Origin of the sequence: Ralstonia sp. PBBBR1, from assembly GCF_002256165.1 — a bacterium.
GTDB lineage: Bacteria > Pseudomonadota > Gammaproteobacteria > Burkholderiales > Burkholderiaceae > Ralstonia > Ralstonia thomasii.
Genome location: NZ_NKIL01000002.1, coordinates 170,851 through 396,811, shown reverse-complemented (window position 1 = coordinate 396,811; position 225,961 = coordinate 170,851). Strand labels below are relative to the sequence as shown.

The 225,961-nt window shown below is 64.4% G+C and carries 219 protein-coding genes and 3 pseudogenes (2 of these 222 running past the window's edge); 130 read left to right on the top strand and 92 right to left on the bottom strand.

Annotated elements, in window-relative coordinates; translation table 11 throughout:
• The 19 genes from CFE42_RS01895 to CFE42_RS01805 form a co-directional block, all read left to right on the top strand.
• Positions 1-429, top strand: partial view of a sulfonate ABC transporter substrate-binding protein gene (locus CFE42_RS01895; protein ID WP_004626548.1) — the 3' end only. 564 nt of this gene lie to the left of the window's left edge; only the last 429 of its 993 coding nucleotides appear in the window; the start codon falls outside the window, past its left edge; it ends in the stop codon at positions 427-429.
• Positions 430-434: 5 nt separating this feature from the next.
• Positions 435-1,466, top strand: coding sequence for an aliphatic sulfonate ABC transporter substrate-binding protein (locus CFE42_RS01890; RefSeq protein WP_004626550.1), 1,032 nt, complete (start codon positions 435-437; stop codon positions 1,464-1,466).
• Between the two features lie 43 nt (positions 1,467-1,509).
• On the top strand, positions 1,510-2,673 hold the full coding sequence (gene ssuD / locus CFE42_RS01885) for an FMNH2-dependent alkanesulfonate monooxygenase (RefSeq protein ID WP_004626552.1): 1,164 nt from the start codon (positions 1,510-1,512) through the stop codon (positions 2,671-2,673).
• An 18-nt stretch (positions 2,674-2,691) separates the two neighbouring features.
• A complete protein-coding gene (ssuC, locus tag CFE42_RS01880) occupies positions 2,692-3,510 on the top strand; it encodes an aliphatic sulfonate ABC transporter permease SsuC (protein ID WP_004626555.1) in 819 nt (272 codons plus the stop codon).
• 19 nt (positions 3,511-3,529) lie between these two features.
• Entirely contained in the window at positions 3,530-4,369 is an 840-nt protein-coding gene (locus CFE42_RS01875; RefSeq protein ID WP_004626557.1) for an ATP-binding cassette domain-containing protein, read from the top strand.
• A 70-nt stretch (positions 4,370-4,439) separates the two neighbouring features.
• Positions 4,440-4,655, top strand: a complete 216-nt coding sequence (locus CFE42_RS01870; RefSeq protein WP_004626558.1) for a molybdopterin-binding protein — start codon at positions 4,440-4,442, stop codon at positions 4,653-4,655.
• Between the two features lie 40 nt (positions 4,656-4,695).
• Positions 4,696-5,580: an EAL domain-containing protein gene (locus CFE42_RS01865; protein WP_004626559.1), complete on the top strand. Its 885-nt coding sequence runs from the start codon at positions 4,696-4,698 to the stop codon at positions 5,578-5,580.
• Positions 5,581-5,590: 10 nt separating this feature from the next.
• The gene (locus CFE42_RS01860) at positions 5,591-6,265 is read left to right on the top strand and encodes an alpha/beta hydrolase (RefSeq protein ID WP_004626560.1); all 675 of its coding nucleotides are present in this window, start codon (positions 5,591-5,593) and stop codon (positions 6,263-6,265) included.
• Between the two features lie 117 nt (positions 6,266-6,382).
• A complete protein-coding gene (gene cysT / locus CFE42_RS01855) occupies positions 6,383-7,297 on the top strand; it encodes a sulfate ABC transporter permease subunit CysT (RefSeq protein ID WP_004626561.1) in 915 nt (304 codons plus the stop codon).
• 1 nt (position 7,298) lies between these two features.
• Positions 7,299-8,279, top strand: coding sequence for a sulfate ABC transporter permease subunit CysW (cysW, locus tag CFE42_RS01850; RefSeq protein ID WP_004626562.1), 981 nt, complete (start codon positions 7,299-7,301; stop codon positions 8,277-8,279).
• Positions 8,276-9,385 carry a sulfate ABC transporter ATP-binding protein gene (locus CFE42_RS01845; RefSeq protein ID WP_004626563.1) on the top strand — a complete coding sequence of 370 codons (1,110 nt, stop codon included), beginning with the start codon at positions 8,276-8,278 and terminating at the stop codon, positions 9,383-9,385. Before cysW ends, CFE42_RS01845 begins: the two co-directional genes overlap by 4 nt.
• 41 nt (positions 9,386-9,426) lie before the next feature.
• Entirely contained in the window at positions 9,427-10,386 is a 960-nt protein-coding gene (locus CFE42_RS01840) for a CysB family HTH-type transcriptional regulator (protein WP_004626564.1), read from the top strand.
• Between the two features lie 128 nt (positions 10,387-10,514).
• On the top strand, positions 10,515-10,826 hold the full coding sequence (locus tag CFE42_RS01835) for a 2TM domain-containing protein (RefSeq protein ID WP_004626565.1): 312 nt from the start codon (positions 10,515-10,517) through the stop codon (positions 10,824-10,826).
• Positions 10,826-12,094 (top strand): sensor histidine kinase, encoded by a 1,269-nt coding sequence (locus CFE42_RS01830; RefSeq protein WP_004626566.1) that lies wholly within the window; start codon positions 10,826-10,828, stop codon positions 12,092-12,094. Before CFE42_RS01835 ends, CFE42_RS01830 begins: the two co-directional genes overlap by 1 nt.
• A 3-nt stretch (positions 12,095-12,097) precedes the next feature.
• Entirely contained in the window at positions 12,098-12,931 is an 834-nt protein-coding gene (locus tag CFE42_RS01825; protein WP_004626567.1) for a LytTR family DNA-binding domain-containing protein, read from the top strand.
• 68 nt (positions 12,932-12,999) lie between these two features.
• The gene (locus CFE42_RS01820) at positions 13,000-14,727 is read left to right on the top strand and encodes a thiamine pyrophosphate-binding protein (protein ID WP_004626568.1); all 1,728 of its coding nucleotides are present in this window, start codon (positions 13,000-13,002) and stop codon (positions 14,725-14,727) included.
• Positions 14,728-14,773: 46 nt separating this feature from the next.
• Complete coding sequence (rraA, locus tag CFE42_RS01815) at positions 14,774-15,271, top strand: ribonuclease E activity regulator RraA (RefSeq protein WP_004626570.1); 498 nt, start codon at positions 14,774-14,776, stop codon at positions 15,269-15,271.
• Positions 15,268-15,687, top strand: coding sequence for a gamma-glutamylcyclotransferase (locus tag CFE42_RS01810; RefSeq protein ID WP_004626571.1), 420 nt, complete (start codon positions 15,268-15,270; stop codon positions 15,685-15,687). The genes rraA and CFE42_RS01810 overlap by 4 nt, the downstream gene beginning before the upstream one ends.
• Before the next feature lie 344 nt (positions 15,688-16,031).
• Positions 16,032-16,295, top strand: coding sequence for a hypothetical protein (locus CFE42_RS01805; protein WP_004626574.1), 264 nt, complete (start codon positions 16,032-16,034; stop codon positions 16,293-16,295).
• 12 nt (positions 16,296-16,307) lie between these two features.
• On the opposite strand, the gene CFE42_RS01800 is transcribed toward CFE42_RS01805, so the two are convergent.
• The gene (locus tag CFE42_RS01800; protein ID WP_152458766.1) at positions 16,308-16,529 is read right to left on the bottom strand and encodes a hypothetical protein; all 222 of its coding nucleotides are present in this window, start codon (positions 16,527-16,529) and stop codon (positions 16,308-16,310) included.
• Between the two features lie 160 nt (positions 16,530-16,689).
• On the opposite strand from CFE42_RS01800, the gene aceA reads away from it, so the two are divergent.
• Positions 16,690-17,994 (top strand): isocitrate lyase, encoded by a 1,305-nt coding sequence (aceA, locus tag CFE42_RS01795; protein ID WP_004626576.1) that lies wholly within the window; start codon positions 16,690-16,692, stop codon positions 17,992-17,994.
• 168 nt (positions 17,995-18,162) lie between these two features.
• On the opposite strand, the gene CFE42_RS01790 is transcribed toward aceA, so the two are convergent.
• The gene (locus tag CFE42_RS01790; RefSeq protein WP_004626578.1) at positions 18,163-18,597 is read right to left on the bottom strand and encodes a universal stress protein; all 435 of its coding nucleotides are present in this window, start codon (positions 18,595-18,597) and stop codon (positions 18,163-18,165) included.
• 84 nt (positions 18,598-18,681) lie between these two features.
• Entirely contained in the window at positions 18,682-19,611 is a 930-nt protein-coding gene (locus CFE42_RS01785) for a LysR family transcriptional regulator (RefSeq protein ID WP_004626580.1), read from the bottom strand.
• 218 nt (positions 19,612-19,829) lie between these two features.
• Between CFE42_RS01785 and CFE42_RS01780 the strand changes: the two genes are divergently transcribed.
• The 4 genes from CFE42_RS01780 (at position 19,830) to CFE42_RS01765 (ending at position 24,456) form a co-directional block, all read left to right on the top strand.
• Complete coding sequence (locus CFE42_RS01780) at positions 19,830-20,528, top strand: haloacid dehalogenase type II (RefSeq protein ID WP_004626582.1); 699 nt, start codon at positions 19,830-19,832, stop codon at positions 20,526-20,528.
• 85 nt (positions 20,529-20,613) lie between these two features.
• A complete protein-coding gene (gene aceB, locus CFE42_RS01775; protein WP_004626584.1) occupies positions 20,614-22,194 on the top strand; it encodes a malate synthase A in 1,581 nt (526 codons plus the stop codon).
• A gap of 243 nt (positions 22,195-22,437) precedes the next feature.
• Positions 22,438-22,908 (top strand): SRPBCC family protein, encoded by a 471-nt coding sequence (locus CFE42_RS01770; protein ID WP_004626586.1) that lies wholly within the window; start codon positions 22,438-22,440, stop codon positions 22,906-22,908.
• A 90-nt stretch (positions 22,909-22,998) separates the two neighbouring features.
• Positions 22,999-24,456 (top strand): DHA2 family efflux MFS transporter permease subunit, encoded by a 1,458-nt coding sequence (locus CFE42_RS01765; protein ID WP_004626588.1) that lies wholly within the window; start codon positions 22,999-23,001, stop codon positions 24,454-24,456.
• Positions 24,457-24,499: 43 nt separating this feature from the next.
• Here the strand turns inward: CFE42_RS01765 and CFE42_RS01760 are convergent, their stop codons facing one another.
• Positions 24,500-24,769, bottom strand: coding sequence for an acyl-CoA-binding protein (locus CFE42_RS01760; RefSeq protein WP_004626591.1), 270 nt, complete (start codon positions 24,767-24,769; stop codon positions 24,500-24,502).
• A gap of 173 nt (positions 24,770-24,942) precedes the next feature.
• On the opposite strand from CFE42_RS01760, the gene tsaB reads away from it, so the two are divergent.
• The 3 genes from tsaB to CFE42_RS01745 are packed head-to-tail and all read left to right on the top strand — an operon-like array spanning position 24,943 to position 26,998.
• The gene (gene tsaB / locus CFE42_RS01755) at positions 24,943-25,683 is read left to right on the top strand and encodes a tRNA (adenosine(37)-N6)-threonylcarbamoyltransferase complex dimerization subunit type 1 TsaB (RefSeq protein WP_004626593.1); all 741 of its coding nucleotides are present in this window, start codon (positions 24,943-24,945) and stop codon (positions 25,681-25,683) included.
• Positions 25,680-26,207, top strand: a complete 528-nt coding sequence (gene rimI / locus CFE42_RS01750) for a ribosomal protein S18-alanine N-acetyltransferase (protein ID WP_004626595.1) — start codon at positions 25,680-25,682, stop codon at positions 26,205-26,207. The genes tsaB and rimI overlap by 4 nt, the downstream gene beginning before the upstream one ends.
• A complete protein-coding gene (locus CFE42_RS01745) occupies positions 26,204-26,998 on the top strand; it encodes a uracil-DNA glycosylase (protein ID WP_004626597.1) in 795 nt (264 codons plus the stop codon). The genes rimI and CFE42_RS01745 overlap by 4 nt, the downstream gene beginning before the upstream one ends.
• A 27-nt stretch (positions 26,999-27,025) precedes the next feature.
• Here CFE42_RS01745 and lplT read toward each other — a convergent pair whose 3' ends face one another.
• On the bottom strand, positions 27,026-28,342 hold the full coding sequence (gene lplT, locus CFE42_RS01740) for a lysophospholipid transporter LplT (RefSeq protein WP_004626599.1): 1,317 nt from the start codon (positions 28,340-28,342) through the stop codon (positions 27,026-27,028).
• A 647-nt stretch (positions 28,343-28,989) separates the two neighbouring features.
• On the opposite strand from lplT, the gene alr reads away from it, so the two are divergent.
• The 4 genes from alr (at position 28,990) to CFE42_RS01720 (ending at position 32,687) form a co-directional block, all read left to right on the top strand.
• Positions 28,990-30,114, top strand: a complete 1,125-nt coding sequence (alr, locus tag CFE42_RS01735; RefSeq protein WP_004626601.1) for an alanine racemase — start codon at positions 28,990-28,992, stop codon at positions 30,112-30,114.
• A 68-nt stretch (positions 30,115-30,182) separates the two neighbouring features.
• Positions 30,183-31,553 (top strand): DNA repair protein RadA, encoded by a 1,371-nt coding sequence (gene radA / locus CFE42_RS01730; protein WP_004626603.1) that lies wholly within the window; start codon positions 30,183-30,185, stop codon positions 31,551-31,553.
• A gap of 110 nt (positions 31,554-31,663) precedes the next feature.
• Positions 31,664-32,143, top strand: coding sequence for a disulfide bond formation protein B (locus CFE42_RS01725; protein ID WP_004626605.1), 480 nt, complete (start codon positions 31,664-31,666; stop codon positions 32,141-32,143).
• A 16-nt stretch (positions 32,144-32,159) separates the two neighbouring features.
• Positions 32,160-32,687, top strand: coding sequence for a DUF523 domain-containing protein (locus tag CFE42_RS01720; RefSeq protein ID WP_004626607.1), 528 nt, complete (start codon positions 32,160-32,162; stop codon positions 32,685-32,687).
• On the opposite strand, the gene CFE42_RS01715 is transcribed toward CFE42_RS01720, so the two are convergent.
• A complete protein-coding gene (locus CFE42_RS01715) occupies positions 32,670-33,776 on the bottom strand; it encodes a CaiB/BaiF CoA-transferase family protein (RefSeq protein ID WP_004626609.1) in 1,107 nt (368 codons plus the stop codon). The two genes, CFE42_RS01720 and CFE42_RS01715, sit on opposite strands and share 18 nt — an antisense overlap.
• Before the next feature lie 31 nt (positions 33,777-33,807).
• The gene (locus tag CFE42_RS01710; RefSeq protein ID WP_004626612.1) at positions 33,808-35,745 is read right to left on the bottom strand and encodes an ATP-binding cassette domain-containing protein; all 1,938 of its coding nucleotides are present in this window, start codon (positions 35,743-35,745) and stop codon (positions 33,808-33,810) included.
• Positions 35,746-35,985: 240 nt separating this feature from the next.
• Between CFE42_RS01710 and CFE42_RS01705 the strand changes: the two genes are divergently transcribed.
• The 9 genes from CFE42_RS01705 to CFE42_RS01665 all read left to right on the top strand — a co-directional run bounded on the left by CFE42_RS01705 (position 35,986) and on the right by CFE42_RS01665 (position 45,943).
• Complete coding sequence (locus tag CFE42_RS01705) at positions 35,986-36,975, top strand: MurR/RpiR family transcriptional regulator (protein WP_004626614.1); 990 nt, start codon at positions 35,986-35,988, stop codon at positions 36,973-36,975.
• 17 nt (positions 36,976-36,992) lie between these two features.
• The gene (locus tag CFE42_RS01700; RefSeq protein WP_004626616.1) at positions 36,993-37,955 is read left to right on the top strand and encodes an isoaspartyl peptidase/L-asparaginase; all 963 of its coding nucleotides are present in this window, start codon (positions 36,993-36,995) and stop codon (positions 37,953-37,955) included.
• 39 nt (positions 37,956-37,994) lie between these two features.
• A complete protein-coding gene (locus CFE42_RS01695; protein ID WP_004626619.1) occupies positions 37,995-39,884 on the top strand; it encodes a dipeptide ABC transporter ATP-binding protein in 1,890 nt (629 codons plus the stop codon).
• A gap of 49 nt (positions 39,885-39,933) precedes the next feature.
• Positions 39,934-41,487, top strand: a complete 1,554-nt coding sequence (gene gsiB, locus CFE42_RS01690; RefSeq protein WP_004626620.1) for a glutathione ABC transporter substrate-binding protein GsiB — start codon at positions 39,934-39,936, stop codon at positions 41,485-41,487.
• Between the two features lie 69 nt (positions 41,488-41,556).
• Positions 41,557-42,480 (top strand): glutathione ABC transporter permease GsiC, encoded by a 924-nt coding sequence (gene gsiC, locus CFE42_RS01685; protein WP_004626622.1) that lies wholly within the window; start codon positions 41,557-41,559, stop codon positions 42,478-42,480.
• 10 nt (positions 42,481-42,490) lie between these two features.
• Complete coding sequence (gsiD, locus tag CFE42_RS01680) at positions 42,491-43,390, top strand: glutathione ABC transporter permease GsiD (RefSeq protein WP_004626623.1); 900 nt, start codon at positions 42,491-42,493, stop codon at positions 43,388-43,390.
• 10 nt (positions 43,391-43,400) lie between these two features.
• Positions 43,401-44,426, top strand: a complete 1,026-nt coding sequence (locus CFE42_RS01675; protein WP_004626625.1) for a P1 family peptidase — start codon at positions 43,401-43,403, stop codon at positions 44,424-44,426.
• 8 nt (positions 44,427-44,434) lie between these two features.
• Positions 44,435-45,250: a M55 family metallopeptidase gene (locus CFE42_RS01670; RefSeq protein ID WP_004626627.1), complete on the top strand. Its 816-nt coding sequence runs from the start codon at positions 44,435-44,437 to the stop codon at positions 45,248-45,250.
• Positions 45,251-45,583: 333 nt separating this feature from the next.
• Entirely contained in the window at positions 45,584-45,943 is a 360-nt protein-coding gene (locus CFE42_RS01665) for a chitin-binding domain-containing protein (protein ID WP_004626628.1), read from the top strand.
• Positions 45,944-45,982: 39 nt separating this feature from the next.
• Here CFE42_RS01665 and CFE42_RS01660 read toward each other — a convergent pair whose 3' ends face one another.
• From CFE42_RS01660 to dapC, 9 genes are all read right to left on the bottom strand, one after another.
• Positions 45,983-46,774, bottom strand: coding sequence for a DUF2182 domain-containing protein (locus CFE42_RS01660; RefSeq protein WP_004626629.1), 792 nt, complete (start codon positions 46,772-46,774; stop codon positions 45,983-45,985).
• The gene (locus CFE42_RS01655) at positions 46,771-47,415 is read right to left on the bottom strand and encodes a DUF1326 domain-containing protein (RefSeq protein ID WP_004626631.1); all 645 of its coding nucleotides are present in this window, start codon (positions 47,413-47,415) and stop codon (positions 46,771-46,773) included. Before CFE42_RS01655 ends, CFE42_RS01660 begins: the two co-directional genes overlap by 4 nt.
• Before the next feature lie 325 nt (positions 47,416-47,740).
• Positions 47,741-48,643: a 50S ribosomal protein L3 N(5)-glutamine methyltransferase gene (gene prmB, locus CFE42_RS01650; RefSeq protein ID WP_004626633.1), complete on the bottom strand. Its 903-nt coding sequence runs from the start codon at positions 48,641-48,643 to the stop codon at positions 47,741-47,743.
• Positions 48,644-48,659: 16 nt separating this feature from the next.
• Complete coding sequence (locus CFE42_RS01645) at positions 48,660-49,178, bottom strand: class IV adenylate cyclase (RefSeq protein ID WP_004626635.1); 519 nt, start codon at positions 49,176-49,178, stop codon at positions 48,660-48,662.
• Between the two features lie 11 nt (positions 49,179-49,189).
• The gene (gene dapE / locus CFE42_RS01640; RefSeq protein ID WP_037043506.1) at positions 49,190-50,341 is read right to left on the bottom strand and encodes a succinyl-diaminopimelate desuccinylase; all 1,152 of its coding nucleotides are present in this window, start codon (positions 50,339-50,341) and stop codon (positions 49,190-49,192) included.
• Positions 50,342-50,381: 40 nt separating this feature from the next.
• Complete coding sequence (locus CFE42_RS01635) at positions 50,382-50,726, bottom strand: arsenate reductase (RefSeq protein WP_004626639.1); 345 nt, start codon at positions 50,724-50,726, stop codon at positions 50,382-50,384.
• 14 nt (positions 50,727-50,740) lie between these two features.
• Positions 50,741-51,154, bottom strand: a complete 414-nt coding sequence (locus CFE42_RS01630) for a hypothetical protein (RefSeq protein WP_004626641.1) — start codon at positions 51,152-51,154, stop codon at positions 50,741-50,743.
• 60 nt (positions 51,155-51,214) lie between these two features.
• Entirely contained in the window at positions 51,215-52,042 is an 828-nt protein-coding gene (gene dapD, locus CFE42_RS01625) for a 2,3,4,5-tetrahydropyridine-2,6-dicarboxylate N-succinyltransferase (protein WP_004626643.1), read from the bottom strand.
• A 46-nt stretch (positions 52,043-52,088) separates the two neighbouring features.
• Entirely contained in the window at positions 52,089-53,288 is a 1,200-nt protein-coding gene (gene dapC / locus CFE42_RS01620) for a succinyldiaminopimelate transaminase (RefSeq protein WP_037043432.1), read from the bottom strand.
• A gap of 141 nt (positions 53,289-53,429) precedes the next feature.
• Between dapC and CFE42_RS01615 the strand changes: the two genes are divergently transcribed.
• From CFE42_RS01615 to CFE42_RS01585, 7 genes are all read left to right on the top strand, one after another.
• Positions 53,430-54,350 carry a DMT family transporter gene (locus tag CFE42_RS01615; protein ID WP_004626647.1) on the top strand — a complete coding sequence of 307 codons (921 nt, stop codon included), beginning with the start codon at positions 53,430-53,432 and terminating at the stop codon, positions 54,348-54,350.
• A gap of 37 nt (positions 54,351-54,387) precedes the next feature.
• Positions 54,388-55,434, top strand: coding sequence for an alpha/beta hydrolase (locus tag CFE42_RS01610; RefSeq protein ID WP_004626649.1), 1,047 nt, complete (start codon positions 54,388-54,390; stop codon positions 55,432-55,434).
• Between the two features lie 250 nt (positions 55,435-55,684).
• Positions 55,685-59,200, top strand: a complete 3,516-nt coding sequence (smc, locus tag CFE42_RS01605; RefSeq protein WP_004626651.1) for a chromosome segregation protein SMC — start codon at positions 55,685-55,687, stop codon at positions 59,198-59,200.
• A complete protein-coding gene (locus CFE42_RS01600; RefSeq protein ID WP_004626653.1) occupies positions 59,201-60,415 on the top strand; it encodes a cell division protein ZipA C-terminal FtsZ-binding domain-containing protein in 1,215 nt (404 codons plus the stop codon).
• Between the two features lie 10 nt (positions 60,416-60,425).
• On the top strand, positions 60,426-62,879 hold the full coding sequence (gene ligA, locus CFE42_RS01595) for an NAD-dependent DNA ligase LigA (protein ID WP_004626655.1): 2,454 nt from the start codon (positions 60,426-60,428) through the stop codon (positions 62,877-62,879).
• Positions 62,876-63,409 carry a peptide deformylase gene (def, locus tag CFE42_RS01590; protein ID WP_004626657.1) on the top strand — a complete coding sequence of 178 codons (534 nt, stop codon included), beginning with the start codon at positions 62,876-62,878 and terminating at the stop codon, positions 63,407-63,409. Before ligA ends, def begins: the two co-directional genes overlap by 4 nt.
• A gap of 68 nt (positions 63,410-63,477) precedes the next feature.
• A complete protein-coding gene (locus tag CFE42_RS01585; protein WP_004626659.1) occupies positions 63,478-64,599 on the top strand; it encodes an alpha/beta fold hydrolase in 1,122 nt (373 codons plus the stop codon).
• A 75-nt stretch (positions 64,600-64,674) separates the two neighbouring features.
• Here the strand turns inward: CFE42_RS01585 and CFE42_RS01580 are convergent, their stop codons facing one another.
• From CFE42_RS01580 to map, 3 genes are all read right to left on the bottom strand, one after another.
• Positions 64,675-66,699, bottom strand: a complete 2,025-nt coding sequence (locus CFE42_RS01580) for a pseudouridine synthase (protein ID WP_004626661.1) — start codon at positions 66,697-66,699, stop codon at positions 64,675-64,677.
• The gene (locus CFE42_RS01575; RefSeq protein ID WP_004626663.1) at positions 66,683-69,271 is read right to left on the bottom strand and encodes a [protein-PII] uridylyltransferase; all 2,589 of its coding nucleotides are present in this window, start codon (positions 69,269-69,271) and stop codon (positions 66,683-66,685) included. The genes CFE42_RS01580 and CFE42_RS01575 overlap by 17 nt, the downstream gene beginning before the upstream one ends.
• A 118-nt stretch (positions 69,272-69,389) precedes the next feature.
• A complete protein-coding gene (gene map, locus CFE42_RS01570) occupies positions 69,390-70,214 on the bottom strand; it encodes a type I methionyl aminopeptidase (protein ID WP_004626665.1) in 825 nt (274 codons plus the stop codon).
• Between the two features lie 304 nt (positions 70,215-70,518).
• Here map and rpsB point away from each other — a divergent pair, with 304 nt between their 5' ends.
• From rpsB to CFE42_RS01475, 19 genes are all read left to right on the top strand, one after another.
• Complete coding sequence (gene rpsB / locus CFE42_RS01565; protein ID WP_004626667.1) at positions 70,519-71,262, top strand: 30S ribosomal protein S2; 744 nt, start codon at positions 70,519-70,521, stop codon at positions 71,260-71,262.
• A gap of 253 nt (positions 71,263-71,515) precedes the next feature.
• Positions 71,516-72,394 carry a translation elongation factor Ts gene (gene tsf / locus CFE42_RS01560; protein WP_004626669.1) on the top strand — a complete coding sequence of 293 codons (879 nt, stop codon included), beginning with the start codon at positions 71,516-71,518 and terminating at the stop codon, positions 72,392-72,394.
• Positions 72,395-72,686: 292 nt separating this feature from the next.
• Positions 72,687-73,397, top strand: a complete 711-nt coding sequence (pyrH, locus tag CFE42_RS01555) for a UMP kinase (protein WP_004626671.1) — start codon at positions 72,687-72,689, stop codon at positions 73,395-73,397.
• A 176-nt stretch (positions 73,398-73,573) separates the two neighbouring features.
• Positions 73,574-74,134, top strand: a complete 561-nt coding sequence (frr, locus tag CFE42_RS01550) for a ribosome recycling factor (protein ID WP_004626673.1) — start codon at positions 73,574-73,576, stop codon at positions 74,132-74,134.
• Positions 74,135-74,186: 52 nt separating this feature from the next.
• The gene (gene uppS / locus CFE42_RS01545) at positions 74,187-74,963 is read left to right on the top strand and encodes a polyprenyl diphosphate synthase (protein ID WP_004626675.1); all 777 of its coding nucleotides are present in this window, start codon (positions 74,187-74,189) and stop codon (positions 74,961-74,963) included.
• Between the two features lie 3 nt (positions 74,964-74,966).
• Complete coding sequence (locus CFE42_RS01540; RefSeq protein ID WP_004626677.1) at positions 74,967-75,785, top strand: phosphatidate cytidylyltransferase; 819 nt, start codon at positions 74,967-74,969, stop codon at positions 75,783-75,785.
• An 11-nt stretch (positions 75,786-75,796) separates the two neighbouring features.
• Positions 75,797-76,987: a 1-deoxy-D-xylulose-5-phosphate reductoisomerase gene (ispC, locus tag CFE42_RS01535; RefSeq protein ID WP_004626680.1), complete on the top strand. Its 1,191-nt coding sequence runs from the start codon at positions 75,797-75,799 to the stop codon at positions 76,985-76,987.
• An 86-nt stretch (positions 76,988-77,073) separates the two neighbouring features.
• Positions 77,074-78,462 carry an RIP metalloprotease RseP gene (gene rseP / locus CFE42_RS01530; RefSeq protein WP_004626682.1) on the top strand — a complete coding sequence of 463 codons (1,389 nt, stop codon included), beginning with the start codon at positions 77,074-77,076 and terminating at the stop codon, positions 78,460-78,462.
• Between the two features lie 115 nt (positions 78,463-78,577).
• Positions 78,578-80,875, top strand: a complete 2,298-nt coding sequence (bamA, locus tag CFE42_RS01525) for an outer membrane protein assembly factor BamA (RefSeq protein WP_037043436.1) — start codon at positions 78,578-78,580, stop codon at positions 80,873-80,875.
• A complete protein-coding gene (locus tag CFE42_RS01520) occupies positions 80,875-81,426 on the top strand; it encodes an OmpH family outer membrane protein (RefSeq protein WP_004626688.1) in 552 nt (183 codons plus the stop codon). The genes bamA and CFE42_RS01520 overlap by 1 nt, the downstream gene beginning before the upstream one ends.
• A gap of 10 nt (positions 81,427-81,436) precedes the next feature.
• On the top strand, positions 81,437-82,510 hold the full coding sequence (gene lpxD, locus CFE42_RS01515; RefSeq protein WP_004626690.1) for a UDP-3-O-(3-hydroxymyristoyl)glucosamine N-acyltransferase: 1,074 nt from the start codon (positions 81,437-81,439) through the stop codon (positions 82,508-82,510).
• Positions 82,507-83,010, top strand: a complete 504-nt coding sequence (fabZ, locus tag CFE42_RS01510) for a 3-hydroxyacyl-ACP dehydratase FabZ (RefSeq protein WP_004626692.1) — start codon at positions 82,507-82,509, stop codon at positions 83,008-83,010. The genes lpxD and fabZ overlap by 4 nt, the downstream gene beginning before the upstream one ends.
• Positions 83,007-83,822 (top strand): acyl-ACP--UDP-N-acetylglucosamine O-acyltransferase, encoded by an 816-nt coding sequence (lpxA, locus tag CFE42_RS01505; RefSeq protein ID WP_004626695.1) that lies wholly within the window; start codon positions 83,007-83,009, stop codon positions 83,820-83,822. The genes fabZ and lpxA overlap by 4 nt, the downstream gene beginning before the upstream one ends.
• A gap of 41 nt (positions 83,823-83,863) precedes the next feature.
• Positions 83,864-84,997, top strand: coding sequence for a lipid-A-disaccharide synthase (gene lpxB, locus CFE42_RS01500; protein ID WP_052035669.1), 1,134 nt, complete (start codon positions 83,864-83,866; stop codon positions 84,995-84,997).
• Between the two features lie 4 nt (positions 84,998-85,001).
• The gene (gene rnhB / locus CFE42_RS01495; RefSeq protein ID WP_004626700.1) at positions 85,002-85,700 is read left to right on the top strand and encodes a ribonuclease HII; all 699 of its coding nucleotides are present in this window, start codon (positions 85,002-85,004) and stop codon (positions 85,698-85,700) included.
• Between the two features lie 22 nt (positions 85,701-85,722).
• Positions 85,723-86,505, top strand: a complete 783-nt coding sequence (locus CFE42_RS01490; RefSeq protein ID WP_004626701.1) for an RNA methyltransferase — start codon at positions 85,723-85,725, stop codon at positions 86,503-86,505.
• 141 nt (positions 86,506-86,646) lie between these two features.
• Positions 86,647-87,522, top strand: coding sequence for a M24 family metallopeptidase (locus CFE42_RS01485; protein ID WP_004626702.1), 876 nt, complete (start codon positions 86,647-86,649; stop codon positions 87,520-87,522).
• A gap of 17 nt (positions 87,523-87,539) precedes the next feature.
• Complete coding sequence (locus CFE42_RS01480) at positions 87,540-89,348, top strand: SDR family oxidoreductase (RefSeq protein WP_004626703.1); 1,809 nt, start codon at positions 87,540-87,542, stop codon at positions 89,346-89,348.
• 32 nt (positions 89,349-89,380) lie between these two features.
• On the top strand, positions 89,381-90,277 hold the full coding sequence (locus CFE42_RS01475) for a metal-dependent hydrolase (protein WP_004626704.1): 897 nt from the start codon (positions 89,381-89,383) through the stop codon (positions 90,275-90,277).
• A gap of 75 nt (positions 90,278-90,352) precedes the next feature.
• Here CFE42_RS01475 and CFE42_RS01470 read toward each other — a convergent pair whose 3' ends face one another.
• Positions 90,353-91,204 (bottom strand): pyruvate, water dikinase regulatory protein, encoded by an 852-nt coding sequence (locus CFE42_RS01470; RefSeq protein WP_037043438.1) that lies wholly within the window; start codon positions 91,202-91,204, stop codon positions 90,353-90,355.
• 230 nt (positions 91,205-91,434) lie between these two features.
• On the opposite strand from CFE42_RS01470, the gene ppsA reads away from it, so the two are divergent.
• The 3 genes from ppsA (at position 91,435) to CFE42_RS01455 (ending at position 95,389) form a co-directional block, all read left to right on the top strand.
• Entirely contained in the window at positions 91,435-93,822 is a 2,388-nt protein-coding gene (gene ppsA, locus CFE42_RS01465; protein ID WP_004626706.1) for a phosphoenolpyruvate synthase, read from the top strand.
• A 165-nt stretch (positions 93,823-93,987) separates the two neighbouring features.
• Entirely contained in the window at positions 93,988-94,413 is a 426-nt protein-coding gene (locus tag CFE42_RS01460) for an NfeD family protein (protein WP_004626707.1), read from the top strand.
• Positions 94,414-94,462: 49 nt separating this feature from the next.
• Positions 94,463-95,389, top strand: coding sequence for an SPFH domain-containing protein (locus tag CFE42_RS01455; protein ID WP_004626708.1), 927 nt, complete (start codon positions 94,463-94,465; stop codon positions 95,387-95,389).
• Positions 95,390-95,407: 18 nt separating this feature from the next.
• On the opposite strand, the gene smpB is transcribed toward CFE42_RS01455, so the two are convergent.
• Positions 95,408-95,854, bottom strand: coding sequence for an SsrA-binding protein SmpB (gene smpB, locus CFE42_RS01450; RefSeq protein WP_004626709.1), 447 nt, complete (start codon positions 95,852-95,854; stop codon positions 95,408-95,410).
• A gap of 125 nt (positions 95,855-95,979) precedes the next feature.
• Between smpB and CFE42_RS01445 the strand changes: the two genes are divergently transcribed.
• Together CFE42_RS01445 and CFE42_RS01440 are read left to right on the top strand one after the other, a co-directional pair.
• Positions 95,980-96,417, top strand: coding sequence for a type II toxin-antitoxin system RatA family toxin (locus CFE42_RS01445; RefSeq protein WP_004626710.1), 438 nt, complete (start codon positions 95,980-95,982; stop codon positions 96,415-96,417).
• Positions 96,404-96,769 carry an RnfH family protein gene (locus CFE42_RS01440; protein ID WP_004626711.1) on the top strand — a complete coding sequence of 122 codons (366 nt, stop codon included), beginning with the start codon at positions 96,404-96,406 and terminating at the stop codon, positions 96,767-96,769. The genes CFE42_RS01445 and CFE42_RS01440 overlap by 14 nt, the downstream gene beginning before the upstream one ends.
• A 7-nt stretch (positions 96,770-96,776) precedes the next feature.
• Here CFE42_RS01440 and CFE42_RS01435 read toward each other — a convergent pair whose 3' ends face one another.
• Positions 96,777-97,316 (bottom strand): hypothetical protein, encoded by a 540-nt coding sequence (locus tag CFE42_RS01435; protein ID WP_004626712.1) that lies wholly within the window; start codon positions 97,314-97,316, stop codon positions 96,777-96,779.
• Positions 97,317-97,470: 154 nt separating this feature from the next.
• A pseudogene (locus tag CFE42_RS01430) lies at positions 97,471-98,414 on the bottom strand (DMT family transporter).
• 154 nt (positions 98,415-98,568) lie between these two features.
• Between CFE42_RS01430 and guaB the strand changes: the two are divergent.
• From guaB to guaA, 3 genes are all read left to right on the top strand, one after another.
• Positions 98,569-100,032, top strand: a complete 1,464-nt coding sequence (gene guaB, locus CFE42_RS01425) for an IMP dehydrogenase (protein ID WP_004626717.1) — start codon at positions 98,569-98,571, stop codon at positions 100,030-100,032.
• A gap of 130 nt (positions 100,033-100,162) precedes the next feature.
• Positions 100,163-100,741, top strand: a complete 579-nt coding sequence (locus CFE42_RS01420) for a hypothetical protein (protein WP_004626719.1) — start codon at positions 100,163-100,165, stop codon at positions 100,739-100,741.
• Positions 100,716-102,335 carry a glutamine-hydrolyzing GMP synthase gene (gene guaA / locus CFE42_RS01415; protein WP_004626721.1) on the top strand — a complete coding sequence of 540 codons (1,620 nt, stop codon included), beginning with the start codon at positions 100,716-100,718 and terminating at the stop codon, positions 102,333-102,335. The genes CFE42_RS01420 and guaA overlap by 26 nt, the downstream gene beginning before the upstream one ends.
• Before the next feature lie 101 nt (positions 102,336-102,436).
• Here guaA and CFE42_RS01410 read toward each other — a convergent pair whose 3' ends face one another.
• Entirely contained in the window at positions 102,437-102,649 is a 213-nt protein-coding gene (locus tag CFE42_RS01410) for a hypothetical protein (RefSeq protein WP_004626724.1), read from the bottom strand.
• A gap of 267 nt (positions 102,650-102,916) precedes the next feature.
• Here CFE42_RS01410 and CFE42_RS01405 point away from each other — a divergent pair, with 267 nt between their 5' ends.
• On the top strand, positions 102,917-103,120 hold the full coding sequence (locus CFE42_RS01405; protein WP_004626726.1) for a cold-shock protein: 204 nt from the start codon (positions 102,917-102,919) through the stop codon (positions 103,118-103,120).
• A 169-nt stretch (positions 103,121-103,289) separates the two neighbouring features.
• Here the strand turns inward: CFE42_RS01405 and CFE42_RS01400 are convergent, their stop codons facing one another.
• On the bottom strand, positions 103,290-103,934 hold the full coding sequence (locus tag CFE42_RS01400; protein ID WP_004626727.1) for a DUF5074 domain-containing protein: 645 nt from the start codon (positions 103,932-103,934) through the stop codon (positions 103,290-103,292).
• Positions 103,935-103,970: 36 nt separating this feature from the next.
• Complete coding sequence (locus CFE42_RS01395) at positions 103,971-105,191, bottom strand: hypothetical protein (RefSeq protein ID WP_004626729.1); 1,221 nt, start codon at positions 105,189-105,191, stop codon at positions 103,971-103,973.
• An 86-nt stretch (positions 105,192-105,277) separates the two neighbouring features.
• Here CFE42_RS01395 and CFE42_RS01390 point away from each other — a divergent pair, with 86 nt between their 5' ends.
• Positions 105,278-106,048, top strand: a complete 771-nt coding sequence (locus tag CFE42_RS01390) for a DUF899 domain-containing protein (protein WP_004626731.1) — start codon at positions 105,278-105,280, stop codon at positions 106,046-106,048.
• The gene (locus tag CFE42_RS01385; RefSeq protein WP_004626733.1) at positions 106,023-106,796 is read left to right on the top strand and encodes a DUF2182 domain-containing protein; all 774 of its coding nucleotides are present in this window, start codon (positions 106,023-106,025) and stop codon (positions 106,794-106,796) included. The genes CFE42_RS01390 and CFE42_RS01385 overlap by 26 nt, the downstream gene beginning before the upstream one ends.
• A gap of 19 nt (positions 106,797-106,815) precedes the next feature.
• Here the strand turns inward: CFE42_RS01385 and CFE42_RS01380 are convergent.
• Positions 106,816-107,169, bottom strand: a pseudogene (locus CFE42_RS01380) (altronate dehydratase); the annotation flags it as partial.
• Positions 107,170-107,191: 22 nt separating this feature from the next.
• Here CFE42_RS01380 and CFE42_RS01375 point away from each other — a divergent pair.
• A complete protein-coding gene (locus CFE42_RS01375; RefSeq protein ID WP_004626737.1) occupies positions 107,192-107,836 on the top strand; it encodes a cation:dicarboxylase symporter family transporter in 645 nt (214 codons plus the stop codon).
• Positions 107,830-108,579: a cation:dicarboxylase symporter family transporter gene (locus tag CFE42_RS01370; protein ID WP_004626739.1), complete on the top strand. Its 750-nt coding sequence runs from the start codon at positions 107,830-107,832 to the stop codon at positions 108,577-108,579. The genes CFE42_RS01375 and CFE42_RS01370 overlap by 7 nt, the downstream gene beginning before the upstream one ends.
• 64 nt (positions 108,580-108,643) lie before the next feature.
• Here CFE42_RS01370 and pcaQ read toward each other — a convergent pair whose 3' ends face one another.
• Positions 108,644-109,588 carry a pca operon transcription factor PcaQ gene (gene pcaQ, locus CFE42_RS01365; protein ID WP_004626740.1) on the bottom strand — a complete coding sequence of 315 codons (945 nt, stop codon included), beginning with the start codon at positions 109,586-109,588 and terminating at the stop codon, positions 108,644-108,646.
• Between the two features lie 93 nt (positions 109,589-109,681).
• On the opposite strand from pcaQ, the gene pcaH reads away from it, so the two are divergent.
• From pcaH to thpR, 3 genes are all read left to right on the top strand, one after another.
• A complete protein-coding gene (pcaH, locus tag CFE42_RS01360; RefSeq protein ID WP_004626742.1) occupies positions 109,682-110,431 on the top strand; it encodes a protocatechuate 3,4-dioxygenase subunit beta in 750 nt (249 codons plus the stop codon).
• Complete coding sequence (gene pcaG / locus CFE42_RS01355; protein ID WP_004626744.1) at positions 110,431-111,126, top strand: protocatechuate 3,4-dioxygenase subunit alpha; 696 nt, start codon at positions 110,431-110,433, stop codon at positions 111,124-111,126. Before pcaH ends, pcaG begins: the two co-directional genes overlap by 1 nt.
• A gap of 61 nt (positions 111,127-111,187) precedes the next feature.
• Positions 111,188-111,856, top strand: coding sequence for an RNA 2',3'-cyclic phosphodiesterase (thpR, locus tag CFE42_RS01350; protein WP_004626746.1), 669 nt, complete (start codon positions 111,188-111,190; stop codon positions 111,854-111,856).
• Positions 111,857-111,867: 11 nt separating this feature from the next.
• Here the strand turns inward: thpR and CFE42_RS01345 are convergent, their stop codons facing one another.
• On the bottom strand, positions 111,868-112,563 hold the full coding sequence (locus CFE42_RS01345) for a DsbA family protein (RefSeq protein ID WP_004626748.1): 696 nt from the start codon (positions 112,561-112,563) through the stop codon (positions 111,868-111,870).
• 25 nt (positions 112,564-112,588) lie between these two features.
• Complete coding sequence (locus tag CFE42_RS01340) at positions 112,589-113,470, bottom strand: MBL fold metallo-hydrolase (protein ID WP_004626749.1); 882 nt, start codon at positions 113,468-113,470, stop codon at positions 112,589-112,591.
• Between the two features lie 109 nt (positions 113,471-113,579).
• On the opposite strand from CFE42_RS01340, the gene CFE42_RS01335 reads away from it, so the two are divergent.
• Positions 113,580-114,482, top strand: a complete 903-nt coding sequence (locus tag CFE42_RS01335; RefSeq protein WP_004626751.1) for a LysR family transcriptional regulator — start codon at positions 113,580-113,582, stop codon at positions 114,480-114,482.
• Here CFE42_RS01335 and CFE42_RS01330 read toward each other — a convergent pair.
• The 4 genes from CFE42_RS01330 to CFE42_RS01315 form a co-directional block, all read right to left on the bottom strand.
• Positions 114,475-115,638 carry an MFS transporter gene (locus tag CFE42_RS01330; protein WP_004626753.1) on the bottom strand — a complete coding sequence of 388 codons (1,164 nt, stop codon included), beginning with the start codon at positions 115,636-115,638 and terminating at the stop codon, positions 114,475-114,477. The two genes, CFE42_RS01335 and CFE42_RS01330, sit on opposite strands and share 8 nt — an antisense overlap.
• Positions 115,639-115,715: 77 nt before the next feature.
• Positions 115,716-116,543: an isocitrate lyase/phosphoenolpyruvate mutase family protein gene (locus CFE42_RS01325; protein ID WP_004626755.1), complete on the bottom strand. Its 828-nt coding sequence runs from the start codon at positions 116,541-116,543 to the stop codon at positions 115,716-115,718.
• 3 nt (positions 116,544-116,546) lie between these two features.
• Complete coding sequence (locus CFE42_RS01320) at positions 116,547-117,245, bottom strand: 2-hydroxychromene-2-carboxylate isomerase (RefSeq protein WP_004626757.1); 699 nt, start codon at positions 117,243-117,245, stop codon at positions 116,547-116,549.
• 65 nt (positions 117,246-117,310) lie between these two features.
• On the bottom strand, positions 117,311-118,255 hold the full coding sequence (locus CFE42_RS01315; RefSeq protein ID WP_004626759.1) for a LysR substrate-binding domain-containing protein: 945 nt from the start codon (positions 118,253-118,255) through the stop codon (positions 117,311-117,313).
• Between the two features lie 148 nt (positions 118,256-118,403).
• Between CFE42_RS01315 and CFE42_RS01310 the strand changes: the two genes are divergently transcribed.
• The 9 genes from CFE42_RS01310 to CFE42_RS01270 all read left to right on the top strand — a co-directional run bounded on the left by CFE42_RS01310 (position 118,404) and on the right by CFE42_RS01270 (position 127,024).
• Positions 118,404-119,621 (top strand): MFS transporter, encoded by a 1,218-nt coding sequence (locus tag CFE42_RS01310; protein ID WP_004626761.1) that lies wholly within the window; start codon positions 118,404-118,406, stop codon positions 119,619-119,621.
• Complete coding sequence (locus CFE42_RS01305) at positions 119,618-119,746, top strand: hypothetical protein (protein WP_259393700.1); 129 nt, start codon at positions 119,618-119,620, stop codon at positions 119,744-119,746. The genes CFE42_RS01310 and CFE42_RS01305 overlap by 4 nt, the downstream gene beginning before the upstream one ends.
• Positions 119,747-119,867: 121 nt before the next feature.
• Positions 119,868-120,506 (top strand): 7-carboxy-7-deazaguanine synthase, encoded by a 639-nt coding sequence (queE, locus tag CFE42_RS01300; RefSeq protein ID WP_004626763.1) that lies wholly within the window; start codon positions 119,868-119,870, stop codon positions 120,504-120,506.
• Between the two features lie 79 nt (positions 120,507-120,585).
• Entirely contained in the window at positions 120,586-121,062 is a 477-nt protein-coding gene (queD, locus tag CFE42_RS01295) for a 6-carboxytetrahydropterin synthase QueD (RefSeq protein WP_004626765.1), read from the top strand.
• A 19-nt stretch (positions 121,063-121,081) separates the two neighbouring features.
• The gene (tadA, locus tag CFE42_RS01290; protein ID WP_004626767.1) at positions 121,082-121,630 is read left to right on the top strand and encodes a tRNA adenosine(34) deaminase TadA; all 549 of its coding nucleotides are present in this window, start codon (positions 121,082-121,084) and stop codon (positions 121,628-121,630) included.
• On the top strand, positions 121,627-122,553 hold the full coding sequence (gene ldcA, locus CFE42_RS01285; protein WP_004626769.1) for a muramoyltetrapeptide carboxypeptidase: 927 nt from the start codon (positions 121,627-121,629) through the stop codon (positions 122,551-122,553). The genes tadA and ldcA overlap by 4 nt, the downstream gene beginning before the upstream one ends.
• 112 nt (positions 122,554-122,665) lie before the next feature.
• Positions 122,666-124,288, top strand: a complete 1,623-nt coding sequence (locus CFE42_RS01280; RefSeq protein ID WP_037043510.1) for an ABC-F family ATPase — start codon at positions 122,666-122,668, stop codon at positions 124,286-124,288.
• Between the two features lie 242 nt (positions 124,289-124,530).
• Positions 124,531-125,154: a hypothetical protein gene (locus CFE42_RS01275; RefSeq protein WP_004626773.1), complete on the top strand. Its 624-nt coding sequence runs from the start codon at positions 124,531-124,533 to the stop codon at positions 125,152-125,154.
• Between the two features lie 322 nt (positions 125,155-125,476).
• Positions 125,477-127,024, top strand: a complete 1,548-nt coding sequence (locus CFE42_RS01270) for an acetyl-CoA hydrolase/transferase family protein (RefSeq protein ID WP_004626775.1) — start codon at positions 125,477-125,479, stop codon at positions 127,022-127,024.
• Positions 127,025-127,043: 19 nt separating this feature from the next.
• Here CFE42_RS01270 and CFE42_RS01265 read toward each other — a convergent pair whose 3' ends face one another.
• Entirely contained in the window at positions 127,044-127,937 is an 894-nt protein-coding gene (locus CFE42_RS01265) for a LysR family transcriptional regulator (protein WP_004626778.1), read from the bottom strand.
• Between the two features lie 194 nt (positions 127,938-128,131).
• Positions 128,132-128,647 carry a hypothetical protein gene (locus CFE42_RS01260; protein ID WP_004626780.1) on the bottom strand — a complete coding sequence of 172 codons (516 nt, stop codon included), beginning with the start codon at positions 128,645-128,647 and terminating at the stop codon, positions 128,132-128,134.
• A 152-nt stretch (positions 128,648-128,799) separates the two neighbouring features.
• Here CFE42_RS01260 and CFE42_RS01255 point away from each other — a divergent pair, with 152 nt between their 5' ends.
• The gene (locus tag CFE42_RS01255) at positions 128,800-130,236 is read left to right on the top strand and encodes an aldehyde dehydrogenase family protein (RefSeq protein ID WP_004626782.1); all 1,437 of its coding nucleotides are present in this window, start codon (positions 128,800-128,802) and stop codon (positions 130,234-130,236) included.
• Between the two features lie 69 nt (positions 130,237-130,305).
• Here CFE42_RS01255 and CFE42_RS01250 read toward each other — a convergent pair whose 3' ends face one another.
• The gene (locus CFE42_RS01250) at positions 130,306-130,539 is read right to left on the bottom strand and encodes a DUF1289 domain-containing protein (protein ID WP_027681492.1); all 234 of its coding nucleotides are present in this window, start codon (positions 130,537-130,539) and stop codon (positions 130,306-130,308) included.
• Positions 130,540-130,607: 68 nt separating this feature from the next.
• Positions 130,608-132,479: a glycoside hydrolase family 15 protein gene (locus tag CFE42_RS01245; protein ID WP_004626786.1), complete on the bottom strand. Its 1,872-nt coding sequence runs from the start codon at positions 132,477-132,479 to the stop codon at positions 130,608-130,610.
• Between the two features lie 37 nt (positions 132,480-132,516).
• On the opposite strand from CFE42_RS01245, the gene CFE42_RS01240 reads away from it, so the two are divergent.
• The 5 genes from CFE42_RS01240 (at position 132,517) to CFE42_RS01220 (ending at position 138,630) form a co-directional block, all read left to right on the top strand.
• Positions 132,517-133,764, top strand: a complete 1,248-nt coding sequence (locus tag CFE42_RS01240; RefSeq protein ID WP_004626788.1) for a DUF2252 family protein — start codon at positions 132,517-132,519, stop codon at positions 133,762-133,764.
• Positions 133,765-133,842: 78 nt separating this feature from the next.
• Positions 133,843-134,973 (top strand): 3-deoxy-7-phosphoheptulonate synthase, encoded by a 1,131-nt coding sequence (locus tag CFE42_RS01235; RefSeq protein WP_004626790.1) that lies wholly within the window; start codon positions 133,843-133,845, stop codon positions 134,971-134,973.
• 387 nt (positions 134,974-135,360) lie between these two features.
• Complete coding sequence (locus CFE42_RS01230; protein WP_238563711.1) at positions 135,361-136,371, top strand: fimbrial protein; 1,011 nt, start codon at positions 135,361-135,363, stop codon at positions 136,369-136,371.
• Positions 136,372-136,526: 155 nt separating this feature from the next.
• Positions 136,527-138,068: a methyl-accepting chemotaxis protein gene (locus CFE42_RS01225; RefSeq protein ID WP_004626793.1), complete on the top strand. Its 1,542-nt coding sequence runs from the start codon at positions 136,527-136,529 to the stop codon at positions 138,066-138,068.
• A gap of 94 nt (positions 138,069-138,162) precedes the next feature.
• Entirely contained in the window at positions 138,163-138,630 is a 468-nt protein-coding gene (locus tag CFE42_RS01220) for a hypothetical protein (protein ID WP_004626795.1), read from the top strand.
• Between the two features lie 18 nt (positions 138,631-138,648).
• On the opposite strand, the gene CFE42_RS01215 is transcribed toward CFE42_RS01220, so the two are convergent.
• The 12 genes from CFE42_RS01215 to CFE42_RS01160 all read right to left on the bottom strand — a co-directional run bounded on the left by CFE42_RS01215 (position 138,649) and on the right by CFE42_RS01160 (position 150,692).
• Positions 138,649-139,371: an MgtC/SapB family protein gene (locus CFE42_RS01215; RefSeq protein WP_004626797.1), complete on the bottom strand. Its 723-nt coding sequence runs from the start codon at positions 139,369-139,371 to the stop codon at positions 138,649-138,651.
• A gap of 99 nt (positions 139,372-139,470) precedes the next feature.
• A complete protein-coding gene (locus CFE42_RS01210) occupies positions 139,471-140,574 on the bottom strand; it encodes an SDR family oxidoreductase (RefSeq protein WP_004626799.1) in 1,104 nt (367 codons plus the stop codon).
• Between the two features lie 277 nt (positions 140,575-140,851).
• Positions 140,852-141,883, bottom strand: coding sequence for an XdhC family protein (locus CFE42_RS01205; protein WP_004626801.1), 1,032 nt, complete (start codon positions 141,881-141,883; stop codon positions 140,852-140,854).
• Between the two features lie 57 nt (positions 141,884-141,940).
• Positions 141,941-142,615, bottom strand: a complete 675-nt coding sequence (locus CFE42_RS01200) for a carbon monoxide dehydrogenase subunit G (RefSeq protein WP_004626803.1) — start codon at positions 142,613-142,615, stop codon at positions 141,941-141,943.
• Positions 142,606-143,838 carry a VWA domain-containing protein gene (locus CFE42_RS01195; protein ID WP_004626805.1) on the bottom strand — a complete coding sequence of 411 codons (1,233 nt, stop codon included), beginning with the start codon at positions 143,836-143,838 and terminating at the stop codon, positions 142,606-142,608. Before CFE42_RS01195 ends, CFE42_RS01200 begins: the two co-directional genes overlap by 10 nt.
• 3 nt (positions 143,839-143,841) lie before the next feature.
• Positions 143,842-144,738 (bottom strand): MoxR family ATPase, encoded by an 897-nt coding sequence (locus tag CFE42_RS01190; protein WP_004626807.1) that lies wholly within the window; start codon positions 144,736-144,738, stop codon positions 143,842-143,844.
• 20 nt (positions 144,739-144,758) lie between these two features.
• Entirely contained in the window at positions 144,759-145,565 is an 807-nt protein-coding gene (locus tag CFE42_RS01185; protein WP_004626809.1) for a xanthine dehydrogenase family protein subunit M, read from the bottom strand.
• A 14-nt stretch (positions 145,566-145,579) separates the two neighbouring features.
• Complete coding sequence (locus tag CFE42_RS01180) at positions 145,580-147,958, bottom strand: xanthine dehydrogenase family protein molybdopterin-binding subunit (protein WP_004626811.1); 2,379 nt, start codon at positions 147,956-147,958, stop codon at positions 145,580-145,582.
• Positions 147,959-147,977: 19 nt separating this feature from the next.
• The gene (locus tag CFE42_RS01175; RefSeq protein ID WP_004626813.1) at positions 147,978-148,505 is read right to left on the bottom strand and encodes a (2Fe-2S)-binding protein; all 528 of its coding nucleotides are present in this window, start codon (positions 148,503-148,505) and stop codon (positions 147,978-147,980) included.
• Positions 148,506-148,874: 369 nt separating this feature from the next.
• Complete coding sequence (locus CFE42_RS01170) at positions 148,875-149,051, bottom strand: hypothetical protein (protein ID WP_004626815.1); 177 nt, start codon at positions 149,049-149,051, stop codon at positions 148,875-148,877.
• A 162-nt stretch (positions 149,052-149,213) separates the two neighbouring features.
• On the bottom strand, positions 149,214-149,693 hold the full coding sequence (locus CFE42_RS01165; RefSeq protein WP_004626818.1) for a CreA family protein: 480 nt from the start codon (positions 149,691-149,693) through the stop codon (positions 149,214-149,216).
• A 33-nt stretch (positions 149,694-149,726) separates the two neighbouring features.
• A complete protein-coding gene (locus CFE42_RS01160; RefSeq protein ID WP_024541686.1) occupies positions 149,727-150,692 on the bottom strand; it encodes a LysR family transcriptional regulator in 966 nt (321 codons plus the stop codon).
• 64 nt (positions 150,693-150,756) lie between these two features.
• On the opposite strand from CFE42_RS01160, the gene CFE42_RS01155 reads away from it, so the two are divergent.
• Positions 150,757-152,310, top strand: a complete 1,554-nt coding sequence (locus tag CFE42_RS01155; protein ID WP_004626822.1) for an MFS transporter — start codon at positions 150,757-150,759, stop codon at positions 152,308-152,310.
• A gap of 273 nt (positions 152,311-152,583) precedes the next feature.
• Here CFE42_RS01155 and CFE42_RS01150 read toward each other — a convergent pair whose 3' ends face one another.
• Positions 152,584-155,619 (bottom strand): transglycosylase domain-containing protein, encoded by a 3,036-nt coding sequence (locus CFE42_RS01150; RefSeq protein ID WP_004626824.1) that lies wholly within the window; start codon positions 155,617-155,619, stop codon positions 152,584-152,586.
• Between the two features lie 103 nt (positions 155,620-155,722).
• Entirely contained in the window at positions 155,723-156,634 is a 912-nt protein-coding gene (locus CFE42_RS01145; protein ID WP_004626826.1) for a LysR family transcriptional regulator, read from the bottom strand.
• A gap of 111 nt (positions 156,635-156,745) precedes the next feature.
• Between CFE42_RS01145 and CFE42_RS01140 the strand changes: the two genes are divergently transcribed.
• The 9 genes from CFE42_RS01140 (at position 156,746) to CFE42_RS01100 (ending at position 165,498) form a co-directional block, all read left to right on the top strand.
• Entirely contained in the window at positions 156,746-157,855 is a 1,110-nt protein-coding gene (locus CFE42_RS01140) for a muconate/chloromuconate family cycloisomerase (protein WP_004626829.1), read from the top strand.
• Between the two features lie 36 nt (positions 157,856-157,891).
• The gene (gene catC, locus CFE42_RS01135) at positions 157,892-158,182 is read left to right on the top strand and encodes a muconolactone Delta-isomerase (RefSeq protein ID WP_004626833.1); all 291 of its coding nucleotides are present in this window, start codon (positions 157,892-157,894) and stop codon (positions 158,180-158,182) included.
• Positions 158,183-158,217: 35 nt separating this feature from the next.
• Entirely contained in the window at positions 158,218-159,153 is a 936-nt protein-coding gene (gene catA / locus CFE42_RS01130) for a catechol 1,2-dioxygenase (protein WP_004626834.1), read from the top strand.
• Positions 159,154-159,181: 28 nt separating this feature from the next.
• A complete protein-coding gene (locus CFE42_RS01125; protein ID WP_004626836.1) occupies positions 159,182-160,540 on the top strand; it encodes a Rieske 2Fe-2S domain-containing protein in 1,359 nt (452 codons plus the stop codon).
• Positions 160,537-161,025, top strand: a complete 489-nt coding sequence (gene benB / locus CFE42_RS01120; protein ID WP_004626838.1) for a benzoate 1,2-dioxygenase small subunit — start codon at positions 160,537-160,539, stop codon at positions 161,023-161,025. Before CFE42_RS01125 ends, benB begins: the two co-directional genes overlap by 4 nt.
• A 35-nt stretch (positions 161,026-161,060) precedes the next feature.
• Positions 161,061-162,089, top strand: a complete 1,029-nt coding sequence (benC, locus tag CFE42_RS01115; RefSeq protein ID WP_004626840.1) for a benzoate 1,2-dioxygenase electron transfer component BenC — start codon at positions 161,061-161,063, stop codon at positions 162,087-162,089.
• Complete coding sequence (locus CFE42_RS01110) at positions 162,086-162,868, top strand: 1,6-dihydroxycyclohexa-2,4-diene-1-carboxylate dehydrogenase (protein WP_004626842.1); 783 nt, start codon at positions 162,086-162,088, stop codon at positions 162,866-162,868. Before benC ends, CFE42_RS01110 begins: the two co-directional genes overlap by 4 nt.
• 100 nt (positions 162,869-162,968) lie before the next feature.
• Positions 162,969-164,288, top strand: a complete 1,320-nt coding sequence (locus tag CFE42_RS01105) for an MFS transporter (RefSeq protein WP_004626844.1) — start codon at positions 162,969-162,971, stop codon at positions 164,286-164,288.
• 13 nt (positions 164,289-164,301) lie between these two features.
• Complete coding sequence (locus CFE42_RS01100; protein ID WP_004626846.1) at positions 164,302-165,498, top strand: benzoate/H(+) symporter BenE family transporter; 1,197 nt, start codon at positions 164,302-164,304, stop codon at positions 165,496-165,498.
• Between the two features lie 67 nt (positions 165,499-165,565).
• On the opposite strand, the gene CFE42_RS01095 is transcribed toward CFE42_RS01100, so the two are convergent.
• The gene (locus CFE42_RS01095; RefSeq protein ID WP_004626847.1) at positions 165,566-165,727 is read right to left on the bottom strand and encodes a hypothetical protein; all 162 of its coding nucleotides are present in this window, start codon (positions 165,725-165,727) and stop codon (positions 165,566-165,568) included.
• A gap of 385 nt (positions 165,728-166,112) precedes the next feature.
• Between CFE42_RS01095 and bioA the strand changes: the two genes are divergently transcribed.
• From bioA to CFE42_RS01070, 5 genes are all read left to right on the top strand, one after another.
• Positions 166,113-167,528 (top strand): adenosylmethionine--8-amino-7-oxononanoate transaminase, encoded by a 1,416-nt coding sequence (bioA, locus tag CFE42_RS01090; protein WP_004626848.1) that lies wholly within the window; start codon positions 166,113-166,115, stop codon positions 167,526-167,528.
• On the top strand, positions 167,515-168,762 hold the full coding sequence (gene bioF / locus CFE42_RS01085) for an 8-amino-7-oxononanoate synthase (RefSeq protein ID WP_004626849.1): 1,248 nt from the start codon (positions 167,515-167,517) through the stop codon (positions 168,760-168,762). The genes bioA and bioF overlap by 14 nt, the downstream gene beginning before the upstream one ends.
• 1 nt (position 168,763) lies before the next feature.
• Positions 168,764-169,471, top strand: a complete 708-nt coding sequence (bioD, locus tag CFE42_RS01080; RefSeq protein ID WP_004626850.1) for a dethiobiotin synthase — start codon at positions 168,764-168,766, stop codon at positions 169,469-169,471.
• A 37-nt stretch (positions 169,472-169,508) separates the two neighbouring features.
• Positions 169,509-170,027: a hypothetical protein gene (locus CFE42_RS01075; RefSeq protein WP_004626851.1), complete on the top strand. Its 519-nt coding sequence runs from the start codon at positions 169,509-169,511 to the stop codon at positions 170,025-170,027.
• Between the two features lie 165 nt (positions 170,028-170,192).
• Entirely contained in the window at positions 170,193-170,717 is a 525-nt protein-coding gene (locus tag CFE42_RS01070; protein ID WP_004626852.1) for a hypothetical protein, read from the top strand.
• A 95-nt stretch (positions 170,718-170,812) separates the two neighbouring features.
• On the opposite strand, the gene CFE42_RS01065 is transcribed toward CFE42_RS01070, so the two are convergent.
• From CFE42_RS01065 to CFE42_RS01050, 4 genes are all read right to left on the bottom strand, one after another.
• Positions 170,813-171,022: a DUF1653 domain-containing protein gene (locus CFE42_RS01065; RefSeq protein ID WP_004626853.1), complete on the bottom strand. Its 210-nt coding sequence runs from the start codon at positions 171,020-171,022 to the stop codon at positions 170,813-170,815.
• A gap of 7 nt (positions 171,023-171,029) precedes the next feature.
• Positions 171,030-171,377, bottom strand: a complete 348-nt coding sequence (locus CFE42_RS01060; RefSeq protein ID WP_004626854.1) for a hypothetical protein — start codon at positions 171,375-171,377, stop codon at positions 171,030-171,032.
• 82 nt (positions 171,378-171,459) lie between these two features.
• Positions 171,460-172,455, bottom strand: a complete 996-nt coding sequence (locus CFE42_RS01055; RefSeq protein ID WP_004626855.1) for a hydroxymethylglutaryl-CoA lyase — start codon at positions 172,453-172,455, stop codon at positions 171,460-171,462.
• 85 nt (positions 172,456-172,540) lie between these two features.
• On the bottom strand, positions 172,541-173,440 hold the full coding sequence (locus CFE42_RS01050; RefSeq protein WP_004626856.1) for a LysR family transcriptional regulator: 900 nt from the start codon (positions 173,438-173,440) through the stop codon (positions 172,541-172,543).
• A gap of 155 nt (positions 173,441-173,595) precedes the next feature.
• On the opposite strand from CFE42_RS01050, the gene CFE42_RS01045 reads away from it, so the two are divergent.
• From CFE42_RS01045 to CFE42_RS01030, 4 genes are read left to right on the top strand one after another with little or no spacing between them, the layout of a single operon-like run.
• Positions 173,596-174,801, top strand: a complete 1,206-nt coding sequence (locus CFE42_RS01045) for a CaiB/BaiF CoA-transferase family protein (protein WP_004626857.1) — start codon at positions 173,596-173,598, stop codon at positions 174,799-174,801.
• 14 nt (positions 174,802-174,815) lie between these two features.
• On the top strand, positions 174,816-176,258 hold the full coding sequence (leuC, locus tag CFE42_RS01040) for a 3-isopropylmalate dehydratase large subunit (protein ID WP_004626858.1): 1,443 nt from the start codon (positions 174,816-174,818) through the stop codon (positions 176,256-176,258).
• Positions 176,245-176,892, top strand: a complete 648-nt coding sequence (leuD, locus tag CFE42_RS01035; RefSeq protein WP_004626859.1) for a 3-isopropylmalate dehydratase small subunit — start codon at positions 176,245-176,247, stop codon at positions 176,890-176,892. The genes leuC and leuD overlap by 14 nt, the downstream gene beginning before the upstream one ends.
• Before the next feature lie 56 nt (positions 176,893-176,948).
• A complete protein-coding gene (locus CFE42_RS01030; RefSeq protein ID WP_004626860.1) occupies positions 176,949-178,286 on the top strand; it encodes an MFS transporter in 1,338 nt (445 codons plus the stop codon).
• Between the two features lie 249 nt (positions 178,287-178,535).
• Here the strand turns inward: CFE42_RS01030 and CFE42_RS01025 are convergent.
• Together CFE42_RS01025 and CFE42_RS01020 are read right to left on the bottom strand one after the other, a co-directional pair.
• Positions 178,536-178,658: pseudogene (locus CFE42_RS01025) on the bottom strand (DEAD/DEAH box helicase); the annotation flags it as partial.
• Between the two features lie 215 nt (positions 178,659-178,873).
• A complete protein-coding gene (locus tag CFE42_RS01020) occupies positions 178,874-180,085 on the bottom strand; it encodes an MFS transporter (protein WP_004626861.1) in 1,212 nt (403 codons plus the stop codon).
• 119 nt (positions 180,086-180,204) lie between these two features.
• Here CFE42_RS01020 and CFE42_RS01015 point away from each other — a divergent pair, with 119 nt between their 5' ends.
• On the top strand, positions 180,205-181,167 hold the full coding sequence (locus CFE42_RS01015; RefSeq protein WP_004626864.1) for an AraC family transcriptional regulator: 963 nt from the start codon (positions 180,205-180,207) through the stop codon (positions 181,165-181,167).
• A 3-nt stretch (positions 181,168-181,170) separates the two neighbouring features.
• Here CFE42_RS01015 and CFE42_RS01010 read toward each other — a convergent pair whose 3' ends face one another.
• Positions 181,171-182,088, bottom strand: coding sequence for a LysR substrate-binding domain-containing protein (locus tag CFE42_RS01010; protein WP_012761975.1), 918 nt, complete (start codon positions 182,086-182,088; stop codon positions 181,171-181,173).
• 217 nt (positions 182,089-182,305) lie between these two features.
• On the opposite strand from CFE42_RS01010, the gene CFE42_RS01005 reads away from it, so the two are divergent.
• The 3 genes from CFE42_RS01005 to CFE42_RS00995 are packed head-to-tail and all read left to right on the top strand — an operon-like array spanning position 182,306 to position 186,364.
• Positions 182,306-183,610, top strand: coding sequence for an MFS transporter (locus tag CFE42_RS01005; protein WP_004626868.1), 1,305 nt, complete (start codon positions 182,306-182,308; stop codon positions 183,608-183,610).
• A gap of 43 nt (positions 183,611-183,653) precedes the next feature.
• Positions 183,654-184,868: a M20 aminoacylase family protein gene (locus tag CFE42_RS01000; RefSeq protein WP_004626869.1), complete on the top strand. Its 1,215-nt coding sequence runs from the start codon at positions 183,654-183,656 to the stop codon at positions 184,866-184,868.
• A 20-nt stretch (positions 184,869-184,888) separates the two neighbouring features.
• Positions 184,889-186,364, top strand: a complete 1,476-nt coding sequence (locus CFE42_RS00995; protein ID WP_004626871.1) for an amidase — start codon at positions 184,889-184,891, stop codon at positions 186,362-186,364.
• Here the strand turns inward: CFE42_RS00995 and CFE42_RS00990 are convergent.
• Positions 186,353-187,072 (bottom strand): LysR substrate-binding domain-containing protein, encoded by a 720-nt coding sequence (locus CFE42_RS00990; protein ID WP_004626873.1) that lies wholly within the window; start codon positions 187,070-187,072, stop codon positions 186,353-186,355. The two genes, CFE42_RS00995 and CFE42_RS00990, sit on opposite strands and share 12 nt — an antisense overlap.
• A gap of 21 nt (positions 187,073-187,093) precedes the next feature.
• On the opposite strand from CFE42_RS00990, the gene CFE42_RS00985 reads away from it, so the two are divergent.
• Positions 187,094-187,348, top strand: coding sequence for an NAD(P)H-dependent oxidoreductase (locus tag CFE42_RS00985; protein ID WP_004626876.1), 255 nt, complete (start codon positions 187,094-187,096; stop codon positions 187,346-187,348).
• Here the strand turns inward: CFE42_RS00985 and CFE42_RS00980 are convergent.
• The 6 genes from CFE42_RS00980 to CFE42_RS00955 are packed head-to-tail and all read right to left on the bottom strand — an operon-like array spanning position 187,345 to position 193,003.
• Positions 187,345-188,193, bottom strand: coding sequence for a phosphodiesterase (locus CFE42_RS00980; protein ID WP_052035671.1), 849 nt, complete (start codon positions 188,191-188,193; stop codon positions 187,345-187,347). The two genes, CFE42_RS00985 and CFE42_RS00980, sit on opposite strands and share 4 nt — an antisense overlap.
• 5 nt (positions 188,194-188,198) lie before the next feature.
• On the bottom strand, positions 188,199-189,260 hold the full coding sequence (locus tag CFE42_RS00975; protein WP_004626879.1) for an ABC transporter ATP-binding protein: 1,062 nt from the start codon (positions 189,258-189,260) through the stop codon (positions 188,199-188,201).
• Positions 189,257-190,054, bottom strand: coding sequence for an ABC transporter permease (locus CFE42_RS00970; protein WP_004626882.1), 798 nt, complete (start codon positions 190,052-190,054; stop codon positions 189,257-189,259). The genes CFE42_RS00975 and CFE42_RS00970 overlap by 4 nt, the downstream gene beginning before the upstream one ends.
• Positions 190,051-190,902: an ABC transporter permease gene (locus CFE42_RS00965; protein ID WP_004626885.1), complete on the bottom strand. Its 852-nt coding sequence runs from the start codon at positions 190,900-190,902 to the stop codon at positions 190,051-190,053. The genes CFE42_RS00970 and CFE42_RS00965 overlap by 4 nt, the downstream gene beginning before the upstream one ends.
• Before the next feature lie 2 nt (positions 190,903-190,904).
• Positions 190,905-191,936 carry an ABC transporter substrate-binding protein gene (locus tag CFE42_RS00960; RefSeq protein ID WP_004626886.1) on the bottom strand — a complete coding sequence of 344 codons (1,032 nt, stop codon included), beginning with the start codon at positions 191,934-191,936 and terminating at the stop codon, positions 190,905-190,907.
• The gene (locus CFE42_RS00955; protein WP_004626889.1) at positions 191,933-193,003 is read right to left on the bottom strand and encodes a LacI family DNA-binding transcriptional regulator; all 1,071 of its coding nucleotides are present in this window, start codon (positions 193,001-193,003) and stop codon (positions 191,933-191,935) included. The genes CFE42_RS00960 and CFE42_RS00955 overlap by 4 nt, the downstream gene beginning before the upstream one ends.
• A gap of 240 nt (positions 193,004-193,243) precedes the next feature.
• Between CFE42_RS00955 and egtB the strand changes: the two genes are divergently transcribed.
• Positions 193,244-194,548, top strand: coding sequence for an ergothioneine biosynthesis protein EgtB (gene egtB / locus CFE42_RS00950; protein WP_004626890.1), 1,305 nt, complete (start codon positions 193,244-193,246; stop codon positions 194,546-194,548).
• Between the two features lie 52 nt (positions 194,549-194,600).
• Here the strand turns inward: egtB and CFE42_RS00945 are convergent, their stop codons facing one another.
• The 6 genes from CFE42_RS00945 to mltG all read right to left on the bottom strand — a co-directional run bounded on the left by CFE42_RS00945 (position 194,601) and on the right by mltG (position 199,461).
• A complete protein-coding gene (locus tag CFE42_RS00945; protein WP_004626892.1) occupies positions 194,601-195,455 on the bottom strand; it encodes an ankyrin repeat domain-containing protein in 855 nt (284 codons plus the stop codon).
• Positions 195,439-196,242, bottom strand: coding sequence for a TatD family hydrolase (locus tag CFE42_RS00940; RefSeq protein ID WP_004626893.1), 804 nt, complete (start codon positions 196,240-196,242; stop codon positions 195,439-195,441). Before CFE42_RS00940 ends, CFE42_RS00945 begins: the two co-directional genes overlap by 17 nt.
• A 52-nt stretch (positions 196,243-196,294) precedes the next feature.
• Entirely contained in the window at positions 196,295-196,714 is a 420-nt protein-coding gene (locus tag CFE42_RS00935; RefSeq protein WP_004626896.1) for a PilZ domain-containing protein, read from the bottom strand.
• 42 nt (positions 196,715-196,756) lie between these two features.
• Entirely contained in the window at positions 196,757-197,767 is a 1,011-nt protein-coding gene (locus CFE42_RS00930) for a DNA polymerase III subunit delta' (protein ID WP_004626897.1), read from the bottom strand.
• 81 nt (positions 197,768-197,848) lie between these two features.
• Positions 197,849-198,466, bottom strand: coding sequence for a dTMP kinase (gene tmk / locus CFE42_RS00925; RefSeq protein WP_004626900.1), 618 nt, complete (start codon positions 198,464-198,466; stop codon positions 197,849-197,851).
• Positions 198,463-199,461: an endolytic transglycosylase MltG gene (mltG, locus tag CFE42_RS00920; protein WP_004626901.1), complete on the bottom strand. Its 999-nt coding sequence runs from the start codon at positions 199,459-199,461 to the stop codon at positions 198,463-198,465. Before mltG ends, tmk begins: the two co-directional genes overlap by 4 nt.
• A gap of 132 nt (positions 199,462-199,593) precedes the next feature.
• Between mltG and CFE42_RS00915 the strand changes: the two genes are divergently transcribed.
• From CFE42_RS00915 to CFE42_RS00905, 3 genes are all read left to right on the top strand, one after another.
• Positions 199,594-200,634, top strand: a complete 1,041-nt coding sequence (locus tag CFE42_RS00915; RefSeq protein WP_004626904.1) for a folate-binding protein YgfZ — start codon at positions 199,594-199,596, stop codon at positions 200,632-200,634.
• Positions 200,635-200,647: 13 nt separating this feature from the next.
• Positions 200,648-200,938, top strand: coding sequence for a DUF4936 family protein (locus CFE42_RS00910; protein ID WP_004626906.1), 291 nt, complete (start codon positions 200,648-200,650; stop codon positions 200,936-200,938).
• A gap of 128 nt (positions 200,939-201,066) precedes the next feature.
• The gene (locus CFE42_RS00905; RefSeq protein WP_004626909.1) at positions 201,067-201,882 is read left to right on the top strand and encodes an NRDE family protein; all 816 of its coding nucleotides are present in this window, start codon (positions 201,067-201,069) and stop codon (positions 201,880-201,882) included.
• Positions 201,883-201,893: 11 nt separating this feature from the next.
• Here CFE42_RS00905 and CFE42_RS00900 read toward each other — a convergent pair whose 3' ends face one another.
• Entirely contained in the window at positions 201,894-202,796 is a 903-nt protein-coding gene (locus CFE42_RS00900) for a sterol desaturase family protein (protein WP_004626910.1), read from the bottom strand.
• 98 nt (positions 202,797-202,894) lie between these two features.
• On the opposite strand from CFE42_RS00900, the gene CFE42_RS00895 reads away from it, so the two are divergent.
• Positions 202,895-203,800, top strand: a complete 906-nt coding sequence (locus CFE42_RS00895; protein WP_004626912.1) for a LysR family transcriptional regulator — start codon at positions 202,895-202,897, stop codon at positions 203,798-203,800.
• On the opposite strand, the gene CFE42_RS00890 is transcribed toward CFE42_RS00895, so the two are convergent.
• Genes CFE42_RS00890 through CFE42_RS00880 form a run of 3 tightly spaced genes read right to left on the bottom strand, consistent with a single transcriptional unit; the run spans position 203,790 to position 205,696 of the window.
• Positions 203,790-204,242: a GNAT family N-acetyltransferase gene (locus CFE42_RS00890; protein ID WP_004626914.1), complete on the bottom strand. Its 453-nt coding sequence runs from the start codon at positions 204,240-204,242 to the stop codon at positions 203,790-203,792. The genes CFE42_RS00895 and CFE42_RS00890 overlap by 11 nt on opposite strands.
• 9 nt (positions 204,243-204,251) lie before the next feature.
• Positions 204,252-204,701, bottom strand: a complete 450-nt coding sequence (locus tag CFE42_RS00885; RefSeq protein WP_004626915.1) for a thioesterase family protein — start codon at positions 204,699-204,701, stop codon at positions 204,252-204,254.
• 14 nt (positions 204,702-204,715) lie between these two features.
• Positions 204,716-205,696 (bottom strand): alpha/beta hydrolase, encoded by a 981-nt coding sequence (locus CFE42_RS00880; RefSeq protein WP_004626918.1) that lies wholly within the window; start codon positions 205,694-205,696, stop codon positions 204,716-204,718.
• Positions 205,697-205,805: 109 nt separating this feature from the next.
• On the opposite strand from CFE42_RS00880, the gene CFE42_RS00875 reads away from it, so the two are divergent.
• Entirely contained in the window at positions 205,806-206,954 is a 1,149-nt protein-coding gene (locus tag CFE42_RS00875; RefSeq protein ID WP_004626919.1) for an iron-containing alcohol dehydrogenase, read from the top strand.
• Positions 206,955-206,963: 9 nt separating this feature from the next.
• Here the strand turns inward: CFE42_RS00875 and CFE42_RS00870 are convergent, their stop codons facing one another.
• The 12 genes from CFE42_RS00870 to CFE42_RS00815 all read right to left on the bottom strand — a co-directional run bounded on the left by CFE42_RS00870 (position 206,964) and on the right by CFE42_RS00815 (position 220,820).
• Positions 206,964-207,890 (bottom strand): alpha/beta hydrolase, encoded by a 927-nt coding sequence (locus tag CFE42_RS00870; RefSeq protein WP_004626922.1) that lies wholly within the window; start codon positions 207,888-207,890, stop codon positions 206,964-206,966.
• Between the two features lie 36 nt (positions 207,891-207,926).
• Positions 207,927-208,829 carry an SDR family oxidoreductase gene (locus CFE42_RS00865; RefSeq protein ID WP_004626923.1) on the bottom strand — a complete coding sequence of 301 codons (903 nt, stop codon included), beginning with the start codon at positions 208,827-208,829 and terminating at the stop codon, positions 207,927-207,929.
• A gap of 56 nt (positions 208,830-208,885) precedes the next feature.
• Positions 208,886-209,842: a glutathione S-transferase family protein gene (locus CFE42_RS00860; RefSeq protein ID WP_004626925.1), complete on the bottom strand. Its 957-nt coding sequence runs from the start codon at positions 209,840-209,842 to the stop codon at positions 208,886-208,888.
• A gap of 27 nt (positions 209,843-209,869) precedes the next feature.
• Complete coding sequence (locus tag CFE42_RS00855) at positions 209,870-210,718, bottom strand: class II aldolase/adducin family protein (protein WP_004626927.1); 849 nt, start codon at positions 210,716-210,718, stop codon at positions 209,870-209,872.
• Positions 210,719-210,815: 97 nt separating this feature from the next.
• On the bottom strand, positions 210,816-211,826 hold the full coding sequence (locus CFE42_RS00850) for an NADP-dependent oxidoreductase (RefSeq protein ID WP_004626930.1): 1,011 nt from the start codon (positions 211,824-211,826) through the stop codon (positions 210,816-210,818).
• A gap of 44 nt (positions 211,827-211,870) precedes the next feature.
• Entirely contained in the window at positions 211,871-213,274 is a 1,404-nt protein-coding gene (locus tag CFE42_RS00845; protein ID WP_004626932.1) for a serine hydrolase, read from the bottom strand.
• 81 nt (positions 213,275-213,355) lie between these two features.
• Positions 213,356-213,790 (bottom strand): PaaI family thioesterase, encoded by a 435-nt coding sequence (locus CFE42_RS00840; RefSeq protein WP_004626933.1) that lies wholly within the window; start codon positions 213,788-213,790, stop codon positions 213,356-213,358.
• A 32-nt stretch (positions 213,791-213,822) separates the two neighbouring features.
• A complete protein-coding gene (locus CFE42_RS00835; RefSeq protein WP_004626936.1) occupies positions 213,823-214,605 on the bottom strand; it encodes an SDR family oxidoreductase in 783 nt (260 codons plus the stop codon).
• 37 nt (positions 214,606-214,642) lie between these two features.
• Positions 214,643-216,511 carry an acyl-CoA dehydrogenase gene (locus CFE42_RS00830; protein WP_004626937.1) on the bottom strand — a complete coding sequence of 623 codons (1,869 nt, stop codon included), beginning with the start codon at positions 216,509-216,511 and terminating at the stop codon, positions 214,643-214,645.
• 309 nt (positions 216,512-216,820) lie between these two features.
• Positions 216,821-217,999, bottom strand: coding sequence for an acetyl-CoA C-acyltransferase (locus CFE42_RS00825; RefSeq protein ID WP_004626940.1), 1,179 nt, complete (start codon positions 217,997-217,999; stop codon positions 216,821-216,823).
• A 58-nt stretch (positions 218,000-218,057) separates the two neighbouring features.
• Positions 218,058-218,699: a bifunctional nicotinamidase/pyrazinamidase gene (gene pncA / locus CFE42_RS00820; RefSeq protein ID WP_004626942.1), complete on the bottom strand. Its 642-nt coding sequence runs from the start codon at positions 218,697-218,699 to the stop codon at positions 218,058-218,060.
• Between the two features lie 39 nt (positions 218,700-218,738).
• Positions 218,739-220,820 (bottom strand): 3-hydroxyacyl-CoA dehydrogenase NAD-binding domain-containing protein, encoded by a 2,082-nt coding sequence (locus tag CFE42_RS00815; protein ID WP_004626943.1) that lies wholly within the window; start codon positions 220,818-220,820, stop codon positions 218,739-218,741.
• Between the two features lie 359 nt (positions 220,821-221,179).
• On the opposite strand from CFE42_RS00815, the gene CFE42_RS00810 reads away from it, so the two are divergent.
• Both CFE42_RS00810 and CFE42_RS00805 read left to right on the top strand, forming a co-directional pair.
• Positions 221,180-222,715 (top strand): amino acid permease, encoded by a 1,536-nt coding sequence (locus tag CFE42_RS00810; RefSeq protein WP_004626945.1) that lies wholly within the window; start codon positions 221,180-221,182, stop codon positions 222,713-222,715.
• Positions 222,716-222,795: 80 nt separating this feature from the next.
• A complete protein-coding gene (locus CFE42_RS00805; RefSeq protein WP_004626948.1) occupies positions 222,796-224,319 on the top strand; it encodes an amino acid permease in 1,524 nt (507 codons plus the stop codon).
• Between the two features lie 69 nt (positions 224,320-224,388).
• On the opposite strand, the gene CFE42_RS00800 is transcribed toward CFE42_RS00805, so the two are convergent.
• The 3 genes in view from CFE42_RS00800 to CFE42_RS00790 are tightly spaced (each overlapping or abutting the next) and all read right to left on the bottom strand, a layout consistent with a single transcriptional unit that may run on beyond the window.
• Positions 224,389-225,108: an ABC transporter ATP-binding protein gene (locus tag CFE42_RS00800; RefSeq protein WP_004626950.1), complete on the bottom strand. Its 720-nt coding sequence runs from the start codon at positions 225,106-225,108 to the stop codon at positions 224,389-224,391.
• Entirely contained in the window at positions 225,108-225,908 is an 801-nt protein-coding gene (locus tag CFE42_RS00795) for an ABC transporter ATP-binding protein (RefSeq protein WP_004626953.1), read from the bottom strand. The genes CFE42_RS00800 and CFE42_RS00795 overlap by 1 nt, the downstream gene beginning before the upstream one ends.
• Positions 225,905-225,961, bottom strand: the 3' end of a protein-coding gene (locus CFE42_RS00790; RefSeq protein WP_004626954.1) for a branched-chain amino acid ABC transporter permease. The gene runs 1,278 nt beyond the window's last position; 57 of the gene's 1,335 nt are visible here — the last part of the coding sequence; its start codon lies beyond the right edge, outside the window — the gene reads right to left on this strand; it ends in the stop codon at positions 225,905-225,907. The genes CFE42_RS00795 and CFE42_RS00790 overlap by 4 nt, the downstream gene beginning before the upstream one ends.

Genomic DNA, 225,961 nt, shown 5'->3' with positions numbered 1-225,961 from the left:
GCCATCGATGCCTGGGTGATCTGGGATCCGCTCTTTGCCGCGGCCGAACAGCAGCTGGGCGCGCGCGTGCTGGCCGATGGCACGGGCGTGGTCAACAACTCGCAGTACTTCCTGGCATCGAAGGGCTATGCAGGCGCGCGGCCCGATGTGCTGAACATCGTGCTCGATGAGCTGAAGAAGACCGACACCTGGGCCGCTGCCAACCCGAAGGATGTGACAAACATTCTTGGCCCGCAGCTCGGCCTGGAGCCGGCCGTGGTGGCGCGTTCGGTGTCGCGCATTGCCTATGGCATCCAGCCCGTCGGGCCCGAGGCCCTGGCTGACCAGCAGCGCATTGCCGATACGTTCCACGCGCTCAAGCTGATCCCGCGTCCCGTCAAGGTGGCCGACTCTGCGTGGCAGCCGACGACGCAGCAAGCCGCGCGCTGATCGCCATGATCGTCAACATCCAACGCCGCCGCTTGCTGAGCGCCACCGTGGCGGGCGCATCGCTGGCCACGCTCGGGCCGGTCGCACACGCCGCCAATGCCGCAACCGCCACCCCCGCGGCTGCCGGTCTGCCCAAGGTGACGCCGCCGGCGCAGCTGCGCATTGGTTTCCAGAAGAGCGCAGTCAACCTCGTCATCGTCAAAGAGAACCGGGCGCTGGAGCAGCGCTTTCCGGGTACCAAGATCAGTTGGCTGGAGTTTCCGGCCGGGCCGCAGCAGCTCGAAGCGTTGTCCGCGGGCAGTCTCGACCTCGCCATCACGGGCGATACGCCGCCGGTGTTCGCCCAGGCTGCCGGCAAGGACCTGCGCTACGTGGGCGTGGAGCCGCCCAAGCCGGATAGCTCGGCCATCCTCGTGCAGCAGGATTCGACGCTCAAGACGCTGGCCGACCTGAAGGGCAAGCGCGTGGCCCTGCAGAAGGGTTCGAGCGCGCATTTCCTGATCGTGCGGGGCCTGCAGAAGGGCGGACTGAGCTTTGCCGACATCCAGCCCGTGTACCTGACGCCGGCCGATGCGCGCGCCGCCTTCGAGCGCGGCAGCGTCGACGCCTGGGGCATCTGGGATCCGTATTACGCCGCAACGGAACTCGCGATCAAACCGCGCGTGCTGGCCACCGGGCGCACGCTATCGTCCAACAACTCGTTCTATTTCGCGCCGACGGTCTTTACGGAAAAACACGGCGACACCATCGCCGCAATCTTTGCGGAGCTCTCGCGCGCCGACCGCCTCGTGCAGGAAAACCGCAAGGAAGCCGCGCAGCGCATTGCAGATTTCTCCGGCCTGTCGCTGGCGACGGTGCATCTGTTCCTGTCGCGCCGGCCGCCTTCGCCCGTGCGGCCGGTCACGCCGGAAGCGGTTGCCGAGCAGCAGCGCGTGGCCGATGCATTTCACGGGTTGGGGCTGATTCCGCGCCCGGTCAAGCCGATCGAACTGGTCTGGCACCCGACCCCGGCGCAACTGGCCATTGCCCGCGCTTGAGTTGTTGCATTGATCTGAGAACAACACAGTCCAAGGAGCTGTCATGCAAGTTTTCTGGTTCATCCCGACGCACGGCGACAGCCGCTATCTCGGCACCGCCGAGGGCGCACGCCAAGTCGATCACACCTATCTGCAGCAGGTGGCCGTGGCCGCCGATACGCTCGGCTACGAGGGCGTGCTGATTCCCACCGGCCGCTCGTGCGAAGACCCGTGGGTCGTGGCCGCGAGCCTGATTCCGGTCACGAAGCGCCTGCGTTTCCTGGTGGCGGTGCGCCCCGGGTTGATGGCGCCGACGCTGGCCGCGCGCATGGCTGCCACGTACGACCGTTTGTCGAATGGCCGCTTGCTGGTGAACCTTGTCACGGGTGGCGATCCTGCAGAGCTGGCCGGCGATGGCCTGTTCCTGGATCACGCACAACGCTACGAGGCCTCGGAAGAGTTCATCCGCATCTGGCGCGAAACGCTCGCCGCAAGCCACGAAGGCGCCGCGCTGGATTACACCGGCAAGCACCTCAGCGTGAAGGGCGCGAAGGTACTGTATCCGCCCGTGCAGCGGCCGCATCCGCCCGTGTATTTCGGTGGGTCGTCGGAAGCGGCGCACGAGCTGGCTGCGGAACAGGTCGACACGTATCTCACCTGGGGCGAACCGCCTGCCGCCGTGGCCGAAAAGATTGCCGACGTGCGTGCGCGCGCTGCCAAGCATGGCCGCACCGTGCGCTTCGGTATCCGCCTGCACGTGATCGTGCGCGAGACGGAAGACGAAGCCTGGGCGGCTGCAGACAAGCTCATCAGCAAGCTCGACGACGACACCGTGGCCCGTGCGCAAGAGGCTTTCCGCAAGATGGATTCGGCCGGCCAGCAACGCATGGCCGCGCTGCATGCCAACGGCGTCAAGCGCACGCGCGCCGATCTGGAGATCAGCCCGAACCTGTGGGCCGGCGTGGGTCTGGTGCGCGGTGGTGCCGGCACGGCGCTGGTGGGCGATCCGCAAACCGTGGCCGCGCGCATGAAGGAATACGCCGATCTGGGGATCGATACGTTCGTGCTGTCCGGCTATCCGCATCTGGAAGAGGCCTATCGCTTTGCCGAACTGGTGTTCCCGCTGCTGCCGCGCTCGGTGCGCGACAAGCTGCCGGGCAACGTGCTGAACGGCCCGTTTGGCGAAGTGATCGCCACCGGTATCGTGCCGCGCGTGGCGGCAAGCTGAGCCGAGGGGAGCAGGGCAATGGCATCCGAGTCGAATTCCAAATCGAAACCGAAGGCAAACACCTTCCTGCGTACCGCCCGGCAACGATTGGCGCCGTGGATCGTGCCGCTTGTGCTGCTGGTGCTGTGGCAGGCCTCTGCCCAATGGGGCTGGCTGTCGAACCGCATCCTGCCGGCGCCGCTGGACGTGGCGAAATCCGCCGTTGCGCTGGCGCGCTCTGGCGAGCTGTGGACCCACGTGGCCGTGAGCACCTGGCGCGCGCTGCTGGGCTTTGTAATCGGCGGCTCGCTGGGTCTGGCGCTGGGGCTGCTGACCGGCACCTTCCGCACAGCCGAGACGCTGCTCGACACCACGCTGCAGATGGTGCGCAACATTCCGGTGCTGGCGCTGATTCCACTGGTGATCCTGTGGTTCGGCATCGATGAGTCGGCCAAGCTTTTCCTGGTATCGCTGGGCGTGTTCTTCCCGATTTATCTGAACACGTATCACGGCATCCGCTCTGTCGACCCTGCCCTGGTGGAGATGGCCCGCAGCTACGGCCTGTCGCGTGCGCAGTTGTATCGGGAGGTGATCCTGCCCGGTGCGCTGCCGCAGATCCTGGTGGGCGTGCGTTTCTCGCTCGGCCTGATGTGGGTGACGCTGATCGTGGCGGAGACGGTGTCTGCGCAGGCCGGCATCGGCTACATGACGATGAATGCGCGCGAGTTCCTGCAGACCGATGTGGTGCTGCTGGGCATCCTGCTGTATGCGCTGCTCGGCAAGCTGGCGGATTGGTTGTCGCGCGGGCTGGAACGTTACTGGCTGCGCTGGCACCCTGGGTATCAAGCGGCGGCCTGAGGCTGAATTGGAGAGACGCATGCAAAGCAATGCCACTGAACACGCCGCGCTGGCCGGCACCGCCCTGCACATCGAACACGTCGTCAAACGCTACGGCGATCGTGAAGTGCTGCATGGCATCGATCTGGACATCACGCCGGGCGAGTTTGTCGTCATCGTTGGCCGCAGCGGCTGCGGCAAGAGTACGCTACTGCGATTGATTGCCGGGCTGGAAGGCATTGACGACGGCCACCTGCGTCGCGACGGTGAAGCAGAAGACGGCCTGCACGACGATGCGCGTGTGATGTTCCAGGACGCCCGTCTGTTGCCGTGGAAGAAGGTGCTCGACAACGTCGCGCTGGGCTTGCCGAAAACGCAGCGTGCGCAAGCCGCTGAAGTGCTTGCGCAAGTCGGACTGGCCGAGCGGGCAGGGGAATGGCCGGCACGCCTGTCAGGCGGACAGCGCCAGCGCGTGGCATTGGCGCGTGCGCTGGTGCATCGACCGCGCTTGCTGCTGCTGGATGAGCCGCTGGGCGCGCTTGATGCGCTCACCCGCATCGACATGCAGAACCTTATCGAAGGCCTGTGGCAGCGCCTGGGCTTTACGGCCGTGCTCGTCACGCACGACGTGGCCGAGGCGGTGGCGCTCGCCGACCGTGTGGTGCTGATCGAAGACGGCCGCATCACACTCGATGAACGCATTGATCTGCCGCGTCCGCGCCATCGTGGTTCGCCCGCGTTTGCGCGGCTGGAGGAATCCATCCTCAACCGTGTGATGCAGCGCAAGATCGATCCGAATGAAGTGACCGATGTGCGTTCGCACACGGCGTGGGCATCACCCTTTGACGTGTCCGCCACATCCGTGCGCTGGGCCGTGTAAGGCGCTGCAAACCTTTCTCCTGAAAACATTCATTGGCACGTAGTGCCGTTGTCATCTAAGAAGGATCATCATGAGCATCCAAGCGATTAACGTACGCAACCAGTTTCGCGGGCAGATCAAGGAGATCATCCGGGGCGACGTGCTCTCGGAGATCGACGTGGAGACGCCGGCCGGCATCGTCACCTCGGTCATCACCACGCGCTCGGTTGATAGCCTCGGCCTGAAGATCGGCAGCGAAGTCGTTGCGCTGGTGAAGGCGACTGAAGTATCGATCGCCAAACTGTAAGGATGGGGAGGAGACGGCGACCCAACAAGGAGCCTCACCCATGAGCCTGATGCACACCACAGCACTCGCACAATTTCTCGGCACGCTGCCGAGCGCCCCGACGCCGGACCGCCAGTTGTGGCGCGACGCCGCCGGCCGCGTGCAGGGCCAGTTCTTCCACTGCGCGCTGACCAGCCTGTTTGAACCGGTCTGGCAACTGGCTGCCGATGGCGCGCTGGCGCCCGCCGGCCACGAAGCGCTGATGCGCACGTGGACGCGCGACGGCGATCTGGGCCTGAACCCGTGGAAGGTGTTTTCGCTGGCGTCGGATGACGGCACGCTGGTCGAACTGGACCGCCTGTGCCGGCTGGTGCATACGCTCAACTATTTTTCCCGCACCGATGCGCGGCGGCTGGTCGTCAATGTGCATGGCCGGTTGCTGGCGGCGGTGGCGGCCGATCATGGCAAGGCGTTTCACCGTGCGGTTACGGCGCTGGGGCTGCATCCCGAGCAGTTCGTCATCCAGGTGCCGTCCACGGCCAATGACGATCTGGGGCTGCTGCTGTTCGTGGTGGACAACTACCGGCGCAACGGTTTTGCCGTGGCGGTGCAGGCATCGGACCCGGCGGAAGCCGGCGCGCTGCTCGTGCATGCCCGGCCCGCCTATCTGAAGCTCGATGCACGGCGCGACTGGCGTACACGGAACGTGGTGTCGCTGGCCGATTCCGCACGGGAGTTGGGCGTGACGCTGGCATTGCGGCGGTGCGAACGCCCGAGCGACCTGGAGCTGGCCCGCGCTGCCGGTATCGCCTATGTGCAGGGCAGCATCCTGCCCGGCGCGGAGCCCGAGCCGGACGCTGTGCCCACGCCACTGGTGGTACCGATGGCGCAGGCGCCGCTGGTGCAACAGCAGCAGTGCGCCGCCGGCCTTTCTCTGACGCAATGAGCACGACCCCATGGCACGCAGCGCACCCGCAACCGCATCGGACGCACCCGCCTGGCAGTGGCCGGCAGACGCCGTCATCCTGACCGTCCCGGGCCTGCATGGCAGCGGCCCCGGTCACTGGCAGACGCGCTGGGAGCAGCGCTTCCCGGCGTGGCGCCGCGTGGTGCAGACCGATTGGTCAACGCCGGACCTGCCACGCTGGTCTGCCCGTGTGGGCGAAGCGGTGCATGCGGCGGTTGCCGAGCGTGCGCCAACCCGCAGCAGGCGCCCTGTGATTCTGGTGGCGCATAGCTTCGGCTGCCTGGCGTCGCTGCACTGGGCGGCTCAGACCAAGGAGGCCGTGGCTGCGGTGCTGCTCGTCGCGCCGGCCGATCCGGACAAATTCGGTGTGCGGGATCTGCTCCCGGCGCGCGCCTTGCCGTTCCCGGCCACGCTGGTCGCCAGTCGCAACGACCCCTGGATGCCGCAAGGCAACGCCATCGACTGGAGCGCGCGCTGGGGCGCCGAATTCATTGACGCAGGCGAGGCGGGCCATATCAACGCCGATTCCAACCTCGGCGAATGGGAAGCCGGCCTGGTCTTGCTCGACCGCCTGATCGGCCGCGCAAGTGCGCAAGACACCACGCGCGATGGCGCCGACTGGCAGGCGCAGTGGGATGTCTTACCGAGCACCCCTTATATCTAAAACGATGATGCACATGCGCAAATATTCGTTTTCGTCATAAGAACAGTCCGCCACAATTGGTTCATCTGCATATCGGCCGCAGTGTTTTGCTCTGCGGCCATTTTTATCGGTGCGCTGATGAGCCTGCCTTCCGCGTTTTTTTCGTCCAAGCGGCGTAAGCCCGCCAACGTGCTGCCCGGCTTCGGGCTGGCGCTGGGCTTTTCGCTTCTGTACCTCGCGCTGATCGTCCTGATCCCGCTGTCGGCAACCGTCCTCAAGACGTTCACCATGACGTGGGATGCGTTCTGGACCACCGTCACCGCGCCGCGCGTGGTGGCGTCGTACAAGCTGACCTTTGGCGCCTCGCTGATCGCTGCGGTGATCAACCTCGTGTTCGGGCTGATCGTGGCGTGGGTGCTGGTGCGCTATCGCTTTCCGGGCAAGCGGTTGATCGATGCGCTGGTGGATCTGCCTTTTGCGCTTCCGACGGCCGTGGCTGGTATCGCGCTCACCGCGTTGTATGCGCCGAATGGCTGGATCGGCTCGCGGCTGGAGCCGCTGGGGCTGAAGGTGGCGTTCACGCCGCTGGGCATCGTGGTGGCGCTCACGTTCATCGGCTTGCCGTTTGTCGTGCGCACGGTGCAGCCGGTGCTGGAAGATCTGGAGACCGAACTGGAAGAGGCGGCTGCCAGCCTGGGTGCCACGCGCTGGCAGACCTTCATTCGCGTGATCCTGCCGACCTTGCTGCCTGCATTGCTGACCGGTTTCGCGCTGGCGTTTGCGCGGGCCACGGGCGAGTACGGCTCGGTCATCTTCATCGCCGGCAACATGCCGATGGTCTCCGAGATCACGCCGCTGATGATCTATTCCAAGCTGGAGCAGTTCGACTACGCGGGCGCCACGGCCATTGCCGTCGTCATGCTCGGCATCTCGTTCACGCTGTTGCTGGTGATCAACCTGCTGCAGGCCTGGACGCGCCGCCGCGGCAATCGCAACGACACCATCGAGCGCGCCCCTGAACCTTCGACCGCCCACGCGGCAGCTGGAGCCTGACATGGCCGGTACTGTTTCCCGTCAACTTGGTCAGGCGCCCGCTGTTGGCCGCCGTGGGGCCACCGCAGAATCCGCTTGGGTGCGCGCCACGCTGATCCTCATATCGTTCGTGTTCCTGGCGCTGTTCCTGTTCGTGCCGCTGGCGAGCGTGTTCTACGAGGCGTTCAAGAAGGGCGTGGACGTCTACCTTGAAGCAGTGATCGAGCCCGATGCGCTGTCCGCGATTTACCTGACACTGACGGTCGCGGCGATTGCGGTGCCGCTGAACGTGGTGTTTGGCGTAGCCGCGGCGTGGGCGATCGCCAAGTTCGAGTTTCGCGGCAAGAACCTGCTGCTCACGCTGATCGACTTGCCGTTCTCGGTATCGCCCGTCATTGCCGGCCTGATCTACGTGCTGCTGTTCGGCGCGCAGGGCTGGTTCGGGCCGTATCTGTCGGACCACGATTTCAAGGTCATCTTTGCCGTGCCCGGCATTGTGCTGGCCACGGTGTTCGTCACGTTTCCGTTCGTGGCGCGCGAGCTGATTCCGCTCATGCAGGCGCAGGGCAGCGAAGAGGAAGAGGCCGCCATCGTGCTCGGCGCCTCGGGCTGGCAGACGTTCTTTCGCGTGACGCTGCCGAACATCAAGTGGGGCCTGCTGTACGGCGTGATTCTCTGCAACGCGCGGGCGATGGGCGAGTTTGGCGCGGTGTCGGTGGTGTCTGGCCACATTCGCGGGCTGACCAACACGATGCCGCTGCACGTGGAAATTCTCTACAACGAATACAACTTTGCGGCCGCGTTTGCCGTGGCCTCGCTGCTGACATTGCTGGCACTCGTGACGCTGGCGCTCAAGACGCTGGTCGAATGGCGCAGCCGCCGCGAGCTGGCAGACGCAGATGCCGGCGTGGGCGAGGGGCCGGGCCAGCGCGTTACGCAACAAACACCGATTTCGAATTCGCACGTCGCCGTGCAATCTCCGCTCGAAGGGAGCGCAGCATGAGCATCCAGGTTCAACACATCACCAAGCGCTTTGGCAACTTCGTTGCCCTCGACGATGTTTCGCTCGACTTCAAGCAGGGCGAGCTGACTGCGCTGCTCGGCCCGTCGGGCTGCGGCAAGACCACGCTGCTGCGCATCATTGCGGGGCTGGAGCATGCGGATTCGGGCAGCATTCATCTGAATGGTGAAGACGCATCGGATCAGCATGTGCGCGAGCGCCAGGTCGGCTTCGTGTTCCAGCATTACGCGCTGTTCAAGCACATGACGGTGTTCGAGAACGTGGCCTTCGGCCTGCGTGTGAAACCGCGCGCGCAGCGGCCGAGCGAAGCGCAGATCCGAGCGAAGGTGAAGGAACTGCTGGAACTCGTGCAGCTGGATTGGCTGGCCGATCGTTACCCGCCGCAACTGTCGGGCGGACAGCGCCAGCGGATTGCCCTGGCGCGTGCGCTGGCGGTGGAACCTCGCGTGCTGCTGCTCGACGAGCCTTTCGGCGCGCTCGATGCGAAAGTCCGCAAGGAACTGCGTCGGTGGCTGCGCCGCCTGCACGACGATCTGCATGTCACGAGCCTGTTCGTCACGCACGACCAGGAGGAAGCGCTGGAAGTGGCCGACAACGTGGTGCTGATGAACCGCGGCCAGGTGGAGCAGGTGGGCAGCCCCGCCGCGGTCTACAACACGCCGGCCACGCCGTTCGTCTATGGCTTCCTCGGCAACGTGAACCTGTTCCACGGCCGCCTGGAAGAAGGCGAGAGCGGCAGCGTGCTGCACGTGGGCGACTCGGCCATCGCCGTGCCGTCGGGCGGTGTGGATTCGTCCCGCGCCGATCAGGCGGTGGCCTTCGTGCGCCCGCACGAGATCGACCTGGAGCGCTATGCGCCGGGCGCCGAGGGCATTCCCGTGACGCTGCGCCGTGCGCTCACGCTGGGCGCCATCGCGCAGCTTGAGCTGGAGCGCGAAGATACCGACGACATCATCGAAGTCTCCCTGCCCATTGAGCGCTTCCGCGCCGAGGGCTTCCGTGAAGGCGAAACGCTGGTGGTGCGCCCGCGCGCGATCCGCGTGTTCGCGCAAGGCAATGCACGGCCCGTCGCGCAAGCCGCCGTGTAACACGACGCTCCGACGACAACCAATACGAGAGGACACGAGCCATGAACTTCCAGCAACTGCGTTCCATCCGTGAGGCGGTGCGCCGCCAGTTCAATCTGACTGAAGTCGCCAACGCGCTGTACACGTCGCAGCCCGGCGTGTCGCGCCAGATTCGCGAGCTGGAGGATGAACTGGGCGTGGAGATTTTCGAGCGCTATGGCAAGCGCCTGACGGGCCTGACCGAGCCGGGCCGCGAGATCGTCCGCATTGTCGAGCGGTTGTTGCTGGAAGCGGAAAACCTGCGCCAGGCCGGCGAGGAATTCTCGGGCCGACAATCCGGCCGCCTGACCGTGGCGACGACGCACACGCAAGCGCGCTATGCGCTGCCCAAGGTGGTGCAGTCGTTCCGCAAGGAGTATCCGCACGTCACGCTGGCGCTGCAGGAAGCGTCGCCTTCGCACATCGTCGAGCTGTTGCTGACGGGGCAAGCCGATATCGGCATCGCCACCGAGGCGGTGGCCAACGAGCCGGGGCTGACGTCGTTCGAGGCGTACCGCTGGCGCCACGTGCTGGTGGTCAGCCCGGACCATCCGCTGACCAAGAACCCGCTTCCCACGCTCGAAGACGTGGCGCAGTATCCGCTCATCACGTACGACGCGGGCTTCACGGGCCGACGCAACATCGACGCGGCATTTGGCAGCGCCGGCCTGCATCCCGAGATCGTGCTGACCGCCATGGACGCCGACGTGATCAAGACCTATGTGGCGCTGGACGTGGGCGTCGGCATCATCGCGTCGATGGCGTATGACGGGCGCAAGGACGACAACCTTGTCTGCATCGGCGCGGACCATCTGTTCGAGCCGAATACCACGCGTGTGGCGGTGCGCCGTGGCGCGTACCTGCGTGGCTATGCGCATGACTTCATCGGGATGTTCGCGCCGCATCTGTCGCGCGAAACGGTTGCCGAGGCGGTGGCTTCCACGGTGGTGACGCAATCCGCGCGGGAGGCGCTGGCGGCGTAATCGTCCCGCGCTCGGAGCCGGCTGCGCGCCGTTCATCCGTCCAATCGCACCATTCGTCGCATACGCATGGCGCCTGCCCAGGCGCCATTCCTATACTGCGGACATCCTCGGCTCCACAAGAGACCGCCATGTCCGCCGTGCCCTACACCCAAACTTCCGCAACCGTCGAGTCTGACGACGCTCTGCTGCGCCGCGCGCGCCACCGCGCGGGCGCGCGCCTGGGGTTCCGCATTCACCTGATGTCATTCATGGCTGTGAGCGCCGGGCTGGCGGCGATTGCGCTGTCGCGCGGCCAGCTCTGGTTTGTCTGGCCACTGTTGGGTTGGGGGTTGGGCCTGGCCGCGCACGGCCTCAGCCTGGCCTGGAGCCGGGGCAACGGCTACCAGCGCATGGTCGACCAGGAACTCGCCCGTTTGCGCGAGCAGGCCGCCCGCCGGTGATGCGGGAAACCCCAAGCTTCAACGCCGGAGAACCGTCCGGTAAGATCGCCAGCATGTTCGCCAATGTGTCGTTCCCTTCGCTTGCAGACTGCATGCGCCTGGCCCGGCGCTGGGTGATCCGCTATACCGTCATCATCGTCATCAATACGGTGATTGCGGCGGTGCTGGCGTTCGGCATCCGGCCGGAAGAGACCTTCTGGAAAGACTTCATCTTCAGCCAGGCAATTGGGCTGTCGATGTTTTCGTTGATCGGCATCCCGCGTCACGTGCTCTGGGGCGACGGCCCGCCCAACAAGAAAATGTTTCCGTGGATCATCGTGGGCGCAGTGCTGATCGGCGTGCCGCTGGGGCAGTGGATCGCGCGGACGATCCTGTGCCTGAACAACCCTAACGCGGAACCCTGGCGAGCCGACAGCCTGCGCATGAGTTTCATCATCGCCATGCTGGCCGCGCTGGGCGCAACGTATTACTACTGGTCGCGCGGCAAGCTGGCCGCATTGCAGCGCCAGGCTGCGCTCGATGCGCTGGAGCGGGAAGAAGCCGAGAAGCAGGTCGTACGTGCGCAACTGATGGCGCTGCAGGCGCAGATCGAGCCGCACTTCCTGTTCAACTCGCTGGCCCACGTCGATGTGCTGATTGCTCGCGACCCGGCCGGCGCGCGGCGTCTGCTGCAGCATTTGATCGGCTTTCTACGCAGCTCGCTCTCGCACGCACGCGCCGAGCAGTGCACGCTGGCGCAGGAATTTGCGCTGCTGCGCGCATATCTCGACATCCAGGCGCTGCGCTTCGGCAATCGCCTGCGTTTCTCCTTGGCGCTGGACGACGCCATCGCCAACATCGTCATCCCGCCGATGCTGATTCAGCCGCTGGTGGAAAACGCCGTGGTGCATGGTATCGAGCCCGCACGAGAGGGCGGCGAGATCGCGCTGTCTGCGCGCCTGGCGGCCGGCAGCGAGGGCGACCGGCTCGTGCTGGAAGTGCGCGACACGGGTGTCGGTTTCGGCAATGACGGCGCCAAGGGATCGGGGCTGGGCCTCACGCACGTGCGTGAACGCCTGTCGCGCTTGTTTGATGGCGATGCACGCCTGACGATCACGGAGACCGTTCCGCACGGCGTGACGATCATCGTCGAACTGCCGCTGGCGCACGAAACGGCGCCTGTACCGTCTCAAGCCGACGCGCCGGAATGGCGCTGCCGCTTTTCGCGCTCCGCGGCCAACGCCACTGCCACCGATGCACTGTCTTCGCGCGCATCCGCCGGAACCTGATCGATGCCTGCTTCCCCACGCTTGCTGATTGCCGACGATGAACCGGCACTGGCTGAGAACCTCGTCGCTGAACTGGCAGCGCTATGGCCCGAGGCCACGTTGCTGCCGGCCGTGCACGATGGGCAATCCGCGCTCGACGTGGTTGACGATGCAGCCCAGGGCCAGGCCCCAGATGTGGTCTTTCTCGACATCCGCATGCCAGGGTTGTCGGGCATTGATGTCGCGCGCGAGCTATCGCAGCGGGATGTGCGTCCGCTGGTGGTGTTCGTCACCGCGTATGACCAGTTCGCGCTCGATGCCTTCGAGCAGGCCGCGGTCGACTACGTGCTCAAGCCCGTGCAGACCGAGCGGCTGGCCGAGACCGTCAAGCGGCTGAAGGACCGGCTCGGCACGCGCCCGAACGGCAACGCCAGCGCCGCTGCCACGGACCCCGCGCAGACGCTGGCGGAACTCGTCGAGCGTCTTGCCGGCCTGCAGGGCGCTGCGCAAACGCGTGCCACGCCGCAGGGCGGCTATCTGCGCTTTATCAAGGCGCTGGTCGGGCAGGAGGTGCGCTTCATCCCCGTGGATGACGTGATCTATCTGGAAGCGACCGACAAGTACGTCAACGTGGTTTCGGCCAGCGGCGAATCCCTCATCCGCACCAGCCTGCGTGACCTGCTGACCCAGCTCGACCCCGAGCACTTCTGGCAGGTGCATCGCGGTACGGTGGTCAACGTGGCGCATGTGTCGAGCGCGGTGCATCTGTCGCTGGGCCGCCTGGGGCTGAAGATCCGCGGGCGCACCGAGACGTTGCCCGTCGCGCGGCAATACGCGCATTTGTTCCGGCAGATGTAGTCGCCGCAGTGGCGGGTTCCGCTATGATCCATCGTGTCGTCAACGGATCGAGAGCGAGAGCACCCGCCATGGAGACACCAGCCGCACGCCCCGCCAGCCTTGTCGTTGAGCCCCGCCACGGCGGCCAGATTCTTGTTGATGCACTGCTGGCCCATGGCGTCGACATGGCCTTCGGCGTGCCCGGCGAGAGCTACCTGTCTGTGCTCGAAGGCTTTTATCAGCGCCGCGACCGCGCACGCTTCATCGTCTGCCGGCAAGAGGGCGGTGCGGCCAACATGGCGGATGCGTACGGCAAGCTCACCGGCCGCCCCGGCATCGTCTTCTGCACGCGCGGGCCGGGCGCCACCAACGCCAGCATTGGCGTACACACTGCGTTTCAGGACTCCACGCCGCTGATCCTGTTCATCGGCCAGGTCGGCCGCGATTTCGTCGACCGGGAAGCGTTTCAGGAAATCGACTACCGCCGCATGTTCGGCCAGATGGCCAAGTGGGTCGCGCAGATCGATAGCGTCGAACGCATCCCCGAATACATCGCACGCGCCTTCCAGACTGCCACCGCCGGCCGCCCCGGCCCGGTTGTGCTGGCGCTGCCCGAAGACATGCTGACCGACGTCGCCACCGTGGCTGATGTGCCGCCCGAGGTGGCAACGAAAGCCCGCGCGATGGCGTGGCCCAGCCCGCATGATCTTGCCCGGCTGAAGACGCTGCTGCAGGACGCCGAGCGCCCGATGCTGCTGCTGGGCGGTTCCGGCTGGACGCCGCAAGCCGCCGCCCGCATGCAGGCCTTTGCCGAGCGCTGGAATCTGCCCGCAGGCTGCGTGTTCCGTCGGCAAGACCTGTTCGACAACCGCCACCCCAATTACGCCGGTGATGTCGGTATCGCCATCAACCCGAAGCTCGCGGCGCGCGTGAAAGACGCCGACGTCGTGCTTGCCATCGGCACACGCCTGGGCGAGATGACGACCTCGGGCTACACGCTCTTCGATGTGCCGCGCCCGAAGCAGACGCTCGTCCACGTGCACGCCGGTGCGGAAGAGTTGGGACGCGTCTACCAGGCTGATCTGATGATCCACGCGTCGATGCCCGCGATTGCCGAAGCGCTGGATGGCGTGTCGCCTGATGCGCCGCCGCGTTGGTCCGCCTGGACAGAAGCCGCCAATGCCGATTACCGCGCCAACATCGTGCCACCGCCGTTTGGCGGCAAGGGCATCGACATGGCCCGCGCCATGCAATGGCTGCGCGAGCGCCTGCCTCGCCACAGCATCTTGACCAACGGCGCAGGCAACTACGCCACGTGGCTGCATCGCTTCTATCAATACGGTGCGCTGGCGGCAGGCTCGCGAACGCAACTCGCCCCCACGAGCGGGGCGATGGGCTATGGCGCCCCCGCTGCGGTGGCCGCCAAGATCGTCAGCCCCGACACGCCCGTCATCTGCATGGCCGGTGACGGTTGCTTCCTGATGAACGGCCAGGAACTGGCCACCGCCATGCAGTACAACGCGCCGGTGATCTTCATCGTGGTCAACAACGGCATGTACGGCACCATCCGCATGCACCAGGAACGCGAGTACCCCGAGCACGTGAGCGGTACCGAGCTGCGCAACCCGGACTTCGCCGCATTGGCCAGAGCCTACGGCGCCGAAGGGCATACGGTGCGCTCGCTTGAAGGCTTCCAGTCTGCGGTGGAGACGGCACTTGCCGCGCCTGTGGCGAGCATCATCGAGGTGCAGACCGATCCGAACATCATCAGCCCACGCGCGACGATCGATTCGTTGCGTGCACAGTCACGCAGTTGATTCCGCTTTCATTTCTTGCTTTCGCCAACGCCCATCCACCATTGCCATGACGATGATTCCCGTAACTGACTTGTGCGACATGCACGAAGACAAGCTGGTGTATGGAAGCCTGCGCGTGCTCACGCCGGTGTTCCGCAGCTTCGGCAAGCGCGCCGCGTTTGCCGGCCCGGCTTCCACGCTCAAGGTGTTTGAAGACAACGGCCTGGTACGCGCCGCGCTGGAAGAACAGGGCGCCGGCCGCGTGCTGGTGATCGACGGGGGTGGCTCGCTGCGCTGTGCGCTGGTGGGCGGCAACCTCGGCAAGCTGGCCGAAGAGAACGGTTGGGAGGGCATTCTGCTCAACGGCTGCGTGCGCGATACGCGCGAGCTGGCCGAATGCAACGTCGGCATCCACGCACTGGCCGTGCACCCGCGCAAGAGCATCAAGAAGAATGCTGGGCAGCGGGAAGTCGGCGTGCAGATGCCGGGCGCGTACATCCAGTCTGGCGAGTGGATCTATGCCGACGAAGACGGCGTGCTCGTTTCGCAGGACATGCTCGAATGACCCGCGCCAATGCCATCCACGTCTTCGTCTACGGCACGCTGCGGGCCGGTGAGGCGAATGATTTGCGCCTTGCCGCGGCCAAGCGCGGTATTCCCGAACCGGAGCTGCTCGGTACCGCCACGTTGCACGGCCGTCTGTACGACTTTGGTGCGTACCCCGGCCTCGTGCTGGACCCGACCGGCACCGCCGTACGTGGCGATGTGTATCGCATCGACGCGGCACTCGTTCCCGTGCTGGACGAGATCGAAGAGGTCTACCCCGGCGGCGATGCGCTGTTCCTGCGGGAGAACCACGCCGTCATGCTGGGCAGCGAACCGGTCGACTGCATTGTCTATCCGGTCAGCCCGCAGCACATTGCGGGGCGCCCCGTCATCACGGGCGGAGATTGGGTGGCGCATCGATTGTCTCGAGGCTGATTCCGATTTTGAGGGGGAGGGGCGCGCGATATAATTCGCGCGCTGTTCATTCGAGCAGCCGGGTTTAGCAGCCCACCAGATGTGCCATCTAGACGGACAATGTCCGGTGCTTGCGCACGCCTATGCTTCATGGCGGGCCGGGCGGTGAGACCTTCGGGTCTGCCGGTTTCTAGATGGCCGGTCTGCTAACGCCGTCGTCAGGCCCGCCACCCTCGTTTAGCAGCGAGCGGCTGGCCTCTTCATCTAGGAGACGTCATGTCTATCGCATCAAGCGGGCATCGCCCCGCGTCTTATCCTTCCCCACCGTCTTGCATCCCCTGGCATCCGTTTTACGGAGGTGCACGTTGAACGCGCTACGGCACTACCAATCGGGCGCCCTCGCAGCCAAGGATTTTCTTTGCCGTACGCACGTTGATGCGCGTGCCGGCCGGCCCTTTGTGGCTATGCGGCTACGCTCGAAAATCGACGGCATCACGCATGCCCTGCCGCGCGAGTTTCGGGCGGGTTTCATCGATGCGATTTATCTGTTCGTAACAGCGGCCCTGCGGGGCAAGGCGCCGGATCTTCTGCAGTGGGATGTGTTGGCGGACTTAGAGCGCCCGTCCTGAGCGCACACGCGATCATCGCCATCCTGAACGCCGCATCTGCGGCGTTTTTTGTGGCACCGCGATGTGATGCAGAGATATCCACGATTTTTCATAATGCGGAAAGGGGTTTTGGTCCGCAAAAATTCGCACCGCGCGGCAGCATCCCTGCCTTTCATGATAGAAAAAATCTTTCCGCATCATGAAATATGGTTCGTAAGTATTTGAAAAATAGAGAATAAAAACTTCTGCCTCCACACATGTTCTCCTTGTTGCGCTGCACCCGCCCTTTCTACACTCTTATATAAGACATATGACTTGAGCCAACCAGCAGCGCCCCAAGAAGGCGCCAGCGGCTCAAGGCGCAGAGTGAGATACCGGTTTTTATTTGATGGATGCGATCAAACAGGAGAGTGCGATGTCACGCGAACTCGAAGTGCAAAAGCTGCAGAAGGAATGGGATACCAACCCGCGTTGGAAGGGCATCAAGCGTGGTTACACCGCTGAAGACGTCGTGCGCCTGCGTGGTTCGCTGCAGATCGAACATACGCTGGCCAAGCGTGGTGCCGAAAAGCTGTGGAACCTGATCAACAACGAACCCTTCGTCAACGCGCTCGGCGCACTGACGGGCAACCAGGCCATGCAACAGGTCAAGGCTGGTCTGAAGGCGATCTATCTGTCGGGCTGGCAGGTTGCGGGCGATGCCAACAGCAACGGCGAGATGTATCCGGACCAGTCGCTGTACTCGGTGGATTCGGTGCCCAAGGTCGTCAAGAAGATCAACAACACGTTCCAGCGCGCTGACCAGATCCAGTGGTCGGAAGGCAAGGACGACATCGACTTCTTCGCCCCGATCGTGGCCGATGCAGAAGCCGGTTTCGGCGGCGTGCTGAATGCGTTCGAACTGATGAAGGCCATGATCGAGGCTGGAGCCGCGGGCGTGCACTTTGAAGACCAGTTGGCCGCCGTGAAGAAGTGCGGCCACATGGGCGGCAAGGTTCTGGTGCCGACCCGTGAAGCCGTGAGCAAGCTCGTCGCCGCGCGTCTGGCTGCCGACGTGATGGGCGTGCCGACCGTGCTGATCGCCCGCACCGACGCAGAGGCGGCGGACCTGTTGACTACCGATGTGGACGAGAACGACAAGCCGTTCTGCACCGGAGAGCGCACCGTGGAAGGCTTCTACCGCACCAAGCCCGGTCTGCAGCAGGCCATCTCGCGCGGTCTGGCCTACGCAGAAGTGGCTGACCTCGTGTGGTGCGAAACCGGCAAGCCGGATCTGGAATACGCCAAGAAGTTTGCGGAAGCCATTCACGCCAAGTTCCCGGGCAAGATGCTGGCCTACAACTGTTCGCCGTCGTTCAACTGGAAGAAGAACCTGGATGACGTGACGATCGCCCGATTCCAGAAGGAGCTTGGCGCAATGGGCTACAAGTTCCAGTTCATCACGCTGGCCGGTTTCCACGCCCTGAACTACTCGATGTTCAACCTGGCCTACGGCTATGCCCGCAACCAGATGAGCGCTTTCGTGGAGCTGCAAGAGGCCGAATTCAAGGCGGCGGAAAAGGGCTTCACCGCGGTGAAGCACCAGCGCGAAGTCGGCACGGGCTACTTCGACGCGGTGACGCAGACCATCGAGCGCGAGGCGTCGACCACGGCGCTCAAGGGCTCGACCGAAGACGAACAATTCTTCGAAGAAACGGCGCAAGCCAAGAAGGTTGCCTGAGGCCGCCGACGCATCCGGCACCCAGGTACCCGGGCCGGCCGTGCTGACCACACGCCGGCCTCTCGAACCGCGCTCCCTCAACGGCGCGGTTTTTTTTCGTCTTGGCCGATAGAGAAAGAGGAGCCGCCCCGGGGCGGGGCGGCTTGCGTAGCGGGAGCGCCGCAGGCTTCAGCGATAGACGATCACCGGAATCTCGGTATGCGTGAGCACCTTCTGCGTTTCGCTGCCAAGCAGCAGCCCGGCCAACCCGCGCCGGCCGTGCGAGGCCATGAAGATGACGTCGCAGCCATGGCGTTCGGCCGCGTCGATGATGCCCATGTACGGGACGGCGAAGCAGCTCATGTCGGTGTCGCAGCGAATACCAGCGCTGACGGCGGCGTCCTCCACGTCCTTGAGGACCACGCGGGCCTGCGCTTCGACCCGCTCCTTGAACGCCTGCGGTGTCTCCACAACGATCTCGGAAAACGGCGTGTACGGGTATTCCTCAAGGCAGGTGTAGGCCGTCAGGCGCGCGCCCAGCGTCTTGGCAAAGTCGAGCGCGCCCGCCACCGCCTTGCGCGACAGCTCGGAACCATCGGTGGGGATGAGGATGTGCTGGAACATGCGGCCTCCTGAGGTGGTATGCGGGAAGATGTTCTTGTCTTGATTGTAGGCCGCATGCGACGTTTCACCCACTCGGGGTGATTGCTAATCCATCCCGATCAAGGCGTCTGCCCGGCGCCAGTAGGCCGGGTTGCCATACGTGTTCTTTAGAAAATCGATAAAAAGACGCACGCGCAGCGGCAGATGCTTGCGCTGCGGAAACACCGCATGGATGCCAATCGGCGGCGCTTCAAAGGCATCGAGCACCGTGACCAGCTTGCCCGTGGCAATGTCGTGTCCGACCTCCCACCATGAGCGCCACGCCAGGCCATAGCCTTGCAGGCACCACTCGCGCAGCACGGCGCCGTCGGTGCATTCCATCGTGCCCGACACCTTGACGGTGACGGCCTTGCCGCCTTGCTGGAAGACCCAGCCGCGCTGCACGTTGGCACTGGCGCCAAAGGCCAGACAGTTGTGCGTCGAAAGCTGCTCCACCTGCGTTGGAACGCCGCGGCGCTCCAGGTACGACGGCGCAGCCACCACCACGCGGCGGTTTTCCCACAGGCGGATCGAAACGAGGCTCGAATCGGGCAGGTCGCCCAGGCGGATCGCGCAATCGAAGCCTTCGTTGACCAGGTCGACGACACGGTCGCCCAGGTCCAGCGTCATCGAGACATCGGGATGCGTCTCGATGAAGTCCGGCACCATCGGCGCGACATGGCGGCGGCCAAAACCGGCCGGGGCGGTCACGCGCAGGTGCCCGCTGGCTTTTACGCCACCGGCCGAGACGCTGGCCTCGGCGTTGTGCAGGTCATTGAGAATACGTTGGCAATCTTCCAGGAACGCCGATCCCTCGAACGTGAGGGTGATGCGCCGCGTGGTGCGCACGAGCAGCTTTACGCCCAGGCGCTCCTCCAGCGCGTCGATGCGGCGCCCGATGATGGCAGGCGCCACGCCCTCCGCGGCGGCGGCGGCGGACAAGCTGCCGCGTGTGGCGACGGCGACAAAGGTTTCGAGCTGCTTGAAATGATCCATGCCTAATGTATACCGTGGCAACCGGGGCCTGCGGGATTGTGACGAATATAAAGGTTATCACTCGTCATTCCATTGGTAAAAGTTAAAGATCAAGTGACCATTGCCGTCTTTGTGCGGTGCGTCAGCTTTTCTACAATGGCCCTCGTTGCGAAGGTCGGCAAGGCGTTCTGCGTAATGGAACGTACGAGCGGGTAGCCTTCGGGTCCGTGGAGCTTCTGATGCGTTCGATTCGCGCGGTGGTGTTCGATGCCTATGGCACGTTGTTCGACGTGTATTCCGTGGCCGCGCGCGCCGAGCAACTGTTTGCCGGCAAGGGCGAAGCACTGTCGGTGCTGTGGCGCGACAAGCAGATCGACTACACGCGCATCCGCTCGCTGGCCGGCCCCTCGGGTGAACACTACAAGCCGTTCTGGGACATCACCGTCGATGCGCTGCGCTATGCGGCGGCACGCCTGGGCGTAGAGCTTTCCGCCCATGACGAAGCCACGCTGATGCGCGAATATGCGTGCCTGTCCGCGTTTCCCGAGAACGTGCCCGCGCTGCGCCGCCTGCGTGAGATGGGCTTGCCGCTGGGCATCCTCTCCAACGGCAACCCGCAGATGCTCGACATTGCCGTGAAGAGTGCCGGCATGTCCGGGCTGTTCGATCACGTGCTGTCGGTCGACGCGGTCAAGCTCTACAAGACCGCGCCGCAGGCCTATGCGCTGGCGCCACAAGCGTTTGGTGTGCCGGCGGAACAGATTCTGTTTGTCTCGTCCAATGGCTGGGATGCCTGCGGCGCGACGTGGTACGGCTTCACAACGTTCTGGATCAACCGCCTGGGGCATCCGCCCGAGGCACTCGACGTGGCGCCTACCGCGGCCGGCCACGATATGCGCGATCTGCTGCAGTTCGTGCAGGCAACACAAGCAACGTAAGGCATTGCATTGAATCGGCCCAGCCATAGGGCCAAAGTAAGACCAAAGCGCGTTCAACCCTCACATCATCCTCTGGAGAACAACCATGGCGCTCACGCTGCCCCAAGGCATGGAGATCAAGGCTGAGATTCTGCCGGCCTATGAAGACATTCTGACCCCCGAAGCGCTGGCGCTGGTCGCCAAGCTGCACCGTGCCTTCCAGCCGCGTCGTAAAGAGCTGCTGGCTGCCCGTGTCGAGCGCGCCAAGCGCCTGGACGCCGGCGAGCGCCCGGATTTCCTGCCGGAAACCAAGGCCGTGCGTGAAGGAGACTGGAAGGTTGCTCCGATCCCGCCGGCACTGCATTGCCGCCGCGTGGAAATCACCGGCCCGGTCGATGCCAAGATGGTCATCAACGCGTTCAACTCGGGCGCGGACAGCTACATGACCGACTTCGAAGATTCGAATTCGCCGAGCTGGCACAACCAGATCCAGGGCCAGGTCAACCTGAAGGCCGCCATCCGCCGCACGCTGACGCTGGAGCAGAACGGCAAGACCTACAAGCTCAACGACAAGATCGCCACGCTGCAGGTGCGTCCGCGCGGCTGGCATCTGGACGAGAAGCATGTGCTGATCGACGGCGAGCGCGTGTCCGGCGGCATCTTCGACTTTGCGCTGTTCCTCTTCCACAACGCAAAGGAGCAGATCGCGCGTGGCGCCGGCCCGTTCTTCTACCTGCCGAAGATGGAAAGCCATCTGGAAGCGCGCCTTTGGAACGACATCTTCGTGATGGCACAGAACGAGATCGGCCTGCCGCAAGGCACGATCAAGGCCACTGTGCTGATCGAAACCATCCTCGCCGCGTTCGAGATGGAAGAAATCCTGTACGAACTGCGTGAGCACAGCGCAGGCCTGAACGCCGGCCGTTGGGACTACATCTTCTCGTGCATCAAGAAGTTCAAGGTCGACAAGAACTTCTGCCTGGCCGATCGCGCCAAGGTGACGATGACCTCGCCGTTCATGCGCGCCTACGCGCTGCTGCTGCTCAAGACCTGCCACAAGCGCGGTGCGCCCGCCATCGGCGGCATGAGCGCGCTGATCCCGATCAAGAACGATCCGGAGAAGAACGCCATCGCCATGGCCGGCATCATCGGCGACAAGAAGCGCGATGCGACCGACGGCTACGATGGCGGCTGGGTGGCGCACCCGGGCCTGGTCGAGCCGGCCATGAAGGAATTCGTGGCAGTGCTGGGCGACAAGCCGAACCAGTTCGAGAAGCAACGCCCGGACGTGGAAGTGAAGGCTGCGGACCTGCTGGACTTCCAGCCGGAAACGCCGATCACCGAAGCTGGCCTGCGCATGAACATCAACGTCGGCATCCACTACCTGGGTGCCTGGCTGGCTGGCAACGGTTGCGTGCCAATCCACAACCTGATGGAAGACGCCGCCACGGCGGAAATCTCCCGCTCGCAGGTGTGGCAGTGGATCCGCTCGCCCAAGGGCAAGCTGGAAGACGGCACCAAGGTCACGGCCGAACTGGTGCGCAAGCTGATCCCGGAAGAATTGGCCAAGGTGAAGGAGACGGGCGCGGTGGGCCACTTTGACCGCGCTGCAGTGATCTTCGAACAGATGTCGACGTCGGAAGACTTTGCGGAATTCCTGACCCTGCCGCTGTACGAAGAAATCTAAAAAAAATCGCTCACAGTCCTACTGCGCGGCCCGATCTTGGCCCTGCGATGCTCGCCGTACTCATGTACGGCTGCGCTTCTCGCGCCAACCTCGGGTCGCTCGCTACGGACCGTGAACGATTTTTAAGCGACGCTTAAAGTGCGCAACGGAAACGCCGGTTGGGGCAACCCGCCGGCGTTTTTTCATTTGGCGCAAGGTCGCCCGCGCCGCGCGATAATGTCACGAAATCTTGCGGAGGCCGCTTTGCGCTTTGAACACCTGGTGGAAGTCAACGATCCACTGAACCCCCTCATCGACACGCTCACCCTGAACCAGATCTGGCAAGGTCTGGTGCTGCGCGTGCGCGAGCAAACCGAATTTGTCGAAAGCCTGGACGCATGCATCATCACCGCTGAAGGCGAAGGCTGGGTCGAGCGCGAACTCGTTTTCGGCAAGGCGCGCATCCAGGATCGCGTGACGCTCGAGCCGCACAAGCGCGTGACCTACACCACCGCAGCCACCGGCGAACACGCCGGCGGGTCGCTGACGATGACAATCGAGAGCAACGAGGCCAACGCCGCGTTCATCCGCTTCGTCTACGACACGACGCTGCCCAATGCCGATGAAACCGGCGACACGCGCTACGCCGAGATCGTCAAATCCGCCTACCGCGAATCCGACATCGACACCGTACGCCGCATCCGGGAGATCGCCGCCACCGGCCGCCTCGGCTGACGTGTCTTGCCCGGCCGGCGCTGGAGGAGGCGCCGGCCGGGTTTGCTCTGCCTGCACCCTGGTCGTCTCACACATCACGACAACGAGACCATGACGACATTCACGCCCACCCTGGAGGCGCTGCGCGCGCGTTACGGCGAGCGCTTCAAATGGCTCGTTCTCTTCACGCTGATGGTGGGTGCGGTGTCGTCCGTCATCTCCGCCACCATCGTGAATGTGGCGATTCCGGACCTGAGCCGGCACTTCGTGCTCGGGCAGGAGCGCGCGCAGTGGGTGTCGGCGAGTTTCATGGTGGCGATGACGTTGTCGATGCTGCTGACACCGTGGCTGCTGCTGCGTTTCGGGCTGCGTCGCACGTTTATCGGCGCGTTGCTGCTGCTGGGCGTCGGCGGGCTGGCGGGTGGCCTGTCGCCCAATTACGAAGTAATGATCGCCATGCGCGTCGTGGAAGGGATTGCGGCCGGCATCATGCAGCCGCTGCCCAACATCCTGATCCTGCGCGTGTTTCCCGAGCGCGAGCAGGGCAAGGCGTTCGGCCTGTTCGGTTTTGGCGTCGTGCTGGCACCCGCCGTGGGCCCGAGCGTGGGCGGTTTCCTGGTGGAATTGTTCGGCTGGCGCTCGATCTTCTTCGTGGTGATGCCGTTCACGCTGATCGGCTGGGCGATGGCGCGGCGCTTCATGGCCATCAACTCGTCGATGGCAGGAGAGCCCAAGCCGCTCGATTGGCGTGGCCTGCTGCTAATCGGCGGTGCGACCGTCACGCTGCTCAACGGACTGGTCGCGCTGCACGGCGATGTGACGCATGGCGTTGTGCTGATGCTCGTGTCGGGCGTGTGCCTGGCGGGCTTCGTGTTCTGGCAGCGGCGGGTGGAGTCGCCGTTGCTGAACCTGCGGCTGTTCAGCTACCGGCAGTTTGCGATGGGGGCAGTCGTGGCTTTCATCTACGGGGCAGGGCTGTACGGTTCGACGTACCTTGTGCCCGTGTATATGCAGGTGGCGCTGGCCTATGCGCCGTCGCGCGCCGGGCTGGTGCTGCTGCCGGCCGGCCTCGTGCTGGCCGTGACGATCATGCTGGCTGGGCGCCTGACCAATCGCATCGAGCCTTTCCGACTGGTGTCGTTCGGGCTGGCGGCCCTGGCGCTGTCGTTTTTCCTGATGGCCACCAACACCCGGGCAACGAGCTATCTGCTGCTGATCGCCATCGCCGTCATCGGGCGGGTTGGGCTCGGTTTCGTGCTGCCATCGCTGAGCCTTGGCGCCATGCGCGGTGTCGATTTCACGTTGATCGCGCAAGGCTCCAGCGCCGTCAATTTCCTGCGCCAATTAGGCGGGGCGATCGGCGTGTCGGCTACGGGCATTTTTCTGCAATGGCGGCTCGCCACGCGCGGTATCGAAACGGTGCACGGTGCGGCAGTCGACCCGGAGGCGCGCATCCTGGCCTTTGACGAGACCTTCGTCTTTCTCGGCACGCTGTGCGCACTGGCCGTGCTGGCTGCATGGCGCATGCGCCGCCGCGAGCTGCCGTCCGCCATTCCTGCAGCGCAATAAAAAACCGGGCACGGGGCCCGGTTCTTCGTTGGCGATTCGACGATCAGGTCGTTGCGCCGCTCTTCAGTTCTTCGACGAGGTCGATGTACTTTTGCTTGGCTTCGTCCTGCGACGTGCCTTTCAAGCCTTCCCACGCCTCAAACTTGTAGCGCCCGACGATGTCGGTAAAGCCCGGCTTGTCGCCGTGCGCGTCGCCTTCGGCGCCTTGCTTGTACAGCGCGTACAGACGCAGCAGCGTCATGTTGGCGGGGCGCTCGGAGAGGCCCTTGACGTCGATTTGGGCTTGGTCGAAACGGGCTTGCAGGTCGCTCATGATGATTCCCGGCTGAAAACAATGGTCAGGCGATGATAGCGCCGGGGTTGGTCGGCCGGGCCGTTTGAATTCGAGGACGGCTTCGGTTTTCGGGTCGATTTTTCGCTCGGTTTCCCCGTCGGCGGCCACGGGTTTGCGCCTTCGGGCGCCACACCAGCCGTTACAATGCCGCCATGCCCTGGATTCTTGCTTTCGACACCTCCACCGAGTTCTGTTCCGTCGCCCTTGGTGACGGCACGCGCACGCTGTTCCGACATGAACACACTGGCCCGCGCTCCAGTAGCCGCGTGCTGCCCGCGGCCTCCGAATTGCTGGCCGAGGCGGGCATCGCCCTGGCCGATTGCGCGGCGATTGCCTTTGGCGCTGGCCCTGGTTCGTTTACTGGCCTGCGCACAGCGTGTGGCGTGGCGCAGGGTTTGGCCTTTGGTGCGGACTTGCCTGTCGTGCCGGTCAACTCGCTCGTCGCCTGCGCGGAACAGACGCGCACAACATTGCCCACCGGCACAGCCGTGACCATCGCACTCGATGCGCGCATGGACGAGTGCTACTGGGCCAGCTTCGTGCCCGCCGATGCGGCGCAGGATGCCTCGGGGTGGCATGCGCTTTCCGCCATCCAGGTGAGCGGGCCGCAGAGCGTTGCCGCGCCGTCGCAGCGGTACTGGCTGGCAGGCAATGCCGCCGCGGTGTTCGGCGATCAGTTAAGCATTGCCGCAGGCGCCGAGGCTGTGTTGCCCGAAGTCGCGCCGCACGCCCGCGAGATCATCGCCGTGGGTCTGCGCCTTCTGGCAGCCGGCCATACGGTCCGACCCGAAGACGCGGCGCCGCTCTATGTGCGTGACAAGGTTGCGCTCACCATTGAAGAGCGGCAGGCGGTGCAGCTGGCCGAGGCCGCTGCAGCAGGTGCCCAGCCATGAGCCTGATCGAGAGCACGTTGGCCCGCGTCATCACGCAAGCGCCGTTGCCTGCGGGCTGGCGGGCGGAGCGCATGACGGCACTCGATGTGGCTGGCGTTGCGGCGCTCGAGCAGGTGGCGTTCACGTTTCCCTGGTCACGCGGCAACTTTGAGGATTCGCTCAAGTCCGGGCACCTCGGCATTGTGTTGCGTGATGGCGGCAACGAGGTCGCGGGCTACCTGATCCTCATGCCGGTGGTCGACGAGATGCACCTGCTCAACGTAACCGTTGCGCCGGCGTGGCAACAGCAAGGGCTTGGCCGTTGGCTGCTGCGCCTGGCCGCGGCGCTCACGTTGTCGCATGGCTTCGGCAGCCTGCTGCTGGAAGTGCGCCCATCCAATACCGGCGCGATTGCGCTGTATCACCGTGTCGGGTTTGCCGAGATCGGCCGGCGCAAGCGCTATTACCCGGCCGAGAACAACGCGCGCGAAGATGCCCTCGTCATGCGCATGGTGTGCGAGGCGAGCGGGGTGGAGGCAGCATGAATCGTCGATCCCGAATGCTCGAAGCGCTGGGCGTTTCGACCGAATGGACCTTGCGCGGGGCTGAGCCGGCCGGGTTGGAGGCCGTCGAGGTCGCCGCCGCCGAGCCGGTTGCCGTAGAGGTGGAAGCCGATTCGTTTGTTGCGGCCGAGTCCGTGCCCGTGCGAGGTGAACCGCCTGTCATGCACGCGTTATCGGACACGGCTGCACCACGCGCCCAGCGCATCGCCGCGTTCGACTGGGCACAGCTCGAAGCTGCCGTTTCCAACTGCACATCGTGCAAGCTCTGCGAGCGTCGCACGAACACCGTTTTCGGCGTTGGCGATCGCGAGGCGGAATGGATGCTGATCGGCGAGGCGCCGGGTGAGCAGGAAGACAAGCAGGGCGAGCCGTTTGTCGGCCAGGCCGGCAAGCTGCTCGACAGCATGCTGCGATCGATCGGCCTGTCGCGCGAGAAGGGCGTGTTCATCGCCAACGTGCTCAAGTGCCGCCCGCCCGGCAATCGGGACCCGGAGCCAGACGAAGCAGCGATGTGCGATCCGTATCTCAAGCGTCAGATTGCGCTGGTCAAGCCGCGCATCATCGTCGTGCTAGGCCGCGTTGCCGCGCAGAACCTGCTGCAGACGCAGACGCCTGTCGGCAAGCTGCGCGGCACGGTGCATGACGTGGAAGGCGTGCCCGTGGTGGTGACCTATCACCCGGCCTACCTGCTGCGTACGCTGACCGACAAGGCGCGTGCCTGGGAAGACCTCTGCCTGGCGCGCAAGATCTACGCGGAGCGTGGCGGCCAGTAGCTGTCCGCCGGCGGGGCGGGCACTGTGTCAGTGGTGCTTGTCTTCGCCGATGAGCGCGGCGGTGTGGAACAGTTTCTCGTTGATGCGATGCCGGCGCATGACCAGCGCCATCGTCAGGCAGACGAAGATGCCGAACGACACGATCACCACGCCCACCGACACATTGAGCTTGATGAGCAGCGCGTAGAGGCACAGCATCAGCAGCACCGAGACGTTTTCATTGAAGTTCTGCACCGCAATCGAGTGGCCGGCGGAGAGCAGCACGTGCCCGCGGTGCTGCAGCAGCGCGTTCATCGGCACCACGAAGAAGCCCGACATCGCACCCACGATCATCAGGAACAGGTAGGCGATCATCATGTACAGCGGCAGCTTCATGTGGCCGATGTGGAATGTGATTTCGGGAATCGTGTGCTTGGTGTAGAACGCCATCAGCATGACGACCGCGCCCATTGCCACGCCCACTGGCAACACGTCGAGCGACCGGCGCAGGGGGATCTTCACGGCGGCAGCCATGGCGCCCGCGGCCACCCCTACGGCGACCACGGCCTGCAGAATGGCACCCTGCGAGAGGTTCAGCTCCAGCGATTGCTCTGCCCACTTCAGCACGATGAATTGCAGCGTGGCGCCCGCTCCCCAGAACAGCGTCGTCACCGCCAGGGAAATCTGGCCCAGCCTGTCGTGCCACAGGGCGTTGAAGCAGTCGGCAAACTCGGAAATGAGACGTACCGGATTCTTTTCCTGCTGCGGATAGCGTGCGCCGGTATCGGGAATGCGCGTGTTGAACAGCGCCGCGATCAGGTAGATCACCATGATCACCAGCATGGCCGCTTCGGCCGGTGTATCGATGCGCTCAAGCCCAGGAATGTCGAACGACAGCAGCCATGCCGAGACATGGTTGGAGATCAAGGCCCCACCTAGCACGGTGCCGAGGATGATCGAGCCGACGGTCAGGCCTTCGATCCATCCATTGGCCGCGACCAGCTTTTCAGGGGGGAGGAGTTCGGTAAGGATGCCGTACTTGGCCGGCGAATATGCCGCCGCACCGAAGCCGACCACACCATAGGCGAGCAACGGATGCAGGCCGGTGAGCATCACGCCACAACCAACCAGCTTGATGGCATTGGTGATGAGCATCACCTTGCCTTTGGGGCGGGAGTCGGCAAATGCGCCCACGAAGGCGGCAAGTAGAACGTAAGAGAGTACGAAGAACAATTTGAGCAGCGGGGTCATCCACTGCGGCGCATGCATCTCTGTGAGAAGGGCGATGGCGGCAATGAGCAGCGCATTGTCAGCGAGCGACGAAAAAAACTGCGCCGCCATGATGGTGTAAAAACCCTTCTTCATACCTTCGAATTCGTCCCCGTAGACCGCGGTGCCATGTTCGTCTTCACGTCTTGCCGGCAGCGTGCCAGCTCCCGGAAGCGCCCTCCGGGGGGTGCCGGCCAAGCGGTGCGTCGGCTGAGTGGCCGCGCAGCGCACAGGTGCGCGGTGGCGGCATTGAAGCCAGCGCCCGCGTGGGCTCCCCTGATTGTGGTTCCCTTGGACGGAGCCCGTTCGGTGCTGCAAGCCGCGCACCGCCGGACAACCGTGGGAATCTTCACTGACAGGCGTTCGGGCCATGCGTTCCGCCCGCAGTTTGTTTTGGTCTCGCCTGTTTGCATGCTCAAACCCGATGTGACGCCATCGCGCAAAGAGAAGTGGCTGGTGCCCAACTTTCCTCATGCTGGCTGCGCATCACGACGGTTTTCCCATGCCTAAATTGAACGGCTTTATATCATGAAACTTGTGCGCTTCCGGTGACGGCGGCGCACTTTCTTTCTGAGCATGCTGATGACAGGCGCGAACCAGTTGGTGTCCTGTGGTCAAATAGAACGCTCACCGCGTGAGGCCGGGCGCACCGGCCTCCGCACAGTCAATTTGCCTGTTGCACTGCAGCACCGACGCCGCGCCACGAGCGCGCCATCGCATTCACGTTTTGCAGGTTTGCCGTCATGCCAAGACCCATCCAGGCCGTCATCCACGGCCCAGCACTTGCCAATAATCTCCAGATTGCCCGCCGTCATGCGCCCAACTCGCGCGTGTGGGCTGTCGTCAAAGCCAACGCGTACGGCCACGGTATCGAACGCGTGTATGAAGGCCTGCGCCAGACCGACGGTTTCGGTCTGCTCGATCTGGACGAGGCCGTCCGCCTGCGCCAACTCGGCTGGCAGGGGCCGGTCCTCCTGCTCGAAGGCTTTTTCAAGCCGGAAGACCTGGCCATCGTCGAGCAGTACCGCCTGACGACCACCGTCCACTGCGAAGAGCAACTGCGCATGCTGGAACTGGCGCGCCTGAAAGGGCCCACCAGCGTGCAGCTCAAGATCAATACGGGCATGAGCCGACTCGGCTTCGCTCCCGCCGCCTACCGCGCCGCATGGGAGCGCGCCCGCGCCATTTCAGGCGTCGGCACGATCGTCCACATGACGCATTTTTCGGATGCCGACGGCCCGCGTGGCATCGAGCATCAACTCACGGCGTTTGAGCGCGCCACGCAAGGTTTGCCGGGCGAAGCGTCGCTGTCCAACTCCGCGGCCACGCTGTGGCATCCGAAGGCGCATCGCGACTGGGTGCGCCCAGGCGTGATCATGTACGGCGCATCGCCGACGGGCGTGGCGGCGGATATTGACGGCACAGGCCTGATGCCCGCCATGTCGCTCAAGAGCGAGCTGATCGCCATCCAGGATCTGCAGCCGGGCGCGACGATCGGTTACGGCTCGCGCTTTACCGTGGAGCACCCGATGCGCATCGGCGTGGTCGCGTGCGGTTATGCCGACGGCTACCCGCGCCATGCGCCGGGCTGGGACGGCAACCATACGCCGGTGCTGGTCGACGGCGTGCGCACGCACATCGTGGGCCGCGTGTCGATGGACATGATCACCGTGGATCTGGCCGGCGTGCCCGAGGCGCGTGTCGGCACGCCCGTCACGCTGTGGGGCGAGGGCTTGCCGATCGACGACGTCGCACAGGCCTCCGGCACGGTTGGCTATGAGCTGATGTGCGCACTGGCGCCGCGCGTGCCGGTATTGGTCGAGCCCGTCGGCACGGCAGAGGCCGGCGACCTGGGCAAGGCTGCCTGAGCGCCGCATCGTCAATACAAAGATCAAGCGGCGGTCGCCCATGCGCGGCGCCGTAAGCAGGGGGTTGTTTGGCCAAGAGCAAGACGGTCTATACGTGCACCGAATGTGGTGGCACGGCACCGAAGTGGGCGGGGCAGTGCCCGAATTGCCAGCAGTGGAACACGCTGGTGGAAACCGTCGCGCAGCCGACGTCCGGCGCCGGCGCGCGCTTCCAGTCGCTCGCCTCCAGCGCGACGGTGCGCAAGCTGTCGGACATCGACGCGGTGGATGTGCCGCGCTTCTCCAGCGGCATAGACGAATTTGACCGCGTACTGGGCGGTGGCCTCGTCAGCGGCGGTGTTGTGCTGATCGGCGGCGATCCCGGGATCGGCAAATCGACGCTGTTGCTGCAGGCGCTGTCCAACCTGTCGGCCGATCGGCGGGTGTTGTACGTGAGCGGCGAGGAGTCCGGCTCACAGATCGCGCTTCGTGCGCGTCGCCTGGGCATCGAAAGCCCGAACCTTGCGCTGCTGGCGGAGATCCAGTTGGAGCGCATCCAGGCGACGATCGAAACGGAAAAGCCGGAAGTCGTCGTCATCGATTCGATCCAGACGCTGTATTCCGAGGCGCTGACCTCGGCGCCAGGCTCCGTGGCCCAGGTGCGGGAATGCGCGGCGCAGTTGACGCGCATTGCCAAGCGGCTGGATGTGACGACCATTCTCGTTGGCCATGTGACCAAGGAAGGCGCGCTGGCAGGCCCCCGTGTGCTCGAACACATTGTCGATACGGTGCTGTATTTCGAGGGCGATACGCATTCCGCCTACCGGCTGGTGCGGGCGTTCAAGAACCGTTTCGGCGCCGTCAACGAGCTGGGCGTGTTTGCGATGACGGAGCGCGGCCTGCGTGGCGTGGCGAATCCGTCGGCGCTCTTCCTGTCGCAGCACGAACAGGTGGTGCCGGGCTCGTGCGTGCTGGTGACGCAGGAGGGCACGCGGCCGCTGCTGGTGGAAATCCAGGCGCTGGTGGATACGGCCAACGTGCCGAACCCGCGCCGCCTGGCGGTGGGCCTGGAGCAGAATCGGCTGGCGATGTTGCTGGCGGTGCTGCACCGCCACGCCGGCATTGCGTGCTTTGACCAGGACGTGTTCCTGAACGCGGTGGGCGGCGTGAAGATTACCGAGCCCGCGGCGGATCTGGCCGTGCTGCTGGCCATCCATTCGTCGATGCGCAACAAGGCGCTCCCACGCGGGCTGGTGGTGTTCGGCGAGATCGGCCTGGCCGGGGAGATCCGCCCGACGCCGCGCGGCCAGGAGCGGTTGAAGGAAGCCGCCAAGCTGGGCTTCTCGATTGCCGTGATCCCGAAATCCAACGCCCCAAAGCAGGCAATCGATGGGCTGGAGGTCATTGCCGTCGAGCGCATTGAACAGGCCATCGATCGGGTGCGGGCGCTCGAGGCTTGATCGTTCAAAATTTCACTACGGTATCGCTCGTGCCATTTGAAAATGCGTGTGCCGTTGCGGTGCGATAATCCGCCAACTTTTCTCCACGACTCCTCTGTACTGACGCCGCCATGCAAGCCAACTCGCGCGCCTTTTTCCTGCTGATTGCCGTGATCTCCTTCGGGGTGGTCGGCTATGCGCTGTACCTGCAGCACGTCGAGGGGCTGCAGCCGTGCCCGCTGTGCATCCTGCAGCGGTTTGCTTTCCTGGGCATTGGTGTGTTCTCGCTGCTGGCGGCCCTGTCGTCGGCCACGCGGCTGCTGTGGCACGGGCTGGCGATGCTGTCCGGGCTGGCCGGCCTGTGCGTCGCGGGGTACCACGTATCGCTGCTGCTGAACCCCAAGGCAACGTGCGGCATCGACCCGATCGAGAACTGGGTCAACGCGCTGCCGACTGCCAAATGGTTGCCGCAGGTGTTCGAAGCCGATGGTCTGTGCGTCGGGCCAATGCCGCCGGTGCTGGGCCTGTCGGTGCCGGTGTGGTCGCTGATCTGGCTGGTGATTCTGTCGCTGACGCTCGTGGTGGGGATGATCCGCCGCGAGCGCCGCTAACCCAGAGCCGCAGATCATGCAACGCGTGCTGGTGAGTGCCTGCCTGCTGGGCCAGCCGGTGCGCTATGACGGCGGCACGGTCGCCACCGAGGGCGGCATCCTGGCGCGCTGGCAGATGGAAGGGCGCATCGTGCCGATGTGCCCGGAGATGGCCGGCGGTTTGCCGGTGCCGCGTCTGCCCGCGGAAATTCACGGCGAGGGGGGTGGCGCGGCGGTACTGCGCGGCGCAGCCCGTGTCGTCGAACACCACGGCCACGATGTCACCCAAGCGTTTCTCGAAGGCGCGCAACGCGCACTGGAAGCGGCGCAGGCGGCCGGCGTGCAAGTCGCCGTGCTTACCGAGCGGAGCCCGTCTTGCGGTTCTGCGTTTCTCTACGACGGGACGTTTTCCAGCCAGTTGCAGGAAGGCGAGGGCGTGACGGCGGCGCTGCTGCGCCAACATGGCATCCGCGTATTCAGCCAGCACCAGCTGGAAGAAGCCGGGCGGCTGCTCGATGCGCTCGACGCGCAGGATCGCGCCGATTCGTCAATCGGCAAACCGTAGCGGCAAGGCAAGCTGCACGGGCTCGCCGTTCTCCTTCACCACGCTGTTGCGCTCGACAAAGAGCGGATGTTGCAGCGCTTCTTCCATGCGCAGCACGGGCGTGACACAGCAATCGGCATCGGCAAAACGCGCGGTCCATTCGGCTTGGGTGGCGGTCAGGAAGCGCGCAGCAAGTTCGTCGCGAATGGCGCGTGCGTCATCGCCGCCGACGCGCTGGCCGAGCGCCCAGTGCCGCTCTTTCCATTCGGGCTTTTCGATGACATCGCACATCGCCTGCCAGAACTTCAATTCGAGCGCACCGACGGCCATGAAGCGATCGTCCGCCGTGCGATATACGCCGTAGCACGGCACGCCGCCATTGAGCAGATCGGTGCCCGCGGGGCTGGCCTTGCCGCGCGTGCCCACGGCAAAGAACGCCATCAGGTTGTGCGCGAACACCGAATCCGTCATCGATACATCGACGTAGCGGCCTCGGCCCGTGGCGCGCGCGTCGACCAGCGCAGCCAGGATGCCGACCACCGCCGTGAGCGCGCCGCCCAGCAGGTCGCCGATCTGCACGTTCGGGACGATGGGCGTGCCATCCGCGCTGGCAAGCTGATCGAGCATGCCCGCATAGCCGACGTAGTTGATGTCGTGGCCGGCGGCTTGCGCGAGCGGGCCGTCCTGGCCGTAGCCGCTGATGGAGCACATGACGAGCGCGGGGTTGGCCGCGCGCAGCGTGTCCCAGCCGACGCCGAGGCGCGCCATGACGCCGGGGCGGAAGCTCTCGATCAGCACGTCGGCGTGGCGTACGAGTTCGATGAGCGCGTCGCGGTCTTCGGCGCGTTTCAGGTCGAGCCGCATTTCGGTCTTGCCGCGATTGAGCGAGCGGAAGAACAGGCTCGGGCGTTCGGCCGCGCGGTCAGCGGAGGTGCGCATCATGTCGCGGGCGTAGTCGCCGGGGCCGGGGTCTTCGATCTTGATGACTTCAGCGCCGAGGTCGGCCAAGTGCCGCGTGGCGGCCGGGCCGGGCAGCAGGCGCGTCAGGTCGAGCACGCGCACGCCGGCCAATGGCTGGTGCGTGGCGCTGTCCGGCGAGGGCGATGTCATCAACAGGTCTCCTTGGCCGGACGCGCCAGCCTCAATTGATTTGTTCGAGTTGTTCGTGCAGCTCGAGCCAGCGTTCTTCCAGCTCGTCGAGTTCGGCGTTCAGTTCGGCCTGGCGGCGCAGGCTTTCCATCATGCGCGCCTTGTTGGCTTCCTCATACGCTACCCCGTCGGCGAGGAAGGCTTCGAGTTCCGCCTTTTCCTTCTGCAACGGTGCCATGCGTTTTTCAATGGCATCGACGTTCTTTTGCAGCGGCTTGCGTAGCGCATTCAGGCGCTGACGTTCGGTGGCTTCTTCGCGCTTCTGATCGCGGCGGTTGGTGGCCGGCGCGCCATCCGCATCGGCCGGAGCAGCCTGTGCGCTGGCGGCTGCGCGCTTGGCCGCGGCTTGCTTGAGCAGCCAGTCGCGGTAGTCGTCCAGATCGCCGTCGAACGGGGCGACAGTGCCCTGGCCGACGAGCAGGAACTGGTCGGTCGTGGCGCGCAGCAGATGCCGGTCGTGCGAGACGAGGATCAGCGTGCCGTCGAACTGGGCGAGCGCCATCGTCAACGCTTCACGCGTGTCGAGATCCAGATGGTTGGTCGGTTCATCAAGCAGCAGCAGGTTGGGGCGCTGCCAGACGATCAGGGCGAGCGCCAGGCGCGCCTTCTCGCCGCCCGAGAACGGCTCGATGGGCGAGGTCGCCATGTCGCCGCGGAAGTTGAAGCTGCCGAGAAAGTCGCGCAGCTCCTGTTCGCGTACGTCGGGCGCCAGCCGCGCCAGATGCAGCAGCGGCGAGGCGTGGTCATCCAATGTTTCCAACTGGTGTTGGGCGAAGTAGCCGATCTGCAGGCCCTTGCCGCGCCGGATCGTGCCGGACAGCGGCGCCAGCGTCTCGGCCAGCGTTTTCACCAGCGTCGACTTGCCCTGGCCGTTGGCACCCAGCAGGCCGATGCGCTGGCCGGTCTGGATCGAGAACGTCAGGTGTTTGAGGATGGTGATCGGCTGGTCTTCGGTGGGCCCCGGATAGCCGCAATCGACGCCTTCAAACGTGAGCATCGGGTTGGGCGCCGCCTCAGGCTCGCGGAATTCGAACGAGAAGCCTGCCGCCGCATGCACGGGCGCGAGGCGCTCCATGCGCTCCAGCGCCTTGACGCGGCTCTGCGCCTGCTTGGCCTTGCTGGCCTTGGCCTTGAAGCGCGTGATGAACGATTCGAGATGCGCGATCTGCTTCTGCTGCCGTGCGTACGACGCTTCCTGTAGCGCCATCTGCTGCAGGCGCTGCGTTTCGAATTGCGTGTAGTTGCCGCCGTAGCGTTTGAGCTTCTGGTGCTCGATATGCAGCGTGACGTTGCAGACGCCGTCGAGGAATTCACGGTCGTGCGAAATCATGACGAGCGTGCCGGCGTAGCGCGACAGCCAGTCTTCCAGCCAGACCACGGCGTCCAGATCCAGGTGGTTGGTCGGCTCGTCGAGCAGCAGCAGGTCGGATGGACACATCAGCGCCTGGGCCAGATTCAGGCGCATGCGCCAGCCGCCCGAAAAACTCGCCACCGGCTGCGAGGTCTGCGCCATCGTGAAACCGAGGCCGAGCAGCAGCGCCTGCGCGCGCGCCGGGGCGGTGTAGCCGTCGGCATCGGCAAAGGCCGTGTGGGCTTCGGCCTGCGCATGGCCGTCGTGCGCGGCTTCTGCTGCGGCGAGCCGGCGTTCGATTTCGCGCAGGCGGGTATCGCCATCGAGCGTGTAGTCGAGCGCGCTGCGGTCGACTGCCGGCGTTTCCTGCGCCACGTGCGCGACCTGCCAGGTGGGCGGGATGGCGACTTCGCCGCCGTCGGCGTGCAACTCGCCGCGCAGCATTGAAAACAGCGTGGATTTGCCGCTGCCGTTCACGCCGACAAGGCCGACTCGTTCACCGGGGTTGAGAGTGGCGGTAGCGTGGTCGAACAGCACCTTGGTGCCGCGCTGGAGGACGAGGTCGTCGAATCGGATCACGAAAAACTGCGCTTGAAGGCAAATCGGAGAAGGGTGCGATTGTAGCGTGCTGCGTCGCACGATCCTGGCGCACCTGGGGCGTTTGGACTGGTGTATTGCACCGCGACGAGGCGGCACTCGCCCGCAACCTGTGCGGCGGCATTCGACCTAGGGAAAACCATAGGTCTTCATGAAAGTTTTTTTCTTTACACGGTCGATTCGTGAAAATACATTTACACAAAATTTTCACGGCCCAGGAACATGGCGAAATCCACCAGCAAGCGTACGGATGTGTCGAAAGGCGCATTTGCCGCCGATGCGACGGTCTCCGAGCGCATTGGGGCGGCTCTTGCCACGCTCACGCCCGCGCACCAGCGCATGGCGGAATACGTGCTGGCGAACCCGTTCCGCGCCGCCACCATGCGCATCGACGAGTTTGCCGCGGCGGTCGACATGTCGATTGCCACGGCCAACCGGTTCGCGCTGGCGCTGGGCTTTGACGGCTATCCGCAGTTCCGTGCCGGGCTGCTGCGCGGTTTCGAAGCGACGCTCGCGCCGGTGGAAAAGCTCCGCCACGAGCTGGCACGCCCGGCCACCAGCGCGGAGATCTTTGCCGCCTCGCTCAACGAAGACATCGCCAACCTCGACGCCACGCGCCGCATGCTCGACGCCGCTGCGTGCGAACGCGCGGTCGATGCCATCCTCGGCGCACAGCGCATCTACGTGATGGGCTTTGGCGCCAGCGGTTATCTGGCGGGGCTGCTGCGCCATGGGCTCGATCTGTACTGCGGCACGGTGATCTCCGTTTCGCAGCCGGGCGGCGCATCGGATGCGGCACGCCAACTGCGCAAGATCGGGCCGAAGGATCTGCTGATCGCCATCGCTTTCCCGCGCTATGCGGCGGACACCATCACGCTGGCCAAGCAGGCCGGTAAGCAAGGCTGCCAACTGCTGGCGCTGACCGACAGCCCCACATCGCCGCTCGCGCCGCTGGCCGACATGGCGCTGTATGCGCGGCCGGAGCGGCAATTCTCCGCCACGTCCGACACGGCCGCCGTGGCGCTGTTCGAAGCGCTGTGCGGCGCGGTGGCGCATCGTTCGGCGCATTCGCTGGAATCGGCCGAACGCCTGACTGAATTCGTGCTGCCGTGGCTGCATACAGCCCCAGCGCCGCGCACCAATGACGCCCCGGGCGCCTCCGGCACACCGACAACCACCCGACGCGGCCGCAAACGCGCCGCTGAAAACTGATTGACATCGAGCCACGCATGACTACGCCCATCCTCGCCATCCACGGCGGCGCCGGCACCATCACCCGCACGGCCATGAGTGCCGACAAGGAAGCCGCTTACCAGCAAGCGCTGAACGACATCCTGGCCGCAGGGCAACGCATCCTTGTGGAAGGCGGTAGCGCCCTGGATGCCGTGACCGAAGCCGTGCGCCTGCTCGAAGAGTGCCCGCTGTTCAACGCCGGCAAGGGCGCGGTGCTTACCAGTGCCGGCACGTATGAACTCGATGCGTCGATCATGGATGGCGCCAGGCTGGCCGCCGGCGCAGTGACCTGTGTCAAGCGCCTGCGCAACCCGATCCTCGCGGCCCGCGCGGTGATGGAGCGCAGCGAACACGTGCTGTTCACCTCCGAAGGCGCCGAGGCTTTCGCGAAAGCGCAGGGCCTGGAGTTTGTCGAGCCGGACTACTACTACACCGAAGCGCGCTACGCCCAATGGCAGCGCGCCCGCCAGCAAGACGGCATGGCGCTGCTCGATCACGATGCCGCGTCGCTCGTGGCCAAGGAAGCTGCACCCATCGACCCGGACAACAAGTTCGGCACCGTGGGCGCCGTGGCATGCGACGCGCAAGGGCGCCTCGCGGCGGCCACCTCCACGGGCGGCGTGACCAACAAGAAGGTCGGCCGCGTGGGCGATACGCCCATCGTTGGCGCGGGTTGCTTTGCAAACAACGTGGCGGCGGTGTCGTGCACCGGCACGGGCGAGATGTTCATCCGCGCCGTGGCTGCCTACGACGTGGCCGCACAGATGGAATACGCCGGCAAGTCACTGGCCGATGCAACCGACGACGTGGTCATGCGCAAGCTCATGGCCATCAATGGCCGCGGTGGGCTGATTGCCGTAGACGCGAAGGGCAACGTCGCGTTGCCGTTCAACACCGAAGGGATGTACCGCGGGTTCGCACGCGGCGCGCAAGCGCCGGTTGTGTCGATCTATCGGTAAGAAGCCGAAGCCGCCAAGCAGGACAGCAGGAGATTTGTCGTGACAGCAACCAAACAGCCGAGTGCCAGCAGCGTCATTGCCATGCCCGAGCAGCGCGTCGTGCAGGTGCAAGACCTGAGCGTGCGCTTTGCCACGTCCGAGCGCGTGGTCGACGCGGTGCGCAACCTGTCGTTCCACGTCGACCGGGGCGAGACGCTGGCCGTGGTGGGCGAATCGGGTTCGGGCAAGTCGGTGACGTCGCTGGCGCTGATGCGGCTGGTGGAACACGGCGGCGGCAAGATCATCGGCGGGCAGATGCATTTACGCCGCCGCAACGGCGAGGTCCTGGACCTGGCCAACGCCAGCCCGGCGGCCATGCGCGGCGTGCGCGGCGCCGATATCGCGATGATCTTCCAGGAGCCGATGACCTCGCTCAACCCGGTGTTCACCGTGGGCGAGCAGATTGCCGAATCCATCCGCCTGCACCAGGGCAAGTCTGCCAGCGAAGCCAAGGCTGAGGCGCTACGCATGCTGGAGCTGGTGCGCATTCCGGAAGCGCGCAATGTGCTGGGGCGCTATCCGCACCAGTTGTCGGGCGGCATGCGCCAGCGCGTGATGATCGCGATGGCGCTGTCCTGCAAACCGTCGCTGCTGATTGCGGATGAGCCGACCACCGCGCTAGACGTCACCATCCAGGCCGAAATCCTGCAACTGATCCGCGCGCTGCAGCAGGAACTGCACATGGCGGTGGTGTTCATCACGCACGACATGGGCGTGGTGGCGGAAGTGGCCGACCGCGTGCTCGTGATGTACAAGGGCGATCGCGTGGAAGAGGGCCCGTCGGCCACGGTCTTCGCACAGCCGGCGCATCCGTATACGCGTGCGCTGCTGTCGGCCGTGCCGCGCCTGGGCTCGATGCAAGGCACCGATGGCCCCGCGCGTTTTCCGCTGTTGCGGGTGGATGGCACGTCCGCTGCGGTCGATACGACACCGCAGCCGGCAGCGTCGCACGATGTGCAACCCATTTTGCGTGTGCGTGATCTCGTCACGCGCTTTGACGTGCCCACAGGCATCTTCGGCCGCGTTACGCGCCGGGTGCATGCGGTGGAGCAGGTCAGTTTCGATCTCTACCCTGGTGAGACGCTGGCGCTGGTCGGCGAATCGGGCTGCGGCAAGTCGACGACGGGACGGTCGCTCTTGCGCCTGGTGGACAGCCAGAGCGGCAGCATCGAATTTGCCGGCCAAAACATCGGCGAGCTGAAGGGGCCCGCGCTCCAGACGCTTCGCCGAAACATCCAGTTCATCTTCCAGGACCCATTCGCCTCGCTGGACCCGCGCGTGCCGGTCGGCTACTCCATCATGGAGCCGCTGCTGGTGCACAAGGTAGCTTCCGGCAAAGAGGCGCAGCAACGCGTGGAATGGCTGCTCGACAAGGTGGGCCTGCAGGCCGCGCATGCATCGCGCTATCCGCACGAGTTCTCCGGCGGGCAGCGCCAGCGCATCTGCATTGCGCGCGCGCTGGCATTGAACCCGAAGGTGGTGATTGCCGATGAGTCGGTGTCCGCGCTCGACGTGTCGATCCAGGCGCAGATCGTCAACCTGATGCTCGACCTGCAGAAGGAGTTTGGCGTTGCGTTCCTGTTCATCTCGCACGACATGGCCGTGGTGGAGCGCATCAGCCATCGCGTGGCGGTGATGTACCTCGGCCAGATCGTCGAGATCGGCCCGCGTCGCGCCATCTTCGAAAACCCGCAGCACCCTTACACGAAGAAGCTGATGTCGGCCGTGCCGATAGCGGACCCGGCGCGCCGTCACCTGAAGCGTGAACTTTCCACGCACGAAATCCCCAGCCCGATCCGTGCCGTTGGCGACCTGCCGGTGGTGCAGCCGTTGGTGCAAGTGGCGCCAGACCACTTTGTTGCCCGCCATTCGATTGGCGGCGCGTATTAATCGCAATACAGAACGCAGTGAGACGTCATCTTTGATGAGGAGGAAGGAAATGTTCAATCGCTTTGCTTTCAGCCCGCGCGCAGCCATGGTTGCCAGCGGCCTGGCCCTTGCGGCATTCACCATGCCGGCCTTTGCCGCCAAGGACGCCGTGATGGCGGTCTACTCGACCTTCACCACGATGGACCCGTACGACGCGAACGACACGCTGTCGTTCAGCGCGGCCAAGTCGTTCTATCAAGGCCTGTTCGGCTTCGACAAGGACATGAAGCTGGTCAACGTGCTGTGCGACAGCTACGAGGTCAGCAAGGACGGCCTCGTCTACACGTTCAAGCTGAAGAAGGGCGTGAAGTTCCACGACGGCACCACGTTTGATGCCAACGCCGTCAAGGCCAACCTGGACCGCGTGACCGACCCGGCCAACAAGCTCAAGCGTTTCGTGCTGTTCAACCGCGTGGCCAAGACCGAAGTTGTTGACCCGACCACCGCCCGCGTGACGCTCAAGGAGCCGTTCTCGCCGTTCATCAACGTGCTGGCCCATCCGTCGGCGGCGATGATCTCGCCCACGGCGCTCAAGAAGTACGGCAAGGACATCGCGTTCCACCCGGTCGGCACCGGGCCGTTCGAATTTGTCGAGTGGAAGCAGACCGACTACCTGAAGGGCAAGAAATTCGACGGCTACTGGAAACACGGCCTGCCGAAGATCGACACCATCACCTGGAAGCCGGTGGTCGACAACAACACGCGCGCCACCATCATGCAGACGGGCGAGGCCGACTTTGCGTTCACGATTCCGTTCGAGCAGGCTGCCGTCCTCAAGAGCAGCCCCAAGGTTGACCTGATTGCCGCGCCGTCGATCATCCAGCGCTATGTCAGCTTCAACACCAACGTGAAGCCGTTCGACAACCCCAAGGTGCGTCAGGCGATCAACTATGCGATCAACAAGGATGCGCTGACCAAGGTGGCGTTCGCGGGTTACGCCGTGCCGGCCGAAGGCGTGGTGCCGCCGGGCGTTGACTACGCGGTCAAGCTGGGCCCGTGGCCGTACAACCCGGCCAAGGCGAAAGAGCTGCTGAAGGAAGCGGGTTACCCGAACGGCTTTGAGACGCAACTGTGGTCGGCCTATAACCACACGACGGCGCAGAAGATCATCCAGTTCGTGCAGCAGCAACTGGCGCAGGTCGGCATCAAGGCCTCGGTGCTGGCGTTGGAAGCGGGCCAGCGCGTCGAGCGCGTCGAAAGCGTGCCGAAGCCCGAAGACGCCGGTGTGCGCATGTACTACGCAGGCTGGTCGTCGTCGACGGGTGAATCGGATTGGGCGCTGCGTCCGCTGCTGGCGTCCGAAGCCATGCCGCCCAAGTCGTTCAACACGGCGTACTACAAGAACGAGCAGGTCGATGCCGACATCGCCGGCGCGCTGCGCACGACCGATCGCGCAGAGAAGTCGAAGCTCTACACCGACGCGCAGAAGCGCATCTGGGAAGACGCGCCGTGGGCCTTCCTGGTGACGGAAAAGATCGTCTACGCGCGCTCGAAGCGTCTGTCGGGCGCCTATGTGGCTCCGGACGGCTCGTTCAGCTTTGAAGACATCGACATCAAGCAATAAGCCTCATTGCCGTACCGGCCCGCGCAGCCTTGCGCGGGCCATTGAAATGCCGCCTGCGGTGGATTTGCCATGCTGAACTACTTCATTAAACGTGCGCTGGGCGTGATCCCGACACTGCTGATCGTGGCAGTGCTGGTGTTCCTGTTCGTGCATCTGTTGCCCGGCGACCCGGCGCGTTTGGCCGCCGGCCCCGAAGCGGACGAGATGACGGTCGATCTCGTCCGCAAGGACCTGGGCCTGGACAAGCCGATGCACGAGCAGTTCGTGCGCTTCTTCGCCAACGCCGCACGTGGTGAATTCGGCAACTCCATCCGCACCAAGCGCCCGGTGAGCGAAGAGATTGGCGAACGCTTCTGGCCGACGCTCAATCTGACGATCACCAGCATGGTGTGGGCGGTGATCTTCGGCATGGTGATCGGCATCACATCCGCCGTGTGGCGCAACAAGTGGCCTGACCGCCTGGGCATGACGCTCGCCGTGTCGGGCATCTCGTTCCCCGCGTTCGCACTGGGCATGCTGCTGATGGAAGTGTTCTCGGTGCAGCTTGGCTGGCTGCCAGCCATCGGTGCGGACACCTGGAAGCACTACATCCTGCCTTCACTCACGCTGGGCGCTGCAGTGGCTGCCGTGATGGCGCGCTTCACGCGTGCGTCGTTCGTGGAAGTGCTGCAGGAAGATTTCGTGCGCACCGCCCGTGCCAAGGGCGTGCGCGAGACTGTGGTGGTCATCAAGCATTGCCTGCGCAACGCGATGATCCCGGTGGTCACGATGATGGGCCTGCAGTTCGGTTTTCTGCTGGGCGGCTCGATCGTCGTGGAGAAGGTGTTCAACTGGCCAGGCCTCGGCCGTCTGCTGGTGGATGCGGTGGAAATGCGTGACTACCCGGTCATCCAGGCCGAGGTGCTGCTGTTCTCGCTGGAGTTCATCCTGATCAACCTCGTGGTGGACATGCTGTACACCGTCATCAACCCCACCATCCGCTACAAGAAGTAAGGAGGCCGCCATGACCCAAGCCGCAAGCCAGGCGGTCGCACCGCAAGCCGCTACCGAACCCGTTCGCACCCCCTGGACGGAGTTCTGGCGCAAGTTCCGCAAGCAGCATCTGGCGATGGGCGCCGGTGTGTTCGTGATCGCGCTGGTATTGATCGCCATCCTCGCGCCGCACATCGTGCCGTTCGATGCGGAAAACTATTTCGACTACGACGCGCTCAACGCGGGGCCGTCGGCGCAGCATTGGTTCGGCGTCGATTCGCTGGGCCGCGACATCTTCAGCCGCATCCTGATGGGCACACGCATCTCGCTGGAAGCGGGCTTCGTGTCGGTCATCATCGGCGCCATCATAGGCACCATGCTCGGCCTGCTGGCCGGCTACTACGAAGGCTGGTGGGACCGCATCGTCATGCGCATCTCCGACGTGCTGTTTGCCTTTCCCGGCATCCTGCTGGCCATCGGCATCGTGGCCATCCTGGGCAACGGCATGATCAACGTGATCTTTGCCGTGGCGGTGTTCAGCATTCCGGCGTTTGCGCGGCTGGTGCGCGGCAATACGCTCATGCTCAAGCACCTGACGTATGTGGAAGCCGCGCGCAGCATCGGCGCATCCGACTGGACGATCATCATGCGGCACATCCTGCCGGGCACGATTTCGTCCATCGTCGTGTACTTTTCGATGCGCATCGGCACCTCCATCATCACCGCTGCCAGCCTCTCGTTCCTGGGCCTTGGCGCCCAGCCGCCCACGCCGGAGTGGGGCGCGATGCTCAACGAGGCGCGCGCCGACATGGTGACGGCGCCGCACGTGGCGATCTTCCCGAGCCTGGCCATCTTCCTGACCGTGCTGGCGTTCAACCTGCTGGGCGACGGCCTGCGCGACGCGCTGGACCCGAAGATCGACCGCCGCTGAGTCTGCTCGCATGTCTCTGAGTCTTCCGCACATCGGCGCACTGCCCGCGGGCGTACGCAACAGCATCGCCGACGTGGCGGGCGTGACCGTCGGCCACGCCACACTGGCAGGCGGTGCCATCCAGACCGGCGTGACCGTGGTACGCCCGCATGCCGGCGACCCGTTCCTCGACAAGGTGCCGGCCGCCAGCGTGGTGCTCAACGGTTTCGGCAAGAGCATCGGCCTGGTGCAGGTGGGCGAGCTGGGTGTGCTCGAAACGCCGATTGCGCTGACCAACACGTTCGCTGTGGGTGCGGTGGCGCAGGCGCAGATCCGCCAGGCGGTGGCGGCTAACCCGCAGATCGGCCGCGCGTGGTCGACCGTCAATCCGCTCGTCTTCGAATGCAATGACGGCTACCTGAACGACCTGCAGGCGTTTGCCGTGCAGGACGTGCACTACGACGCGGCCTGTGCTGCAGCCGCCCAAGCGTTCGAGCAAGGCGCGGTGGGGGCAGGGCGCGGAATGTCGTCGTTCGGCGTGAAGGGCGGCATCGGTTCTGCATCGCGCGTGGTGACACTCGCCGACGGCGCACAACGTACGGTCGGCGCGCTCGTGCTGTCCAACTTTGGCGTGACCAAAAACCTGACGCTTGGCGGGCGTAACGTCGGTGCGGAGCTGGCGAAAGCGCTGGCCGCCAGCACACCGGAGCCTGAGAAGGGCTCAATCATCATGCTGCTCGCCACCGACGCGCCGCTGGACGCGCGCCAGTTGCGCCGCCTTGCCTTGCGCGCGGCCGCGGGCCTGGCACGCACCGGCTCTGTCTTTGGTCATGGCAGCGGCGATATCGCACTGGCGTTCTCCACTGCCTACACCGTGCCGCACGAAGGCGCGCGCGCCATGCCGGCCGTCGCCATGACCCACGAATCGCATCTCGACCCGTTGTTCCAGGCGGCCGCCGACAGCGTCGAACAAGCCATCGTGCACGCGCTGTTCTGCGCAACAGCCGTCACCGGCCGCGACGGCAACGCCCGCCGCGCACTGACCGAATTGCTCTGACCTGACCCATGCGAATCCTGATTTCCGCCGACATCGAAGGCGTGGCCAACGTGTTCCACCCCGAGCAGACGCGCGCCGGTAACGGCGAATACGAGCGCGCCCGCCGCTGGATGACCGCCGAAGCCGACGCCGCCGTCCGCGGTGCCTTCGACGGTGGCGCCACGGACGTGCTCGTTAACGATTCGCACGGCGGTTTCCGCAACCTCATCCCCGATTCCATCGACCGCCGCGCCCGCTTCGTCCTCGGCAAGCCGCGCTACCTCAGCATGATGGCCGGCGTGGACGGCTGCGATGCCGTCTGCATGATCGGTTACCACGCGCGCGCCGGCAGCCGCGGCGTGCTGGCGCACACCATCAACAGCTTCTCGTTTGCGCGCGTCTGGTTCAACGAACAGGAACTGGGCGAGGCCGGCCTCTACGGCGCCCTGGCCGGGGAGCGCGGCGTGCCGGTGGCCGTTGCCAGCGGCGACGACGTGTTCATCAAGGAAACCAAGCCGCTGCTGCCGCACACCATCTTTGTCGAGACCAAGCAGGCCGAAGGGCACAACGTGGGGACATCGCTCTCGCCCGAGCAGTCGTGCGAGGCCATCTACGCAGCCGTGAAAGCCACGGTGCAGCGGGGGCATTTCAGCATGCCGCTGCGCCTCCAGGCGCCCATCGTATGCCGCCTGCAGACGCAAACGCCCGCATTGGCCGACCTGTTCTGCCAATGGCCCGCCCTCGAGCGCGTCGACGGCACGATGCTGCGCTTCGCCGCCGACTCCGTCGAACATGCCGTGCGCATGCTCAACAGCCTCTCCGCCATGTCCGCGATGCTGCGTTAAGCGCCAACTCTTCACGGCACATCAAAGCGCCAGCGCGCGTCCAGACGGTTTGGCCGTTCATGCCCTAGATGGCGCCTTGAATTTCTGTAAGCAGGCGGAAAAAAGACGGGGAACTATCTGAGCGAAGCGAGTTTTCCCCGTCTCCGCCCGGTTACATAAATTCAAGGGGAAGTCGCCATCTCGGGCGCGCCTTTCTTTGCTTACCTTTCTTTGGCAAGACAAACAAAGTAAGTCGGCCCCGGCAGGGGGCGAAACAGGGGATGCACAGTGAGCACATTGCGCACTCCCCAACCCAGCGTAAACTTCGGATACCCAACCCCGAAGGAGCCTCCCATGACCCGCGCACTCACACTCGGCATGCTGCTCTGTGCGCTTGCGCTAACAGCCTGCGAACGCCGCCCCTCGCCATCGAGCCCACCGACGCCGCAGACTTCCAAAGCCGAAAAGGCGGCCGCCGCACTGGCCAAGGCCGCCGCAGAGTTCAAATGCCCCGGGCCATCCGCGCGCTTCATGTTGGACGACGGCACCAACCGTGGTCCCAAGCAACCGATCCGCACCAATTGCACTACCGCCTACGCCACCTGCGACGCACAGTCGCAAGCCGTCTTCGATCATTGTCCGAGCGGCCAGGTATTCGACAAACGTTTCAGTATCTGCGTGGTGAAAGACGCGTGTGACGAGGTGACGTCCTGATGACCTGACGGCTGCCGTGCGCGGGAGCCGGGCGGTGGACTAAACCAGCAGCGTTGCACCTGCCCAGGCAATCAGCACAACGCCCAGCACACGGCCGACCTGTTCGCCGCGGGGCAGTATCTTCTCCACGAAGACGATCACGGACAGGGCGGCAATCCAGACGAGATTCATGATGCCGCCCACAAACAGCAGCGCCATCAGCACCCAGCAGCAGCCCACGCAGTACGCGCCGTGGCGTGTGCCGAGCACGAAGCTGCCGGCAGCGCCAGGGCGCCAATGCGCCGTCAGGAAGCCCACCGGCGAGCGGCACTGCGCCAGGCACGCGTGCTTGAGCGCGGAGAACTGATATGCCCCCGCCGCCGCCAGCACCGTTGCGGAGAGTACCGCGCTCTTTGACCACAGCATCATTTCTGAAATGAGACCCGTCGGCTGCAGCGCCACCTGCAGGGATGCCGCACCCAGGGAGAAGGCCAGCCACGCAGTCAGGTAACCGGCCAGAAGACAGACCGAGAGGATTGCCGACCTGGCTTCGGTCGTGCCGTGGTGCCGCAGTACACGCCGGTACAGCAGAATGAGCGGCGCCGCGCTCGGCGTCATCATCGCGGTCATCATCACCCACCACATCAGGGTCACAGTGGGCAACGATGCATCCATGCCGCCGATGCCACCAGGCAATCGATGCGGAAACAGCGTGAGTGTCGTCATGTCGAGTGCAGACATGCCCATGCCTGCACCCGTCCACAGATACCACCAAGACAGCGCGACAACGGCAACGACGCCGAATGCCGTGATGACGCGCTCGCGTTGGAGGACGCTTTCGAGGCCGCTCATGCGGCGGTGCGGTGCCGAATCGGTCCCTTGTTGTTCAGGTGCAGTCGCGCGAATTGCCCGTAGGAATCCTTGAGGTCTAGCGCGATGTTGCCCTGTGAGCGACTGGTGGCGGAGCCAACCTCGGCCAGCTCGTACTCGAAGCCGTGCGGCAGATCGATGCGGGCACGGTGCTCAGCGCCCGTTACCGGATTGCGGATCGGTTCGCCAACGGTATCGAATACGCCATCAACATGAATCCGGCCACGTCGGGCATCGACATCGACGTCGTAGTCGATCTGCGTGACGATCGGATCGAATACCTGTTCAAGTGTCGATGCAAATACCGAAAACATCGTTGCGAACGGCTCGGTATCTTGCCCTGCCATGATTTTCAGGATGGCTTCGCGTTGCGCCGGCGTGGCACGCTTGTCGACGACCGGCTGGCATCTGCCTTTGCCTTCGTGGATGGGGCCGGGCCATTGGAACACGACCGCGATCTTCACGCCGTCGAGTTGCACGTTGCCGTGATGGCCGCTGTCGATCGAGATCGCGCCCATCGCTTCGCAGAAGCCTTTGGTTGGCAGCGCGTTGAACTGGCACGGGCAACCGTATGAGCAATTGCAGTTGATGAGTTCGGTCCCTTGGATTTCCCACGGAGTCATGGTGGTTCTCCTGGAGCTTCCAGGCGCTTGCGCGCCTGACGCAGGTCGTCGGACGACGGATTGCGTGGCTGGAATCTAGGGCGCGTGGCTTATGGCGTGCGCACCTTCCACGCATAATCAGACCCTAGTGCACGGCAAGGGGAAGTCAAGACAGGGATTGGGCCGCATGGACGATGGGCCCGGATGCATCTTGCGGCGCAAGGCTGGATGCCCCGGCGATGCAGACGCGCGAAACCGTTGCGGCGGTTCCGGCAGCGGATGCTGCCTTGCCAGCGATACCTAGCGCGCCTGCTGCACTGTCAGGAGGCGCGCTTGGCGCAGCGTCTTACAGCGCTTCGCGCGTGACGAGGAACACCTGGTCTTCGCCTGCGCTGGTCGGCAGCCAGACCAAGTCGAGATCCGGGAACGCCGCCTCAACGTTTTCACGCTCGTTGCCGATTTCCACCACCAGCACGCCGTGCGGCTTCAAGTGGCGCGGTGCATCGGCCAGGATGCGGCGCACGATGTCCATGCCGTCGTTGCCGCCGGCCAGCGCCATGTGCGGCTCGGCGCGGTACTCGGGCGGCAGCGCCTGCATCGACGCCTCGTTTACGTACGGCGGATTCGTCAGGATCACGTCGTAGTGCACACCCGGCGGCAGCGGCGCATACAGGTCGCCCTCATGCAGGCGGATGCGGTCTTGCAGGCGGTATTCGTCGACATTGCGATTGGCCACCACCAGTGCATCCGGCGACAGGTCCACCGCATCGATCGTCGCACTGGGCCATTGCAGCGCCGCCAGAATCGACAGGCAGCCCGAGCCGGTGCACAGCTCCAGCACATCAGTCGGGCCGTCCTCCTGGTCGATCCACGGTTCCAGACCGTCTTCGAGCAATTCGCCGATGAAGCTGCGCGGCACGATCACGCGCTCGTCCACATAGAAGCGCATGCCGTGCATGAACGCCTCGTGCGTGATGTACGCGGCGGGCACGCGGTCGACGGCGCGGCGCTCGATCACCTTCAGCACGGCAGCCACTTCTTCGGGCAGCAGGCGCGCATCCAGGAATGGCTCCAGCGTGTCGATCGGCAGATGCAGCGTGTGCAGGATCAGGTAAGCGGCTTCGTCGTAGGCGTTCTCGCTGCCGTGGCCGAAGACAAGCCCGGCGGCGGTGAAGCGCGACACGGCGTAGCGCAGCAGGTCGCGAACGGTGGTGAACGGGTGGGAGGCGGGAAGGGTAGGCGTGGTCATGGGTGACGGATATGGCTCAGCGTTGGGTGGCAGCGAGCAGGTCGACGTAGGCCACGTCGAGCAGGTCGGATTCGGCAATGCCGAGGGCGTGCATCAGTTGTTGGGCAATCTTCACGCCCTCGTCTTCGGATTGCGTGTCGCGCAGCACGACTTCGAGTTCGACGAAATCGCCGAGGTCTTTCACCGCATCGACATGAATGCGCGTCTGACCGGCGAGATACAGCTGGCGCACCTTCATGACCCGGCCGGCGGCGCCGATGGCGGCGGCCAGCGTGTCGCGCAGGGCATCGGGCGCGTTGGTCGGAACGATGTGGTAGCTGGACACCCGCGGGCCGGTGCTGTTGGCACGGAAGTAGTGGATCAGCTCCCCGCGCTCGGGCGAGAACTGCCGCAGCTTCAGACGCCCGTTCGCGCAGGCGAAGAACGTGTCGTCCTGCTCGATGCGCTCGGGGCCGGAATCTGCGATGGCAGCCGCGCGCTCGATGAGCGCAGCCGCATCGCGCACACGCGCCTTGATCTCGACGTTGCGCGCCATCGGGGGCAACCTCAGGCGATCAACGTTTCCAAGACGCGGCGATACACGTTTTTCAGCGGCTCGATAAACGCCACTTCGACGTGCTCGTCGATCTTGTGGATGCTCGCGTTCGGCGGGCCGAACTCGATCACCTGCGGGCAGATCTTGGCGATGAAGCGGCCGTCCGAGGTACCGCCCGTGGTCGACAGTTCGGTGGTCACGCCGCACTCGGCCTGGATGGCGGAGGCGAGGGCTTCGGACAGCTCGCCGCGCTCGGTCAGGAAGGGCTCGCCGCCCAGCGTCCAGTCGAGCGTGTAGTCGAGGCCGTGCGCATCGAGAATGCTGTGCACGCGCGCCTTCAGGCCGTCCGGCGTGCTCGCGGTCGAGAAGCGGAAGTTGAAGTCGATCGTGACGTGGCCGGGAATGATGTTCGTCGCGCCCGTGCCGCCGTGAATATTCGACATCTGCCACGTGGTCGGCGGGAAGTAGGCATTGCCGTCGTCCCACTTCGCGGCGGCCAGCTCGGCCAGCGCGGGGGCAGCCATGTGGATCGGATTCTTGGCCAGATGCGGATAGGCGATGTGGCCCTGTACCCCGTTGACGGTGAGCTTGCCCGACAGCGAACCGCGTCGCCCGTTCTTGACCATGTCGCCGAGGGTCGACACCGAAGTCGGCTCACCGACCACGCAGTAATCGAGGCGCTCGCCGCGTGCGCGGAGCAGGTCGCATACCTTGACGGTGCCGTCGTGCGCCGGGCCTTCTTCGTCGCTGGTGATCAGAAAGCCGATCGAGCCGGCGTGGTCCGGGTGCTTGGCAACAAATTCTTCCGAGGCCACCACGAAGCCGGCAATCGACGTCTTCATGTCTGCCGCGCCGCGCGCGTAGAGCTTGCCGTCACGGTGCGTCGGTTCGAAGGGATCGGAGTGCCATTGCTCGACGGGGCCGGTGGGCACCACATCGGTGTGGCCAGCGAACACGAGCAGCTTGCCGTCGGTGCCGGCGCGCCCGCGCTTGACCGCCCACAGGTTAGTTACCCGAAAGTGGTCCGGGCCGCTGATCACGGTTTCGCATTCGAACCCGGCGGCGGTCAGGCGTTCGATCAGCACGTCCTGACAGCCCTTGTCTTCGGGCGTGACGGAGCGGCGGCGGATCAGGTCTTCAGTGAGGGAAAGCGTGGGCTGGATGTGGGACATGACAGACAGTCACCGTGATGTGTTGTTTTGGTTAGAACAGGGTCGCGTACTGATCCGCCGAGAAGCCGACATTGACGCTTTTGCCGTGCACGAGCACCGGGCGCTTGATCAGCGACGGATTCGCCTGCATCAGCGCGATTGCGCCGGCTTCGTCTCCAGCGCGGGCCTTGTCGGCGTCAGACAAGGCGCGCCACGTGGTGCCCTTGCGGTTGAGCAGCGTGGTGAGCGGCACATGCTTGAGCCAGCCGGCCAGCATGTCGGCGCTCACGCCTTGCTTCTTGAAATCGTGAAACGTGTAGACCACGCCGTTCGATTCGAGCCATGTGCGGGCTTTCTTCACGGTGTCGCAATTGGGGATGCCATGCAGGGTCGTCATGGTGGGATTCGCAATCAGTGTCGAGAGGCTTGCAGGGCAAACGAGAGGGCGGCAACGGCCAAGGCAAAACCGATGGACGCCAGCCACGTCATGCGCTTGAGGCGGCGCTCCAGCCGCGCGGCCTCGTCGCGCAGGGCGTCGATGGTGATGGCGTGCTGCTCGGCCAGCAGCTTGACGGATTCGGCCTGCTGCAGGATCGCCGCTTCCAGCTCGGCGATGCGTGTAATCGGGTCGGGCGCGGCGCCTTCTTCGCGGGCGGGTTCGGTGCCTGTTTTCTTGCGGTTCTTGAACTTGTCGATGGTCTTGTTCGCCTGCTCCAGGATGGTGGGCAACAGCGACAAGACAGTACCGATGGTGTTTGGATCAAGACCCATGATGCGTTGGCGCAGCTTGCCGAAGCGGGAGCCGATGGCGTTGCGTTCGGACATGGCTGCGTTTGAGGTGGTTGGCATGCCCGCAAGACTAGCAGGCATGCCTTGCGCCGGGGCTTAATCGCCGCGCAGCAGCTCGTTCAGGCCAACCTTGGCGCGCGTCTTGGCGTCGACCTTCTTGACGATCACGGCGCAGTACAGGCTGTGCGAGCCGTCCTTCGACGGCAGATTGCCCGCCACCACCACCGAGCCCGCCGGGATACGGCCGTAGCTGACTTCACCGGTTTCGCGGTCGTAGATCTTGGTCGACTGGCCCAGGTACACGCCCATCGAGATCACCGAGTTTTCTTCAACGATCACGCCTTCCACCACTTCCGAGCGGGCACCGATGAAGCAGTTGTCTTCGATGATGACCGGGTTGGCCTGCAGCGGCTCCAGCACGCCGCCGATGCCCACGCCGCCCGACAGGTGGACGTTCTTGCCGATCTGTGCGCACGAACCGACGGTGGCCCACGTGTCGACCATCGTGCCTTCATCCACATAGGCGCCGATGTTCACGTACGACGGCATCAGCACGGCGTTCTTGGCGATGAACGAGCCACGGCGCGCCACGGCCGGCGGCACCACGCGGAAGCCGCCCGCCGCGAAGTCTTCGGCCGTGTAGTTGGCGAACTTGCTTGGCACCTTATCGTAGAACTGCGTGAAGCCGCCGGCAGCCATCGGCGCGTTGTCTTCCAGGCGGAACGACAGCAGCACGGCCTTCTTGATCCACTGATTGACGATCCACTCGCCGTCCTTCTTCTCGGCCACACGCAGCGCGCCACGATCGAGCTGGCCGATCACGTTGGCGACGGCTTCACGGACATCGGCCGGAGCGGACTTGGGCGACAGGTTGGCGCGGTCTTCCCACGCTTGGTCGATCAGGGATTGCAGTTGTTGCGTCATGGTCTTGTTGGCTCTCGGAGAGGAAACAGAAGAGAAAAATTCAGGATCAGCGTTGCTGGCAGAACTCGACGATGCGGCGGGCGCCTTCCAGGCATTCGTCCACGCCGGCTACCAGCGCGATGCGCACGTAGTCCTGGCCCGGATTCGTGCCGTGCGCCTCGCGGGCGAGGTAGCTTCCGGGCAGCACGGCGACGTTCTTGGCGGCCAGCAGCTGGCGTGCGAATTCAGTGTCCGACAGGCCCGTGCGCTTGACGTTGGCCCACAGGTAGAAGGCGGCGTCGGGCAGGGCCACGTCAAGCACCTCGGCCAGCATCGGCGTGACCTGTTGGAACTTCTTGACGTATTGCGCCCGGTTGTCGCGCACGTGGGTCTCGTCATTCCACGCAGCGATGCTAGCGGACTGCACCGACGGGCTCATCGCGCTGCCGTGATACGTGCGATACAGCAGATAGGCCTTGAGCAGCTTGGCGTCGCCTGCCACGAAGCCGGAACGCATGCCCGGCACATTGGAGCGTTTGGACAGGCTGGAGAACATCACCAGGCGGTCAAAGCCTCGGCCCAGCTTGTGCGCGGCCTGCAGCGCGCCCAGCGGCGGGTTGGCCTCGTCGAAATAGATTTCGGAGTAGCACTCGTCCGACGCGATGATGAAGCCGTATTCGTCCGACAGCGCGAAGAGCTGCTTCCAGTCTTCGAGCGTGAGCACGGCGCCGGTCGGGTTGCCGGGGCTGCATACGAAGACGAGCTGCACGTTGCGCCATTCTTCGGGCGTGATCGCAGCGAAATCGGGCGCATAGTTGCGCGCCGGGTCGCTGTTGGCGAACAGGGGCGTGGCACCGGCCAGCAGCGCCGAGCCTTCGTAGATCTGGTAGAACGGGTTCGGGCACAGCACGCGGGCGCCGGGCTTGCTGCCGTCAATCACGGTCTGCGCGAACGAGAACAGCGCCTCGCGCGAGCCGTTGACCGGGATGACTTCGGTGGCCGGGTCGACCTTCGGCAAGCCGTAGCGGCGCTCCAGCCATGCGGCGATGCACTGTCGCAGTGCATCGGAGCCGAGCGTCGTGGGATAATTCGCCAGCCCGCCAAGCGCCGCCGTCAGCGCGTCTTTCACCAGCGCCGGCGTCGGATGCTTGGGCTCGCCGATGCCGAAGCTGATCGGCGTATGGGCAGCGCTAGGCGTGACGTCCTTCACAAGCGCTTTCAGTTTCTCGAACGGATACGGCTGCAGGGCGGACAGGCGCGGATTCACGGTGTTGGGCGGCGGTGTTGGGCTGGTTGGCGGGCAAGCTTGGCGCTTGCCGGGAAGCCCGAAATTATACGGCCAACGTGTGCTGGCCGCCCCACGACAATGCTGCATGCGGCGGATTTCCGCCGTTTTTTTATTGCGTAGATGACATCGATAGCCTCCTCCGCGGACGCCTCCGCCCACCACGAGCCGCAATGGGCGGCGGCATTCTTCATCCTCCTGGGCGCCTCGGTCTGGGGCATTTCCTGGTATCCATACCGCCTGCTCGCCGCCTGGGGGCTGGGCAGCATGCTGGCCTCGTCGATGACGGGCGCGGCTGCGGCCGTCCTGGCCGCCGTGGTGCTGCGTCGTCACTTTTCGACGTTCCAGTGGTCGTGGCTGATTCCGGCGCTCGGGGTTGCAGCGGGCATCACCAATGCGGGTTTCGTCTGGGGCACGGTGCACGGCACGGTCATGCGGGTGCTGCTCCTGTTCTATCTGACGCCCGTCTGGACGGCCCTGTTGGCGCGCCTATGGCTGCACGAGCGGCTGGGCTGGCGTGGCGGTGTGTTGCTGGCGCTGGCATTGTCAGGCGCGGGGATGATGCTGTGGTCGGGCGAGGCCGGCACGCCGTGGCCGGGTTCATCTGCGGAATGGGCGGGGCTGATTGCGGGGCTCGCTTTTGCGTGCAACAACGTGCTGTCCCGCCTGGCGGGGCAGCGTCACCCGACCATGCGCCCTGAAATGCGCACCGTGGTCGTCTTCACCGGCTGCGCGTTGGTGGGCTTTCCGGCTGCGCTGCTGCTCGATGGCGTGCGCGCGGTGCCGGCGGCTTTGTCGCAAGGCAATACGTGGCTGCTGCTGGTGGGCATGGCCTGCGTGCTGGTGGGCGGCAATGCGATGGTGCAGCGCGGCTTGCAATGCTTGCCGGCCAATCGCGCGGCGCTGCTGATGCTGTTCGAAATCGTGGTCGCGGCCGCGTCATCGGCGCTGCTGACGGCGGAGCGCTTGTCTCCCCACGAAATGCTGGGCGGCGCCTGCATCATCCTGGCAGGTGCGCTGTCGGGGCTGTTGCGGCGCAGGTAGGCCGCCGGTGTTTCGCAAACCAACCAAGGAGTTGCCGATGTGGCTTCGTTCGATTTTCATCGCGCTGACGTTTGCGCTCTCGACGTTCGCAACGGCCCCGCACGCCGCTTCCGCAGAGACAGGCCCCGCGTATGGCCCGCGCCTGGAAGGCTTCGATTACCCGGCGCCGGTCAAGCTCTTCAAGTTCGAGTCGCAGGGCAACGCGCTGGAGATGGCGTATCTGGACGTCGCGCCCAAGCAGCCCAACGGCCAGGTGGCGGTGCTGCTGCACGGCAAGAACTTCTGCGCGGCCACCTGGGAAGGCACGATCGCCGCACTGACCGGTGCCGGCTACCGCGTGATCGCCCCGGATCAGATCGGCTTCTGCAAATCGAGCAAGCCGCGCGCATATCAGTACACGTTCCAGCAACTGGCGAGCAATACGCATGCGCTGCTGGCGTCGCTTGGGATCGAGCAGGCCATCCTGATCGGCCATTCGACGGGCGGCATGCTGGCGGCGCGTTACGCGCTGATGTATCCGAACGCGGTGCCGCGGCTGGTGATGATCAACCCGATCGGCCTGGAAGACTGGAAGGCCAAGGGTGTGCCGTCCATGACGGTCGACCAATGGTTCGCGCGTGAAAAGCAAACCACCGCCGAGCGCATCCGCGCCTATGAGCAGTCCACGTACTACGCCGGGCAATGGCGCACGCAATACGAACCGTGGGTGCAGATGCTGGCCGGCATGTACCGCGGCCCGGGGCGCGATCTGGTGGCGTGGAATTCCGCGCTGCTATACGACATGATCTATACGCAGCCTGTCGTCTATGAGTTTGGCCAGTTGCGCCCGTGGACGCTGCTGCTCATCGGTCAGAAAGACACCACCGCCATCGGCAAGGACGCCGCACCGCCGGAAGCGCGGGCACAGCTGGGGCATTACCCCGAACTTGGCCGTGCAGCCGCCAAGGCTATCCCGCGCGCGACGTTGGTGGAATTCCCGGATGCGGGCCATGCGCCACAAATCCAGGATCCTGATGCGCTGCACCATGCGCTGCTCGGCTGGCTGGCCACGGCGGAGCCTTCGCGCACACGCCGGCCGGACTGACGCCGTTTGTCATGAAGGTGAAACTGCTTACAAATCCGCAGCAATTTCGCCTCCCGCGCTGCAAATTTCGTCCATTTTTGTAGCGATTTGATTGGCGGGAGGCTAGGGTGCGAATGGTATGATGGCGCCATCCGCGCCCCTGGGCGTCCCTTGTCAGTCCGCGCCGCACGGCGTTGGTGTGATGACAAAGGCGCGCTCCTGGGGCGCCCGCTTTATCCCCCTTTTCTGATCCCCTCGAGACGAACACAACGTGCGCCTCTCTTCGATCAAGCTCGCAGGCTTCAAGTCTTTCGTCGATCCGACCAATTTCCATGTTCCGGGCCAGCTTGTCGGCATCGTCGGCCCGAACGGTTGCGGTAAATCCAACATCATCGACGCCGTGCGCTGGGTGCTCGGCGAATCACGCGCCGCGGAACTCCGTGGCGAATCGATGCAGGACGTCATCTTCAACGGCTCGACCCAGCGCAAGCCGGCTGGCCGCGCCAGCGTCGAACTCGTGTTCGATAACGCGGAAGGCCGCGCCGCCGGCCAGTGGAGCCAGTACGCCGAAGTGGCGGTCAAGCGCGTGCTGAGCCGCGATGGCACCTCGTCGTATTTCATCAACAACCAGGCGGTGCGCCGCCGCGACATCCAGGACATCTTCCTCGGCACGGGCCTGGGGCCGCGCGCCTACGCCATCATCGGGCAGGGGATGATCTCGCGCATCATCGAGGCCAAGCCCGATGACATGCGCATCTTCCTGGAAGAAGCCGCGGGCGTGTCGAAGTACAAAGAGCGCCGCCGCGAAACCGAAAACCGCCTCTCCGACACGCGTGAAAACCTCACACGCGTGGAAGACATCCTCCGCGAACTCGGCTCCAACCTCGAAAAGCTCGAGGGCCAGGCCGAAGTCGCGCAGCGCTTCCAGGCGCTGCAGGCCGACGGCGAAGAGAAGCAGCACCTGCTGTGGCTGCTGCGCAAGCGTGAAGCGCAGGCTGAGCAAGAGCGCCATCAGCGTGCCATCGAACAGGCGCAGATCGACCTGGAAGCGCAGACCGCGCAGTTGCGCCATATCGAGGCTGAACTCGAAACGATGCGCGTTGCGCATTACGCCTCGTCCGATGCGATGCACGCCGCGCAGGGCGCGCTCTACGAAGCCAACTCCGAAGTCAGCCGTCTGGAAGCCGAGATCCGCTACGTGGTGGAATCGCGCAACCGCATCCAGCAGCAGATCGCCACGCTGACCGCGCAGCAGGAGCAGTGGCATACGCAGGGCGATCAGGCGCAGGAAGACCTTGCCGCGGCCGAGGAAGAGTTGGCCATGGCCGAGGAGCGTGCCGCGCAGGCCGCCGAAGACGTCGTGCGCAAAGCCGACGAACTGCCGGGCATGGAGGCGCAATGGCGGGACGCGCAGACCACGCTGAACGATCAGCGCGCCGCGATTCTGCAGTCGGAACAGGCGCTCAAGCTCGAAGCCGCGCACCAGCGCAATGCCGACCAGGCCCTGCTGCAGCTTGAGCAGCGCCGCGAACGTCTGACGCAGGAGTCCTCCGGCCTCGACAAGCCGGATGACGTGCAGCTCGAAACGCTGCGTGCCGAACTGGCTGAGCAGGAAGAAGTGTTGGCCGAAGCGCAGGCCGCGCTGGAAGACGCCGAGACACAGGTGCCGCAGCTCGACGAGGCACGCCGTGCCGCGCAAGACCGCGTGCAATCGGAAGCCGCCGCCATTGCCAGCCTGGAAGCCCGCCGTGCCGCGCTCAAGCAACTGCAGGAGAACGTGCAGACCGACGGCAAGGTCCAGCCGTGGCTGGCCAAGCATGAACTGAGCGAGCTGCCGCGCTTCTGGAAGAAGCTGCAGATCGAGCAGGGCTGGGAGCCCGCGCTCGAAGCCGTGCTGCGTGAAAAGCTTGGCGCGCTCGAAGTCTCCAACCTCGATTGGATCAAGGCGTTTGCGGCTGACGCGCCGCCCGCCAAGCTCGCCTTCTATGCGCCGCCGCCTGCAGCGCGTCCGGTGGAAGCGCCGGCGGGGCTGCGTCCGCTGATGTCGCTGGTGCAAGTGACGGAGCCGGGCATTCGTGCCGTGCTGCAAGACTGGCTGGCCGACGTCTATGTCGCCGACGACATGCAGGCCGCGCTCGCCGCGCGTCAGACGCTGCCGGAAGGCGGCACGTTCGTCATCAAGGCCGGGCACTTGATTGGCCGGTCATCGGTGCAGTTGTACGCGCCCGATTCCGAACAGGCCGGCATGCTGGCTCGCGCGCAGGAAATTGACAACCTGCACAAGCAGGTGCGTGCGCAGATGCTGTTGGCCGACGAGGCTAAGAGCGCTGCCGTGCGCGCCGAAGCGGCGTACAGCCAGGCCAGCCAGAACCTCACGCAGGTGCGGGCCCGCGCCGAGCAGGCCACGCGCCGCGTGCACGTGCTGCAGATGGACGTGCTCAAGCTGTCGCAAGCGATGGAGCGCTACAACGCGCGCAGCGGCCAGATCGACAGCGAGCTGGAAGAGATTCGCGCGCAGATCGAAGAGCAGCGTGCCATCCGTGCCGAGTCCGAAGCGGCCTTCGAACAGCACGATGCGGCACTCGCCGATATGCAGGCGCGCTTTGAAGACAGCCAGCAGGCGTTCGAGGCGCTCGAAGTTCGCCTGAGCGATGCGCGCAACGCCTTGCGCGACCAGGAGCGCGGCGCACAGGAAGCCCACTTTGCCGAGCGCAATCTGCAGAACCGCATTGCCGAACTGAAGCGCAACATCCAGGTGGCGAGCGATCAGGCGCAGCAGATCGTGCTGACGCTGGAGAACGCGCGCGCAGAGTTGGAGACCATCAACGAGCAGACCGCGCATACCGGTTTGCAGGAAGCGCTGGAGCGCCGTGCTGAGAAGGAAGAAAAGCTCGGGTTGGCGCGCATGGAACTGGATGCACTCACCGCACAACTGCGCACGCACGACGAGCAACGCCTGAGCGCCGAGCGCGGCCAGCAACCACTGCGCGATCGTATTACCGAGCTGCAGTTGAAGGAGCAGGCCGCGCGCCTGAACCAGGAGCAGTTCACCGAGCAGCTCACCGCTGCCAACGTGGACGAGGCCGTCCTGGCCGAACGCCTGACCGGCGACCTGAAGCCTTCGTACCTGCAAGGTGAAGTCACGCGCATCAACAACGCCATCAACGCGCTCGGCCCGGTCAACATGGCCGCGCTCGACGAGCTGGCGGCGGCGCGCGAGCGCAAGGGCTTCCTGGATGCGCAATCGGCCGATTTGACCGACGCCATCACCACGCTGGAAGATGCCATCCGCAAGATCGATCAGGAAACTCGCGCGCTGCTCCAAGGCACGTTCGACCAGGTCAACTATCACTTTGGCGAGCTGTTCCCGACGCTGTTCGGCGGCGGCCAGGCCAAGCTGATGATGACCGGCGAGGAGATTCTCGACGCGGGCGTGCAGGTGATGGCGCAGCCGCCGGGCAAGAAGAACTCGACCATTCACCTGCTGTCGGGCGGCGAGAAAGCGCTGACCGCGATTGCGCTGGTGTTTGCGATGTTCCAGCTGAACCCGGCCCCGTTTTGTTTGCTCGACGAGGTGGACGCGCCGCTGGACGACGCCAACACCGAGCGCTACGCCAACATGGTCAAGCGCATGTCCGACAAGACCCAATTCGTTTTTATTTCTCATAACAAGATTGCGATGGAAATGGCGCAACAGCTCATCGGTGTGACCATGCAGGAACAAGGTGTGTCCCGGATCGTGGCGGTGGATATGGATGCCGCGCTGACCATGGCGGAGGCTGCATAAATGCAGGACAACAACCTGGTGATGGCCCTGCTGGGCGCCGGCGTGGTGTTTGTGCTGGTGATCGTTGTGTACAACCAGTGGCAGATCCGCAAGGCGCGAGGCCCCGAGGCGTACAACCCGCCCGTCGACGAGACACCGCGCGGCGACGGTTGGACCGAGCGCGCCGAACCGGCCCTCGGTGGCGAGCGCGACGAAATCAACCGCGTCGAACCGCGTCTCGAGCCCGGTTTCTCGGCGAAGACGCACACGCCCGCCACGGGCAGCGCCGAAACCGAAGCCGGCGTGATTGGCGCCGAACTCACACCCTCGGGCGACGATGCCGCGCTCGAAGCCGCCGAGGCCGGAGAGATTGCCGAACCCGCCCCGGGTTCGCTGGAGCCGGCCAATGGCGTGATCGATCCGCTGATCGACTGCATCGTGCCGCTGCACCCGGATCGAGAAGTGTCGGGCGACCGTCTGCTGCCGTCGCTCGCCAAGCTGCGCCGCGCAGGCACCAAGCAGATCCACGTGGAAGGCTTGAACCCCGCCGCCAATGCGTGGGAAGCCATCCGCGCCGGGCAGCGCTACCTGGACGTGCAGGTGGCCGTGCAACTGGCCAATCGCACGGGCCCGCTGAATGCGCTGGAGTTCTCGGAATTCATCAACGCGATCGATCCGCTGTCGGAAGCGGCCGATGCCGTCCCGGAACTGCCGGACATGAACGAGACGATTTCCAATGCGCGCGAACTCGACGCGTTTGCCGCCGAATGCGATGTGCAACTGGGCGTGAGCGTGATCTCCGACGGCGCCCCATGGTCGGCAGCATACGTGCAGACGGTGGCCACGCAAGACGGCCTCGTGCTCTCGCGTGACGGCACGCGCTTCACGCGCTTCCATGCGGGGGGCGACGGTGTGCAGCGCGCACTGTTCACGCTGCAGTTTGGCGACACCAATTTCCTGCGCGATGACCTGACCGTCAAGGCCGGCCGACAGATCACGCTGTTGCTCGATGTGCCGGTGGCGGAAGAGTCGAGCAAGCCGTTCAAGCTGGTGTGCGAATACGCCTACACGCTGTCGCAGCGCATGGGTGCGCAGGTCGTGGATGACAACCTGCGTCCGCTGACGGAGCAATCGTTCGTCGCCATCCAGAAGCATCTGCGGGTGCTGTACGACAAGCTCGAATCGCGCGGCATCCCGGCCGGTTCCAGCACCGCGGTGCGCTTGTTCAGCCACTGACGGACGCACGATGAGCAAGACTGCAGAACCCGCGTCCGGACCGTCCTCAAAAGACCGGCCCGAGGCGCGGGCAGCCTGGCTGCGCGCCGAGCTGAACCGCTACGCCCACGAGTACTACGTGCTCGACCAGCCCAGTGTGCCCGACGCTGAATACGACCGGCTCTATCGCGAGCTGGAAGCGCTGGAAACCGAACACCCCGAGCTGAAGACACCCGATTCGCCCACGCTGCGGGTCGGTGGCGCCGTCCTGCCCGAATTTGCGGCGGTCAGGCATGTCATCCCGATGCTGTCGATCCGCACCGAGACCGACACCACCGCCAACGGCGCGCGCGCGTTCGACGCCAGCGTAAGGCGCGAGCTGGGCTTTGATGACACCGATCCGCCCGTGGAATACGCCGCCGAGCTGAAGTTCGATGGCCTGGCGATCAACCTGCGTTACGAGCGTGGTTATCTCGTGCAGGCGGCCACGCGCGGCGACGGCACTACCGGCGAAGACGTCACGCAGAACATCCGCACGATCCGCCAGATTCCGCTGGGGCTGTCGCCAGTTGATGGCCACGTGCCCGACGTGCTGGAAGTGCGCGGCGAGGTCTACATGCGCCGCGACGACTTCGAGAAGCTCAACGCCCGCCAGCGAGAGCGCGGTGACAAGACCTTCGTCAACCCGCGCAATACCGCAGCCGGTGCCGTCCGCCAGCTCGATCCTAAGATGGCTGCCGAGCGCCCGCTGTCGTTCTTCGCCTATGGGCTGGGCGAAGTGGCCGGCTGGAAGGGCATGCCCGGCACGCATTCCAGCATGCTCGACGTGCTGCAGGCGTTCGGTTTCCCGGTCAGTAATGAACGCGCGGCTGTGGCGGGCGGTGAAGGCCTGGTCAGATTTCATGAGGCCATCCGGGCCAAGCGCGACAGCTTGCCGTTCGACATCGACGGCGTCGTCTACAAGGTCAACTCGCTCGCGTTGCAGCGTGAACTCGGCTTTCGCTCACGTGAGCCGCGCTGGGCGGTTGCGCACAAATATCCGGCGCAGGAAGCGCTGACCACGGTCGAATCCATTGACGTGCAAGTCGGCCGAACGGGCGCCATCACGCCGGTGGCGCGGCTGGTGCCGGTGTTTGTTGGCGGGGTAACGGTCACCAATGCGACGCTGCACAACGAAGACGAAGTGCGCCGCAAGGATGTACGCGTGGGCGACACCGTGATCGTGCGGCGCGCGGGTGACGTGATTCCCGAGGTGGTGAGTGTGGTGCTTGATCGCCGCCCACTGGATGACGTCCCGGGCAGCGACTTGTTCAATCCGCAGCAGCAGCCCAAGTACCCGCCATTCGAACTGCCGAAGACGTGCCCGGTTTGCGGCTCGCACGTCGTGCGCGAAGAGGGTGAGGCGGTGGCCCGTTGCTCCGGCGGCCTGTTCTGCTCGGCGCAGCGCAAGGAGGCGATCCGCCACTTTGCCGGTCGCCGCATGATGGACATCGAAGGCCTGGGCGAGCGTTACATCGACAACCTGGTCGAGTTGGACTACGTGCACGGCATTGCCGACCTGTACAAGCTCACGCTCGAAGATTTTCTGGAGATGAAGCGCCGTGCGGACGAACGTGATGGCGTGACGCCCGAGACGGTTTCCGCAGGCAAGATCGCCACCAAGTGGGCCGAGAATCTGCTGGAGGGCATCCAGGCCAGCAAGACGCCGCCGCTGGCGCGCTTCCTGTTTGCGCTGGGCATTCGCCACGTGGGCGAGTCGACCGCCAAGACGCTTGCCGACTGGCTCGGCAGCCTGGCCATGATCCGGCGTGCGCCTGCGCCGCTGCTGCTGGCGCTGCCCGATGTGGGTGCCACGGTGGCTGAAGCCATCGCCGATTTCTTTGCCGAGCCGAAGAACCAGCAGGCGCTCGATGCGCTGCTCGAAGCCGGTGTTGCACCGCAAGGCGAGCATGCGCCCAACGCGAAGCTGCGCGAGAAGCTGGAGCCGGCCGAACTGTACGCCACGCTGGGCGTGCCCAAGCTGACCGCCACGCGCGCAAAGCAATTGGCCGTGGCAGCGCCAACGCTTGCCCAGCTGGCCAGCGTTGAGCCCGATCAGTTGGCTGGCCTGCCTGCGGATGTGACTGCATCGCTGCTTGAATGGCTCGCCTCGCACGACCATCGCGCGCAACTGGCGAAGCTCGACGCGCTGCGCGGCGAGTTGCTCGCTGCCATGCCTGCTGAGGCCGCCGAAGAAGGCGTGCTGGACGGCAAGACGGTCGTTTTGACCGGCACATTGCCGAACCTCACGCGTGACGAAGCCAAGGCCATGCTGGAAGCGGCAGGCGCCAAGGTATCGGGTTCGGTGTCGAAAAAGACCGACTACGTTGTCGCCGGAGAAGATGCCGGCAGCAAGCTCGCCAAAGCCGAAGAATTGAACGTGAAGGTTCTGGACGAAGCGGGTATGCTCGCGCTGTTAAAAAAACCGGCGGGAGACCAGGCATGATCCGAAACATCCTCAAGATGGGCGACAGCCGGCTGCTACGCGTTGCCAAGCCGGTCGAGCGTTTCCACACGCCCGAACTGACTGCCCTGATCGAAGACATGTTCGACACCATGGATGCGGCGCGCGGTGCCGGTCTGGCAGCCCCGCAGATCGGCGTGGATCTGCAGGTCGTCATCTTCGGGTTCGATCGTAACGACCGGTATCCGGATGCACCGGCCGTGCCGAAGACGGTGTTGATCAACCCCACCATCGAGCCGCTGTCGGACGAGATGGAAGAGGGCTGGGAAGGATGCCTCTCGGTACCCGGCCTGCGCGGTGTGGTGCCGCGCTACACGCGCCTGCGCTATACCGGCTTCGACCAGCACGGCCACGCCATCGACCGTATTGCCGAGGGCTTCCACGCGCGCGTCGTCCAGCACGAATGCGATCACCTCCAGGGCGTGCTGTATCCCATGCGCGTGAAGGACTTCACCCGCTTCGGCTTTACCGAAGTGCTGTTCCCGGAATTGCCCGCCAATCACGACGACTGATCGAGACTGCGGCAGCGTCGCATCTGCGGGGGCGGGTGGACGCGTGTTTCATCCACCACGGAGACGATATGAGGCGAGATGGTTTGAGGGGCTGGCGCCGGCTGGCGCTTGGGGTGGCCATGACGGCGATGCTGGGGGTGGCGGCGTGCGCGGGGCCGCAGGCACCGGAAACGCCGGCGGCCGCACCGGTTGCCCAGAAGGCTCAGAGCCCGGTCTGGCAACGCGTGCGTCTGGGTACGGATGCCGTGGCCTACGATTTCCCTGTCTATGCAAACCATCCGCTTGATGGCGACCTGAGCGGCATCCGCGAAGTCGTGTTCGTTCAGCACGGCCTGCAGCGCAACGGAAACGACTACTACACCGCTGGCGCCGATCTGCTCCAGGCCAGCGGCCGCAATCCCGACGAGGTCCTGCTGATTGCCCCGAACTTTCCCGGCACGCCCGATGAGGGCAAGGGTTTCGACGGCATGCCCGTGTGGTCGGTGGACGGCTGGATCGGGGGCTTCAACGCCACCAACGCACCCTACACGGACCTGAGTTCGCTCAAGGTGCTGGATGACCTGATCGGCTACGTGACCGACCCGGCACGCGCGCCCAACGTCAAGCGCGTAACGGTGGCAGGCCACTCGGGCGGTGGCCAGATCGTGCAACGCTACGCTGTGCTCAACAACGTCGACGAGGCGATCCGCAAGCGCGGCATCGACCTGCGCTACGTGGTCGCCAACCCCTCGTCATATCTGTATTTCACGCCGGAGCGTCCGAGCGGCAAGGGCTTTGCGCGCTACAGCACCAGCGTCTGCCCCGACTACGACCACTACAAGTACGGCATGGTCGACATGGTTCCGTATGCCGCCGGCAAGACAGGCCGCCAGCTGTTCAACCGATACGCGCAGCGCCACGTGACGTACCTTGCCGGCACGAGCGACAACGATCCGAACCACCGCGTGCTCGACAAGCTCTGCGGTGCCGAGGCCGAAGGCCCGACGCGCGTGGATCGCGCACGCAACTACTGGCGCTACGAGCGCCACATGGCGGGACGCAAGCGCGTCAATCACCAGGCGCACGAAGTGGTTGGCGTAGGCCACGACCAGGCGAAGATGTTCGGCTCGCGCTGCGGCGCGCAAGCTGTGTTCGGCGTGCCTGCATCGGCCAACACCGCGGGTGCAGCCTGCCAGGCGCCGCATCTGTAATGTAGACAGCGGGCAAAAAAAAACCGGTCAGCGCGCAATGCGTTGACCGGTTTTTTCTTTGTGGCAGAGGCTGCCTCAGAACTTCTCGAACGGCCCCAGGAAGCGCCACTGACCGACCGGCAGGTCGCCCAGCACGATGCTGCCCATGCGGATGCGCTTGAGGCCCACCACCTCCAGTCCCACCTGTTCGCACATGCGGCGGATCTGGCGCTTCTTGCCTTCGCGCAGCACGAAGCGCAGCTGCTCTTCGTTCTGCCAACTCACCTTCGCGGGCTTGAGTGCTTCGCCGTCGAGCGACAGGCCAAAGCGCAGCTTCTCCATCAGCTCTTCCGGGAACACCTTGGAGATGTCGCGCTCGACCACGCCGTTTGGCGAATGCCATACCACGCGCACCAGGTATTCCTTCTCGACCGTCGAATCCTCGCCGATCAGGTGGCGCGCCACGCGGCCGTCCTGCGTCAGCACCAGCAAGCCGGTGGAGTCGATATCCAGTCGACCGGCCGGCGCCAACGCCCGGCGCTGCCACGGCGCGAAGCGCTTGCGCGTGGGGTCGGCTTCCCACTGGTTTTCCGGCACGAACAGCGAAACCGCCGGCTGATAGCCGTCTTCCGCCTGGCCTGACACATAGCCGACCGGCTTGTGCATCAGCACGGTGACGCGCTCGCCTTGCTCGGATCTCGCAGCTTGATGGATCTCGATGATCGCATCCGGCTTGACGCGCGAACCCAGTTCGGTGACGGGCTCGCCGTCCACCAGCACCCAGCCGCGCGGAATCCATTCATCGGCCTCCCGGCGCGAGCACAGCCCCAGTTCGGACATGCGCTTGGACAGACGGACCAGTCCGCTCGATTCGGTCTGCTGCGCCGGGCGCGGTGCCTGCTCCTCGGCGTGACGCGGAGCGCGTTCCTCACGCTCGCGCTCGGGCCGTTGCGGACGTGCCGGACGATCATCGAAGCGACGCGGTGGTTGGTCGTTGTCAAAACGACGCGGAGGGCGTTCGTCATCGAAGCGACGCGGAGCCCGGTCATCGCCATAGCGCCGCGGCGGCCGTTGCTCGTCGTCGAATCGGCGCGGCGGGCGTTCATCGTCAAAGCGTCGTGGAGGCCGCTGGTCGCCATCGCGACGCGGCGCGCGTTGATCGTCGCCATAGCGGCGCGGGCGTTCGTCATCGAAACGACGGGGCGGACGTTGGTCGTCGCTGAACCGGCGCGGGGGGCGTTCGTCGTCAAGGCGGCGCGGCGGACGTTGGTCGCCATCACGACGCGGTGCGCGTTGATCGTCGCCATAGCGGCGCGGGCGCTCGTCATCGAAACGACGGGGCGGGCGCTGATCGTCACCGAACTTGCGCGGGGGGCGCTCTTCGTCGAAGCGGCGCGGTGGCCGCTGCTCGTCATTGAACCGGCGTGGCGGGCGTTCTTCGTCAAAGCGGCGCGGAGGGCGTTGGTCGCCATCACGACGCGGTGCGCGTTGATCGTCGCCATAGCGGCGTGGGCGCTCCTCATCGAAACGACGAGGCGGCCGTTGGTCGTCGCTGAACCGGCGCGGCGGGCGCTCATCGTCAAAGCGTCTCGGGGGACGGTCGTTGTCGAACCTGCGCGGCGGACGCTCGTCGTCGAACCGGCGAGGTGGGCGATCTTCGAAACGTCGCGGCGGACGCTCGTCGTCGGAGCGGCGGGGCGGTCGTTGCTCATCGTTGAATCGACGCGGCGGGCGCTCATCATCAAAGCGTCGCGGCGGGCGATCGCCTTGCATGCGGCGCGGCTTGGCTTCGCGCGTCTGGCCGTCGTCGTCGCGGCGCGGGGGGCGTGCGGGGCGCGGCGGCTTACCGGCGCCTTCTTCCTGTTTGGGCCTGCGCTGCGATGGGCGCAGCGGCTGGCGCTCGCGGTTCAGGTCGGATGAGCGCAGCGGCTTGCCGGTGGTGGAACGTACGGCATTGCCTTCGTCGTCGCGGCGCACGCCGAGTGTGGCACGCTTGCCAGGGCGGGTGGCGCGCTGAGTCGGGTCGCTGGCGCGGTGCTTGTCGTCGTCGCCCGGGAAATCATCGGAATCGGTAGTCATGAATCTAGACCGGTAAGGCTGGCGCTCAGATGGCGAGCGCATCAAGCAGCTCGCTTTCAAGTTCGAGCTGCAGTTTGTTGTCCTGGGTCAGGCGCGTGCCGTCGACCAGGAAGATGTCTTCCACGCGCTCGCCAAGCGTGTTGATGCGCGCGGTGTGTACCGACACGCGGCGGTGTGCGAGCACGCGGGCAATGGCGTAGAGCAGACCGGTGCGGTCGGTCGCGGAAATGGAGAGCAGGTAATACTGGCCGCGCTCGTCCGCCCGCAGGTCGACGCGCGGTTTGATCGGGAAGCTGCGCGACTGGCGCGAGATGCGCCCCCGCGGCGGCTCCGGCAGGGCGGTTTCGCGCGAGATCTGTTCGGCCAGTTCGTGTTCGACCAGCGTGATGATGTCGCGGTAATGCCCGGGCTCCACCAGGCCGCTGCTGGGGTCGGCCACCTGGAAGGTGTCGAGCGCGTAGCCGTGTTTGGTGGTGTGGATCTTGGCGTCCAGGATCGTCAGGCTCTTGCGTTCGAAGTAGCCGCAGATGCGCGCAAAAAGATCGGGCCGATCCGGCGAGTACACAGCCACCTGCAAGCCCACGCCCGCCGGTGAAATGCGTGCGCGCACGATCGGGATCGTCGTGTCGACACGGTTGTAGAAGTGCCGCGTGAACCAGGCGATATCGCGCGCGTCGTGGCGCAGGAACACGCCCACGTCGAGCTGTTTCCACAGCGCCTCGTGCGCGGTGTCGTCCAGCGCGGCCAGGCGCAGCAGCGCGCGCGCTTCTTCCTTGCGGCCTTCGAGCACGGCGTGCGGGTCGGTGGTGGCACCGCCGAGCACTCGCAGCGTCATGCGATACAGGTCTTCCAGCAGCTTGCCCTTCCAGGCGTTCCACACCTTCGGGCTGGTGCCGCGGATGTCGGCAACGGTCAGCAGATACAGCGCGGTCAGCCGGCGTTCGGTACCGACCAGATCAGCGAAATGGCGGATGACTTCGGGATCGCCCAGGTCCTGCTTCTGCGCGACCTGGCTCATGGTCAGGTGGTGTTCGACCAGCCAGACGATCAGGTCGGCGTCTTCCTTGGCGATGCCGTGTTCCTTGCAGAAGCGACGTGCGTCGGACATGCCGAGCACGGAGTGGTCACCGCCGCGCCCCTTCGCAATGTCATGGAACAGCGCCGCCACGGTCAGCACCCACGGCTTGTCGAAGTTCGCCATCAACTGGCTGCAGAACGGGAACTCGTGCGTGTGCTCGACGATGGCGAAGCGGCGGATGTTGCGCACCACCATCAGGATGTGCTGATCGACCGTGTAGACGTGGAACAGGTCATGCTGCATCTGCCCGACGATGCGACGGAAGTTGACCAGGTAGCGGCCGAGCACGCTGGTCTGGTTCATCAGGCGCAGCGCGTGCGTGATGCCCTGCGGCTGCTGCAGGATCGACAGGAACAGCGCGCGATTAGCCGGATCCTTGCGCCATTTGGCGTCCATCAACGTCCGGGCGTTGTAGAGCGCCCGCAGCGTGCTGGCTGCCAGTCCCTTGATGCCGCGCGTCTGCTCGTACAGCAGGAACGTTTCAAGAATGGCCGTCGGCTCGCGCTGGTAGAGATCGGCGTCGGCAATTTCGAGCATGCCTTGGCGCTCGACAAAACGATCGTTGATCTTGCGTGTGATACCCAGCTCGCTCGGAAACAGCCGCGCTTCGATGTTTTGCAGCACCACGGTATTGAGCTGTGTGACAGCCTTGGCTACCCAGTAATAGCGGCGCATGAGTTGTTCGCTCGCGCGCTTGGCGGTGGTCGGGCGGTAACCGAACGATTCGGCCAGCTGCGTCTGCAGGTCGAACACCAACACGTCCTGACGACGCCCGGCCAGCAGGTGCAGACGCGCACGCACGGTTTTGAGCAGGCGCTCGTTGCTCACCAGTTCCTGTGCTTCACGGCGTGTGAGCAGGCCGTTGGCAAGCAACTCGTTCCAGCTGGAACCGAAACCTGCCGCGCGCGTCATCCACAGAATCACCTGCAGGTCGCGCAGACCACCGGGGCTTTCCTTGCAGTTCGGCTCGAGCGAATACGGCGTGTCCTGGTACTTGGCATGCCTCTGGCGCATCTCCAGCAGTTTCGACTGGAAGAAATCTGCGGCGTCCAGATGGCCTTGATAGTGCGTCTCGAACGTGCGGTACAAACCTTCGTCGCCCGTCAGCAGACGCGCTTCCAGCAGCGACGTGCGTACTGTTACGTCTTGTGCGGCTTCCTTGATGCACTCGTCAACCGTGCGCACCGAGGAGCCGATGTCCAACCCAATGTCCCAGCAGCGGCCGATGAAGGCCTCCAGCCGGGCCTCCAAGGCTTTGTCTGCGGTGCCTGGCAGCAACAGGAGGATGTCCACATCGGAATGCGGAAACAGCTCGCCGCGCCCGTAGCCGCCCACGGCAATCAGCGCGCAGGTGGCGGGCATCTGCTCTTCCTGCCAGAGACGCACGAGCGCACGGTCCACCGCGCGTGCCAGCTTGGTCACGAGCTGCTGAACGTTGGCGTGCTGGTCGAACTGCGCGAACAGGTGCGCGCGCTCAGCTTTCAGGGCGTCGCGCGGATGGACTTCTTCGGCAGGGGCGGCGGCAGCAGAGGGCATGAGCAGAGCGGGAATGAAACAGCGACCGGAACGAGCCGGTCGCTGCAGGAGTTGAGCCGGTGCGGGGCGAGATCAGCGTGACATTGCTGCCGCTGACGGTGCAGCTCGCCCGTTAGGATCAGGCCGTGGCCGGCGCGCCTTCGTGTACGAATTCCGGTGCCGGCGGCGTCAAGGCGGACACGGTCAGCACTTCGTGGCCAGTCTCCGTCACCAGAAGCGTGTGTTCCCACTGCGCCGACAGGCTGCGATCACGCGTCTTGACGGTCCACTGGTCGGGCATCGTGCGGATGTCGCGCTTGCCCGCGTTGATCATCGGTTCAATCGTGAAGATCATGCCGGCCTTCAGTTCCATCCCGGTACCCGGGCGGCCGTAGTGCAGGATCTGCGGATCTTCGTGGAATTTCTTGCCGATGCCGTGGCCGCAATATTCGCGCACCACGCTGTAGCCGGCGGCTTCGGCGTGCTGCTGGATCACGTGGCCGATGTCGCCCAGGCGCGCGCCCGGACGCACGGCCGCAATGCCCTTCCACATGCATTCGAACGTGACCTGCGTCAGGCGTTTGGCCAGGATCGACCCTTCGCCGACGACGAAGGTGCGGCTGGTGTCGCCGTAATAGCCTTCCTTGGTGATGACGGTGATGTCGAGGTTGACGATGTCGCCGCTTTTGAGCACCTTGTCGCCCGGAATGCCGTGGCAGATCACGTCGTTGACCGACGTGCAGATCGATGCCGGGAAGGGCGGATAGCCCGGCGGGGCATAGTTCAATGGCGCCGGCACAGTGCCTTGCACGTCACGCATGTAGGCGTGGCACAGCTCGTTCAGCTTGCCCGTGGTCACGCCGGGCGTCACGAACGGCGTGATGTAATCCAGGACTTCGGACGCGAGCCGGCAGGCGACGCGCATGTGCGCAATGTCTTCGGCAGTGTGAATGGTAACGGCCATGCTGTGACTCTTTCTGCACGCAAGCGCGCGAAGCGCCGCGTCGTGGCTAAAGTGTGAATTATCGCACCAAAGCGCCAGGGCCGGGGTTTTCGGGCGCTCGGCGCCAGCCTCGGGCCGTTTGTCGCGAAGGCTCGGAAGGCCTTGAGTCGATTGGGTTTTTGCCGCTATAATCGCTGGCTAAGCAGTTGCCGGTCATGTGGCCGGTGGCGCTTGAAATCGCGAGCCGCTTCACCGCGGGTGTTTTTCGTATCGCATGCGAAAGATGTCTGAGGCGGCTTTAGACCTAACCCGACTGGAGAATTTCATGTCCGTGACCATGCGCGAAATGCTGGAAGCCGGTGTCCACTTTGGCCACCAGACCCGCTTCTGGAACCCCAAGATGGCCCCCTTCATCTTCGGCCATCGCAACAAGATTCACATCATCAACCTGGAAAAGACGCTGCCGATGTACCAGGACGCACTGAAGTACGTGCGCCAACTGGCAGCCAACCGGGGCACCATCCTGTTCGTCGGCACGAAGCGCCAATCGCGTGAGATCCTGGCTGAAGAAGCGGCTCGCGCAGGTATGCCGTTCGTTGACAGCCGCTGGCTCGGCGGCATGCTGACCAACTTCAAGACGGTCAAGACCTCGATCAAGCGCCTGAAGGACATGGAAGTCGCCAAGGAAGCCGGCGCGACCGAAACCATGAGCAAGAAGGAAGCGCTGATGTTCGAACGCGAAATGGACAAGCTGGTGAAGTCCATTGGCGGCATCAAGGACATGGGCGGCATTCCAGACGCCATCTTCGTGGTGGACGTTGGCTACCACAAGATTGCCGTGACCGAAGCCGCCAAGCTGGGCATTCCGGTGATCGGCGTGGTTGACACGAACCACTCGCCGGAAGGCATCGACTACGTCATCCCGGGTAACGACGACTCGAGCAAGGCTGTTGCTCTGTACGTGCGCGGCGTGGCCGACGCGATCCTGGAAGGCCGCGCCAACGCGGTCCAGGAAGTGGTTGAAGCCGCTCGCGGCGGTGATGACTTCGTCGAAGTCCAAGAAGGCTAAACACAAGAAGGCGGGCGCCCGCAGCTTGATCGTGCGGGACGCGTGCCAGGCCGCACCTGATGGAGCAGATCAGGGCTGATGGCCAGACAGGGGCGCGTAACAAACGCCCCTTTTTTTTGAAATTTGTCATGCGGATGCCCCACGCGCGTCGTATTTCGTGGGGCGGCCGGATGGAAACCGGACGACAGGCCGGCGCGAGGCGAGGAAGGATCCGCACGCGACCGGACGACGATCTGAAACAAGGAGCATGAGAATGGCGGCAATTACCGCAAGCATGGTTGCAGAGCTGCGCGCAAAGACCGACGCGCCGATGATGGAATGCAAGAAGGCCCTGACCGAAGCCGAAGGCAACCTGGAAAAGGCTGAAGAGATCCTGCGCGTGAAGCTGGGCAACAAGGCCGGCAAGGCTTCCAGCCGCGTCACCGCTGAAGGCGTGGTCGCAGCGTTCGTCGAGGGCACCACGGGCGCCCTGGTCGAAGTGAACTGCGAAACCGACTTCGTCTCGAAGAACGACGATTTCCTGGCCTTCACCAACGAGGTTGCCAAGCTGATCGCTCAGAAGAACCCGGCTGACGTGGCTGCCCTGTCGGCCCTGTCGATCGGCGACGAAACGGTCGAAGCCGTGCGCACCCGCCTGATCGGCAAGATCGGCGAGAACATGACGATCCGCCGCTTCCAGCGTTTCGAAGGCACGCAGCTGACTTCGTATTTGCACGGCACGCGCATTGGCGTGATGGTGGCATTCGAAGGCAACGAAGTGGCGGCTAAGGACGCTGCAATGCAGGCTGCCGCCATGAAGCCGGTGTCGCTGTCGGCTGACGACGTGCCGGCCGAACTGGTCGCCAAGGAGCGCAGCGTTGCTGAGCAGAAGGCTGCTGAATCGGGCAAGCCGGCTGAAATCGTTGCCAAGATGGTGGAAGGCAGCGTGCAGAAGTACCTGAAGGAAGTGTCGCTGCTGAACCAGCCGTTCGTGAAGAACGACAAGCAGACCGTTGAGCAGATGCTCAAGGCCGCCAACACGACCGTGAAGGCTTTCACGCTGTACGTGGTGGGCGAGGGCATCGAGAAGAAGCAAGACGACTTCGCTGCTGAAGTGGCTGCCCAGGTGGCCGCTGCCAAGCAACAGGCGTAATGCTGCGACGGCCGCTTCCGATGGTGCGGCGATTCGCCCTCCGGCGCAGGCCGGGAGGCGTCGTTTCCACCATTGGCGCAGCCGTATAATGCCGAACAAACAGGGCACCGAAAGGTGCCCTGTTTGCAGGTGCAGCCTGCTTGCGCGGGCATCGTTGGTGAATGTCCCGAAGGCTTCCGCGCAAGAAGGTTGCGGGATGTGCGAAGTCCCCGCTTTGCACGTCGTTATCATATCCGCAGCGTCATTTCCCCCTTTCCTGTTTCCCGTACCAGGAATCGTCACGAGGATCTCCATGCCTGCCTATAAGCGCGTTCTACTCAAACTTTCCGGCGAAGCCCTGATGGGCGACGATGCCTTCGGCATCAACCGCAGCACCATCGAAGGGATGGTCAACGATATCGCCGAAATCGTGAAGCTGGGCGTGCAGGTGGCAGTGGTGATCGGCGGCGGCAACATCTTCCGCGGTGTCGCGGGGGGTGCCGCCGGCATGGATCGCGCCACGGCCGATTACATGGGCATGCTGGCCACCATGATGAACGCGCTTGCTCTGCAGGACGCCATGCGTCACGCCAATCTCGAAGGCCGTGTGCAATCGGCGCTGCGCCTGGACCAAGTGGTCGAGCCGTACATCCGCCCCCGTGCGATCCGCCAGTTGGAAGAGGGCAAGATCGTGATTTTCGCGGCCGGCACCGGCAACCCGTTCTTCACGACCGACACCGCCGCCGCGCTGCGGGGCTCGGAAATCGGCGCCGAGATCGTCCTCAAGGCCACCAAGGTGGACGGTGTCTATACCGCTGATCCGAAGAAGGACCCGAGCGCCACCCGCTACGCCACCATCACGTTCGATGAAGCCATCTCGCGCAATCTGCAGGTGATGGATGCGACCGCTTTCGCGCTGTGCCGCGACCAGAAGCTGCCGATCAAGGTGTTCTCCATTCAGAAGCCCGGCGCGCTCAAGCGCGTGATCCTGGGTGAAGACGAAGGCACGCTGGTGCACGTCTGAAGCCAGCAGCAAGCCTCGTTGCAGGCGCCTTTTTTGCCGTTCGCTGACCCTGCGTAAATGGCGTTGGCGAGCGGCTTCCATGTAAAATCGCCTATTGTCTTTTTGGTCTTGCCGGTGTCCTGTGTCGTTTTCCGGGGCGCAAGTTCGGCAGACCGCCGTTATCGTTCGGAGGAAGTATGAGCGTCGCCGATGTCAAAAAGAATGCCGAGCAGAAGATGCAGAAGTCGATTGAGGCTCTGAAGACGGATCTGGCCAAGATCCGTACTGGCCGTGCCCACACCGGTCTGCTCGATCACGTGCAAGTCGACTACTACGGCTCGATGGTGCCGATCAGCCAGGTTGCCAACGTGACCCTGGTGGATGCACGCACGATTGGCGTGCAACCGTGGGAAAAGAAGATGGTGCAAGCCGTCGAGAAGGCCATCCGTGAAGCGGACCTCGGCCTGAATCCCGCCACCATGGGCGACATCATTCGCGTGCCGACGCCCGCGTTGACCGAAGAGCGTCGCAAGGAGCTGACCAAGGTGGTGAAGGGCGAGGGCGAAGATGCCAAGGTCGCCGTGCGCAACCTGCGCCGCGATGCCAACGAACAGCTCAAGAAGCTGGTGAAGGACAAGGCCATCTCGGAAGACGACGAGCGTCGCGGCGGAGACGAGGTTCAGAAGCTGACCGACAAGTTCGTCGCCGAGATCGACAAGCTGGTCGCCGAGAAAGACAAGGAAATCATGACGGTGTAAGGCCGTCTCCCGCCGCCGGCGCATTGGGCGCATGCGGTGGGAAGCCCGATTCATGCATATCAGTTCCACACTGGCGGTGCCCGACACCGCCGATACGCCGCGCCACGTTGCCGTCATCATGGACGGTAACGGCCGCTGGGCCACCGAACGGCATCTGCCGCGCGTGGCCGGGCATAGCCGCGGCCTCGACGCCGTGCGTGCAACCGTTGAAGCGGCGGCACGCCGAGGCGTCGGTTACCTGACGCTGTTTGCGTTCAGCTCCGAAAACTGGCGTCGTCCGGCCGAGGAAGTCACCTTCCTCATGAAGCTGTTCATGACGGCGCTGCGCCGCGAGGTCAGCAAGCTGCACGACAACGGCATCCGCTTGCGCGTGGTGGGCGATCTGTCTGCGTTCAGCCCGCGCATCCAGCTCTTGATTCGCGAAGCTGAGGCCAAGACGGCTGCCAATCCCGGTCTGACCGTCACGATCCTCGCCAACTACGGCGGGCGCTGGGACATCCTGCAAGCCATGCGCGCCTTGTTGACGGCAAAGCCCGGCATTGCACCCGACGCCATCACCGAAGAGATGCTCGCGCCGTACATGGCGCTGTCCTACGCGCCGGAGCCGGATTTGTTCATCCGCACCGGTGGCGAGCAACGCATCAGCAACTTTCTGCTCTGGCAGCTTGCGTATTCCGAGCTGTACTTCACCGATCGCTACTGGCCCGATTTCGATGCCGCAGAACTCGATCGCGCCTTTGCGTGGTATCGCAACCGCGAGCGCCGCTTCGGCCGCACAAGCGCGCAGCTCGAGCCCGATGTTCCCCCCGCGCTATCCGCCGGAGCCTGACACATGCTGCTGACTCGCGTCATTACCGCTGTCTGCCTGCTGATTGTCATCCTGCCCATTCTGTTCTTTGCGCCGCCCGCCGGCCTGGCCGGGCTCGTGACGGTAGTTGCAGCCCTCGCCGCGTGGGAGTGGGGGCGTCTCGTGCGCCTGCCGGGCTGGTGGGGGCCGGTTGTCTATGCGATCGTTGTCGTCATGCTGACGATCGCCTGGCACGACATTCCCGTTCGCGGTGATGTGCAGCCGCTGTTCCATGGCGCAGTCGTCGCATGGGTGATCGCCTGGGCGCTGCTCGCCGGTGGCGTGCGCGAGCTGCACGGCACGCGCAAAATCGTTTTCACGTTGCTTGGTTTGGTGATGCTGCCGGCGTTCGTGCATGGGGCTATTGAATTGCGCACGCACGGCGTCGCCTTCCTGCTGTCGGTGGCGGTGCTCGTGTGGGCGGCCGATGTGGGTGCCTATTTTGTCGGCAAGGCCATGGGTCGCCGCAAGCTGGCACCGACCATCAGCCCAGGCAAATCGTGGGAAGGGGCGATCGGCGGTGCCGTGCTCGTTGCAGTGATCGCCACCGTGGCCGGCATCACGCATTGGTTTGCGCCGACGTGGTTCTCGCACGAGTTTGATCAGCGCGGTGCGGTTGCAGCCCTGGCGCTGACCATCTTGCTGGTGGCCGCAAGCGTCGGCGGCGATTTGTTTGAATCCCTGCTCAAGCGTCAGGTCGGCATGAAAGACAGCAGCCGCCTGTTGCCCGGCCACGGCGGTGTGCTCGATCGTATCGACGCACTGCTGCCAGTGTTTCCGCTGGCTGCGCTGCTGATTTCCTGAGGCGTCTGAACATGATGCGTTTGACCGTTCTTGGCGCCACTGGCTCCATTGGCGACAGCACGCTCGACGTGGTGCGCCGTCATCCCGACAAATACAGCGTTTTTGCGCTGACCGCCAACGCGCAGGCCGACAAGCTCGCGGTGCTCTGCCGTGAGTTTCGCCCGAAGATGGCGGTGCTCGGTTCGGCGGCTGCGGCGGATGCATTGCGTGACCAACTGGGCACAGAAGCTGCCGGCATCGAAATCTGTTCTGGCACCAAGGCGCTGGAAGAGGCCGCCGCCCACCCTGACTGCGATGCCGTGATGGCCGCCATCGTTGGGGCGGCAGGTTTGCGCCCGACGCTTGCCGCCGTGCGCGCCGGCAAGCGCGTGCTCCTGGCCAACAAGGAGGCGCTGGTGATGTCCGGCGCGCTCTTCATGGACGCCGTGCGTGAGCATGGCGCCACCGTGCTCCCGATCGACAGCGAGCACAACGCCATCTTCCAATGCCTTCCTCAGCAAGTTCCACAGTTCGGGCGCGGCGTGTCGCGCATCGTCCTGACGGCATCAGGTGGTCCGTTCCGTACGCGTGCCGTTGATTCGCTTGCTGATGTCACGCCCGATCAGGCTTGCGCGCATCCGAACTGGGTGATGGGGCGCAAGATCTCCGTTGACTCCGCCACCATGATGAACAAGGGGCTGGAGGTGATCGAGGCGTACTGGCTGTTTGGCGTGCCGGTCGAGCATCTCGAAGTGCTGATCCACCCGCAGAGTGTCATCCATTCGATGGTCGGCTACGACGATGGCTCCGTGCTGGCGCAGCTGGGCAATCCGGACATGCGCACGCCGATTGCCTACGGCTTGGCCTACCCTGAGCGCATTGAGGCCGGTGTTCCGCTGCTCGATCTCGTGACCACAGGTGCACTGACGTTCGAGGCGCCGGATCTGCGCCGCTTCCCGTGTCTGGCGCTGGCCTTTGATGCACTGCGCGCCGGTGGTACGGCTCCTGCTGCTCTGAATGCGGCCAACGAGGTGGCTGTCGAAGCATTTTTACAGCGCCGCATCCGGTTCACCGAGATTGCTGCCGTGGTGGGTGACACGCTCGCCCGTACTTCTATCGTGCCCGCCGACTCGCTCGACACCGTATTTGCGGCCGACGCCCAAGCGCGTCAGCAGGCGGAGCGCTATATCGCGACCGCATGCGCGCACCTGCCGGCCGCCTGAAAGCGCCCCGTCAGAGCAAGCGGGTAACATAGCGGCTTCGCGCGGGGTCAACCAGCGCGTGCCCTTCAGTGCATCCGGAGAAGGTTTTGCAGACCGTTTTAGCGTTTGTCTTTGCGATCGCGGTACTGATCGTCATTCACGAACTGGGCCACTACAGTGTCGCGCGCCTGTGCGGCGTGAAGGTGCTCCGGTTTTCCGTCGGCTTCGGCAAGGTGCTGTTCCGCCATGTGGGGCGCGGCCCTGACCGCACCGAATGGACGATCTGCGCCATTCCGCTGGGCGGCTACGTCAAGATGTTGGGCGAGGGCTCACGAGACCCCGAGAAAGATCCGCCCATCCTCCCCGAAGACCTCCCGCGCACCTTCGACCACCAACCGGTCTACAAGCGATTCGCCATCGTGGCTGCGGGGCCGATCGCCAATTTTCTGCTCGCGATTGCCCTCTATGCAGTGCTGGCATGGGTTGGCGCAATTGAGCCGTTACCTATCCTCGGCGCTCCCCCGCCTGGCAGCATTGCTGCCCAGGCCGACCTGCGTGCCAGGGACCGCGTGACCGCGATCGGTACGGACGATGAAACGCCTGCGCCCGTGCGCAGCTGGAGCGACGTGCGCATGCGCCTGTACTCGGCCGGCATCGCAGGGCGCGATGCGCTTGTGCGGGTGCGGGGCGCCGATGGTGTCGAACGCACCGCCCGTCTTCATGGCTTGCCGAGCGCAGCCCGTACGCCGCAGGCCGACGTGATCGACCAGATTGGTCTGCGCCTGCTCGGTGGCCCGGTCACCGTCGTCGATGTGCTGCCCTCCAGTGCCGCGGCACGTGCCGGGTTGCGGGCGGGTGACCAGATCGTTCGCTTCGCCGGCCAGCCTGCCGATCAGGCGATGGACCTCATCCGGCAGATCCGCGCCATGCCCGAACAGAACGCGTCGATCGATATCCTGCGCAACGATCAGCCCATGACGTTGCCCGTTCGCCCGGATGCAGACGCCGATCCCAAGAACCCCACGGGCCCGAAGATCGGTAAGCTCGGCGCGCAGCTCAACCAGAAGGTGGAAACGGCGATGATCCGGGATGAGCCGGTCGCCGCATTGGGCCACGCCGTGGGCGAGGTCTGGCGGACTTCGGCGCTATCGCTGCAGGTGCTGGCCAAGATGATCGTTGGTCAGGCGTCTCTGCAGAACCTGAGCGGGCCGATCACGGTGGCGGACTTCGCAGGCAAGGCGGCAAGCCTTGGCTGGCAGACGTTTGTGAGCTTTCTCGCGTTGATCAGCGTGAGTCTCGGCGTCCTGAACTTATTGCCAGTTCCGGTATTGGATGGGGGGCATTTGCTGTATTATTGCGTGGAATTTTTGACTGGCCGACCCGTGCCGGAATCCTGGCAAGCAGTCCTTCAGAAGATCGGCGTCGCCTGCATCCTGCTTCTCACTTCGCTCGCCCTGTACAACGATTTGAGTCGGTTATTTCTGACTCGCGGCTAAACCGTATTCAACTTGGGTCGGTAAGCCACATCGTTGCCACCGGCGTGAGCGGGCAACTCAGGGTTTTGAAAACACTCAGAAGTGGATTCCGATTGAATCCAACTAGGGGATTAGATTGATCAGACAACATCGCTTCCCGCTCAGCGTGCTGGCGGCTTCCGTGCTGACCGTCACTGCCGGTCAGGCTCATGCAGTGGAGCCGTTCGTCGTCAAGGACATTCGCGTGGAGGGTGTGCAGCGCGTCGAGCCGGGCACCGTGTTCGGCTATTTGCCCGTGAAGGTGGGTGAGACCTTCACCGACGAGAAGGGCGCCGAATCGATTCGCGCGCTCTACAACACCGGCTTCTTCAAGGACGTGCAGATCCGCTCCGAAGGCAACGTGCTGGTGGTGCGCGTGGAAGAGCGTCCTGCGATCTCGCAGCTCGAGTTCATCGGCTTCAAGGAGTTCGACAAGGAGGCGCTGCGTCGTACGCTGCGTGGCGTGGGTGTGGCTGAGGCCCGTTACTACGACAAGTCGCTCATCGACCGCGCCGAGCAGGAAATCAAGCGCCAGTATGTTTCGCGCGGCTATTACGCTGCCGAGGTGACGACCACGGTTACGCCGGTCGACGCCAACCGTGTGTCGATCACGTTTACGGTTGACGAAGGCCCGACCGCCAAGATTCGCCAGATCAATATCGTCGGCAACAAGGCCTTCAAGGAAGGTGACCTGCGCGACGAGATGCAACTGTCCACGCCGAACTGGCTGTCGTGGTACACCAAGAACGATCTGTACTCGAAGCAGAAACTCACGGCCGACCTGGAAGCGCTGCGCTCGTTCTATCTGGATCGCGGTTACCTGGAATTCGCAATCGAGTCGACCCAGGTGTCGATCACGCCGGACAAGAAGGACATCTACCTGACGCTGAACATCCACGAGGGTGAGCAGTACAAGGTGTCGGACATCAAGCTGACCGGTGAGCTGCTGGGCAAGCAGGCCGAGATGGAGAAGCTCATCAAGCTCAAGCAGGGCGATATCTTCTCGTCGGCCAAGCTCTCGTCGACGACCAAGTCGATTACCGATCTGCTCGGCACGTATGGCTACGCTTTCGCCACCATCAACCCGCAGCCGCAGATCAACCAGAAGGACCGCACGGTTGCTCTCACGCTGGTGGTCGATCCGGGCCGCCGTGTGTACGTGCGTCGCGTGAACGTTGTCGGCAATAGCAAGACCCGCGACGAAGTCGTGCGCCGCGAAATGCGCCAGATGGAAGCCTCGTGGTTCGACGGCGAGAAGCTGCAGCTTTCGCAGAACCGCGTGAACCGCACGGGTTACTTCACCGATGCGAACATCACGACGGAAGACGTGCCCGGCACAACCGATCAGGTCGATGTAAACGTCAACGTGACGGAAAAGCCGACAGGCCAGATCAACCTGGGCGTGGGCTTCTCGTCGACCGACAAGCTGGTGCTGTCGGCCGGTATCCGTCAGGACAACGTGTTCGGCTCCGGTACGAGCCTCGGCCTCGATGTGAACACTTCCAAGTCGAACCGCACCATTGCAGTGACGCAGTTCGATCCGTACTTCACGGTGGATGGCATCAGCCGTTCGACCGAACTGTACTACCGCACGTACCGTCCGCTGTACTACACGGGTGACCAGGACTACCGCGTCGTGCAGCAGGGCGGCAACGTCAAGTTCGGCGTGCCGTTCTCTGAAACCGATACCGTCTTCTTCGGCATCGGCTACGAGCGCACGACCATCGACGTGACGACCAACACGCCGCTGGCCTACCAGAACTACGTCGCGAAGAACGGCCGCATCACCAACAACTTTCCGATCACCATCGGCTGGTCGAAGGACCAGCGTGATAGCGCCTTGGTGCCGACGCGTGGTCGCTACCAGCAGGCCAACCTGGAGTTCGGTATCCCGGGCGGCGACCTGCAGTACTTCCGCGCGTACTATCAGCACCAGTATTTCTACCCGCTGTCGAAGTCGTTCACGATGGCGTTCAACAACGAAATTGGGTACGGCCACGGTTACGGTGGCAAGGACTTCCCGGTCTTCAAGAACTACTACGCCGGCGGTATCGGTTCGGTGCGCGGTTACGAAACCAGCACGCTGGGCCCGCGCGACGCCAATGGCGTGGCCATCGGTGGCGCCAGCAAGTTCGTTGGCAACGTGGAATTCATCTTCCCGCTGCCGGGTTCGGGCGTGGACCGCACCGTTCGTCTGTTCACGTTCTTCGACTACGGTAACGTGTTCGCCGAGGGTCAGCCTTACAAGCTGGGCGACATGCGCTACTCGACCGGTTTCGGTCTGTCGTGGCTGTCGCCGATCGGCCCGCTCAAGATCAGCATGGGCTTCCCGATCAAGCGGAAGACCCAAGATCAAACGCAACGCTTCCAGTTCCAGATCGGGACTGCATTCTAATGACTGCATTCATCATGAAATCCACGCGCATCACGTTGTCCCGCATGGGCGTGTCCGCTGCTTTCGCCGCACTTGCCGCAGCCAGCTTTGCGCTGCCGGCGACGGCGCAGGAAGCGCGCATCGCCGCCGTCAATTCGGAGCGCATCCTGCGCGACTCGCAACCTGCCAAGGCCGCCCAGGCCAAGCTGGAAACCGAGTTCGCCAAGCGCGACCGCGAGCTGCAGGATATGGCCGCCAAGCTCAAGGGCATGTCCGACAAGCTGGACAAGGATTCGGCCGTGCTGGCCGATTCTGATCGCAATCGCCGTCAGCGTGAGCTGTCGGACCTGGATCGTGACTTCCAGCGCAAGCAGCGCGAGTTCCGTGAAGACCTGAACCAGCGCCGCAATGAAGAGCTGGCCCAGGTGCTTGAGCGCGCCAACCGCGTGATCCGCTCGATTGCCGAGCAGCGCAAGTACGATCTGATCGTGCAGGAAGCCGTGTACGTGAACCCTCGCATCGACATCACGGACGAGGTGCTCAAGGCGCTGAATTCGCAATCGGCCAAATGAGGTTGTCCGCATGTCGTTTTCGCTTGGTGAACTTGCTGCGTCGCTCGGCGCGACCGTCCAGGGTGACGCAGGCCTGATCGTCAAGTCGATCGCGCCGCTGGATCAAGCGGGCGCCGATCAGCTCGCTTTTCTCTCCAATCCGCTGTACCTCAATCAGGCTGTGAGTTCCGGTGCGGGGGCGATCATCGTGTCGCCCCGCGATCTGGAAACGCTCGAAAGCCAGGGCCACGCTGCTGGCCGGAACTGGCTGATTGCGGCCAATCCGTATGCTGCGTTTGCGCGTGTTGCCCAGCGCTTTGTTGCGCTGGCCGCGCGCCCCGTTGTACCGGGCATTCACCGGACTGCCAGCGTGGAAGAGGGCGCCAGGGTGCCGGCATCCTGCTCCATCGGCCCGAACGTCACCATCGAAGCCGGTGCTGTGCTCGGCGAGCGTGTGCGCATCGCCGGCAACAGCTTTGTTGGCGCCGATGCCCGGATTGGCGACGACACGTTGCTCTACGCGAACGTTTCGATTTACCACGGCTGCGTTGTTGGCGCGCGCTGCGTTCTGCATAGCGGCGTCGTGATCGGCGCCGATGGCTTCGGCTTTGCACCTGACTTCGGGCCGCAGGGCGGCGAATGGGTGAAGATTCCGCAGGTTGGCCGGGCCGTGATTGGTGACGACGTGGAGATCGGCGCAAACACCGCCATCGACCGTGGCGCGATGGCCGATACGGTGGTCGAACAGGGCTGCAAGATCGACAACCAGGTGCAGATCGCGCACAACGTGCACGTGGGTGCCTATACCGTCATCGCGGGCTGCGCGGCCATTTCCGGCAGCACGAAGATCGGGCGCTACTGCATCATCGGCGGTGCGGCCAATTTTGCCGGCCACCTGACCATTGCGGACCGCGTGACCGTTTCGGGCGGCACATCCATTACCAAATCCATCACCAAGCCCGGTGGCCACTTCACCAGCGTTTTCCCGTTCATGCCGCATGGCGACTGGGAGCGTAACGCGGCCATCGTCCGAGGCCTGACGCGCATGCGCGAACGGTTGCAACAACTAGAACAGCGGGTCAAAGACCTGCAGCAACAATCATGACCGAAGCAACGAATGCGACGAGCGCGACCCCCAGCGTCGTCAGCGATTTCAACATCAAGAAGATTCTCGACCTGCTGCCGCATCGCTACCCGATGCTGCTGGTTGACCGCGTGATCTCGCTGGAGCCGCGCAAGTCGATTACGGCCATCAAGAACGTGACGTTCAACGAGCCGTTCTTCAACGGGCACTTCCCCGGCCATCCGGTGATGCCCGGCGTGCTGATGCTCGAAGCGCTTGCGCAAACCGCTGCGCTGCTGACCTTCGGCGAGGCCGATCACGAGCGCAAGGAAAACCAGCTCTACCTGTTCGTGAGCATTGACGGTGCACGCTTCAAGCGCCAGGTGACGCCGGGCGACCAACTCGTGATGACGGCCGAACTGCTGCGCTCGAAGAGCGGTATGTGGAAGTTCAAGGTGTACGGCAAGGTTGACGGTGAAGTCGCCGTGGAAGCCGAAATCATGTGTGCCGTGCGCGAAGACAAGTCCAAGGGCGAGGTATGACGCAAGCACAGAAGATCCATCCGACCGCGCAGATCGATCCGAATGCCGAACTGGATTCGAGCGTCGAGATCGGCGCGTTTACGGTCGTGGGCCCGAATGTGCGGATGGGCGCGGGCACACGAGTCGGCCACCACACGGTGATCGAGGGCTACACGACGCTGGGTCGTGACAACAGCATTGGCCATTTCGCATCGGTGGGCGGCCGGCCGCAGGACATGAAGTATCGCGACGAGCCGACGCAGCTGATCGTCGGCGATCGCAATACCATCCGCGAATTCACCACGATCCATACTGGCACTGCCCAGGATGCCGGTATCACGTCCATCGGCGACGACAACTGGATCATGGCCTACGTGCACATCGCACACGATTGCCGCGTGGGCAACCACACGGTGTTTTCGAGCAACGCGCAGATCGCGGGCCACGTGGAAGTCGGTGACTGGGCGATCCTCGGTGGCATGTCGGGCGTGCACCAGTTCGTGCGTATCGGCGCGCATGCCATGCTGGGTGGCGCATCGGCGCTGGTGCAGGATGTGCCGCCGTTCGTGATCGCCGCAAGCGACAAGGGCGGCAACAAGGCTGCGCCGCACGGCATCAACGTGGAGGGCCTTCGTCGCCGCGGCTTTACGGCCGAGCAGATCACCGGTCTGCGCCAGGCGTACAAGCTGCTCTACAAGAGCGATCTGAGCTTTGATCAGGCCAAGGCTGAAATCGCCGCGCAGATCGCTCAGACGGATGACGCCCCGACCCGTGAGGTGTTGACCGCGTTTGCCGATTTCATTGCCGCCACCAAGCGCGGCATCGTGCGTTGAGCGAGCAGCTTCAGAACGCCGCGCCGGTGCGCCGCATCGGCATGGTGGCCGGCGAGGCTTCCGGCGATTTGCTGGCCTCGCTGCTGCTGAAGGGGCTGCGCGCACAACTGCCTGCCGACATCGCCTACAACGGCATTGGCGGTGCGCGAATGACGGAGCAGGGTTTCCAGTCGAACTGGCCGATGCACAAGCTGTCGGTCAACGGCTACGTGGAAGTGCTCGGCCAGTTGCGCGAAATCCTTGTGATCCGCAAGGAACTCAAGCAGGACCTGCTGGCCCAGCCGCCGCTGGCCTTCATCGGCGTGGATGCGCCCGACTTCAATTTCAACGTCGAGATCGCCATGCGGCAGGCGGGAGTGCCGGTGGTGCACTTCGTGAGCCCGTCGATCTGGGCATGGCGAGCCGGCCGTATCAAGACGATCGCCCGCGCGGCCGACCATATCCTCTGCCTGTTCCCGTTCGAGCCCGAAATTTACGCCAAGGCCGGCATTCCGGCCACGTACGTCGGGCATCCGCTTGCGGATGAGATTCCGCTGGTGCCGGACGTGGAGGGTGCACGCACGCGCCTTGGCCTGCCGTTGGGCCGCAAGGTCGTTGCGGTGATGCCCGGCAGCCGCAATTCCGAAGTGAAGCATCTCGGGCCGACGCTGTTTGCGGCGATGTCACGCATGCAGGCGGTCGAACCGGATCTGGCCTTCGTGCTGCCGGCGGCCAATGCGACGTTGCGCGAGCGGATCGATGCCATGCGCGCGGAGCACCCGGGGCTGCATCTGTGGGTGGTCGATGGTCAGTCGCACACAGCCATGGAAGCGGCTGACGTGATCCTGCTGGCCAGCGGCACGGCCACGCTGGAAGCGGCGCTGTACAAGAAGCCGATGGTCATCACCTACAAGGTGCCCTGGCTGACCGCGCAGATCATGAAGCGCAAAGGCTATCTGCCGTACGTTGGGCTGCCGAACATCCTGTCCGGCCGCTTTGTCGTGCCGGAATTGCTGCAGGATGACGCGACCCCCGAGGCACTCGCGCGCGAAACGCTGCTGCAACTGAGCGACCATGGCAACGCCACGTTCCTGCGTGAACACTTCACGCAGATGCACCTGACGCTCAAGCAGAATATGGCGGAGATCGGCGCGAAAGTCGTGGTCGATCTGCTACGCAGTCGCGGTAAGCTTTAAGCCCATGGCTTCCCGCAAACCCAATCCGGACCAGCTTGGCCTGCTCCTCTCGCAGGAGCCGGCGGCTAAGCGCGCGCGTCGCATTCTCTGTGGCGTGGATGAGGCTGGACGTGGGCCGTTGGCCGGGCCGGTGACGGCAGCGGCGGTCGTTCTCAATCCGCGCAAGCCGATCAAGGGCTTGGCTGATTCTAAGATCCTGACCGCCAGGAAGCGTGAGGCGCTGTACGACGAGATTGTCGAAAAGGCGCTCGCCTGGCACGTGGCGGAAGCCACCGTCGAAGAAATTGATCGCATCAACATCCTGCACGCGACCATGCTGGCCATGCAGCGTGCGGTGCAGGGCGTGGCCGCTTTGGGCACGCTCCCGGATCTCGTGCAGGTGGACGGCAATCGCTGCCCACAGGTGGCGTTTGCGGTGGAAGCCATCGTCAAGGGCGATGCGCTGGTGCCGGCCATTTCGGCGGCCTCCATCCTGGCGAAGGTGACGCGCGACCGCCAGTTGGCCGCGCTGCATATCGAGTTTCCGCTCTACGGGTTTGACGTTCATGCCGGCTATGGCACGCCGCAGCATCTGGCGGCGATCGACCTGCATGGCGTGACGCCGCATCATCGCCGCTCGTTCGCGCCCGTGCGTCGTGCGTTGGAGGGGATGAGCGCCATCAGCATCGAAACCGTCGCTGCAGGCAGCGCCTGGGACGACTGACCTTTTTCCGCTGGGCCCATTCGTGAAGCACATCACTTCCCGCGACAACGCGGTGTTCAAGCATCTCAAGGCGCTCTCGGGCTCGACGCAGCACCGTCGGCGCGCGGGCCAGTCCGTGCTCGACGGCGTGCATCTGGTGGTGGCGTACCTGGATGCAGGCCACACGCCGGCGCAATGCCTGGTGTCGGAGCGCCATGTCCGGCACCCGGAAGTGGCCGCGGTGCTGGATCGCGTCGATCCGGACACCGTCATCCTGCTGGCCGACAACCTGTTTGGCCAGCTCACCACGGTCGTCAACGGCGTCGATCTGATGGCCCTGGTGGAGACGCCGGAAGGCAAGCTGCCGCAAACCATTGATGCGGACTGCGTGATTCTTGATGGCATTCAGGATGCCGGTAACGTCGGTTCCATCCTGCGATGTGCGGCCGCTGCCGGCGTGCGCGATGTGTTCATGACGCCAGGCTGCGCATTCGCGTGGTCGGCCAAGACATTGCGCGCCGCTATGGGTGCGCATTTCCACTTGAACATCGTTGAACACTGCACGTTCCAAAGCGTGCATTCGCGGCTCCGGGTGCCGCTGCTGGCAACGTCGTCGCACGCCAAGCAGGCTGTGTTCGATGTGCCGCTCAGCTCACCCGTAGGCTGGGTGTTCGGAAACGAGGGGGCAGGCGTGTCGCAGGAGTGGCTCGCGGCAGTGACGACGCCGGTGACGATTCCGCAGCCCGGCGGCATGGAATCGCTCAATGTGGCTGCCGCAGCAGCGATCTGCCTGTTTGAAGCCGTGCGCCAACGCCGCGCGGGCTAAACCTCTCTTTTCCTGTCGATTACCGGTCACACGGCGTTTTCAAACGCCGGAAAAGTCCCGCATTGACTTTGCCATTGAGTAATGGAACATTGAGCGCGGTGCCAATGAGCGCTCTCGATACCCAGACTCAAGGAGACCGGCATGCCGAACCCCACCCTGGCGCGCGTCCATGTCGACGAACTCGCGCAGTTTCGCGAAATCCAGCAACTCGCCTACGCGTGCGTCGAGGCCGTCAGCGGCATGCTGCGTCCCGGCATGACCGAGAAGGACGCGGCCAAGCTGCTCACCGAGTGGCTTGGCGATCGTGGCGTCCATGACTGGCTGCACAAGCCGTTCGCGTGGTTTGGCGACCGCACCGCGTTCCAGGGCTTTTCGGGCCTGACGCACATGGCCGGCTTCAACCTGGCGTTCTTTCCGTCGTCCCGGCGGTTGGAAGAGGACATGCCGGTCATCCTCGACGTGGCGCCCGTGCGCAATGGGGTGATCGCCGATGTCGGCTATGCCACGTGTCTCGGCGAAAACGCCATCCTCGACCAGCTGCAGGACGACCTGATGGCGCATCGTGAGTTGATCGTGCGCTTGATCCGCGAGCGTCGGTCGATGGCCGATGTGGCCCGTGCGGTGGACCAGCTCTGTATGAAGCAGGGCGTGGAGCCGCGTCACAAGGCGTATCCGTTCAAAGTGCTGGCGCATCGCGTGGCCAAGCTCGACAGCCCATCGAAGCCGCGTTTCGTGGCGCGCTTCGGGCTGAACGCCACGCGCAACCTGATCCTCGACCAGGTGCGCAGCGGCAAGCAGGAGGGGTGGTCGCCGCTGTGGTCGATCGATCGTCGATCTGAGCACGCGCCGGTCCCCGGCCTGTGGGCCGTCGAACCGCATCTGGGCTTCCATGGCGTCGGGGCCAAGTTCGAGGAGTTGCTCGTCATTACCGAAGACGACGCCTACTGGCTCGACGACGATCTGCCGCACGTGCGCCGCTGGCAGCAGCGTCAACTCGCGCAGCAGCGCGCTGCCTGACGCACACGGAGGCCCAGATGAAAACGCTTCTTGAAGAGGCTCCGCTGGCGTTGTTCGAATCGCCCGCAGCGGTTTCGCCCAAAGACTATTCGGCGAGGATGGTGCAGTCCGGCAGCGTCTCGCTCACAGTCGAGACCTGGGGCGACCCCGCGCACCCAACCGTCGTGCTAGTGCACGGCTACCCCGACAACAGCGAGGTCTGGCACGAGGCGGCACCGCTGCTCGCGCGGGATTACTACGTCATTGCCTACGACGTGCGGGGTGCGGGCCGGTCGAGTTCGCCCAAGGGGATGCGCAACTACACCCTCGCGCGATTGACCGACGACTTCATCGCCGTCATCGATGCGCTGAGCCCGGGCAAGCCCGTGCACCTGATCGCGCACGATTGGGGTTCGATCCAGTCATGGGAATTCGTGACGGAGGCGCGCCTGCGCGGGCGCATTGCGTCATACACGTCGTGCTCGGGGCCGTGCCTGGACCACGTCGGGCACTGGATGCGCGCGCGACTGCTACGTCCGACGCCGTCGTCGCTGGGCAAGATGCTGGGCCAGCTCGTGCGCTCGTGGTACGTGCTGCTATTCCATTTGCCGATCGTGCCGGAACTGAGTTGGCGCCTGTGGCTCGGGCGCGCGTGGCCGCGTGTGCTGCGTCGTGTGGAGAAGACCGCCATCGTGCCGCGCGCCACGCAGACGGCCGACGGCGTGCGCGGTGTGTCGCTGTATCGCGCCAACTTCATCCGCAGCCTGTTCACGCCTCGCAAGCGTGTCGCACATGCGCCGGTGCAGGTGATCGTGCCGACCCTGGACAAGTACGTCAGCCCCGCGTTGTCCGAAGACCTCTCGCGCTGGGTACCGCAGTATTGGCGCCGCGAAGTTGTCGCGCGGCACTGGCTGCCGGTCACGCATGCTGCACGCTTGGCGGAGATGGCACGCGAGCTGATCGAGCACGCCGAGGGCAAGCCGGAATCCGAGGCGCTGCAACGCGCGCGTCAGCATGGCGACCGCAAACCGCTCTCCGGCAAGCTGGCCGTCATCACGGGCGCTGGCAGCGGCATCGGTCGTTGCGCGGCGCTGGAATTCGCGGAGCAAGGCGCAGCCATCGTCGCCGTCGACATTCGTGCTGAAGACGCAGAGCGCACCGCCAAGCTCATCCGCCTCACCGGTGGCAAGGCGTGGGCGCATACCGTGGACGTCGGCAACGCCGAGCAGATGGAAGCGCTGGTCGATTGGGTCGGCAAGGAACTGGGCGGCGCCGACATCGTCGTCAACAACGCAGGCATCGGCATGGCCGGCGGCATTGTCGACACGTCCGAGCGCGATTGGCAGCGCATCCTGCACGTGAATGTGTGGGGCGTGATCCACGGCGCCCGACTGTTCGCCAAGCAGATGGTGGCGCGCGGGCAGGGCGGTCACATCCTGAACACGGCATCGGCGGCGGCCTTTGCGCCATCGCGCGATCTTGCCGCCTATGCGACGACGAAGGCCGCAGTGCTGATGCTGTCCGAATGCATGCGTGGCGAGCTGGCCGGGCAGGGCATTGGCGTGTCGGCCATCTGCCCCGGTTTTGCAGAGACCGGAATCATGGCCTCCACGGTCTACACCGGCACGACCGAGGCACAGCAAGCCCAATTGCGCGCCCGCGCCACCAAGCTCTACCAACTGCGTGGCCTCAAGCCAGAGACCGTCGCAAAAGCCATGTTCAGCGCGGTTCAACACAACAAGCCCGTGGTCACGATCGGCATCGAGGCGCATTCGTCCCGCTTCATCTCGCGCTATGCGCAATGGCTGAGCCGGCTGATCGCGCGCGTGAGCATGGCCGGGCATTGAGCCCGCACAGACAAGAACATCCGGAGACCACCATGACCGCGCCCGATTACTTCATCAAGGCCCGCCACGTCCGTTTCGACTGGAAGGACACGCCCATCCAGTGGATTCCCGGCGATCCGTCCAGCACGCACATCATCAACATCCTGAACCTGCTGTTTCCCGCCGGCGAGTTGTGGTTCTGCCGCGTTTACAACAAGGCGTTGCCGCTGATTACCGACGCGAAGCTGCGCGCCGATGCCGAGGGCTTCCTGCGTCAGGAGGCGGTCCATTCGCGCTCGCATGGCGGCGTGCTGACGCATTACTACAAAGACCACGGCATCGATACCCAGCCTTTCACCAAGCGGCTCGACTGGCTGTTCTCCAAGGTGCTCGGCGAACAGCCGTTGGGTCTGAAGATCGGCCACACGCGCTTCTGGCTGCGGCAGCAACTCGGCATCATTGCTGCGCTCGAGCACTTTTTCGGCTATCTGGGCAACTGGGTGCTCAACGCAAAGGGGCTCGACGCCGCCCAAGCCGATCCCGTCATGCTGGACTTGTTGCGCTGGCATGGCGCGGAGGAAGTCGAGCACCGCACCGTCGCGTTCGACATCTTCCGGCACATGGGCGGCTCGTATCTCGAACGCTGCTTCCATATGCTGACCACGATCCTGTTGCTCCTGTACTTCTTGGTCACCGGCTTCGGCTTCATGTACCAGCGCGATCCGGGGGCGGGCAGGTTCCCCGGTTTTATCCGCGGCTGGTGGCATGGCTCGCGGCGTAACTGCCTGCCATCGTTCTGGAAAATGCTGGGGGCCGCGCTGCGCTATTTCCGGCCCAGCTATACGCCGCATCATGAAGGGTCGACCGAGCAGGCGCTGGCCTATCTGGAAATATCGCCGGCAGCGCAGGCCGCGGCGCACGGCGGCAACTGGGTGCGTGATCGCGCCTGACTGGCTCGCCCGCCGGCAGAAAAACAAAACGGCCGGTGCAATGCCGGCCGTTGTGTTTGCGGGGCGATGCCACGCTCAGTAGTTGTTGTGATCCATCTTGATGTCCTGCAGGATCGTCGTGGCAATTTCCTCGATCGACTTGTGCGTTGACGACAGCCATTTGATGCCCTCGCGCCGCATCATCGATTCGGCTTCATTGATCTCGTAGCGGCAATTCTCCAGCGCGGCATATTTGCTGCCTGGGCGACGTTCATTGCGGATTTCCGACAAGCGCTGAGGATCGATCGACAGCCCGAAAATCTTGCTCTTGTAGTCGTACAGCACGGTGGGCAGCTTGCCGCGCTCGAAATCGTCCGGAATCAGCGGGTAATTGGCCGATTTCACGCCGTACTGCATCGCCAGATACAGGCTGGTCGGCGTCTTGCCGCTGCGCGACACCCCCACCAAAATCACATCCGCCTCGGCTAGGTTCTTGTGTGACTGGCCGTCATCATGGGCAAGTGAAAAATTGATCGCTTCGATGCGGTTTTTATACGCCTCGGTGTCGGCGTTCTGGTGAAAGCGGCCGATGGCGTGGGTGGACTTGAGGTTCAGCTCCTTCTCGAGCGGCTCGATGAAGGTCTGGAACATGTCCAGGATGGTGGCCTTGGCCCGATGGACGATCTCGTTTGCCTCGGCATCCACCAACGTGGTGAAGACGATCGGCCTCACCCCTTCGGCGTGGAACGCCTCATTGATCTTGGCGACCGCAACATGCGCCTTGTCGATCGTGTCGACAAACGGAATCCGCACCTGGCGGAATTTCATCTCAAACTGCGCCAGGATCGAGTGGCTGAAGGTTTCTGCGGTGATCCCGGTGCCATCCGACACGATGAAAACGGTCCGGAAAGGTGTCCGGCTGGAAGATGCGGAGGCGAGGTCGGTCATCGAAAACGAGGGGTTTTTCCAGCACGCCGGCAGGAAATCGTGCTGCGGCACGGTAGAATAGCGGCGATCGTTTAGCTAAGCAATTCGGGCCAATCGCCTGTCAGGCAATGCCGCAGCTGCAATCCTGGCAGGGCTTCCGGATGATTTAGCCAAGCGATTCGTACGGCCAGACGACAAGAAGAAAGCCCCGTGCGGATCCGACCGGTTTTTCACTTAGTTTAGGGGCTTGTATGACTAACCTGTCGCAAGACGGCGCCTATGTGCTGCCGTTCGAGCAATTGCGGATGACCGATGTCGAGGTCGTCGGCGGTAAAAACGCTTCGCTGGGCGAGATGATCTCCCAGCTGGACGGCGCCGGCGTGCGCGTTCCGGGCGGTTTTGCCACCACGGCACTGGCGTTCCGCGATTTCCTTGCACACAACAACCTGACCGAGCGCATCTCGCAGCGTCTGGCCAGCCTCGACGTCGACGACGTCAAGGCGCTGGCGGCCGCCGGCAAGGAGATCCGCGAATGGGTCGCCACCGCGCCGTTCCAGCCGCGTCTGGAGCAGGAGATTCGCGAGTCGTACGCTCGCGTGTCCGCCCGCGAAGGCGCTGAGGCATCGTTTGCGGTGCGCTCGTCGGCCACGGCGGAAGATCTGCCGGATGCTTCGTTCGCCGGCCAGCAAGAGAGCTATCTCAACGTCCTCGGCATCGACGACGTGCTCGACAAGATCAAGCACGTGTTCGCCTCGCTGTACAACGACCGTGCGATTTCGTACCGCGTGCACAAGGGTTTCGCCCATGACGTGGTGGCCCTGTCTGCCGGCATCCAGCGTATGGTGCGCTCGGACTGCGGCGCTTCGGGCGTGATGTTCACCATCGACACCGAATCGGGCTTCCAGGATGTCGTTTTCATCACCTCCAGCTACGGCCTGGGCGAAACGGTGGTGCAGGGCGCTGTGAACCCGGACGAGTTCTACGTCTTCAAGCCGACGCTGGCCGCCGGCCAGTACCCCATCATCCGCCGCTCGATCGGTTCCAAGCTGATCAAGATGGAGTTCACCGCGCCGGGCGAAGCAGGCCGCGTGAAGACCGTCGACGTGCCGGGCGAGCTTCGCAACCGCTACTCCATCAGCGATGCGGACGTGACGGAACTGGCCAAGTACGCCGTCATCATCGAGAAGCACTACGGCCGCCCGATGGATATCGAGTGGGGCCGCGACGGCCGCGACGGCAAGATCTACATCCTGCAGGCCCGCCCCGAAACGGTGAAGAGCCAAGCACACGGCAAGGTCGAGCAGCGTTTCCGCCTCAAGGGCTCAGCGCCGGTGCTGACCACCGGCCGCGCCATCGGCCAGAAGATCGGCACGGGCCCGGTGCGTGTGATCAACGACCCGGCTGAAATGGAACGCGTGCAGCCCGGCGACGTGCTGGTGGCCGACATGACCGACCCGAACTGGGAGCCGGTGATGAAGCGCGCCTCAGCCATCGTCACCAACCGTGGCGGCCGTACCTGCCACGCGGCCATCATCGCGCGTGAGCTGGGTGTGCCGGCAGTCGTGGGCTGCGGCGATGCGACCGACCTGCTGAAGGACGGCACGCTGGTGACGGTCTCGTGCGCCGAAGGCGACGAAGGCAAGATCTACGACGGCCTGCTGGAAACCGAAATCACGGAAGTCCAGCGTGGCGAAATGCCGCCGATCAGCACCAAGATCATGATGAACGTCGGCAATCCGCAGCTGGCGTTCGACTTCTGCCAGATTCCGAACGGTGGCGTGGGCCTGGCCCGCCTTGAGTTCATCATCAATAACAACATCGGCGTGCACCCGAAGGCGATTCTCGACTACCCGCAAGTCGACAGCGACCTGAAGAAGGCTGTGGAAAGCGTGGCCCGCGGCCATGCCAGCCCGCGTGCGTTCTATGTCGACAAGCTGGCCGAGGGCATTGCCACCATCGCAGCGGCGTTCTATCCGAAACCCGTGATCGTGCGCCTGTCGGACTTCAAGTCCAACGAGTACAAGAAGCTGATTGGCGGTTCCCGCTACGAGCCGGACGAAGAAAACCCGATGCTGGGTTTCCGTGGCGCCTCGCGCTACATCGCCGAAGACTTTGCCGAAGCCTTCGAGATGGAGTGCCGTGCCATGAAGCGCGTGCGCGACGAGATGGGCCTGACCAACGTCGAAGTGATGGTGCCGTTCGTGCGTACGCTCGGCCAGGCTGAGAAGGTTGTCGAGCTGCTGGCCAAGTACGGCCTGAAGCGCGGTGAAAACGGCCTGCGCCTGATCATGATGTGCGAAGTGCCGTCCAACGCGATCCTGGCCGAGCAATTCCTGCAGCATTTCGACGGTTTCTCGATCGGTTCGAACGACCTGACGCAGCTCACGCTGGGTCTGGACCGCGACTCCGGCATGGAACTGCTCGCCCGCGACTTTGACGAGCGCGATCCGGCAGTCAAGTTCATGCTGCAGCGTGCCATTTCCACGGCGCTGTCGATGAACAAGTACGTCGGCATCTGCGGTCAAGGCCCGTCCGACCATCCGGATTTTGCCGAGTGGCTGGCCAAGGAAGGCATCTCGTCGATCTCGCTGAACCCGGACTCCGTGATCGACACGTGGCAGAAGCTGGGCTCGGCTTGATTCCGACCTAGAGTGCCGTAAGACAAGGCGCGTATTCTGAAGGGTACGCGCCAACAAGAACGCGAAGTGCCCGGCGGCGTCCAACGCTGGCGGGGGCCGAGCGACATGCCCCCGCAGACGTCCAGCGTCGCGGGGGTTTTTTTATGGGATTCAGGGAGAGGGAGTATGTCGGCTCTGACCGTCTGGTTTTCTCTGGCCGTGCTGCTCGTCATCGGCGAGCTGATGACGGGGACCTTCTATCTGCTGATGGTGGCAATCGGTCTGCTCGCAGGCGGCCTTGCCGCGCTGATCGGCCTCGCATTCCCTGCGCAGGCGATCGTTGCCGCCATCGTGGCGGTATTCGGTATCGTCGGGCTGCGGCGTACGCGCTATGGGCGCGTCACGCGCGAAAATGCCGCCCGCAATCGCAACGTCAATCTGGACATTGGCGAGATGTTGCGCGTCGATGCCTGGTCGCCGGAGCGCCGCGCGCGCGTGCAATATCGCGGCGCCGCGTGGGATGTCGAACTCGCGCCGCACGCGCCGGCCACGGGTGGCGAATTCCGGATTGTCGAAGTACGTGGCAACGTGCTTGTTGTCGCGCCCAGATAGCCATCAGCAACAATCAACAACAACCAACAAGCCCAACCACGGAGGTTCTATGTTCGAGCTGGGGACTCTCGCGATCATCGTCCTGTTTGCCGCCATTGTGCTCATCGCGCAAGGTATCAAGATCGTGCCGCAACAGCACGCCTGGATTCTGGAGCGGCTGGGCAAGTATCACGCGACGCTCTCGCCGGGGCTCAATATCGTGCTGCCCTTTGTTGATCGCGTGGCTTACAAGCACGTGCTCAAGGAAATCCCGCTCGACGTGCCGAGCCAGATCTGTATCACCAAGGACAACACGCAGCTGCAGGTGGACGGCATCCTGTACTTCCAGGTGACCGACCCGATGCGGGCATCGTATGGCTCCAGCAATTTCGTGATCGCCATCACCCAGCTGGCGCAGACGACGCTGCGCTCGGTGGTCGGCAAGCTCGAACTGGACAAGACGTTCGAAGAGCGTGACTTCATCAACCACAGCGTGGTCAATGCGCTGGATGAGGCGGCATCGAACTGGGGGGTGAAGGTGCTGCGCTACGAAATCAAGGATCTGACCCCGCCGAAGGAAATCCTGCACGCCATGCAGGCGCAGATCACGGCCGAACGCGAAAAGCGTGCGCTGATCGCCGCATCCGAAGGCAAGCGCCAGGAGCAGATCAACCTGGCATCCGGTGCGCGCGAGGCCGCCATCCAGAAATCGGAAGGGGAAAGGCAGGCTGCCATCAACAAGGCGCAGGGCGAAGCGGCGGCGATTCTGGCGGTGGCCGAAGCGAACGCCCAGGCGATCCAGAAGATCGGTCAGGCCATTCGCACCGAGGGCGGTGTCGATGCCGTCAACCTGAAAGTGGCGGAAGAGTACGTGAGCGCGTTCGGCAACCTGGCCAAGCAGGGCAACACGCTCATCGTGCCGGGGAACATGGGCGACCTGAGCACGATGATTGCGTCAGCGTTGACGATCGTGAAGCAGCAGCGGCCGAGCGCGTAAAGTTCGGAGCGGGAGGGCTCAAGCCTTCTCGCGCATGAGGCGGGCTTTTTCGCGCTGCCAGTCGCGGTCCTTCTCGGTTTCGCGCTTGTCGAACTGCTTCTTGCCCTTGGCGAGGCCGATTTCGCACTTCACGCGGCCACGCGTGTAGTGCAGGTTGAGCGGAACGAGCGTGTAGCCGCGCTGCTCCACCTTGCCGATGAGCTTCTTGATCTCTTCGGCGTGCAGCAGCAGTTTGCGGGTGCGCACGGGGTCCGGATTGACATGCGTGGAGGCCGATTGCAGCGGGCTGATATGGGCCCCGATCAGGAACAGCTCGGCGTTACGGATGACGACGTAACCTTCCTTGATCTGCGCACGGTTGGCCCGGATGGCTTTCACCTCCCAGCCCTCGAGAGCCATGCCTGCCTCGTAGCGCTCTTCGATGAAATAATCGAAAAAGGCCTTCTTGTTGTCGGCGATGGTCATACGTTGGAATATGCGGTGCGCGCATTGGGGTGACGATCCCTGCATGCGCTGCGATAAAATGGCGAGTTTAACAAATCCGCCGCAATCCCAACCGGGACGCGGCGCGCAAAGCTTTCGGATCACGCATGGCAGACGTTGAAAAAACCGTGTTGATTGGCCACTCGGCCGAACAGATGTTCGACCTGGTCACCGACGTCAAGGACTATCCGAACTTTCTGCCGTGGTGCGGCGGCGTGGAAATCTACGAGCAGACGGAAACGTCACTCGACGCGCGTATCGATATTGCCTTCAAGGGCATCCATCAGTTCTTTCGCACGCGCAACGTGCAAACGCGCCCCACCCGCATTGATATGACGTTCGCTGACGGGCCTTTCAAGTCGTTCACCGGTTTTTGGATCTTCACGCCGCTGCGCGCGGATGCCTGCAAGATCAACTTCCATCTGCATTACGAATTTTCCAGCGTGATTCTGGAAAAACTCATTGGCCCGGTGTTCAGCATGATTGCCAACACCTTCGTCGACTCATTCGTCAAGCGCGCCGAGGCTGTGTATGGCGAGTCCTGATTCCAACACCGTGATCGACGTGATGGTCTGTTTGGCGACGGTCACGCCGCCACGGCTTGTCACGGTGCAAGTGCCGGCGCAGGCGACGGTGGCCGACGCAGTGCGCGCGTCGGGCTTGCTCCACGGCTTGGACCTGACCATCGATACCTGCAGGCTGGGCGTTTACGGCAAGCGCAAGACGCCGGATGCCGCATTGCATGCGCGTGATCGGGTGGAAATCCTGGGTCCGCTGATCGCCGATCCAAAAACTGCACGCCGGCGGCGCGTGCAGAAGGTGCGGGCCACCGGCACGCGCGAAGGGCTGAAGTGGCTGCGCAACGAGGCGCCGCCCAAAGACGACGTCCTCGAATAAAGAGCGATCAGTTGCAGTTGGCGCTGAGGGCAGCCTGGTTGCGCTGGACGGCTGCGGCGCGCTGGGTGTCATCCAGGTAGGCGATTGAGCCATCGGCCTGCACCGAGCCGACGCGGCGGCCGTCTTGCATATACGTGGTTTCGTTGCGCAGGCGTGCGCATTCGGCTTGCTTGCGCTGCGCAGCGTCAGCCTGCCTGGCTTCCTCCTGTTCCCTCTTTGCGCGATCGGCCAGGCGCTTGCGCAGTTCTTCGTCAGGGTTGGGCGCGGCGACGCTCGAGGCTGGCTGACCGGGTTTGGCGGGCGCATTAGGGTCTGCCGCTTTGACGCCCGAGGCCGGTGCGGACAGCGCTTCATAGGCCGTGGCCGTGCGGCTGTTCGGGTTGCGGATGATGCGGCTGGGCGGCACCGACGGTGGCGGTGCGGCGTCGCTGTAGACCATGTGGCCCTTGTCATCGCGCCATTGCCAGGCCCATTGCGCCTGGGCAACCGGGCAAGCGAGGGCGGTCAGGGCCGCAGTGGCAGGCAATAGGACGTGCAGTCGTTTCATGGAGTTCTCGTTCGTGGACTGCCGACGGCGCGCTGGCCGACCCGACGACGGCCCCTCGACGCGCACGGGAGCCCGGTGGCGTGATCGCCACTCGCCAATTTAGGCCGACGGCCTGGCTTGGCCTGTCGACTCGCCCCCCGGCAAGGCGCCCAGTTTATGCAGACTTCTTGTTGGCGTGCAAGCGCACCGACCAGCCGACACCCAAGATCAGCAAGGCGATTGCGGCCATCTCAAGCGGGCGCGGCCAGCGATCGTCGTACACAAAGCCATATGCCAGCGCGAACAGGGTCTCGAACACGATCATCTGGCCCGACAGCGTGAGCGGCAGCCGCCGGGAGGCGATGTTCCACAGATTGTTGCCGATCAGCGACGCGCCCAGTGCCACGGCAGCGTTCACGGTCCAGAACGTACCCCAGACGCGTCCGCCGGTATCCATCCAGCTTGTGCCGACTGCAAGCAGGGCCGCCATGGTCAAGGCGGCAGACAGGATGCCGCTCGAAATGCCGTACAGCGCAGACCATTCGTTGCTGGAGAAATGCGGATTGCGCTGCAGGTAGCGGGCGTTGTCCAAGGCGTACCACGTCCAGCTGAAAAGCGCGCCTGCCGCGCAAGCGATGCCAACAATGCGTTGCCAGACCGGCCGGACGTTGGTGGCCGCCGTTGCCGCTGTCTGGCCGAACAGGTCAACGTTGATGCAGGCGATGCCGGCAGCGACAACCAGGAGCGGCCAGATCAGCCGGGAGAGCGGCACGGCGCCATGATCGCGCCGGCCAAGCATGGTGATTGTGATGGGCAGAATGCCAACGATCAGCGAGGTGGGCGCAACACCAGCCAGCTGCACGCCAAACGCCACGAAAACAAAATAGACAGGTTGCCGCTGCAGGATTGCCTGACCAGCGCCAAGCAGTCGGCGCGGGTAATTTTGCGGGCAATGCGCGGAAGGATCGGGGCAGCGGCAATGGCTGCGATGACGCCGTAGGCGAGGTAGCGGCCGAGGGTCAGTTCCCACGGTGAAAACGCGGGCAGCGCGCGCGGAGCAATAAAGACCATGCCCCACATCGCCCCGGCCAGCAGGGCGCACAATACGCCAATTCCCATTCGAACACTCGCGAGGCTGATTCTGCGCGGCCGCTGGTGGCGCAGGGTGCTGTAGGTGCGTGCGCGAAGAAAAATTTATCGAGCATAGCACGGGTCTCTACAACCGTGGGGCGAATTCCCGTATAATCCGATTTTGCGCCTAGAGGAAATTGCTATGCGTCTTGTCCAGAAAGCACTCACGTTCGATGATGTGCTGCTCGTCCCGGCCTACTCGGCCGTCCTGCCCCGCGATACGTCCCTTCGCACCAAGCTCACCCGTTCGATCGAACTTGCCATTCCGCTCGTCTCCGCCGCCATGGATACGGTTACGGAAGCGCGGCTCGCCATCGCTATGGCGCAGCAAGGTGGCATCGGTATCGTCCACAAGAACCTGAAGCCCGAAGAACAGGCGCGCGAAGTCGCCAAGGTCAAGCGCTTTGAATCGGGCGTGCTGCGCGATCCGATCACGATCGGCCCGGACATGAAGGTCCGCGACGTGATGGCGCTGTCGGCACAACACGGCATCTCGGGTTTCCCGGTGCTGGAAGACAAGAAGGTGGTGGGCATCATCACCAACCGCGACCTGCGTTTCGAAGAAGAACTGGACGCCCCGGTGCGCGCCAAGATGACGCCGCGCGAGAAGCTCGTCACCGTCAAGGAAGGCGCCTCGCTGGAAGAGGCCAAGCGCCTGATGAACAAGCACCGCCTGGAGCGTGTGCTGGTGGTGGGCGAGGCTTTCGAGCTGCGCGGCCTGATCACCGTCAAGGATATCCAGAAGGCCACCGAATACCCGCTGGCCTCGAAGGACGAGCGCGGTTCGCTGCGCGTGGGTGCGGCGGTGGGCGTGGGTCCGGATAACGATCTGCGTATCGATTTGCTGGTCAAGGCCGGCGTGGACGTGATCGTGGTCGACACCGCGCACGGCCACAGCCAGGGCGTGCTGAACCGCGTGCGCTGGATCAAGGACAACTACCCGCAAGTGCAGGTGATCGGCGGCAACATCGCCACGGGCGACGCGGCCAGGGCGCTGGTCGACCATGGCGCGGATGGCGTCAAGGTTGGTATCGGCCCGGGTTCGATCTGCACGACACGGATTGTCGCGGGCGTGGGCGTGCCGCAGATCTTTGCCGTGTCCAATGTGGCCGAGGCCCTCAAGGGCACCGGCGTTCCGCTGATCGCCGACGGCGGTATCCGCTACTCGGGCGATGTGGCCAAGGCACTGGCTGCCGGCGCACACACCGTGATGATGGGCGGCATGTTTGCCGGCACGGACGAATCTCCCGGTGAGGTGTTCCTGTTCCAGGGGCGCTCGTACAAGAGCTACCGCGGCATGGGCTCGGTTGGCGCGATGAAGGACGGCGCTGCCGACCGTTACTTCCAGGAAGACAACACCGCCAACGTCGACAAGCTGGTGCCCGAAGGTATCGAAGGGCGCGTGCCGTACAAGGGTTCGGCACTGCCCATCGTGCATCAACTCACGGGCGGCGTCCGCTCGTCGATGGGCTACTGCGGTTGCGCGTCGATCGCCGAATGGCACGAGAAGGCCCAGTTTGTCGAGATCACCGCCGCGGGCATGAACGAATCGCACGTGCACGACGTGCAGATCACGAAGGAAGCGCCGAACTATCACCGCGACTGATCGCTTGTCGATCATCGCAAACAACAAACAAGATAGAAGGCAAGCAGTACTGCCGCCGGGGCGCGCGGGCGCTCCGGCCGATTCAACCGGTGGCCGAGGCACGGGCGGCCGCCCGCAACTGGAGACGATGATGAAAGCGCTTTTGCGACTCGTTCTGTTTCTGGATGCGGCTGTCGCACTGTGCGTCGGTCTCGTCCTGCTGGCTTCACCGATGACGTCCATCTTCGGCGCGCTGCAATTGCCGCAGCCGGAACCGGCGATGTACGGCCAGCTGCTCGGCGTCACGCTGATTGGCGTGGCCTGGCTGCTGTGGCACGCCACCGTCAACGGGCAACTGACGACCGCCGTGGCGCAGGTAGTCGGTCATCTGAACCTGGCGGTCGCCGTGCTGGTGATTGTCTGGCTGCTGTTCTTCCACCTGCCGGTGGAGGGCGCGGGCCGTATCTGGTTGCCGACGTTTGCCGCGGTGCTGGCGGCGTTCTCCGCCGTGCAAATTCCCGCCTCGCGCCGCGTGCGCACCAACGAGCGCGTGCGCGCACAGAAGGCCCGCGAAGACGCCGCGGCCGCGCGCGAACGCGAACGCGCAGAAAAGGCGCAACGCAAAGAACCTGGCTACATGCCGCCTCCGGGCTACGGCCCCGGCACTGAAGTCGACACGATTGCCGATTCCATTCCTCCTCAACATGCACGACAAAGTCCTCATCCTTGATTTCGGCTCGCAGGTCACGCAACTGATTGCGCGGCGCGTGCGTGAAGCACACGTCTACTGCGAAATCCATCCGAACGACGTGTCCGACGCCTTCGTGCGCGAATTCGCGCCCAAGGCGATCATCCTGTCCGGCAGCCACGCCAGCACGTACGAAGATCATCAACTGCGCGCCCCGCAGGCCGTGTGGGACCTGGGCGTGCCGGTGCTGGGCATCTGCTACGGCATGCAGACCATGGCCGTGCAGCTTGGCGGCAAGGTGGAGTGGAGCGACCACCGCGAATTCGGTTACGCCGAAGTGCGCGCGCATGGCCATACCCGCCTGCTCAAGGACATCCAGGACTTCGCTACGCCCGAAGGCCACGGCATGCTCAAGGTGTGGATGAGCCACGGCGACAAGGTCACAGAGCTGCCACCGGGCTTCACGCTGCTGGCCTCGACGCCGAGCTGCCCCGTCGCGGGCATGGCCGACGAGGCGCGTGGCTACTACGCGGTGCAGTTCCACCCGGAAGTCACGCACACCGTGCAGGGCCGCGCGCTGCTCGAGCGCTTTGTGCTGGAGATCGCTGGCGCCAAGCCCGACTGGGTCATGCGCGATCACATCGACGAGGCCGTCAAGGCGATCCGCGAGCAGGTGGGCGATGAAGAGGTGATCCTCGGCCTGTCGGGTGGCGTCGATTCTTCGGTGGCGGCGGCGCTGATCCACCGCGCCATTGGCGACCAGCTGACCTGCGTGTTTGTCGACCATGGCCTGCTGCGCCTGGACGAAGGCAAGATGGTGATGGACATGTTCGCTGGCCGCCTGCATGCCAAGGTTGTGCATGTGGATGCGTCCGAGCAGTTCCTCGGCCATCTGGCTGGCGTGACTGACCCCGAAGCCAAGCGCAAGATCATCGGCCGCGAGTTCGTTGAAGTGTTCCAGGCCGAAGCCAAGAAACTCAGCAACGCCAAGTGGCTGGCGCAGGGCACGATCTACCCGGACGTGGTGGAATCGGGCGGCACCAAGACCAAGAAGGCGACGACGATCAAGAGCCACCACAACGTGGGCGGCCTGCCGGAGACGCTGGGCCTGAAGCTGCTCGAGCCGCTGCGCGACCTGTTCAAGGATGAAGTCCGCGAGCTGGGTGTGGCGCTGGGCCTGCCGCACGAGATGGTGTATCGCCACCCGTTCCCGGGGCCTGGCCTGGGCGTGCGCATTCTGGGTGAGGTCAAGCGTGAATATGCAGACCTGCTGCGCCGTGCCGATGCGATCTTCATCGAAGAGCTGCGGGGCACGAAGGCCACGGCGCAGGATGCGGCCGCCGGCCTGTGCGGCGAAGGCGATGTTGGCAAGAGCTGGTACGACCTGACCAGCCAGGCGTTTGCGGTGTTCCTGCCGATCAAGTCCGTCGGCGTGATGGGCGATGGCCGCACATACGACTACGTGACGGCGCTGCGTGCAGTGCAGACCACCGACTTCATGACCGCACATTGGGCGCATCTGCCGTACGCCCTGCTGGGCCGCGTGTCGAACCGCATCATCAATGAGGTGCGTGGTTTGAGCCGGGTCGTGTATGACGTGTCGGGCAAGCCGCCTGCGACGATCGAGTGGGAGTGAGGTTCACCTCCCAAGTCGGAAGAAGCCCGCGTTATGCGGGCTTTTTTTCGTCCTTATAGTTGGCTATCCAGTGTCTGCCAAAAAGCTACCCCGAACGGCGTCTACGCCTCCAGTGACCAGCCTTGGTTGTCCACGTTCTTTTCGTCGCGATAGACCCATCGCGCACCGCATGTGGGACACGAGAACGTGCTGACGGTGATTGCGCGCGCGGAGGGCGATTTGATGCGTTGCGTGTCGGTGATTCTGAGCAAAGCATGGCCTGGCGCGCCGCGTTTATGGAGTTCGATTGCGGCGCAAGCCGAGCAGAGTGTCATGCCGATGGTTCTCTCAAGAGCGCATGCCCACTGTGGCGTGCTGACTCAGCGGTGGGGTGCGGGGTGGGTCAATGGTGGCAGATTATCTAATTATTTGTTGACGCGGGTCTGAAATGTCTGTAGAAACCATCCCTGCAGGATCTTCAAGCAGTTACTCCGATGTTCTGGGTTGTCACGCCAAGCGGTGCTTCCTTTGCTCCATGTTTCTTCCTTGATTGTCGTGCCTGGTGAGCACAGGCTCATGCAGAACTTTTTAGGATATCCAACATGGAAACCGGCACAGTAAAGTGGTTCAACGACTCCAAGGGCTTCGGCTTCATCACCCCGGACGCAGGCGGCAACGATCTCTTCGCTCACTTCTCTGAAGTTCAGGGCAACGGGTTCAAGTCCCTCCAAGAGGGTCAGAAGGTGCGCTACGTTGCAGGCGTTGGCCAAAAGGGCCCGGCTGCCACGAAGATCGAAGCGATCTGATCGGTCGCATCTGCCAAGAAAAAACCCCGCACTGCGGGGTTTTTTTTCGTAGCAACATTAAGGTGTCCAAGACGCACTTTGCCGCAGCGTCTGAGGCTCTTGCGGCAGCAGATGAATCTGCTGCGGCATCACATAAACGGCAACCGCTGCCGAAAGCCCCGTAGCGCGCCTATGCCGCCTGCTTGCGGGGGCGTCGCACCGCGCGAATCTTCCCGGTGGTTCCGCCGCCGCAGAAGAACTGATCGGCGCCATCCGACTCGAGACCCGACACGTTCATGCCGGCCGGCATGTCAAGCTGCTCCAGCACTTCACCGGTTTGCGGATCGATGTGCCGCAGCTCGCTCGTATCGCCTTCCCAAGTGCCGTGCCAGAGCTCACCGTCGACCCACGTGACGCCGGTAACGAACCGGTTGGATTCGATGGTGCGCAATACCTTGCCGGTGTCCGGATCGATCTGGCGGATCTTGCGCTCGCGGTAGTGGCCGACCCACAGCGTGCCTTCGGCCCAGGCGAGGCCCGAGTCTCCGCCCGCGCCCGGCGCCGGAATCGTGGCGAGCACGGTGCCCGTTTGCGGGTCGATTTTCTGGATGCGGTCTTCGGCAATCTGGAACAGGTGCCGCCCATCGAACGCGGTCCCGGCATGGGCCGGTACATCGATGGAGCGCTGCGTCTTGCCGCTGTCGGGGTCGAGTTCCTTCAGCTGACCGCCGGCAGCAAACCAGACGTGTTGACCATCGTAGGTCACGCCGCCGACGTTCTCTGCGCCAGGGAAGGGGCCGTATTCGCGCACGACTTCGGCGGTGGATCGCTTCATGTTGGGCTCGCTGGAATCGGTTGTGGAGTCTTCATCCTAGTCACTTGGCAGCGGTGCGGGGAGTAACAAGGTGGTCGCGAATCCGGGTACCGGCGGCGTCACCCATCGGCGCGCGCGCGCGCGTCCGAAGAACTGCACCTTGCCGGCGGCTGCCAACGCGTCGAGCGCGCGCTGTACGGTGCGCTGGCTGGCCCCGAGCGCCAATGCCAATGCAGAGCTGGACCACGATTCCCCATCAGCGAGGCACGCCAGCACGGCGGCGTATTGCTCGTCGACAGGCTGTGCGAGAACAACGACGTCTTGCGTCGCGTGGGGTTGCAGTGCAAATCCGTGCTTGGTCGCTTTGACCGTGCCCAGCGCACCAAGCGCGGTGCGCAAACGCCCGATCTCTACGCGCAAGCGCACGCGGTGCGTTTCGTCGGGATGCCGGGTGCGGAATGCCCCCGCGATGAGGCTGTCTCTGGGCACGTCTTCCGGCCACGCCTCTGCAAGTGCACGTGCCAGCGTAAACAGAACGGGCCGCGTGGCGAGCGAGACGACTGTATCGGCCTGCCTCACGGCAAGCCGGCACGCATCCACCACCAGCGCGTCCGATGCAAAGAGCGCTTCGACATCTTTAAGGAGCAGAACGCGCTCCTCGCCGCGCGAGATGAGCCGTGCAGCCGGTGCGCTCAAGGCCAGGGCGGCACGTTCGACTTCGGCGGTGAGCGTCGGGATGCCGGCCTGACGCGCCGCGATATCTGCGTCGCTCAAGGCTGCGCGTGCGGAAGCGGTCTGCAAACGTCGGATGGCAATGCCCGCGACGACAAGCGCATGTGCCGCCCGCAAGACCGGAGGAAGATGCGCCGGCGTTAGCGCGGCGAGCGCGGCTTCTGCGTCGTCCAGACGGCCGATCAGCAGCAGGCGACGGATGCTGAGATACCGCGCGTGTGCGGCATTGACGTGGTCGCCGTGCGCCTCGAGCGTGGCGCATGCCGTGTCGAGGGTTTTGGCAGGCCAGCCAAGATCGCGCGAGGCGAGGGCGATTTCGGCTTCCGCAACGATGCAGCGAGCGCGTGCCACTGCCTCTCGAGAGCCGAATGCGCGGGCCGCGCGACGTAGCAGGAGCTTGGCGCGCGCCAGATCACCGAGCTGGGCCATGGCGATGCCACGCAGAGCCAGCGCGGCGGCATCGTCGCGCAGAGCGACGCGGTTCAGCGCTCCGAATGGGTCACCGGCAGCGAGTGCGCGCGCTGCAGCCGTGATCAATGAATCCATTCGAATCCCGCCACACTTGTCACTCCCGCCGTTTGAGGTCGGCGCCTAATCTAGCACACGACCACTCACCCAAAACGGAGGCAAGCATGAGTGCAACACACCCCACAGCAACCCGCGCAACCTGGCTGGCAGAGCGCATTGAACTGCTCAAGGCCGAGAAGGAACTCACGCGCCGTAGCGACGAACTCGCGCGCCGCAGGCAGGCACTGCCGTGGGTGCGCATCGACAAAAGCTACCGCTTTGAAACCGAGAATGGCAGCGCGACGCTTGCCGATCTGTTTGGCGGACGTTCGCAACTGCTGGTCTATCACTTCATGTTCGGGCCGGACTACAAGGCGGGCTGCCCATCGTGCTCGATGATCGCTGACGGCTTTGACGGCTTTGTCACGCATCTGGCGAACCACGACGTCACCCTGCTGGCGGTGTCGCGCGGGCCGCTGGCCAAGTTGATCGAGTATCGCGAGCGGATGGGCTGGGGCTTTCCGTGGGCATCATCGGTGGGTAGCGATTTCAACTACGATTTCAACGTCTCGATCTCGGAAGAGCAACAGCGCGCCGGCAGCGCCGACTACAACTACGTGCGCGGCAGCCACGTGATGGATGCATCCGACTTGCCCGAACCCGTGCAGCAGTTCGCCAGCATGTGCGGCACCGATGCGCCCACCTACGTGCGCGACCGGCCCGGCATGAGTGCGTTCGTGCTGGAAGACGGCGTCGTGTATCACACGTATTCCACGTACGCGCGCGGGCTCGACGGCTTGTGGGGCGCATACCAGTGGCTGGACCGCGCGCCGCTGGGCCGCAACGAAACCGGTGTCTGGTGGCGTCGCCATGACGAATACGCTCAGCAACGTTGAGCTGCCACGCGAGCATGGGGTGTCCGAGCGCGGCTTCCTTGCCGTCTCGGCGCTGCTGTTCGTCGCCAGCACGACGGCGACAGTGGCGTGGTGCAACGCGATGCCCGCCATGAGCGAGATGCCGATGGCCTGGATGCCGATGTGCGGTCAGACGTGGCGGAGCTTTGCTGCGTCCTTCATTTGCATGTGGACGGTGATGATGGCGGCGATGATGCTGCCGTCATTGCTGCCGATGCTGCAGCAGTATCGCGTGGCGCTTCATCTGGCAGGCAAGCCGAACGTTGATGCGCTGACGGCGTTGGCAGGCGCCGGGTACTTCGCGGTGTGGGCCCTGATCGGCGTGATGGTCTTTGGGCTGGGTGCGGCGTTGGCGAAGCTTGAAATGACGTGGCCCGTGCTGGCACGGGTGGCGCCAGTTGCCAGCAGCGCGGTGGTTCTTGCGGCGGGCGCTCTGCAGTTCAGCGCATGGAAGGCGCGCCAGCTTGCATGGTGCCGCGCAGTGCCAGCGCCCGGGCACACTGCATGGCAATTTGGCTTGCGCCTCGGCCTGCGCTGCGCCGCGTCGTGCGCGTGCCTGACGGCGATCCTGCTCATGATCGGCGTCATGGATCTGCGCGCAATGGCGGCCGTGTCAGCGGCAATTGCGCTGGAGCGCCTCGTTCCCGCAGGACAGCGTATGGCCCGCTGCATTGGCGTCGCTGCCATCGGGGCAGGATTGCTCTTGATGCTGCGTGCCGCGTTGCCCTGAGGCGTGCCGAGTACACGCCTTACATGACGCCGCCAAGTTGCCACGGCACGAACTCGTTGTCGCCCAGACCGTTGAGTTCGCTCTTGGTGCGATCGCCCGAGGCGGTGGCCAGCATCAGCTGAAACAGCGTCTGGCCGGCTTGCGCAATGCTGAGGCGGCCATCGACGATGCCGCCGCAATCGAAGTCCATGTCCAGCTCCATGTGCCGGAAAAGCGCGCTGTTGGTGGCGAGCTTCAAGGAGCGCACCGGCTTGCAGCCGTAGGTGGACCCCCGGCCCGTTGTGAAGCAGATCAGGTTGGCACCGCCGGCGACCTGGCCGGTAGCCGACACGGGGTCGTAGCCTGGTGTGTCCATGAAGACGATTTTCGATCGCTGCGTGCGACACCAAAGCAACATGAACCTTCCGCTCTTACTCAATATCGCGACGTTCGTCGTCATCCTGATCGCTCTGGGCCGCGTGAACGCGAGCTGGAGTCTGGCCAAACGTGTGCTGCTGGGCATGATGCTGGGCATCCTGTTCGGACTGGCGCTGCATCTGATCTATGGCGACGACAGCGCGACGCTCAAGCTGTCGATCTCGTGGTTCGGCATCGTTGGCGGCGGCTATATCCAGTTACTGCAGATGATCGTCATGCCGCTCGTGCTGGTGTCAGTGCTGAATTCGGTGGCCAGGCTCAACAGCACGGCGTCGCTCGGCAAGATCAGCGTGCTGACGATCGGCACGCTGCTGCTTACGACGCTGATCTCCGCGCTGGTCGGCGTGTTCGTCACCCACCTGTTTGGCCTGACGGCGCAAGGGCTGGTGCAGGGCGCGAAGGAAACCGCTCGGCTGACCGCCATCCAGGACAACTATGTCGGCAAGGTGGCCGACCTGTCGGTGCCGCAGCTGGTGCAGTCCTTCATTCCGAAGAACCCGTTTGCCGAGCTGACCGGCGCCAAGCCGACGTCCATCATCGGCGTGGTGATCTTCGCGGCGTTCCAGGGCGTGGCTGCGTTGAACCTGCTCAAGGATGATGCGGTGAAGGCGAGCGCGTGCTGACCGCCATCGATACCGCGCAGGGCTGGGTGATGAAGCTCGTGCGGCTCGTCATTCGCCTGACGCCTTACGGCGTGCTCGCGCTCATGACGAACGTGGTGGCCGTGTCCAACGTGCAGGACATCATCAAGCTCGGCGGTTTCGTGGTGGCGTCTTACCTGGGCCTGGCGATCATGTTTGGCGTGCATGCCGTGCTGCTGACGCTCAACGGCATCAATCCGCTTCGCTTCTTCCGCAAGGTCTGGCCGGCGCTGTCGTTCGCGTTCACGAGCCGGTCGAGTGCAGCGACCATTCCGCTGAGCATCGAGGCGCAGACGCGGCGCATCGGCGTGCCGGAGTCGATCGCCAGCTTCGCCGCATCGTTTGGCACGACCATTGGCCAGAACGGCTACGCAGGCTTGTATCGCGCCATGCTGGCAGTGATGGTGGCGCCCACCGTGGGTATCAACCCATTCGATCCTGTGTGGATTGCAACGCTGGTGGCGGTGGTCACGCTCAGCTCCGTTGGCGTGGCGGGTGTTGGCGGCGGTGCCACGTTTGCGGCGTTGATCGTGCTGCCGGCGATGGGCTTTCCGGTGACGCTCGTGGCCCTGCTGATCTCCATCGAACCGCTGATCGACATGGGCCGTACCGCGCTCAACGTCAATGGCTCGATGACCGACGGGACGATCACGAGCCAGTTGCTGGGGCAGACTGATCGCAGTGTCTTCGATGCTGCCGATGACGTGGAGATGGCACACCGCTGATCTGCGCGTCGAAATAAAAAATGCCGGCCATGGGCTCGGCATTTTTTTTTGAGGGCGAGGCGGCTCAGTCGGGCGTCTGCGCCAGCTCGGTCAGCAGTTCCATGAACGCGCTGGCCAGTTCGCTGGGTGTGGCGGCGCTTCTGCGCAGCAGGCCGACGGGCTCCTTGGTGCCCGACGTGGCGATGTCCAGACGGGCGAGTTGACCATGCGCCAGGTCGTCGCCCGCAGCGCGCTCGGGGGTGATCCACACCGCATCGGATCGGCATGCCAGCAACCGTGCGACGGACACCGAAAGCGTTTCCGTCACGCCCGCGGGCAAGCGCAGCCCGTGCGTCTGGAACAGCGCTTCGGTGTGATGGCGCGGCACCGTGCCCGGCGTGGCAATCACCAGCGGGTAGTCCAGCACCGCCTGCAGCGAGGCCGACGCGCCTGGCTGCGACAACAGCGGATGCCCGGGCCGGACGACCAGCGCCAGCGGCTCGGCATACAGCAACTCGAACGACAGCCCCTGCATGCGATCCGGCTCGGCCATGCGCCCGACGATGAAATCCAGTTCGCCGGCCTTGAGCGCGGTCAGCAGCTCGACATTGGTACCGGTGCGCAACCGCACGCCGGCATGCGGGCGCTGGGCGTGCAAATGGGCAATCGCCCGGGGCAGCAGGCTGCTGGCCACCGTCGGCAGCGCGCCTACATGCACGACCGGCGCGGATGCGTCCGTCGATCCCATCAGCGCGGCGGTGGCCGATTCCAGCGCCTGCGTCACGCCGACCGCATGCCGCAGGAATTGCTCGCCAGCCGCAGTGAGCCGTGCGCCTTGCCGGCCGCGCTCCACGAGCTGCACGCCGGCCAGCGCCTCCAGTTCACCCAACGTTTTCGATACCGCCGGCTGGCTCAGATGCAAACGTTCGGCGGCGCGCCGCAGATTGCGCTCCTGCGCGATGGCGACAAAGCAGCTCAGATGGCGAAAGCGGATGCGGGACGGCAATTCAGCCGAAAAGGCACTTTCCATAACTTGGCGTTATCTATTTTCCGATAAGAAGTCAATTTACTTCACTTTTTGTCGGCGATACAGTCTCTCCACGATTTCATAAGGAGACGCCCCATGACCCTGCCGCTTTCCGGCACCGGCGAATTCGCCCAGCGCGACACCGCGCAGCATCCGCCCGCACTGACCCCCGGCTACAAGACCAGCGTGCTGCGCTCGCCGCGCAACGCGCTCATCTCCACCCTGAATACGCTGTCCGAGACCACCGCTCCGGTGTTCCATGCCGACGACCTGGGCGCGCTCGACAACGACCTGATCCTCAACTACGCCAAGGAAGGCCTGCCGATCGGCGAGCGCATCATCGTCCACGGCTACGTGCGCGACGAGTTCGGCCGCCCCGTGCCGAACGCGCTGGTGGAGGTGTGGCAGGCCAACGCCGGCGGCCGCTACCGCCACAAGAAAGACCAGTACATCGCGCCGATCGACCCGAACTTTGGCGGCTGCGGCCGCATGCTGACGGACGCCAACGGCTACTACGTCTATCGCACGATCAAGCCCGGCCCGTATCCGTGGCGCAATCGCATCAACGATTGGCGCCCGTCGCACATCCATTACTCGCTCTCGGGCGATGGCTGGGCCCAGCGCCTCATCACGCAGATGTACTTCGAGGGGGACCCGATGATCGCGCAGTGCCCCATCATCAAGACCATCCCGAGCGAAGAGCAGGTGCGCGGCCTGATCGCGCTGCATGATACGGCCAACCACGTGCCGCTCGACAGCCGCTGCTACCGCTTCGACATCACGCTGCGCGGCCGCCGTGCCACGCATTTCGAAAACGCCGTGCCCGCCCTGCAAGGAGCCAAGTGATGACCACGACCACACTGCGTGAATCGCTCGAACGGGCCCAGGCAACGGCCATGACGACAACGCCGCCGTTCGCGCATTTCAACGAGACCGCATCGCAGACGGGTGGCCCGTACGTGCACATCGGCCTCGCACCGCGCCAGGCCGGCTTCGACATTTACGACAAGGAATTCGGCAGCGTCCTGACCACGCCCGCCACGCGCGGCGAACGCATCGCGTTGGAAGGCCGCGTCTACGATGGCTCCGGCTCGCTCGTGCGCGATGTGCTGATCGAGATCTGGCAAGCCAACGCGGACGGCAAATACGCCCATCCGGCCGACCGGCAGGACAAACCTGTCGACCCGGCATTCCGCGGCTGGGGCCGCGCCGGCGCCGATTTCGATACGGGCGTCTATCGCTTCGACACCATCAAGCCGGGCGCCGTGGCCGGCCGCAGCGGGACCACGCAGGCGCCGCACATCTGCATGATCCTGTTTGCGCGCGGCATCAACCTTGGCCTGCACACACGCGTGTACTTCAGCGACGAGGCTGCAGCCAACGGCACGGATCCGGTGCTGAACGGCATCGAGTGGGAAGTGCGTCGCAAGACGCTGATTGCCCAGCGCAGCGAGCGTAACGGCGAGGTGGTCTACACCTTCGACGTGCGCCTGCAAGACACGCCGGATGGAGGCGCGGAGACGGTCTTCTTCGATATCTGATCGCCGCATCACATCCAAGAGACCACGCCCGGCAGGTTCACACCGCCGGGCGTTGTTTTTGATGCAAGCAACACGACTTTCAGCGGGACGTCATGCGGGCGTCGATAATGGGCGGATCGCCAGCCCGGCGTTTGACGACCCTGCCGTGACCCAGCTCACTCTTCCCGGATTCGAAGCCACCCCGCAATTGCCCGCGCATCGCCTGTTTCTGGCGATCAAGCCTGACGTGGACACCGCCGAGCGCATCGCGCGGCTGATCCAGCAATTGCGGCCCGTCGTGGGCTTCAAGGGCAAGGCGCTGCGTACGGAGCGCCTGCATGTCACGCTGCATCATCTGGGCGATTTCGTTCATCTGCCGCCTGACGACGTCGTGGGGCGTGTGCGTGCAGCAGCGGCCGGTCTCGCGTTGCCGGCATTCGATGCCACGTTCAACCAGGTGGTGAGCTTCCATGGCCGGCGCGATCATCGGCCGTTTGTGCTGCTGGGCGATGAGGGCGTGGGCGGTTTGATGGCGTTTCAGGCGGCGCTGGGCGAGGCGCTCCAGCATGCCGCCGTGCCGGTGCCGCGTGGGCATTTCAAGCCGCACATCACGCTGTTGTATGACCGCGGCGGCTTTGCGCCGAAAGCGGTCGAGCCCATCACGTGGACCGTGCGCGAGTTCGTTCTCATCCATAGCTGGCTAGGCAAAACGCGCTACGACGAACTCGGCCGCTGGGCGCTCAAAGGCTGAGCGCCACGTTGTTATGCGCAGCCGTCCGGCCCGCAGACAGGGCCATCGGCTTCGTTCATCGGGGCAGGCGCGCCGATGTGCTGCGTCAGCGCCTCGGCCCAGGGTTCCGGTTTGCCGAGCCACGGACCAACGTCGATGATGCCCAGTTGGCCATCCGCATCTTCCAGCGCAAACGTCGGAAAACCCTGTCCGCCCACTCGATCGAGCCACTGCCGGCTTAGCGCGATGTGCTGCTGCGTGAGCGCACCGGTTTGCCGCGCGTATTCCGCATCGAATGCTTCGGGCGATAGGCCGATCTCCGCTGCAAGCGCGCGCAGTACCAGCACATCGGCAATGCGCCGGCCTTCTTCGTAGTGCGCACGTTGGACGCGATGGATCATGTCCAGCCCGCGGCCGCCGAGCGCCTGCGCTGCAAGCACGGCGGTAATGGGCGGCTCCGAATCCATCACCGCCGTGGTGTCGCGCAACAGGCCTTCAAAGTACGTCTCGCCGAAGGGCTGGCCGGTCAACTCGGCAATGCGGTGGTCGTGCGGCATCACGTAGTCGCGCCATTGGGGCGTGACCGTACGGCGGTTCGGGCCGGCAAGCATGCCGCCGCCGTGGAAGGCGATCGTGAGGCCGGGCACCGTGCGCGCGGCTTCCACCAGCGGCGCGGCGCCATAGCACCAACCGCACAGCGGGTCGTAGATGTAATGCAACGTCGTCATGTTGTTTCCTCTGGGTCGGGCCAGCTTACTGCGGCCACTTCATTTCGCCCTTGATGACCTTGGCGCTCAGCTCCAGCGATGCATCGCCGGCCAGCGTTGGATAGGCCGCCTTCATCGCCTTGATCAGCTCCGCAGAGTTGTTCGCCTTGGCGGCCTGTACCTCGAAGGTTTTCAGGTAATCCGCGGTAAAGCGTACCGCGTCCAGCCCCTTTGGCATTGCACCCGTGAAGTGACCAGGCACCACGGTCGTCGGCTTGAGCGCTGTGATGTTGTCCAGCGTCTGCAACCAGCCCAGGCGCGATTCGTGCGTCTGCGTGTCGGCCACCCAAACGTGGTCGCCGCTGTTGACCACCACGCCGCCGGCCACGGTCTTGATCGACGGAATCCACAGATACGTGCGTGCCGCGTCCGGGCCGTTCAGTCCCTTGATCTCGATGGTGCGGCCTTCCAGCGCCAGGTGGTCGGCGTGCAGCACATCGGGCAGCACGAGCGTCTTGGGCGCGTTGTCCTTCAGGATCGGGCCCCAATAGGCGAGCTTGCCGTTCATCGAAGCCTTGATGGCGGCCACGGTCTGCGGTGTGGCCACGATCTTCGCTTTCGGGAAGGCCGCGCGGATGACATCCAGCCCGAAGTAATAATCCGGATCGCTCTGGCTGATGTAGACCGTGGTGAGCGTCTTGCCGCTGGCCGTGAGTTTCTGCACGAGCGCCTCTGCATCGCTGCGCTGGAATTGCGCGTCGATCAGGATCGCCTCGTGTGCGCCGGTGATGATTTCCGACGACACGGGGAAGACGCCCTTGGCGCCGGGGTTGTAGACCTCGAGATGTAATGTCGCGGGTGCGGCAGCGTGGGCAACAAGGCCGGCGCTGACGAGGCCGGCGGCAAGCAAGGTGCGGAGCAGGGACATCGGGGTTCTCCAGGCGGATGCGATTTCTGCGAAGCCGCTACTTTAGGTTGCTTGATCCGATCAAAAAACCACCTAAGATGCGCATATTTGTTTCGCAAATCGATCAAATATGGATCGCATTACGTCAGCCGAGGTGTTCGTGGCGATCGTCGAGCGCGGCAGCCTGAGTGCGGCCGCCGAAGGGCTCGACATGTCGCGCGCGATGGTCACGCGTTATCTGGCACAAATGGAGGCATGGTCCGGCGCGCGGCTGCTGCATCGGACCACGCGCCGCATCGGCCTGACACCCGCCGGCGAGGCCACGCTTGCACGCTGCCGCCAGATGCTGGAAATCGCTTCGCAGATGGCCGTGTCAGAAGGCCCTGAAGCCGATACGCCGCGCGGGCTACTGCGCATTGCCTGCGCGCAGTCCCTGGCGCAGCAGACGTTGAGCGCGGCGGTGACGGCCTACCTGCGGCGCTATCCGCAAACGGCGGTCGATCTGGTAGTCGACAACCGCACCATCAACCTCGTGGAGGAGCGCATCGACCTGGCCGTGCGCATCACCAACGATCTGGACCCGAACCTGATCGCGCGGCCGCTGGGCATGTGCGAATCGGTCGTGGTGGCGGCGCCGTCTTACCTGGCCGCGCATGGCACGCCGCGTCGCGTACAAGACCTGGCCGTTCACAACTGCCTGACGTATTCGTACTTCGGCAAAAGCCTGTGGAAGTTCACCGAGGCGAAGACGGGTGCGCCGACGGACGTGCCGGTGGGCGGCAATCTCAGCGCGAATGAATCGATGGTGTTGCTGGCAGCGGCGCGAGAGGGCGCGGGGATTGCGTTGCAGCCGGTGTTTGCTGCCGCGCCGCTGATCGCCAGCGGGCAACTCGTGCGTTTGTTGCCTGACTACGTGCCGCAGGCGCTGGGCATTCACGGCGTGTACAGCTCGCGCAGGCAGATGCCGTCGGCGCTGCGGGCCATGCTGGATTTTCTGGTGGACTGGTTTAGGGTGCAGCCGAACGTTACGTGATCCCGGAAGCCTTCCCTCGCATGGCCAACATGCCAAGCGCCAGCACGCAGAACACCACCCCCGCGTGGAACGTTGCGGCTGCGCCGAGCTTGTCCCACAACAAGCCCGCCAGAACGCTGGCGGCCAACATCGCCAGTCCGCTCACCAGGTTGAACATGCCGTAAGCGGTGCCGCGCAAGTCGGCCGGTGCGGTGTCGGCGACCATGGTTGCCAGCAAGCCCTGCGTGATGCCCATGTGCACGCCCCACAGCGCCACGCCTGCGATGACCACGCTCCAGTGAGCGGACAGGCCAAGCACCACATCGGCGGCAATCAGCACCACCAGCCCAAGCGCGAGCAGCTTCGTGTGGCTCATGCGGTCTGAGAGCTTGCCGAACGGATATGCCGCGAGTGCATAGACGACGTTCATCGCCACCATGACCAGCGGCACCAGCGCGACTGGAATGCCGCCTTGCTGTGCCCGCAGGACCAGGAACGCTTCGGAAAACCGTGCGAGCGTGAAGACCGCGCCGATCATCACCACCCACCAGTACGCGCTGTTCAACCGCTGCAGGTTGTCGCGGCGGATCGGGTTGGTGCGGTGGGCGCCGTTGTGGGTTTGCGGCTCGCGCAGGCCGAACATCAGCAGCGCAACAGAGAGCAGCCCCGGCACGACGGCCACCCAGAACACGGCACGAAAGTCATTGGCCCAGAGCAGCATCAGCCCGACGGCCAGGAGCGGCCCCAGAAACGCACCCACGGTATCGAGCGACTGCCGCAGCCCGAAAGCCGCGCCGCGCAGCGCAGGCGGTGCAATGTCGGCGACCAGCGCATCACGCGGCGCCCCGCGGATGCCCTTGCCGACGCGGTCGAGCAGGCGCGCTGTCAGCACAATGCCGGCCGTGGACGCGATGGCGAACAGAGGTTTGGACAGCGCGCCCAGCGCATAGCCGAACACCGCCAGGCCCTTGCGCTTGCCAAGGTAGTCGCTCAGCGTGCCGGAGAAGATCTTGACGATGAGCGCAGTCGATTCGCCCAGGCCCTCGATCAACCCGACTGACAGCGCACTGGCGCCCAGCACCGACACCATGAACAACGGCAGCAGGCTGTGGATCATCTCGGAAGCGATGTCCATCAGCAGGCTGACGCAGCCGAGCACCCAGATGCCGGCGGGCATCTGGCGCAGGCCGCCGGGCGGCTTGGTGTCGGTTGGAGGGGATGCCAAGATTGGTTGCGATTGCCCGGCGGCAAGCGTCAGGCGAACGGCGCAAAGAGGCCGTTGAGCTTGGCTCCGCTGGCGGCATCGCGCGCAAAGTTGAACGTCCCGGCGGTGCGCAGTTCTTCCGCTGCACGCTGGAACGCACCCATGGCCACGCGTGCCAGCGTGGCGCCCACGCTGATGCGCTTGACGCCCAATTCCGTCAGTTCTGCCACGCTCAGGTTGCCGTCGGCGAAGCCCATCAGCACGTTGAGCGGGCGGTTGATCTCGCGCAGCACGGTGGCGATCTCGTCGCGCGTTTTCAGGCCGGGGGCGTACAGCACGTCGGCGCCGGCGTCCTGAAAAGCCTGCAGGCGGCGGATCGTGTCGGCCAGGTCGTTGCGGCCGTGCAGGTGGTTCTCGGCACGTGCGGTGAGCGTGAACGGAAACGGCAGCGACCGCGCAGCCTCCACCGCCGCGCGCACACGGTCGACCGAAGCTTCCAGGGAATAGATGGGCGCATCTGCGCGGCCCGTTGCATCTTCAATCGAGCCGCCGACGATGCCGGTGGCGCATGCCAGGCGGATCGTCTCGGCCACCGTTTCCGGCCCATCGCCAAAGCCGTTTTCCAGGTCGGCAGCCATGGGCACGTCCGTGGCGGCCGCCAGATCGGCCACGTGCGCGAGGATGGTGTCGCGGGCAACGCCATAGTCAGGCAGCCCGCGCGAGAACGCGAAGCCCGCGCTGGTGCTGGTCAATGCTTCGAAGCCGAGTGATGCCAATAGCCGAGCCGATCCCGGGTCCCACGGGTTGGGGATCACGAAGGTGCCGCTGCGTTCGTGCAGTACGCGGAAGGCACGAGCTTTTTCGATCTGGGTCGGCATGGGTTATCCGCTGTGATATGAACCAGGATTGGACTGCAATGCTACGGCGCAGGCGAGCGCATCGTCCAGGCGGTCGTTGCCCCAGAACATCGCGTCGCCGACAAAGAACGTGGGAGCGCCAAAGATGCCACGAATCTGCGCGGCGTGCGTTTGCTCGCGCAGGCCTAGCCTGCTTGCGTCGGACTGTGCCTGAGCGAGGATGGCGTCGACCGGCAAGCCGAGCGCCGTCAGTTCTTCTGCCACGGCGTCAGGCGTGTGGATGTCGCGGTCCTGCGCGAAATTGCGCAGCATGATCCGCTGACAGAAGGCGCCGACCCACGGCGCGTCTGCACCGAGCAGCGCCACACGCAGCGGGAGGACGGAGGCGCGCGGAAACGTGCTCGGCTGCGTCCACGGCAAACCGTGCTTGGTGCATTCGCGCGCCATGTCTTGCCAGACGTAGTGCCCTTTGGCCCGTTGCAGCACAAACGGCGAACTGGCCCAGCCGAGCGACTGGAAGATCGGCCCGAGCAGGAACGGCTTCCACACCACGCGCACACCGTGTTGCACCGCGGCGGCCTCGATGCGCATCACACTCGGGTAGCTGTAATTGCTCGCGAAGTCGAACCAGAACTCGACGGTGGGCGCGGGGACGAGCGCTTCCCACGTGGCGTTGTATGCGGCAGGCCGGGGGGCTGTCTGCGGTCGGGCGAGGGTGTCCATGCGGCCTCCAACGGGGTGTCGTTGGCGGCATTACACGTGGACTACCCGGTGGGCTCAAACGCCTTTCATGCAAGTTCGGATGCACCGGACGCATGCGTAGCCTGCGTTGCGGCTTCCGAACAGATCCAGGCAGCCACATCGCGCACGTCGCGGCGCGGGTTCGGCTCGGATTGGATCAACCAGTACGCATGCGTATTGCGCACGCCAGGGGCGATGGTCGGTACGGTGACAAGACGGCCGTCGGCCAGCAGCGGCGAGATCAACTCCAGACGGCCCAGCGCGATGCCCTGGCCGGCCACCGCTGCATGGATGATCTGGTCGTGTTGGTTGAAACGCAGCACGGTGCGCGGCTTGGCGTGGCTCCATCCGGCGGCGGCCAGCCAGTCGGTCCATTGGAGCCAGGGGCGGCGCAGGTCGCGGTCGTCAAAGTCGAGCAGCGTCAGGCCGGCAAGCGCCTCGGCGGAATCCAGCGAGCGCAGCCCCAGCGACGGATGCGCGACCGGCGCAACGGTTTCCCCAAACAGCCGGATTGCACCGGGCGGTGCATCGCTCGGTGGGCAATACCGGATGGCAAGCTCGATGCCCTCGTTCTTCAGGTCGACGAGGCGGTTGTTGGTGGCCACGCGCACGTCGATGTCGGGGTACTGCAGCTGGAAGCGCGCCAGGCGCGGCAGCAGCCACAAGCCGGTGACGCCGATGCTGGCCGTGATCGTGACTGGCCGGCGTTCGGCCGCCACGCGGATGGCCCCGATGGCGTCCTGCAACTGCTGCACGGCGCTGTCAGCGCTGCGGAACAGGCGTTCTCCCTCGGGCGTGAACGCGATCGAGCGGTGCCCGCGCACCAGCAGTTTCACGCCCAGCGCCTCTTCGAGCGCCGACACCTGGCGGCTTACGGCGGATTGCGTCAGACACAGATCATCGGCCGCGAGCGTGATGCTCATGCGCCGGCCTACCGCCACGAAGCCGCGCAACAAGTCCAGGGAGGCCAACCGAACCAGGGGAGTCAACATGCGTTTTCCTCATGCAAGGCGTTCTCAAAGATCAATTGAGAAGCCGGGTAGGGCGAAGTTTAATAAGCCATCAGGCGACATTCCAGCCCAACGCGCATTCGGTACGCTTGCGAAGCTGGAATGTCAGTCACACCGGAGAAAAACGCTCATGACATCGAAATCTTTCAGGCAATCGCCCTGGTTGCCGGTATTGGCCGGCGGGGCGGTGATCGGCGTGGCGCTGGGCATTCGGCACGTGCAAGGCCTATTCCTCGTGCCCGTCACGATGGGCCGTGGCTGGACACGCGAAACGTTCGGACTGGCGATTGCGTTACAAAACCTCATCTGGGGCGCAGCACAGCCATTTGCGGGCATGCTGGCCGACCGTTACGGCGCGGCCAAGGTGGTCGTTGCCGGCATCGTGGTCTATGCGCTTGGGTTGCTGCTGATGGCCCATGCTGGCACGCCGCTGGGCTTCACGCTGTCGGCGGGCGGGCTGATCGGGCTCGGGCTGTCAGGCACGTCGTTCGGCGTCGTGTATGGCGCGATCAGCCGATTGACGCCGCCCGAGCGGCGCAGCTGGGCGCTGGGCGTGGCGGGCGCGGTGGGCGGTGTCGGCCAGTTCGTGATGGTGCCGACGGCGCAGGGCTTGCTGAGTACGGTCGGCTGGGTGACGGCGCTGGTCGTCATGGCGGTGGTCATGGCGATCTTCTTGCCGCTGACCGCGCCGCTGCGCGAGAGAACATCGGCTGCCGCCGCGCAGCAGGCGCAGCAAAGCATGGGTTCGGCCATCCGCGAGGCCTTTGCCCACCGCGGTTTTTGGCTGCTGAATCTCGGGTTCCTGACGTGCGGATTCCAGCTCGCCTTTATCGGTGCGCACATGCCGGCGTATCTGCTCGACAAGGGGCTCACCGGCCGCCACGGCATGGTCGCGCTGGCACTGATTGCGGCCGCCAACATCGTCGGCACGTATTACTGCGGCGCGCTGGGCGGGCTGTTCCGGCGCAAGTATCTGCTGTCGTTGCTGTACCTGATTCGCACGGCGGCGATTGCGCTGTTTATCCTGCTCCCGCTGTCGCCCGCAACGCTGTATGCGTTTGCCATCGTGATGGGCCTGCTGTGGCTGGGGACGGTGCCGCTGACGAACGGGCTGCTGTCGCAGGTGTTTGGGGTGCGCTACATCGGCACGCTGTTCGGCTTCGTATTTCTTGGTCACCAGATCGGCGCGTTCCTGGGCGTGTGGCTGGGCGGCGTGGTGTACGACCACCTGCATTCCTACGACGCGATCTGGGTTGGCGCCATGGCGCTCGGCGTGGTGGCCGCGCTGCTGCACTGGCCGATCGACGATCGCCAACTCGTGCGTACGCCGGTGGCGCAACCCGCGTGAACGCACAGTTCAAAACATGGATGGCTTGGGCGCTGGCAGCGGCCGGCGCCGCCCTGATCTTTGCGGCGTGGCTGACCCCGGAAGGCGCACTTTCCTTTGTGACGCTGGCGTCCTTCTGCGGATAGGGCGACGCACTAGCTCGATTTGTGAAACAATATTGGGTTAATCACTAGTGGGCACTGGTACGGTTTGCGCGGGAAATACGTCGCTTCTGCGTCGTTCTCCTGTGAATGCCACCGTTCAGACATGACTTACGCCGTCAAGGAAATTTTCTACACGCTGCAAGGCGAGGGTGCCAACACCGGCCGCGCAGCTGTCTTCTGCCGCTTTGCCGGCTGCAATCTCTGGAGTGGGCGCGAAGCCGATCGCGCCACCGCCGTCTGCCAGTTCTGTGACACCGACTTCGTCGGCACGGACGGCACGCAAGGCGGCAAATACACCACCGCCGAGGCACTCGCCGATACCGTTGCCGCCGAATGGCCGGCCAACGCCACCGGCGGCAAGCCGCTCGTCATCTGCACCGGCGGCGAGCCGCTGTTGCAACTCGACAAGCCGCTGATCGACGCGCTGCACGCACGCGGCTTCGAAATCGCCATCGAGACCAACGGCACCATCGCCATGCCGGAAGGTATCGACTGGGTGTGTGTGAGCCCCAAGATGGGCTCCGAACTCGTCGTCACACGCGGCGACGAGCTGAAGGTGGTGATCCCGCAAGACGGGCAGGACCTCGACGCATACGAACGGCTGGATTTCCAGCATTTCTTCCTGCAGGCCATGGATGGCCCGCTTGCCCGGCAGAATACGGCGGCAGCCGTTGAGCTGTGCCAGCGCCGTCCGCGCTGGCGCCTGTCGCTGCAAACCCATAAGATGCTGGGCATCCGCTAAGGCGGGCCGCAGCACTTTGTCCCCGGTTTTCTGCCGGTTCCAGCCGTTTCGCGGCGTCTGCTGCCGCCACCCTTGCTCCATGACCAAGACCGTTTCCATTACGCGCCGGCTCGAATTCGACGCCGGCCACCGCATCCCGGGCCATGCCGGCCAGTGCCGCAACCTGCACGGGCATCGCTATCAGCTCGAACTCACGCTCACCGGCGAAGTCCTGCACAACGACAAGGCTGCCGACGACGGGATGATCCTCGACTTTGGCGACGTCAAGCAGCTCGCCAACAAGCATCTTGTCGACCTTTGGGATCACGCCTTCCTCGTCTATCGCGGCGATACCAAGCTGGTTGAATTCCTGAACGACATGGAAGGCGGTCACAAGACCGTCGTGCTGAACGATGTGCCCACCGTCGAGAACCTCGCGCAGGTCGCGTTCGATATTCTCGAGCCGGTGTTCCGCAACGCGTTCGGGCACCATCTGCGCCTGTCCAAGCTCGTGCTGTACGAAACCCCGAATTGCTGGGCCGACGTGAAGCTCGCGCGCCCGCACGAACAGGATTGATGCGACAGCGCCGGATCGCATGACCACACCGCACGTCCTCATCCCGCCTGCCGATATGTCCGCCCATGAGCGCGACGGTTACTGGATGCAGCAGGCGCTCGTGCAGGCCAAGTTCGCGTGGGGGCAGGGCGAGGTGCCGGTGGGCGCCGTCGTCGTGCGCGGCAACGAGATCGTCGGGGTGGGCTACAACGCCCCGATCGGCACGCATGACCCATCTGCGCATGCCGAGATGCGCGCCCTGCGCCAGGCCGCCGAGAAGCTCGGCAACTACCGCCTGCCCGACTGCGAAGTCTTCGTGACCCTGGAGCCTTGCGTGATGTGCGCCGGCGCCATGCTGCATGCCCGCGTGGCGCGCGTCGTCTACGGCGCGCCCGATCCCAAGACGGGCGCCGCGGGCAGCATCCTCGACCTGTTTGCAGAAACGCGGCTGAACCATCAGACCGCCATCACCGGCAGCGTGCTCGCGCAGGAGTGCGGCGACATGCTGCGCGCCTTCTTCGCCGAGCGCCGCGCAACCCAGAAGGCCGCACGCCTGGCCGCCACTGAATCCGACGAATCCGCCACATGACCACTGTCCGCCTGATTGCGCCTTCCGGTTATCCGAACGATGCGGCCATCGCCGAGCGCGGCGTGGCGGCACTGGAAGCGCAGGGCTGCACGGTCGTCAACCGCGAGTGCCTGAGCCGGCAGCATCAGCGTTTTGCCGGCGGTGAACTTGCGCGGCTGGCAGACCTAAACCAGATCGGTACGGGCGGTGGCCAGGAAATCGCCATGGCCATTCGTGGGGGGTATGGCCTGACGCGCTTGCTGGACCATATCGACTTCATCGACATCGGCCGCCGCGCGCAGGCGACCGACGCCATCATCGTCGGTCACAGCGATTTCACCGTGTTTTCGCTGGCGTACCTGGCGGCCACCGGCGGCGTGACGTTTTCCGGCCCGCATGTGTGTTCGGACTTCGGGCTGGAGACGGTCGACCCGTTCATGGTCGAGCACTTCTGGGGCATCTTGCGAAACCCGACCTATGCGTTGCGCGTGGATGGTCCGCAAGCGACTGGCTGCGCACGGCCGGGCCGCTACGCCGGCACGCTATGGGGCGGCAATCTGGCCATGCTGTGCAGCCTGATTGGCACGTCGTATCTGCCGGATATCCGCGACGGCATCCTGTTTGTTGAGGACATCAACGAGCATCCGTACCGCGTTGAACGCATGCTGCTGCAATTGCAGCAGGCTGGCGTGCTCGATGCGCAGCAGGCGCTGTTGTTTGGCGATTTCTCCGGATATCGCACCACGCCGTACGACGCCGGCTACGATTTCGACGCCATGCGCGATTACCTGGCCGAACGCCTGTCGATTCCGGTCGTCACAGGCTTGCCGTTCGGCCATTGCCCGACCAAGGCGACGCTGCCGATTGGCGCACAAGCCGAGCTGGATGTGGACGCCACGGGCTTTACGCTGCACTTGTCGGGATACCCGACACTGAAGGCATAAGTCTTCCGGCCATCCGGGTCACGTCCGGGTGGTAAAATCTCAGGTTCTCCAAATGGCGTCCGGTCAAGTGCTTGCCGCGCCAGATCACCGCTTTTCAAATCAAGGTTTCCACGTGCTTTCCACCGCCAACATCACCATGCAGTTCGGGCCCAAGCCCTTGTTCGAGAACATCTCGGTCAAGTTTGGCGAGGGCAATCGCTATGGCCTGATCGGCGCCAACGGTTGCGGCAAGTCGACCTTCATGAAAATCCTGGGCGGCGATCTGGAGCCGAGCGCAGGCAACGTGATGCTGGAACCGGGCGTGCGCCTGGGCAAGCTGCGTCAGGACCAGTTCGCCTACGAAGACATGCGCGTGCTGGACGTGGTGATGATGGGCCACACCGAAATGTGGGCCGCCGCGCAGGAGCGCGATGCCATCTACGCGAACCCGGAAGCCACTGACGACGACTACATGAAGGCCGCCGACCTGGAGGCCAAGTACGCCGAATACGACGGCTACACGGCGGAAGCGCGCGCGGGTGAACTGCTGATGGGCGTGGGCATTCCGACCGACCAGCACAACGGCACGATGAGCAACGTTGCGCCCGGCTGGAAGCTGCGCGTGCTGCTGGCGCAGGCGCTGTTCTCGAACCCGGACGTGCTGCTGCTGGACGAGCCGACCAACAACCTCGACATCAACACGATCCGCTGGCTGGAATCGGTGCTCAACGAGCGCAACTCCACCATGATCATCATTTCCCACGATCGCCACTTCCTGAACTCGGTCTGCACGCACATGGCCGACATGGATTACGGCACGCTGAAGGTCTACCCGGGCAACTACGACGACTACATGGAAGCCTCCCTGCAGGCGCGCGAGCGCCTGCAGGCCGCCAACGCCCGCGCCAAGGAGCGCATCTCCGACCTGCAGGACTTCGTGCGCCGCTTCTCGGCCAACAAGTCCAAGGCGCGCCAGGCTACGTCGCGCCTGAAGATGATCGACAAGATCAAGGTGGAAGACATCAAGCCGTCGTCGCGCCAGAACCCGTTTGTCCGCTTCGAGATGGAGAAGAAGCTGCACAACCTGGCAGTGGAAACCGAGAACGCGCGCAAGACGTACGATCGCAAGATCTTCGATGGCCTGACGATGGCCGTGCGTGCGGGCGAGCGCATCGCCATCATCGGTGAGAACGGCGCAGGCAAGACCACGTTGCTGCGTTGCCTGCTGAACGGCGCCGTGAAGACCGGCGTGCAGCGCGGCATCGAGATCGACGGTGGCACCGTCAAGTGGGCCGAGAACGCCAATGTCGGCTACATGCCCCAGGACACCTACGAAGAATTCCCCGAAGACCGCGACCTGATGGACTGGATGAGCCAGTGGACGCAAGCCGGCGATGATGACCAATCGCTGCGCGGCACCATGGGCCGCCTGTTGTTCTCGGCCGACGACATCAAGAAGAGTGTGAAGGTGCTCTCCGGTGGCGAGAAGGGCCGCATGATCTGGGGCAAGCTCATGCTCGGCCGCCACAACGTGCTGGCGCTGGACGAGCCGACCAACCACATGGACATGGAGTCCATCGAGTCGCTGCAGATCGCGCTCGACAAGTTCGAAGGCACGCTGATCTTCGTGTCGCATGATCGCGAGTTGATCAGTGCCCTGGCCACGCGCGTGATCGAAGTGCGCCCGGACGGCACGCTCACCGACTACCTCGGCACCTACGACGAATACCTGCAGAGCCAGGGCGTCGAAGTCTGACCCCCGATCTTTTGCCGTAGCCAAAGGGCCGCCGATGTGCGGCCTCTTTTTTTTTTCCGGGCGTCCCCGCGAGGCGAACATGTGTTTCCGATCCGGATCGGTCTCTCACGTGCGGCTCGCCGAGGCCGCGTTGACAGTGCCTCCTCCCGATTCCAGAATGCCTTGGCAGAACGCGGCACAGCATCCTTGCGGCTGCGTTGAGCGCCAACAAAGAACAATCAAAACATAAGAGGAGACTCACGTTGAAAAACGTACTGACCTTACTATCGACAGCCGCCCTGGTGCTGATGACGTCTGCACACGCAGCTGAGCGCCTACCAACCATTCCGCCGGACAAGTACAACGCCGAACAGACCAAGGCGGCGCAGGACTTTCAGGCTGCGCGCAAGGTGCCGGTATTCGGTCCTTTCGAGCCCCTGATGCATAGCCCCGAGGTGATGAGCCAGGCCCGCGCAATGGGCGACTATCTGCGATATCACTCCGCGATTGGCAACACGCTGAGCGAATTGGTCATCCTGATCACCGCGCGAGAGTGGAGCCAGGATTACGAGTGGTATGTGCACCATCCGATCGCCCTGAAGGCGGGTATCAAACCCGGTATTGCCGATGCCATTGCCGATGGCCGCCGCCCCACGGGCATGAGCGAGGACGAGGAGATCGTCTACGACTTCGCGACGGAGCTGATCCGCAACAAGCGCGTGGCCGACGAAACCTATACCCGGGCGGAAAAGCGGTTCGGCAACAAGGGTATCGTAGACATGACGGGCATCTGCGGCTACTACACGCTGCTCGCCATGGAAATGAACGTGGCGCAGTATCCGGCACCCAAGAACGCCGCCAAGCTCGCGCGTTTTCCGGAGCCTTGACCGCTGTGCCGTCGAACGAGGACTGCGCGCAGCTGTGATGCCGCGCAGGGTGAACACCGATTCTTTGCCGTCATCAAGGGGCCGCCAATGTGCGGCCCTTTGTTTTTGGTCTTCGCCGCAATCGACTGAAGCATGTCGGCAAAGTGGACCATCTATGAAAAAACCGACTGGGTTTCATGATTTTTTATCGCCATCAGAATGCATGGCCGTCGCTACACTGGTCTGCATATCCCAGTGAATAGGCCGAGACCTGCTGATGGGGCGCCCTACATCACAACAAGAAGCGCCAAAGTCAGGCTCGGCGAAGTACCAAGGAGACGAGATGACCTCTGATATTGGCGGCCGCATTCGCCTGCAATCCCTGCTGGACAAAGTGGTGTCTGCGGACGAAGCCGCGACCCTGATCCACGATGGCATGACGGTCGGCATGAGCGGTTTCACCCGTGCCGGCGACTGCAAGGCCGTGCCGTTTGCCCTGGCCCGGCGTGCCGCGCACGAGCCGCTGCGCATTACCCTGATGACCGGCGCCTCGCTGGGTAACGACATTGACAAGGTATTGGCCGAAGCCGATGTGATTGCCCGTCGCCTGCCGTTCCAGGCCGATGCCACCCTTCGGCGCAAGATCAACGCAGGCGAGGTCATGTTCATTGACCAGCACTTGTCGGAAACCGTCGAGCAACTGCGTTCGCGGCAGATTGCACCGCTGGATGTGGCGGTTGTCGAAGCCACCGCCATCACCGAGAACGGCGGCATCGTGCCGACTACGTCGGTCGGTAATTCCGCAAGTTTCGCGGTGCTGGCGAAGCAGGTGATCGTCGAGATCAACCTGAACATGCCCGCCAATCTGGAAGGGCTGCACGATATCTTCTTTCCGGTGCAGCGGCCCTATCGCCAGCCGATTCCACTCATTGCAGCGGAGCAGCGCATCGGCCTGCCGTATATCCCGATCGATCCGCGCAAGATCGCTGCCATCGTCATCACGGGGCAGGACGACAGCCCGTCCAACGTGTTGCCCCCCGATGCGGAGACCAATGCCATCGCGGGGCATCTGAACGCATTCCTGGCGCGCGAGGTGCGCACGGGCCGTCTTTCGCCCACGCTGCAGCCGCTGCAGGCGGGTATCGGAACGATCTCCAACGCGGTCCTGCATGGCTTCATCGACTCGCCGTTCCATGACCTCAAGATGTATTCGGAGGTTTTGCAGGACAGCTCCATCGAGCTGCTCGACTCGGGCAAGCTGGCGTTTGCCTCGGCCTCGTCGATCACGCTGTCACGCCCGGTCTACAAGCGGTTTCTGTCAGAACTGGAACGCTACAAGACGCGGGTGATTCTGCGACCGCAGGAGATCAGCAACCACCCGGAAGTGATCCGCCGGTTGGGCCTGATCACCATCAATACCGCGCTGGAATGCGATATCTACGGCAACGTGAATTCGACGCACGTGGGCGGAACGCACATGATGAACGGCATCGGCGGCTCGGGCGACTTCGCGCGCAACGCGCATCTGTCAGTCTTCGTGACCAAGTCATTGGCCAAGGCCGGCGACATCTCGAGCATCGTGCCGATGGTCTCGCATGTGGACCATACCGAACACGACGTCGACATCATCGTTACCGAACATGGACTGGCCGATCTGCGCGGGTTGGCGCCGCGCGAGCGTGCTGTGCAGATCATCAGCAACTGCGCTGATCCGCGCTACCGCGAGCTGCTGCGCGACTACGTTGTGCGCGCGCAGCGGCGCGGCGGGCATACGCCCCACCTCCTGGAGGAGGCGCTGGCCTGGCATGTCCGGTTTCGCGACCAGGGCTCGATGGCCTCAGCCGGGCTCACAGGTGAAAGTCTGCTCCCGGATCCCGCCCTCAGCGCTTGACGCGCGTCGCAGCCGCTGCTCAGGCGCCGAGCACTTCCTGGCACGTCGCGAGCCACGCGCGAGCGGCGTGCGACAGGTAGCGGCCGGGCGACCACAGGTGCGCGAGCGCCCAATCCATGTCGGGGGCGGTCAGGCGTGCCACGGCCAGCTTGTCACGGTTCGCGAGGTTGGCCACCAGCGGCTGCGGCAAAAAAGTCGTGCCCAGTCCCGCAGCGGCCATCGAGGCGAGGAATTCCCAATGCCCGCTCCGCGCAGCGATGTGCGGCTCGATACGGGCTTCGAGAAAGGCCTGTCGCAGCTTGCGCGTCAGGGAGAAATCCTCGGCCAGCAATAGCAGCGGTTCGTCGCGCAGTGCCGTGAGGGTGACGGTCCTGCCTTTGGCCCATTTCGCTTTGCGCGGTCCCACCACCCAGATCGGATACTTTGCAAACTGTCGCGTGGCGAGTTCGAGCCCACTATCGCCGGGCAGAACGGTGGCGCCCACTTCCAGTTCGCCGCTGGCCACCTGCTGTTCCACCGTCTTGCCGCCGTACTCTGCCAAGTTCAGTACCAGATTCGGATAACGCTGACGAAACGCGCTCACGACGGGCGAAAAGAACAGATTCACCATCGGTGGGATGCCGACCGTCAGTTCGCCCCGTCCGAGCGAGGACAGATCAGCGACTTCAAGCGTCAGCCTGTGCACCACGCCCAGCGTTTCCTGCCCGCGTGCGTACACGACCCGGCCCACGTCAGTGAGCCGCACCTGCCGGCCTTCGCGGATCAGCAGCGGCTGGCCGACCTCGTTTTCGAGCTGACGCACCATCTTGCTGATGGTGGACTGTGTCACCGAGAGCGAGCTCGCCGCCTGCGTGAAGCTCTGCAGCCGCGCGGTTTCGACAAAGTAACGAAGGGCTCGGATATCGATGGGCATGGACGGACCTTAGCCATGAAGCACGCGAATGGAATTCGCCATGGTAATGAAGTTTTCCCACTCCACGACGCGATGGCCTCAACATCGTGCGGGCCTGTGTGTGCATGTCTGATGGACACGCGCACGCAACGGCACTCGACAAAAGAAAGGCGGCTCATGCGGCCGCCTTTCATGCAGTCCGGCATACGTTGCAGTCAGCCTGTTGCCTCGTCGATCAGCAGATCCAGCTGGGCGATCAGGTTGCTGGTCTCGGGCTCGCCGCGCGTTTTGCTGAGGGCTGCCTTGAGCGTGTCGCGCAGGGCGACGAGTTCTGCGACGTTGCCGGCTTTCTCCACCTTCATCTCCAGCAGATAGCCGCGCAGGCCGAGATACCGGCTGATGGTTTCGGTATAGAAGCGATAGAGGCGTTGATAGCCTTCGGCGGCCGGCTCTTTTGAAGAGTCGACGGGGGCGGGTACGGATGCAGCGGCCGGCTCCACCTTTGCCGTGGTCGCCATGGGCATGTGCGGGCGGATATACCCCCCTCCCTCCAGCTCGTCGAATACCGCTTGCGTCATGCCGAGCGGCTGAAGCTGCACGAGGATGTCGTCGCAGGTTTTCTCGCCATTGATCATCAGGAGCACCGCGCGGTGACGCTGGTCGAGGTGGTTCGCGCGCGTTCGGATCTCGTCCTGACCTTTTTCGGTCTTCTGATAGATGCGGGTGGTCATGGTCGTCTCCCTCGGCCGGCGCGTCTGCGGTGTGCGCTCTGGTGGCTCTACAATAGACCGATCATAACCGCCCGGGGGCGATGTAGGGCTCAGTCGCAACCCGGATAGCACAACGCGCAAATCGCGCATCCACCAGAGCGAGACGACCGACGATGCAGCAACGCGACAAGCTTTTTATCAATGGCAAGTGGGTGGCGCCGCAGGGCAAGGGCGTCATTGAAGTGATTCATTCGGCCACGGAAGCCGTGATGGGGACCATTCCCGAAGGCAGCGCGGCCGACGCGGAAGCCGCCGTGGCCGCCGCGCGCGCCGCATTTGATGACTGGGCTGCCACGCCCGTGACCAAGCGCGCCGAATACATCCAGAAGATTGCCGACGGCCTGCATGCTCGCAGCGAAGAGCTGGCGCAGCTGATTGCCGGCGAAGTCGGCATGCCGATCAAGCTGGCGCGTGCCATCCAGGTGGGCGGCCCGGTCTACAACTGGGGCAATTTCGCCAAGCTGCTCAGCACGTTTGAATTTGAAGAGCACGTCGGCAACTCGCTGGTGGTGCGCGAGCCCGTGGGCGTGGTGGGCGCCATCACGCCGTGGAACTACCCGCTCAACCAGATCACGCTGAAGGTTGCGCCCGCGCTGGCGGCCGGCTGCACGGTGGTGCTCAAGCCGTCGGAAGTGGCGCCGCTCAACGCGTTCGTGTTGGCGGAAGTCATTGAAGAAGCCGGCCTGCCGCCGGGCGTGTTCAACCTTGTCACCGGCTATGGCCCGGTGGTAGGCGAGGTGCTGGCAAGCGACCCGGAGGTCGACATGGTGTCGTTCACGGGCTCCACGCGTGCGGGCAAGCGCGTGGCGGAACTCGCATCGCAGTCGGTCAAGCGGGTGGCGCTGGAGCTGGGCGGCAAGTCGGCCTCGGTGATCCTGGATGACGCGGACCTGGCATCGGCGGTCAAGGGCACGCTGTCGGCGTGTTTCCTGAACTCCGGGCAGACGTGCTCGGCGCACACGCGCATGCTGGTGCCGCGTGCCAAGTATGAAGAAGTGAAGGCGCTGGCCGCGCAGTTTGCCGCTGCCTACGTGCCGGGCGATCCGGCGCAGGAATCGACGCGCCTGGGGCCGCTCATCTCTGCCGTGCAGCGCGACCGCGTGCTGGGCTACATCCGCAAGGGGCTGGAGGAGGGCGCGGAACTCATTACCGGGGGCGCCGACGCGCCGGAAGGCCTGTCCACCGGTTACTTTGTCAAGCCGACGGTCCTGGGTAACGTCAAGACCACCGACACCGTGGCGCGCGAAGAGATCTTCGGCCCTGTGCTGACCGTGATCTGCTACGACGACGAGGAAGAGGCCGTCCGCATTGCCAACGACAGCATCTACGGCCTGGGCGGCGGTGTGTGGTCGGGCGACGAGGCGCGGGCGATTCGCGTGGCGCGGCGCATTCGCACGGGCCAGGTCAATATCAACGGCGGGCCGTTCAACATGCAGGCGCCGTTTGGCGGCTACAAGCAATCCGGCAACGGGCGCGAAAACGGCAAGTACGGCCTGGAGGAGTTCCTGGAGTACAAGGCGCTGCAACTCAATCCCGCCAAGACGGCCTGATCTGCCCCACGTGCAGCACCAATGAAAAACCCGGCCTCGGCCGGGTTTTTTGCGTTTGACGCCCTCCGCCTACTTGCGGCTGCCGTCAGCGTTGTAGCCCTGGGCGGTGCCTTCGGCCAGGATGCGCGTCCAGACCGCGTTGCGCTCTTCGTCGGTCATGAAGACCCAGTTGCTGACCTCCAGCTGTGTTCGCCCGCAGCCCTGGCACACCTCGTCGAAGAGCGTCGAGCAGATGCCGATGCAGGGGCTGTCTGGGCGGCCCAGCAGGGTGCTGTCGGAAGCACTGGTTGCGTCGTCTGGCATGGGGCTGAAAGCGGTCGATTCGGTCATGGCCGGTATTTTACCGCCTTCGGCCGGACGTCAGCTGCACGTCAGCTGCACGGCGGTTCCCCCGTGCGCTGGCTGACATGATCGGCCGCCTTGGATAGCGCCAGCGCGGAATTGACCAGCGCGATATGCGAAAACGCTTGCGGGAAGTTGCCAACGAGCCGTTGCACGCGTGGGTCGTATTCCTCGGCCAGCAGGCCCACGTCGTTGCGCAGCGCCAGCAGCTTGGTGAAGAGCGCGCGGGCTTCGTCCTGGCGGCCCTGCATGACGAGGTTGTCGACATACCAGAAGCTGCAGGCAAGGAATACGCCTTCGCCCTCGGGCAGGCCGTCGGTCGCCGCTTCGGTGCGGTAGCGGCGCACAAGGCCATCGACGAGCAGGTCTTCTTCGATGGCCTTGACCGTGCCCTGGATGCGCGGGTCTGATGCCGGCAGAAAACCCACCAGCGGCAGCATGAGAAGTGCAGCGTCCAGCTCGTGCCCGCCGTAGCTCTGCACGAAGCAGCCACGCGCGGCATTGTAGCCGTGGGCGCAGACCTCCGCGTGGATGCGGTCGCGCACGGCTCGCCAGCGCTCTACGGGCCCGTCTACATTGAATTGCTCGATGGTTTTGACGGCGCGGTCGAACGCCACCCACGCCATGACCTTGGAATGCGTGAAATGGCGCGAGGGCCCGCGGATCTCCCAGATGCCTTCGTCGGGCGTCTGCCAGACGCTCTCCAGATGGGTCATCAGCGCGACCTGCAGGCGCCAGGAGGCATCGTCCCCGTCAAGGCCCCCTTTGCGGGCGATGAAGAGGGCGTCCATCAACTCGCCGTATACATCGAGCTGCAGTTGCAGCGCGGCCGCATTACCTACGCGTACGGGCTGCGCGCCTTCGTAGCCGGGCAGCCAGGGGACGGTCCACTCGCCCAGGCGCCGTTCGCCGGCAATGCCGTACATGATCTGCACTTGTGCGGGGCTGCCGGCGATGGCGCGTTCGAGCCATTCACGCCACGAGCGCGCCTCGTTGTAGTAGCCCGCATTCATGAGCGCGAGCAGCGTGAGGGTGGCGTCGCGCAGCCAGCAGTAGCGGTAGTCCCAGTTGCGCACCCCGCCGAGCTGTTCGGGCAGCGACGTTGTTGGCGCGGCCACGACACCGCCGGTGCGGTGGTACGTCAGCGCCTTGAGGGTGATGAGCGAGCGTTCCACTGCTTCGGTCCATTCGCCAGCGCCGTGACAGCGGCCGGACCACGCGCGCCAACGTGCCTCCATGTCGACCTGCGCCTCCAGCGCGTCGATGGAGTCGGGCAAGGGCAGGTGCGACGGCGAATACGTCAGCACGAAGGGCATCGCCTCGCCTTCGCTCACGGAAAAATCCGCTACGGTGGAGAGATTTTCGCCTCGGATTGGGGCGGCGGTGCGCAGTGTCGTCATGTTGGGCCCGGCCACGGCCCGGAGCACGCAATCGGGCATGTCGCACCTGCCTTCAGGCGGCGCCCCCGTGACTTCGGACACGCGGCTGACCCACGGTACAGACGCGCCGTAATCGAACCGCAGCGTAAGGTCCATACGCATTTCGACGGTGCCGGAGAGCCCGCGCACGATGCGGATGAGCTCAGAGGTGTCGTCCCGTGCGCCGGCGATGCCGGGCAAGCGGGCCGTCATCAGGTCGGTCACGCTGGCGGAACCGGTGTCGGTCTCGAAGACGGTCTCCAGCACGAGCGTGCCAGGCAGGTAGCGTCGGCGCGTGGCGCGGACCTCGCCTTGCGGAGCGATGCGCCACCGGCCGTGGTCCGGCGTGCCAAGCAGCGCGGCAAAACAGGCGCCTGAATCGAACCGAGGCCAGCACAGCCAATCGATGGAGCCGTCGCGCGAAACCAGTGCCGCGGTTTCACAATCGCCAATCAACGCGTAATCTTCAATTCTTGAGGGCATTGCACTCCACTCCACGTACTTCAACGAGGCCGAGACCATGCATGAAACCACCCGTATCCTTCTTGAATACAACGCCGGGCGTGATCCCGAAAGGCTCACCCGAAAGCTGGATGCCATTGCCGCCGACCCGTTTTCATTCTTTCGGGGCACCAACAACCTGTACGCCGCGTCGCTGGCCGATGCTGCCTTGCTGCACGACGCGCCCCGCACGCTGGTCTGCGGCGACCTCCACCTTGAAAACTTCGGCAGCTTCAAGGGCGACAACGGCCTGGTCTACTTCGACATGAACGACTTTGACGAAGCCCTCGCCGCGCCGTTTACGGTCGACCTGGTGCGCGTGCTGTCGAGCCTGCAGGTTGCCGCCTATGGCTGGAAACTGGCCGACGAAGATGCCAACAACCTGTGCCGCCGCTTTCTGGACACGTACGCCGCGGCGCTGGTCGATGGCAAGCCGCGCTGGGTGGAGCGCGCCACCGCCACCGGTATCGTGCGCGACCTGCTGCGCGGCCTGCGCAAGCGCAATCGCGCCGCCTACCTCGCGCAACGCACCGAGCGCGATGGCAACCAAATCCACCTGCGCATCGACGGCCGCCACACCTTGCGGGCTAGCAAGGATGAGGCCCGCCGCGCACGCCGCATCCTGCAGGCCTATGGCGAGCAGGGCAATGGCACCAGCAGGGGTAGCCACAACCAGCGCTTTATCGCCATCGATGTGGCGCGGCGCATTGCCGGGACCGGCAGCCTGGGGCTGGAGCGCTATTCCGTGCTTGCGCGCCCGGAGAACGACCCCGCCACGCTGCGCCTGATCGACATCAAGCTTTCCATTCCGAGCGTCTGGGCCGATACGCTCGGCAACGCGTGCAGCGTGGCGCCGTGGCACAGCGAAGCCGGCCGCGTGGTTGACATTCAGCGCCTGTCGCAGGCCATCTCGCCGGCGCTGCTGCGTGGCGTCGTTTACGGGGCCAAGGGCGAGAAGCCCAAGTCGTACGTTGTCAAAAGCCTGCAGCCGACCGCGGACCGTGTGGCGCTTGGCTCCGGCAAGAACGTGGTCGCCAATCTGGACGATGCGCTGCAGACCATGGCGCACGTGGCGGCCTGGTGCCATCTGCGCGGCTGTGGCCGCCACGGGACGGATCTCGTGGAAAAGGTGCAGGACTACGCGGCCGGCACGGCGTGGCGCAAATCGGCGCTGAAGCTGGCGGCGCACGGCCGCAAGGTGTCGTTGAAGCAATGGGCCGAGTTTGCGGAGGACTACCGCCAGGCGCGTGGTGATAAGGCCGCTTAAGTGCGTGGCGTAAGTGCGGGATAGCGCGCCATTGACGGCAGGTGCGTGAGTCCCATTTGAAACCCCTGTGAGATCGCAATGAAGAACCTCGACAACCCATCGCATGATCGCGAGGTGGGCATTGCCGACGCCACGCAAGACACGACGCGTATCGACGACACGCGCATCGGTGCGGTGCGTCCGCTGATTTCTCCGGCGCTGCTGCTGGACGAGCTGCCCGTGCCGGCCGATACGCAGACGCTCGTTGAAGACACCCGCCGTGCCATCAGCAACATCCTGCACGGCCGCGACGATCGGTTGCTGCTGATCGTCGGCCCGTGCTCGATCCACGATCACGATCAGGCGCTCGATTACGCGCGCCGCCTCAAGGCTGCGGCCGATGCACTGAAGGACGACCTGCTGATCGTGATGCGCGTCTACTTCGAGAAGCCGCGCACGACGGTCGGTTGGAAGGGTTACATCAACGACCCGCGCCTGGACGGGAGCTTCCGCATCAATGAAGGGCTGCGCGCTGCGCGGCAACTGCTGCTCGACGTCAACGCGCTCGGGCTGCCCGCCGCGACGGAATTCCTTGACCTGCTGAGCCCCCAATACATCGCGGACCTCATCGCATGGGGCGCGATCGGTGCGCGCACGACAGAAAGCCAGAGCCATCGACAGCTGGCCTCGGGTCTGAGCTGCCCCATCGGTTTCAAGAACGGCACGGACGGTGGCGTGCAGGTCGCGTCGGACGCGATCATCGCGGCGCGCGCCAGCCATGCGTTCATGGGGATGACGAAGATGGGCATGGCCGCGATTTTCGAGACACGCGGCAACGACGACGCGCACGTGATCCTGCGCGGCGGCAAGGGCGGGCCGAACTACGACAGCGAGCACATCGAGGCGGCCTGCGCGGCGCTGCGTGCGGCGAAGTTGCGCGAACAGGTCATGGTGGACTGCTCGCACGCGAACTCAAACAAGTCGCATGAACGTCAGATCGAGGTTGCGCAAGATCTGGCGCGGCAACTCTCGCAGGGCGAGCGCCGGATCATCGGCGTGATGGTCGAAAGCAATCTCGAAGCGGGCCGCCAAGACCTGAAGCCGGGTGTGCCGCTCAAGTACGGCGTGTCGATCACCGACGCCTGCCTGAGCTGGTCGCAGACTGAGCCCGTGCTCGACATACTCGCCGAGGCGGTGCGGCATCGGCGCGCGTATTCGTACGACGGGTGATGTGACGGCGGCAGGTTCAGGCTTGTCGCCTTTTCCCTATCCATGATGTAGCTCGGCGTTTCAGTGCCATTTCACTGATGGCCAGCCGCTGCACATTCGCATGCGGCTTGGTCCGGCATTGTGTGTCGGCATCCTGCCCGCACGCTTTTCGGTGTCGTTCGTGGAGTGACACCGCCGCCCCTTTTTCCAGCTTTCCTCTTTCCAGACCGCATCTCCCGCACGGCGTGCACGTTGCACGCGCACGTGGCCTGCCGGTGCTCATCTTCCGCTCTTCAAATCCGCCCGCGCCTGGGTGGATTTTTCGGTTTTTAGGAGCGCTCCTATATCCGTGACATTTCTCAACACTGAGAATTTCACCCGGCAGCGCGTAGCAAAGACCAGCGCATTTTGATTGCGCAGCGCGTATTTGCGCCGAAAACCCAGTGGAAAAAAACTGAAATGAGGCTTTGGAGATCGATGATTGTTAAAGGATTGATTCAGCGCTGCATAAAAACGCTGAGAGCCGGAGGGCTCGTCATAGTGGGTTGGACCATGCTGTCGGGCAGTGCGGAGGCTGTCGGAAATTTCATCGTGTTTACCGGCGCCTACGCCCTCCCATCCGGAATGGCGAAGGGAACGGTGGTGGCTCGACGTACTTATACGCCTATGCAGCTTTGCGGCGATCTCCAATGCAGACTGACCACGTTCAAGGTGCAAAACTCGTCAGGCACTGAGAATACGACTGGAACGACAGGGGAGACGCGGTTGTCAGGATTGAGTATGCAGGTGATCGTCAATGGAAAGCCGCAGAGGAAATTGGACCCTCCTGACGAAACAATTTTCTCCACGCCCGTCGAAGTGCAATTGGTCCGAGATGCATGGGGCGATATCTCTACCAGCAAGGCAACTCAGATGGTTCACGTTTGGTTTTTTACGAAGACGATCGGAAGTAGAGATACCCTCATTAACTATTTCGGCATTGGCGATTCCACCCTGACCAAAATCGAAGGAACGTGTTCCGTGCCTAGTCAAACGGTGCAACTGCCGGGCACCATCGTGCGAAAGCTGACGGGTGTTGGCTCAATCGCCGGAGAGAGTGACTTTCAGATCAGGATCAACAACTGTCCGAAGGGTTACAACCGCGTGGGATACACGCTCGAGCCCATGGGCGGCGTGGCGGATTCACCGGGCGTGCTGCCGCTCACTGCCGATTCCACCGTCAAAGGCGTGAAGATACGCCTCGCCGACCGTGACGGCGTTGCCGCCCAATTCGGCACGTCGATCAAGGTGGACGATTACAGCAAGACCACCGGCGGCTCATATGCGATCCCGATGCAGGCCTCGTATGTCCAGACCGAAGCTGCGGTCACTCCCGGCTCGGTAAAGGGCGCTGTCTCGCTGCGGCTCGACTATCAGTAAGGCGGTTGCCCGATGACGGGCAGGGCGAAGGAGGCGCATTTGCCCCGTCGCCCTTAAGTTGACGGGCTACGCAGCCGATAGTGCCCAGGTAGCCGGCCGCCTGGCGCGATGGTCGCGCCGCGTGAAGAGCCGTGCACGCCACTCTCGCCGCGCCCATGTCCGCTCGCCTGACCATCCGCACCCGCCTGGTGCTTTCGGTTTCTCTTCTCTTCCTGCTGGCCTTGCTGATCGGCGTGGCTGGCCTGCTCGGCCTGCGTGACGCCAACCGCGCGCATGAGCAGACCTTTACCAACCAGTTTCCGTCCGCACTGGCGCTGGGCGAATCCGATCTGAGCCTGACGCGTGCCCGCACCGCGCTAGATAAGGCGATGCTGTGTCCGGAAGACAAGGGCGCGATGAAGCTGCTCGACCGCACCGAAGAGCTGATTGCCGAGGCGGATGGCGCCTGGAAGAAATACCTGGCCTTGCCGCGCGACGACGAAGAGGAACGCCTGGCCAAGGACGTTGCGACCAAGCGCGAAGCTGCCTCCACCAGCTTGCGCGACATTATCAAGGCGCTGCGCGCGGGTGATCGCGCCACGGCGGACAAGATCATGGATAAGGAAGTGTCAAAGGCCTTCCGTGATGCCAATGATTCGAGCCTGGCCCTGAGCAAGAGGCAACTCGCATTCTCCAAGGCCAACTACGACGCATCGCGCGATGCTTATGCGCGCTTCCGGCTGATCGTGGTGGCCGCCATCGTCATCGCGCTCGTGGTAGCGCTGTGGTGTGCTTGGTCGCTGCTGTACGCGATCGTCGGGCCGCTGAACGCCGCGCTGGCGCAGTTCGACCGCATTGCTGCCGGTGACCTGACCGAGCGTGTGCGCATCGACCGTCATGACGAAATGGGCCGCCTGCTCGAAGGCCTGGCCCGCATGCAGACCGCACTGACCGATACCGTGCGCCGGGTGCGCACGGGCTCCGAGTCGATCGGTGCCGCCACCAAGCAGATTGCCGCCGGCAATGCAGACTTGTCGCAACGCACGGAAGAGCAGGCCAGCTCGCTGGAGGAAACCGCTTCCAGCATGGAAGAGATGACCTCCATCGTGCGCCAGAACGCCGACAACGCGCGCCAGGCCAGCCAGTTGGCCGACAGCGCATCGGAAGTCGCCAGCCAGGGCGGCGCGGTGGTGACCGATGTGGTGGCGACCATGCGCGCGATCAGCGCGTCGTCGCGCACAGTGTCGGAAATCATTGGCGTGATTGACGGCATTGCGTTCCAGACCAACATCCTGGCGCTCAACGCCGCGGTGGAAGCCGCCCGTGCCGGCGAGCAAGGTCGCGGCTTTGCCGTGGTGGCCGGTGAGGTGCGCAACCTCGCGCAGCGCAGCGCAGCGGCCGCCAAGGAAATCAAGGAAATGATCGAGGCGTCGCTGTCCAAGGTCGAGACCGGCAGCGCGCTGGCCGAACGCGCGGGCAGCACGATGGAAGACATCGTGTCGTCCATCCGCCGCGTGACCGACATCATGGGTGAAATCGCTGCCGCATCGAACGAGCAAAGCTCGGGCATCGAACAGGTCAACAAGGCTGTCACGCTGATGGACGAAGCCACGCAGCAGAACGCTGCACTGGTGGAGCAGGCCGCAGCCGCGGCTGAATCGCTGGAAGAACACGCCCAGGCCCTGAACGCCGCGATCGCCGCATTCCGCCTCGCTTGATATTGGCCCCGTCGACGCACGGGGCATACCGAAGACTTGCCTTGAACGCCATTTCGGTTGATATAACCGACGGGTCCATTCAAGGAGTCGCCTCATGCCGTTCATCATTGCCGCGCTCGCGTTGGTTGGTCTGCTGATCTACGGCGCGCTCCGGCTGTATGCGGGCGTTGCCGCGGCATACGGCGCGGTGGCGGGCGGCGCGGCGGTGCTGCTCGCTGTGGCGCTGCTGGCCGGCGCAGTCGTTACTTTCATCCGGCGTTACCGCGCCGTTCATGGCGTGAACGTGGAAGGCCAGCGAATTGTGTCGCTCAGTGCAAGCTGGGGGCAGGTCGCGGTCGATGCCGAACAGAAGCGGGGGACGCTGCAGTTGCACGGGCAGGGCGCCCGCTTTCTCTTTGCCGATATTGCCGGCGCTGACTCGGTCGAGCGCGAAGGCGCCTGGACGCTGGCGCTGCGCCTGAAACATCAGACGCAGGCAGACTGGTCGATCCCGATGCGCAATCGCCGGGAAGCGAAACGCTGGGCGAAGATCTTCGCGCTGGCGGCTAGCCAGGAACTGTGATCGGCGTGTTGCCCCCGGTTACTCCGTCGTACTTGGGTTCCAGAATGCCTGCGCCACGTGCGGCTGCGATTGCAGCGACGCGACGATGCGGTCCAGCTCGGCCGCGTTCACGGCAGTCGACATCAGCATGGCTTCAATTTCCACATGGTCGTCGCCAAAGGGTTCGACCGATAGATCGCTGATTGGATAGCTGGCCTCTTCAAGCAGGCGTTCCAGGTCGGCCAGCGCCTCTTTCTGGCGTTCGCTGGTCGAGATGACGCACATCGTGTACGTGACTTCGCTCGCCTGATTGTCCAACGGCGTGCGGTTGATGCGGTCCACCACCGGCCGCAGCAGGATGTTCGAGGCCAGCACGAACAGCGTAATGAGAATGGCCTGCCCAATGAGATCGGAGCCGGTCGCCGCACCCACGGCGGCGGAGCCCCAGAGCGTGGCGGCGGTGTTCAGCCCGCGCACGTTCAGCCCTTCCTTCATGATGGTACCGGCACCCAGAAAGCCGACGCCCGACACCACATAGGCAATCACGCGGGTGGTGTCCGATGCGGTGCCGATCTGCGCGGCCATGTCGACAAACGCCGATGCGGCCACGGCCACCAGCGCATTGGTGCGCAGCCCCGCAGTCCGCTGCCTCACCTGCCGTTCAAAGCCGATGAGTGAGCCCAGCGCAAAGGCCGAGGCAAGGCTGATGAACGAATCCACCAGCGTGGCGACATTGAGGTGGACGAGGGCTTGCAGCGTCATCGGCGGCTCCTTGTTGTGGTGACCGGAGTCTTGGTGAAGGGCGCCGATGGTTATAGCACGGCGCCATGACACGCCGTGCGGGCCGGGGAGGCCGGACGGCTACTTATAGTCCCACTGCATCTGCTCTGGGATCGGCACGGCGTCCGATGTCTCGAGGCAGCGGTCGAGGTAAGCGAGCAGGGAGCGCGGCTGGAAGCCGGTCTCCTGCACCAGCCGCGTGTTGTCGAACACGTAGCTCATGCTGGCGAACTTGGCATACAGGTGAATGCAGCGCGCGACCAGTCGCACGTTGCCGTCCCCGGTCAGGCTCAGGAATTTACGCGCCAATGCTTTCTCGGCAATTTTTTCCTGATACACGTAGCCGGCGAGCGCTTGTGCGTCTTCTTCCGGCGTCTTGCAACGCTTGAAGCGCGGGTACAGCGTTTCGATGCGCTCGGAGTTCGCGTCGCCGGCACTGACGTGATACAGGTCGTGCGCCAGCCTGGGCTTGGTCGACAACTGCACGATGGCCTCGGCGCAATCGTCCACGGGCAGGATGTCGACGCGGTCGGACAGGCGGCAGCTGAACGTCTCGAGCAGCGCCACCATGCGCAACATCCAGAAGATGCTGCCTGACGGCTCGCAACCCAGCGTGCTATGGCCCACCACGATGGACGGCCGCACCACCACCAGGGGCAGTTCGGGCACCGCTTCGCGCAGTTTCAGCTCGGCCATCCCCTTTGAATACGTGTATGGCACCGCGTGTTGCGCGAGCGGGGGGACATCCCAGCTCTCGCTGACATGGCGATCGGCCAGCTGGCCGCATGACATGGCTGTGCCAATCTGCAGGAAGCGCTTCAGGCGTGAGCCTTGCGCCGCCAGCCGGCCGAGCGCCAGCACGCCGTCCACGTTGGTTTCCCACAGCGACGGATGGTTCGAAAACGTTGCCAGCGCCGCGCAGTTGATGATGATTTCCGGATTGCCCAGCTTGGCGGCTCCGGCATCGCGCAGGTCGAACGGGACGATTTGCGATTCCGTAATGCCGTCCAGCGTGCCCTGTGCGAATTCAAAACGCCGCAGGTTGCTGCGCAGCCGCGCCACCCCTTCAGCAGGCGTGTCGCCGCGCACGGCAAAGCGTGTGTCGGCCAGCAAGCCTTTGGCTGCCAGATTGGCGGTAATCGCACCGCCCACGAAACCGGTGGCACCGGTCAGCAAAATACTCATGCGAAAAAACTTGAATTTCCTGGGTGGCAAAACGGGCGACCGTCCCGTTTGCAAACAACACGACTGCCGCCCCACCGGCGAGGCGCGGTGTATTGGCAGCGCGCTCGGGGCAGGGGACAGGCAAGCCGTGCCAAATGAAGCCGCGCACACGAACCAAGGTTCGCGGGCCGCGGGGTTCGCATGATGCGCTGCGGCCAAAACCTGCGCACAGTCGGCGATTTATAAGAATGTAACCTTTCAGGCGCCTTTCGGCATCCCATTCGATCAGAGGGTTGACTCAACTCTGCGGCACAGCGCAGCTCGAAGCGGCGTTGGCGGCAATCTCGCGCGCAGCCTTGGCGCCTTCGACTTGCAGGATGGTCGGCAGCGACACACCGTTCTTGGCGGCCGTCACCTCGGCCAGGATCGAGATGGCGATCTCCGGCGGCGTTCGGCTGCCGATGTAAATGCCGACCGGCCCATGCAGGCGCGCCAGCTCGGCATCGCTCAGATCGAATTCCTTGAGGCGCTCGCGCCGGTTGGCGTTGTTGCGGCGGCTGCCGAGTGCGCCCACGTAGAACGCTGGCGTCTTGAGCGCTTCCATGAGCGCGAGGTCATCGAGCTTGGGGTCGTGGGTGAGGGCGATGACGGCGCAGCGCTCGTCGAGCTTCATGGCCATCACTGTGTCGTCGGGCATGGTGCGGACCATGGCCACGCCGGGAATTGACCACTCTTCGCTGTATTCCTCGCGCGGGTCGCAGACGGTGATCTGGTAATCCAGGCCCACGGCGATCTGGCACAGGTAGCGCGAAAGCTGTCCCGCACCGATGACGAGCATCCGGTAGCGCGGCCCGTGAATCGTCACGAGGCGCGCTTCGTCGAACTGCAGGCCGTCAGTGACGGTGGCGTGCTGCAGGGTTGCGGCGCCGGTCGCCATGTCGAGCGTGCGGGCGACGAGCTGACCGGCTTCCACGGCGCGCAGCAGGGCGTCGATTCCGCTGGAAGCGTTCAGCGGCTCCAGCACGAGTTGCAGCGTGCCACCGCAAGGCAGCCCAAAGCGATGCGCTTCTTCAGCGCTGATGCCGTATTTGACGGCTTCGGGCTTGGTGTAATGCAGGCCTTCGCGGCGCACGCGGTCGATGAGGTCGTCTTCAATGCAGCCGCCCGAGACCGAGCCGATGACGACACCGTCATCGCGCAGCGCGAGCATCGCGCCTTCGGGCCGCGGCGACGAACCCCACGTTTTGACTACCGTGACGAGCAGCACGCGCCGCCCTTGTTCTAGCCAGCGAACGCTGGTTTTCAAGACTTCAAGATCGACGCTGTCCATGATGCGTTGGCTGCGCTTTCGCGCGCTTGAGTGATGTGTTGCGGGGGAATGGACCGATTATGCCCCGTGGTGCAAAAACAGGTAGGCGGCCGCCACGGCCACCACCGCCACGATGATCCACGGCCATGGATTGCGCGGCTGGAGCGCGGGGCTGACGTTGGGTGCGTGGCCTGGCGGTGCACCGTGGGCCTGCAGTTGGCCCGCGGCCAAATCGGGAATCGCCTGTGTGGCCGGCATGCCGTCGACCGGCGCGGCATGTCCGTCGACGCCAGCCGTCTCTGCGAGGCCGAATTCTGCGGCAAAGCGCTGGAAGAACTCGTCGGCCAGTTTGCGCGCGGCGCCGTCCACAAGGCGTGAGCCGATTTGTGCAAGCTTGCCCCCCACCTGCGCCGTTGCGGTGTAAGAGAGCCGCGTGACCGTGGGGCCTTCGGGCGTGAGCTGCACCTGGGCGCTGCCCTTGCCGAAGCCGGCCGCGCCGCCCTGGCCGTCGAAATGCAGCGTGTAGCTGCGCGGCGGCGCCACGTCGGCCAGTTCCATGCGCCCCTTGAAACGCGCCTTGACGGGCCCGACGGCGGCGGTCATGGCGACATCGTAGGCGGGGTTGGCGCCGCCCTCGGCGGCGGTGATGCTCTCGCAGCCGGGAATGCAGCGTTGCAGCACGGCCGGGTCATTCAGCGCATCCCAGGCGGTCTGCAGGGGTACGGGCAGGAGATGGGTCTGGGTCAGTTCCATGGGGCGGTCAGTGGGGCAGGGGTGGGCGGGCGCGGGGGACGCGTGCGGCGGGCATGCGCCAGTTCGTGCTCCAGCGCAGCGAGGCTGTCGAAATGGTGGGCCGGCACCATCACGTCGACATGCGGCAGGATGGCCCGCACGCCACGTGCCCGCGGCTCAAAACCGGCAAAGCGCAATAGCGGGTTGAGCCAGACGATGCGATGGGCGAAGCGAGCCAGACGCGCCATTTCGGTGTCGAGCACGTCGATGTGTTCGTGGTCGAGCCCATCCGTCACGAGGAGGACGGTGGCACGGCCGGACAGCGTGCGGCGCGCCCATTGGCGGTTGAACTCCGCCAGCGCTGCACCGATGCGCGTGCCGCCCGACCAATCCGGAACAAGCTGGGCGATGGCCTGCACGGCGACATCCGGATCACGCTCGCGCAACTGCCGGGAGACATTCGTCAGCCGCGTGCCAAAGAGGAAGGCCTGGATACGCTCGCGCGACTGCACCAGCGCGTGGCAGTAATACAGCACGGCGCGCGAATAGCGGCTCATCGAGCCGGAGATGTCGAGCAGCAGCACCAGCGGCGGTGTCCGGTCGACGGGCTGGCGGTATTTCCAGCCGGTCCACTCGCCGCCGGCGCGCACGGCCTGCCGGGCGGTGGCGCGCAGGTCGGGATGGCGCCCGCGCGAGGCGGCCTTCAGCCGGCGTGTCCGCTCCTGGGCGAGATGCACGCGCCGGCGGCGGATCATGTGTTGCAGCGTGCGCCATTCGGCGGCGTTGAGTGTGTCGAAGTCACGCGTGCGCAAGGCCTCGTTGGCGGAAAACGCCAGCGGCGCCACGACGTCATGGCGTTCGCCGTCGGGCTTGGGGCCAGGCGGCAGGCGGGTCGACGGCTGCGCGCGCAAGGCATCGGCCAGGCGGTTGCTGCGTGCCGCCGGAATGCCGCCACGCACCTTGGGCAGCAGCAGGGCGCGCAGCTTGCCTTCCCAATCCGGATCCCGCCAGAACACGTTGAAGGCTGCGTCGAACAGCGTGCGCTCGTCGGGGTGCGAGACGAGCAGGGCGGACAGCGCGGCCTTGACGTCGTCGCGGCGGCCGATGTCGATATGGCTCAAGGCTTCGATGGCATCCACCGCGCGCGAGGGTGCCAGCGGCATGCCGGCATTGCGCAGCAGCCGCACGAAATGCGTGACGTTGCGCGCGAGCATGGGCAACTGCGTCGACACGGTCGCTTGCATGCGTTACTCCGGCAGCGCGGGGGCGGCCAGCAGTTGCTCGATGGTCGGCCTATCCACGCGGGCCAGGTCGTCCTGGTATTTGAGCAGCACGCCCAGCGTGTCCTGCACGGACTGCGGATCCAGCTCCGTCACGTTCAACGCCGCCAATGCGCGGCACCAGTCGATGGCCTCGGCAATGCCCGGGGCCTTGAACAGGTCGATGCCGCGCAGGCGGTGCACGAAATCAACCGCACGATGCTGCAGGCGGGCGGCCGTTTCGGGCGCGCGCTGCGCCACGATCTGCAGCTCCCGTCCCTTGTCGGGGTAGCCAATCCATTGATACAGGCAGCGCCGCTTGAGCGCGTCGTGCACCTCGCGCGTGCGGTTGGACGTCATGATGACGAGCGGAATCACCTGCGCGCGCACCGTGCCGAATTCGGGAATCGACACCTGGAAGTCGGACAGCAGCTCCAGCAAAAACGCCTCGAACGGTTCGTCCGCGCGGTCGATCTCATCGATCAAAAGAACGCGCGGTGTGTCGGGATGGAGCGGGTCGGGCAGCAGCGCCTGCAGCAGCGGGCGCTTGAGGAGGAATTCGTCACGGTAGAGGGTGTCGGCGCGGAGTTTTTCGCCGGCCGCCTCGGCCAGGCGCAGCGCCATGATCTGACGCGGATAGTCCCATTCGTAGAGCGCGCTGGCGGTGTCGAGCCCCTCGTAACATTGCAGCCGCAGCAGCGACGTGCCGAGCAGGCCAGCCGCCGCCTTCGCCAGCTCGGTCTTGCCGACGCCGGGCTCGCCTTCCAGAAACAGCGGCCGCTGCATGCGCAACGCGAGGAACAGGGCCGTGGCCAGCTCACGGCTGGCGAAATAGCCCTGACCTTGCAGTTGCGCGATGCAGTCGTCGATGGAATCGACTGGCATGCCGTTCCTTGGGCGTGCGCTCAATGGTGGTGCGCCAATGCCTGTTCGATCGCGCGCGCCGCCAATACCGGAATGAGGTGCGCCCGGTATTCCGGCGAGGCATGCAGATCGCCCACCAGATCGTCGGCCGGCACCACCACCTTGCGTGCGGCTTCCGATGTAAAGCTGGCTGCCAGCGCCTGCTCCAGGGGCGTGCAACGGAACACGGACGGCGCCGCGCCCGTCACCGCCACACGCACGTTGTTGCCCTTGCGGCTGATGAACACGCCCACCAGCGCAAAGCGCGACGCCGGATTGCGGAATTTCACGTAGGCCGCCTGGTCCGGCACGGGAAACTGCACCTCGGTGAGGAGTTCATCCGCAGCCAGCGCGGTCTCATACATGCCGAGGAAGAAATCGTCCGCCGCGATGTTGCGCCGTTCGGTGACGACGGTGGCGTTCAGCCCGAGCACGGCGGCCGGGTAGCACGCCGCCGGGTCGTTGTTGGCAAGCGACCCGCCGAGCGTGCCCATGGCGCGCACCTGCCTGTCACCGATGCCGCCGGCCAGTTCGCCCAGCGCGGGCAACATGCGGGCGATGTCAGCGCTGTCTGCCACATCGGCATGGCGTGTGGCTGCGCCCACCGTAATCACGCCGGGCTGCGTGCGAATGCCGGACATGCCCGGAATGCGCGTGACATCCACCAGCGTTGACGGCTGTGCCAACCGCAGTTTCATCGCTGCCAGCAGGCTTTGGCCGCCACCGAGGTATTTGGCGTCGGTGTGCGTCTTCAGCGCGGTCACGGCGGTCTGGGCGTCGGTGGCTTTCTGGTACTCGAAGTCGTACATGGTTCGCTCCTTGCCTAGGCCTTGGCCGCTTGAATGGTCTGCCACACACGATGCGGTGTCGCGGGCATCTGGATGTCCTTCACGCCCAGCGGCGCAAGCGCGTCGACGATGGCGTTGATCAGGGCCGGCGGCGAGCCGATCGCGCCAGCCTCACCGCAGCCTTTGACGCCCAGCGGGTTGTGCGTGCACGGCGTGCCCTTGGCGGTTTCCACTGTGAAGCTGGGCAGGTCGTTGGCGCGCGGCATGGCGTAGTCCATGTATGAGCCGGTCAGCAGTTGGCCGTTTTCGTCGTACACGCACGCTTCGAGCAGCGCCTGTCCGATGCCCTGGCCGAGCCCGCCGTGCACCTGGCCCTCGACGATCATCGGGTTGATGATATTGCCGAAGTCATCCACCGCAACGAAACGGTCGATGTGTACCTCGCCGGTATCAGGGTCGACTTCCACTTCGCAGATGTACGCGCCGGCCGGGTAGGTGAAGTTGGTCGGATCGTAGAAGGCGTTTTCGTCCAGCCCAGGTTCGAGCTTGTCGAGTGGATAGTTGTGCGGCACGTACGCCGTAAGCGCGACTTCGCCAAAGGTCTTGGTGCGGTCCGTGCCGGCCACGCGGAAGACGCCGTCCTTGAACTCGATGTCCTCCGCCGACGCCTCCAGCAAATGCGCGGCGATCTTCTTGGCCTTGGCCTCGATCTTGTCGAGTGCCTTCATGATGGCCGAGCCGCCCACGGCAATCGAGCGCGAGCCGTATGTGCCCATGCCGAACGGGATGCGCCCGGTGTCGCCGTGCACGATCTCGATGTTGTCGATGGGCACGCCCAGACGATCGGCCACCACTTGCGCGAACGTCGTCTCATGGCCCTGGCCGTGGCTGTGCGAGCCGGTGAAGACCGTGACGGAGCCGGTCGGGTGCACGCGAATTTCGCCGGCCTCAAACAGGCCAGCCCGCGCGCCCAGTGCCCCAGCGATGTTCGACGGTGCCAGCCCGCACGCCTCGATGTAGCAGGAATAGCCCAAGCCGCGCAGCCGGCCCTTGGCGCGCGAAGCGTCGCGTCGGGCGGCAAAACCCTTCACGTCGGCCAGTTCGATGGCGCGGTCGAGGCACGGCTCGTAGTCGCCCGTGTCGTACGTCAGCCCCACCGGCGTGGCATACGGGAACGTGCGGATGAAGTTGCGGCGGCGCAGTTCAGCCGGGTCGACCTGCAGTTCGCGCGCGGCCGTTTCCACGAGGCGCTCCACCACATACGTTGCTTCCGGCCGGCCGGCACCGCGATACGCATCGACGGGCGCGGTGTTCGTGAACACCGCTTTCACTTCGGCATAGATGGCCGGCGTTTTGTACTGGCCGGCCAGCAACGTCGCATACAGGATGGTCGGCACGCTGCTGGCAAACGTCGACAGATACGCGCCCATGTTGGCCGTCGTATGCACGCGCATGGCGAGGAAATTGCCCTGCGCATCGAGCGCCAGTTCGGCATGCGTGACGTGGTCGCGGCCATGCGCGTCGGTCAGGAAGGATTCGGAGCGCTCGGCCGTCCACTTGATCGGCCGGCCAACTTTTTTCGATGCCCACGTGAGCGCCACGTCTTCCGGGTACAGGAAGATCTTCGAGCCGAACCCGCCGCCCACATCCGGCGCAATCACGCGCACCTTGGCTTCGGTCAGGCCCAGCACGAACGCCGACATCAATAGGCGTTCCACGTGCGGGTTCTGGTTGGCGACGTAGAGCGTGTAGCTGTCGTCCTGGCGCGAATAGCTGGCGTTGACGGCGCGTGGCTCAATCGCATTCGGGATCAGCCGATTGTTGACGATATCGAGGTGCGTCACGTGCGCGGCCTTGGCAAACGCCGCGTCAGTGGCGGCCTTGTCGCCGTGGCCCCAGGTGTAGCAGGTGTTGTTCGGTACGTCGTCGTGGACAGCGGTGCCGGCAGTATCTGCGGTGGCGGTGTCCACCACGGCGGGCAGTTCGTCGTATTCGACGTCGATCATCTCGACGGCGTCCTTGGCGATCTTCACCGATTCCGCCACCACCAGCGCAACCTGGTCGCCCACATGGCGCACCTTGCCTTGCGCGAGCACGGGGTGGGGCGGCTCCTTCATCGGTGTGCCGTCAATGCTGTGGATGAGCCAGCCGCACGGCAGGCCATTGACCTTGTCGGCAGCCAGGTCGTCGCCCGTCAGCACGGCCAGCACGCCCGGATGGTTGCGTGCGGCATCCGTGTTGATGTGCTTGATACGGGCATGCGCATACGGCGAGCGCAGGAACACCGCGTAGGACTGGTGCGCCTGCACGACGTCGTCCGTGTATTGCCCGGCGCCCGTCAGGAAGCGGAAGTCTTCCTTGCGCTTGACGGACGCGCCAATCAGGTGGTTGTTGGGTTCTGCGGGAGCGTTCATGGTGGTCTCCTCGCTGGGGTCAGGCGGCGTGGGCCCGCGCCGCGGCCAGGCTTTGCAGCGAGGCATCGTCGCCCTGGGCTTCGGCCATGGCTTCGGCTCCGTGCATGACGGCGCGCACGATGTTGTGATAACCCGTGCAGCGGCACAGGTTGCCGTCGAGCTGCTCGCGCACCGTGTGCTCGTCGGGATGCGGGTGTTGCGCAACCAGCGCCGTGGCCGCCATCACCATGCCCGGGGTACAGAAGCCGCATTGCAGGCCATGGCATTGGCGAAAGGCTTCCTGCATCGGGTGCAGCGCACCATCTTTCGACAGGCCTTCAATGGTTGTCACCTCGGCGCCGTCGGCCTGCACGGCCAGGATGTTGCAGGACTTCACCGCCCGCCCGTTCATATGCACGGTGCAGGCACCGCATTGCGCCGTATCGCAGCCGACGTGCGTGCCGGTCAGGCGAAGGTGCTCGCGCAACAATTGAACTAGCAGGGTATGGGGTTCGACACTGACGGTGACAGGCGCACCGTTGACCGACAGCTTGAGGCTGATCGCCATGGGAGTCTCCTTGGGGGATGGGCGCCGGGTGCCATGCTGTGCGTCTTCCTGGCTGGAAAGATGCACGCGTGGTCTCGATATGGGTGGTCGCGGCTCTACTCAGTAAAGCACAGGCGAACGAGAAGACAACTGCGGCGCGGTGAGCCGGTCGGGGGAGACAGGGCGATGCTGTGGCATGCAACAACCCAGACAAATGCCGCAGAAATGACAAAGGGCCGGAAACCGGCCCTCGATTGGCACCAGGCGGTCATGACCTGGCGGGTGTGGCGGCGGGTGTGATGACACACGGCCGGCGCACGGTGCTACTGAGACTGCGGGTACTGCATACAGCTAACTCGGGCACACGCCCATCAACAATAGCGCGGCTGGTTAGGCCTTGGCAGTGCGGTGCGTGCCGAACAGGTTCGCGATTGCCGAGAAGAACTGGGCGAACGAGAACGATTGGCCGCTCGGACGGCGATAGAAGTAGATACCTTCGGACATTTCGCGCTCGATCAGTTCGCGTTCGAGTTGATCGGTCAGCTTCAGGTCGTTCGTGTTTTGCATGATTGGCCTCTTAGGGAAATCCCGGTTAGGGAATACCCTGACTATACACCAGATGATGCAATGCACCATACGTAGGCTTACGTATGCACCCTTTCTGCGCTGTCTACCGTTGCTCGGCCACCACGCTTGCGTTGCCTCGCACCAATGTGGTGCTGCCATCGCTTACTTGACTGGAATCGGCTGGCTGGCGGGAATCGGCACCGCCGTCACGCTGTTCTTCGGGCTGCCCGATATGACCTTGTCCGAATACGTCAGATAGACCAGCACATTGCGCTTGCGGTCCACCGTGCGCACCACGTGCAGCGTCTTGAAGACGAGCGACAGGCGCTGCGTGAACATGTCGTCCTGCTGCGGCAGCGGCTTGACGAAGCTGATCTCGCCGACCTGGCGGCAGGCCACGGCGGCTTCGCTCACGTCTTCGGCCACGCCTAGCGAGCCCTTGATGCCGCCGGTGCGCGCCCTCGAGACATAACAGGTCACGCCCTGAACGAGCGGGTCATCAAAGGCTTCGATGACGATCTTGTCGGAGCCCGTAATACGGAAATTGGTGCTGACGCTGCCGATGTCTTCGGCGCGGGAGCAGCCAACGGTGGTCAGAGCGAGCGCGACAATCAAGATGGGGAGTTTGGTGAACGGGCGCATGGTTTCGCGGAGATCAAGGGGAGGAGTGAACAGTCAGAGCAGCGACTCGGGCGGCCAGGACGCGGCGGCTTCGTCTACGAACGTGGGCCGCATGTCGGTGTGTTGGCGGGAATGCTCTATACGGCGGTGAAGGGCGTCCATGAAGACCTTGACCTTGGCGGGCATCAGGCGGCGGCCCGGGAAGACGGCGTACACGCGCATGGGCGGAGATTGGAATCCCGTCAGCACCTCCTGCAGCGCGCCCGAAGCCATCAGGTCGGTGGCAAACACGGAGGTGATGCGGGCGACACCCAGGCCAGCAATGGCCGCCTGCATGCGCAGTTCGCTATTGGAGGTGCGCATGCGGAAGTCGAGCGGCAGGTTGATCGTCTCGCCGCCAGGCGTGCGGAATTGCCATTCGGTTTCGTTCGAGGTACCGAGGCAGGGCCAGTCGGCGAGTTGGTCCGGGTGGGTGAGCGGCCCGAGGCGCTCCAGCAGTTGCGGGGCGACGACCACGGCGCGCCGCAAATCGAAGACGCGCTGCGCGACGAGGCCGGAATCGGGCAGCGGCCCGCGCGGCACGGTCAGCATGATGTCGTAGCCCTGGGCGAGCGGGTCGATCTGGCGTGGTGCCACGTCCACTTCGATGCGTAAGCCAGTGTGCTCGCGCATGACTTCCAGCACCACCTCGGCGAGCTGCTTGGCGGCAAATTCGTACGGCATGGCAATGCGCAACGTGCCGGCGGGCGACTGGAACGTCGCTGCGGCGTCTTCCGAAACTTCGCGCAGCCGCTGGAACAATGGGCCTGCGTCGCGCAGCAGGGCTTCGCCGGCATCGGTCAGGCGCAGGCGGCGCGTACTGCGCTCGAAAAGGCGTGCGCCCATCTTGCCTTCCAGCCGCGACACCGCCGTGCTGACCGACGATTTGGGCAACCCCAGCCGCTCCGCCGCGCGCGTAAAGCTGCCGAGCGTGGCCACGGTGCAAAAAGTGTCCCAGTCGTTCCAGTCCGTCGTTCGCATCATTGAACAATGAATTTGTTGGCAGGCGATTTCCGCCGGTTTCGAGGCAAATTACCATCCCTGCATGAACACGCCAAGCACAGACCACACGGTTTCTCCGCCGCCCGCAGTGCGCAACCCGGTTGCCGAATCGACCGTCGGCAGCCGGATGGAATTGCGTATGGTAGGCATGGTGATCGGCTTGGCGACGGGCGTGGACTACATGTCCAACCTGATGTTCTCAATTGCCGGACCGCATATCGAAGGCGGGGTGCTGGCGTCACAGGATGTCTATCTCTGGGCCGTGACGGCGTATGCAGCAGCGGCAAGTCTGTCGATTCTGGTGATGGGCCGGCTGGCCGACCACATGACCTACCGCAGGCACACGCTACTGTCGCTGCTGGTGTTTATTGTCGGCACGCTGATGTGCGCGGCGGCCGAGGGCGGAACGATGCTGATCGTCGGGCGGGCGGTGCAGGGGTTTGGCGGCGGCCCGATGCTGTCGACTTCGCGCATCTTCGTGCAGCACAGCCCCGCGCACGAACGCCGCACGATGATGAAGGGCATGATCTACGGCATCTTCGGGCTGAGCTGTGTGTCGCCGATGCTGTCGGCGGCGCTGACGGAGCAATTCGGCTGGCGCGCCATCTTCGTCGCGCAGTTGCTGGTGGCCGTGGTGGTATGCGGGCTGGTGGCGGCGTTTTATCCGCATCCGAAGATGCACGAGCGCCAGGGCGATTTCGCCTCGCTCGATTGGCCCTCAGCCATCGCATTTGGGCTGGCGGCGCTGATTGCGCTGCACGGCTTTCAGCAGGCCCGCTTCATTCATCCCGATGGTTCGCCTGCCCAGGTGGTGCCGATCATTGCGGTGGTGGCACTCATCATCTGGGTCGGCATTCGCCAGACGGCCCACCCATTGCCGTGGGTGGACTTGCGGGCCACGCTGCAGCGGCGCTTCATGATGGGCATGGTGTTCTACGCCATCTATTACATGTTTGCGAGCGCCTGGGGCTTTCTTTCGTCGAGCCTGCTGCAGAACGGTCTCGGCTTTCGCTACGAGACCACCGCGCAGTTGATGAGCCTGGGCGGGCTGGTGACGGTGGTGCTCGGCATCCTGAACTTTCAATTGACGAACGTGTTGCCGACCAAGCGCGTGCTGATCTCCATCGGCTTTGTGCTGATGGCGACAGCTCTGCTGTGGATGTCGCATGTGGCCATGCCAGGCGCCTCGGTGGCGGCGGTGGTGCCGGGCTTCATGATCGAAGGCATGGTGGGGGTGTTTGTGGTGATCCAGGTAGCGGGGCTGACCTACGTGGATTTGCCGGCCAAGGATTTCGGCCATGCCTACCAGTTCAAGGGAATCATGCGGGCTTGGGCGCAGGCCTTTGGGACGATGGGGGCAACATTGTTGCTGCAGCGCGGACAGGCGCAGCATCGCACCGATCTGGTGGGGCACGTCAGCGCGCTGACGCCGGCCTGGCAGTGGCCGCATCCGTTGCAGGGGTCGGAGTTGATGCGGCTCTCGTTGGAGATTGATCGGCAGGCGACGTTGCTGGCGGTGGGGGATTTGTTCGCCTGGGGCGCGGTGGTGGCGTTGGTTTGCGCGGGGGCGATCTGGTTGCAGCGGTCGTTGCGGTGAGGGTGCTGGGGGCCGGGTGTTTCGTCCCCTGGCGGGGCCGACTTACTTTCTTTGTCTTGCCAAAGAAAGGTAAGCAAAGAAAGGCGCGCCCGATGCGGCGACTTCCTCTTTGGATTTCTGTCGCGGGGAGGGAAGGGAGGCAAACTCGCTGCGCTCAGACAAGCCTCCTTCCTTTTTCCTCCCTGCAACAGAAATTCAAGGCGCCATCTAGGGCAGGGTACGGCCACACCGTCTGGCGGCCTGCGTTGTCGCCGTCGGTTGTGCAGACTTTGCTCAATCCAGCTTCTGTTCCGGCGCCGTGGCCTGCGGCATTTTGCAGTTGAAGGCTGGCGCCTCGTCTTGCAGGTCCAGGTGGTTCATCAGCGTGGGCGCCAGGACCTTGAGCACTTGCACCGTCAGGGCGCTGGTGAATTTGTACTTGGCCGCGTCTGCGCCGGCTACGTAGGCGACGACGGTGCCGAAGTAGCGGTCTCCCAGATAGAAGACGAACGCGCCGGAGCGGCTGACGACCCGCTCGGAGATAAGGCCGCCGCCGCGGCTAAAGGTTTTGAAGCGGTTGTCGCCGGTACCGGTCTTGCCGCCGATGGCGATGGGTTTGCCGTCCTTCTGGATGAACGTGCCGGAGATACGCTTGGCGGTGCCGCCTTCGACGACGCCGGCCAGCGCGGATTTGACCAAGGGTGGAATCTCGGGCGGCAGCACGCGTTCTCCGGCGTTGGGGTCGCGGCAGAGCATGACTTCGTAAGGCGTGTCGGCGGCGAAGCGCAGCCGGTCGATGCGTACGCTGGGCAGGCGGATGCCGTCGTTTTCGATGATGCCCATCAACTCCGCCAGCGATGCCGGCCGGTCTGCCGATGCGCCGATGGCCGTGCCGTATGAGGGCACCAACGATTCGAACGGATACCCCAGCTGCTTCCACATCGCGTGAATCTGCTGGAACGCCTCGATCTCCAGCATCTGCTTGATGCGCTTGTCTTGCGCGGCCTTGCGGTGCGATTGCAGCAGCCATTTATAGACGGACAGGCGCTCATCTGCGCTTGCCTCGTTCACCTGCGTGAGCGTGGCTTGAGGATGGGTCCGCAGATACGCCACCAGCCACAGCTCCAGCGGATGCAGCCGGGCAATGTAGCCGCGGTCGGCCAGGTCGAAGCGTTGGACGGAATACTTCTCATACAGGTTGGTGAGTTCGGCCTCATCGAGCTTCGCGCCCGGCAGGTAGCTGCGGATGAATGCAGCGAGTTTTCCTGGTCCGGCCTCCGGGTCGATGCTGCGGTAGATGGTAGCCAGCCGCACCGGCGTGGCGCGCGTGCTTTGCACCAGGATGGCTTCACGCTCCCGGTCGGTCTTGCCTTTGTACTTGGCATAGAAGCGGCCCATGAAGAGCTTGCCTTCGCGGTCGGCAAAGCGTTGCAGGTAGACCTGTCGCTGTGGGGAATCGGGGTTGGTCAACGCCTCGGCGCCCGCATTGGGCAACTGGTGCTGAAAGTAGCGCGAGATGTCGCGCATGATCCGGACGAAGACGAGGTTGACGGAGTGCTTGAGCCCCTCGCGCACCGTGAAGTTCTGGGTGCCCTCCCATTTCTCGAAGTTTTCGAAACTCTGCATGCCGCCGCCGGTGGCAAACCACTCGCCGGCGTTGCCGGAGTATTTGCGCTCCATCGATGCATCGAGCATCGCCGTGAGCGACCGGTCTTGCGTGTGGGCGAGGTAGTCGACAGCCCAGCGTTCGATCGGGTTCTGCACGGGAATATTGACCTTGCGCAGCGCCGCCACAGGTTGATCGGCGTAGCGCTTGTGCAACTCGGCCACGATCTGAAGGTACGTCACCAGCGTGCGCAGCTTGGCCGTTGAGCCCAGATCCAGCTTGACGCCCTCGTTGATATCGAACGGCTTGTCGAACGTATCGGCTTGCACCAGCACGCGGTTGCCGCCCTGCGCGCGTTCGTAGAGCGTGAAGCTATAGGTCACGCCGCCCGGGTCGCCGCGCTCCAGCATCTTGTCGCCGACGAGGCCGGCGGCCTTGGCGCGGGCCGGGTCGCCCAGCTTGCGCAGCTCAGATGAGACATCGCGCTGCAGCGGCGCGTCCAACGTGCTGCTTGCGGTCAGGTCGAGCCGGTCGAGCGCATACATGCGCGAGATGCCAAGCATGCCCGCCAGGTTCACGCGTACGGCATTCGTGCCTTTATGCTCCAGCGGCGGGGGCGGCACTCGCGTGTTCAGCGCCTGCTGCTTGAGCGACTGCGCAATCGCCGCATCGCGCAGCGCGGGCGGAATCACGCCGGACGCGGCCAGCACGCGCAGGTAGGCGTTGGTCAACGTCTCCAGCTCATCCAGGTTCTCAAGGTAATACGACGGCCGCCGCTGCGAGACCAGCAGGCTCAACGCTTCCTTGTAGGCCAGCGCACGGTCTGCGAGCGGCGCGGCCGACTGGGCAGCGAGCAATGCATTTACCTGGGCGAAGTCGCGTCCGTACCAGACCCACAGCGCATCGCCAATCCCCTGAATCTCGCCAAAGCCGGCGCGTGCGCCCAGTGGCACGGTGTTCAGGTAATCGACCGCGAGTTGGTGGCGCGCGGCAGTGGTGTCTTCGCCGTTCAGGTAAGCGCGGGCGGATGCGGAGAACATTTGCCGCAGCTTTTCGCTGGGCGATTCGGTGCGGCCTTCGGGCGAGTGGCGGTACTTCTCGATTTGCGTGGCGAGCGTGCTGCCGCCAGGCGATTCATGCGCCGGGTCGACCGCGTGCAGGGCACGGTCCCAGACGGCGCGCGCGAGACGCGACCACTCCACGGCCGGGTTGCGCTTGGGGTATTCGGTCTGCAGCAGCGTGCGGTTTTCAATCGCCAGCAGCGAGTTGACGAGCAGCGGCGGCACCGACGCGAAACTGTCATACACGCGTTCGGGGTGCCGCACGCGGTAGATCGGGCGGCCATCGTCATCGAGCAATTCCAGGCCAGCCTGGTCCTTCTCGCGATAGGGCGGATTCATGCCGCTGTCCATGCGCGCGATCATCTCCTTGGATGGCACGGCCTGCTGGGCGACGATGTAGCCGCGCGAGCGCAGGCGGTCCAGAAAGGTGGGGAGATCGTGATAGCCGAGCCGTAGGTCGTAGGGGCCGGAGTTTGGATAGCGGGCCGAATTGTTCGGCCCGGGCTTGATGGGAAAGGTTTGCGACTTCGCCAGTTGCGCGAAGTAGCGGGCTTGCCAGGCGGAGGTGCGGAATTCGTGCGCGACAAGCAAGGCGGCCATCGCAAGCACCAGCGCCACGACGACGACCAATTTGATGATGATGGGGCGGCGTATTCTTTTCACTCGCTTGCGCTCCAATCGCAGGCGAACGGGCGCCTTGCTTCAATCTAGCCCATGCGGCCGTCGTGTCCAGCGGCTTGTAACTTGGGAGCCGCCATTGCAAGCCTTACGAGGGCGCGTAATACGGGATGTTCTGCTCGTCGTACAACCGGTACGTCAGCGCCAGCATGGCCTGGATGTCTTCAGACTCATCGAGCAGCCGTGCGCTGAAGATAATGGGCGAGACCAATTGCGGATCGTCGAGTTCCATGTAGCAGACATCTTCGCGCCGCAGGCCCGCCACACTGCGCGGCACCACCGATACCCCTTCGCCTGCGGCGACCAACCCCAAGGCGATTTGCAATTCCCGTGCCTCGTAGATCTTGCTGGGTTCCAGCGCGCGATCGTGGAAGAGGGCGAGCACCTGATCGGCATAGCTCGGACGCGGTGTGCGCGGGTAAATGATGAGCGTGTCGCCGACAAGGTCGCGCAGGGATGCGGTTGTCCTGCCGTCCAGCAGCGCATGGCCGGACGGCAGCGCGACGATCAGTCGTTCATCGCGCAGGAGGATGCGTCGCACGTTTGGATCTTCATAGCGTATGCGCCCAAACCCGACATCGATGCGGCCGTCCTTGAGCGCCTGGATCTGGTCCATGGTCGTCATCTCGTGCATGGTCAGATCGACCATCGGGTACTCCGCGCGAAAGCGCCGGATGACCTTCGGCAGCATCCCATACAGCGTTGATGCCACGAAGCCGATGGACAGGCGCCGCTCGATCTGGCCGACGCGCTGTGTCATCGAGGCGAGTTCGGCCGTCTGCGCGAGCAGTTGCCGCGCGTGCGCGTGAAAGAAGCGGCCGGCTTCGGTCAGCTTGAGCGGGCGGCTGCCGCGCTCGAACAACAGCACGCCGACTTCCTCTTCCAACTGCTGAATCTGCCGCGAGAGCGGCGGCTGCGCGATGTGCAGCCGTTCAGCGGCACGGGTGAAGTTCAGCTCTTCAGCGACGGCAACGAAGTAGCGAAGGTGGCGTAGCTCCATTCTTATACCTCTGGAGTATGAAACTGATACTAAATCAGTGTTGGACGTGACAATTCGCGCTGCGTAATCTGGTTCCCACGTTGATAGCAGTTCTTCTGATACCTGGAAAACATGATTCGCTCGATCGAGGCAATTCTAGTGGATGTGCCCACCATCCGTCCGCACAAACTGTCCGTCGCCACCATGCACACGCAGACGCTCGTCCTCGTGCGAGTGTGCTGCGAAGACGGCATCGAAGGCTGGGGCGAGGCCACCACTATTGGCGGCCTCAACTACGGCGAAGAGAGCCCCGAGAGCATCAAGGTCAACATCGACACGCACATCGCGCCGCTGCTGATCGGCATGGAGGCGCGCAATGTGGCGGCAGCCATGGCTCGCGTGCGCAAGACCATCCAGGGCAACCGCTTTGCCAAGTGCGCGCTGGAAACAGCGCTGCTGGACGCGCAGGCCCGCCGGCTTGGTGTGCCGCTGTCAGAACTGCTGGGCGGCCGGCTACGCGATGCGCTGCCGGTGGCCTGGACGCTCGCCAGTGGCGACACGAAGAAGGACATTGCCGAGGCAGAAGCGATGCTGGCTGAGCGCCGCCACCGCATCTTCAAGCTGAAGATCGGCTTGCGCCCGGTAGCGGACGATGTGGCCCATGTACTGGCCATCAAACGGGCGCTGGGCGATGCCGTGAGCGTGCGCGTGGACGTCAATCAGGCCTGGAGCGAGCTCGACGCCGCCAATGGCATCGCCGCGTTGCAGGCCGGCGGCATCGACCTGATCGAGCAACCGGTGCGCGCAGAAAACCGCGCCGCGCTGGAGCGCCTCGCCCGCCAGTTCGCCGTGCCGATGATGGCCGATGAGGCACTGCACGGTCCGCTGGATGCCTTCGAACTGGCGTGCAGCGCGAGCGCCGACGTCTTTGCCGTGAAGATCGCGCAGTCCGGCGGGTTGGTTCCGGCCATGCAGGTCGCCGCCATCGCGCAGCTTGCGGGCATCAGCCTCTACGGCGGAACTATGCTGGAAGGGGCAGTCGGCACAGCAGCGTCGGCCCACGTGTTTTCCACCTTTGGCGAGCTGCAGTTCGGCACCGAGCTGTTCGGCCCCTTGTTGCTCACGCAAGAACTGCTGACCGAGCCGCTGCAATACCGCGACTTCATGTTGCAGGTGCCGACCGGCCCCGGCCTGGGCATCGAGATCGATCGCGACAAGCTGGCGCGCCTGCGCCGCCAATAACAACCGCCTTACCAAGACACCGCCAAGGAGACCACGATGCTGTTCCACGTCCGCATGGATGTCCGCCTGCCGGCCGACATGCCCGCCGATGTCGCCAACGAGATCAAGGCGCGCGAAAAGGCCTACTCGCAAGATCTGCAGCGCAGCGGCAAGTGGCGCCACATCTGGCGCTTGGTTGGCGAGTACGCGAACTACAGCGTCTTCGACGTGCAGAGCAATGCTGAACTGCACGACATCCTGACGGCGCTGCCGCTGTTTCCGTACATGGAGATTTCCGTGACACCGCTGTGCCGTCATCCGTCGTCAGTTCACAGCGACGACGCTTGAGACATTCCCTAGAAAACCACGTGGAGACACCCATCATGAACGTGCGCGTATTCCAAACGAAAGAAGTGCAGGACCTGCTGAAGGCCGCTACCAACCTGGATGGCAACGAAGGTAACGCCCGCCTGAAGCAGATCACCCACCGCTTGCTGGCGGACCTGTTCAAGGCCATCGACGATCTCGACATCACGCCAGATGAAGTCTGGGCCGGCATCAATTACCTGAACAAGCTTGGCCAGGACGGAGAGGCTGCATTGCTGGCTGCCGGCGTGGGCCTGGAGAAGTATCTCGACATCCGCATGGACGCCGCTGACGAGGCGCTTGGTCTCAATGGCGGGACGCCGCGCACAATCGAAGGCCCGCTGTACGTGGCGGGCGCAACGGTGCGCGATGGCGTGTCCCGCATCGACGTTGATCCGGACCCCGCCGCAGGCCCGTTGATCATTCACGGCACGGTAACCGGCCAGGACGGCAAGCCGGTCGCCGGCGCCTTGGTCGAGTGCTGGCATGCGAATTCGAACGGCTTCTACTCGCACTTTGACCCGACCGGCGAGCAGAGCCCGTTCAACCTGCGCGGCGCGGTCCGGACCGGTGCCGACGGCAAATACGAATTCCGCACGCTCATGCCCGTGGGCTACGGCTGCCCGCCAGAGGGTGCGACCCAGCAACTGCTGAACGGACTGGCCCGCCATGGCAACCGGCCGGCGCACGTGCACTTCTTCGTCACGAGCGATGGCCACCGCAAGCTGACGACGCAATTCAACATCGAAGGCGACCCGCTGATCTGGGACGACTTTGCCTACGCCACCCGTGAAGAACTGATTCCGCACGTGGTTGAGAAAACCGGCGGTGCCGCATTCGACCTGAAGACCGATGCGTACAAGGACATCGAATTCAACGTCGTGCTGACGCCGCTGGTGCAGGGCAAGGACAACCAGCGCGTGAACCGCCTGCGTGCTTCGGCCGAGGCCTGAGACCCAAGACCTCAACGTGGAGACGACCATGTCCGCCTTGATCGACAAAGCCAACGAACTGGATCACCTGCTCTCAACCGCGGTGGTGGATGACGAAGAGGCGGGCATCTTCCGCTGCCGCCGAGACATCTTCACCAACCCCGATCTGTTCGAACTGGAGATGAAGCACATCTTCGAGAACAACTGGGTGTATCTCGCGCACGAAAGCCAGATTCCGAACAACAACGATTACTACACCACGTGGATCGGTCGCCAGCCGATCGTCATCACCCGCGACAAGACGGGTGAGCTGAACGCGGTCATCAACGCCTGCGCACACAAGGGCGCGATGCTCTGCCGTCGGAAGCACGGCAACAAGGGCAGCTTCACGTGCCCGTTCCACGGCTGGACGTTCTCCAACACCGGCAAGCTGCTCAAGGTGAAGGACGAGAAGACCACCGAGTATCCGGTGCAGTTCAACACGCACGGGTCGCACGATCTGAAAAAGGTCGCGCGGTTCGAGAACTATCGCGGCTTCCTGTTCGGCAGCCTCAACGCCGATGTGCAACCGCTCGAAACCTACCTGGGCGAAGCGCGCGTGATCATCGACCAGATCGTCGACCAAGCGCCCGAAGGCCTGGAATTGCTGCGCGGCAACTCCACGTACGTCTATGACGGCAACTGGAAGATGCAGATGGAGAACGGCTGCGACGGCTACCACGTCAGCACCGTGCACTGGAACTACGCCGCAACGATGGGCCGGCGCAAGGAAGGTGGCACCCAGGCCGTGGATGCGAACAGCTGGAGCAAGTCGGTGGCGGGCGTCTACGGGTTCGAGCATGGCCACATCCTGCTGTGGACCAGGACGATGAACCCGGAAGTGCGGCCCGTCTATGCGCACCGTGACGAAATCAAGGCGCGCGTAGGCGACATCAAAGCGGACTTCATCGTCAACCAGACCCGCAACCTGTGCCTGTATCCGAACGTGTTCCTGATGGATCAGTTCAGCACGCAGATTCGCGTGGTACGCCCGATCAGTGTCGACAAGACCGAGGTCTCGATCTTCTGTTTCGCGCCGAAGGGCGAGAGCGCGACCGACCGCGCAACGCGCATCCGCCAGTACGAGGATTTCTTCAACGTCACCGGCATGGGCACCGCCGACGACCTCGAAGAGTTCCGCGCCTGCCAGAACGGCTATGCCGGCACCACTGCGCTGTGGAACGACCTGTCGCGCGGCGCGCCGCTGTGGGTGCACGGCCCCGACGAGAACGCCACCAAGATGGGCCTGAAGCCGCTTATCTCGGGTGAACGCAGTGAAGACGAGGGGCTGTTCGTCTGCCAGCACGAATATTGGGTACAAGTCATGCGCGAGGCTCTGAAGAAAGAAAGCGAAGGAGTGGCGGCATGAGCTCCAATTACCACAACATCTGCGCGGCTCTGTACCGTGAAGCGCGGCTGCTCGACGACCGCCAGTGGGACGCTTGGCTGGAGTGCTACGCGGAAGACGTCACCTACTGGATGCCGGCATGGGATGACGATGACCAACTGACCGACGACCCGCAAAGCCAGATCTCGCTGATGTACTACGCCAATCGCTGCGGGCTGGAGGATCGCGTCTTCCGCATCAAGACTGAGCGCAGCGGCGCGTCCACGCCGGAACCGCGAACCAGCCACACCGTCACCAACGTGGAAGTCCTGGCCGAACGCGGCGATGAAGTCGACGTGCGCTACAACTTTCACACACTCAGCCACCGATACAAAACCACCGATCACTTCTTCGGCACGATGTTCGTCACCCTGCGCCGCGCCGGCGAAGGTTTCCTGATCGCATCCAAGAAGATCGTCCTGAAGAACGACTACATCCGGCAGGTGCTCGACGTCTATCACGTCTGACGAGCACACCCGTATCCAAGGCAGTGAGGTATTCCATGTCCAGTTTCACAGTCGCATTGAACTTCGAAGACGGCGTGACCCGCTTCATCGATTGCAAAGCGGGGGAGAAGGTGCTCGATGCCGCCTTCCGCGCCAAGATCAACCTGCCCATGGATTGCTCCGATGGCGTCTGCGGGACCTGCAAGTGCCGCGCCGAGAGCGGAACCTACGACCTTGGCGACGATTACATTGAAGACGCCCTGACCGAAGACGAGAAGAACACCGGCCTTGTGCTGACGTGCCAGATGGTGCCGCAAAGCGATTGCGTGATCGCGGTGCCGACCTCGTCGACCGCCTGCAAAACGGGGCAGAGCACGTTCGGCGCAACGGTGTCGAACGTCGAGTTGCACAACGATGCCGCCGTGGTGCTCGAGCTGGACGTGGATGCCACGGCGCCGGTGTTCCTGCCCGGCCAGTACGTCAACATCGGTGTGCCGGGAAGCGGCCAGCACCGCTCGTATTCGTTCTCCTCAGCGCCCGGTGAAACGAAGATCAGCTTTCTGATCAAGAAGATTCCCGGCGGCGTGATGAGCACCTGGCTCGAAGCCGCAAAGCCGGGCGACAAGCTCGATCTGCAGGGGCCGCTGGGCAGCTTCTACCTGCGTGATGTGCAGCGGCCGCTGTTGTTCCTGGCCGGCGGCACCGGCCTTGCGCCGTTCCTGTCGATGCTCGAAGTGCTGGCGCGCAGCAACTCGCAGCAGCACGTGCATCTGATCTACGGCGTGACCCGTGATCTCGACCTGGTACAGGTCGACGCGATCGATGCCTATGTGACGCGGTTGCCGAACTTCAGCTACGCCACCGTCGTCGCCGACGCCGCGTCGAATCATCCGCGCAAGGGTTGGGTGACGCAGCACATTCCGGCCAACGCGCTGAACGATGGCGACGTTGATGTCTACCTGTGCGGGCCGCCGCCGATGGTAGACGCCGTGCGCAAGTACTTTGACGACCAAGGCGTGAAACCCAAGAGCTTCCACTACGAGAAGTTCACGCCCAATGCAGTACCGGAGGCGAAGGCGGCATGAGCACGCAACGATTTTCAGGCAAGGCCGTCGTGGTGACGGGCGCAGCGCAGGGCATCGGCCGTGGCGTGGCAGTGGCTGCGGCAGAAGAGGGGGCGCACGTGCTGCTGGTGGACCGCGCCGAACTCGTCCACGAAGTGCAGGCCGAGATTGCGGCAGCGGGCGGCCACGCCCACGCCACCACGGCTGATCTCGAAACCTACGCCGGTGCCCAGCATGCCGTGCAGACTGCGCTTGGCGCGTTCGGCCGCATCGACGTGCTCATCAACAACGTCGGCGGCACCATCTGGGCCAAGCCGTATCAGCACTATGAAGAGGCGCAGATCGAGGCGGAGATCCGCCGTTCACTGTTTCCGACGCTGTGGTGCTGCCGCGCGGTGCTGCCGCACATGGTCGAGCGCAAGCAGGGCGTGATCGTGAACGTGTCGTCCATCGCTACACGCGGCATCTACCGGATTCCGTACTCGGCGGCCAAGGGCGGCGTCAATGCGCTCACCGCGAGTCTGGCGTTGGAACATGCGGACGACAACATTCGCGTCAACGCCGTCGCCACGGGCGGCACGGAGGCACCGCCGCGCAAGATCCCGCGCAACGCGGCGCCCATGTCGGAGCAGGAAACCGTCTGGTACCAGGGCATCGTCGACCAGACCCTCGCCAGCAGCCTGATGCACCGCTACGGCACGATCGACGAGCAGGTGCGGGCGATCCTGTTCCTCGCGTCAGATGAGGCCTCGTACATCACCGGGACGGTACTGCCCGTCGGCGGCGGAGACCTGGGTTGAAGGTTTGAAGCGCCAACAGAGCGCGCCATCAGTCGAAGAAGCCAACCCAGCATAAGAAAGGCGCTCACGCCTTCAAAAAAAACCCCAAAGGAGACCACCCATGCGTCAGATTGACCTGCACGCAGTGGCCGACCACGCCCGGTTCGGCCGCTTCCATGCCATCACACTGTTCTGGTGCGCGCTCATCATCATCTTTGACGGCTACGACCTTGCCATCGCGGGCATTGCACTGCCGTCCATCATGAAGGACATGGGCGTCACGCCCACCAGCGCCGGCTTCATGGTCAGCGCGGCACTGTTCGGCATGATGTTCGGCGCGATCTTTCTGGGCACGATTGCGGATCGTATCGGCCGCCGCTGGGCGATTGCCGTGTGCATCGTGCTGTTCAGCGTCTTTACGGCGGCAGCGGGTTTCTCCACGGACCCAGTCACCTTCAGCGTGACGCGTTTCCTGGCGGGCCTCGGTATCGGCGGTGTGATGCCGAACGTCGTGGCGCAGATGACGGAGTACTCGCCGCGCCGGGCGCGCAGCACCCTCGTCACGCTCATGTTCAGCGGCTATTCAGTGGGCGGCATGCTGGCGGCGCTGCTGGGCAAGGGTCTGCTGGAACACTACGGCTGGCAATCGGTGTTCATCGCGGCTGTGTTGCCCGTGCTGCTGGTGCCGGCGATCCTGCGCTGGATGCCGGAATCGATGCCGTTCCTGCTGCGCACCGGCAAGCTCGATGCGGTGCGTGACATCGTGCGCCGGCTCAACCCAAACGATGCGCCTCAGCCAGGCGACACCTTCATCCTGCCCGAAGCCGATCGCGGCAACGAAGCGCCGCTGGGCAGGCTGTTCCAGGACGGACGCGGCTTCAGCACGGCGATGTTCTGGATTGCCTTCTTCATGTGCCTGTTCATGGTTTACGCGCTCAGCTCGTGGCTTACCAAGCTGATGGCGTCGGCGGGCTACAGCCTGGGTTCGGCGCTCACCTTTGTGCTGGTGCTGAACTTCGGAGCCATGCTCGGCGCCATCGGCGGCGGCTGGCTGGCTGATCGCTTCAACATCAAATACGTGCTGATGGCCATGTATGCGCTGGCGGCGGTGTCGATCGCATTGCTCGGCATCAAGACTTCAACCGAGGCGCTGTACGTGCTGGTGGCCGTGGCCGGCGGCTGCACCATCGGCACGCAGATCGTGACGTACGCCTATGCCGGGCAGTTCTATCCGATGAGCATCCGCTCCACGGGCATCGGCTGGGCATCGGGCGTCGGGCGCAGCGGGGCCATCCTCGCTCCCATCGTCATCGGCATGCTGGTGGGGATGGCGCTACCGCTGCACCACAACTTCTTCGCCATGGCTGTGCCGGCGGTGATTGCGACGATTGCCGTGGCGTTCATCAACCACCAGCGGTCGGCCTCGGTCATCGCGCGCTGATCTGCCACCAGCGATGCATCCATCGAGCACGCAAACGGCCTCGCGCGGGGCGCTGTCCGATTGGTCCCTCTCGGCCGTCGCGGCGGGGTTCCTGGCCGTGCTGATTTCGTATGCGGGGCCGCTGGTCATCTTCTTCCAGGCGGCGCAGGCCGCGCATGTGCCGGATGCGATGGTGGCGTCGTGGGTCTGGGCGATCTCCATTGGCGCGGCGGTGTCCGGCATCTACGCGAGCTGGCGGTGGAAAGCCCCGGTGGTAACGGCGTGGTCGGCGCCGGGGACGGCGTTGCTGGTATCGCTGTTCCCGGGGCTGTCGCTCAATGAAGCGGTGGGGGCGTACATCACGGCGGCCGTCGTCATTCTGTTGATCGGCGTGTCGGGCACGTTCGACCGGCTCATGCGGCTGATTCCCAAGGGCATCGCCGCGGGCATGATGGCGGGCATCCTGTTCCAGTTCGGTACCCACGCGTTTGCCGCGGCTTCTGCCATGCCGGTGCTGGCGTTTTCCATGATCGCCATCTACGTGGTGGGCCGGCGCTGGTGGCCGCGCTACTGCATCGTCGTGGTATTGCTGGCCGGGATTGCGCTGGCAATGCCCCTGGGGCTGACGCATTTTGACGGTGTCACGCTGGAATTCACCCATCCGGTCTTCATCGCCCCACACTGGGCCCTGAGTTCGACGCTGAGCCTGGCCATCCCGCTCGTCGTCGTCAGCCTCACGGGGCAGTTTTTGCCCGGCATGGCGGTGCTGCGCGGCTCCGGGTACGACATCCCGGCCAAGCCGATCATGACGGCCACCAGCGTGGCATCGATCAGCGTGGCGTTTTTCGGCGGCATCACCATCGTGATCGCCGCGATCACTGCCGCGTTGTGCACTGGCAAGGATGCACATGACGACCCGTCCAGGCGCTACGTGGCCGGTATCGCCAACGGAGTGTTCTACCTGATTGGCGGCACGTTTGCGGGTGCCATCGTGATGCTGTTTGCGGCGCTGCCCAAGCCGTTCGTGGCCATCCTGGCCGGGCTGGCGCTGATTGGCGCTATCGCCTCGAACGTGATGGGGGCGATCGAAGATGGCGAGCACCGGGAGGCGTCGATCATCACCTTCCTGGCGACGGCGTCCGGGTTGACGCTGTTCGGGTTGGGCTCGGCATTCTGGGGAATTGTGATCGGCTCGGCGGCGGCGCTTGTCTTGAGGCCGGCGCAGCGATAGCGCGCTCCAAAACAAAAACGGCGCCAATGCGCCGTTTTGTCATGTGTGCCGTGATGGCGTACCTGTCTTAGCCCAGGTACGAGCCCGACTTGCCAACCACTTCAGCGTACACCAGGTTGTTATCCCAACCTTTGCGGAAATAGTTGAACACTGCGCGCAGCAGCGACGGGCGACGAGTGGCTTGGGCTTGGCCGGCGAACTTGGGGGTGTAATAGGTTTGCTGGATCATGATGTTTTCTCTCAGTGCGTTATCTAGGGTTTTCCCGAGTATAGGGTTATCCCTAGGACGGAGCAATGAAGCAAGCCGTACTTTCAGTACATTCTGAATATCACACGCGGCTGATATGGCGCCACAGCAAGGCCGGGCGGGAAAAGGCGCCTCATAAGCCACAAAAATCGCGCCTCGCAAAAATTTTTTCCCTGCGAGATCGAAGCAGGACACGGCACATCTGCGGATAAAGCGCTCATCATCGTGCATTGGCAATGATTTCGCCGACAAAAAGCGTCGATCTGTCCGCTTGTCGTTTGATCCGCAAGGCACCTACCATACGCCGCCATGTGCCGGTTCCGCTTTGCAGCATGATGCGGGCCGGTGTTGTTGACTGGAGGTTCGTATGGCGTATCCCCCCATTCCTGTGCCGGCTGCCGGCGCGCAAGGTGCCTGCTCGGCCAACACGGCGTGGCAGGCGCGCAGCCGCGCGGCCGTCTGGCATCCGTGCACGCAGAACGCACGGCTCGATGCCATGCCGCCGCTGCCGATCGCGCGCGGCCAGGGCCCGTGGCTGATCGACTTTGACGGCAAGCGCTACCTGGACGGCACCAGCTCGTGGTGGGTCAACCTGTTCGGCCACGCCAATCCGCATATCAACGCTGCGCTCAAGACGCAGCTCGATTCGCTGGAGCACGTCATGCTGGCGGGCGCCACACATCGCCCGGCTGTGGAGTTGGCCGAGCGCCTGATCGATCTGACGGGCGGCGTGCTGGGCCACAGCTTCTTCGGCTCAGACGGCGCCTCTGCCGTGGAAATTGCGCTCAAGATGAGCTTCCACGCGCATCGGAATGCAGGGCGGGGCGCCCGCAATCGCTTTATCTGCCTGGAACACGGCTACCACGGTGAAACGCTCGGCGCGCTGGGCGTGACCGATGTTGCGGTCTTCCGCGATGCGTATGACCCGCTCATCCTGCAGTCGCACCGCGTGCCATCGCCCGACGCACGTCTGGTCGGCCCCGGCGAAACCGCCGCTGATGTGGCCGACCGCGCCTTGGCCGCACTGCGCGATTGCCTCGTCGCCAACGCGGGCACCATCGCCGCCGTCATCATCGAGCCGCTGGTGCAGTGCGCGGCCGGCATGGCCATGCACGACGTGAGCTATCTGCGCGGCGTGCGTGCCCTGTGCGACGAGTTTGGCGTGCATTGGATTGCAGACGAAATTGCCGTTGGCTGCGGCCGCACCGGTACATTCTTCGCATGCGAGCAGGCTGGCGTGTGGCCGGACCTGCTTTGCCTGTCCAAGGGCATCAGCGGGGGGTATCTGCCGCTGTCGATCGTGCTCTCGCGCGATGTCATCTACAACGCGTTCAACGACGATGCGCCGGTACGCAGCTTCCTGCATTCGCATTCGTATACCGGCAACCCGCTGGCGTGCCGCGCGGCACTGGCCACGCTCGATCTGTTTGCTGAAGAAGACGTCTTTGCGCGCAATCGCGTAACCGCGGCACGCATCGCTCAGGGCCTGGCGCCACTGTCGCACGATGCGCGTTTTGCCCATCTGCGCCAGACCGGGATGATCACCGCGTTCGACGTGCACCCGGACGTGGCCGGTGCACGCTTTGCCGAGCGCTTTGCGCTCACGGCGCGCACGCACGGGCTGCTGCTGCGCCCGATCGGCAACACCGTCTATCTGCTGCCGCCATATGTGCTGAGCGATGAAGAGACCGACACGCTGGTCGAACGCACGCTGCAGACGCTTGAAGACACGCTGGCCCAAGCCACGGGCGAAACAGAGGGACACACCTATGCGATTGCTTGACGACCTGCAGGCGGGCCTAGCTGCTATCGACGCCGCGCACCTGCGCCGCGTGCGCCGCACCGCGTACAGCCCGACCGACCGCAGCCAGCGCATCAGCGTGCCCGGTGAAGCGCCGCGCGACATTCTCGGCTTTTGCGGCAACGATTATCTCGGCCTGGCAGCGCATCCGGCCTTGGCCGAGGCGATGACGCAGGGCACACAGCAATATGGCTTCGGCAGCGGCGCATCGCACCTGGTCAGCGGCCATTCGATTGCGCACGCGCGGCTGGAAGCACGCATGGCTGCGCTGCAAAGCGAACACATTCCCGAGGCGGATGCGCTGTTCTTCTGCACGGGCTACATGGCCAATCTGGCCGTGGTGAGTGCCATGGCGCAGGCTGGCGGCATCCGGCAGGCGGAGGAATGCACGATCTTTTCCGATGCGCTGAACCACGCTTCGCTCATCGACGGTGCGCGGTTGTCGCGGGCGCCGATCAAGGTCTATCCGCACGTCGACCTCGCTGCGCTGGAAGCGCTTCTGGCCGCGAGCACCAGTCGCAACAAGCTGATCGTCACGGATGGCGTGTTCAGCATGGATGGCGACATCGCACCGCTGCCCGAACTGCTTGCGCTGGCCGAACGCTACGACGCCTGGCTGATCGTGGACGACGCCCATGGCCTGGGCGTGCTGGGCGAGAACGGTGCGGGTGTGCTGTCTCATTTCGGGCTGCACTCACAGCGCATCATCTATGTCGGCACGTTCGGCAAGGCTGCCGGCGGCTCGGGCGCGGCCATCGTCGGACATCGGCTGGTGATTGACTGGCTGGTGCAGCGCGCACGCACGTACATCTTCACAACGGCCACGCCGCCGGGCATTGCGTCTGCCGTGGAAGCAGCGCTGGACCTGATTGCAGGCGAAGAGGGTGCTGAACGTCGTGCCCGCCTCGACCGCCACATCGCCGTGTGGAGTTCCCACGCGCAGCGATTGGCTGCACGTTTCGGCTGGCAGTGGATGCCATCGCCCACGGCCATCCAGCCGATCGTGATTGGCGAGAACGCACCCGCTTTGGCGCTGGCCGCCGCGCTCGAACACGAAGGCATCCGCATCGCCGCGATTCGCCCGCCGACGGTGCCTGCAGGAACGGCACGCTTGCGCATCACGCTGTCAGCGGCACATACCGATGCAGACATCGAACGGCTTGCGCAGGCGCTGGAAGCGGCCGGCCAATCGCTGCAGCCGGCCAAGGCAGCCTGATATGCCCGCACGCTTCGATTGCTTTGTCACCGGCACCGATACGGAGATCGGCAAGACGCTCGTCAGCGCGGCATTGCTGACCCGGCTCGCCGACGCCGGCTACCGTGCCGCGGGCCTCAAGCCGATTGCGGCAGGCACGCTGGCGGGCGCGCCCACGCGCACCAACGAAGACGTCGAGCAACTGCGCGCCGCCGCGTCAGTCAATCTGCCGCTCGACACCGTTTGCCCATGGTTGCTCGACGCGCCGATGTCTCCGCATTTGGCTGCCGCGCGCGAAGGCGTGACGATCACGCTGCCGCCGATTCTCGATGCGTTTGCACACGCCAGATCGTTGGCGGATGCCGTTGTGGTGGAGGGCGTTGGTGGTTTTCGCGTGCCGCTGTCGGACGACTTTGATACGGCTGAGATGGCCGTGGCGTTGGGCTTGCCGGTGGTGCTGGTTGTCGGGTTGCGCCTAGGCTGCCTGAATCACGCCGCCCTTACTGCCGAGGCGATTGCCGCGCGCGGGCTGCATCTGGCCGGCTGGGTCGGCAACGTGGTCGACCCGTCCATGGCGGGGCTTGACGACAATGTCGCCACGCTGCGCCGCTGGATCAACGCACCGCATCTGGGCACGATTCCGCGATTGACGCACGCCGATGCGCGGCTGGCCGCGGCCCACGCCGACATCGCGCCGCTACTCGCGCGCACTGCTGAAACGCGGCGGTAAACTACGCGCTTCACTCAGTGCAACAGGGACCATTGTGATGCGGGCGATGCGTTGGCTGGCGGTAGCGATTGTCGTGGCGGCGACGGCAGGATGTGCAGCATTGGAGTCCCCCGTCACCAAGGGGCAGCGGCTGGTGGGTGCGGACGAGCCCGCCGTGCAGGCGCAATTCGGGCCGCCGCGCGAAACCTATCCGCTCGATGGCGGCACCCGCTGGCTCTATCCGACCAAACCGTACGGGCAGTTCACCTACGCGGCCGACTTTGATGCCGGCGGCAAGCTCGTCGCCTTCAAGCAAGTCCTGAGCAGCCTCGAGTTTGCCCAGGCCAAGATCGGCGTCTGGACCCGCGATGACGTGCTGCGGCATTTCGGTCAGCCGGTCGAAACCGCGTATTTCCCACGCATGGACCGGCTGGTCTGGTCGTACCGCTTCAAGGCAGACGACGTCTGGCCGTCGCTGATGCATTTCTACTTCGACTCCGCCGGCGTCCTGCAACTCACGCAGATTACGCCCGACCCGCTCTACGATCCCGACCGCCCGCGACTGTTCCGCCGATAGTGGGCCGACAGTTGAGGTAGCGCAATCCGATTGTGCGCTCAGGGTTCCTCCTGCATTGCGCGCATTGCGCGGCGACCTAAGCTAGAGGGCAGGGGAGGCAGACGCCGCCGGCGCTTGCCGAAAGCAACCGTCATCAGAACGGACGCGCATTGTTGGGGGTGCATCATGCTGACGCATCGCTGGGTCGACATCGACCCGATCGCAGCGGGCCAACATCCGCTGTACGGCATTGCCGGATGGCTGCCGTGGGTGCTGGCCATCGCCATCGCGGGGCCAACGTGGGTGTTCTGGCAGGGGCTGTCGATGGATGCGCTGCAACTGGCAGGCGCCGATCTATTTAATGCCAACGCGCCTGGCAGCGGGGCGATCAACCTGACTACGCTGCTTTATCTGATTTCCTGCGTGACGGTCCTGGTGCTGGCCACCACGCACGACAGCGCGTTCCGGCCGGCCATGCTTGTGCACATGGCGCTGCTGCCGCCGCTGATCGGACTGATGCTCATGGCCGGCGGCGTTCCAGGGGCGCGTTCAACTCTCATCGACGGCGTTGCCGTTGCGGTGGCACTGACGCTGACGTGCGGCGTCTACGTGCAGGTCTCGCGGCGCGTGCGCATCACCTTCGAATTTCGCGACCGGGCGCCGGGCGAGCATGCCTGGTTCAAGCGCCAGAAACGGGCCGCGCCGGGTTGATGGCCGTTGCGCGCCGCCCAAGCACCGCTGCGGCCGCGCCAATACGTAAAACGGGCCCGAAGGCCCGCTCGCAAGGAGACGGTTTCCGCCAGCATTCAGTCCATCAGCGCGAAGCGCGGCACTTGCCGGCCGTCGACTTCAACCATCTCGTGGAACATCGTCGATGGCCGTGTCCAAATCGTGCCGTTGGCGGCGCGATAGACCGTCATCCTGATGGCGGGATCCGGCTCGTATGTGGCCTCGCACAGCCATTCGTATTCGCCGCCCTTGTAGTGACGGTAGCGGCGCGTTGGCGTGTTCTGCATGGCGGCTTCAGTGTTGGGTGGGCTTGTCTTCTTCGTCGACGTAGGGCACGTGCTTGCCCTCTTGCGTCTGCGCGCCGAGCTTGGCGTCTTCCATGGCGTCCTTGTACGCCAGCATGGCGGCGGCCACGGCTTCGGGCTCGCCGTTGAACGAGATCACGCTCTCGCCGCAGTTCGGACATTCGCCGCCGAAAATGGCGTGGATGCCGGGCATGTCGCGCGGCTCCATGCCTTCAAATTCGGTAAAGGCAGTCTGACAGGCACCGCAGACCAGCTTTTCAGGACGCAGCGCGTCCAGCCGGGCGTGCGCCTGAGAAATGCGGTCGGCCTGAGAGCCGCGTCGTTTGGCTTCGCCCATGGTGTCCTCCTGTATTCAAATGATCACAGGCGGGATCATACCGAACGGCACGGAACCCATGACGACCGGCCCGTCAAGAAACTCAAGCCGGTGCTTTCGACAGGGCGTGCTGCCGGGCCGTCTCAACATAGTCGGGCGTGGGGTGCAGATCGTGGGTGCGTCCGGCCTTGGCGACCTGACCGTTGGTGTCATGACCGATGAGGCCCGGCAACAGTCGCGAAGCCTCCAGCAGGGCGCCAAGGTCGGTGCCAGTGTCGTAGTTCAGGAGTTCAAGCATGTGCACCATGTCTTCGGTGCAGACGTTGCCCGAGGCACCGGGCGCGTAGGGGCAGCCTCCCAGGCCGCCGAGCGCGCCATCGAAGCGATCGACTCCCGCCTGCAGCGCGGCCAGCACGTTGGCAAGTGCCATGCCGCGCGTGTTGTGCAAGTGCACGGTCAGCGTGGTCTGGGGGAACCGCAGCCGGAATGCACTGCACAGCGCGAACACCTGGCTGGGCCAGGCCATGCCGGTGGTGTCGCACAGCGTGATGCCGCCGATGCCCGCTTCGACGGCCCGTGCCGCCCAGGTCAGCACGGTGTCAGTGGGGATCTGGCCTTCCATCGGACAGCCGAACGCGCATGAGAGCGAAAGGTTGAGCGACGTGCGGCTCGAACGGACTGCCGCCGCGACCTGCGCAGCCTGCTGGAACGACTGCCCCGGCGTCATGCGCAGGTTGGCAAGGTTGTGCGTTTCGCTTACCGACATCACGAGGTTCAACTCGTCGACATCGCAGTCCACCGCACGTTCGGCGCCTCGCATATTCGGCACGAGCGCGGCGTAAGTGACGCCGGGCACGCGCGCGATACCGCGCATCACGTCTTCCGCGTCGGCCAGCGTCGGGATGGCCTTGGGCGAGGTGAACGAGGTGACTTCGATCTTGCTCAGCCCGCATTGGCTCAGCCGGTCGACAAGCGCGATCTTGTCTTGGGTCGGAACCATGCGCGGTTCAATCTGAAAGCCGTCGCGCGTGGCGACTTCCTGGATGAACACCCTTTTCCCTTGACCGTTGAGTACCACTGCGTTCCCCGTGCTGGACATGCTGGAACTGCAGTGTGTTGCGCAGGCAGCCAGCGCGCAATTGAAGAATCAGGACGTGAGCCTTCTCCGAACCAGATGGCTCGCGCTAGTTTTCTGCGCTGGCCTGGGATACCAGATGGTCGATCAGCAGCCGGGCCGGCACCGGCAGCGCCGCGTAGCCCCGCGTGATGACGGACAGTGGGCGCTGTGCCCACGTCTCATCCAGCTCGACCATGCGCAGGGTGCTGTTGCGCAGATAGGGCTTGACACTGGCCTTGGGCAGCAGGCCGATGCCAAGGCCCGCCGCCACCATGTTGCGCAGCCCCTCGAAGCTGGTCACCTGGATGCGGATCTTGTGCTGCTTGCCGGCCTGCTCGGCGCTCTGCGCGCAGAGCGTGGAGATTGACGCGCCCAGCGGCATGCTCACGTAGTCATAGTCCAGGGTATCGGCAAAGCGCAGGTGGCGCGCCGCGCCGATCGGGTGGTCGTGCGGCACGATCAGCACGAGCCTATCGACGTGATACGGCCGTACTTCCAGCCCCGGTGCAGCTTCCGGCTGGCTGCAGATGCCGATGTCAGCGGTACCCGCTTCGACCGAGCGCAGGACTTGGCTGCTGCTTTTCTCCATCAGGTCGATCTTCACGTCGGGGTTGATCGACAGGAACGAGGACAGGTCGCCCGGCAGGTACTGGACCATGGTCGAAAAGTTGACGTGCATGCGCACGTGCCCCCGCACGCCCTGGGCGTACTCGCTCATTTCCGACGAGATTTCCTGCATCTGATCGATCAGGCGCTTGGCCCGGTAGTACAACGCCGAGCCCGCCGGGGTGGGCTCCACGCCACGGCTGTGCCGATAGAGCAGGGCGGTGCCGGCGTCGCTTTCCAGCTCCGCAATGCGTCGGCTGATGGCCGAAGGCACGATGTGCTGCCGCTCGGAAGCCGCCGCCAGGCTGCCTTCCTCGATTACCGAGACCAATACCTGCAGCGATTCCAGATCGAAACGCATGGTCGTCCATTCCCCCTTCGTGTTGAAGCCTTCTCCTTTGGAGATGGCTCGCTTGATTATTTAGCGTTTTTTGGTCTGGCGAGAAGTGTCCATGATGCATTCATCGAGCGCGGCAATGTTGTGCGCTGCACGATATGGAGTTAAGAGGAGACAACATGGCACAGCCAGATCAACCCTTGCCGCTGCAAGGCATCAAGGTGATCGAGTTGGGGTCGCTGATCGCCGGCCCTTATGCCGGCACGCTGCTGGCCCAGTTCGGCGCCGAGGTCATCAAGATCGAGACCCCGGTCAACGGCGACCCGCTGCGCAAATGGCGCAAGCTGCACGATGGCACATCCCTGTGGTGGTATTCGCAGAGCCGGAACAAGAAATCGGTCACGCTCAACCTCAAGTCGGAACGCGCGCAGCAGATCGTCCGCGATCTGGTGAAAGATGCCGACGTCGTGATCGAGAACTTCCGCCCGGGTCTGATGGAAAGCTGGGGACTGGGCTGGGAGCAACTCTCGGCCATCAACCCGAAGCTGGTGATGGTGCGCATTTCGGGTTACGGGCAGAGCGGCCCGTACCGCGAGCGGCCCGGATTTGCCGCGATTGCCGAGTCGATGGGTGGCCTGCGCTACCTGTCTGGCTACGCCGATCGGCCTCCGGTACGCGTGGGCGTGAGCCTGGGCGATTCGCTGGCGTCCCTCTACGGCGTGATTGGCGCGCTGCTGGCCATGCATCACGTCAAGGCCAATCGCGGCACCGGGCAGTTCATCGACGTGGCGCTGTACGAAGCGGTGTTCGGGATCATGGAAAGCCTGATCCCCGAGTATGCGATGTTCGAGCACGTGCGCGAGCGCACCGGTTCAAGCCTGCCGGGCATTTCGCCCTCCAACACCTACCTGTGTGCCGACGGCAACTACGTGATCATCGCGGGCAACGGCGACGGCATCTTCAAGCGCCTGATGCAGGCCATCGGCCTGCCGGAGTTTGCGGAGGACGCGCGCTTTGCCGATAACGCCAAGCGCGTGCAGCACAACGATCTGCTCGACGGGGTGATCGGCGAATGGACCGCGCGTCATCCGATCGACGCTGTGCTGCAGGTGCTGGAGCAAGCCGATGTGCCGAGCGGGCGCATCTATACCGCCGCCGACATCGCACGCGATCCGCAATATGCGGCGCGTGGCATGATCGAGCGCCACACCTTGCCCGATGGCCAGCCTATCGACTTGCCGGGCATCGTGCCCAAGCTGTCCGCCACGCCGGGCAGCACGCGCTGGGTCGGCCCCGAGCTGGGTGAGCACACCGACGAGGTGCTGCACGCGCTCGGACTCGACGCTGCCGCGCTCGACAGCCTGCGCGCCGAAGGCATCATCTGACAGCGGGATCGCACATGACACCTCAGACCTTGTTCGCAAAGCTGTGGCAACGCCACGCCGTGCGTGATACCGACGATGGCCACACGCTGCTTTACATCGACCTGCATCTGGTCAATGAAGTGACCAGCCCGCAGGCGTTCGAAGGACTGCGCATCAGCCGGTTGCACCCGTGGCGGCCCGCCTCAGTGCTGGCCACCGAAGACCATAACGTGCCGACCGCCAACCGCGCCGCCGGCATTACCGATGACATCGCGCGGCGTCAGGTCGAGGCGCTGCGCAGCAACTGCGCGCGCTTCGGCATTACCGAATACCCGATGCAGGACGCGCGTCAGGGCATCCTGCACGTGATCGGGCCGGAGCAGGGGGCCACGCTGCCAGGCATGACGATCGTCTGCGGCGATTCGCATACCACCACGCACGGCGCATTCGCCACGCTGGCATTCGGTATCGGGACGTCCGAAATCGAACACGTGCTGGCCACGCAATGCCTGATCGTCAAAAAGATGAAGACGATGCGCGTGCTGGTGGAGGGCGACCTGTCGCCCGGCGTGACTTCCAAGGACGTGGCGCTTGCGCTGATCGGCCGTATCGGCACCGCGGGCGCCACCGGGTATGCCATCGAATTTGCCGGCTCGGCCATCTCTGCGATGAGCATGGATGCACGCATGACCCTGTGCAACATGGTCATCGAAGCCGGAGCACGCTGCGGCATGGTCGCCGTGGATGACAAAACCATCAACTACGTTCGCGGGCGGGCGCGTGCGCCGCAGGGCGCGCAATGGGACGCCGCGCAGGCGTACTGGCGCACGCTGCGCAGCGATGAAGGGGCGCAGTTCGATCGGACTATCGCACTCGACGCGACCACGATTCGCCCACACGTCACCTGGGGCACCTCGCCCGAGATGGTGGTCACCATCGACGGCCGTGTGCCCGACCCGGCCGAGGAAAGCGACCCCATCAAGCGGCAAGGCATCACCCGGGCGCTTACCTACATGGGACTCGAGCCGGGCACGCCGCTGCGCGACATCGCACTCGACAAGATTTTCATCGGCTCGTGCACGAATGCACGTATCGAAGATCTGCGTGCCGCGGCGCGTGTGGTGGCCGGCAAGCACGTTGCGGCCAACATCGTGCAGGCGCTTGTGGTGCCGGGCTCCGGACTGGTCAAACGCCAGGCCGAGGCCGAAGGGCTCGACCGCATCTTCGTCGATGCCGGTTTTGAATGGCGCGACCCGGGGTGTTCGATGTGCCTGGGCATGAACGACGACCGCCTGCAGCCGGGCGAGCGCTGCGCATCAACGTCCAATCGCAATTTTGAAGGGCGGCAGGGCGCTGGCGGGCGCACCCATCTGGTCAGCCCGCCAATGGCGGCTGCCGCAGCAATCGCGGGGCATTTCGTTGCCGTCGGCGAACTTGGCGCCGATGTTTTGGGGAGGAACAACGATGCAGGCTTTTGATTCGATTGACGGACTGGTGGTGCCGCTTGACCGCGCCAATATCGACACCGACGCCATCCTGCCAAAGCAATACCTGAAGATGATCGGCAAGACCGGTTTTGGGCCTTACCTGTTCGACGAGTGGCGCTATCAGGACCGCGGTGAACCGGAGCAGGATTGCTCGACGCGCCCGCGCGTGCCGGATTTTCCGCTCAATCAGGCCCGCTATGAGGGCGCGCAGATCCTGCTGGCGCGCGAGAACTTCGGTTGCGGCTCCAGCCGCGAGCATGCGCCGTGGGCGCTCCGGGATTGGGGCATCCGCGCGCTCATCGCCCCGAGCTTTGCCGAGATATTCCATGGCAATTGCTTCAAGAACGGGCTGCTGCCGATCGTGCTGGACACCGACGTGGTAGACCGCCTGTTCGGGGCCGTCGCACGCACGCCCGGCTATCGGCTGCAGGTCGACCTGGCGGGGCAGTCGGTAACGACGCCGGACGGCAACGTGTACCGCTTCGACATCGACCCGTTCCGAAAAGACTGCCTGCTGCGCGGGCTCGATGAAATCGGCCTGACGCTGCAGCACCGCAGCGCCATCGCCGCATTCGAGCAGGCGCGCCGCACCGCGGAACCCTGGCTATTCAACTCACCAGCATAAGCCGGCACAACACACAAAAAGCAGCCGCATATCCCTATCTTCCAAAGGAGACAACGATGGAAACCCAACAGGCGGTCGCTGCCGGCAAGCCCTGGCATGCAGACCTGACCCCCACGCACTGGCGCGTGCTGACCGGCAGCTTTCTGGGCTGGATTTTCGACGGCTACGAAGCCTTCGCGCTCGTCGTCGTGCTATTCCCGATGCTGCATTCGCTGCTCACACCCGCACAGCTGGCGACGCCGGCCCTCTACGCCGGCATCGTCATCGGCGTGACTCTGCTCGGCTGGGGGATCGGCGGCCTGGTGGGCGGCGTGATGGCGGACTATGTCGGGCGCAAGCGGATGATGCTGTGGTCGATCTTTCTGTACGCGCTGTTCTCGGGCCTGACCACGTTCTCGCAGACGTTCGTGCAGTTGTGCGCGCTGCGCTTCATCACCGGCCTGGCGATGGGCAGCGAATGGAGCACGGGCATCTCCCTGCTTGCCGAAACCTGGCCGGAAAAGGCGCGCGCCAAGGGCGCCGGCTTCCTGCAATCCGGTTTTGGCTGGGGCACGCTGATTGCTGCGCTGATCTGGTTTGGTCTGTCGTCGTCGCTCCCGATGGGCCAGGAAACCTGGCGGCTGATGTTTGCCCTCGGCGCACTGCCCGCGTTCTTCGTGCTGTACATCCGCCGCGGTGTCGAGGAGTCGGAAAAATGGAAGCAGGCCGTGCGTGAAAAGCGCTGGAGCGCCACCGGCGCGGCAGGCAAGGGCGGCAGCGACAAGCGGCCCTTCACGCTGTCCCAGTTGTTCCGCGAACCGGAGGCTCGTCGCCGTACGTTCGTCACGCTGCTGCTTTCGGTGGTCACCACCGTCGGCTGGTGGGCGATCTCGAGCTGGCTGCCGACCTTCACCATCGGACTCGCCAAGGAACAAGGCCTGGCCAACCCGGCCGGCTGGGGCTCGAAGATCACGATTCTCTACACGGTTGGCGCCATTGTTGCCTACATGGCCGCCGGCTTCATCATTGACGCCATTGGCCGCCGCCGCTTCCTGTTCCTGACGTTCCTGGGCTCACTGGCGACGACCTACGTGACCTACGCGATGACGACCTCGGTTGAATCGATGTCCGTCGTCGCGCCCGTCAACGGCTTCTTCACGCTGGGCTGCGCCTATGTGTGGATGGCGATCTATCCGGCAGAGCTGTTCAGCTCGACCGTACGCTCGACCGCGTGCAGTTTCGTCTTCAATGCTGCGCGCCTGATCGCCTGGGTGTTCCCGATCATCGCCGGCTCGTTGATCCACTCGTTCGGTGGCGTCGCCAATGCGGCACTGGCGCTTGGCTCTGTCTACGTCCTCGGGCTTGTATTGCCGTGGTTCCTGCCGGAAACGCAGGGGGAAGGTCTACCACACTAAGCGCCCATCCCTACGGCACTTTGGCTGCGCGGCGATATCGCCGCGCTTTTTTTTGAGAAGAGAAGGGGATTGAGCCCGCTGCCGACACGCACTGAGGCTCAGGGATGTGCCGGGGTGCCGAGCGACGCTGCCGTGCTTCGACGTGCCATCTGCGTCGTCAAACGCTGCGGCCGCGTACCGGCGTCATTCGTCCATCAGCCGAACCCTGACCTTCTTGCCCTTCAACGTGTCGGCGTTGAGCTTGCGCAGCGCGTCGAGCCGTGCGAGCAGGGCCAGCGCAAACGCAGCGGTTTTGCCGCTGCCCGTTTTTGCCTGCGCGATCAGATCGTGGTCGGCAGGGGCGATCGGCAGGCTTGCGGCCTGAATATAACTGCGCGCGCCGCATAGCGCACAGCGGAACAGCGGCCTTTGGCCCTCATCCTTGATGACGACGTCGGACAGCTCCCACTGCGTGCCGCAGCTCTGGTTTTTGCTCGTGTCTTTTATTTAACATAATGCAAATTATGAGAAATATAGACGCATGCGCTGAGTGGTGCGGGACATCGTCCGGCCAGCCTCGCAGCGCGCATCTCGCCATTCTCGCCAATTCACTCGGCCATCGCCGGCACCACCTCGACGCGCTTCGGCACGCCCGTCACGATCGTCGCGACGGCAGTGGCCAGCACCACGGCGGCGCCAATGAACACACCAGCTGCGCCGTTCGCGTCGAACACCAAGCCACCGGCTGCCGCGCCGGTGGCGATCGCGAGCTGTACGGCTGCAACAATCAGGCCACCCGCGCTTTCGGCTTCATCGGGCACGGTGCGCGTCACCCATGTCGACCACGCCACCGGCACGCCGCCAAACGCCATGCCCCACAGCGCGATCAGCACAGCGTCGATGACCGGCGCGCGGCCCAGCGCCACGAGCGCGACGCCCAGCACCACCATCAGCGCCGGCATTGCGATCAGCATTGGGCGCAGCCGGTGTTCCAGCACACGGCCTGCGAGCGATGTGCCGACGAAGTTGGCAATGCCGTAGCCCAACAGGATGGCCGACAGCCCGTTTACGCCAACGCCTGCAACCTGCTCCAGGAACGGCCGCAGGTACGTGAAGAACGCAAAGTGCCCGGTGAACACCAGGATCGTCGCGAACATCCCGATGCCCACGCTCGGACGGCGCAGCACGTCGATCAGCGTGCGCAGGCGCGTTGTGCCACTTGGCGCCATCGACGGCAGCGTCGAGACCTGCGACACAAACGCCATCACCCCCAGTCCCGCTGCGGCCAGGAACACATTGCGCCAGCCGATCAGGTGGCCGAAGTAGCTGCCCAGCGGCGCGGCGGCAATCGTGGCGACGGCCACGCCGCTGAAGATGATCGATAGCGCCCGCGGCACCAACGCCGGTGGCACGAGCCGCATTGCGGTGGCGGTCGCCATGGTCCAGAAGCCGCCCAGTGCAATGCCAAGCACAACGCGGCCGATCAGGATCGTCGTGAGGCTGGTTGCAAACGCCACCGCAAGATTGGATGCCACAAGCAGCACCGAGAATGCGAGCAGCACGCGCCGCCGGTCGATGGACCGCGTGACAGCGGCGGTCAACAAGCTGGTGACCAGCGCAACCGTTGCCGTGGCCGTGACGGCCTGCCCTGCCACGCCTTCGGTCACGCCCAGGCTTTCCGCCATGGGCGTCAGCAGGCTTGCAGGCAGGAATTCGGCCGTGACCAGCCCGAACACGCCCAGTGCCATTGCAAAGACAGCACCCCAGGCCGGTTCACGCGGAGCCGCAATTGACGCGGCAGTGGAGATTCCGGGATTCATGCGTCGTTCCGTCGAAAACATCAGGGAAAATACCAATAAGGGCGCATGGTAGGGCCCGATAGCCGGACGGTCTATGGCATACACTCCGACCTTGTTGATCAATCGTCCGGATTTTCGACATGCTGACTCCCCTGCCCGACGTGCACGACCTTGTCAGCGAGCTGCTGCTCGGCATGCGGCTGAGCGGCGTCCAGTACCGCCGTATCCATGTGGCGCGGCCCTTCGGGCTGAGCTTTGGCAAGGCGCCGGGGCGTGCGCAGTTTCACTTCGTGGGGCGCGGGCCGGTGCTGCTGCGCGACGCGTCGGGGGCGACGATGCGGCTGGAAGCGGGCGATGCGGTGTTGCTGCCGCAGGGCACCCCGCACGCGTTGCTGTCCGATCCGGATGCGCCGTGCCGCGAGATCGCCGGCTTTGAATCCGCGAAGATCTGCGACACGGTGGCGTCGGTTGGCGCCGGGGCGGAAGCGGCCCCGGGCGATGCGCTCATTTTCAGCGCCTGCATGGAGCTGGATCTGGGCGGCATGCAGCCCTTGGTGGGCACGATGCCGGAGTTCATGCACGTCGGCACCTTGCTCGCGCGCTACCCGGAAATCCGCCCGATGCTCGACGCGATGGAGCGCGAATCGTGCTCGGAGCGCGCAGGTTTTGCGGGCATCCTCGCGCGGCTGGCGGACGTGGTGGCCGCCTTCATCGTGCGCGGCTGGGTGGAATGCGGCTGCGGCGACGCCACGGGCTGGGTGCAGGCGCTGCGCGAGCCGAAACTCGGTCCGGCGATCGTCGCCCTGCATCGTGACCCGGGGCGCAACTGGAGCGTCGCGGAGCTGGCAGCGCAAGCCGGGGTCTCGCGCTCGGTGTTTGCCGAGCGCTTCCTGGCGGCGACCGGAATGACGCCCGTGCGCTATCTGACCGAGCTGCGGATGCGGCTCGCCGCACAATGGATCACGCGTGACCGCGAGGCGATCGAAGCCGTCGCGTACCGGCTCGGCTATGGGTCGCTCGCTGCGTTCAGCCGCGCGTTCAAGCGGGTGGTCGGACGGCCGCCGGGGGCCATGCGCGCGGAGGGTGCCGAAGCCGACGCGTGACGGTCAGCGATGACGATAGCGCTGCGCCGCGTGCCGAATCTCCTTGCTGAATTCCGCGCAGGCATGCGTCATCAGGTCCGCCGATCGGTAGACCATGTAGACGCTGAAGTCGGGTAGTTCGTCTTCCATGGGGAGCACCTCCAGCGCGCCCGAAATCGTACGCAGCGGCCCCAGTGTGTTGGTGAAGACAAAATCCGACCACATGCTCACCAGGTCCGTCTTGGTAGCCAGTTGCAGGCCGAGCAAGTTGGAGCCGCTCTGCACGATCCGGTGCGGGATTTCCAGCCGGTGCAGCCGCATTAGGCTTGCCATCGGGCTGCCAGGGTCATCCAGCGGGTCCAGCACCAGCCAGTCGGCATCCAGGAGCGAGCGCAGCTTGCGCGTGCGCCGTAGCGGATGACCGGGGCGCACCGCCAAGCGCATCGGCACGGAGAATAACGGCTCCCACTGGAAGCTGCTCGTGCCGGGCCCGCTGTTGGTTGAGATCAATCCCAGATCGATGCGGCCTTCGCGCAGACCTTCAAGAATCTGCTGCGAGCGCTGTTCGAAACCGCGCAACGCCACATTGGGAAAGCGCGTGCGGAATGCCGCCATGGCATCCGGTAGCGGGCCGCTGGAGGCGACGGCGGTAAAGCCGATGTTCAGTTCGGCCTCTGCGTGGCCGCGAATGGCTTCGATGTCTTCCAGCGCGTGACGCAGTTCCTGCTCGACCACGCTGGCCCGTTTGACGAGCGCCATCCCATACGCCGTCAGGCTCACGCCGCGCACCGAACGCGACAGCAGCGTGACGCCGAGCTCCCGTTCCAGTTCCGCAATCGCCTTGGACAACGCCGGCTGCGAGATATGCAACCCGCGCGAGGCCTCGTGAATGCTGCCGTGCTGTGCCACGGCAAGCAGGATGCGCAACTGGTGCAGCTTCACCTCGCTCTCCTCCTCGCTCATTGCACACGGTTGGGTGTGCGTCTCGCCTCACGCCTTCACGGGCTTTCCCTGATAGCGGATATATGCCGGTTATGACGGTGATTCTATTTGGTTATCGAGATGAATATTTGCGATTTTTTCAGCGCCCGTGTTCCCTGAATACTGCAAGCACCCAAGGCTCAGAGAAGCCCTTTCCAACATCGTGGACGGAGACCCCATGAACGACGCCACCTTGCAGACTACGGCCCTGCCCGCCTCGGCCGTTGCTGCGCCCAAGCCCGCCGGCCAGGCGCGATTGATCGCCGCGTGCTCGATCGGCAATGCGCTGGAGATGTACGACTTCACGGTCTACAGCTTCTTCGCGCTGATGATCGGCAAGCTGTTTTTTCCGTCAGACAGCGCGTACGGCTCGTTGCTGCTCGCGGTGGCGACGTTCGGCATCGGCTTTGTGATGCGGCCGCTGGGCGGTTTCGTCATCGGCAACTACGCAGACCGCCACGGACGCAAGGCCGCGATGACGCTGACAATCGGGCTGATGGTCATCGGCACGCTGTGCCTGGCGGTTGCGCCGACATACGCCACCGCAGGCCTGCTCGGCCCGCTGGTGATCCTTGCCGGGCGGTTGCTGCAGGGCTTCTCGCTGGGCGGTGAAATCGGCGCGTCGACGGCGATGCTGATGGAGTCCGGCGGTATCCGCGGGCGCGGTTTTCGCGTGAGCTGGCAGTTGGGCAGCCAGGGCATTGCAGCGCTGTGCGGCGCGCTGACTGCGGCCGTTCTGTACGGCAGCCTGTCGCCGGAAGCGCTGCAGAGCTGGGGCTGGCGTGTGCCGTTCTTCCTTGGCCTGCTGATTGCGCCGGTGGGCCTGTATATCCGCTCGCACCTGGATGAAACGCACACCGCCGAGGCGCATGCGCCGAGCCCGCTCGGCACCTTGTTCCGAGATCACGGCGGGCTGGTCATCAAGGGCGTGCTCACGATCATCGGCGGGACAGTCGGCACGTATCTGGTCATCTACTTCATGCCGACCTACATGATCCGCGAGCTGCATCTGCCGGCTTCGCTGTCGCTGCTGGCCGGTTGCGTGACGGGGCTGACGAGCTTCGGCGCGTCGCTCCTCTCCGGTTGGCTGGCCGACCGTCTACCGCGCCGCAAGCCGCTGGTGGTGGGTGCGACGCTGGTCACCGTGGCGGCGCTCTATCCGGCCTTCTGGCTGATGACGCATTACCCGAGCGTGCCGCTGGTGCTGGCACTGTCGGCGTTGCTCACCGGCACGCTGTACCTGGGCACCACGCCCATGCTGCTCATGATGATGGAGCTGCTGCCCATCAAGGTGCGCGCCAGCGGCCTGTCGGTCATCTACGCGATCGGCGTCACGGTGTTTGGCGGCTCGTGCCAGTTTGTCGTGACGTGGCTGCTGGCCCGCACCGGCAATCCGCTCTCCCCTGCCTTTTACATGATGGCGTGCAGCGCCATCACGCTGCTGACCGTGCTGAGCCTGCGCGAAGCGCGCGAAACCGATTGACCCCGGATTCCCATCTCCAACCTCCAACCCCCGGAGCCCCGACATGACGAAAGCCCCCACGCTCACGCCGTTCCAACTGTTGCCGCATCTCCTGCCGCCCGTCCATATCGATGCAGAAACGTTCGTCAACATCCGCCGTCAGATCCACGCGCAGCCCGAACTCGGTTTCGAGGTGGGCGCCACCAGCACGTTGGTGGCCGATCTGCTCAAGAGTTGGGGTTACGAGGTGCACACGGGCATCGGCAAGAGCGGCGTGGTGGGCCAACTGAAGCTGGGCAACGGCACGCGCCGCCTTGGCATTCGCGCGGACATGGACGCCCTGCCCATTGTTGAAGCGACCGGCCTGCCTTACGCCAGCCGCAACCACGGCAAGATGCATGCGTGCGGCCACGACGGGCACACCGCCATCCTGCTCGCCGCAGCCAAGGCGCTGGCCGAGAGCCGCGATTTTGATGGCACGCTGAACCTCATCTTCCAGCCCGATGAAGAAAACCTGTGCGGTGCGCGCGCCATGATCGAAGACGGCCTCTTCGAGCGCTTCCCCTGCGATGCCGTCTACGCCTTGCACAATATGCCGGGCGTGCCGGCGGGCAGCTTCCGCGTGCTGCCAGGGCCGGTGAGCCTGTCTTCCGACGTGGCCGACGTCACCATCAAGGGCATGGGCGGACACGGTGCGATGCCGCATCGCGCGCGGGATCCGATTGCCGCGTCGGCCGCCATCATCACCGCGTTGCAAACCGTGGTCGCACGCAATGTCGCGCCTGACGACACGGCGGTGGTGTCGGTCGGTTTCATTCGCGGCGGTGCAACGCACAACGTGATTCCCGAATCGGTGACGATCGGCCTGAATGTGCGCGCAGCGCGGCCGGAAACGCGTGCGCTGGTGGAAATCCGCATTCGCGAGATTGTCAGCCTCACCGCACAGGCCCATGGCGTCGAGGCGCAGATCGACTATCGTCAATTGACGCCGCCCATGGTCAATACCGAGGCCGAGACGCAACTGGCGCAGCGGGTATGTACCGAACTGGTAGGCGCGGCCAACGTCGTCACCCAGGCGCCCAAGGGGCTCAACGGCAGCGAAGACTTTGCCTGGATGCTCAATGAAGTGCCGGGCTGCTACCTGATCCTCGGCAATGGCGAAGGCGAATTCGGCGGCTGCATGGTGCACAACCCCGGCTACGACTTCAACGACCAGGTGTTGCCGTTGGGCGCAGCCGCCTGGGTGCGTCTGGCGCAAACCTACCTGAGCGCCGCGTGAAGTGAACTTCGAGTCAAGCAATGCAAGCGAATCCGAGCCAAGCTGCAACACCTGCGGCCGCCAACGAAGAGATCGTCCAATGGAGCGCGATCGAACTGTCCCGGCGTATCCACGCGCGCGATGTGTCGTGCGTGGAAGTCATGGAAGCGTTCCTTGCGCAGATCGATCGTCATAACCCGACGGTCAATGCCGTCGTGGCCCGCATCGATGCCGAATCCGCCATCGACCAGGCACGCGAGCGGGATGTGCTGCTGTCGCAAGGTTTGTCCGGCGGCTGGATGCATGGCTTTCCGCAAGCGCCCAAGGATCTTGCGGCCACCGCAGGCATGGTGACGGCGATGGGCAGTCTCGCCATGGCGCGCAATGTGCCGACGCATGACAGCATCGTCGTCGAGCGCATTCGCCGGCAAGGCACGGTGCTGATCGGCAAGACGAATACGCCTGAGTTCGGGCTCGGCTCGCACACCTACAACCGCGTGTACGGCACTACGCGCAACGCCTGGAACCCCGAGCGCTCGGCCGGCGGCAGCAGCGGTGGCACGGCCGCCGCGCTGGCGCTGAACATGCTGCCCGTGGCCGACGGCAGCGACATGATGGGCTCGCTGCGCAACCCCGCCGCCTGGAACAACATCTACGGCCTGCGTCCAAGCCTCGGTCGCGTGCCTTACGGACCGACCGGCGACGTGTTCTTCCAGCAGTTGGGCACTGAAGGCCCCATGGCGCGCAATCCGCACGACCTCGCGTGGCTGCTCGCCACGCAGGCCGGCTACGACCCGCGTGCGCCGCTGTCGCTGAGTGACGATCCGGCGTGCTTCATGCAGCCGCTGCACCGGGATTTCCGGCAGGCCCGCATTGGCTGGTTGGGAGATTTCGGTGGCTACCTTGCCGTCGACCGCGAAGTGCTGGCCGTCAACGAGCACGCGCTCGATACGTTCGATACGCTGGGCTGTCATGTCGAAACCGTACGGCCCTTCTTCGCCATGGATGCGCTGTGGGAATGCTGGTGCACGCTGCGCGCGCTGAGTGTGTCCGGCAACCTCGGGCTGCTGTACGCCAACGCCGCCACGCGCGATTTGCTCAAGCCCGAAGCCATCTGGGAGATCGAGCATGGACGCAGCCGCACCGCCATCGACATCAACCGAGCCATCGCCACACGGGCAAGCTGGTACCAGGCGCTGCTGCGGCAGTTTGCGCACTACGATTTCCTCGTCCTGCCTTGCACGCAGGTTGCGCCCTTCACCGCCGAAGAGCACTGGCCCAAGGCCGTAGCAGGCCGCGCGATGGACACATACCACCGCTGGATGGAAGTCGTGATTGGCGCCACGCTGGCGGGCGTGCCGGCCGCGAGCCTGCCGTCGGGCTTGACCGCCGATGGCCTGCCGCTGGGCCTGCAGGTGATTGCGCCGCCCCGGTCGGAGTTTGCGTTGCTGCAGCTTGCGGCCGCGTGGCACGAAGCGTTCGCGCCGGCACGTGCCGCGTCGCCGCTATTGGGCTGAGCGATGCACACGTACCGTGTTTTCCCGGCACGCGCATAGCCAATCCCACACCGCGCGCACGGCAGCGTCTTCAAGCCGCGCAGATGGCGCCACGGCCCAGAACGCATAGCGCTGAATGACCGGCGCTGCGAAAGGCTGGACGAGCGTGCCCGCCTCCAGCGCATCGCGCACCAGCGGCAGGTTCGCCAGGATCACGCCTTGCCCCGCCATTGCCGCCGACATGGCATGCCCGTCGTCGGACAGCACGATGCCCGTGTCGTGCCTGAGCGTGTGCTCGATACCTGCCGCGCGCGCCCACATCGGCCAGGCAATCGGCTGCGGCAGCGTGCGCTGCCACTCGGAGTGAATAAGCGGCACGCGCGCCAGATCGTCGTGCGACCGCACGTTCAGGCCCGGGTGGCAGACCGGCGCATAGGCGTCGCCAAAGAGCCGCTCGGTGACGAGTCCATTCCCCGTGACGGGCGTATCGCCATAGCGCACGGCAAGGTCTGCGCTGCCGCCATGCAGGTCGACCACGGTGTCGGACGCATGAATGCGCAGATCCACCTCCGGATGCTGCGTAGCAAATTCACCCAGCCGAGGCACCAGCCAGCGCGCAGCAACCCCCATCGGTGCCGTGAGCGTCACGCGCTGACGCCCCGGTTGCGCTTGGGAGCTACGAATGGCATCGATGGCCTGCGCAAACGCATCAAAGCCGGTGTTGAGCATCGGATACAGCTGCTGGCCGGCATGAACAAGCGCCTCGTCATCCTCAGCGCACGCGGCGATTTCGGTTACGGCCCCGGCCAGCACATTGCCCACCTGAACCACGTCGAGGCCGGCGTCGCCACGGCATTCGGCTACATCGGCGTCACGGATGTGGCATCCGTCGCGATCGAATACGACGAATTTGCCGACAAGCGGTTACGCGCGTCCATCGCATCGGCGGAAAGCGAGGCCGATGCGCTGGTCGCCCGTCTGGCGGCCGCCGTGGAAGCGGCCTAGTCGATCAGCCGGCCGTCCGGCTCAAAAAACGGATGCGGGCCATCGAATTGCCCCACGTAGGCGAGATGGCTCACCAAGCCTTGCCCCGGCACCCACGCATGGACCTTGTAGGCCGGTGGCTCCATGACAAAACCGGGCGCAGCATCAGGGTCCAGATCCAGTGCGACCTGGTGTGCCGGCGATGGGCAAGTGGACGCCACCGTGCCCGCAAAACGCACGTCGATGGAGCGATGCAGGTGCCCGCAGATGATGCGCTCGACGTTGCCGGCGGCACGCACGATCTGCGCGAAGGCCGGGATATCTTCTTCGGCGAGCGATTGCACGTCCATGTGGCCGATGCCGGTGGCAAATGGCGGATGGTGCATGGCGATGACGGTCGGGCGTTGCGTTTCGCATGCCAGCGCTTCGGCCACCCAATCAAGGCGCGGTAAGCCCAGACGGCCGCCCGGATGTCCGGTGTCCAGCGTGTCGATCACGATCAGGCGCACGTCGCCAATGTCGGTCCAGTACTGGAATGCACTCGTGTCCTGCGCGGCGGCCGGAATTGGCGCGAGCCAATCGGCAAAGGCTTCGCGTGCGGCATCACGGCCATCGTGGTTGCCGAGCACCGGCAGCATGCGGATGCCTGCCGCATCGAGCGGCGCCAGCACCGCACGCAGGTGGGCGTATTCCTCGGGCGCGCCGGCGTCGACCAGATCGCCGGTCAGGACGATAGCGTCTGGTTTCTCGGGCTGTGCCAGGATATGTGCCACGCAGCGTGACAAATAGGCCGCCGAATCTACGCGCCGATAAGCCAGTCGCCCCGGGCGCTTGATATGAAGGTCTGTCAGTTGCAGGAAGTGCATCGGCATCAGGCTTGCAAGGACAAGAGGCGGTCTGCTGGGATATCGAAGCCGACCGCATGGCCCAGCGCAAACTGCTGGCGGCCGGGCACATCGATGAACAACGGCGTGGCTGACACGCCCGCCACGCGCACGCGGGTGCGGAAGCCGAGAAACACCGCCGACTCGACCGTGCCCTTCAGCGCCGCCTGGGACGGGTCGGCCAGCACGGCATCTTCGGGACGGAAGAAGACCGCATTGCCGTCGCCGTCCGGCACGCGCACGCTGCCGCCCGCGCAGACGAACGTGCCATCCTGCCGCGTGCCGTCGAGCCGGTTCATGATGCCGATGAAATCCGCCACGTGCCGGTTGGCCGGCTGGAAGTAGATTTCGCGCGGCGTGCCGATCTGCGCAATGCGGCCGGCTTCCATGACGACAATGCGATCGGCCAGCGCCATCGCCTCTTCCTGGTCGTGCGTGACGTAGATGGTCGTGATGCCGAGACTGCGCAGTAGGCGGTCCATCTCTGCACGCACGGACTCGCGCAGCTTGGCGTCGAGCGCCGTTAGCGGTTCGTCGAGCAGCAGCACGCGCGGCTCGGGCGCCAATGCGCGCGCCAGTGCCACGCGTTGGCGCTGACCGCCGGAGAGCTGATCGACACCGCGGTCCGCGTACGGAGTGAGTTGCATCATCTCCAGCAGCATGTTTGCCCGGGCGCTGATCTGTGTGTCGGACAAACCGTTCTGCCGGCGCTGGATGCGCAGGCCGTATTCCACATTGCCTCGCACGCTCAGGTTGGGGAACAGCGCGTAGTTCTGGAACACCATGCCGACGCGGCGGCGCTCGATCGGGCGCGCGGTCACGTCTTCATCGCCGAAGTGCACGGTGCCGCCGGCGTCCGGCGCCTCCAGCCCGGCGACGACGCGCAGCGTGGTGGTCTTGCCGCAGCCCGAGGGGCCGAGCAGCACGACGGTCTCGCCGGCGGCGATGTCGAGGTCCATCGACTCCAGCACGCGCTGGCCGCCGAAGTGTTTTCCGCAGCCACGCAGCCGGATGGGCACGGGCGCGAGATGTAGGGATTCGGTACTCATCGGGAAGCCTTTCCGTTGTTCACCCGCAGGCCGCCAAAGCGCTGCATCAGCACCAGCAGCGGCACGATCATGACGAAGAAGATCAGCGTGTAGGCGCTGGCAATTTCCAGCCGCATCGACGCATAGGTGTCGGCCAGGCCGACCGGCAGGGTCTTGGTTTCTGGCGTGTGCAGCATCCAGGTGAGGTTGAACTCGCCCACCGAGAGCGTCACCACCGTCAGCGCGCCGGCCAGGATGCCGGGTTGCACGTTGGGCAGCACGATGGTGCGAAAGCGCTGCCAGAACGACGCGCCCAGGCTGGCAGCGCCCTCTTCCAGCGTCTTCAGGTTCTGGCCTGCCGCCACGGCGGCAACCGAGCGCACCATGAACGGCAGCGTAAACACCACATGGCCGACGACGATGAACCAAAGGCTCTCGCGAAAGCCGCCAAAGCCGCCGTACGCCACGATCAAGCCCAGCGCCGTCGCCAAGCCGGGCAGCGCCACGGGCAGCGTCAGGAATTCTTCGATCAGGCGGCTCGCACGGCTCTGGCGCCGCGCCAGTACATAGCCTGCCGGCACGCCGGCCGCGAGCACGATCACCAGCGTGCACAGCGCCACCAGCAGCGACATCCAGATCGACGCGTGATACATCTCCCAGACTTGGGCGACCCAATCCAGCGTCCAACCGCTCTTGAAGCCGCGGATGTAGTTGCGCGTCAGGCCCACGGCCATCGACAGCACGACGGGCACGATCAGGAACAGGCACAGCAGCAGCGTGATGAGCCACTGCGAAAGAGAAAGCACGCGTTTCATGCTGCGGCCCCACTTGGGCTACCACTCGCGGTGCGCGCAATCGCCAGCACCAGCCACGTCACCACGCCCAGCACCACCGACAGCGCTGCCGCCATCGCAATGCCCGCGTTGAGCGTGAACTCGGTATAGATCGTCATCGGCAAGACGTCGATATCGGTGGCGAGCGTGAAGGCGGTGCCGAATGCGCCCATCGACGTGGCAAAGCAGATCGCGCCGGAGGCGATCAGCGCAGGCGCCAGCCCCGGCACCAGCACATCGCGCGTCACCTGCCACGACGATGCGCCCAGCGAGCGCGCCGCTTCTTCCAGTGAGCGATCGAGCTTTTCCGCCGCCGCCATCACCGTCAGCACCACGCGCGGGATCGAGAAATACAGGTAGCCGAGAAACAACCCGCCGATGGAATAGGCGAACACCCATTTCTCACCGATGAGCTTGTGCGTGACGTCGCCCAGCAGTCCCTGGCGCCCCGCCAGCAGGATCACCATGAAGCCGACCACCACACCAGGAAACGCCAGCGGAAACGTCAGCATGGCGGTAATCATTTGCTTTCCCGGTACGTTGTGGCGCACCAGAAACAGCCCGGCGATGGTCGAGAGGACGAGCGTCGCCAGCGTGACTGCCGCCGACAGCATTACCGTCGAAAACAGGCTGCTGAGGTAGCGAGACGTGGTCAGCGCTGCGGTGTAGGTGGCAATCACGCCCTCGCTGCCGCTGACACGCAGCAGCGCGGCCATCGGCAGCAGCCAGAACGCGCAGAACAGCGCAACGGCCGGTGCCAGCAACGCCACCCGCCACCGTGCTGGCAATACCGCATCGTCGGGCAAGGTGGTTCGGGTGACGGTGCTCATGCTCAGCGGACCTCGTTCAGGTAGCGCGTGCCAAATGCCTGCTGGCCGGCTGCCATCTTGTTGAAGTCGACCGTCTTTGCACGGGCGTATTCGCTGGCCGGCAGGAAGCGCGAGGCGGCTTCCTTGCTCATGGCGCTGGCGCGCACCGGGCGCAGGTAGGCGTTGGCCCACAGCGTCTGGCCTTCGTCCGACAGGACAAAATCGAGCACCTTCTTGGCGTTCTCGGCATGCGGCGCGCCAGCTGTCAGGCTCATCACGTACGGCACGGCAATCGTGCCTTCCTGCGGGATCACGAATTCCACGTTCGCGTGATCCTTGTACTTGGCACGGTAAGCGTTGAAGTCGTAGTCGAGCAGGATCGGGATTTCACCGGCCACGACGCGCGCGTAGGCGGTCTGCTTCGGCACGATCGGCGCGTTCTTCTTCAACTGCTTGAACCACTCGATGGCCGGGCCGAAGTTGTCCAGCGAGCCGCCCAGCGCCTGGTTGACCGCCACGGCGCCCACATAGCCGACGAAGGCGCTGCTCGGGTCGAGGTAGCCGACCATGCCCTTGTATTCGGGCTTGAGGAGATCTTTCCAGGAACGCGGCACCGGCTTGCCTTCCAGTGCGTCCTTGTTGACGAAGAAGCCCAGCGTGCCGGAATGGATCGAGAAGAATGCGCCGTCCGGGTCTTTCATGCCGGCCGGAATGTCTTCCCAATGCTTGGGCTTGTAGTTGGCGACCAGGCCCTTTTCCTTGGCCTGATACGCAGACGTGATGCCGAGGTATGCCACGTCGGCCACAGGGTGCGATTTCTCCGCCAGCATCTGCGCGATGGCCTGGCCGGAGTTCTTGTTGTCGAACGGCACGGTAATGCCGGTCTTTTCCTTGATGGCCTTGATCTGGCTGGCCCAGTCGGCCCATTCGGGCGGGCAGTTGTAGCAGATGGCGACCTGCTGGCCCGCGGGCTGTGCCTGCACCGGCGCAGCCAGGGCGATGGCGCCGGCAGCCACGAGGCCGCACGCGCGCAGCCATTGAACGAGACGTTTCATCGAGACGCTCCTTGCGTATCAGACGTGAGGGAAGAAACAACGGAGAGAGACGTTTCAGCCGGCGCTCGGGCCAGCGTGCCGCCCGCCAGCAGGCGGTGCGGCAAGGTAATCGAGGGGACCACCTCGCCGGCGATGCGGCGAGCCAGCGCCGTGGCCGCATCGGTGCCGATCCGGCGGTGCGGCTGCGCCACGGTGGCCAGCGTGGGCGAGAGCCACTGCCCTATCGCCAGGCCATCAAAGCCGACCACGCTCACGTCTTCGGGCACGCGCAGGCCCATCTCGCGCAGCGAGCGGATGGTGAGCAGCGCGAGGCGGTCGTTGCTGCAGAAAATGGCGGTCGGGCGCGGCGGTGCGAGCAGCCGGGCCAACTCGGCGGGCAGCATGGCATCGGCATTGAAGTCAATTTCGACGGGCGGCTGCGGCGCAATGCCGGCCGCCTCCAGCGCTTCGCGGTAGCCGTCGTGGCGCAGGGCCGCACGGTCCGAGGCCGCCAGCGTGCCGGTAAGCATACGGATCTGTCGGTGCCCTTGCGCCAGCAACGCGCGGATGGCGTCGCGCGCAGCGGCCCGGTTGTCGACCGTCACGCAGCAGCGCGCCGGAATGCGTGCCTGGCCGACCGTATCGTTGTAGACCAGCACATAAGGCACATGCTCGGCGTCCAGTCGATCGAGATGCGGATTGGCGGCTGCATCGGCCACGGTCAGGATCAGACCGTCGACACGTTGCTCGAGCATGGTCTCGATGGCGCGGGCCTCGCGCTCGCGGTCGTAGGCGGTCGTCATGAGCATCACACGCTGGCCGGTGATGGATGCGGCTTCCTCGATGCCCTGCATGCACTCGGCAAACACGGGGTTGGCGAGCGACGGCAGCACCACGCCAAGCAAGCCCGTGCGCTCGGCGCGCAACTGGCGGCCCAGCGCGTTCGGGCGATAGTGCAGCGCATCCATGGCCGCCTGCACTCGGGCCAGCGTCGAGGCACTCACCCGCTCCGGCGTATTGACCGCCCGCGACACGGTGGCAATCGAAATGCCGGCGTGCGTCGCCACGTCCTTGATGCTGCTGCCCACTACGCGCCCCTGGAAGGTGTAAACGTTTACATCCTAGGTGCGCGCAGTGACTGTTTCATGACAATCGATGCTGCGGTGCAGCCATCATCGCAACGCAGCATCGCCAGCGTTGCGCATGGCAAAGTTACAAAGCTCGCATATGCTTCTTACGAACATGGGCAAGCTGGGGGCGCCAATGCGCGCGCAGCGGCATGGCCCACTTGCTGCTGTGCTGTCCTCGCTGCCTGCTCTGGAGACCCCATGCGCGTATCGCCTGTATTTGATGTGCCGACCACCGCCCTGCCCGCGCTGATGCAGCACTACGGCATGGTGCGAGCGCAATCCCTGGCCTTGACGGCGCAGTTGTCCGACGCCGATGCCACCGTCCAGTCCATGGACGACGCCAGCCCCGCCAAATGGCACCTGGCCCATACGACGTGGTTCTTCGAGGAGTTCATCCTTGGCCCCAACGCGCCGGACTATCGCTCACCCGATGCGCGCTACCGGTACCTGTTCAATTCGTACTACGAAACGGTCGGTGCGCGGCACCCGCGCCCGCGCCGGGGCATGCTCACGCGCCCCACGCTCGACGAGGTGCGCGCCTACCGCGCCCATGTCGATGCGGCCATGCAGCGCTTGCTGGCCGGCGGCGTATCGGACGATCTTGCCCGTCTGGTGACCCTCGGCCTGCACCACGAACAGCAGCACCAGGAGTTGCTGCTGACCGATCTTCTCCACCTGTTTGCGCAGAACCCGCTGTGCCCGGCCTATGCCCAAGCGCCCGTAGCACGCGTGCACGCGGCCCCGGTGCAACAGGGTTGGGTCAGCTTCCAGGGCGGTGCCGTGCAGATCGGCAGAACCGATACGGGAACCGATACTGATTTCATGTTCGACTGCGAAGGCCCGCGTCACACCGTGTGGCTGGAGGCGTATGCGCTGGCCACGCACCCTGTCACCAACCGCGAGTGGCTCGCCTTCATGCAGGACGGCGGCTATTGCCAGCCAACGTTGTGGCTGGCCGACGGCTGGGCGTGGGTGCAGCGGGAAGGCATTGACGCCCCGCTCTACTGGCGCGCCGGCATGGATGAGGCTGAAGGCTGGCAGCAGATGTCGCTGCACGGCCTGCAGCCGGTAGATCTGGACGCGCCGGTCACGCACGTCAGCTTTTACGAGGCCGATGCCTACGCCCGCTGGGCCGGCGCACGCCTGCCGACGGAAGCCGAATGGGAGCACGCCGCCGAAGGCCTGCCCGTGCAAGGCAACTTCGCCGGCCGCGGCGCGCTACGCCCGCTTCCCGACCACGGCATCGCCCAGGCCGGCAGCCTGCGTCAATTGTTCGGTGATGTGTGGGAATGGACCGCCAGCCCTTATGGCCCGTATCCGGGCTTCGAGCCGGCCGAGGGCGCCGTGGGCGAATACAACGGCAAGTTCATGTGCAGCCAGATGGTGCTGCGCGGTGGATCGTGCGTGTCGCCCGAGGGGCATCTGCGGGCGACGTATCGCAACTTCTTCTATCCGCACCAACGGTGGCAGTTCACCGGAGTGCGGCTGGCGCGGCGGGCGTGAAGCGCATCACGCCCGGCACCGGCGCTGACGTGCCGGGCCGTTCGGGCCGCGTCTAGCGGTTGCTGTCAAACAGCATGTTGGTGGGCGTGCCGATCGTATCCCGGCCGGCCGGGCTAGGCGCTCCGGCGTCGCGTTTAGCGGGCGCCATCGGCGTCGGCACATCCGGCGCTGCAGCCTTGAGAGGCGGCGAGACTGCGGCTGCAGGGACCGGCGCCGAAGCAGGCTTGCCGGATTGCTCCGCCAGCTTGCGCCGGCGCGATTCCAGCCCCGCAGCAATCTCATCCTGGTGATACCGCTTGGCGAAGTCGATCACGTCCATCTTCTGCTGATTGCGCAGGTTCATGTCGGCGCCCTCGTCCAGCAGGAGCTTGACGGTGGTGATGTGCCCGCCCATGACGGCCATCATCAGCGGCGTGGTCGCGTTGGGGCTTTCGGCATCGATATAGGCCGCGTGGTCGAGCAGGTATTTGACGATGTCGTCATACCCGTTGGTGGCGGCGTAATGCAGCGCGGTCCAGCCGGTCTTGTTGACCTCCACGTCGTACGTTTCCACCATCAGCTTCACCATGGGCAGCAGGCCCTGGTACGCGGCCATCATCAGCGCGTTTTCACCTGCGGCATTGGTGCGCTCGAAATCGATGTTCTTGGCGCGGATGAGCGCCTCGGCCACCTCGATGTTCTTCTCCTTGAGCGCATCCACCAGCAGCGGCGTGCCATCGCGGGTCTTCAGGTTGGGGTCGACGCCCTGCGCGACATACTTCTGCACCAGCGCCGGGCGGTTGTATTCGACGGCGTTGCGCAGATCGTCCTGCGGCGTGGCGAATGCGGCACCCGACAACGCCATGGTCAGCGCACCAGCCAGTGCGATTTTTTTCATCGCTTGCTTCAAGTTATCGCGGTATCGCATTGAATAGATTGAAGAAGTTCTCGGTGGTGGCGCTGGCAATCCGCTCGAGTGGTTCGCCGCGCAGCGTAGCCAGGAATTCGCCCACGTGCCGCACATACGCCGGCTCGTTCGTCTTGCCTCGGAACGGCACCGGCGCCAGGTACGGCGAGTCGGTCTCGATCAGCATGCGGTCCAGCGGCACCTTCCTGGCGGTTTCCTGCAGGTCCACCGCGTTCTTGAACGTCACGATGCCCGAGAAGGAGATATAGAAACCCAGGTCCAGCGCGGCCTTGGCCACGTCCCAGGTCTCTGTAAAGCAGTGCATGACGCCGCGCGCAGCCTCGGCGCCTTCCTCGCGCATGATCGCCAGCGTGTCGTCGGCCGACGAGCGCGTGTGGATCACCAGCGGCTTGCCGGTCTGCTTCGACGCGCGAATATGCGTACGAAAGCGATCGCGCTGCCATTCCATGTCGGCCACGGTACGGTCGCCCAGGCGGTAGTAGTCGAGCCCGGTTTCACCGATGCCGACCACGCGCGGATGATCGGCCAGCGTCAGCAGGCGCTCGAGCGTGGGCTCTTCAATGGATCTGCCTTCTTCGACGTCGGCCTCAGCGTCGGGATGCACGCCCACGGTGGCGTACACGTTGGGCTCCTGCTCGGCAATCTCCAGCACACTCGGAAAATCCTCCAGCGTGACGGAAATGCAGAGTGCGTGCGTGACGCGGTTCTCCCGCATGCGCGTCAGCAGCTCAGGCAGGCGCGCGCGCAAGTCGGGGAAATTGATATGACAGTGGGAATCGACAAACATCGAATAATCAGAAAGTTACGGCGTAAACTTCGTGCGCCGTATCAGGAAAAAATCAAAGTGTTTGGGTGGGACGCTGCGAATTGATCTGTTTGCCCAGCACCTCTTCGATCACACGGCGCAGCACGCGGCACTGCTCATCTTCGCCAAGGTGCACGCCAATGCCCGGCGTCTTGGCCGGCGTGCCCACCGGCGTGATCCAGGCTACCTTGCCGGCCACCTGATACTTCTGCGGGCGGTCCAGCAGCGACAGCACAAGGAAGACCTCCTCGCCAATCCGGTAAGGGCGCTGTGTCGGCACGAAGATGCCGCCGTTCTTCAGGAACGGCATGTAGGCGGCGTGCAGGCCAGCTTCATCCTTGATGGCCAGCGAGACGATGCCCGGACGGGTCGGTGCGCCTGAAGCCGTGCCGGGTGCAGCGGGGGTACCAGGGGTGACGGGAGTGCCGGGCGTACGAAGAGGTGCAGTGCTCACAGGGTGTCCACAGAGTGCAAACGTTCAGGTGCGGGTTCGGGTTCAGGCAGACGGAAAGAGCTGCCGGTAATCCAGCAAAAGGCTTTCGATGACGAGCCGCGCGGCCAGCGGATGCTGCTCGGAGCGGCGCCGCTGGGGCAAGGCACGCGCAAAACGTTCCAGGCGGTCCAGCGGAATGGTATTCGCGCAACGTTGCAGCACATCGCGCTGCGCCGGAAAGTAGCGCGGACGCCCCGCCAAGCGTGCCGCCATCAAGTCAAAGACCCATCGGTGCATGGTACTGAGAACGGCCGGGACCGACAATTTTTGTAAATGGTCGGCCGTAGCCAGTGCATCGAGCTTTGCGCCCTGGCCGAGCTGTTCAAGCAGGAATTGCAGCAGCGGACGGTCTTCGGACTCGGCGGCGGCCAGCGCGGCCAGCGGCGCATTGCCGAACTCCGCCAGCAGGCTTTGCGCGTGCGGCACGCCTTGCTGTTCCAGCCATTGGCGCGCGGCCTCGGGCTGCGGCGGCTGCAGCGGAAACTGCCTGCAGCGCGACAGAATGGTCGGCAGGATACGGTCGATACGATCCGTCACCAGCAGGAAGACGGTGTGCTGCGGCGGCTCTTCCAGCGTCTTGAGCAACGCGTTGGCGCCTTCGGTCTGCAACGCGTCGAGCGGATACAGCACCACCACCCGCAACCCGGCCCGGTGCGTGCCCACCCCCACCGCCTCGATCAGGTTGCGCACCTGTTCCATACGGATGATCTTGCTGGGCGCCTTCTTTTTGCCGTCGGCGTCCTTCTCCGTCTCGGGCGCGTCTTCCATCGCTTCAGGGCGCACGAGGTGGAAGTCCGGGTGGTTGCCCTGCGCAAACCAGTTGCAGGCCGCGCATGTGCCGCAGGGCTGGCCGTCGGCCGCCGGCGTATCGCACAGCAGGCTTTGCGCGAAGTGCATGGCGAAATCGCGCTTGCCGGTGCCGGCCTGGCCGTTGAGCAGAATCGCGTGCGGCAGCTTGGCCCGCATGGCTTGCAGGCGGGACCAATCAGCGAATTGCCAAGGATAAAGCATCATGAATCAATGGGTTGCGTCAGATTATTGATGCGAAAACTTGCCGTGGAACCATTATTTCCGTATCCGAAATTGCCTGCAAAATCAGAGCGTTGCAAGCAGATTCTCCAAGTCTTTCTGGATATCACTGCGCTCGCGGTTGGCGTTGAGCACGACAAATCGATCCGGTTCGGCTGCCGCGCGGCGCAGGTATTCGGCGCGCGTGCGCAGGAAGAACTGCGCTGATTCGGCCTCGAACTTGTCCGGCGTGCGGGCATCGGCCAGGCGCGCGGCGGCAATTTCAGGCGCCAGATCGAAGAGGATGGTCTTGGTCGGCTGCAGGCCCTGCTGTACCCAGTGCTCCAGCGCTTCCAGCCGGTCGATTGCCAGGCCCCTGCCCCCGCCCTGATAGGCGAACGTGGCATCGGTGAAGCGGTCCGAGATGACCCAATCGCCGGCGTCCAGCGCGGGCTGAATCACCTCGGCAATGTGCTCGCGGCGGCTCGCGAACATCAGCAGCGCTTCGGTTTCCAGGTGCATGCGTTCGTGCAGCAACACTTCGCGCAGTCGCTCGCCCAGCGGCGTGCCGCCCGGCTCGCGGGTGACGACCACCTTTTTGCCCAGGGGCGCGAGCTTCGCCTGCAGTTGCTGTGCAAACCACGCCAGGTGCGTGCTCTTGCCCGCGCCGTCGATCCCTTCGAATGTGATGAACTTGCCGGTCATGGTTGGCCGCGCTGATATTTGTTGACGGCCCGGTTGTGGTCCGTCAGGTTGGTCGAAAACTGGCTGCTGCCGTCGCCGCGCGCCACGAAATACAGCGCGTCGGACGGTGCCGGGTTCAGTGCCGCCTGCAGCGACGCCATGCCCGGCAGCGCGATTGGCGTGGGCGGCAGGCCGGTGCGCGTGTAGGTGTTGTACGGCGTGTCGGTCTGCAGGTCGCGCTTGCGCAAATTGCCGTCAAAGCCGGCACCGATGCCGTAGATGACCGTCGGGTCGGTCTGCAGCAGCATGTTCTTGCGCAGGCGGTTGACGAACACGGCGGCAATCATCGGCCGTTCCAGCTTCTGGCCGGTCTCCTTTTCGATGATAGAGGCCATGGTCAGCGCTTCGTACGGCGTCTTGTACGGCAGATCCAGTGAGCGCTTGGCCCAGGCATCGTTCAGGCGCTTCTGCATGGCTTGGTACGCGTGACGGTACAGCTCCACATCGCTGCTACCCCGTGCAAAGAGGTAGGTGTCGGGAAAGAAGAGGCCTTCCGGGTTGGCTTCGGGCGCGCCGATCTTGCGCATCAGGTCTGCATCGGACATGCCGGCCGTGTCGTGCTTGAGCGCAGGCTCTGCGTCCACCACCGCCCGCATCTGCCGCATCGACCAGCCCTCGATGACGGTGACCACGTAATGCGTGACGTCGCCGCGCGCTATCTTGTCCAAGATGGACATGGGCGTCGCGCCGGTTTCCAGCGCATAGCCGCCGGCTTTCAGGCTCTTGGCGTTGCCTGTCGCGCGCGCCACCAGCGAGAACAACTGCGGTTGCACGCCCACACCGGCGCTCGCAAGCTGCTTGCCGACCGAGATCACGCTCGAGTTCGGTTTGATCACCACCTCCAGCGGCGACGCCGCCAGGCTCACCGGTTGCTGGGCCCACCACACCACGCCGCCTGCCGCCGCCAGCACAATCAGGATGGCCAGCAGGACCAAGCGTTTGAGAAAAGAGAGCATTCTGTTGCGAATCTGTGTGAGGAACCGGCCGACACCGGCGATTTCCGCACTCTTGAAATGGATAGACAGGGCACAAGCTGCCCTTCAGACAGCCCAATATAATACCGGGTCAATCTCAGGCCGCCCCGCACCATGAATGATGTCTTCCACGATTTTGTCGATACGCTGAGCTTTCCTCCGCTCGACGTGCAATTTGATGCCGCCACGCGCGGCAGCGTGCTGTGTGCGCCGACCGATCTGGCGCGCATCGCTGTCGAAGGCGCCGATGCCGCCGAGTTCCTCCATAACCAACTCACCAACGCCGTGACCGGCCTGGGCCTGAACCAGGCGCGACTGGCGGGCTATTGCTCGCCCAAAGGACGGCTGCTTGCCACCCTGCTGGTATGGCGCCAGGCCGATACGATCGTGCTGCAGACAGACAAGCTGATCGCGCCCGCGTTGACCAAGCGCCTGTCGATGTTCGTGCTGCGCGCCAAGGCCAAGCTGCGCCCGATGGACGAGTTCATCGCCATCGGCGTCGCCGGGCCTGACGCGGCGGAAGCGCTGCGCGAGGCTGGTGCCGTGCTGCCTGAACCCGATACCGTCAACGCGGTGGCGCAGCAGCCTGCCACGGTCGGCCAGCAATTCGGCGCCGTCGTCCGCCTGCCGGATGCCGGCGGCCGCCCGCGCTATCAATGGATGGTGCATGCCGAGCACTTCCAGGACGCCTGGAAGACGCTGTCGTCGCGGCTGTCGCTGGTCGGCACCGAGGTGTGGGATTGGCTGAGCCTGCAGGCAGGTGTGCCGCACATCACCCTGCCCACACAGGAGCAGTTCGTCCCGCAGATGGTGAACCTGGAACTGCTGGGCGGCGTCGATTTCCGCAAGGGTTGTTACCCGGGGCAGGAAATCGTGGCACGCAGCCAGTATCGCGGCACGCTCAAGCGGCGCATGCAGCGCGCGCACGTCAATGCCCCCACGTCGGCCGGCGCCGAGGTCTACAGCGCAGCCGATCCGAACCAACCGTGCGGCATGGTGGTCAATGCAGCCATGGCGCCGGATGGCGGGACCGATCTACTCGTCGAGTTGAAGCTGGACGCCCTCGACACCGTCATCCACCTGGCCACGCCGGACGGCCCGATGCTGACGCTGCAAGAACTGCCGTACGTCATTCCCGCTTCAGAAAACGCCTGATACCGCCCCCACCATGGCCGACCACCTGTTCGTCTACTTCCGCGTCGCCGAGCGTGACGCTGCCAATGCCCTGCCACGCTGGCAGCGTTGGCTCGATACCGTGGAAGAGGCGACCGGTGTGGCCGGCGCGTTGATGCGCCGGCCCGAAACGCGCGACGGCAAGGCCACATGGATGGAGTCCTACGACGACGTCCCGCCTGCGTTTGCGGCCACGCTGGCGGCCCTGTGGGAAACCGGCGGCCCGCGTGAATTCGTCGCGGGTGAACGCCATGCAGAGCTGTTTGTCGATCTGGAAAACAGCTGACGGCGTCCTGCCGCAATCGACATCGCAAAAATCCGGCAGGCTGCTATGCTTGGCCGAAGCCCGCGCGACACAGGTCGTCACATTGACCATTGGCCGTTCGTTGCGCGGCACGTTCAAAGGAAGTGCCCATGTGTTTGATTCTCACGGCCTGGCACGCCCACCCCGCCTACGCGCTGGTGGTGGCCGCCAACCGGGACGAATTCTATGATCGCCCTGCCGCGCCGCTGGCGTGGTGGAGCGACGCGCCCAATGTGCTGGCCGGGCGTGACATGGCCCAGGTGGTCGGTCACGCAGGCACGTGGATGGGCATGACGCGTGACGGCCGCTTTGCCGCGCTGACAAACTACCGCGCGCCGTCCGAGCGCCGGCCCGATGCACGCTCGCGCGGGGAACTCGTCTCGAATTTCCTGATGGCGGACGACATGTCGGTGCCCGCCTATCTCGATAGCCTCGCCGCACGCGACCGTGCCTACAACGGCTACAACCTGCTGACCGCCACGCGCGACGAACTCTGGTGGACGAGCAACCGCGCCGAAGCGCCGCGCAAGCTCGCGCCCGGCCTTTACGGGCTGTCCAACGCATTGCTCGATACGCCGTGGTTCAAGGTGCGGCATCGCATGGCTGCCTTTGCCGAAGCGCTGGCCGCAGATACGGGCCGGCACGGCAACGCGCTGGACGTGGCGCGCTATCTCGATCTGCTGTCGGAAGCGCGCGAAGCACCGACCGGCGCTTTGCCCGCCACAGGCGTGGCCCCTGAATGGGAGAAGCTGCTATCCGCCGCCTTCATCCGCTCGCCGCGCTACGGCACGCGTGCCAGCACCATCCTGCGCATCCGCCACGACGGGTGCTTTGACGTGACCGAGCGCCGCTTCGACGCCCAGGGCCAGATTGGCGAAACACGCTATCTCGGCGTGCTCGATACCGTCACGCACGCCGATACCTAGGCGCTGCCCACTCAGGCTGCTTCCTGCTTGGCGCTCGCGGCCTGGTCCACTTCCATTTCGGTGATGGCCGCGCCGCCCGGGCGCAACGCCGACTGTTCGCGCCTTGACTGCACCAGCGGATAGAACATCTGCGCCGTCCAAGGCTCTGCGCCGAACAGCACGTCATCCTGCAAGCCGATCTGCGCGGGATATTTGCGCGTGATATGCGCCGTGCCGAATAGGACATCCCAGAAAAACAGCAGGTTGCCGAAATTGCCCTTGTAGTGGCCGATGCCGTCGGCGTTGGTGAGCGCGTGATGCGCCCAGTGCGTGGCGGGCGTGGAAATCGTCCGCTCGATCACCCACATCAGCGGACGCAGCGCGCGGATGCGGTACAGCGGTGCGTCCCAAGGCCAGGCGCAATGCGCGCCAACAATGACGGTCAGCTTGACGACCAGGTACGCCGCATAGACCGGCCCAAAGCCCAGGTACACCGCCGCACCGCCAATCCATAGGCCCGGCATCATCAGGTAGTAGAAGAAGTTGTTGCGGTACGTAATACGCACGCTCATGTAGGAAGCGCTGTGGTGCGCGCGGTGCAACGGCCACAGCAGCGGCGTGTGTGAAGCACGGTGCCACAGGTATTGCGTGAGGTCGTCGCCGATGAGCAGCAGGCCGGTCATCGCCCACCAGGGCAGATCGGCCCAGGCGTTGTGCTGAGCCGGGATGAGCCATTTGCACAATGCGTTGCTGCCCAGCAGCGCGATCGGTTGGGTGACGGCGACGAGGCTGATGAACATCAGCACCTCCAGCCAGGCATCGTTGGCAGTTGCGCGGCCCCGCACGTTGGCTTGGTAGCGCCGCGTCACGAACTCCATGGCGGCAAATCCCAGGATGCAGGCGACGATCAGCGCGTGCTCCATCTGCGAACTCATTGGTGTCTCCTCGCTTGTTGTGGAGACAAGCCTAGGAGGGCGATACCAATGCGTCCAATGCATAATTAACATTCATTCAATGCAAAGTACACAACATCATGGATTTGCGACGCCTCAGCCACGTGGTTGCCCTTGCCGACGCGCTGCACTTCGCACGTGCCGCGCAAGCGGTGCATCTGAGCCAACCCGCATTCAGCCGGAGCATCCAGGCGATCGAGGATGATCTCGGCATTCGCCTGTTTGATCGCGAAACCGGCGACGTGCGCCCCACTCCCGCCGGCGAATTCGTCATCGAACGCGCGCGGCGCCTGCTGTTCGAGGCGCGCTGCCTGCAACGCGATGTTGATCTGTATCGCGACAGCCAGCTTGGCGACACGGCCTTCGGTGTCGGGCCACTGCTGACGGCCACGCTCATGCCGCAAGCGCTGCAGGAATTGCGGCAGCAACATCCTCAGGTGGCGCTGCGCATGGAAGTCGGCAATTGGGTGCAACTGCTGGAGAGCCTGCGCAGCGAGAGCATCGAATTCTTCGCCGCCGACGTGCGCGACATGCCGAAAGACGCCGCGCTGGATATCCAATTGATTGGAGGTCAGCCCCCGCACCTGTACGTGCGGGCCGGCCATCCGCTTGCAGGGCGCACGCACACGCTGCGCGAAGTTTGGGAATACGGCATTGCCGTACCGAAGCTTCTGAGCCCGTCAAAGGTGGAACTGGCGATGCTGCTTGGCGTGCCGGCAGGACAGGAAGCCAGCATCGCGCTGGAATGCGACAACTACGGCGTACTGAAGACGGTCGCGCTCACGACAGACACCGTCCTGGGTGCCACGGACGCTGCGGTAAAGGCGGAGCTGGAGACCGGCACGCTGGTGCGGCTGGCGGTGACGGGGTGGCTTTCGCCGCCGTCCAAGACTGGGATTGTGCGGCTGCACGGCAGAACTGCGTCGCCGGCGGCGCAGGCGGCCATCGCAGCCATTGTGCGGGCCGCCCAGGACATCAACGTGTAAGCACGCGGCGCATGGTCCGGTGCGGAATGCCGGCCTCCTCGAACTCCTCGCCCTCGGCCGTAAAGCCTGCGCGCGAGTAGAACGGCATGGCGTGGGTTTGTGCGTTCAGGATCAGCTCGGGATAGCCAAGCGACTGCGCCTTGTCGATCAAGGCTTCCAGCACGCGTGCGCCAACGCCCGTGCCTCTCGCCTCCTTGCGCACCGCCATCCGGCCGATATGGCCGTCGGGCAATAGGCGGCCAGTGGCGACGGGGCGACCCGCCGTATCGTGTGCCAGCGCATGCCAGCACTCGTCATCCCACTCGTCCCATTCCAGTTCAACGGGCACGCCTTGTTCGATGACAAACACGTCGTAGCGGATGGCGCGCGCTTCTTCGCGCACGGCATCCCAGCGCTCGACTTCAACACCGGCAAGCGGGCGGACAGATTCAGGGGCAGTCATGCTTCGTTCTCACACTTCAGGCTTCAGAACTTCAAAATTGAAGATGCGTTCGCGCAGCGTCTCGGGAATCGGCGCGGAGGTCTGCGTGGCCATGGGTGTGGCTGGACGGGCGCACACATAGATGACTTCGCCGGTGACGAGGTGTTCGTCTGCGCGATACATCTCGATGATAAAGCGCATGCTGGAACGGTCGAGGCGCGCCACCCGGCAGCGCAGGTCCAGCTCGTCGTCAAAGCGCGCGGAGGCGTGGTATTCGAGCGTGGATTTGACCACGTAGAAATCCACGCCAAAGGTGTCGACCACATCCACCGGATACCGCACGCCGATGCTGCGCCAGTATTCGGTGATGCACACATCAGCGTACAGCAGGTAGTGGCCGTTGAAGACGATGCCCTGCGCATCCACTTCGGCCCAGCGTACGCGCAGCGGCGTGCTGTGGCGGAAATCCTCGATCGCCATGCGGTCTCCTCTCGTTATAGGGATTCGGTCTCGGTGCCGAAGGCTCGGCGTAGCGCGTCGGCGGCATCACGGTGCGCGTCTTCCACAGCCGGCACGAAGCGCCCGATCTTGAAGAAGTCGTGGATCATGCCTTCGTACAGTTTCAGCTCGACGGGCACTTCTGCCGCGCGCAGCTTGTTGGCGTAGCCGATGCCCGCATCGCGGATCGGGTCGAAGCCGGCCACGGCAATCCAGGCAGGGCAGACGCCGGTCACGTCCGCGCCATGGCCGCCTGCATCGAGCGGGGCGAAACGCCAGTCGTCGCGGTCGGCATCGCTGCGCAGGTATTGAGAGAAGAACCAGTGGATCATGTCCTGCGTCAGCAGGTAGCCCTCGGCAAACTCACGGTGCGACGGCGTGGATTCACGCGCGGTGGTGCCGGGGTAGATCAGCAGCTGCAGCACAGGTGCCAGGCCGCGGTTGCGTGCCTCGATGGCGCTGATCGCGGCCAGCGTCCCGCCCGCGCTGTCGCCGCCGAATGCGATGCGGGCTGGGTCAGCGCCCATGGTGGGGGCTTCATCGAACACCCACTGCAGCACGTCGAATGCGTCGTTCGCTGCGGTCGGAAATTTCCAGTCGGGCCCAAGCCGGTAGTCCACCGACAACACCATCGCCCCCGATTTGGCCGCCAGCGACCGGCAAAGCTGGTCGTGCGTCTTGATGCTGCCCACGGTAAAACCACCGCCGTGGAAATACACCAGCAACGGCAGCGGATCGGCCCAGCTGGCCTCACGCGCCGCGTACGTGCGGATGGGAATGGCATGGCCGTCGCGCGCCGGCACCGCCAGGTCGTGCACGGCTTCCAGCGGGATGGCCGGGATGTCGACAATGGGGCTGCTTTTTTCGTAAGCGATCTTCGCGTCGGCTGGGTCAAGGGCATTCAGCGGCGGACGCTTGGCACGCGCAACCAGATCGAGTAACTGGGCGACGTGCGGGTCGAGAGACGGGTGCTGCATGAGGGCGGGAACTGAACGATCGTTCTAATTTGGCTATCATCGGAGTATCCATTGAACCACGCCCGCACGACAAGACGGGCGATGCAGACCAACACCCTCTGGAGACAGCATGGCCCTCATCTTCTACCTCACGCACGTTCACCTTGGCTTCGGCACCATCAATGAACTGAAAAGCGAATGCGCACGCGTCGGCATCCGCCGGCCGATGATCGTGACCGACAAGGGCGTAGCCGCCGCAGGGCTGGCACAGCGCGCCATTGACGCCACGGGCGGCTTGCCCGTCACCGTGTTCGACGAAACGCCCTCCAACCCAACCGAGGCGATGGTGCTGAAGGCCACGGCGCAGTACAAGGACGCCGGCTGCGACGGGCTGATCGCCATTGGCGGCGGTTCGTCAATCGACCTGGCCAAAGGGATTGCGATTGCGGCCACGCATCCGGAGCCCCTCACCACCTACGCGACCATCGAGGGCGGTAGCACGAAGATCACGGAAGCGGCAGCGCCGTTGATTGCGATTCCTACCACGGCCGGTACCGGCAGCGAGGTGGCGCGCGGCGCAATCATCATCCTGGCAGACGGCCGCAAGCTCGGCTTCCACTCATGGCATCTGCTGCCCAAGTCGGCCATCTGCGACGCAGAATTGACGCTTGGTCTGCCGCCCGCGCTGACGGCCGCCACCGGCATGGACGCGATTGCGCATTGCATCGAGACCTTCCTGGCACCGGCGTTCAACCCGCCTGCGGACGGCATCGCACTGGATGGCCTCGAGCGCGCATGGGCCAACATCGAACGTGCCACGCGCGATGGCGCCGACCGCGATGCGCGGCTGAACATGATGAGCGCGTCGATGCAGGGTGCGATGGCGTTTCAGAAGGGCTTGGGGTGCGTGCATTCGTTGTCGCACCCGCTGGGCGGCGTGAAGGTCGACGGCAAGACTGGGTTGCATCACGGCACGCTGAATGCGGTGGTGCTGCCGGCGGTGCTGCGCTTCAACGAGACAGCCGAGACGGTGGTGCGCGACAACCGCTACGCTCGCATGCGCCGCGTGATGAACCTGCCGGCGGGCGCGGACCTTGCCCAGGCCGTGCACGACCTGACGGCGCGCCTGGGTCTGCCGACCGGCCTGCGCCAGATGGGCGTGCCCGAAGATGCGCTGGAACACGTCGTGGAAGGCGCCCTGCTCGACCACTGCCACAAGACCAACCCGCGCATCGCCACGGCGGACGACTACCGCCGCATGCTGGCGGAATCGATGTAACCCGGGCGTTCAGGAAACGAACGACCGGATCAGCGCAGTAACACGCTCCGGTTGTTCGTGCACGACCCAGTGCGTGCCGTCGGGAATGCGCTCCAGGCGCATGTCAGGAATGAAGCGTTCCAACCCGTTGAGCAGGCTTTTCGGCAGCGCCATGTCCATCTCGCCCCAGATCACGAGCGTGGGCACCTTCACAATAAACGCCTCGGGCGGCATCTGGTCGATGCGCAGCGGCGCCGTGCCCTCGCTGGGCGGGTGCAGCGGCGAGGCGCGGTAATAGTTGACGCCGCCTGTCAGGCCATGCGAGCCGCCTTCGCCCGGCTGGCTCCAGGCCGCGTGGTAGCGCGCCCGCACCTCGGGCGTGAACCATTCGGCCACGGGCTGGCCCATGCCGCTGAAGAAACCTTCGAGCTTTTCGAAGTCGTTGGCGGCCAGCGCCTCCTCCGAGCCCGGCTGGCGTAGCCAATTCATATACGCTGATGAAGCCTGCTGCGCGGGATCGCTCAGCAGCGCATTCGCAAACACCCACGGGTGCGGCGAATTGACGATCACCAACCGCTCGACCAACTCCGGATGCTGAATGGCAAGGTTCCAGCAGATCGCCCCGCCCCAGTCATGCGCGACCACAATCGCTCGCTCATAGCCGAGCGCCGCGATGAACTGCTCCAGATCCTGCACGAGAAATTTCGGTCGATACGCATCCACCGCAGCCGGCTTGCTCGACAGGTTGAACCCACGCATGTCGGGCGCTACGGCAAAGTGCGTGGCGCCAAACGCAGCCAGCTGCGCTTCCCACTCGTACCAGAACTCCGGAAAGCCGTGTACGAACAGCATCAGCGGTGCGCCGCGCTTGCCGGCGCTGGCGTAATGGAGCCGCGTGCCGTTGGGCAGATCGGCGAATTGCGATTCCGTGATGGCGGCAGCCGTTGCAGTGTTCATGGCGATCTCGGCGTTATGGCAGTCGTGGAGGTGGGGTTACCCGCGCAGCGCATCGACCAGACGCGCACGCACGTCTGGCTTGCCTTCAAACGGATCGGACGGATTGCGCTGCGAGACGATGTCTTCAAAACGATGCTGCACGGGCGCCAGCGCGTGTGGGTGCGAGTAGATGTAGAAGCCCGCGTTGCGGATCGCATCGAAGGTCATCTGGCCGACCTGCTCGGCGGTGACCTTGCCGGAGCTGACCGCCTTTTCCGACATGGCGCGCGAAACGAGCTGCGACTTGGTGGGCGGCGCCGTGTTGGCCAGATCCTGTGGGCGGTTGCGGTCAGACTGCGTGATGCCGGTCGGCACGAAGTACGGGCACAGCACCGAGCAATGGATCTTTTCGGTGACCAGGCTCAAGTCCTGATACAGCGATTCGGACAGCGCCACCACCGCGTGCTTGGACACGTTGTAGATGCCCATGGCCGGCGCATTCAGCAGCCCTGCCATCGACGCCGTATTGACGATATGACCCTCGTAAGACGGATCTTTCTTGGCGGCTTCGAGCATCAGCGGCGTGAAGATGCGTACACCGTGGATGACGCCGTGCAGGTTCACGCCGAGCACCCAATCCCAGTCGCGCTCGGTGTTCTCCCAGATCAGCCCGCCCGCACCCACGCCGGCGTTGTTGAACAGGAGGTTGACCTTGCCGAACGCCTTGATGGCGGCATCGGCCAGCGCTTGCACGTCTTCCACCTTCGACACGTCGACGCGCAGGCCGATCACTTCCACGCCCTGCGCCGAGAATTCGGCCACGGCGGCATCCAGCGCATCCTGCTGGATATCGGCCAGCACCAGCTTCATGCCCAACCCGGCACCAATCTTGGCGAACTCCTTGCCAAAACCCGACGCACCGCCCGTGATGACGGCCACACCGCCTGCGAATTGCTTCATACGTGTCTCACTGATGTCGTTGTAGTAGGAAAGGCGATCGAGATGGCAAAGCCGTGTCAGCCTGCCGCCTCGACCTTGCGCACGGCATAACCCACGCGCGGAAAATGCACCACCACCTGGCCGACGCGCGGGTCTTCGCGCAGCACGCCAACGCTGTCGCGCGTGGAGACGACGAGGTCCCCTTCGACAGGATCGACGCCGTAGTCGACCGCCGCCACCGTCACGCGCGTGCCTTTGGGCACGCCGTAGCTATCGTCGAAGGTAGCGTTCGTTTCCGTCAGCGCACGCGGTGCTGCGGCCCTGGCAACGTCCAGCGCCTCGGCCGGGGTCATCGGTTGCGCTTGCGAGTGCCCGAACGCCGCAACGCGATGCATCCATGCCACGACTTCCGGGTGCGCATCGAGAATACCGGCCACCGCCGTCGCACGGCGGATGAACCACAGGCAGTGGTAGACGGAAAAATCGGCCACGGTTGGCTGCTCGCCAAACAGGAAGATGCGTTCGCCCGTGGCGAGTTGACGTTGCAGCTGCGCCAGGAAAACATTCAGCGTGGCGGTGGCTTCCGGCAGCGGCGTGCGCAAACCGGTGCCACCCGCACGCATCGCCTTGCGGTCTTCCACGAAGGCTTTGACGTATGCTTCTGGCGCGTCGCCAAACAGGCTCTGGAAGCCCGCCGGTTGCGTCACGAATGTCGCTGTAGCCCAGAACAGCGCCGTATCGGCCCACTGCGCCATTGAAAACACCGCAGCGGCATGCTTTGCGGGATACAGCGTCGGCGCGGGATGGATGGACTCCAGCGTCTGCGCGATCAGCGCGGTATCGCAATAGATGTCCGCGCCGATCTGCAGGAACGGTGTGCGCCGGTAGCCGCCGGTCAGCGGCATCACATCGGGCTTGGGCAAGATCGGCGGCACCGTGACGGACTTCCACGGCTGGTCTTTGTAGCCGAGGATCAAACGCACCTTCTCAGAAAACGGCGAGGTGGCGTAGTGATGCAGGATCAGGTCCGTCATGCGGGCTCCAGAAATGTGCGTTGCCGATCAGTCGAGCAGATCGGGTTGTTCTTTGACGATGCGCGCATACAGCGGCTGGAACTGGAACCACCCCGCCTGCGCCGATCCGACGATGGAATACGCCTGACGGGCAGCGGCATCGGAAATCGTGCGCGGTGCTTCGCCCGTGCGTGCGGCAGCGGCTTCGGCCAGCAACTGCACCTGGCACGAGCGCTCCATCGTGATGAACCACCACGCTGCTTCGTCGACCGTCTTGCCGACCGTCAGCAGGCCATGGTTCTGCAGGATGGCGGCCTTGTTGTCGCCCAGCGCTTCTGCAATGCGCTGGCCTTCGTCCAGCTCGACCACTACGCCGCCGAAATCGTCATACACAGCGTGGTCGCCATAAAAGGCGCACACGTCTTGCGTAAGCGGGTCGAGTTTGCGGCCGAGCGTCGACCACGCCCGTCCGTACGTGCTGTGCGAGTGCGCAGCGGCCACCGCGTCGGGGCGCGCCTGGTGCACGCGCGAGTGAATCGCAAACGCTGCGGCGTTGACCGGGTAATCCCCTTCCACCACGTTGCCGTGGTGATCGCAGCGGATCAGGTTCGATACCGTCACCTGGCTGAAATGCACACCGAACGGGTTCACCCAGAAGCTGTCCTGGTGTTCCGGATCGCGCGCCGTGATGTGTCCGGCCACACCTTCGTCGAAACCGAATTTGGAGAACAAGCGAAACGCCGCAGCCAGGCGCTGTTTGCGATGCAGGCGCTCTTCTTCAACGGTGGCAAATTGCGGCGGGCGCGGCAGGTTGCGATAGCGCGCGGCAGCCTCGGGGCTGAGACTGGCGGCCATGCTGTCGGGCCGCTTGGCTTGCGTGGTTGCAGGTGCGTTCATGGTGTCTCCTTCACGCGTTCGTTGTGGGTGGGGCCATTCTGTGGCGGCCCTCGCCCAGCGGACTGTCAAGCGATTGACAGTCCGCGTGCGGCGCAGCTCAAACCAGCTTGACGAGTTGCTTGCCGAAGTTCTTGCCCTTGAGCAGGCCCATGAATGCTTCCGGTGCGCTCGCCAAGCCCTGTGCCACGCTCTCGCGGAATTTCAGCTTGCCCTGCGCCACGAAGCCGCCCAGCTCGCGCAGTGCTTCCGGCCACACGTCCATGTGTTCGGAGACGATGAAGCCCTCGATGGTCAGGCGCGACACCAGGATCAACTGCGGGTTCTGCAGCGGCAGCGGCTGACCGTCGTAGCCGGCGATCATGCCGCACATGGCGATGCGGCCGAACGCGTTCATGCGGGAGAGCACCGCATCCAGGATCGCGCCACCGACGTTCTCAAAGTACGAATCGATACCGTCGGGCGTCGCTTCCTTGAGCATCTTGTACAGCTCTTTCGCGTCACTGGCGGCCTTGTAGTCGATGCAGGCGTCAAAGCCCAGTTCGTTGACCACGTAATCGCACTTGTCCTTGCCACCGGCAAAGCCCACCACGCGGCAGCCCTTGAGCTTGGCAAGCTGGCCGACCACGCTCCCCACCGCGCCCGAAGCGGCGCTCACGGCCACGGTCTGGCCGGGCTTCGGCAGCATGATCTTGTTCAGGCCATACCACGCCGTCACGCCCGGCATGCCCACCGAACCGAGATACGCCGACAGCGGAATGTGGCGCGTATCGACCTTCTGGATGCCGCGGCCGTCCGACACGCCCACTTCCTGCCAGCCGAACATGCCGACCACGGCATCGCCCACGGCAAACGACGGGTTCTTGGACGCTTCCACCACGCCCACCGTGCCGCCGATCATCACTTCATCCAGCGGCTGCGGTTGCGCATACGACTTGCTGTCGTTCATGCGGCCGCGCATGTACGGATCGAGCGACAGGAAATGGTTGCGCACCAGCACCTGGCCGTCCTGCAGCTCGGGGATGTCCACCGTCTCCAGGCGGAAATTGTCGGGCGTCACGGCCCCTTGCGGGCGCGAAGCCAGAACGATGCGCTGATAGGTCTTCGACATGAAAAACGCTCCTGAATATCGGATATCGGTGTTGGTTCGGGTTGTTACTTGTGTTGCATGAAGTACTCGGCCAGCGCCGCATAGGCGCGGTGCGTGACCGGATCATTGGCAGCATTGGCAGCGATCGGGTGCGAGGCATAGCGCACGATCGTCATCTGGGCCACCGGATCAATATAGATGCGCTGGCCATGGATGCCGCGCGCTTCGAACGTGTGGTGCTCGTTGCTCGAAACCCACCACATGTTGCGATACGAATAGCCGGGCAGCGTCGTGTAGCCTGCCTTGGCAAACTTGGCCGGGTCGCCGCCCCGGCGAATGTCGTCGATCACACTTTTGGGCAGGATCTGCTTGCCGTTGAAGCGGCCGTCGTTGCGGATCATCTCGCCAAAGCGCGCCAGATCGCGCAGCGTGGTGTTCAGGCCACCTCCGCCCGATTCGGTACCGATGCTGTCGATCGAGAAGTACGCGTCATCCTGTGCCCCCATCGGTTGCCAGATGCGCTCGGACAGCAGCGCCGCCAGCGATTTGTTCGACGCACGGCGCACGATCCACGCCAGCGTTTCGGCGTTGACGGTCTTGTACGCGAACTCCGCGTCGTGCTCGCCTTCCTTGCGCAGCGTCGTCAGGTAATCGTAGAAATTGTCAGGGCCCTTGTAGCCCGCCGGCCGCGGCAGCATGCCGCCGGCGCGGGCGTAGGCCCAGACATCGGCGTTCGGATCGGCGTAGTTTTCGGAATAACGCACGCCCACCGTCATGTCCATGACCTGGCGCACAGTGGCGTCGCCATAGGCCGTGTCCTTCAGCTCCGGCACGTACTGCGTCACCGGCGCGGCCGGATCGAGCTTGCCGTCGGCCACCAGCATGGCGGCTAGCGTGCCGACAAACGATTTCGTGACCGACATGGCGATGTGCTGCGTATGCGCATCGAGCGCGCCGAAGTAACGCTCGTAGACAACCTTTCCCTTGTGCATGACGAGGATGCCGTCGGTGTAGGTCAGCTTGAGCGCCTCGGCAAACGTGCGGCGCGTGCCGTTCGGATCGGTAAACAACACGCCGCTGATATCGCGCTCGGCGCGCGGCAGCTTGCTGACCGGACCGTCGCCGCGCCACACCACACGCGTCGGCACAAACTCGCGCATGTGGCTATAACCGTAGCGCGTGCGCGGGAACATGTTGCCCGCCAAGTCAAAGCGGATGATGCGATCGGGCGGCGGCGGAAAGCCCTGCATCCAGCCCATCCTGCTCGGATCGGACTCGTCGGCCGTGAGCGGTTTCTGCATCGGCGGCGTCGGTGCGGTCGGCGCCTGCACGGTGGTTTGCGTGTCGCCGGCCGGTGCGGCAGCCGGTGCGGAACTGGAGGCGCATCCTTCCAAGGTCATGGTCAGTCCGGTGCAGCAAAGCAGAGTGATGGCAAGGGCAGACGCCGTCCGCCGCGCGGGTTGTTGCATGGGTGTCTCCGTGGTTGCTCTTCTTGTGTGTCGGACGCTATCCGATGTGCAACTGGGTACTCCAACTGAGGTGTTGTCTGATCAGCCGTCCGCACCGGGTTCGGGCGTGCGCGGCGGTGGCATGCGCTTGACGAACTTGAAGGTGCCCGAACCGCGTGCGACCAGCTTGTCATCTGCGTCACGCACCTCGCCTTCGCAGAACGCCATGGTGGTGGACTCATGCACGCAACGGGCGCTCGCCTTGAGCGTGCCGCGCCCGGGCTGCATGAACGCCGTCTTCATCTCGATCGTCACCACGCCGCGGCCATGCACGTCGGCCGATCGGCCGGCCATGGCCATGGCGACGTCGAGCATCGTCATGGTCACGCCGCCGTGGGCCATTTCCCAACTGTTCATGTGCTCGGCTTCGAGTGCAAGTTCGACCACGCCCTCGCCATCGGCCACCTTCAGGCAGCGCATGCCGAGAAGCTTGAGGAAAGGGATGTCGATCGGAAAACCGTTGTTGTCTGCGTTCATGCTGCGTCAGAAAGAGTAAGAAGCAGCCGAAATTAGACCACGCTCACGCCGCCGTCGACGGCGAGGATCTGGCCCGTGATGTGCTTGGACGCATCCGACGCGAACAGCGCGGCCACGCCCTTGAGGTCTTCGTCGTCGCCAATGCGGTGCAGCGGCGAGCGTTCGGCTAGCTTGTCCACGCCGAGCTTCTCTAGCGAGCCGCGCGTCATCTTCGACGGGAAGAAGCCAGGTGCAATCGCATTGACGGTGATGTTGTGCTCGCCCCACTCGCCCGCCAGCGCGCGCGTGAAGTTGACCACCGCACCCTTGCTGGTGTTGTAGGCGATCGTATCCAGCGAGCCCGGCGGGTTGCCCTTCAGGCCTGCAATCGACGCCACGTTGACGATCTTTCCGTACTTGCGCGGGATCATCGAGCGCTTGCCGATCTGCTGCGTGAGCAGGAACAGGCCGCGGATGTTCAGGTTCATCACCTTGTCCCACGCTTCGACCGGGTGGTCTTCAGCCGGTGCGCCCCACGTCGCGCCCGCGTTGTTGACGAGAATGTCGACGTGGCCGAGTTTGGCCAGCGCCTCGTCGGCCAGGCGCTGGATGTCGGCTTCGACGGCGCCGTCGGCGGCGATCCAGTCGGCCTCGATGCCGAGGGATTTCAGGTGCGCCTGCGCTTCCTTCAGCTCATCGGCCTTGCGGGCAGACAAAACGATGCGCGCGCCCTGCTCGCCCAATGCTTCGGCAATCTGCAGGCCGAGCCCGCGCGAACCGCCGGTGATCAGCGCCGTCTTGCCGGAAAGATCGAAGAGGTGTTTCAGCGTACCCATGGTGTCTCCTGTGTCTCGTTGTGGTTGTGCGATGCCGTCAGAACCAGGCGTCCTGCATGTCCAGCGTGGTCGTGTCGAGCGAGCCCAGCAGCACGATCTGCGGGTCGATCTTCGGCAGTTCCCACTGGAAGAAATAGCGCGCGGCCTGCAGCTTGCCGCGGTAGAAATCAGCGTCTTCGCCTTGGGCGGCCGGCAATGTCTTGGCGGCGGCCAGCGCCTGCTCCAGCCAGATCCACGCGACGACGACGTGGCCGAACGCTTCCAGATAGACCGAGGCATTCGCCAGCGTCACGCGCGGGTCGCCGGCGGCCCACAGCGTCTGCGTGACCTTGGCCAGTTTCTGCGTCGCCATGCCGAGCGCACGACCGTAGCCGACCAGCGTTTCATCGTCGGTTTCCAGCGCGCGGCCCACGGTGGCCTGCACGCGCTCACCGAGCGCGGCGAAGGCAGCGCCGTCCTGCATCACGACCTTGCGGCCCAGCAGGTCCAGGCCCTGGATGCCGTGCGTACCTTCGTGAATCGGGTTCAGGCGGTTGTCGCGGTAGAACTGTTCGACGTTGTATTCGCGCGTGTAGCCGTAACCGCCATGCACCTGGATCGCCAGGCTGTTGGCCTCCAGGCACCACTGCGACGGCCAACTCTTGGCAATCGGCGTGAGGATGTCGAGCAGCAGACCGAGCTTGGCGCGTTTGGCTGCGTCGGTTTCCCCGCGTTCTTCATCGACGAGCTTGGCGCAATACAGGTTCAGGCCGAGCGCGCCTTCCACATACGCCTTCTGCGCCAGCAGCATGCGACGCACGTCGGCGTGATCGACGATACGGATCTGCGGAGATGCTGCATCCTTGCCCGATGGCCCGACCGGGCGGCCCTGCGGGCGATTGCGCGCGTAGTCCACCGCGTGCAGATAACCCGTGTAGCCAAGCATCGTTGCGCCCATGCCGACGCCGATGCGCGCCTCGTTCATCATGTGGAACATGCATGCGAGACCCTTGTGCGGCTCGCCGACGAGGTAACCGATGGCGCCAGCGCGCGGCTGGCCATCTGCGCCCTTCGGACGGAACTGCGTGCCCTCACCAAAATTCAGCAGGCAGTTGGTCGTGCCGCGATAGCCCATCTTGTGGTTCAGGCCGGCCAGCACGACGTCGTTGCGCTCGCCGAGCGAGCCATCGGCGTTGACGAGGAACTTCGGCACGATGAACAGCGAGATACCCTTCACGCCCGGAATCAGCTTGCCGTCCGGGCCGGGGATCTTCGCCAGCACAAGGTGGACGATGTTTTCCGACAGCTCATGTTCACCGGCGGAGATCCACATCTTGTTGCCGGTTAAACGGTACTGCGCGCCGAGCGGCGATTCGCCCTCGTACTCGGCCCGCGTGACGATGTCCGAGAGCGACGAGCCGGCCTGCGGCTCCGACAGGCACATCGTGCCGTAGAAGCGGCCTTCCATCTCCGGCTGCACGAACGTCTCGATCTGCGCGGGCGTGCCGTGCGCAAGCAGCAGATTCGCGTTGCCGATCGTGAGGATCGGATACGAACTGGTGCCAACGTTGGCCGCCTTGAAGAAACCGAAGCCGGCTTTTTCGACCACCGTGGGCAGTTGCATGCCGCCACGTTCAAAGTCTTGCCCGGCAGCCATCAGGCCCGCTTTGTTGAAGGCGTCCAGCGCTGCCTTGACCTCGGGAATGATGTGGACCTTGGTGCCGTCGAAGTGCGGTTCTTCTTGGTCGTTTTTCTTGTTATGCGGAGCAAACAGATCCGTTGCGATGCGCTCGCAGGTGTCGAGCGCGGCGTCGAAGGTTTCGCGGGAGTGGTCGGCGTAACGGGGAATGCTTGTGAGTGACTCAACGTTGAGCCATTCGTAGAGCAGGAAGCTGAGGTCGCGGCGGGATAGCAGTTTCGAGGACATGATGTTGGTGCATCCTGAGTTTCGTCCCCTGCCGGGGCCGACTCACTTTCTTTGTCTTGCCAAAGAAAGTAAGCAAAGAAGGCGCGCCCGAGATGGCGCAAGATTCCTTGAATTTCCGTAACCGGGCGGAGAAGGTCCGAAACTCGCCGCGCTTAGACAGCAGTCCTTCTTTTTTCCGCCCGCTTAAAGAAATTCAAGGCGTCATCTAGGGCGAGAGCGGCCCAACCATCTGGGTGCATGCTCTGGCGATCAAGCCAGTTCCAGCGGAAACAAATCAGGCTCCCGTTTTGAGGGGGAGCCTGCTTGGCTTTAGAGCACCTCGAACAGGCCGGCTGCGCCTTGGCCGCCGCCAATGCACATGGTCACGACCACGTACTTGACGCCGCGGCGCTTGCCTTCGATCAGCGCGTGGCCGACCAGGCGTGCGCCCGACACGCCGTACGGATGGCCCACGGCGATGGCGCCGCCGTTGACGTTCAGGCGGTCCATCGGGATGCCCAGCTTGTCTGCGCAGTACAGCACCTGCACAGCAAACGCTTCGTTCAGTTCCCACAGGCCAATGTCTTCAACCTTGAGACCCGCCTTCTTCAGCAGCTTGGGCACGGCAAAGACGGGGCCGATGCCCATTTCGTCCGGCTCGCAGCCGGCCACGGCAAAACCGCGGAACACGCCCAACGGCTGCAGGCCCTTGGCGGCTGCCACCTTGCCATTCATCACCACAGCAGCGGATGCGCCGTCGGAGAATTGGCTGGCGTTGCCGGCGGTGATCACGCCGCCGGGCATGGCCGTGCGGATCTTCGACACGCCTTCGAGCGTGGTGTCAGCGCGAATGCCTTCGTCGGCTGAGATCGTGACTTCGCGCGTCATGAGCTGGCCGGTCTTGGCATCGGCCACGCCCATCACCGTGGTCATCGGGACGATTTCGTCGTCGAACTTGCCGGCTGCAGCGGCGGCAGCGGCGCGCTGCTGGCTTTGCACGCCGTACTCGTCCATGCGCTCCTTGGCGATGTTGTAGCGCTTGGCGACGTTCTCGGCGGTCTGCAGCATGCTCCAGTAGATTTCCGGCTTGTGCTTGTTGAGCCAGCCTTCGGTCATCATGTGGCGGTTCATTTCCTGCTGCACGCACGAGATGGATTCCACGCCGCCCGCCACGAAGATGTCGCCTTCATCGGCAATCACACGCTGCGCCGCCATGGCGATGGTCTGCAGGCCCGACGAGCAGAAGCGGTTGACGGTCGCGCCCGGCACGGTCACGGGGCAGCCGGCACGCAGGGCGATCTGGCGAGCGATGTTGGCGCCCGTTGCGCCTTCCGGATTCGCACAGCCCATCAGGATGTCTTCCACTTCGCCCGGCTCGATCCTGGCGCGCTCGATGGCGTGCTGAACCGCATGGCCGCCCAGCGTGGCGCCGTGCGTCATGTTGAAGGCGCCCTTCCAGCTCTTGGCCAGGCCGGTACGTGCGGTGGAAACGATGACTGCTTCGGTCATGGTGTTGCTCCTCGTATCTGGTGGCGGGCGCGGCTCCGGCAGCGCCCGATGTGTTCCGTTATCCGTTCAAGACTGTGTGCGACTGCAACCGCGCGATGCCCGCATCCGTCATGCGCTGCCACGCCTGCACCAGCGAACCGTTGAGGTCGATCGCGCGACAGGCATCCTCGATGACAGCGACGTCCAGCCCCGCCGCACGCGCATCCAGCGCCGACCACGCCACGCAAAAATCCGTGGCGAGGCCAACGCAGAACACGCGCTCGACCCCAAGCTCGCGCAGATAGCCGAGCAGGCCGGTCGGCGTCTTGCGATCCGCTTCAAAGAATGCGGAATAGCTGTCGATGTGCGGGTGATAGCCCTTGCGGACGATCAACTGGGCATGCGGCACATTCAGCCCATCGGCCAGCGCGGCACCCGCGCTGTGCTGCACACAGTGCACCGGCCACAGCACTTGCTGCCCATACGGCAAATCGATCGTGCCAAACGGCTGCGTGCCCGGATGGTTGGCCGCAAACGAGACGTGCTCGCTCGGATGCCAGTCCTGCGTCAGCACAGTACGACCAACGGCCCCGAATGCCTTGGCGAGCAGGTTGACGACCGGGATGACCTGGTCGCCGTCCGGCACGGCCAGTGCACCGCCGGGCAGAAAATCGTTCTGCACGTCGATGATCAACAGGCAATCGGTGGACGTCAGTTGCATGGTGGTTCAGTCGCGTCAGTCGATTGATTAGCTGCTCATTCAGCCATTAAAGCCCTTGCCTTCATCGGCCAGCTTCTGCAGCAGCGGGGCAACCTTCCACGCTTCACCGTGGTAGCCCTTGCTGTAGCGGTGCATGGCTTGCGCGACGTTGTACAGGCCGACCGTGTCTGCGTAGAGCATCGGGCCACCGCGGAACAGCGGGAAGCCGTAGCCGGTCAGGTACACCATGTCGATGTCGGAAGCCTTGGAGGCAATGCCCTCTTCCAGGATCTTCGCGCCTTCGTTGACCAGCGCGAACACCAGGCGCTCGACGATTTCCTCGTCCGAAATCTTACGGCGCGTGATGCCCAGATCCTTCGAGTGCTGGACGATCATGTCGTTGACCTGCTGGTTCGGATACGGCTTGCGGTCGCCCGCCTTGTAGTCGTACCAGCCGCCGCCGGTCTTCTGACCAAAGCGGCCCATCTCGCACAGCAGATCGGCGGTCTTCGAATAGACGATGTCCGGCTTGTCCACGGCGCGGCGCTTGCGGATGGCCCAGCCGATGTCGTTGCCGGCCAGATCGCCCATGCGGAACGGGCCCATGGCAAAGCCGAACTTCTCGATGGCCTTGTCGACCTGCTCGGGCAGCGCGCCTTCGTCCAGCAGGTAGCCGGCCTGGCGGCTGTACTGCTCGATCATGCGGTTGCCGATGAAGCCGTCACACACGCCGGAAACAACGGCCGTCTTCTTGATGGCCTTGGCCAGCTTCATGACGGTGGCCAGCACGTCCTTGGCGGTGTCCTTGCCGCGCACGACTTCCAGCAACTTCATCACGTTGGCCGGGCTGAAGAAGTGCATGCCGACAACGTCTTGCGGGCGCTTGGTGAAGCTGGCGATCTTGTCGACGTCCAGCGTGGAGGTGTTCGACGCCAGGATTGCGCCCTGCTTGACGACTTCGTCCAGCTTCTTGAACACGACTTCCTTGACGCCCATTTCTTCAAAGACGGCCTCGATGACGAGGTCGGCATCCTTGATGTCGTCGTAGGACAGCGTCGGGGTCAGCAGGGCCATGCGCTGCTCGACCTTCTCTTGCGTGAGCTTGCCCTTCTTGGCGCTGTTCTCGTAGTTCTTGCGGATGGTGGCGACGCCGCGGTCCAGCGCTTCCTGCTTGGTTTCCAGCATCGTGACCGGAATGCCTGCGTTGAGGAAGTTCATCGAGATGCCGCCGCCCATCGTGCCGGCGCCGATCACGGCAACCTTCTCCACCTTGCGCACTGGCGTATCTTCCGGCACATCGGGGATCTTGCTTGCAGCGCGTTCACCAAAGAAGGCGTGGCGCAGTGCGCGCGATTCGGACGTATTCACCAGTTCGATGAACAGGTCGCGCTCAAACTTGATGCCGTCGTCAAAACGCTTTTCCACGGCGGCCTGCACGGCGTCAACGCACTTGCCCGGCGCCGGGAAGTTCTTGGCGACGGCCGCGACGGTGTTGCGCGCAAATTGCAGGAAACCTTGCGGATTGTCGTGCTCGACCTTGCGATCGCGCAGCTTCGGCAGCTTGCCCTCGGCTGCGGCCTTCAGTGCGAAATCGATGGCACCGGCCATCAGGTCACCTTCGATCATCTGGTCGAACAGACCGCTCTTGGCGAGCTTTTCCGAGGGGATGGCGTTGCCCGAGACAATCATGTTCAGAGCGGGCTCCAAGCCGATTGCGCGCGGCAGGCGTTGCGTACCGCCCGCGCCCGGCAAAATCCCCAGCTTGACCTCGGGAAGCGCAATTTGTGCGCCTGGTGCGGCCACGCGGAAATGGCAGCCCATCGCCAGTTCCAGCCCGCCGCCCATCGCCACCGAATGGATGGCCGCCACGACCGGCTTGCTGTTCGACTCGACTGCCTTGATGACAGCGTGCAGCGTCGGCTCTTGCGTGGCCTTGGGCGTGTTGAACTCGCGGATATCGGCGCCGCCCGAGAAGGCCTTGCCCGCACCGGTGATCACGATGGCCTTGACGTTGGCGTCGTCGCCCGCTTTCACCATGCCTTCAACGATGCCCAGGCGCGTGGAGTGGCCAAGGCCGTTGACGGGCGGGTTGCTGAGCGTGATGACGGCAACGCCGTCCTGGACCTTGTACTCCGCGGTCATGCTGGTTCCTTTGGTGATGCGAGGGCCGGCAGATCAGGCGCACCGTGCCTCGCGGTTGAACTGTCTCTCAACTATCGTTTTTTTAACGCGCGGTAAGGCCGCGACTCGACACAGAATACACAAAATAGCACGGTCGTTCAATTTTTATTTTTGCGCTGCACGGCGCCGTCTGGCGGGCGATGCGGCACGCCCCGGCAGGTTCAAACGCGGGTGCTGCAGCATGGATTTTTTGCCCGCTACGTGACGGTTTTGATAGAGTCGCGCATTTCGTTTGCCGGGTGCCCATCAGGCGCGGGAACGTCTCGTCACATTTCGTCGATTTGATTCGCGATCCGAGCAAAATCGACCACTCTGTATCCATGTCAGAACACGCTACCCCGTCTTCAGAGACGCCGGGCTTGCGCCGCACCTTGCGCGCGCGCCATCTCACCATGATCGCCATCGGCGGGTCGATCGGCACCGGGCTCTTCGTGGCCTCGGGGGCGTCGGTCTCGCAGGCCGGCCCCGGAGGCGCCCTCGCCGCCTACATCCTGATCGGGGCAATGGTCTACTTTCTGATGACCAGCCTGGGCGAGCTTGCCGCCTATATGCCGGTTTCCGGGTCGTTTGCCACCTACGGCGCGCTGTACGTGGACGAAGGCTTCGGCTTCGCGCTCGGCTGGAACTATTGGTACAACTGGGCCGTGACGATTGCCGTTGAACTGGCGGCCGCGCAGCTCGTCATGCATTACTGGTTTCCCGATGTGCCGGGCGTGCTGTGGAGCGCCGTGTTCCTCGCCATCATGTTCCTGCTCAACGCCATCTCGGTGCGCGGCTTTGGCGAGGCGGAATACTGGTTCGCGCTCATCAAGGTCGTTACGGTCATCTGCTTTATCGGCATTGGCCTGGCGATGATCTTCGGGATCATGAAGGGCGGTCCGCAATCGGGCCTGCAGAACCTGACGATCGATGATGCGCCGTTCGTGGGTGGGCTGCCGGCGATGATCGGCGTGGCGATGATCGCCGGGTTCTCGTTCCAGGGGACGGAGCTGATTGGCGTGGCGGCAGGCGAATCGGCCGACCCGGCGCGTACCATTCCACGTGCGGTCAAACAGGTGTTCTGGCGGATCCTGCTGTTCTACGTGCTGGCGATCTTCATCATCGGCGTGCTGGTGCCGTACACCGATCCGAATCTGTTGTCGACGGAAGTCACCAACATTGGCGTGAGCCCGTTCACGCTGGTGTTCAAGCATGCCGGCCTGGCCTTTGCCGCCGGGCTGATGAATGCGGTGATCCTGACCGCGGTGCTGTCGGCGGGCAACTCGGGCATGTATGCATCCACGCGCATGCTCTACAACCTGGCCACTGAGGGCCGCGCGCCGCGTATCTTTGCGCGACTCACCCAGAACGGTGTGCCGCGCAATGCACTACTGGCCACGACCGCCGTTGGCGCGCTATGTTTCCTGAGTTCGCTGTTTGGCGACAAGACGGTCTACCTGTGGCTGCTGAACACCTCTGGCATGACCGGCTTCGTGGCGTGGCTTGGGATTGCCGTGAGCCACTATCGCTTCCGCAAGGGACTCGTGGCGCAGGGGCACGATCCGGCGCAGTTGCCGTACCGCTCCAGGTTCTTCCCATATGGCCCGTTGTTCGCGTTCGGGTTGTGCCTGGTCATCACGCTGGGCCAGAACTACCAGGCGTTCACCAGCGGCACCGTCGATTGGCCGGCGGTGATCGCCACGTACATCGGCATCCCGGTCTTCTTCCTGATCTGGATCGGCTACCGGCTGGTGCGTGGCGGCGGCATTGTCCGTTACCCGGACATGCACTTCCCGCGCCCGCCCGTATTGCGCGATTCGCTGGCCGGCCAAGACCCCGGCCCCGAATTGCCGATCGTGGCAAACAGTACACAGTAACCATCCCCCCGCTCCGCCAGCCGTTTGCACAGCATCCGGCCGGCGCTTTTATTGGGGCGCCTGCTCCGGCGCTACCGGCTATGCATACACCCATCACCCCCACCGGGCTCGAAGCCCAATCCGAACTGCGCCGACGCCTGCGCTCGCGCCACCTGATGATGATCGCCCTGGGCGGCGCCATTGGCACGGGGCTGTTCGTCGCGTCCGGCGCGTCCATTGCCCAGGCCGGCCCCGGCGGCGCACTGCTGACCTACACGCTGATCGGCGTGATGGTCTATTGCCTGATGACGAGTCTTGGCGAGCTGGCGGTACATCTGCCCGTCTCGGGTTCGTTCGTGACTTACAGCCGCCTGTATGTCGAAGAAGGCTTTGGCTTTGCGCTGGGATGGAACTACTGGTTTGCACTGGCCGTGTCCGTTGCGGTGGAATTGGCGGCCGCGCAACTCGTGATGAAGTACTGGTTCCCGGGCATCTCGGGCATGGTCTGGAGCGCCGCATTCCTGCTGCTGATGTTTGGCCTCAACGCCTTCTCCGTGCGCGGCTTCGGCGAGGCGGAATACTGGTTCTCGATGATCAAGGTGGTGACCATCATCGTGTTCCTGCTGATCGGCCTGGCGATGATCTTCGGCATCATGCACGGCGGCCCACAGTCGGGTTGGCAGAACTTCACCGTGGGTGATGCGCCGATCGTGGGCGGTGTGCCTGCCATGGTGGGTGTGGCGATGATTGCCGGGTTCTCGTTCCAGGGTGTCGAAACCATCGGCGTGGCCGCCGGCGAGGCGGAGAACCCCTCCCGCACGATCCCCCGCGCCATCCGCCAGACGTTCTGGCGCATTCTGCTGTTCTATGTGCTGGCGATCCTGATCATTGGCGTGCTGCTGCCATACACCGACCCGAACCTGCTGCGCAATGAAGCGACGGACGTCGGCGTCAGCCCGTTTGCGCTGGTGTTCCAGCACGCGGGCCTCGCGTTTGCGGCCGGGATGATGAATGCGGTGGTGCTGACCGCGCTGCTGTCGTCCGGCACGTCGAGCCTCTATGTGTCGACGCGGATTCTGTACGATTTGGCGCTCGAAGGCCAAGCGCCGCGCTGGTTTGCCAAGGTATCTACCAATGGCGTGCCGCATCGCGCGCTGCTGGCCACGTCCGCTGTTGGCGCGCTGTGCTTCTTCAGCTCTTTGTTTGGCGATCAGGTGGTCTACCTGTGGCTGCTGAATACATCTGCGGTAACGTGCTTCATCGCCTGGTTCGGCATAGCGCTGGCGCACTATCGATTCCGTAAGGGATTCACGAGCCAGGGCAACTCCGTGGAGCAACTGGCGTATCGGTCGCCGTTCTTCCCGTTCGGGCCGATCATGGTGGCGATCCTGTGCGCGGTGATCATCCTTGGGCAGAACACCAAGGCACTGTTTGCACCGGTGGACAACTTCGGCGCCTTCATCGCAACGTATTGCGGCGTGATTCTGTTCGTGGCGATCTGGCTGGCTTACCGCTGGAAATTCAAGACGCGATTCGTGAAGTACACCGAGATGCAGTTCAGCCCGGCGCATCTGCAACAACCCGAACCTACCAACGCCGCTGCGACGGGCGTGGTTGCCAACTAAGCGAAAGAAAAAAGGCCCGCACAATTGTCCATGCGGGCCATCTTTTCAGTGTGGTTAAACATCCGGCCTTTACACCTCCAGCCACTCCTGCCGGACTTTCCCATCCGCCTTCAACTGCTGGGGCGTTCCTTCAAACACGATCTGCCCGTGACCCATCACATACACCCGCTGTGAAATGTCGAGGGCAATGGCGAGTTTCTGCTCCACCAGCAGCACGGAGATCCCCCGCTCCTTGAGCGTCTTCAGATACTCGCCCACGAGCGTCACGACCAGCGGCGCAAGGCCCTCGGTCGGCTCGTCGATGATGATGAAGTCGGGATCGCCCATCAGCGTGCGGCACAGCGTCAGCATCTGCTGCTCGCCACCCGACAGCACACCGGCGGCGGTGTTCTCGCGCTCCTTCAGGCGCGGGAACATCTGGTACATGTCTTCGACCTGCCAGCGCGGCTTGGGCTGACTGGGATTGCGTTTCTCGCCAAGCAACAGGTTCTGCCGCACCGTCAGCGTGGGGAAAATATCCCGGTTCTCGGGCACATAGCCGATGCCTTTGTGCGCGACTTCGAAGGTTCGCAGGCCACTCACGTTCTTGCCGCGCAGCAGGATTTCGCCTTCGTGCCGCACCATGCCCATGATGGACTTGGCCAGGGTCGAACGCCCCACGCCGTTGCGGCCGAGCAGCGCAACGATCTCGCCCTCGCCCACATGCATGTCGACGCCGTGCAGGATGTGGCTCTTGCCGTAGTACGCGTGCAGGTCGCGCACCTCCAACATCGGAGTATTCGTTGCCATCAATGCGCTCCTGCAGATTCGGTTTCATTCGCGTCCAGCGTGGTGCCGAGGTAGGCTTCCTTCACGCGCCGGTTGTTGCGAATGGCTTCGGGTGTGTCGGTGGCGATCACTTCGCCATAGACGAGTACCGAGATGCGGTCGGCGAGGCCAAACACCACGCTCATGTCGTGCTCGACCATCACCAGCGTCTTGCCCACCGTGACCTTGCGGATAAGCTCGACCGCATGGTCGGATTCGGAGCGGCTCATGCCGGCCGTGGGTTCATCCAGCAGAATCACGTCGGCACCGCCCGCGATGGTGATGCCGATTTCCAGCGCCCGTTGCTCGGCGTACGTCAGCAGGCCTGCGGCGGCGTCACGCCGATGTGTCATGCCGATCTGCTCGAGCACTTCTTCCGCGCGCTCGCGTGCGTCGCGCAGTTCGGCCAGCTTGTGCCAGAACGAATACTTGTAGCCAAGCGACCAGAGCACCGCGCAGCGCAGGTTCTCGAACACCGACAAGCGATGAAAGATATTGGTGATCTGGAAGCTGCGCGACAGGCCCTTGCGGTTGATCTCGAAGGGCGCCAGGCCGCTGATCTCTTCGCCGTTCAGGCGCACGCTGCCCGAGCTGGCCGGGAAGCGGCCCGAGATCAGGTTGAACGTGGTCGATTTGCCGGCGCCGTTCGGGCCGATGAGCGCATGGCGCTCGCCCTTGCCGATGGTGAGGTTGACCCCTCGAATGATTTCGGTCGCGCCAAAGCGCTTGCGAACGTCGCGCAACTCGAGCGCGGCGGTCGGCCCGGATGTCAGTTGGCTCATGGTTGCGGCTCCTGCAATGCGTTGTCCCAAGCGGCACGCAGCTTGCTCGCTGC

Excerpts from the sequence above, each read along its gene's own strand:
- CFE42_RS01890 (WP_004626550.1), top strand. The coding sequence starts at position 435 with ATGATCGTCAACATCCAACGCCGCCGCTTGCTGAGCGCCACCGTGGCG.
- ssuD (WP_004626552.1), top strand. The coding sequence starts at position 1,510 with ATGCAAGTTTTCTGGTTCATCCCGACGCACGGCGACAGCCGCTATCTC.
- ssuC (WP_004626555.1), top strand. The coding sequence starts at position 2,692 with ATGGCATCCGAGTCGAATTCCAAATCGAAACCGAAGGCAAACACCTTC.
- CFE42_RS01875 (WP_004626557.1), top strand. The coding sequence starts at position 3,530 with ATGCAAAGCAATGCCACTGAACACGCCGCGCTGGCCGGCACCGCCCTG.
- CFE42_RS01870 (WP_004626558.1), top strand. The coding sequence starts at position 4,440 with ATGAGCATCCAAGCGATTAACGTACGCAACCAGTTTCGCGGGCAGATC.
- CFE42_RS01865 (WP_004626559.1), top strand. The coding sequence starts at position 4,696 with ATGAGCCTGATGCACACCACAGCACTCGCACAATTTCTCGGCACGCTG.
- CFE42_RS01860 (WP_004626560.1), top strand. The coding sequence starts at position 5,591 with ATGGCACGCAGCGCACCCGCAACCGCATCGGACGCACCCGCCTGGCAG.
- cysT (WP_004626561.1), top strand. The coding sequence starts at position 6,383 with ATGAGCCTGCCTTCCGCGTTTTTTTCGTCCAAGCGGCGTAAGCCCGCC.
- cysW (WP_004626562.1), top strand. The coding sequence starts at position 7,299 with ATGGCCGGTACTGTTTCCCGTCAACTTGGTCAGGCGCCCGCTGTTGGC.
- CFE42_RS01845 (WP_004626563.1), top strand. The coding sequence starts at position 8,276 with ATGAGCATCCAGGTTCAACACATCACCAAGCGCTTTGGCAACTTCGTT.
- CFE42_RS01840 (WP_004626564.1), top strand. The coding sequence starts at position 9,427 with ATGAACTTCCAGCAACTGCGTTCCATCCGTGAGGCGGTGCGCCGCCAG.
- CFE42_RS01835 (WP_004626565.1), top strand. The coding sequence starts at position 10,515 with ATGTCCGCCGTGCCCTACACCCAAACTTCCGCAACCGTCGAGTCTGAC.
- CFE42_RS01830 (WP_004626566.1), top strand. The coding sequence starts at position 10,826 with ATGCGGGAAACCCCAAGCTTCAACGCCGGAGAACCGTCCGGTAAGATC.
- CFE42_RS01825 (WP_004626567.1), top strand. The coding sequence starts at position 12,098 with ATGCCTGCTTCCCCACGCTTGCTGATTGCCGACGATGAACCGGCACTG.
- CFE42_RS01820 (WP_004626568.1), top strand. The coding sequence starts at position 13,000 with ATGGAGACACCAGCCGCACGCCCCGCCAGCCTTGTCGTTGAGCCCCGC.
- rraA (WP_004626570.1), top strand. The coding sequence starts at position 14,774 with ATGACGATGATTCCCGTAACTGACTTGTGCGACATGCACGAAGACAAG.
- CFE42_RS01810 (WP_004626571.1), top strand. The coding sequence starts at position 15,268 with ATGACCCGCGCCAATGCCATCCACGTCTTCGTCTACGGCACGCTGCGG.
- aceA (WP_004626576.1), top strand. The coding sequence starts at position 16,690 with ATGTCACGCGAACTCGAAGTGCAAAAGCTGCAGAAGGAATGGGATACC.
- CFE42_RS01790 (WP_004626578.1), bottom strand. The coding sequence starts at position 18,597 with ATGTTCCAGCACATCCTCATCCCCACCGATGGTTCCGAGCTGTCGCGC.
- CFE42_RS01785 (WP_004626580.1), bottom strand. The coding sequence starts at position 19,611 with ATGGATCATTTCAAGCAGCTCGAAACCTTTGTCGCCGTCGCCACACGC.
- CFE42_RS01780 (WP_004626582.1), top strand. The coding sequence starts at position 19,830 with ATGCGTTCGATTCGCGCGGTGGTGTTCGATGCCTATGGCACGTTGTTC.
- aceB (WP_004626584.1), top strand. The coding sequence starts at position 20,614 with ATGGCGCTCACGCTGCCCCAAGGCATGGAGATCAAGGCTGAGATTCTG.
- CFE42_RS01765 (WP_004626588.1), top strand. The coding sequence starts at position 22,999 with ATGACGACATTCACGCCCACCCTGGAGGCGCTGCGCGCGCGTTACGGC.
- CFE42_RS01760 (WP_004626591.1), bottom strand. The coding sequence starts at position 24,769 with ATGAGCGACCTGCAAGCCCGTTTCGACCAAGCCCAAATCGACGTCAAG.
- tsaB (WP_004626593.1), top strand. The coding sequence starts at position 24,943 with ATGCCCTGGATTCTTGCTTTCGACACCTCCACCGAGTTCTGTTCCGTC.
- rimI (WP_004626595.1), top strand. The coding sequence starts at position 25,680 with ATGAGCCTGATCGAGAGCACGTTGGCCCGCGTCATCACGCAAGCGCCG.
- CFE42_RS01745 (WP_004626597.1), top strand. The coding sequence starts at position 26,204 with ATGAATCGTCGATCCCGAATGCTCGAAGCGCTGGGCGTTTCGACCGAA.
- lplT (WP_004626599.1), bottom strand. The coding sequence starts at position 28,342 with ATGAAGAAGGGTTTTTACACCATCATGGCGGCGCAGTTTTTTTCGTCG.
- alr (WP_004626601.1), top strand. The coding sequence starts at position 28,990 with ATGCCAAGACCCATCCAGGCCGTCATCCACGGCCCAGCACTTGCCAAT.
- CFE42_RS01725 (WP_004626605.1), top strand. The coding sequence starts at position 31,664 with ATGCAAGCCAACTCGCGCGCCTTTTTCCTGCTGATTGCCGTGATCTCC.
- CFE42_RS01720 (WP_004626607.1), top strand. The coding sequence starts at position 32,160 with ATGCAACGCGTGCTGGTGAGTGCCTGCCTGCTGGGCCAGCCGGTGCGC.
- CFE42_RS01715 (WP_004626609.1), bottom strand. The coding sequence starts at position 33,776 with ATGACATCGCCCTCGCCGGACAGCGCCACGCACCAGCCATTGGCCGGC.
- CFE42_RS01705 (WP_004626614.1), top strand. The coding sequence starts at position 35,986 with ATGGCGAAATCCACCAGCAAGCGTACGGATGTGTCGAAAGGCGCATTT.
- CFE42_RS01700 (WP_004626616.1), top strand. The coding sequence starts at position 36,993 with ATGACTACGCCCATCCTCGCCATCCACGGCGGCGCCGGCACCATCACC.
- gsiB (WP_004626620.1), top strand. The coding sequence starts at position 39,934 with ATGTTCAATCGCTTTGCTTTCAGCCCGCGCGCAGCCATGGTTGCCAGC.
- gsiC (WP_004626622.1), top strand. The coding sequence starts at position 41,557 with ATGCTGAACTACTTCATTAAACGTGCGCTGGGCGTGATCCCGACACTG.
- gsiD (WP_004626623.1), top strand. The coding sequence starts at position 42,491 with ATGACCCAAGCCGCAAGCCAGGCGGTCGCACCGCAAGCCGCTACCGAA.
- CFE42_RS01675 (WP_004626625.1), top strand. The coding sequence starts at position 43,401 with ATGTCTCTGAGTCTTCCGCACATCGGCGCACTGCCCGCGGGCGTACGC.
- CFE42_RS01670 (WP_004626627.1), top strand. The coding sequence starts at position 44,435 with ATGCGAATCCTGATTTCCGCCGACATCGAAGGCGTGGCCAACGTGTTC.
- CFE42_RS01665 (WP_004626628.1), top strand. The coding sequence starts at position 45,584 with ATGACCCGCGCACTCACACTCGGCATGCTGCTCTGTGCGCTTGCGCTA.
- CFE42_RS01660 (WP_004626629.1), bottom strand. The coding sequence starts at position 46,774 with ATGAGCGGCCTCGAAAGCGTCCTCCAACGCGAGCGCGTCATCACGGCA.
- CFE42_RS01655 (WP_004626631.1), bottom strand. The coding sequence starts at position 47,415 with ATGACTCCGTGGGAAATCCAAGGGACCGAACTCATCAACTGCAATTGC.
- prmB (WP_004626633.1), bottom strand. The coding sequence starts at position 48,643 with ATGACCACGCCTACCCTTCCCGCCTCCCACCCGTTCACCACCGTTCGC.
- CFE42_RS01645 (WP_004626635.1), bottom strand. The coding sequence starts at position 49,178 with ATGGCGCGCAACGTCGAGATCAAGGCGCGTGTGCGCGATGCGGCTGCG.
- CFE42_RS01635 (WP_004626639.1), bottom strand. The coding sequence starts at position 50,726 with ATGACGACCCTGCATGGCATCCCCAATTGCGACACCGTGAAGAAAGCC.
- CFE42_RS01630 (WP_004626641.1), bottom strand. The coding sequence starts at position 51,154 with ATGTCCGAACGCAACGCCATCGGCTCCCGCTTCGGCAAGCTGCGCCAA.
- dapD (WP_004626643.1), bottom strand. The coding sequence starts at position 52,042 with ATGACGCAACAACTGCAATCCCTGATCGACCAAGCGTGGGAAGACCGC.
- CFE42_RS01615 (WP_004626647.1), top strand. The coding sequence starts at position 53,430 with ATGACATCGATAGCCTCCTCCGCGGACGCCTCCGCCCACCACGAGCCG.
- CFE42_RS01610 (WP_004626649.1), top strand. The coding sequence starts at position 54,388 with ATGTGGCTTCGTTCGATTTTCATCGCGCTGACGTTTGCGCTCTCGACG.
- CFE42_RS01600 (WP_004626653.1), top strand. The coding sequence starts at position 59,201 with ATGCAGGACAACAACCTGGTGATGGCCCTGCTGGGCGCCGGCGTGGTG.
- ligA (WP_004626655.1), top strand. The coding sequence starts at position 60,426 with ATGAGCAAGACTGCAGAACCCGCGTCCGGACCGTCCTCAAAAGACCGG.
- def (WP_004626657.1), top strand. The coding sequence starts at position 62,876 with ATGATCCGAAACATCCTCAAGATGGGCGACAGCCGGCTGCTACGCGTT.
- CFE42_RS01585 (WP_004626659.1), top strand. The coding sequence starts at position 63,478 with ATGAGGCGAGATGGTTTGAGGGGCTGGCGCCGGCTGGCGCTTGGGGTG.
- CFE42_RS01580 (WP_004626661.1), bottom strand. The coding sequence starts at position 66,699 with ATGCGCTCGCCATCTGAGCGCCAGCCTTACCGGTCTAGATTCATGACT.
- CFE42_RS01575 (WP_004626663.1), bottom strand. The coding sequence starts at position 69,271 with ATGCCCTCTGCTGCCGCCGCCCCTGCCGAAGAAGTCCATCCGCGCGAC.
- map (WP_004626665.1), bottom strand. The coding sequence starts at position 70,214 with ATGGCCGTTACCATTCACACTGCCGAAGACATTGCGCACATGCGCGTC.
- rpsB (WP_004626667.1), top strand. The coding sequence starts at position 70,519 with ATGTCCGTGACCATGCGCGAAATGCTGGAAGCCGGTGTCCACTTTGGC.
- tsf (WP_004626669.1), top strand. The coding sequence starts at position 71,516 with ATGGCGGCAATTACCGCAAGCATGGTTGCAGAGCTGCGCGCAAAGACC.
- pyrH (WP_004626671.1), top strand. The coding sequence starts at position 72,687 with ATGCCTGCCTATAAGCGCGTTCTACTCAAACTTTCCGGCGAAGCCCTG.
- frr (WP_004626673.1), top strand. The coding sequence starts at position 73,574 with ATGAGCGTCGCCGATGTCAAAAAGAATGCCGAGCAGAAGATGCAGAAG.
- uppS (WP_004626675.1), top strand. The coding sequence starts at position 74,187 with ATGCATATCAGTTCCACACTGGCGGTGCCCGACACCGCCGATACGCCG.
- CFE42_RS01540 (WP_004626677.1), top strand. The coding sequence starts at position 74,967 with ATGCTGCTGACTCGCGTCATTACCGCTGTCTGCCTGCTGATTGTCATC.
- ispC (WP_004626680.1), top strand. The coding sequence starts at position 75,797 with ATGATGCGTTTGACCGTTCTTGGCGCCACTGGCTCCATTGGCGACAGC.
- CFE42_RS01520 (WP_004626688.1), top strand. The coding sequence starts at position 80,875 with ATGACTGCATTCATCATGAAATCCACGCGCATCACGTTGTCCCGCATG.
- lpxD (WP_004626690.1), top strand. The coding sequence starts at position 81,437 with ATGTCGTTTTCGCTTGGTGAACTTGCTGCGTCGCTCGGCGCGACCGTC.
- fabZ (WP_004626692.1), top strand. The coding sequence starts at position 82,507 with ATGACCGAAGCAACGAATGCGACGAGCGCGACCCCCAGCGTCGTCAGC.
- lpxA (WP_004626695.1), top strand. The coding sequence starts at position 83,007 with ATGACGCAAGCACAGAAGATCCATCCGACCGCGCAGATCGATCCGAAT.
- lpxB (WP_052035669.1), top strand. The coding sequence starts at position 83,864 with ATGGTGGCCGGCGAGGCTTCCGGCGATTTGCTGGCCTCGCTGCTGCTG.
- rnhB (WP_004626700.1), top strand. The coding sequence starts at position 85,002 with ATGGCTTCCCGCAAACCCAATCCGGACCAGCTTGGCCTGCTCCTCTCG.
- CFE42_RS01485 (WP_004626702.1), top strand. The coding sequence starts at position 86,647 with ATGCCGAACCCCACCCTGGCGCGCGTCCATGTCGACGAACTCGCGCAG.
- CFE42_RS01480 (WP_004626703.1), top strand. The coding sequence starts at position 87,540 with ATGAAAACGCTTCTTGAAGAGGCTCCGCTGGCGTTGTTCGAATCGCCC.
- CFE42_RS01475 (WP_004626704.1), top strand. The coding sequence starts at position 89,381 with ATGACCGCGCCCGATTACTTCATCAAGGCCCGCCACGTCCGTTTCGAC.
- CFE42_RS01470 (WP_037043438.1), bottom strand. The coding sequence starts at position 91,204 with ATGACCGACCTCGCCTCCGCATCTTCCAGCCGGACACCTTTCCGGACC.
- ppsA (WP_004626706.1), top strand. The coding sequence starts at position 91,435 with ATGACTAACCTGTCGCAAGACGGCGCCTATGTGCTGCCGTTCGAGCAA.
- CFE42_RS01460 (WP_004626707.1), top strand. The coding sequence starts at position 93,988 with ATGTCGGCTCTGACCGTCTGGTTTTCTCTGGCCGTGCTGCTCGTCATC.
- CFE42_RS01455 (WP_004626708.1), top strand. The coding sequence starts at position 94,463 with ATGTTCGAGCTGGGGACTCTCGCGATCATCGTCCTGTTTGCCGCCATT.
- smpB (WP_004626709.1), bottom strand. The coding sequence starts at position 95,854 with ATGACCATCGCCGACAACAAGAAGGCCTTTTTCGATTATTTCATCGAA.
- CFE42_RS01445 (WP_004626710.1), top strand. The coding sequence starts at position 95,980 with ATGGCAGACGTTGAAAAAACCGTGTTGATTGGCCACTCGGCCGAACAG.
- CFE42_RS01440 (WP_004626711.1), top strand. The coding sequence starts at position 96,404 with ATGGCGAGTCCTGATTCCAACACCGTGATCGACGTGATGGTCTGTTTG.
- CFE42_RS01435 (WP_004626712.1), bottom strand. The coding sequence starts at position 97,316 with ATGAAACGACTGCACGTCCTATTGCCTGCCACTGCGGCCCTGACCGCC.
- guaB (WP_004626717.1), top strand. The coding sequence starts at position 98,569 with ATGCGTCTTGTCCAGAAAGCACTCACGTTCGATGATGTGCTGCTCGTC.
- CFE42_RS01420 (WP_004626719.1), top strand. The coding sequence starts at position 100,163 with ATGAAAGCGCTTTTGCGACTCGTTCTGTTTCTGGATGCGGCTGTCGCA.
- guaA (WP_004626721.1), top strand. The coding sequence starts at position 100,716 with ATGCACGACAAAGTCCTCATCCTTGATTTCGGCTCGCAGGTCACGCAA.
- CFE42_RS01410 (WP_004626724.1), bottom strand. The coding sequence starts at position 102,649 with ATGACACTCTGCTCGGCTTGCGCCGCAATCGAACTCCATAAACGCGGC.
- CFE42_RS01405 (WP_004626726.1), top strand. The coding sequence starts at position 102,917 with ATGGAAACCGGCACAGTAAAGTGGTTCAACGACTCCAAGGGCTTCGGC.
- CFE42_RS01400 (WP_004626727.1), bottom strand. The coding sequence starts at position 103,934 with ATGAAGCGATCCACCGCCGAAGTCGTGCGCGAATACGGCCCCTTCCCT.
- CFE42_RS01395 (WP_004626729.1), bottom strand. The coding sequence starts at position 105,191 with ATGGATTCATTGATCACGGCTGCAGCGCGCGCACTCGCTGCCGGTGAC.
- CFE42_RS01390 (WP_004626731.1), top strand. The coding sequence starts at position 105,278 with ATGAGTGCAACACACCCCACAGCAACCCGCGCAACCTGGCTGGCAGAG.
- CFE42_RS01385 (WP_004626733.1), top strand. The coding sequence starts at position 106,023 with ATGACGAATACGCTCAGCAACGTTGAGCTGCCACGCGAGCATGGGGTG.
- CFE42_RS01375 (WP_004626737.1), top strand. The coding sequence starts at position 107,192 with ATGAACCTTCCGCTCTTACTCAATATCGCGACGTTCGTCGTCATCCTG.
- pcaQ (WP_004626740.1), bottom strand. The coding sequence starts at position 109,588 with ATGGAAAGTGCCTTTTCGGCTGAATTGCCGTCCCGCATCCGCTTTCGC.
- pcaH (WP_004626742.1), top strand. The coding sequence starts at position 109,682 with ATGACCCTGCCGCTTTCCGGCACCGGCGAATTCGCCCAGCGCGACACC.
- pcaG (WP_004626744.1), top strand. The coding sequence starts at position 110,431 with ATGACCACGACCACACTGCGTGAATCGCTCGAACGGGCCCAGGCAACG.
- thpR (WP_004626746.1), top strand. The coding sequence starts at position 111,188 with ATGCAAGCAACACGACTTTCAGCGGGACGTCATGCGGGCGTCGATAAT.
- CFE42_RS01345 (WP_004626748.1), bottom strand. The coding sequence starts at position 112,563 with ATGACGACGTTGCATTACATCTACGACCCGCTGTGCGGTTGGTGCTAT.
- CFE42_RS01340 (WP_004626749.1), bottom strand. The coding sequence starts at position 113,470 with ATGTCCCTGCTCCGCACCTTGCTTGCCGCCGGCCTCGTCAGCGCCGGC.
- CFE42_RS01335 (WP_004626751.1), top strand. The coding sequence starts at position 113,580 with ATGGATCGCATTACGTCAGCCGAGGTGTTCGTGGCGATCGTCGAGCGC.
- CFE42_RS01330 (WP_004626753.1), bottom strand. The coding sequence starts at position 115,638 with ATGCCCGCCGGCATCTGGGTGCTCGGCTGCGTCAGCCTGCTGATGGAC.
- CFE42_RS01325 (WP_004626755.1), bottom strand. The coding sequence starts at position 116,543 with ATGCCGACCCAGATCGAAAAAGCTCGTGCCTTCCGCGTACTGCACGAA.
- CFE42_RS01320 (WP_004626757.1), bottom strand. The coding sequence starts at position 117,245 with ATGGACACCCTCGCCCGACCGCAGACAGCCCCCCGGCCTGCCGCATAC.
- CFE42_RS01315 (WP_004626759.1), bottom strand. The coding sequence starts at position 118,255 with ATGTTGACTCCCCTGGTTCGGTTGGCCTCCCTGGACTTGTTGCGCGGC.
- CFE42_RS01310 (WP_004626761.1), top strand. The coding sequence starts at position 118,404 with ATGACATCGAAATCTTTCAGGCAATCGCCCTGGTTGCCGGTATTGGCC.
- queE (WP_004626763.1), top strand. The coding sequence starts at position 119,868 with ATGACTTACGCCGTCAAGGAAATTTTCTACACGCTGCAAGGCGAGGGT.
- queD (WP_004626765.1), top strand. The coding sequence starts at position 120,586 with ATGACCAAGACCGTTTCCATTACGCGCCGGCTCGAATTCGACGCCGGC.
- tadA (WP_004626767.1), top strand. The coding sequence starts at position 121,082 with ATGACCACACCGCACGTCCTCATCCCGCCTGCCGATATGTCCGCCCAT.
- ldcA (WP_004626769.1), top strand. The coding sequence starts at position 121,627 with ATGACCACTGTCCGCCTGATTGCGCCTTCCGGTTATCCGAACGATGCG.
- CFE42_RS01270 (WP_004626775.1), top strand. The coding sequence starts at position 125,477 with ATGACCTCTGATATTGGCGGCCGCATTCGCCTGCAATCCCTGCTGGAC.
- CFE42_RS01265 (WP_004626778.1), bottom strand. The coding sequence starts at position 127,937 with ATGCCCATCGATATCCGAGCCCTTCGTTACTTTGTCGAAACCGCGCGG.
- CFE42_RS01260 (WP_004626780.1), bottom strand. The coding sequence starts at position 128,647 with ATGACCACCCGCATCTATCAGAAGACCGAAAAAGGTCAGGACGAGATC.
- CFE42_RS01255 (WP_004626782.1), top strand. The coding sequence starts at position 128,800 with ATGCAGCAACGCGACAAGCTTTTTATCAATGGCAAGTGGGTGGCGCCG.
- CFE42_RS01250 (WP_027681492.1), bottom strand. The coding sequence starts at position 130,539 with ATGCCAGACGACGCAACCAGTGCTTCCGACAGCACCCTGCTGGGCCGC.
- CFE42_RS01245 (WP_004626786.1), bottom strand. The coding sequence starts at position 132,479 with ATGCCCTCAAGAATTGAAGATTACGCGTTGATTGGCGATTGTGAAACC.
- CFE42_RS01240 (WP_004626788.1), top strand. The coding sequence starts at position 132,517 with ATGCATGAAACCACCCGTATCCTTCTTGAATACAACGCCGGGCGTGAT.
- CFE42_RS01235 (WP_004626790.1), top strand. The coding sequence starts at position 133,843 with ATGAAGAACCTCGACAACCCATCGCATGATCGCGAGGTGGGCATTGCC.
- CFE42_RS01225 (WP_004626793.1), top strand. The coding sequence starts at position 136,527 with ATGTCCGCTCGCCTGACCATCCGCACCCGCCTGGTGCTTTCGGTTTCT.
- CFE42_RS01220 (WP_004626795.1), top strand. The coding sequence starts at position 138,163 with ATGCCGTTCATCATTGCCGCGCTCGCGTTGGTTGGTCTGCTGATCTAC.
- CFE42_RS01215 (WP_004626797.1), bottom strand. The coding sequence starts at position 139,371 with ATGACGCTGCAAGCCCTCGTCCACCTCAATGTCGCCACGCTGGTGGAT.
- CFE42_RS01210 (WP_004626799.1), bottom strand. The coding sequence starts at position 140,574 with ATGAGTATTTTGCTGACCGGTGCCACCGGTTTCGTGGGCGGTGCGATT.
- CFE42_RS01205 (WP_004626801.1), bottom strand. The coding sequence starts at position 141,883 with ATGGACAGCGTCGATCTTGAAGTCTTGAAAACCAGCGTTCGCTGGCTA.
- CFE42_RS01200 (WP_004626803.1), bottom strand. The coding sequence starts at position 142,615 with ATGGAACTGACCCAGACCCATCTCCTGCCCGTACCCCTGCAGACCGCC.
- CFE42_RS01195 (WP_004626805.1), bottom strand. The coding sequence starts at position 143,838 with ATGCAAGCGACCGTGTCGACGCAGTTGCCCATGCTCGCGCGCAACGTC.
- CFE42_RS01190 (WP_004626807.1), bottom strand. The coding sequence starts at position 144,738 with ATGCCAGTCGATTCCATCGACGACTGCATCGCGCAACTGCAAGGTCAG.
- CFE42_RS01185 (WP_004626809.1), bottom strand. The coding sequence starts at position 145,565 with ATGTACGACTTCGAGTACCAGAAAGCCACCGACGCCCAGACCGCCGTG.
- CFE42_RS01180 (WP_004626811.1), bottom strand. The coding sequence starts at position 147,958 with ATGAACGCTCCCGCAGAACCCAACAACCACCTGATTGGCGCGTCCGTC.
- CFE42_RS01175 (WP_004626813.1), bottom strand. The coding sequence starts at position 148,505 with ATGGCGATCAGCCTCAAGCTGTCGGTCAACGGTGCGCCTGTCACCGTC.
- CFE42_RS01170 (WP_004626815.1), bottom strand. The coding sequence starts at position 149,051 with ATGCAAAACACGAACGACCTGAAGCTGACCGATCAACTCGAACGCGAA.
- CFE42_RS01165 (WP_004626818.1), bottom strand. The coding sequence starts at position 149,693 with ATGCGCCCGTTCACCAAACTCCCCATCTTGATTGTCGCGCTCGCTCTG.
- CFE42_RS01160 (WP_024541686.1), bottom strand. The coding sequence starts at position 150,692 with ATGCGAACGACGGACTGGAACGACTGGGACACTTTTTGCACCGTGGCC.
- CFE42_RS01155 (WP_004626822.1), top strand. The coding sequence starts at position 150,757 with ATGAACACGCCAAGCACAGACCACACGGTTTCTCCGCCGCCCGCAGTG.
- CFE42_RS01145 (WP_004626826.1), bottom strand. The coding sequence starts at position 156,634 with ATGGAGCTACGCCACCTTCGCTACTTCGTTGCCGTCGCTGAAGAGCTG.
- CFE42_RS01140 (WP_004626829.1), top strand. The coding sequence starts at position 156,746 with ATGATTCGCTCGATCGAGGCAATTCTAGTGGATGTGCCCACCATCCGT.
- catC (WP_004626833.1), top strand. The coding sequence starts at position 157,892 with ATGCTGTTCCACGTCCGCATGGATGTCCGCCTGCCGGCCGACATGCCC.
- catA (WP_004626834.1), top strand. The coding sequence starts at position 158,218 with ATGAACGTGCGCGTATTCCAAACGAAAGAAGTGCAGGACCTGCTGAAG.
- CFE42_RS01125 (WP_004626836.1), top strand. The coding sequence starts at position 159,182 with ATGTCCGCCTTGATCGACAAAGCCAACGAACTGGATCACCTGCTCTCA.
- benB (WP_004626838.1), top strand. The coding sequence starts at position 160,537 with ATGAGCTCCAATTACCACAACATCTGCGCGGCTCTGTACCGTGAAGCG.
- benC (WP_004626840.1), top strand. The coding sequence starts at position 161,061 with ATGTCCAGTTTCACAGTCGCATTGAACTTCGAAGACGGCGTGACCCGC.
- CFE42_RS01110 (WP_004626842.1), top strand. The coding sequence starts at position 162,086 with ATGAGCACGCAACGATTTTCAGGCAAGGCCGTCGTGGTGACGGGCGCA.
- CFE42_RS01105 (WP_004626844.1), top strand. The coding sequence starts at position 162,969 with ATGCGTCAGATTGACCTGCACGCAGTGGCCGACCACGCCCGGTTCGGC.
- CFE42_RS01100 (WP_004626846.1), top strand. The coding sequence starts at position 164,302 with ATGCATCCATCGAGCACGCAAACGGCCTCGCGCGGGGCGCTGTCCGAT.
- CFE42_RS01095 (WP_004626847.1), bottom strand. The coding sequence starts at position 165,727 with ATGATCCAGCAAACCTATTACACCCCCAAGTTCGCCGGCCAAGCCCAA.
- bioA (WP_004626848.1), top strand. The coding sequence starts at position 166,113 with ATGGCGTATCCCCCCATTCCTGTGCCGGCTGCCGGCGCGCAAGGTGCC.
- bioF (WP_004626849.1), top strand. The coding sequence starts at position 167,515 with ATGCGATTGCTTGACGACCTGCAGGCGGGCCTAGCTGCTATCGACGCC.
- bioD (WP_004626850.1), top strand. The coding sequence starts at position 168,764 with ATGCCCGCACGCTTCGATTGCTTTGTCACCGGCACCGATACGGAGATC.
- CFE42_RS01075 (WP_004626851.1), top strand. The coding sequence starts at position 169,509 with ATGCGGGCGATGCGTTGGCTGGCGGTAGCGATTGTCGTGGCGGCGACG.
- CFE42_RS01070 (WP_004626852.1), top strand. The coding sequence starts at position 170,193 with ATGCTGACGCATCGCTGGGTCGACATCGACCCGATCGCAGCGGGCCAA.
- CFE42_RS01065 (WP_004626853.1), bottom strand. The coding sequence starts at position 171,022 with ATGCAGAACACGCCAACGCGCCGCTACCGTCACTACAAGGGCGGCGAA.
- CFE42_RS01060 (WP_004626854.1), bottom strand. The coding sequence starts at position 171,377 with ATGGGCGAAGCCAAACGACGCGGCTCTCAGGCCGACCGCATTTCTCAG.
- CFE42_RS01055 (WP_004626855.1), bottom strand. The coding sequence starts at position 172,455 with ATGTCCAGCACGGGGAACGCAGTGGTACTCAACGGTCAAGGGAAAAGG.
- CFE42_RS01050 (WP_004626856.1), bottom strand. The coding sequence starts at position 173,440 with ATGCGTTTCGATCTGGAATCGCTGCAGGTATTGGTCTCGGTAATCGAG.
- CFE42_RS01045 (WP_004626857.1), top strand. The coding sequence starts at position 173,596 with ATGGCACAGCCAGATCAACCCTTGCCGCTGCAAGGCATCAAGGTGATC.
- leuC (WP_004626858.1), top strand. The coding sequence starts at position 174,816 with ATGACACCTCAGACCTTGTTCGCAAAGCTGTGGCAACGCCACGCCGTG.
- leuD (WP_004626859.1), top strand. The coding sequence starts at position 176,245 with ATGCAGGCTTTTGATTCGATTGACGGACTGGTGGTGCCGCTTGACCGC.
- CFE42_RS01030 (WP_004626860.1), top strand. The coding sequence starts at position 176,949 with ATGGAAACCCAACAGGCGGTCGCTGCCGGCAAGCCCTGGCATGCAGAC.
- CFE42_RS01020 (WP_004626861.1), bottom strand. The coding sequence starts at position 180,085 with ATGAATCCCGGAATCTCCACTGCCGCGTCAATTGCGGCTCCGCGTGAA.
- CFE42_RS01015 (WP_004626864.1), top strand. The coding sequence starts at position 180,205 with ATGCTGACTCCCCTGCCCGACGTGCACGACCTTGTCAGCGAGCTGCTG.
- CFE42_RS01005 (WP_004626868.1), top strand. The coding sequence starts at position 182,306 with ATGAACGACGCCACCTTGCAGACTACGGCCCTGCCCGCCTCGGCCGTT.
- CFE42_RS01000 (WP_004626869.1), top strand. The coding sequence starts at position 183,654 with ATGACGAAAGCCCCCACGCTCACGCCGTTCCAACTGTTGCCGCATCTC.
- CFE42_RS00995 (WP_004626871.1), top strand. The coding sequence starts at position 184,889 with ATGCAAGCGAATCCGAGCCAAGCTGCAACACCTGCGGCCGCCAACGAA.
- CFE42_RS00990 (WP_004626873.1), bottom strand. The coding sequence starts at position 187,072 with ATGCTCAACACCGGCTTTGATGCGTTTGCGCAGGCCATCGATGCCATT.
- CFE42_RS00985 (WP_004626876.1), top strand. The coding sequence starts at position 187,094 with ATGAACAAGCGCCTCGTCATCCTCAGCGCACGCGGCGATTTCGGTTAC.
- CFE42_RS00980 (WP_052035671.1), bottom strand. The coding sequence starts at position 188,193 with ATGCACTTCCTGCAACTGACAGACCTTCATATCAAGCGCCCGGGGCGA.
- CFE42_RS00975 (WP_004626879.1), bottom strand. The coding sequence starts at position 189,260 with ATGAGTACCGAATCCCTACATCTCGCGCCCGTGCCCATCCGGCTGCGT.
- CFE42_RS00970 (WP_004626882.1), bottom strand. The coding sequence starts at position 190,054 with ATGAAACGCGTGCTTTCTCTTTCGCAGTGGCTCATCACGCTGCTGCTG.
- CFE42_RS00965 (WP_004626885.1), bottom strand. The coding sequence starts at position 190,902 with ATGAGCACCGTCACCCGAACCACCTTGCCCGACGATGCGGTATTGCCA.
- CFE42_RS00960 (WP_004626886.1), bottom strand. The coding sequence starts at position 191,936 with ATGAAACGTCTCGTTCAATGGCTGCGCGCGTGCGGCCTCGTGGCTGCC.
- egtB (WP_004626890.1), top strand. The coding sequence starts at position 193,244 with ATGCGCGTATCGCCTGTATTTGATGTGCCGACCACCGCCCTGCCCGCG.
- CFE42_RS00945 (WP_004626892.1), bottom strand. The coding sequence starts at position 195,455 with ATGCGATACCGCGATAACTTGAAGCAAGCGATGAAAAAAATCGCACTG.
- CFE42_RS00940 (WP_004626893.1), bottom strand. The coding sequence starts at position 196,242 with ATGTTTGTCGATTCCCACTGTCATATCAATTTCCCCGACTTGCGCGCG.
- CFE42_RS00930 (WP_004626897.1), bottom strand. The coding sequence starts at position 197,767 with ATGATGCTTTATCCTTGGCAATTCGCTGATTGGTCCCGCCTGCAAGCC.
- tmk (WP_004626900.1), bottom strand. The coding sequence starts at position 198,466 with ATGACCGGCAAGTTCATCACATTCGAAGGGATCGACGGCGCGGGCAAG.
- mltG (WP_004626901.1), bottom strand. The coding sequence starts at position 199,461 with ATGCTCTCTTTTCTCAAACGCTTGGTCCTGCTGGCCATCCTGATTGTG.
- CFE42_RS00915 (WP_004626904.1), top strand. The coding sequence starts at position 199,594 with ATGAATGATGTCTTCCACGATTTTGTCGATACGCTGAGCTTTCCTCCG.
- CFE42_RS00910 (WP_004626906.1), top strand. The coding sequence starts at position 200,648 with ATGGCCGACCACCTGTTCGTCTACTTCCGCGTCGCCGAGCGTGACGCT.
- CFE42_RS00905 (WP_004626909.1), top strand. The coding sequence starts at position 201,067 with ATGTGTTTGATTCTCACGGCCTGGCACGCCCACCCCGCCTACGCGCTG.
- CFE42_RS00900 (WP_004626910.1), bottom strand. The coding sequence starts at position 202,796 with ATGAGTTCGCAGATGGAGCACGCGCTGATCGTCGCCTGCATCCTGGGA.
- CFE42_RS00895 (WP_004626912.1), top strand. The coding sequence starts at position 202,895 with ATGGATTTGCGACGCCTCAGCCACGTGGTTGCCCTTGCCGACGCGCTG.
- CFE42_RS00890 (WP_004626914.1), bottom strand. The coding sequence starts at position 204,242 with ATGACTGCCCCTGAATCTGTCCGCCCGCTTGCCGGTGTTGAAGTCGAG.
- CFE42_RS00885 (WP_004626915.1), bottom strand. The coding sequence starts at position 204,701 with ATGGCGATCGAGGATTTCCGCCACAGCACGCCGCTGCGCGTACGCTGG.
- CFE42_RS00880 (WP_004626918.1), bottom strand. The coding sequence starts at position 205,696 with ATGCAGCACCCGTCTCTCGACCCGCACGTCGCCCAGTTACTCGATCTG.
- CFE42_RS00875 (WP_004626919.1), top strand. The coding sequence starts at position 205,806 with ATGGCCCTCATCTTCTACCTCACGCACGTTCACCTTGGCTTCGGCACC.
- CFE42_RS00870 (WP_004626922.1), bottom strand. The coding sequence starts at position 207,890 with ATGAACACTGCAACGGCTGCCGCCATCACGGAATCGCAATTCGCCGAT.
- CFE42_RS00865 (WP_004626923.1), bottom strand. The coding sequence starts at position 208,829 with ATGAAGCAATTCGCAGGCGGTGTGGCCGTCATCACGGGCGGTGCGTCG.
- CFE42_RS00860 (WP_004626925.1), bottom strand. The coding sequence starts at position 209,842 with ATGACGGACCTGATCCTGCATCACTACGCCACCTCGCCGTTTTCTGAG.
- CFE42_RS00855 (WP_004626927.1), bottom strand. The coding sequence starts at position 210,718 with ATGAACGCACCTGCAACCACGCAAGCCAAGCGGCCCGACAGCATGGCC.
- CFE42_RS00850 (WP_004626930.1), bottom strand. The coding sequence starts at position 211,826 with ATGTCGAAGACCTATCAGCGCATCGTTCTGGCTTCGCGCCCGCAAGGG.
- CFE42_RS00845 (WP_004626932.1), bottom strand. The coding sequence starts at position 213,274 with ATGCAACAACCCGCGCGGCGGACGGCGTCTGCCCTTGCCATCACTCTG.
- CFE42_RS00840 (WP_004626933.1), bottom strand. The coding sequence starts at position 213,790 with ATGAACGCAGACAACAACGGTTTTCCGATCGACATCCCTTTCCTCAAG.
- CFE42_RS00835 (WP_004626936.1), bottom strand. The coding sequence starts at position 214,605 with ATGGGTACGCTGAAACACCTCTTCGATCTTTCCGGCAAGACGGCGCTG.
- CFE42_RS00830 (WP_004626937.1), bottom strand. The coding sequence starts at position 216,511 with ATGTCCTCGAAACTGCTATCCCGCCGCGACCTCAGCTTCCTGCTCTAC.
- CFE42_RS00825 (WP_004626940.1), bottom strand. The coding sequence starts at position 217,999 with ATGACCGAAGCAGTCATCGTTTCCACCGCACGTACCGGCCTGGCCAAG.
- pncA (WP_004626942.1), bottom strand. The coding sequence starts at position 218,699 with ATGCAACTGACGTCCACCGATTGCCTGTTGATCATCGACGTGCAGAAC.
- CFE42_RS00815 (WP_004626943.1), bottom strand. The coding sequence starts at position 220,820 with ATGACCGCGGAGTACAAGGTCCAGGACGGCGTTGCCGTCATCACGCTC.
- CFE42_RS00810 (WP_004626945.1), top strand. The coding sequence starts at position 221,180 with ATGTCAGAACACGCTACCCCGTCTTCAGAGACGCCGGGCTTGCGCCGC.
- CFE42_RS00805 (WP_004626948.1), top strand. The coding sequence starts at position 222,796 with ATGCATACACCCATCACCCCCACCGGGCTCGAAGCCCAATCCGAACTG.
- CFE42_RS00800 (WP_004626950.1), bottom strand. The coding sequence starts at position 225,108 with ATGGCAACGAATACTCCGATGTTGGAGGTGCGCGACCTGCACGCGTAC.
- CFE42_RS00795 (WP_004626953.1), bottom strand. The coding sequence starts at position 225,908 with ATGAGCCAACTGACATCCGGGCCGACCGCCGCGCTCGAGTTGCGCGAC.